Origin of the sequence: Nonomuraea sp. NPDC049028 (assembly GCF_043197735.1) — a bacterium.
In the GTDB taxonomy this organism is placed as follows: Bacteria; Actinomycetota; Actinomycetes; order Streptosporangiales; family Streptosporangiaceae; genus Nonomuraea.
In genome coordinates this window covers 108,509-303,554 of sequence record NZ_JBICTR010000016.1, presented here as the reverse complement: position 1 = coordinate 303,554, position 195,046 = coordinate 108,509, and the positions used below count along the sequence as shown (strand labels likewise).

172 protein-coding genes and 1 pseudogene (1 of these 173 only partly in view) are annotated in these 195,046 nt (G+C 70.2%); 91 read left to right on the top strand and 82 right to left on the bottom strand.

All coding sequences use genetic code 11. The features are described 5' to 3' along the window. A partial coding sequence (locus tag ACGFJ2_RS50810) for an RNA-guided endonuclease InsQ/TnpB family protein (protein ID WP_393481044.1) occupies positions 1–564 on the top strand: 564 nt, incomplete at its 5' end. Positions 565–685: 121 nt separating this feature from the next. On the opposite strand, the gene ACGFJ2_RS50805 is transcribed toward ACGFJ2_RS50810, so the two are convergent. Continuing rightward, complete coding sequence (locus ACGFJ2_RS50805; protein ID WP_393481042.1) at positions 686–1,699, bottom strand: LacI family DNA-binding transcriptional regulator; 1,014 nt, start codon at positions 1,697–1,699, stop codon at positions 686–688. A 155-nt stretch (positions 1,700–1,854) separates the two neighbouring features. After that, positions 1,855–2,379 (bottom strand): hypothetical protein, encoded by a 525-nt coding sequence (locus ACGFJ2_RS50800; protein WP_393481039.1) that lies wholly within the window; start codon positions 2,377–2,379, stop codon positions 1,855–1,857. Between the two features lie 98 nt (positions 2,380–2,477). Here ACGFJ2_RS50800 and ACGFJ2_RS50795 point away from each other — a divergent pair, with 98 nt between their 5' ends. Further along, positions 2,478–3,224 carry a TetR/AcrR family transcriptional regulator gene (locus tag ACGFJ2_RS50795; protein WP_393481037.1) on the top strand — a complete coding sequence of 249 codons (747 nt, stop codon included), beginning with the start codon at positions 2,478–2,480 and terminating at the stop codon, positions 3,222–3,224. 62 nt (positions 3,225–3,286) lie between these two features. Here the strand turns inward: ACGFJ2_RS50795 and ACGFJ2_RS50790 are convergent, their stop codons facing one another. Next, positions 3,287–3,958, bottom strand: a complete 672-nt coding sequence (locus tag ACGFJ2_RS50790; protein WP_393481034.1) for an O-methyltransferase — start codon at positions 3,956–3,958, stop codon at positions 3,287–3,289. 69 nt (positions 3,959–4,027) lie between these two features. Between ACGFJ2_RS50790 and ACGFJ2_RS50785 the strand changes: the two genes are divergently transcribed. Then, positions 4,028–5,005: an aldo/keto reductase gene (locus ACGFJ2_RS50785; RefSeq protein ID WP_357952592.1), complete on the top strand. Its 978-nt coding sequence runs from the start codon at positions 4,028–4,030 to the stop codon at positions 5,003–5,005. A gap of 131 nt (positions 5,006–5,136) precedes the next feature. Here ACGFJ2_RS50785 and ACGFJ2_RS50780 read toward each other — a convergent pair whose 3' ends face one another. From ACGFJ2_RS50780 to ACGFJ2_RS50770, 3 genes are all read right to left on the bottom strand, one after another. Continuing rightward, a complete protein-coding gene (locus ACGFJ2_RS50780) occupies positions 5,137–6,285 on the bottom strand; it encodes an FAD-dependent oxidoreductase (protein ID WP_357952593.1) in 1,149 nt (382 codons plus the stop codon). 138 nt (positions 6,286–6,423) lie between these two features. After that, entirely contained in the window at positions 6,424–7,551 is a 1,128-nt protein-coding gene (locus ACGFJ2_RS50775) for a S1 family peptidase (protein WP_393481031.1), read from the bottom strand. A gap of 148 nt (positions 7,552–7,699) precedes the next feature. Then, positions 7,700–8,260: a WHG domain-containing protein gene (locus tag ACGFJ2_RS50770; RefSeq protein WP_357952595.1), complete on the bottom strand. Its 561-nt coding sequence runs from the start codon at positions 8,258–8,260 to the stop codon at positions 7,700–7,702. 56 nt (positions 8,261–8,316) lie between these two features. Between ACGFJ2_RS50770 and ACGFJ2_RS50765 the strand changes: the two genes are divergently transcribed. The 6 genes from ACGFJ2_RS50765 (at position 8,317) to ACGFJ2_RS50740 (ending at position 17,282) form a co-directional block, all read left to right on the top strand. Next, positions 8,317–11,430 carry a bifunctional cytochrome P450/NADPH--P450 reductase gene (locus ACGFJ2_RS50765; RefSeq protein ID WP_393481028.1) on the top strand — a complete coding sequence of 1,038 codons (3,114 nt, stop codon included), beginning with the start codon at positions 8,317–8,319 and terminating at the stop codon, positions 11,428–11,430. Between the two features lie 179 nt (positions 11,431–11,609). Continuing rightward, entirely contained in the window at positions 11,610–12,224 is a 615-nt protein-coding gene (locus ACGFJ2_RS50760) for an amino acid-binding protein (RefSeq protein WP_393481026.1), read from the top strand. A 31-nt stretch (positions 12,225–12,255) separates the two neighbouring features. Beyond that, positions 12,256–13,686 (top strand): hypothetical protein, encoded by a 1,431-nt coding sequence (locus ACGFJ2_RS50755; RefSeq protein ID WP_393481023.1) that lies wholly within the window; start codon positions 12,256–12,258, stop codon positions 13,684–13,686. 74 nt (positions 13,687–13,760) lie between these two features. Then, positions 13,761–14,924, top strand: a complete 1,164-nt coding sequence (locus tag ACGFJ2_RS50750; RefSeq protein WP_225294962.1) for an acyl-CoA dehydrogenase family protein — start codon at positions 13,761–13,763, stop codon at positions 14,922–14,924. A 51-nt stretch (positions 14,925–14,975) separates the two neighbouring features. Next, on the top strand, positions 14,976–16,058 hold the full coding sequence (locus ACGFJ2_RS50745) for a cation diffusion facilitator family transporter (RefSeq protein ID WP_393481020.1): 1,083 nt from the start codon (positions 14,976–14,978) through the stop codon (positions 16,056–16,058). A gap of 36 nt (positions 16,059–16,094) precedes the next feature. Then, positions 16,095–17,282 carry an acyltransferase family protein gene (locus ACGFJ2_RS50740; RefSeq protein ID WP_393481017.1) on the top strand — a complete coding sequence of 396 codons (1,188 nt, stop codon included), beginning with the start codon at positions 16,095–16,097 and terminating at the stop codon, positions 17,280–17,282. A 122-nt stretch (positions 17,283–17,404) separates the two neighbouring features. Here ACGFJ2_RS50740 and ACGFJ2_RS50735 read toward each other — a convergent pair whose 3' ends face one another. Beyond that, positions 17,405–17,869: a hypothetical protein gene (locus ACGFJ2_RS50735; protein WP_393481015.1), complete on the bottom strand. Its 465-nt coding sequence runs from the start codon at positions 17,867–17,869 to the stop codon at positions 17,405–17,407. Between the two features lie 89 nt (positions 17,870–17,958). Between ACGFJ2_RS50735 and ACGFJ2_RS50730 the strand changes: the two genes are divergently transcribed. Beyond that, positions 17,959–19,134, top strand: coding sequence for a hypothetical protein (locus tag ACGFJ2_RS50730; RefSeq protein ID WP_393481013.1), 1,176 nt, complete (start codon positions 17,959–17,961; stop codon positions 19,132–19,134). Between the two features lie 33 nt (positions 19,135–19,167). After that, a complete protein-coding gene (locus ACGFJ2_RS50725; RefSeq protein WP_393481010.1) occupies positions 19,168–20,304 on the top strand; it encodes an SPFH domain-containing protein in 1,137 nt (378 codons plus the stop codon). A gap of 45 nt (positions 20,305–20,349) precedes the next feature. Here the strand turns inward: ACGFJ2_RS50725 and ACGFJ2_RS50720 are convergent, their stop codons facing one another. After that, positions 20,350–21,750: an MmgE/PrpD family protein gene (locus tag ACGFJ2_RS50720; RefSeq protein ID WP_393481008.1), complete on the bottom strand. Its 1,401-nt coding sequence runs from the start codon at positions 21,748–21,750 to the stop codon at positions 20,350–20,352. A 13-nt stretch (positions 21,751–21,763) separates the two neighbouring features. Then, positions 21,764–22,561 carry a cyclase family protein gene (locus tag ACGFJ2_RS50715; protein WP_358184733.1) on the bottom strand — a complete coding sequence of 266 codons (798 nt, stop codon included), beginning with the start codon at positions 22,559–22,561 and terminating at the stop codon, positions 21,764–21,766. Positions 22,562–22,638: 77 nt separating this feature from the next. Here ACGFJ2_RS50715 and ACGFJ2_RS50710 point away from each other — a divergent pair, with 77 nt between their 5' ends. After that, a complete protein-coding gene (locus ACGFJ2_RS50710) occupies positions 22,639–23,397 on the top strand; it encodes an IclR family transcriptional regulator (protein ID WP_393481002.1) in 759 nt (252 codons plus the stop codon). A gap of 498 nt (positions 23,398–23,895) precedes the next feature. Here ACGFJ2_RS50710 and ACGFJ2_RS50705 read toward each other — a convergent pair whose 3' ends face one another. Beyond that, positions 23,896–24,522 carry an NTF2-like N-terminal transpeptidase domain-containing protein gene (locus ACGFJ2_RS50705; RefSeq protein ID WP_393481000.1) on the bottom strand — a complete coding sequence of 209 codons (627 nt, stop codon included), beginning with the start codon at positions 24,520–24,522 and terminating at the stop codon, positions 23,896–23,898. A 350-nt stretch (positions 24,523–24,872) separates the two neighbouring features. Between ACGFJ2_RS50705 and ACGFJ2_RS50700 the strand changes: the two genes are divergently transcribed. Continuing rightward, complete coding sequence (locus ACGFJ2_RS50700) at positions 24,873–25,469, top strand: RICIN domain-containing protein (protein WP_393480997.1); 597 nt, start codon at positions 24,873–24,875, stop codon at positions 25,467–25,469. Positions 25,470–26,003: 534 nt separating this feature from the next. Here the strand turns inward: ACGFJ2_RS50700 and ACGFJ2_RS50695 are convergent. Continuing rightward, entirely contained in the window at positions 26,004–27,284 is a 1,281-nt protein-coding gene (locus ACGFJ2_RS50695; RefSeq protein WP_393480995.1) for an ABC transporter ATP-binding protein, read from the bottom strand. A 352-nt stretch (positions 27,285–27,636) separates the two neighbouring features. Here ACGFJ2_RS50695 and ACGFJ2_RS50690 point away from each other — a divergent pair, with 352 nt between their 5' ends. Further along, a complete protein-coding gene (locus ACGFJ2_RS50690; RefSeq protein ID WP_357952615.1) occupies positions 27,637–28,662 on the top strand; it encodes a LacI family DNA-binding transcriptional regulator in 1,026 nt (341 codons plus the stop codon). 34 nt (positions 28,663–28,696) lie between these two features. Next, positions 28,697–29,614, top strand: a complete 918-nt coding sequence (locus tag ACGFJ2_RS50685) for a PfkB family carbohydrate kinase (protein WP_393480991.1) — start codon at positions 28,697–28,699, stop codon at positions 29,612–29,614. A 48-nt stretch (positions 29,615–29,662) separates the two neighbouring features. On the opposite strand, the gene ACGFJ2_RS50680 is transcribed toward ACGFJ2_RS50685, so the two are convergent. Then, positions 29,663–30,871, bottom strand: a complete 1,209-nt coding sequence (locus ACGFJ2_RS50680) for a hypothetical protein (protein ID WP_357952617.1) — start codon at positions 30,869–30,871, stop codon at positions 29,663–29,665. A 221-nt stretch (positions 30,872–31,092) separates the two neighbouring features. On the opposite strand from ACGFJ2_RS50680, the gene lexA reads away from it, so the two are divergent. Further along, positions 31,093–31,752: a transcriptional repressor LexA gene (gene lexA / locus ACGFJ2_RS50675; RefSeq protein ID WP_357952618.1), complete on the top strand. Its 660-nt coding sequence runs from the start codon at positions 31,093–31,095 to the stop codon at positions 31,750–31,752. Here the strand turns inward: lexA and ACGFJ2_RS50670 are convergent. The 3 genes from ACGFJ2_RS50670 to ACGFJ2_RS50660 form a co-directional block, all read right to left on the bottom strand. Further along, complete coding sequence (locus ACGFJ2_RS50670; protein WP_393480988.1) at positions 31,683–32,237, bottom strand: NUDIX hydrolase; 555 nt, start codon at positions 32,235–32,237, stop codon at positions 31,683–31,685. The two genes, lexA and ACGFJ2_RS50670, sit on opposite strands and share 70 nt — an antisense overlap. A gap of 184 nt (positions 32,238–32,421) precedes the next feature. Further along, the gene (locus tag ACGFJ2_RS50665; RefSeq protein WP_357952620.1) at positions 32,422–33,057 is read right to left on the bottom strand and encodes a transcriptional regulator; all 636 of its coding nucleotides are present in this window, start codon (positions 33,055–33,057) and stop codon (positions 32,422–32,424) included. Next, positions 33,054–33,449, bottom strand: a complete 396-nt coding sequence (locus tag ACGFJ2_RS50660) for a DNA-binding protein (RefSeq protein WP_358184715.1) — start codon at positions 33,447–33,449, stop codon at positions 33,054–33,056. Before ACGFJ2_RS50660 ends, ACGFJ2_RS50665 begins: the two co-directional genes overlap by 4 nt. 59 nt (positions 33,450–33,508) lie before the next feature. On the opposite strand from ACGFJ2_RS50660, the gene ACGFJ2_RS50655 reads away from it, so the two are divergent. The 5 genes from ACGFJ2_RS50655 (at position 33,509) to ACGFJ2_RS50635 (ending at position 37,688) form a co-directional block, all read left to right on the top strand. Then, the gene (locus tag ACGFJ2_RS50655) at positions 33,509–34,777 is read left to right on the top strand and encodes a PEP/pyruvate-binding domain-containing protein (RefSeq protein ID WP_393480985.1); all 1,269 of its coding nucleotides are present in this window, start codon (positions 33,509–33,511) and stop codon (positions 34,775–34,777) included. Between the two features lie 143 nt (positions 34,778–34,920). After that, the gene (locus ACGFJ2_RS50650; protein WP_358184709.1) at positions 34,921–35,535 is read left to right on the top strand and encodes a histidine phosphatase family protein; all 615 of its coding nucleotides are present in this window, start codon (positions 34,921–34,923) and stop codon (positions 35,533–35,535) included. A gap of 47 nt (positions 35,536–35,582) precedes the next feature. Next, the gene (locus tag ACGFJ2_RS50645; RefSeq protein WP_393480982.1) at positions 35,583–36,608 is read left to right on the top strand and encodes a sensor histidine kinase; all 1,026 of its coding nucleotides are present in this window, start codon (positions 35,583–35,585) and stop codon (positions 36,606–36,608) included. A 113-nt stretch (positions 36,609–36,721) separates the two neighbouring features. Further along, on the top strand, positions 36,722–37,345 hold the full coding sequence (locus ACGFJ2_RS50640; RefSeq protein ID WP_357952625.1) for a response regulator transcription factor: 624 nt from the start codon (positions 36,722–36,724) through the stop codon (positions 37,343–37,345). 166 nt (positions 37,346–37,511) lie between these two features. Next, a complete protein-coding gene (locus ACGFJ2_RS50635; protein WP_357952626.1) occupies positions 37,512–37,688 on the top strand; it encodes a hypothetical protein in 177 nt (58 codons plus the stop codon). An 81-nt stretch (positions 37,689–37,769) separates the two neighbouring features. Here the strand turns inward: ACGFJ2_RS50635 and ACGFJ2_RS50630 are convergent, their stop codons facing one another. Beyond that, complete coding sequence (locus ACGFJ2_RS50630) at positions 37,770–38,330, bottom strand: TetR/AcrR family transcriptional regulator (protein ID WP_393480978.1); 561 nt, start codon at positions 38,328–38,330, stop codon at positions 37,770–37,772. A gap of 80 nt (positions 38,331–38,410) precedes the next feature. On the opposite strand from ACGFJ2_RS50630, the gene ACGFJ2_RS50625 reads away from it, so the two are divergent. Together ACGFJ2_RS50625 and ACGFJ2_RS50620 are read left to right on the top strand one after the other, a co-directional pair. Beyond that, positions 38,411–39,037 carry an NAD(P)H-dependent oxidoreductase gene (locus ACGFJ2_RS50625; protein WP_357952628.1) on the top strand — a complete coding sequence of 209 codons (627 nt, stop codon included), beginning with the start codon at positions 38,411–38,413 and terminating at the stop codon, positions 39,035–39,037. Beyond that, positions 39,034–39,348 (top strand): DMT family transporter, encoded by a 315-nt coding sequence (locus ACGFJ2_RS50620; RefSeq protein ID WP_393480976.1) that lies wholly within the window; start codon positions 39,034–39,036, stop codon positions 39,346–39,348. Before ACGFJ2_RS50625 ends, ACGFJ2_RS50620 begins: the two co-directional genes overlap by 4 nt. A 62-nt stretch (positions 39,349–39,410) precedes the next feature. Here ACGFJ2_RS50620 and ACGFJ2_RS50615 read toward each other — a convergent pair whose 3' ends face one another. Continuing rightward, positions 39,411–39,563: a hypothetical protein gene (locus ACGFJ2_RS50615; protein ID WP_357952630.1), complete on the bottom strand. Its 153-nt coding sequence runs from the start codon at positions 39,561–39,563 to the stop codon at positions 39,411–39,413. A gap of 288 nt (positions 39,564–39,851) precedes the next feature. On the opposite strand from ACGFJ2_RS50615, the gene ACGFJ2_RS50610 reads away from it, so the two are divergent. Further along, on the top strand, positions 39,852–41,138 hold the full coding sequence (locus ACGFJ2_RS50610; protein ID WP_393480973.1) for an MFS transporter: 1,287 nt from the start codon (positions 39,852–39,854) through the stop codon (positions 41,136–41,138). A 24-nt stretch (positions 41,139–41,162) separates the two neighbouring features. Here ACGFJ2_RS50610 and ACGFJ2_RS50605 read toward each other — a convergent pair whose 3' ends face one another. From ACGFJ2_RS50605 to ACGFJ2_RS50595, 3 genes are all read right to left on the bottom strand, one after another. Then, positions 41,163–43,151 carry a zinc ribbon domain-containing protein gene (locus ACGFJ2_RS50605; protein WP_393480971.1) on the bottom strand — a complete coding sequence of 663 codons (1,989 nt, stop codon included), beginning with the start codon at positions 43,149–43,151 and terminating at the stop codon, positions 41,163–41,165. 288 nt (positions 43,152–43,439) lie between these two features. Further along, on the bottom strand, positions 43,440–45,233 hold the full coding sequence (locus tag ACGFJ2_RS50600; RefSeq protein WP_357952632.1) for a protein kinase: 1,794 nt from the start codon (positions 45,231–45,233) through the stop codon (positions 43,440–43,442). 186 nt (positions 45,234–45,419) lie between these two features. Beyond that, positions 45,420–45,944 (bottom strand): NUDIX hydrolase, encoded by a 525-nt coding sequence (locus ACGFJ2_RS50595; protein WP_393480967.1) that lies wholly within the window; start codon positions 45,942–45,944, stop codon positions 45,420–45,422. 209 nt (positions 45,945–46,153) lie between these two features. Here ACGFJ2_RS50595 and ACGFJ2_RS50590 point away from each other — a divergent pair, with 209 nt between their 5' ends. Continuing rightward, complete coding sequence (locus ACGFJ2_RS50590; protein ID WP_357952634.1) at positions 46,154–47,308, top strand: RtcB family protein; 1,155 nt, start codon at positions 46,154–46,156, stop codon at positions 47,306–47,308. Between the two features lies 1 nt (position 47,309). On the opposite strand, the gene ACGFJ2_RS50585 is transcribed toward ACGFJ2_RS50590, so the two are convergent. The 6 genes from ACGFJ2_RS50585 to zwf form a co-directional block, all read right to left on the bottom strand. After that, entirely contained in the window at positions 47,310–47,690 is a 381-nt protein-coding gene (locus ACGFJ2_RS50585; protein WP_393480964.1) for a hypothetical protein, read from the bottom strand. 80 nt (positions 47,691–47,770) lie between these two features. After that, entirely contained in the window at positions 47,771–50,761 is a 2,991-nt protein-coding gene (locus ACGFJ2_RS50580) for a BTAD domain-containing putative transcriptional regulator (RefSeq protein WP_393480962.1), read from the bottom strand. A 428-nt stretch (positions 50,762–51,189) separates the two neighbouring features. Then, positions 51,190–51,801 (bottom strand): bifunctional 4-hydroxy-2-oxoglutarate aldolase/2-dehydro-3-deoxy-phosphogluconate aldolase, encoded by a 612-nt coding sequence (eda, locus tag ACGFJ2_RS50575; protein WP_393480959.1) that lies wholly within the window; start codon positions 51,799–51,801, stop codon positions 51,190–51,192. Then, entirely contained in the window at positions 51,798–52,811 is a 1,014-nt protein-coding gene (glk, locus tag ACGFJ2_RS50570; protein ID WP_393480956.1) for a glucokinase, read from the bottom strand. Before glk ends, eda begins: the two co-directional genes overlap by 4 nt. A 43-nt stretch (positions 52,812–52,854) precedes the next feature. Beyond that, complete coding sequence (edd, locus tag ACGFJ2_RS50565; RefSeq protein ID WP_357952639.1) at positions 52,855–54,795, bottom strand: phosphogluconate dehydratase; 1,941 nt, start codon at positions 54,793–54,795, stop codon at positions 52,855–52,857. 41 nt (positions 54,796–54,836) lie between these two features. Further along, complete coding sequence (gene zwf / locus ACGFJ2_RS50560; protein WP_357952640.1) at positions 54,837–56,312, bottom strand: glucose-6-phosphate dehydrogenase; 1,476 nt, start codon at positions 56,310–56,312, stop codon at positions 54,837–54,839. A gap of 142 nt (positions 56,313–56,454) precedes the next feature. On the opposite strand from zwf, the gene ACGFJ2_RS50555 reads away from it, so the two are divergent. After that, positions 56,455–57,645, top strand: coding sequence for an ROK family transcriptional regulator (locus ACGFJ2_RS50555; protein WP_357952641.1), 1,191 nt, complete (start codon positions 56,455–56,457; stop codon positions 57,643–57,645). Between the two features lie 78 nt (positions 57,646–57,723). On the opposite strand, the gene ACGFJ2_RS50550 is transcribed toward ACGFJ2_RS50555, so the two are convergent. Together ACGFJ2_RS50550 and ACGFJ2_RS50545 are read right to left on the bottom strand one after the other, a co-directional pair. Next, entirely contained in the window at positions 57,724–58,242 is a 519-nt protein-coding gene (locus ACGFJ2_RS50550) for a hypothetical protein (RefSeq protein ID WP_393480953.1), read from the bottom strand. A gap of 121 nt (positions 58,243–58,363) precedes the next feature. Then, complete coding sequence (locus ACGFJ2_RS50545; protein WP_393480950.1) at positions 58,364–59,065, bottom strand: DUF2470 domain-containing protein; 702 nt, start codon at positions 59,063–59,065, stop codon at positions 58,364–58,366. Positions 59,066–59,141: 76 nt separating this feature from the next. Here ACGFJ2_RS50545 and rpsD point away from each other — a divergent pair, with 76 nt between their 5' ends. Both rpsD and ACGFJ2_RS50535 read left to right on the top strand, forming a co-directional pair. Further along, on the top strand, positions 59,142–59,756 hold the full coding sequence (rpsD, locus tag ACGFJ2_RS50540; RefSeq protein WP_357952868.1) for a 30S ribosomal protein S4: 615 nt from the start codon (positions 59,142–59,144) through the stop codon (positions 59,754–59,756). Positions 59,757–59,758: 2 nt separating this feature from the next. Next, a complete protein-coding gene (locus ACGFJ2_RS50535; RefSeq protein WP_393480947.1) occupies positions 59,759–61,021 on the top strand; it encodes a low temperature requirement protein A in 1,263 nt (420 codons plus the stop codon). On the opposite strand, the gene ACGFJ2_RS50530 is transcribed toward ACGFJ2_RS50535, so the two are convergent. Together ACGFJ2_RS50530 and ACGFJ2_RS50525 are read right to left on the bottom strand one after the other, a co-directional pair. Next, on the bottom strand, positions 61,002–61,883 hold the full coding sequence (locus ACGFJ2_RS50530; RefSeq protein ID WP_393480944.1) for an ion transporter: 882 nt from the start codon (positions 61,881–61,883) through the stop codon (positions 61,002–61,004). The genes ACGFJ2_RS50535 and ACGFJ2_RS50530 overlap by 20 nt on opposite strands. Positions 61,884–61,936: 53 nt before the next feature. Next, a complete protein-coding gene (locus ACGFJ2_RS50525; RefSeq protein WP_357952646.1) occupies positions 61,937–62,413 on the bottom strand; it encodes a nitroreductase family deazaflavin-dependent oxidoreductase in 477 nt (158 codons plus the stop codon). A 91-nt stretch (positions 62,414–62,504) separates the two neighbouring features. Here ACGFJ2_RS50525 and ACGFJ2_RS50520 point away from each other — a divergent pair, with 91 nt between their 5' ends. Continuing rightward, positions 62,505–62,822 (top strand): DUF4190 domain-containing protein, encoded by a 318-nt coding sequence (locus ACGFJ2_RS50520; RefSeq protein ID WP_357952647.1) that lies wholly within the window; start codon positions 62,505–62,507, stop codon positions 62,820–62,822. On the opposite strand, the gene ACGFJ2_RS50515 is transcribed toward ACGFJ2_RS50520, so the two are convergent. Beyond that, on the bottom strand, positions 62,745–63,455 hold the full coding sequence (locus ACGFJ2_RS50515) for a TetR/AcrR family transcriptional regulator (RefSeq protein WP_357952648.1): 711 nt from the start codon (positions 63,453–63,455) through the stop codon (positions 62,745–62,747). The two genes, ACGFJ2_RS50520 and ACGFJ2_RS50515, sit on opposite strands and share 78 nt — an antisense overlap. 67 nt (positions 63,456–63,522) lie before the next feature. Here ACGFJ2_RS50515 and ACGFJ2_RS50510 point away from each other — a divergent pair, with 67 nt between their 5' ends. Continuing rightward, positions 63,523–64,263 (top strand): ATP-binding cassette domain-containing protein, encoded by a 741-nt coding sequence (locus ACGFJ2_RS50510; protein WP_357952649.1) that lies wholly within the window; start codon positions 63,523–63,525, stop codon positions 64,261–64,263. Next, on the top strand, positions 64,263–64,988 hold the full coding sequence (locus ACGFJ2_RS50505) for an ABC transporter permease (protein ID WP_357952650.1): 726 nt from the start codon (positions 64,263–64,265) through the stop codon (positions 64,986–64,988). The genes ACGFJ2_RS50510 and ACGFJ2_RS50505 overlap by 1 nt, the downstream gene beginning before the upstream one ends. Positions 64,989–65,015: 27 nt before the next feature. On the opposite strand, the gene ACGFJ2_RS50500 is transcribed toward ACGFJ2_RS50505, so the two are convergent. Then, a complete protein-coding gene (locus ACGFJ2_RS50500; protein WP_393480939.1) occupies positions 65,016–66,374 on the bottom strand; it encodes a S8 family serine peptidase in 1,359 nt (452 codons plus the stop codon). Between the two features lie 183 nt (positions 66,375–66,557). On the opposite strand from ACGFJ2_RS50500, the gene ACGFJ2_RS50495 reads away from it, so the two are divergent. Then, complete coding sequence (locus tag ACGFJ2_RS50495) at positions 66,558–68,597, top strand: spermidine synthase (RefSeq protein ID WP_393480936.1); 2,040 nt, start codon at positions 66,558–66,560, stop codon at positions 68,595–68,597. Between the two features lie 37 nt (positions 68,598–68,634). Here the strand turns inward: ACGFJ2_RS50495 and ACGFJ2_RS50490 are convergent, their stop codons facing one another. After that, positions 68,635–69,567, bottom strand: a complete 933-nt coding sequence (locus ACGFJ2_RS50490; RefSeq protein WP_393480933.1) for a MurR/RpiR family transcriptional regulator — start codon at positions 69,565–69,567, stop codon at positions 68,635–68,637. Positions 69,568–69,697: 130 nt separating this feature from the next. Here ACGFJ2_RS50490 and ACGFJ2_RS50485 point away from each other — a divergent pair, with 130 nt between their 5' ends. From ACGFJ2_RS50485 to ACGFJ2_RS50475, 3 genes are read left to right on the top strand one after another with little or no spacing between them, the layout of a single operon-like run. Beyond that, a complete protein-coding gene (locus ACGFJ2_RS50485; RefSeq protein WP_357952654.1) occupies positions 69,698–71,089 on the top strand; it encodes an MFS transporter in 1,392 nt (463 codons plus the stop codon). Beyond that, positions 71,086–71,532, top strand: a complete 447-nt coding sequence (locus ACGFJ2_RS50480) for a GAF domain-containing protein (protein WP_393480930.1) — start codon at positions 71,086–71,088, stop codon at positions 71,530–71,532. The genes ACGFJ2_RS50485 and ACGFJ2_RS50480 overlap by 4 nt, the downstream gene beginning before the upstream one ends. A 10-nt stretch (positions 71,533–71,542) precedes the next feature. Then, positions 71,543–72,754 (top strand): amidohydrolase family protein, encoded by a 1,212-nt coding sequence (locus tag ACGFJ2_RS50475; protein WP_357952656.1) that lies wholly within the window; start codon positions 71,543–71,545, stop codon positions 72,752–72,754. 7 nt (positions 72,755–72,761) lie between these two features. Here ACGFJ2_RS50475 and ACGFJ2_RS50470 read toward each other — a convergent pair whose 3' ends face one another. From ACGFJ2_RS50470 to ACGFJ2_RS50460, 3 genes are read right to left on the bottom strand one after another with little or no spacing between them, the layout of a single operon-like run. Further along, complete coding sequence (locus ACGFJ2_RS50470; RefSeq protein ID WP_364005518.1) at positions 72,762–73,574, bottom strand: carbohydrate ABC transporter permease; 813 nt, start codon at positions 73,572–73,574, stop codon at positions 72,762–72,764. Next, positions 73,571–74,491 (bottom strand): carbohydrate ABC transporter permease, encoded by a 921-nt coding sequence (locus tag ACGFJ2_RS50465; RefSeq protein WP_393480926.1) that lies wholly within the window; start codon positions 74,489–74,491, stop codon positions 73,571–73,573. The genes ACGFJ2_RS50470 and ACGFJ2_RS50465 overlap by 4 nt, the downstream gene beginning before the upstream one ends. Beyond that, positions 74,488–75,792 carry an extracellular solute-binding protein gene (locus tag ACGFJ2_RS50460; protein WP_358184671.1) on the bottom strand — a complete coding sequence of 435 codons (1,305 nt, stop codon included), beginning with the start codon at positions 75,790–75,792 and terminating at the stop codon, positions 74,488–74,490. Before ACGFJ2_RS50460 ends, ACGFJ2_RS50465 begins: the two co-directional genes overlap by 4 nt. A gap of 268 nt (positions 75,793–76,060) precedes the next feature. On the opposite strand from ACGFJ2_RS50460, the gene ACGFJ2_RS50455 reads away from it, so the two are divergent. Further along, positions 76,061–76,795 (top strand): DeoR/GlpR family DNA-binding transcription regulator, encoded by a 735-nt coding sequence (locus ACGFJ2_RS50455; protein WP_357952660.1) that lies wholly within the window; start codon positions 76,061–76,063, stop codon positions 76,793–76,795. A 50-nt stretch (positions 76,796–76,845) separates the two neighbouring features. Next, complete coding sequence (gene sigJ, locus ACGFJ2_RS50450) at positions 76,846–77,796, top strand: RNA polymerase sigma factor SigJ (RefSeq protein ID WP_393480922.1); 951 nt, start codon at positions 76,846–76,848, stop codon at positions 77,794–77,796. A 61-nt stretch (positions 77,797–77,857) separates the two neighbouring features. Here sigJ and ACGFJ2_RS50445 read toward each other — a convergent pair whose 3' ends face one another. After that, the gene (locus ACGFJ2_RS50445) at positions 77,858–78,121 is read right to left on the bottom strand and encodes a nuclear transport factor 2 family protein (protein WP_357952662.1); all 264 of its coding nucleotides are present in this window, start codon (positions 78,119–78,121) and stop codon (positions 77,858–77,860) included. A gap of 31 nt (positions 78,122–78,152) precedes the next feature. Beyond that, a complete protein-coding gene (gene wrbA / locus ACGFJ2_RS50440; RefSeq protein WP_357952663.1) occupies positions 78,153–78,761 on the bottom strand; it encodes an NAD(P)H:quinone oxidoreductase in 609 nt (202 codons plus the stop codon). 188 nt (positions 78,762–78,949) lie between these two features. On the opposite strand from wrbA, the gene ACGFJ2_RS50435 reads away from it, so the two are divergent. After that, positions 78,950–79,459, top strand: a complete 510-nt coding sequence (locus tag ACGFJ2_RS50435) for a cupin domain-containing protein (protein WP_393480918.1) — start codon at positions 78,950–78,952, stop codon at positions 79,457–79,459. Between the two features lie 72 nt (positions 79,460–79,531). Continuing rightward, entirely contained in the window at positions 79,532–80,560 is a 1,029-nt protein-coding gene (locus tag ACGFJ2_RS50430) for an AsnC family transcriptional regulator (protein ID WP_357952665.1), read from the top strand. On the opposite strand, the gene ACGFJ2_RS50425 is transcribed toward ACGFJ2_RS50430, so the two are convergent. The 5 genes from ACGFJ2_RS50425 to ACGFJ2_RS50405 all read right to left on the bottom strand — a co-directional run bounded on the left by ACGFJ2_RS50425 (position 80,493) and on the right by ACGFJ2_RS50405 (position 84,795). Further along, the gene (locus tag ACGFJ2_RS50425; protein ID WP_393480916.1) at positions 80,493–81,647 is read right to left on the bottom strand and encodes a carboxylesterase family protein; all 1,155 of its coding nucleotides are present in this window, start codon (positions 81,645–81,647) and stop codon (positions 80,493–80,495) included. The genes ACGFJ2_RS50430 and ACGFJ2_RS50425 overlap by 68 nt on opposite strands. Then, on the bottom strand, positions 81,644–82,525 hold the full coding sequence (locus ACGFJ2_RS50420) for a VOC family protein (RefSeq protein WP_393480913.1): 882 nt from the start codon (positions 82,523–82,525) through the stop codon (positions 81,644–81,646). Before ACGFJ2_RS50420 ends, ACGFJ2_RS50425 begins: the two co-directional genes overlap by 4 nt. Positions 82,526–82,674: 149 nt before the next feature. Continuing rightward, positions 82,675–83,535, bottom strand: a complete 861-nt coding sequence (locus tag ACGFJ2_RS50415; RefSeq protein WP_393480911.1) for a haloalkane dehalogenase — start codon at positions 83,533–83,535, stop codon at positions 82,675–82,677. Positions 83,536–83,545: 10 nt separating this feature from the next. Next, complete coding sequence (locus ACGFJ2_RS50410; protein ID WP_393480908.1) at positions 83,546–83,989, bottom strand: pyridoxamine 5'-phosphate oxidase family protein; 444 nt, start codon at positions 83,987–83,989, stop codon at positions 83,546–83,548. Next, entirely contained in the window at positions 83,986–84,795 is an 810-nt protein-coding gene (locus ACGFJ2_RS50405) for an NAD(P)H-binding protein (RefSeq protein WP_357952670.1), read from the bottom strand. The genes ACGFJ2_RS50410 and ACGFJ2_RS50405 overlap by 4 nt, the downstream gene beginning before the upstream one ends. Before the next feature lie 88 nt (positions 84,796–84,883). On the opposite strand from ACGFJ2_RS50405, the gene ACGFJ2_RS50400 reads away from it, so the two are divergent. The 4 genes from ACGFJ2_RS50400 to ACGFJ2_RS50385 all read left to right on the top strand — a co-directional run bounded on the left by ACGFJ2_RS50400 (position 84,884) and on the right by ACGFJ2_RS50385 (position 89,456). Further along, positions 84,884–85,948, top strand: coding sequence for a LacI family DNA-binding transcriptional regulator (locus ACGFJ2_RS50400; RefSeq protein ID WP_393480906.1), 1,065 nt, complete (start codon positions 84,884–84,886; stop codon positions 85,946–85,948). 155 nt (positions 85,949–86,103) lie between these two features. Beyond that, the gene (locus ACGFJ2_RS50395) at positions 86,104–87,273 is read left to right on the top strand and encodes an MFS transporter (RefSeq protein ID WP_357952672.1); all 1,170 of its coding nucleotides are present in this window, start codon (positions 86,104–86,106) and stop codon (positions 87,271–87,273) included. Between the two features lie 41 nt (positions 87,274–87,314). Further along, entirely contained in the window at positions 87,315–87,779 is a 465-nt protein-coding gene (locus ACGFJ2_RS50390) for a hypothetical protein (protein WP_357952673.1), read from the top strand. Positions 87,780–87,905: 126 nt separating this feature from the next. Further along, positions 87,906–89,456, top strand: coding sequence for a M4 family metallopeptidase (locus ACGFJ2_RS50385; RefSeq protein WP_393480902.1), 1,551 nt, complete (start codon positions 87,906–87,908; stop codon positions 89,454–89,456). A gap of 66 nt (positions 89,457–89,522) precedes the next feature. On the opposite strand, the gene ACGFJ2_RS50380 is transcribed toward ACGFJ2_RS50385, so the two are convergent. After that, positions 89,523–89,999: a MarR family transcriptional regulator gene (locus ACGFJ2_RS50380; protein WP_357952675.1), complete on the bottom strand. Its 477-nt coding sequence runs from the start codon at positions 89,997–89,999 to the stop codon at positions 89,523–89,525. Then, entirely contained in the window at positions 89,996–91,474 is a 1,479-nt protein-coding gene (locus tag ACGFJ2_RS50375; protein ID WP_393480900.1) for an MFS transporter, read from the bottom strand. Before ACGFJ2_RS50375 ends, ACGFJ2_RS50380 begins: the two co-directional genes overlap by 4 nt. Before the next feature lie 150 nt (positions 91,475–91,624). Here ACGFJ2_RS50375 and ACGFJ2_RS50370 point away from each other — a divergent pair, with 150 nt between their 5' ends. Beyond that, the gene (locus ACGFJ2_RS50370; RefSeq protein WP_393480897.1) at positions 91,625–94,096 is read left to right on the top strand and encodes a beta-glucosidase; all 2,472 of its coding nucleotides are present in this window, start codon (positions 91,625–91,627) and stop codon (positions 94,094–94,096) included. Between the two features lie 114 nt (positions 94,097–94,210). Here the strand turns inward: ACGFJ2_RS50370 and pucD are convergent, their stop codons facing one another. The 6 genes from pucD to ACGFJ2_RS50340 are packed head-to-tail and all read right to left on the bottom strand — an operon-like array spanning position 94,211 to position 101,296. Further along, entirely contained in the window at positions 94,211–96,496 is a 2,286-nt protein-coding gene (pucD, locus tag ACGFJ2_RS50365) for a xanthine dehydrogenase subunit D (RefSeq protein ID WP_393480895.1), read from the bottom strand. Next, positions 96,493–96,957: a (2Fe-2S)-binding protein gene (locus tag ACGFJ2_RS50360; RefSeq protein WP_357952680.1), complete on the bottom strand. Its 465-nt coding sequence runs from the start codon at positions 96,955–96,957 to the stop codon at positions 96,493–96,495. The genes pucD and ACGFJ2_RS50360 overlap by 4 nt, the downstream gene beginning before the upstream one ends. Before the next feature lie 3 nt (positions 96,958–96,960). Next, entirely contained in the window at positions 96,961–97,818 is an 858-nt protein-coding gene (locus ACGFJ2_RS50355) for an FAD binding domain-containing protein (protein WP_393480892.1), read from the bottom strand. Further along, on the bottom strand, positions 97,815–99,107 hold the full coding sequence (locus ACGFJ2_RS50350) for an MFS transporter (RefSeq protein ID WP_357952682.1): 1,293 nt from the start codon (positions 99,105–99,107) through the stop codon (positions 97,815–97,817). Before ACGFJ2_RS50350 ends, ACGFJ2_RS50355 begins: the two co-directional genes overlap by 4 nt. A 3-nt stretch (positions 99,108–99,110) precedes the next feature. Further along, complete coding sequence (locus tag ACGFJ2_RS50345; protein ID WP_393480890.1) at positions 99,111–100,274, bottom strand: M20 family metallopeptidase; 1,164 nt, start codon at positions 100,272–100,274, stop codon at positions 99,111–99,113. Next, positions 100,271–101,296, bottom strand: coding sequence for an LLM class flavin-dependent oxidoreductase (locus ACGFJ2_RS50340; protein ID WP_393480887.1), 1,026 nt, complete (start codon positions 101,294–101,296; stop codon positions 100,271–100,273). Before ACGFJ2_RS50340 ends, ACGFJ2_RS50345 begins: the two co-directional genes overlap by 4 nt. A 95-nt stretch (positions 101,297–101,391) precedes the next feature. Here ACGFJ2_RS50340 and ACGFJ2_RS50335 point away from each other — a divergent pair, with 95 nt between their 5' ends. Then, positions 101,392–102,174: a FadR/GntR family transcriptional regulator gene (locus ACGFJ2_RS50335; protein ID WP_393480885.1), complete on the top strand. Its 783-nt coding sequence runs from the start codon at positions 101,392–101,394 to the stop codon at positions 102,172–102,174. A gap of 43 nt (positions 102,175–102,217) precedes the next feature. On the opposite strand, the gene ACGFJ2_RS50330 is transcribed toward ACGFJ2_RS50335, so the two are convergent. Continuing rightward, entirely contained in the window at positions 102,218–103,264 is a 1,047-nt protein-coding gene (locus ACGFJ2_RS50330; RefSeq protein WP_393480882.1) for a hypothetical protein, read from the bottom strand. A gap of 131 nt (positions 103,265–103,395) precedes the next feature. Here ACGFJ2_RS50330 and ACGFJ2_RS50325 point away from each other — a divergent pair, with 131 nt between their 5' ends. Together ACGFJ2_RS50325 and ACGFJ2_RS50320 are read left to right on the top strand one after the other, a co-directional pair. Then, positions 103,396–104,664, top strand: a complete 1,269-nt coding sequence (locus ACGFJ2_RS50325; RefSeq protein ID WP_393480880.1) for a sensor histidine kinase — start codon at positions 103,396–103,398, stop codon at positions 104,662–104,664. Further along, positions 104,652–105,371 (top strand): response regulator, encoded by a 720-nt coding sequence (locus ACGFJ2_RS50320; RefSeq protein WP_393480877.1) that lies wholly within the window; start codon positions 104,652–104,654, stop codon positions 105,369–105,371. Before ACGFJ2_RS50325 ends, ACGFJ2_RS50320 begins: the two co-directional genes overlap by 13 nt. On the opposite strand, the gene ACGFJ2_RS50315 is transcribed toward ACGFJ2_RS50320, so the two are convergent. After that, positions 105,366–106,388, bottom strand: coding sequence for a LacI family DNA-binding transcriptional regulator (locus ACGFJ2_RS50315; RefSeq protein WP_393480875.1), 1,023 nt, complete (start codon positions 106,386–106,388; stop codon positions 105,366–105,368). The two genes, ACGFJ2_RS50320 and ACGFJ2_RS50315, sit on opposite strands and share 6 nt — an antisense overlap. A gap of 96 nt (positions 106,389–106,484) precedes the next feature. On the opposite strand from ACGFJ2_RS50315, the gene ACGFJ2_RS50310 reads away from it, so the two are divergent. The 9 genes from ACGFJ2_RS50310 to ACGFJ2_RS50270 are packed head-to-tail and all read left to right on the top strand — an operon-like array spanning position 106,485 to position 116,209. Continuing rightward, on the top strand, positions 106,485–108,428 hold the full coding sequence (locus ACGFJ2_RS50310) for a primary-amine oxidase (RefSeq protein WP_357952690.1): 1,944 nt from the start codon (positions 106,485–106,487) through the stop codon (positions 108,426–108,428). 12 nt (positions 108,429–108,440) lie between these two features. Continuing rightward, positions 108,441–110,060 (top strand): ABC transporter substrate-binding protein, encoded by a 1,620-nt coding sequence (locus ACGFJ2_RS50305; protein ID WP_393480871.1) that lies wholly within the window; start codon positions 108,441–108,443, stop codon positions 110,058–110,060. Between the two features lie 2 nt (positions 110,061–110,062). After that, entirely contained in the window at positions 110,063–110,971 is a 909-nt protein-coding gene (locus ACGFJ2_RS50300) for an ABC transporter permease (protein ID WP_357952692.1), read from the top strand. Then, on the top strand, positions 110,968–111,813 hold the full coding sequence (locus tag ACGFJ2_RS50295) for an ABC transporter permease (RefSeq protein WP_357952693.1): 846 nt from the start codon (positions 110,968–110,970) through the stop codon (positions 111,811–111,813). Before ACGFJ2_RS50300 ends, ACGFJ2_RS50295 begins: the two co-directional genes overlap by 4 nt. After that, positions 111,810–112,808 (top strand): ABC transporter ATP-binding protein, encoded by a 999-nt coding sequence (locus tag ACGFJ2_RS50290; RefSeq protein ID WP_393480868.1) that lies wholly within the window; start codon positions 111,810–111,812, stop codon positions 112,806–112,808. Before ACGFJ2_RS50295 ends, ACGFJ2_RS50290 begins: the two co-directional genes overlap by 4 nt. Then, entirely contained in the window at positions 112,805–113,542 is a 738-nt protein-coding gene (locus ACGFJ2_RS50285; RefSeq protein ID WP_393480865.1) for an ATP-binding cassette domain-containing protein, read from the top strand. Before ACGFJ2_RS50290 ends, ACGFJ2_RS50285 begins: the two co-directional genes overlap by 4 nt. After that, a complete protein-coding gene (locus ACGFJ2_RS50280) occupies positions 113,539–114,507 on the top strand; it encodes a P1 family peptidase (RefSeq protein ID WP_358184604.1) in 969 nt (322 codons plus the stop codon). Before ACGFJ2_RS50285 ends, ACGFJ2_RS50280 begins: the two co-directional genes overlap by 4 nt. 5 nt (positions 114,508–114,512) lie before the next feature. Further along, positions 114,513–115,130 (top strand): FMN-binding negative transcriptional regulator, encoded by a 618-nt coding sequence (locus ACGFJ2_RS50275; RefSeq protein WP_393480862.1) that lies wholly within the window; start codon positions 114,513–114,515, stop codon positions 115,128–115,130. Beyond that, positions 115,127–116,209: a C45 family autoproteolytic acyltransferase/hydolase gene (locus ACGFJ2_RS50270; RefSeq protein ID WP_393480860.1), complete on the top strand. Its 1,083-nt coding sequence runs from the start codon at positions 115,127–115,129 to the stop codon at positions 116,207–116,209. The genes ACGFJ2_RS50275 and ACGFJ2_RS50270 overlap by 4 nt, the downstream gene beginning before the upstream one ends. A 6-nt stretch (positions 116,210–116,215) precedes the next feature. On the opposite strand, the gene ACGFJ2_RS50265 is transcribed toward ACGFJ2_RS50270, so the two are convergent. After that, entirely contained in the window at positions 116,216–117,376 is a 1,161-nt protein-coding gene (locus ACGFJ2_RS50265; RefSeq protein ID WP_358184595.1) for an acyl-CoA dehydrogenase family protein, read from the bottom strand. Between the two features lie 66 nt (positions 117,377–117,442). On the opposite strand from ACGFJ2_RS50265, the gene ACGFJ2_RS50260 reads away from it, so the two are divergent. Genes ACGFJ2_RS50260 through ACGFJ2_RS50250 form a run of 3 tightly spaced genes read left to right on the top strand, consistent with a single transcriptional unit; the run spans position 117,443 to position 120,671 of the window. Beyond that, entirely contained in the window at positions 117,443–118,888 is a 1,446-nt protein-coding gene (locus ACGFJ2_RS50260) for an aldehyde dehydrogenase family protein (RefSeq protein ID WP_393480856.1), read from the top strand. Beyond that, the gene (locus ACGFJ2_RS50255; RefSeq protein WP_393480853.1) at positions 118,885–120,000 is read left to right on the top strand and encodes a CaiB/BaiF CoA transferase family protein; all 1,116 of its coding nucleotides are present in this window, start codon (positions 118,885–118,887) and stop codon (positions 119,998–120,000) included. The genes ACGFJ2_RS50260 and ACGFJ2_RS50255 overlap by 4 nt, the downstream gene beginning before the upstream one ends. After that, positions 119,997–120,671: a GntR family transcriptional regulator gene (locus ACGFJ2_RS50250; RefSeq protein ID WP_358184586.1), complete on the top strand. Its 675-nt coding sequence runs from the start codon at positions 119,997–119,999 to the stop codon at positions 120,669–120,671. Before ACGFJ2_RS50255 ends, ACGFJ2_RS50250 begins: the two co-directional genes overlap by 4 nt. 27 nt (positions 120,672–120,698) lie before the next feature. On the opposite strand, the gene ACGFJ2_RS50245 is transcribed toward ACGFJ2_RS50250, so the two are convergent. Genes ACGFJ2_RS50245 through ACGFJ2_RS50235 form a run of 3 tightly spaced genes read right to left on the bottom strand, consistent with a single transcriptional unit; the run spans position 120,699 to position 123,428 of the window. Continuing rightward, positions 120,699–121,835 (bottom strand): mandelate racemase/muconate lactonizing enzyme family protein, encoded by a 1,137-nt coding sequence (locus ACGFJ2_RS50245; protein WP_393480851.1) that lies wholly within the window; start codon positions 121,833–121,835, stop codon positions 120,699–120,701. After that, on the bottom strand, positions 121,832–122,767 hold the full coding sequence (locus tag ACGFJ2_RS50240) for a dihydrodipicolinate synthase family protein (protein WP_358184583.1): 936 nt from the start codon (positions 122,765–122,767) through the stop codon (positions 121,832–121,834). Before ACGFJ2_RS50240 ends, ACGFJ2_RS50245 begins: the two co-directional genes overlap by 4 nt. Continuing rightward, positions 122,754–123,428, bottom strand: a complete 675-nt coding sequence (locus tag ACGFJ2_RS50235) for a GntR family transcriptional regulator (RefSeq protein ID WP_357952726.1) — start codon at positions 123,426–123,428, stop codon at positions 122,754–122,756. The genes ACGFJ2_RS50240 and ACGFJ2_RS50235 overlap by 14 nt, the downstream gene beginning before the upstream one ends. A gap of 176 nt (positions 123,429–123,604) precedes the next feature. Here ACGFJ2_RS50235 and ACGFJ2_RS50230 point away from each other — a divergent pair, with 176 nt between their 5' ends. From ACGFJ2_RS50230 to ACGFJ2_RS50205, 6 genes are all read left to right on the top strand, one after another. Then, the gene (locus tag ACGFJ2_RS50230; RefSeq protein WP_393480847.1) at positions 123,605–124,963 is read left to right on the top strand and encodes an ABC transporter substrate-binding protein; all 1,359 of its coding nucleotides are present in this window, start codon (positions 123,605–123,607) and stop codon (positions 124,961–124,963) included. After that, complete coding sequence (locus ACGFJ2_RS50225; RefSeq protein ID WP_393480844.1) at positions 124,960–125,892, top strand: carbohydrate ABC transporter permease; 933 nt, start codon at positions 124,960–124,962, stop codon at positions 125,890–125,892. The genes ACGFJ2_RS50230 and ACGFJ2_RS50225 overlap by 4 nt, the downstream gene beginning before the upstream one ends. Further along, positions 125,889–126,794 carry a carbohydrate ABC transporter permease gene (locus tag ACGFJ2_RS50220; protein ID WP_358184574.1) on the top strand — a complete coding sequence of 302 codons (906 nt, stop codon included), beginning with the start codon at positions 125,889–125,891 and terminating at the stop codon, positions 126,792–126,794. The genes ACGFJ2_RS50225 and ACGFJ2_RS50220 overlap by 4 nt, the downstream gene beginning before the upstream one ends. A gap of 96 nt (positions 126,795–126,890) precedes the next feature. Continuing rightward, entirely contained in the window at positions 126,891–127,160 is a 270-nt protein-coding gene (locus tag ACGFJ2_RS50215; RefSeq protein ID WP_393480842.1) for an FCD domain-containing protein, read from the top strand. 70 nt (positions 127,161–127,230) lie between these two features. After that, positions 127,231–128,298, top strand: a complete 1,068-nt coding sequence (locus ACGFJ2_RS50210; RefSeq protein WP_393480839.1) for a DUF6461 domain-containing protein — start codon at positions 127,231–127,233, stop codon at positions 128,296–128,298. Positions 128,299–128,312: 14 nt separating this feature from the next. Beyond that, positions 128,313–128,528 (top strand): DUF559 domain-containing protein, encoded by a 216-nt coding sequence (locus tag ACGFJ2_RS50205; protein WP_393480836.1) that lies wholly within the window; start codon positions 128,313–128,315, stop codon positions 128,526–128,528. Positions 128,529–128,590: 62 nt separating this feature from the next. Here ACGFJ2_RS50205 and ACGFJ2_RS50200 read toward each other — a convergent pair whose 3' ends face one another. The 3 genes from ACGFJ2_RS50200 to ACGFJ2_RS50190 all read right to left on the bottom strand — a co-directional run bounded on the left by ACGFJ2_RS50200 (position 128,591) and on the right by ACGFJ2_RS50190 (position 129,677). Then, positions 128,591–128,794, bottom strand: coding sequence for a tyrosine-type recombinase/integrase (locus ACGFJ2_RS50200; protein WP_393480834.1), 204 nt, complete (start codon positions 128,792–128,794; stop codon positions 128,591–128,593). A gap of 169 nt (positions 128,795–128,963) precedes the next feature. Then, a complete protein-coding gene (locus tag ACGFJ2_RS50195) occupies positions 128,964–129,248 on the bottom strand; it encodes a hypothetical protein (RefSeq protein WP_393480831.1) in 285 nt (94 codons plus the stop codon). A 195-nt stretch (positions 129,249–129,443) separates the two neighbouring features. Further along, on the bottom strand, positions 129,444–129,677 hold the full coding sequence (locus tag ACGFJ2_RS50190) for a GTP cyclohydrolase I (RefSeq protein ID WP_393480829.1): 234 nt from the start codon (positions 129,675–129,677) through the stop codon (positions 129,444–129,446). Between the two features lie 291 nt (positions 129,678–129,968). Between ACGFJ2_RS50190 and ACGFJ2_RS50185 the strand changes: the two genes are divergently transcribed. Continuing rightward, positions 129,969–131,279: a helix-turn-helix transcriptional regulator gene (locus ACGFJ2_RS50185; protein WP_393480826.1), complete on the top strand. Its 1,311-nt coding sequence runs from the start codon at positions 129,969–129,971 to the stop codon at positions 131,277–131,279. A 7-nt stretch (positions 131,280–131,286) separates the two neighbouring features. Beyond that, positions 131,287–131,667, top strand: coding sequence for a hypothetical protein (locus tag ACGFJ2_RS50180; protein ID WP_393480824.1), 381 nt, complete (start codon positions 131,287–131,289; stop codon positions 131,665–131,667). 10 nt (positions 131,668–131,677) lie between these two features. Here ACGFJ2_RS50180 and ACGFJ2_RS50175 read toward each other — a convergent pair whose 3' ends face one another. Then, a complete protein-coding gene (locus tag ACGFJ2_RS50175) occupies positions 131,678–131,989 on the bottom strand; it encodes an ATP-binding protein (protein WP_393480821.1) in 312 nt (103 codons plus the stop codon). A gap of 38 nt (positions 131,990–132,027) precedes the next feature. Further along, the gene (locus ACGFJ2_RS50170) at positions 132,028–133,143 is read right to left on the bottom strand and encodes a branched-chain amino acid aminotransferase (RefSeq protein WP_393480819.1); all 1,116 of its coding nucleotides are present in this window, start codon (positions 133,141–133,143) and stop codon (positions 132,028–132,030) included. A gap of 96 nt (positions 133,144–133,239) precedes the next feature. On the opposite strand from ACGFJ2_RS50170, the gene ACGFJ2_RS50165 reads away from it, so the two are divergent. Then, complete coding sequence (locus ACGFJ2_RS50165; protein ID WP_357952737.1) at positions 133,240–133,383, top strand: hypothetical protein; 144 nt, start codon at positions 133,240–133,242, stop codon at positions 133,381–133,383. Between the two features lie 63 nt (positions 133,384–133,446). On the opposite strand, the gene ACGFJ2_RS50160 is transcribed toward ACGFJ2_RS50165, so the two are convergent. The 4 genes from ACGFJ2_RS50160 to ACGFJ2_RS50145 form a co-directional block, all read right to left on the bottom strand. Beyond that, on the bottom strand, positions 133,447–136,062 hold the full coding sequence (locus ACGFJ2_RS50160) for a hypothetical protein (RefSeq protein WP_357952738.1): 2,616 nt from the start codon (positions 136,060–136,062) through the stop codon (positions 133,447–133,449). Next, complete coding sequence (locus ACGFJ2_RS50155; RefSeq protein ID WP_393480815.1) at positions 136,059–137,897, bottom strand: HSP90 family protein; 1,839 nt, start codon at positions 137,895–137,897, stop codon at positions 136,059–136,061. The genes ACGFJ2_RS50160 and ACGFJ2_RS50155 overlap by 4 nt, the downstream gene beginning before the upstream one ends. Positions 137,898–138,077: 180 nt before the next feature. Continuing rightward, positions 138,078–138,494 carry an ATP-binding protein gene (locus tag ACGFJ2_RS50150; protein WP_393480812.1) on the bottom strand — a complete coding sequence of 139 codons (417 nt, stop codon included), beginning with the start codon at positions 138,492–138,494 and terminating at the stop codon, positions 138,078–138,080. Positions 138,495–138,602: 108 nt separating this feature from the next. Continuing rightward, complete coding sequence (locus tag ACGFJ2_RS50145) at positions 138,603–138,914, bottom strand: STAS domain-containing protein (RefSeq protein WP_393480810.1); 312 nt, start codon at positions 138,912–138,914, stop codon at positions 138,603–138,605. A 193-nt stretch (positions 138,915–139,107) separates the two neighbouring features. On the opposite strand from ACGFJ2_RS50145, the gene ACGFJ2_RS50140 reads away from it, so the two are divergent. The 6 genes from ACGFJ2_RS50140 (at position 139,108) to ACGFJ2_RS50115 (ending at position 147,706) form a co-directional block, all read left to right on the top strand. After that, complete coding sequence (locus ACGFJ2_RS50140) at positions 139,108–140,157, top strand: LacI family DNA-binding transcriptional regulator (protein WP_357952742.1); 1,050 nt, start codon at positions 139,108–139,110, stop codon at positions 140,155–140,157. 111 nt (positions 140,158–140,268) lie between these two features. Continuing rightward, positions 140,269–142,434, top strand: coding sequence for a CBM35 domain-containing protein (locus ACGFJ2_RS50135; RefSeq protein WP_393480807.1), 2,166 nt, complete (start codon positions 140,269–140,271; stop codon positions 142,432–142,434). A gap of 40 nt (positions 142,435–142,474) precedes the next feature. Beyond that, on the top strand, positions 142,475–144,571 hold the full coding sequence (locus ACGFJ2_RS50130; protein ID WP_393480804.1) for a glycoside hydrolase family 36 protein: 2,097 nt from the start codon (positions 142,475–142,477) through the stop codon (positions 144,569–144,571). A gap of 28 nt (positions 144,572–144,599) precedes the next feature. Further along, positions 144,600–145,922 carry an ABC transporter substrate-binding protein gene (locus tag ACGFJ2_RS50125; protein ID WP_393480802.1) on the top strand — a complete coding sequence of 441 codons (1,323 nt, stop codon included), beginning with the start codon at positions 144,600–144,602 and terminating at the stop codon, positions 145,920–145,922. A gap of 4 nt (positions 145,923–145,926) precedes the next feature. Next, positions 145,927–146,805, top strand: coding sequence for a carbohydrate ABC transporter permease (locus tag ACGFJ2_RS50120; protein WP_393480800.1), 879 nt, complete (start codon positions 145,927–145,929; stop codon positions 146,803–146,805). A gap of 28 nt (positions 146,806–146,833) precedes the next feature. After that, on the top strand, positions 146,834–147,706 hold the full coding sequence (locus ACGFJ2_RS50115; RefSeq protein WP_393480798.1) for a carbohydrate ABC transporter permease: 873 nt from the start codon (positions 146,834–146,836) through the stop codon (positions 147,704–147,706). Positions 147,707–147,709: 3 nt separating this feature from the next. Here ACGFJ2_RS50115 and ACGFJ2_RS50110 read toward each other — a convergent pair whose 3' ends face one another. The 5 genes from ACGFJ2_RS50110 to ACGFJ2_RS50090 are packed head-to-tail and all read right to left on the bottom strand — an operon-like array spanning position 147,710 to position 154,608. Continuing rightward, positions 147,710–149,359, bottom strand: coding sequence for a ricin-type beta-trefoil lectin domain protein (locus ACGFJ2_RS50110; RefSeq protein ID WP_393480795.1), 1,650 nt, complete (start codon positions 149,357–149,359; stop codon positions 147,710–147,712). A gap of 59 nt (positions 149,360–149,418) precedes the next feature. After that, positions 149,419–151,458 (bottom strand): glycoside hydrolase family 2 protein, encoded by a 2,040-nt coding sequence (locus ACGFJ2_RS50105; protein ID WP_393480792.1) that lies wholly within the window; start codon positions 151,456–151,458, stop codon positions 149,419–149,421. A 35-nt stretch (positions 151,459–151,493) separates the two neighbouring features. Further along, positions 151,494–152,336 carry a carbohydrate ABC transporter permease gene (locus ACGFJ2_RS50100; RefSeq protein WP_225294743.1) on the bottom strand — a complete coding sequence of 281 codons (843 nt, stop codon included), beginning with the start codon at positions 152,334–152,336 and terminating at the stop codon, positions 151,494–151,496. After that, on the bottom strand, positions 152,333–153,247 hold the full coding sequence (locus ACGFJ2_RS50095) for a carbohydrate ABC transporter permease (RefSeq protein ID WP_393480789.1): 915 nt from the start codon (positions 153,245–153,247) through the stop codon (positions 152,333–152,335). The genes ACGFJ2_RS50100 and ACGFJ2_RS50095 overlap by 4 nt, the downstream gene beginning before the upstream one ends. Further along, positions 153,247–154,608, bottom strand: coding sequence for an ABC transporter substrate-binding protein (locus ACGFJ2_RS50090; protein WP_393480786.1), 1,362 nt, complete (start codon positions 154,606–154,608; stop codon positions 153,247–153,249). The genes ACGFJ2_RS50095 and ACGFJ2_RS50090 overlap by 1 nt, the downstream gene beginning before the upstream one ends. A gap of 127 nt (positions 154,609–154,735) precedes the next feature. Here ACGFJ2_RS50090 and ACGFJ2_RS50085 point away from each other — a divergent pair, with 127 nt between their 5' ends. Together ACGFJ2_RS50085 and ACGFJ2_RS50080 are read left to right on the top strand one after the other, a co-directional pair. Further along, positions 154,736–155,746, top strand: a complete 1,011-nt coding sequence (locus ACGFJ2_RS50085) for a LacI family DNA-binding transcriptional regulator (protein WP_393480783.1) — start codon at positions 154,736–154,738, stop codon at positions 155,744–155,746. A 508-nt stretch (positions 155,747–156,254) separates the two neighbouring features. Beyond that, positions 156,255–159,428, top strand: a complete 3,174-nt coding sequence (locus ACGFJ2_RS50080) for a S8 family serine peptidase (protein WP_393480780.1) — start codon at positions 156,255–156,257, stop codon at positions 159,426–159,428. Between the two features lie 825 nt (positions 159,429–160,253). On the opposite strand, the pseudogene ACGFJ2_RS50075 reads toward ACGFJ2_RS50080, so the two are convergent. Then, positions 160,254–160,847 (bottom strand): annotated as a pseudogene (locus tag ACGFJ2_RS50075) (phosphotransferase family protein); the annotation flags it as partial. 74 nt (positions 160,848–160,921) lie between these two features. Between ACGFJ2_RS50075 and ACGFJ2_RS50070 the strand changes: the two are divergent. From ACGFJ2_RS50070 to ACGFJ2_RS50025, 10 genes are all read left to right on the top strand, one after another. Further along, the gene (locus ACGFJ2_RS50070; RefSeq protein WP_393480778.1) at positions 160,922–161,818 is read left to right on the top strand and encodes a hypothetical protein; all 897 of its coding nucleotides are present in this window, start codon (positions 160,922–160,924) and stop codon (positions 161,816–161,818) included. Positions 161,819–162,048: 230 nt separating this feature from the next. Continuing rightward, the gene (locus ACGFJ2_RS50065) at positions 162,049–162,861 is read left to right on the top strand and encodes an SAM-dependent methyltransferase (RefSeq protein WP_393480775.1); all 813 of its coding nucleotides are present in this window, start codon (positions 162,049–162,051) and stop codon (positions 162,859–162,861) included. A 437-nt stretch (positions 162,862–163,298) separates the two neighbouring features. Next, positions 163,299–164,201 (top strand): helix-turn-helix domain-containing protein, encoded by a 903-nt coding sequence (locus ACGFJ2_RS50060; RefSeq protein WP_393480772.1) that lies wholly within the window; start codon positions 163,299–163,301, stop codon positions 164,199–164,201. A 27-nt stretch (positions 164,202–164,228) separates the two neighbouring features. Next, positions 164,229–164,447, top strand: a complete 219-nt coding sequence (locus ACGFJ2_RS50055) for a hypothetical protein (protein ID WP_357952762.1) — start codon at positions 164,229–164,231, stop codon at positions 164,445–164,447. Positions 164,448–164,641: 194 nt separating this feature from the next. Then, entirely contained in the window at positions 164,642–166,939 is a 2,298-nt protein-coding gene (locus ACGFJ2_RS50050) for a TIM-barrel domain-containing protein (RefSeq protein ID WP_393480769.1), read from the top strand. After that, entirely contained in the window at positions 166,936–168,243 is a 1,308-nt protein-coding gene (locus ACGFJ2_RS50045; protein ID WP_393480767.1) for an ABC transporter substrate-binding protein, read from the top strand. The genes ACGFJ2_RS50050 and ACGFJ2_RS50045 overlap by 4 nt, the downstream gene beginning before the upstream one ends. Then, on the top strand, positions 168,233–169,099 hold the full coding sequence (locus ACGFJ2_RS50040) for a carbohydrate ABC transporter permease (protein ID WP_393480764.1): 867 nt from the start codon (positions 168,233–168,235) through the stop codon (positions 169,097–169,099). The genes ACGFJ2_RS50045 and ACGFJ2_RS50040 overlap by 11 nt, the downstream gene beginning before the upstream one ends. Beyond that, positions 169,096–169,908 carry a carbohydrate ABC transporter permease gene (locus tag ACGFJ2_RS50035; RefSeq protein WP_357952766.1) on the top strand — a complete coding sequence of 271 codons (813 nt, stop codon included), beginning with the start codon at positions 169,096–169,098 and terminating at the stop codon, positions 169,906–169,908. Before ACGFJ2_RS50040 ends, ACGFJ2_RS50035 begins: the two co-directional genes overlap by 4 nt. A gap of 8 nt (positions 169,909–169,916) precedes the next feature. After that, entirely contained in the window at positions 169,917–172,850 is a 2,934-nt protein-coding gene (locus tag ACGFJ2_RS50030) for a glycoside hydrolase family 3 C-terminal domain-containing protein (protein ID WP_393480761.1), read from the top strand. Between the two features lie 177 nt (positions 172,851–173,027). Next, entirely contained in the window at positions 173,028–175,739 is a 2,712-nt protein-coding gene (locus ACGFJ2_RS50025) for a cellulose binding domain-containing protein (RefSeq protein WP_393480758.1), read from the top strand. A 38-nt stretch (positions 175,740–175,777) separates the two neighbouring features. Here the strand turns inward: ACGFJ2_RS50025 and ACGFJ2_RS50020 are convergent, their stop codons facing one another. Genes ACGFJ2_RS50020 through ACGFJ2_RS50010 form a run of 3 tightly spaced genes read right to left on the bottom strand, consistent with a single transcriptional unit; the run spans position 175,778 to position 179,335 of the window. Then, positions 175,778–176,668, bottom strand: a complete 891-nt coding sequence (locus ACGFJ2_RS50020) for a carbohydrate ABC transporter permease (RefSeq protein ID WP_358433860.1) — start codon at positions 176,666–176,668, stop codon at positions 175,778–175,780. A gap of 2 nt (positions 176,669–176,670) precedes the next feature. Next, entirely contained in the window at positions 176,671–177,693 is a 1,023-nt protein-coding gene (locus tag ACGFJ2_RS50015; protein ID WP_358433857.1) for an ABC transporter permease subunit, read from the bottom strand. Continuing rightward, positions 177,680–179,335, bottom strand: a complete 1,656-nt coding sequence (locus ACGFJ2_RS50010; protein WP_393480755.1) for a sugar ABC transporter substrate-binding protein — start codon at positions 179,333–179,335, stop codon at positions 177,680–177,682. The genes ACGFJ2_RS50015 and ACGFJ2_RS50010 overlap by 14 nt, the downstream gene beginning before the upstream one ends. Positions 179,336–179,630: 295 nt before the next feature. On the opposite strand from ACGFJ2_RS50010, the gene ACGFJ2_RS50005 reads away from it, so the two are divergent. From ACGFJ2_RS50005 to ACGFJ2_RS49995, 3 genes are all read left to right on the top strand, one after another. Continuing rightward, complete coding sequence (locus tag ACGFJ2_RS50005) at positions 179,631–180,815, top strand: ROK family protein (RefSeq protein ID WP_393480752.1); 1,185 nt, start codon at positions 179,631–179,633, stop codon at positions 180,813–180,815. A gap of 161 nt (positions 180,816–180,976) precedes the next feature. After that, entirely contained in the window at positions 180,977–183,844 is a 2,868-nt protein-coding gene (locus tag ACGFJ2_RS50000; protein ID WP_393480749.1) for a glycoside hydrolase family 3 C-terminal domain-containing protein, read from the top strand. Then, a complete protein-coding gene (locus ACGFJ2_RS49995) occupies positions 183,841–184,914 on the top strand; it encodes a LacI family DNA-binding transcriptional regulator (protein ID WP_357952774.1) in 1,074 nt (357 codons plus the stop codon). Before ACGFJ2_RS50000 ends, ACGFJ2_RS49995 begins: the two co-directional genes overlap by 4 nt. 21 nt (positions 184,915–184,935) lie before the next feature. On the opposite strand, the gene ACGFJ2_RS49990 is transcribed toward ACGFJ2_RS49995, so the two are convergent. Together ACGFJ2_RS49990 and ACGFJ2_RS49985 are read right to left on the bottom strand one after the other, a co-directional pair. Continuing rightward, a complete protein-coding gene (locus tag ACGFJ2_RS49990) occupies positions 184,936–185,580 on the bottom strand; it encodes a TetR/AcrR family transcriptional regulator (RefSeq protein ID WP_358184500.1) in 645 nt (214 codons plus the stop codon). Between the two features lie 44 nt (positions 185,581–185,624). Beyond that, a complete protein-coding gene (locus ACGFJ2_RS49985) occupies positions 185,625–186,812 on the bottom strand; it encodes a cytochrome P450 (protein ID WP_357952776.1) in 1,188 nt (395 codons plus the stop codon). Positions 186,813–187,027: 215 nt separating this feature from the next. Here ACGFJ2_RS49985 and ACGFJ2_RS49980 point away from each other — a divergent pair, with 215 nt between their 5' ends. Next, positions 187,028–188,419, top strand: a complete 1,392-nt coding sequence (locus tag ACGFJ2_RS49980; RefSeq protein WP_393480745.1) for a glycoside hydrolase family 43 protein — start codon at positions 187,028–187,030, stop codon at positions 188,417–188,419. Beyond that, complete coding sequence (locus ACGFJ2_RS49975; protein ID WP_393480742.1) at positions 188,416–189,678, top strand: hypothetical protein; 1,263 nt, start codon at positions 188,416–188,418, stop codon at positions 189,676–189,678. The genes ACGFJ2_RS49980 and ACGFJ2_RS49975 overlap by 4 nt, the downstream gene beginning before the upstream one ends. 45 nt (positions 189,679–189,723) lie before the next feature. Here ACGFJ2_RS49975 and ACGFJ2_RS49970 read toward each other — a convergent pair whose 3' ends face one another. The 5 genes in view from ACGFJ2_RS49970 to ACGFJ2_RS49950 are tightly spaced (at most 27 nt apart) and all read right to left on the bottom strand, a layout consistent with a single transcriptional unit that may run on beyond the window. Further along, a complete protein-coding gene (locus ACGFJ2_RS49970) occupies positions 189,724–191,226 on the bottom strand; it encodes an Ig domain-containing protein (RefSeq protein ID WP_393480740.1) in 1,503 nt (500 codons plus the stop codon). A 16-nt stretch (positions 191,227–191,242) separates the two neighbouring features. After that, complete coding sequence (locus tag ACGFJ2_RS49965; RefSeq protein WP_393480737.1) at positions 191,243–193,156, bottom strand: Ig domain-containing protein; 1,914 nt, start codon at positions 193,154–193,156, stop codon at positions 191,243–191,245. Between the two features lie 27 nt (positions 193,157–193,183). Continuing rightward, entirely contained in the window at positions 193,184–194,086 is a 903-nt protein-coding gene (locus tag ACGFJ2_RS49960) for a carbohydrate ABC transporter permease (protein WP_357952781.1), read from the bottom strand. Further along, positions 194,083–194,964 (bottom strand): sugar ABC transporter permease, encoded by an 882-nt coding sequence (locus tag ACGFJ2_RS49955; protein WP_358184488.1) that lies wholly within the window; start codon positions 194,962–194,964, stop codon positions 194,083–194,085. The genes ACGFJ2_RS49960 and ACGFJ2_RS49955 overlap by 4 nt, the downstream gene beginning before the upstream one ends. After that, positions 194,964–195,046, bottom strand: partial view of an extracellular solute-binding protein gene (locus ACGFJ2_RS49950; protein ID WP_357952783.1) — the 3' portion only. It continues 1,288 nt past the right edge of the window; the window shows 83 of its 1,371 coding nt (coding positions 1,289–1,371); its start codon lies off the right edge, out of view; its stop codon occupies positions 194,964–194,966. Before ACGFJ2_RS49950 ends, ACGFJ2_RS49955 begins: the two co-directional genes overlap by 1 nt.

Here is a 195,046-nt window from a genome sequence, read left to right as displayed (position 1 = left end):
CGCCGCACCTACGACCAGATCGCCCGGCTCCGCGCGACAGCCAAGCGCCGAGTGGTCGACTGGCAGCATCAGAGCACGACCGACCTCGCGCGGCGATTCAGCGCGATCGTGGTCGAAGACCTGAACATCACCACCATGATGGCCTCGGCGTCCGGGACCGTGGACAAGCCGGGGCGGGGGGTCGCCCAGAAGCGGGGCCTGAACCGCTCGATCGCGGGTCAGGCGTGGGGCCGGACGGTGGAGTTGCTGACCTACAAGGCCGCCGACCGTGGCGGTCTGGTCGCCACGGTCGACCCGCGCGGCACCAGCCAGGAGTGCCACCGCTGCCACACCACCACGAAAGGATCGCGCGAGACGCAGTCGCGGTTCGTGTGCAAGAACCCGGCGTGCGGATGGATCGGCAACGCCGACACCAACGCCGCCCGAAACCAGCTTCATCGGTACAACTCTGCCGCCGGACGGGCGGTCACAGGACGTGGAGACTCCGCGATAGCGGGGCCTGTGAAGCGTCAAGCATCCTGTCCCACAGTCTCGCCCGCACCCGCGCTGCGAGCTGCTGCGTAAGCAGCACAGGAACCCTCCACATCTATTTATGTGGAGGAGCACATCAAAACTACCTCAACGAGCTGAACGGCTCCGCTGAGCAATCCGCTTGACGGCCGGACACGCCCGTCGGCACGGCGCATCAAAGGCCGGGGACGGGACCCGTGCTGCCACGCACTTCGATGCGGGGACGGAAGCTGAGGTCGTGGTCCGGCTTGTCGCCGTTGAGCAGCGCGTGCAGCCGCTTCCACGCCTCCTCGCCCAGCTCGACGACCGGCACCGACGCCGTGGTCAGCGGCGGCGTCGTGTACTTCGCGAACGGGATGTCGTCGAACCCGGTCAGCGACAACTGCTCCGGCACCCGTACGCCCCGCTCGTTCAGCGCGCTGAGCAGCCCCATCGCCACCAGGTCGTTGAACCCGAGCACGCCGGTCGCCCCCGACGCGAGCACCGCGTCCGCCACGGCGTGCCCGCGCTCGAACGTGACCCCGCACGGAATGCCGAGCACGTCGGCGTCGGGATGCTCGGCGCGGAACCGGGCGAGCCCGGTCCGCCGCTGGGTGTTGGAGACGCTGTCGGGATTGCCCTCCAGGTAGGCGATCCGGCGGTGCCCGAGCTGATAGAGGTGCCGGGCGAGCGGCTGGATGCCCGCCTCGTAGTCGGCGGTGAGGGTCGGCGCCGGGACGTACGGGCTCTCGCGGTTGATCAGGACGACCGGCGCCAGCTCGGGCAGCAGGACCCTGAGCTTGTCCTCCGGCATCCTGGGCGCGCAGAGCACGATCGCGTCGCAGCAGCGGCGCGTCTCCAGCGCCAGGATGCCCTCCTCATCGGCCGTTTCGAGGGAGTCCGCCACCAGTACGTGGTAGCCGTCCCTGGCGGCGGCGCGGGTCAGGCCGCGCAGCACGCTCTGGAACGTCGGATTCTCCAGGTCCGGCACCAGGATGGCGACGCGCTGCGTGCGGCCCAGTACGAGCGAACGGGCCAGCGGGCTGGCCGAGTAGTGCAACTCGCTCGCCACGGCGCGAACCCGCTCGGCGATCGCCGGATCCACGTGCGCGTTGCCGTTCATCACCCGGGACACCGTGGAGATGGAGACCCCGGCCTGCTTGGCGACGGCGGTGATGGTCGCCGGCCTGCCGCTCGCGCCCCTGGCCATGCGCCGTCCTTTGCGTGACTCGCTGGAGGTGGCTCGGGAATGCCGCCGAGAAAACCCTTTCAAGCGATGATATCCACAGCCGGGGAGGGGAATCCGTCGCCGCGTCCTGATCACGTTTCACACGCGCATCCACGCCTCAGCCCATCTGAGGACAGTCAGACGATCGCCTCCAGCCCTGCGACAACACCTCCGCTCAGCAAGCCGACGACCAGGATCAATGGGCTGCCTTTGAGCGCCGCCACGGCGTGGAAGCGCAGGTCCCTGTACTCCCGCATGCCCTCGGTGCCCGGTAGCACCATCAGGCTGGGGCGTAGTCCGGCGAAGACGATCCAGTCGAGCACCACCAGGTCGTACACCGACAGGGTGAGGAACATGAGCGCCCCGGCCACGGCGGCCGGGCCGAAGCCCAGGTCCGTGCCGAGGTCCGCGCGCAGGCGGAGCATCGCCGCGACCGTCAGGGGCACGCAGCAAAATCCCCAGAAGAGCACCCCCACCCAGACCGCCACCCGGCGGCCGCGCGCGCTCTTGGGTTTGGCGTAACGCTCCTGGATGGCCGGCGGGTAGTCGTCCAGCAGGAAGTCCCGGCTGACGTACGCCCCGGCGAAGATCGCCACGGTGAAGAGCACGCTCATCACCAGCCCGAATCCCACTCCGTATTCGACGACCAGGGACCACCGCATGCCGTTTCCTCCTTGGTAAGGGTCGCCTAAGTGTGGCGGGGGAGGCGGCTTAAAGTCAACGGTGTGTGAAGTTCAAGGGATCCGGCTAGCATGGCTCGGTGCCCGCCCGCCGCCGACGCCCCGAAGTCCGTATGGGCAGGCCCACCCTGACCAAGGAACGGATCGCCCGCGCCGCGCTGCGCGTTCTCGGCCGGGGCGGTCCCACGGAGCTGACCATGCGCAACGTCGCCGCCGAGCTCCAGGTCTCGCCGCGTGCCCTGTACAACTACGTGAGCGACCGCGATGACCTGCTGCGCGAGGTGCTGGCGATCTGCCACGCCGACCGCCCCGAACCGCGCCTGGATCCCGGGCGGTGGCGCGAGAGCCTGCGCGACTACTGCCTCGACCTGCGGTCCTGGTACCGGGCCCACCCCGGGCTGCTGGCGCTCGCCCACGCCGAGAACCTGACCCACCTGGCCACCCCCGGCCTGCTCGACGCCGACGACGCGCTGGTGGGCTTCTTCCTCGCGCTCGGGCTGAGTCCGCAGAACGCCTACCGGGCCTGGACGATCACCGTGCTCCAGGTGGCCGGGTTCGCCGAGATCTGGGACGCCTGGCACGACCGCCCACCCGCTGGGCTGCTCCCCGCCGCCGTGGCGACGGCACCGCCCGCCGAGGGCCGGCCACACCTGGGGCGGATCAGCGAGGAGGCCGTGGTGGAGCCGCCGGACGTGCTGTTCGAGTCGGTGGTGGTCATGCTGACTGCCGGTATCGAAGGGGCCCTTCTCCGCCCGGCCTCGGGAGGCGCCGACGCCCCGGTCTCGGGAGACGCTGGCGCTCCGGCCGCGGGGGACGCTGGCGCCTAGGCCCTGGGAGGCGCCGATGCTCCGGCCTGAGCGTCGGCCGATCCGTCCGGCTGTACGTCGGGTCAGCTGTACGTCGTGGCACCGCCGGTGTGGCAGCTGATCTCCATGCCGTCCTCCACCGGGAAGGCGACGCTGACGTATCCGTTGGCCGGATCGCGCACATAGTCCAGATAGTCGGCCATGGAGGCGAAGGTGACGTCGTCGGCCACCACCAGCGCGCCCGGCGCCAACCGGGGCTCCAGTAGCCGGAGCACCGGCACGCTCAGCTCCTTCCACCCGTCCAGCAGCACCAGGCCGATCGGTCCTGGCACGTCGGCGAGGGTGTCCAGGGCGTTGCCGGGCAGGATCGTCACCACGTCGCCGAGACCGGCCTCGTCCAGGTTCGCGCGGGCGGTGGCGACCTTGGCCGCGCTCATCTCGGTGCCGTACACCCGGCCCGTCCCGTTGTCGGTGACCGCGGCGGCCAGGTACACCGTGGAGATCCCGAACGAGGTGCCGAACTCCACGACGGTCTCCGGGCGGGCGGCCCGCACCAGCGTGTAGAGGAGGTCGCCGCCCCGAGCGGAGACCGGCATGTACACGGCCGCCAAGGCGTCGGCGCGCTCCTGCGGGGTGGCCGTCTCCAGGGAACCGCCGGGGAGCGGCCCGTGAGGCGCGTCGTCGTCGAGCGCCGCGGCGGCGAACAGCCGGTCGAGCACGGTACGGACCAGCGGAGAGTGCAGAGTGTTTGCCATGGCCCGTAGATTAGACTCACCGTTGCGTCTTGTCTATCGGGAAGGGTGTGTGCCCTTACGATCGGGATTGTGGAGAAGCGTGAGCTGGGCAGGACGGGCAGGCAGGTCGGCGTGGTCGGCCTCGGGGCATGGCAGCTGGGCGCCGACTGGGGCGCGGTCGGAGAGGATGACGCGCTGGCGACGCTGCACGGCGCCGTCGACGCCGGGGTGACGTTCATCGACACCGCCGACGTGTACGGCGACGGGCGCAGCGAGCGGATCGTCGGGCAGTTGATCAAGGAACGCCCCGGCCTGACGGTGGCCACCAAGATGGGGCGCCGGGTGCCGCAGGAGGTGTCGGCCTACACCCTGGACAACTTCCGGGCCTGGAACGACCGATCCCGGAAGAACCTCGGCGTGGACACCCTCGACCTGGTGCAGCTCCACTGCCCGCCGACTCCGGTCTATTCGGACCAGGCGGTCTACGACGCGCTCGACACCATGGTCGAGGAGGGCAGGATCGCCGCCTACGGCGTGAGCGTCGAGACCTGCGCCGAGGCGCTGACCGCGATCGCGCGGCCGAACGTCGCCACCGTGCAGATCATTCTCAACGCCTTCCGGCTGAAGCCGCTGGAGGAGGTGCTGCCGGCGGCCGCCGCGGCCGGGGTCGGGATCATCGCCCGGGTCCCGCTGGCCAGCGGTCTGCTGTCAGGCCGGTACGACGAGCACACCCGCTTCTCCGACGACGACCACCGCGCCTACAACCGGCACGGGGAGGCGTTCGACGTCGGTGAGACGTTCTCGGGCGTCGACTACGACACCGGGCTGCGGGCCGTGGCGAGGCTCAAGCCGCTGGTGCCGGAGGGGATGACGACCGCCCAGTTCGCGCTGCGGTGGATCATCGACCAGCCCGGCGTCAGCGTGGTCATCCCCGGAGCCCGCGACGCACGGCAGGCTGGCGCTAACGCCGCCGCGGCCGGGCTCCCCGCGCTCACGGAGGAGACCCGGGCGGCGGTCACCGCCGTCTACGACGAGCTGATCCGCCCGCAGGTCCACGACCGCTGGTAAGCAAGCCGCCACTGGTAAGAAGCCGGACCCGAGAAGCGCTAGCTGGGGCGCACCCGCCTGGGGAGCACCCGCCCGGGAGCGCGGGCAAGGGAAGCGCGGGCCCGGGGAGTGAGCGCCGTTTCCGGGCCGGGTTACTGCTGGCCGGGCCGGCGGGCCGGGGTCGGGGCGGGCCCGGCCGTGCCGTCCGTGAAGCGGCCCGGCCGGAACGTCGCCAGCAGCGCCGACTCCTCCCCGAACAGCTCGCCCGCCACCTCCTCCATCAGCAGCGGCGCCAGCGTGATTCCGCTGTGCGTGGCCACCGTGTACACCCGCCGCCCCGCGTCCGCGAACCCGGCCACGGTCAGCCCGTCGCCGGGCATCGCCCGGCGGCCCACGACGGCGCGCTCCACCGTCGCGCCCTCGGTGCCCCGCAGCACGTTCGGCAGCAGCCCCATGATCTCGTCCAGGACCGCGCCCGGCACGTCGGCCGCCGGGTCGTTCGCCCGGTCGTCCAGGTGCAGGGAGTGCAGCAGCAGCCGCCCGCCGCCGTCGGGCCGCAGGTTGAGCCCGGTGGTGGTGAGGAACCGGGACAGCCGCGCCGGCACCGGCGAGGTGGTGACCAGGAATCCGTTGGTGACCCGACCGGACACCGCCGGATCCAGCATCGGGACGGTCAACCCGGCCAGCGCCGCGACCCCTTGCGTCCAGCGCCCGGCGCAGGTGACGACCACGTCGCAGACGAACGTACGCCCGTCGGCCAGCGTCACTTTCGCGCCCGCCGCCGTCGTGTCGATGGCGGTGACCTCGGCCCCGCACTCGACCGTGGCGCCCCGGTCCCGCGCCTCGCCGAGCAGCCGCCCGAGCAGCCGCAGCGCGTCGACGTATCCCTCGCCGGGGAAGAACGCGTACTCGGTGCCGGTGGGCGGCGGCACCAGGTCGGGTTCCAGGGCCAGAGCCCGGCGGGCGGTCACCCGCTCCACCGGGTAGCCCAGGCCGACCAGCCGCTCCACCCGGGCCGCCAGCAGCTCCTTGTGCTCGGCGCTCACCGCGTACTCGAGCATGCCCGTGGGGAAGAACCAGTCGCCCGCGAGCTGGTGGTGCGCCCACACGGCGGCGTGGTTCAGGGCGAAGTACGCCTTGGGCGTCTTGTTGTTGGCGTTGACCCACGCCATGGAGGTGGACGTCGTACCGGATCCCGGCGTACGTGCCTCCAGGACTGTGACCTGCGCGCCGCGCCGGGTGAGCCCGGCCGCGACGGCGGATCCGACCACCCCCGCACCGATGACGACGACTCGCACCATGACTCCTCTCGGTGGGGGGACGGCTCAGCACCAGCGCAGTGTGATCCCCTGCGGCCGGAATGTCACGTACGGGCCGTGACCGGGCACACGTGAAGCGTGCCCGGTGCCGAGGGCACCGGGCACGCGAGGGTGTGGGAATCAGCCGGTACGGAGCGTCAGCCCGTACACGCTGAGGATCTCGTTGACCGGCTGGAAGTAGGTCGTCCCGCCGCTGCTGCAGTTTCCGGAGCCGCCGGAGGTGACGCCCTGGGCCTGGCTGCCGGAGATGAACGAGCCGCCGGAGTCGCCGGGCTCGGCGCACACGTTGGTGCGGGTGAGGCCGGTGACGGTGCCCTCCGCGTACCTCACGGTGGCGTTGAGCTGCTGGACGGTCCCGCAGTGCCAGCCGGTGGTCGAACCGGAGCGGCAGATGGAGGAGCCGACGCTGGCCACGGTGGAGCCGCGGACGGTGACGTTCGCGCCGCCCGCGCCGCGTACGTACGGTGTAGCGGTGTTACCGGGAGCCGAGACCCAGGAGTAGTCGTTGCCCGGGAACGAGGCGCCCTGGAAGGTGCCCGTCGGGTTGGTGGTGTTGTTGGCTACCCGGCAGTGCCCGGCGGAGACGAAGCCGGGGGTGCTGCCCTTGGTGACGGCGAAGCCGATGCTGCACCGGGCGCCGCCGATGTAGTAGGGGGCGCCGCCGACGATGTTGATCAAGGTCCGCGGCTGCTCGCCGGAGACGGTCACGCGGATCGCGTTCCGGTCGACGCCGGCGGCCGCGGCGAGGGCGTCACCGGCCGCCTGCTGCCCGGCGACGATGACCACGCTGTTGGTGGTCACGTCGATGTACCACAGGGACGCGCCGGCCTTGGCCTGGTCCGACGCCCGGTCGATCTGATCCTTGACCGCGGTGAGCTGGGCCAGCGTCCGCGAGACGAGCACGGGTTGCGCGCCCTTCGCCTCGATGGCGCCGGTGGTGGCCGGGTCCGTCGTCGCGACCATGAGCTTGGAGGCGTCGGCGGTCAGCCAGGATCCGCCGTAGGAGGCGCCGAGCGAGGACGTCAGTGCGGCCTCCGTGGCCGCCGCGCGCTGCTCGTTGGCCAGCCGGGTGATGACCTGCTGCTCGGACAGGCCGAGGTCGCGCTCGAGGGAGTCGATCACGGACGGCGGGGTCGACTCCGAGGGGACGGGAGACGGGGAGGACGCCGCGGCGGGGGTGAGGGGGGTGGTGGCCAGGCAGGCGGCCACGATGGTGGCGCCTAAGAGAGGCCAGCGCTTACTCCGCATGTGCACTCCTTTGTGGGGGTGCCTGTCAAGCTAGCGGTTGCTAGGGATTGGCATAGATGGCAAACGACCCCTATCACGGTGATATGGCCCCGGCTCGCGGTGGTGGGACGCCCCCCGGTGGCTGATCAGCCAGGCCCCTAGCGGTTGGTCAGCCGCCCAGGCCGCGGATGATGAGGTCGACCGCCGCCTCGAAGGTGCGGTCGGCCTCCTCGGTGTCCTGGCCCTGGCCGATGTGCCCGGCCGTCTCGGCGAACACCAGGCCCGCCACGAACCCGTACAGCACGTCCGCCGTGCGCCGCTGCTCCTCCTGCGGCACGCCCGCCGCCTCCAGGATCGGGAACAGCACGCCCCACAGGCCGCCCTCCCGGTCGGCGGTGATCTCCGGGTGGGCGTACACGTAGCGCCACATCGCCGGGTGGTCGGTGGTGAGCCGGCGATAGGCGCGCCCGAGGATGCGCAGCCGCTCCTGCCAGGGCAGTGTCTCGTCCGGCGGGAGGTCGAGGCGCTGGACGTTGGTGTCGCAGATCTGCGTGAGCAGCGCCATCTTGTTGTCCACGTGGTGATAGAGCGACATCGGATTGACGTCGAGCTCGGCGGCCAGCTTGCGCATCGACAGCCCTTCCACGCCCACCTCGTCCACCATGCGCAATGCCGTGGTGTAGATCTCCTCCAGGGTCAGCGGGGTTCCCCTGCGCGCGCTCACTGCCATACACCGTATGGTAGCGTGAGCCATACGGTGTATGGCTACCAGGATCAGGAGTGCTCATGAGAGAGATCCCCGCCCCCAGGGGGCTGCCGATCGTGGGAAACGCGTTCCAGATGCCCGCGCACTCGCCCATGACCTACTTCGAGGAGGTCGCGCGGGCGCACCCGGAGGGCATCTATCAGCTCGACCTGCTCGGTCGTCATGTCGTGGTGATCCACGATCCGGACCTGGTGGCCGAGGCGTGCGACGAGACGCGGTTCCGCAAGGAGATCAACCCGCCCTTGTCGATCGTCCGCGACTTCGCCGGCGACGGACTGTTCACGGCCAGGCCGGACGAGCCCGTCTGGGGTCACGCGCACCGGATCCTCATGCCGGCCTTCAGCCAGCGGTCGATGAAGGCGTACTACCCGCAGATGCTGGAGGTCGCCGACCGGCTCGTGGAGTCCTGGGCGGCGCGCCCGGGGCAGGATCTGCCGGTGGCCGACGACATGACCAGGCTCACCCTCGACACGATCTCGCTGACCGGGTTCGGCTACCGGTTCGACTCCTTCGACTCGCCGGAGCTGCACCCGTTCCTGACGGCGATGGGCGGCGCGCTGACCGAGGCGATGCTGCGCAACCAGCAGCTCCCGTTCGTCACCAAGCTCAAGCGCAAGCAGGAGGTCGCCTACCGGGCCGACATCGAGCTGATGCGCGAGCTGGTCGACGACGTGATCAGGCGGCGCCGCGCGGAGGACGGCGCCGCCACCAAGGACCTGCTCGGCCTGATGCTGGAGGCGTCCGACCCCAAGACCGGCGCCCGGCTCTCCGACGCGAACATCCGCGACCAGGTCCTCACCTTCCTGATCGCCGGGCATGAGACCACCAGCGGCCTGCTCTCCTTCGCGCTGTACAACCTGCTGCGCGACCCCCACACCCTGGCCAGGGCCTACGACGAGGTCGACCGGCTGCTGCCGGGCGACGAGCCGCCGGCCTACGAGACGGTCATGAAGCTGGACGTGATCTCCCGGATCCTGGAGGAGACGCTGCGGGTCTGGTCCCCGATCCCGGCCTTCTCCGTGAACGCCATCGCGGACACCACGCTCGGCGGTGAGTACGCGCTGGCGGCGGGGACGCCGGTCATCATCCTGCTGCCGTCGCTGCACCGCAACCCGAAGGCGTGGGAGCGGCCCGACGAGTTCGACATCGACCGCTGGCTGCCCGAGAACAAGCGTGACCATCACCCGGCCGCCTACAAGCCGTTCGGCAACGGCGAACGGGCCTGCATCGGCCGCCAGTTCGCGCTCACCGAGGCCAGGCTGGCGCTGGCGATGATCCTGCGGCGCTTCGCCGTCTCCGACCCCGCCGTCTACAAGATGAAGATCAAGCAGACGCTCACCCTGAAGCCCGACGGGTTCACCGTCCGGGTGCGCGAGCGCCGTCCCCACGAGCGCGTCACCGTGCTCGGGCAGCCGATCGAGGTGGAGGAGCAGCAGGACATCGCCGTCACCGGCGTCGCGCTCACCGTCGCCTACGGCTCCAACCTGGGCACCTGCGCCGACATCGCCGAGCGGCTGGCCGAACGCGCCGGGCGGGCCGGCTTCGCCACCACGCTGACCACCCTCGACGAGCTGGTCCCGCCGAGCGAGGGGCTGCTCCTGGTGGTCGCCTCCTCCTACAACGGAAAGGCGCCCGACAACGCCCAGCGCTTCGACGCGCTGGAAGACCTGCCCGACCTGTCGGGAGTACGGCTGGCGCTGCTGGGCTGCGGCAACACCCAGTGGCCCACGTACCAGGACTTTCCCCGCCGCGCCTTCGCCAAGCTGACGGCGGCCGGTGCCGTACCCCTGATCGAGCGGGGCGAGGCCGACGCCGACGGCGACTTCGACGGCGACGTGTCGGCGTGGACCGCCAAGCTGTGGGCGGCGACGGCCGAGGAGTACAGCGCCTCAGCCGCCGACGCGGGCCCCCGCTACCAGATGGAGGTGCTCAGCGAGGCGGAGGTACGGCCCGCGGTGGTGTCCGCGCGGGCGTTCCCGCTGACCGTGGTCTCCAACGAGGAGCTGACCGGCGACCCGGCCGGGCTGTGGGACTTCTCGCTGGAGGCGCCGCGGCCCGGCGTGCGCTCGATCGTGGCGCGGCTGCCCGAGGGTGTGACCTACTCGGCGGGCGACCACGTGGCCGCCTTCGCCAAGAACGACCCGGAGCTGGTGGAGTGGGCGCTGCGCTGCCTGCGCGTCCCGCGTGAGCAGGTCGTACGCCTGCGCACCGGCGGGGCCACGCACCTGCCCGTGGACACGCCGGTGACGGCCGGGCTGCTGCTGACCGAGTTCGCCGAACTGCAGGAGGTGGCCACCCGGTCGGACCTGGCGGCCCTGGCCGCGCACACCTCGTGCCCGTGGACGCGGAGCCAGCTCGACGCGCTGACCACGGACTACGCCGACGAGATCCTGGCCAAGCGGGTATCCCCGCTGGCGCTGCTCGACCGCTTCCCGGCGATCGAGCTGCCGCTGCCGGTCTTCCTGGAGATGGCCGGGCCGATCCGGCCGCGCTACTACTCCGTCTCCTCCTCGCCGCTGGCCGACCCCGGCCTGGTGAGGATCACGGTCGGGCTGGTGGAGGGGCCCGCCTGGTCGGGCAGCGGCGAATATCGCGGGATGTGCTCGGCCTACCTGGCCGGGCTGGCTCCGGGGGAGAGCTTCTACGGCTACATCCGGGTGCCCGCGCCGCCGTTCCGGCTGCCCGAGGACCCCGCCACGCCGGTGATCCTCGTGGGTCCCGGCACCGGGTTCGCGCCGCTGCGGGGGTTCCTGGAGGAGCGGGCGCTGACCGGGGCCACCGGGCGGGCCGAGGTGTTCGCCGGGTGCCGCCATCCTTCGCATGACTGGCTCTACCGGGACGAGGTGGAGGGCTGGGCGTCGGCTGACGGGGTGCACGTGACCGTGGCCTACTCGGCGGTGGCCGGGCATCCGTACCGGTTCGTGCAGGATGCGATCGCCGCGCGGGGCGAGGCGGTGTGGGAGCTGCTGGAGGCCGGGGCGCATGTGTACGTCTGCGGTGACGGGCTGCGCATGGCGCCCGCCGTACGGCGTGCCTTGCTCGCCATCCACCGGGACAAGACCGGGACGGACGGAGAGGCGTGGCTGGCCGCGCTCGAAGAGCAGGGTCGATACCAGCAGGACGTCTTCGCCTGATCTCCGCGTTCTTGGGCGCCACCTGCGGCTTTCCGCAGGTGGCGCTGGGCGAACCTTTATCCCAAAACCCGGATTAGCGGACCATCCTTGGATATAAGTGCAGCATGCGTGACATATCCGTGGAACATGCTGGAAACCTTCCACGGGCACTGTGAAAGCCTCTGGAAAGGGGGCGGGTCATGCTGCTCAGACTGAGGGTGTCGTTGCCGGACCGGCCCGGGGGGCTGGGCCAGGTCGCGCGGTCACTCGGTGCGTTGGGTGCCGACATTCTGCAGGTCACCGTGCTGGAACGGGAGACGGGCCGGGCGGTGGACGACTTCACGGTGTCATGGCCGGGGAAGGTGACCCCGGACGAGGTGCGCGACCGGCTCTCGGCCGTCCCGGGCGTACGCGTCGAGGGGGTCTGGCCGACCAAGGACCTCCCGGGCTCGGCGCCCGACTACGACCTGCTCATGCACGTCGCGTCGGAGCCGTCGCGGGGGATCGCGACGCTGGTGGACGCGCTGCCGGGGCTGTGCGGCGCCGAATGGTCGATGGCGCTGGCGGGTGACGTCGTACGGCATGCCAGTCTGGGCGCGCCGGAGGTGTTCGAACTGCTGGAGCCGCCGCTCAGGGCCGCCACGCGGGCGGCCGACGACCTGCGGCTGATGCTGCTGCCGGTCGCCACGCACGGGCTGCACGTGGTCGTCGCCCGCGCGGCGGGACCGCACTTCCACCGCGCCGAACTCGAACGCGCCGCGCGCATCGTGGCCGTGGTCTCCAAGCTGTCCTCTGTGCTGCCCGCCCCCAACTGACTTTCGTTCGCGGTGCCTTAATGTCGGTGTCGTGCCTCGACGATCATGGATTCTGTGGAGTACGGCGTTATTACTAACGCTGATTCCCGACGTCTTCTTCTGGATCCGCTCGCTTCTGGTCGGAGATGACGGCGGCCGGAGCTACGCGTGGATGTGGGTGGGTTCGTGCCTGGGTAACCAGATCAACGACCTGATCGGATATCCGGAACGCCTGATCAGGGTTCTCCCCCTTTTCTGGTTCGGCGGCGCGCCGATGATCGTCGTGGCCTGCGCCTGCTGTTACCTGAGCGTCCGGACCGGGCGTGCCCGGCTCGGCCGGATCATCGCCCGCTCAGGCGCCGTGACGTTGCTCTTCTTCCGCCTCCCAGAGCTTTTGCTGTTCACGCTCGACGGGGCGCTGGGCCCGCGATGCCTGGAGGCGTGGGGTCCGTCCGCGATTCTTAGCTGGAACGCGGGCATGGACCTCTACTTCCTGGCGCCGCCGATCCTGGTTCTGCTCGCGGTGCGCCCAGCCCGCCGCGGCTACGTCCGCAGAGGGCGCTTCGCCCGTACGGCGGTCGCGGCCCTGACGCTGATGACGACCTTCCTGGTCGTGGACCGGGCGGCCCCACCCGGCAAAGTGAGCAGTGAAGGCGAGCTCGACTGCGCCGGTTTCGGGGGCGGCACCGTCCACGACCTGACCAAGGCGGAAAAGGACTTCCTGTGCCAGGTCCGCGGCTACGCCCCCTTCATGAACAACGGCATTGAGATCTGGGACAAGGCTCCCGACCGGGTGGTCCTGACTCAGGGCCGCGACCTGTGCCGTCTGGCCGGACAGCACGGCGGCGAGATCAACGCTCCCGCCGTGCGCGCGGCACCCCACGCGGCGCTGGCCGGCGCGCTGGGATCGTTGTGCCCTGCGGTGGCCCGGGCCCAGGAGCTGGCCGGCCGGCGGCAACAGGAGGAAGAGGACGCGTACGTCGCCAAGGAGGAGAAGGCCTGCGCCGCGCACCCCGCGCACCGCCCGAAGATCAAACCGGTCCGGCAGCACCGCGCCACCACGTGGACCGAGTTCTGGACCATCAACGGCTGGGAGGACGGATATGAAGACGCCTCTCCTGACCTGGTCAAGGAGCTGATCGGCAGCGAACGGGGCGCGCTGGCCATCTGGGCGGCCGACGAGGTCGGGTACGCCTGCGTGACCACCGAGTCCTATACCCGGCGGCCGCCGCTGGAGACCAAGGGGTGGAAGGAGGTGGTCGAGGTCGCCTACGAGAGCCCGACCGGCTCGCTGACCCTCGGCGACGGCTTGGGGAACACGTCGCCCAAGCTGACGACCAGCGGCCCCGGGTCCTACCGGGTCCGGGTCCACCTGCGCGGCCGTGAACGCGTCTACCAGGTCCCCTACCCTCCGGACGGCGCCGTGGAGTTGCTGATCATGGTGTTCCCCGGCAAGCGGAAGGAGCCGGCCGTCTACCGGTGACGGTCCGTCCGAGGGGATGATCCTCCGGCGCGCGTATCGTTGGCCCCGGCCGTGGTAGCACTGAGGAGGAGCCGGTGGATTTCGAGCTGAGCGACGAGCAGAGGGCCTTCCGGGAGACCCTGCGGGCCTTCGTCGACAAAGAGATCATGCCCGTCGCCATCGAGTGGGAGCACTCCGGGCGATACCCCACGGAGATCGTCGACAAGATGAAAGCGATGGGGCTCTTCGGCCTCAGCGTGCCCGAGGAGTACGGCGGGCTCGGGGCGGACATGGTGTCGTTCGCCCTGGTCTTCGAGGAGATCGCCCGGGGCTGGATGGGGGTCGCCGGCACCATCGGGTCTCACTCGCTGGCCTGCTGGATGATCGCTCGGCACGGCACCGAGGAGCAGAAGTCGCGCCATCTCCCGGATCTGGCCACCGGAGCCCGCCGTACCGGCATCGCGCTCACCGAGCCCGGGGCCGGGACGGATCTGCAGGGCATTCAGACCAGGGCCGTACGCGACGGCGACCACTATGTCGTGACCGGCACCAAGACGTGGATCACCAACGCCCGCCACGCCGATCCGTTGCCCGTGCTGGTGAAGACGTCCGTCACCGAGCCCGCGCACAAGGGGATGTCGGTGCTGCTCGTCGATCCGGCGGCCGAGGGGTTCGGGGTCAGCCGGGATCTGCCCAAGCTCGGCTACAAGGGGACCGAGACGTGCGAGGTCGTGCTCGACGGTGTGCGCGTGCCCGTGGACGCGCTGCTCGGCGGGGTCGAGGGGCGCGGCATGCAGCAGGTGCTCGGCGGGCTGGAGATCGGGCGGATCAACATCGCCGCCCGCGCGGTCGGCGTCGCCCAGGCCGCCTACGACGCCGCGCTCGGCTACGCCCGTGAACGCAACGCCTTCGGCCAGCCCATCGCGGACTTCCAGGCCGTACAGCTCAAGCTGGCCGACATGGCGACCGAGATCCAGGCGGCCCGGCTGCTGACCTACTGGGCGGCCTCCCAGGCCGACAGCGGGAAGCGGGTCGACATGGAGGCGGGGATGGCCAAATACTTCGCCTCCGAGGTGGCGTTGAAGGCGTCGCTCGAGTCGATGCGCATTCATGGCGGATATGGCTATTCGCAGGAGTTCGTGGTCGAGCGGCTCTACCGGGACGCGCCGCTGATGGCCATCGGCGAGGGCACCAACGACGTCCAGCGGCTGGTGATCGCCCGCTCGCTCGTCTCCGGCAAGAACCACGTCGGGTGGTGATGACTCGGGGGGCGCGGTAGAGCACGCGACTTGTTGGGCAAATGAGGTGCTATGACCGGTCAGCACGATTCCACCTCTTCAGGCCTTTCGCCCGAACCTGCGCATGGACACGGGCACGGTCATGGGCATGAGGGCGAGCGCGGGCGCGGCGGGATCAGAGGGCTGCTGGCGAAGGCCGGGCATGCCCTCGCGCCGCACAGTCACGACAGCGCCGACAAGACCGACGCCGCCCTGGAAGGCAGCAGTCGCGGGCTGCGCGTACTGGCCGTCTCGTTCGGTGTGCTGCTGGTCACCGCCGCCGTCCAGGCCGTGATCGTCGTCATGTCCGGCTCCGTCGCGCTGCTCGGCGACACCCTGCACAACGTCGCCGACGCGCTCACGGCCGTACCGCTCGCGATCGCCTTCTCGCTCGGCCGCCGGGCCGCCACCCGCCGCTTCACCTACGGGTACGGCAGAGCCGAGGACCTGGCCGGCATCGCCATCGTGCTGATCATCGCCGCCTCCGCCGTCCTTGCCGGGTACGAGGCGGTCACGCGGTTGCTCCACCCCCAGGACATGCGGGCCGTCGGGTGGGTGGCCGCGGCGGCCGTGGTCGGGTTCCTCGGCAACGAGTGGGTGGCGCGCTATCGGATCGGGGTCGGCAGGGAGATCGGCTCCGCCGCGCTGGTCGCCGACGGGCTGCACGCCAGGACCGACGGCTTCACCTCGCTCGCCGTGCTCATCGGCGCGGGCGGCGCCGCGCTGGGCTTCCCCCTCGCCGACCCGATCGTCGGCCTGCTCATCACCGTCGCCATCTGCTTCGTGCTGCGCGACGCCGCCCGCGAGATCTATCACCGGCTCATGGACGCCGTCGACCCGGCCATCGTCGACGAGGCCGAAGCCATCCTGGGCGGAGTCGAGGGAGTGGAACGCGTCGGCTCCGTACGGCTGCGCTGGATCGGCCACGCGCTGCACGCCGAGGTGGAGATCCTGGTGGGCCACGAACTCTCGCTCGTGGACGCGCACGCCGTGGCGGTGGCCGCCGAACACCGCCTCATCCACGAGCTGCCCAGACTGCGCGCCGCCACCGTACACACCGACCCGCACGGCCCCGCGGGCGCCGACCATCACGCCCCGCTGACCAGCCATCGCTGACGATGGGGCATCACTCGTCCGGGTCAGGGTAGGTTGATGCGGGTGTCGATCGCCCCCGCCACGACCACACCCACCACGACCCCCGCCCCCGCGCGCCTCGCCTGGCTCGACGCCCTGCGCGGCATCGGGGCGCTCGCCGTGGTCGCCGAGCACCTGCTGCCCTGGTTCCTGCCGGCGCTCCGGCCCTTTTGGTTCAGTCTCGGCGTCTACGGCATTCTGGTGTTCTTCCTGGTCAGCGGCTACATCATCCCGACGTCGCTGGAGCGGCACGGCGATGTGCGGACGTTCTGGGTAAGCCGCGCCTTCCGTCTCTACCCGCTCTACCTCGCCGTGGCGGCCCTGGTGCTGGCGGCGGCCTGGTGGGTGCCGGTACGCGCGGAGGTGCCCCGCGACGGCACGGCTGTGGCGGCGCACGCGACGATGCTGCTCGACGTGGTGGGCGTCGGGGGCGTGGCCGACACCATGTGGACGCTCTCGTACGAGATGGTGTTCTACCTGCTCGTCACCGCGCTGTTCGTGACCCGGCTGCATGAGCGGAGCGGGCTGTTCGCGGTGCTGTTCGCGGCCGGTTCGGTGGTCGTCGGGCTGCTGGTCGGTGGGGCGCTGCTGAAGGGCGGCTGGGTCGCGTACGCCTCCGGGGCCGCGTTCTTCGCCGGGCTGGCGTGCGTGATCTCGGGCAGATTCCGTACGGCGGCGGCGTGCGCGCTGGGCCTGATGGCGGTGGCGCTGCTGGTCCTCGGCAGCCGGGTGCCGTGGATGGGCGTGGCCGTGCTGGGCGTCATGTTCGCCGGGACCGCGATCCAGCGCTGGGAACGCGGCACGGGCGGGCTGTGGCCGGTGGCGGCGACTGCCGGACTGGTCGCGCTGGCCCCGATCTGGGCGATCGAGGCGGGATGGTGGTGGGTCGAGCCGGACGTGTGGATCACCACGATCGCGCTGGCGGCGGCCACCTTCGCGGGCGGGATGGCGCTGCGGGGGCGGCGGGTGCCGAGGGTGCTGACCTGGCTCGGGCTGATCAGCTACTCGCTGTATTTGGTGCATCATCCGCTGCTGAAGTTCTTCGTGGAGGTGAGCGGGGATCTGCGGCGGTCGCCGCTGCCGCTGCAGCTCGGGATGGCTACCTTGGCCATGGTGCTGGTCCTGCTGGCCAGCGCCCTGGCTTACCGCTTCGTCGAGAAGCCGATGCAGTCGTTAGGCCGTCGGGTGTCCCGTCGCGCCGCCTAGGGCCAAGGGTTTCCTGGGTGGTTCGTCACGCGACCGCCTCAATCCGTGTGATGGTCCGTGGTGGCTGGGGTCCCGTGGAGGGACAACCTCGTCGGGGGCGGACGGCGACGACCGGCTGGTGCTTAGAGAGTCGGGACGCACCGCCGGGGCTGGTCCAGGGCTGAGACGATCTCCGGGTGGTGGGCCAATGCCTGCCGTACGACGGGATCCTCGGCTGTCAGGAACGCCAGGTGCCGGATGGCGTGGGCCACCACATTGGCCACCTCGACGCGGCCGGGCGCGGGCGTGGCGGGTGCGTCACCGGCGACGATCTCCAGCACGGGCAGGTCGATCGCGGGCAGCCAGGGCTCCGGGTCCGGGCAGACGGCGTACGTGAGCACGATCTCGCCCTCGGGACGGCGGCGCCAGCTCGTGGAGTGCACGACGGTGGACGGCGCGTCGGCCGGGATCCCGCTGACCCGGCGCGCGGTCTGGTCGGGCGTCTCTCCGGGGGCGGGCACGGCGGTGGCGTGCCGGTACGCCCACTCACTGTCAGTGCTCGCCCGTAGCATGAGCGTCTCGACCGAGACGATGTGTCTTCCCGTCACCCCCGACAATCTACTGCCAGTTGTATGCAGAAGCGATCTATTCGCAGAAGGCCGTAGGTGGGGAGGCGCGCAGAGAGAGGCGGACAGCCATGCCCGGGTTGCTGGTGCTCATGGGGTCGGGCGAGACGAGCCCGACCATGGTGGAGGTCCACCGCTCCGCCGCGCGGCGGCTGCGGCCGGGCGCGCGGGCCGTGCTGCTCGACACCCCTTACGCCTTCCAGGAGAACGCGGCCGATATCTCCGCCCGTGCCCGCCGCTACTTCGCCCGGAGTGTCGGCCTTGAGGTCGAGGTGGCGACCGGGGCGGCCGGAGCCGACTGGGTGTTCTCCGGTCCCGGCAGCCCCACCTACGCCCTCGATCAGTGGACGGCCGCGCCCACGGCGGGCGACCTGCGGGCCCGTGTCCGCGCCCGCCAGGGCGTGACCGTGCTGGCCTCGGCCGCCGCCTGCACGGCCGGGCTCGCGACGGTGCCGGTCTATGAGATCTACAAGGTGGGCGCCGAGCCGCACTGGCGCGAGGGCCTCGACCTGCTGGCGGCGCTCGACCTGCGGGCGGTGCTGATCCCGCACTTCGACAACGCCGAAGGCGGCACCCACGACACCCGCTACTGCTACCTGGGTGAGCGGCGGCTGTCTCGGATGGAGCGGGAGCTGCCGCCGGGCACGGCCGTTCTCGGCATCGACGAGCACACCGCGGTCGTCATCGACCTCGACGCCGAGACCGTCGAGGTGGCGGGCCGTGGCGGGCTGACCGTACGTCGTCCCGGCTCGCAGGCGGTCCTGCCCGCGGGCACCCACATCGGTCTGGAGGAGGTCCGCCGCCTGGCCGAAGGCGGTCGCGTCGCCGCCGCGCCATCGCCCCGGCCCGCCGCCGTCTCGGCGCCGGCCCAGATCACGCTGGAGGAGACCGTACGCTCCTGCGAGCGGCGCTTCCAGCTCGCGGCGGCGGCGCCCGACCTGGTCGCCGCGGCCCGCGCCGTCCTCGACATGGAGGCCGAGCTGGTCAAGTGGGCGGCCGACACCGAGGAGGACGCGGGCGGCGTCGACGAGGCAAGAGAGCTCATGCGGCTGCTGATCGCTCGGCTCGCCGAGGTGGCCACCACCGCCGATCTGCGTGCCCTCGTCGAGGCCCTCCTGGCGTTCCGCAACGACCTGCGCAGGCAGGGCCGCTACGAGGTCGCCGACGCGCTGCGGGCGGCGATGCTCAGCGGCGGCGTGCTCGTCGAGGACACCCCTGACGGACCGCGGTGGACCATCTCGCGGTAACCGGCCTACTCTCGGAGCGGAAGGGACACCACCATGGTCACCAGCATTCTCTTCTCCGTCCTCGCCGTCATCCTGCTCTGGTCCGCCTTCAGCTTCATCAGGGTCGTCAACCAGGTCGAACGGGGCATCGTCTTCCGCTTCGGCCGGGCTCAGAAACAGGTGCGGCAGCCGGGGCTGAGCTTCCTCATCCCCTTTGTGGACAAGATGAAGAAGATCAACGTGCAGATCGTCACCATGCCGATCCCCACCCAGGAGGGCATCACCCGCGACAACGTCTCGGTCCGGGTCGACGCGGTCGTCTACTTCCGGGTCCAGGACCCGCTGCGGGCGGCCATCGAGGTCCAGGACTACCTGTTCGCGGTCGAACAGGTGGCGCAGACCTCCCTGCGCTCGATCATCGGCAAGAGTGAGCTCGACGACCTGCTGTCCAACCGCGAAGAGCTGCACAGGGGCCTCGCCCTCATGATCGACAGCCCGGCGCTCGGCTGGGGCATCCACATCGACCGGGTCGAGATCAAGGACGTGCAGCTGCCCGAGTCGATGAAGCGCTCGATGTCGCGGCAGGCGGAGGCCGAACGCGAGCGCCGGGCCCGGGTCATCACCGCCGACGGGGAGTTCCGGGCCGCCCAGAAGCTGGCCGACGCCTCCGCCATCATGTCCGAGACGCCGGCGGCGTTGCAGCTGCGCCTGCTGCAGACGGTGGTCGAGGTGGCGGCGGAGAAGACGACCACGCTGATCATGCCGCTGCCGGTCGAGCTGCTGCGCTTCTTCGACCGCATGGGGCGCGACCCCGCGCCGGTCGACGCGTCGGCGGACGCATCTGCCGCGGCCGCGACCTCCCGGGAGGAGGCCATTCGCGAGACGCCCACTCGCGAGGAGACGGCTCCGCTGGAGTCGCTCCGGCGGGAGGCGCCCGCCCAGCTGCCGCCGCTCGACGAGGTCCGCAAGGTCATGCCGCCGCCGTCCCCGGAGGCGGAGATCCCGGAGGCGGCGTTCGCTGCCACGGCGGACCGCTCAGAGGCGGACCGCTCAGAGGCCGACCGCTCAGAGGCGGGCCGCCTGGAGACAGGCCTTCCGGAGGCGGTGGACAGCTCTGAGATGGCCGACCGGGTGGAGACAGCGGAGCGCTCGGAGGCGGCGGAGCGGACTCCCGGCGCACGGTCGATGTAGCCGCCCGAGCGGCTCCCTAGCGGTTCGTCGAGCCGGCGCGGTGGCTCAGGCGGTCGTCAGCCGGAGGAGCGGTGCCACAGTAGGGGCCTCGGGCAGGTCGCGGCCCGCCGCGACGAGAGCCGCCACGCGGTCCGGGTCGAGCGCCCGCCCCGCGTTCGTGCGGAACTTCACCGCGAGCTCCTCCGCCGTCAGCGGATGTTCCGGACCGCCACGGGAGGAGTCGACCCGATGCTCCAGCAGCGAGCCGTCACGCAGCCGTACCCGCAGCACGGCCGCGAACGCGTGCGGGAAGATCTCCGTCGCCCGCTCGTCCGCCACGCAGCGCACCCGCTCGGCCAGCGCCAGCCGTGCGGGATCGAGGGCGGCGAAGTCGTCCAGTGACAGCCCCAGCCCGCCGCCGCCGTGCAGCGCCGCCGCGACCGTGTACGGTCCCGAGAACTTCGCGTGGTACGGCGACTCCGGCCTGACCTTGTCGGCCCGGGGCTCGGCGATGGTACGCAGCACCGGAGCCGCGACCCCCAGTTCGACCTCCTCGATGTCGGCGGGGGACAGGCCGCCGGCGCGCAGGGCGAGGGCGCAGTCGATGGCCGGATGGGTGAAGTGGTTCGTCGGATACGGCTTGTAGACCGTACGCAGGAGTTCCCACCGCTCGCCCAGCCCCGACAGTAGCGCCTCGGCGTCGAACCGGCCGTCCAGCCACGCCTGGAAGAAGCCGAACCGGCCTTCCAGCACCGTGGGCGGCCCCGTCAGCCCCTCCAGCGCGAGCACGGCCGCCGTGACGCCCGAGTGGGCCGCCCAGCCGCAGTGCACCCGCTTGATCGTGCCGCCCGTGCGGTTGGCCTCGAGGACGCCGGCGCCCATGCTGGCCGCCACCCCGACGGCGTGCGCGATGCCGGCGGCGTCCAGGTCGTACAGCAGCCCGGCCGCGACCGCCGCGCCGAGCGTGCCGCAGATCGACGTGGCGTGCTGGCCCTTCTCGAAGAACAGCGAGTTGCCGGCCTCCGGCAGGTAGGAGGCCATGCCGAGCCGGTTGCACACCTCGACGCCTGCCGCGACGGCCGCGATCAGCCGCTCGCCGGACGCGCCCGTGGCCTCCGCGGCGGCCAGCGCGGCGGGCACCACGGGAGCGCTCGGATGCAGCACGGACGGCAGATGCGTGTCGTCGTAGTCGAGCGCGTGCGCCAGCGTGCCGTTGACCAGCGCCGCCGACGGCGCGGGCAGCCGGTCGCCGCTCCCGATCGCGGTCGACTCCCCGGCCCCCTGCCACCGTCGTACGGCCCGCAGCACGGCCGGGGCCGCGTCACCCGCCGGCTCCGCGTAGGCGGCCAGGCAGTTGCCGAGCACGTCGAGCACCCGGCCCGTCACGTCGTCCCGCACCTCGGCCGGGATGCCGCGATCACGGCATTCCATGGCGAATTCCGCGAGCCGCTGAACATGAGTGGTCATCTCCGCTCCCCGATCAGGCGATGACGGCGAGCGGGCGAACCGGGGCTCCCGTGGCGCCGACGATCGGCAGCGGGTTCAGCACCAGCAGGAACTCGCGGACTCCAGAGTCGAGCAGTTCGGCCAGCCGCATCGTCTCCACGATGTTGATGCCCGACTCCACCAGCATGATCCGGTGCACGGGGAGCGTGGCATGCCCGCGGCCCGCCGCGATGTGCTCGAAGGCGATGGTCTCGCCGCCCACCACGCGCGGTCGCCGCGCGGCCAGCCAGCGGCCGGCATCGGCGCCCGGACCCGGAACGCCGTTCCGCTGACCGACGAAGTCGTCCCCCGACTCCCACAGCCGTGACCAGCCGGTCCCGACCAGTACGGCGTCGCCCGCGCGGATCTCCAGGTCTCCGGCGGCCCGCTCCAGATCGTCGGCGGTGACCTCGTAGCCGGCGGGCAGCGTGGTCACCCCGTGCACGGCGGCCACGTCGAGCAGCACGCACCGGCCCACGTACGGCTCGAACCCGTCGATGCCCATGGCGCTGAACCCCTCGTGCGACATCACCTCGCCCGCCGGCCGCCCGCCGTACAGCAGGCCCTCCTGGGAGACGTGCGCCAGCGCGTCGACGTGCGTGCCGACGTGGCCGCCCGTGACGATGATCTCGTTGGCGGCCGAGCCGCCGTCGGTCCTGACCAGGTCGCCGTGCCGGCGTTCCAGCGCCATCCGGAACGGCGGGTGGTTGGGGGACTGCGGCATGCCCTTGCGCATCGGCTGCGCCAGGTCCAGCACGCGCGAGCCCTCCAGGGCCTTCCACAACGACGACATATCCGGTGGCTCCTTGTGTTCCAATAGTAGGAATGCTGTTCCCGACAGTACACATGATTCACCGGGGAAGGCCCACCATGCCCAGCCAGACCGCCGCCACCGTCGAACGGGCCGCCGACATCCTCGTCCGGTTCGCCGAGGCGGGCACGGACACACTCGGCGTCACCGAGCTCGCCGAGAGCCTGGGCATGTCGAAGGCGGCGGTGCATCGGGTGCTGGCCTCGTTCAGGAGCCGGGGGCTGGTCGTGCTCGACGAGGAGAGCAGGCGCTATTCGCTGGGGCTGACGGCGATGCGGCTCGGCCTGGCCTACCTCGACCGCATCGACGTACGGCGGCTGGCCGCGCCCGAACTGCCCGCCCTGTCGAGGCTGACCGGCGAGACCGCCACTTTGTCGATCAGGACCGGCGACACCCGCGTCTACATCGACCAGGCGACACCCGAGCGGGAGGTGATCATGTCGGTCTCGCTGGGCGTGCCGTATCCGCTGCACGCGGGCGGGTCGTCCAAGGCGTTCCTGGCGTTCCTCCCAGAAGCGGATATCGACCGCTATCTCGCCCGCTCCCTGGAGAGCATGACGCCCGCCACCGTCACGGATCCCGACCGCCTGCGCAGCGACCTGACGCTCATCCGCCGCCGCGGCTACGCGATGTCGATCGCAGAACGGCAGAGCGGCGCGGCCTCCGTGGCGGCCCCCATCCTCGACCACCACGGCCGGCCGGCGGCGGTCATCAGCGTGTGCGGCCCGGCCGACCGCTTCATGGCCGAAGCCGACGCCTGCGCCGCCGCCCTCCTGCGGACCACCGACCGCCTGTCCGCCGAGCTGGGCCACCACTGACCGTCTTCACGGCCCGCCCAAAAAGGGCCTCCACTTCGCTCCGGGCGTTCTTTCTCCCCGCCCGATTTCGGTGGTTGGCCATCTGATACCCGCCCCCCCACAAAGGCCCTCCGCTTCGCTCCGGACGTCCTCCCAGGCGGGCTGACGCCCGCCCCCTGAAGGGCCTCGCTACGCTCGGACCGCCTTCCCGAACACGCTTCGCCAGGCCGGCTGGTTGAAGTGGCCGTGGCGGCAACCCCATAGAGAGCGGCACCGACTCCTACCGCCTGCCCCAGACCCAAGCGCGCCCCGATTCCCACCGCGCAAACAGCGGAGCCGAATCACCTGATTTCAGTGGTCTTCTAGCGTCGTGGGTCGGTGATTCGCCGACACTATGAGGCGAGGGCATCGAGGATTTCCTGGACAAAGGGCTTGGGGGCCTCGTTCCAGGAGGTGATCCAGGCGCGGATGTCCTTCCCCCGTGCCCGCCGGCCGATCTGCGAGAAAGCGCCGACGCCGCTAGCCGGTGACCCCGGGTTGGGCCGAGTCGGCCAGAGTCGCGACCAGTTTGAGGCCTTCGTCGGCGAAGAGGGATCCTGCCTGTTCTCCCTCGGTTCGCGTTTCTAGCAGGACCAGGCGGGAGGAACCATCGGGTTGGGGGACGACGCGGACCTGCCGTATCTCGCTGGATCCGACCTCCTGCAGGTCGGGGTGGACCGCCGTCGGGGTCCAGTTGACTTTCCACGCGCGGTCGAAATCGATGACCTCGAGGTGCCCGTCGTAGGAGTAGGGGACCGGCCCGTCGAGAGTGACGGAGAACATGGCGTCATAGGTGGCGGCCTGCCCGAAATTCCGGTTGGACTCGGGACGGACGCGGGTCTCCCGGATGGTGATCTTCTTGGCCTGGGAGCCCCTGGCGAAGGCGTCATAGATGCTGTCGAAGTCGCGAGGCGGTTCCAGCACCTGGGCTTTCATGGCGTGCAGGTCCCCGCGTTGCCAGGCCGTCAGAAACGCGGTCACCGTCTGCTGGGGCGAGCCTTCGGTGCGCACCGACAGGTAGACGGCAGCGCTCAGGCCGAGGACGGTAGCCAGGGCTACGGCGATGGTGATCCTTGTCCGTCGCCGACGTGGAGAAAATGTGGACATTGTTCGGCAACCTTACTGGCTAGTGCCGTAGCAGCGGGCAGCATGATCCGCCGTTACATCGCCTGGCGTAACCGCAACGAACCGCAGCACTGACAACCCCGACTACGCCGAATCATCAACAGGGCGAACGCGGCTTGATGCGGCATTAGATGGTGAAGAGCGAGACCGTCCCCTGCGTGAACCAGATCGCGGTCATCGTCTCCCACTTCTCGTCCATGAGGACATCGTCGAGACTCGCCCATGGAGATATTGCTACTCTAAGTAACTATCAATTACCCTTAGTAGCGTTTCGGTTGTGGCCCGCCACCACAAGGAGCGGGCCGTCCCTTTCCCACGGGAGGCACGCCTACATGCGCAAAACCGCCGCTCTCGTGCTGGCCTCGGCCATCACCGCCAGCGCCGCGATCACCACGTCTGCCGCCTATGCCGACGGGATCGGCGGTGCGCCGGCCCCAGCCGCGCCGGTCCGCGACCAAGACCTGATCAACAAGACCAGCGGAGGCCGGCTGGCCCTGTACGGCGACAGCACCGCCGAGGGGGCGACCGCCATCACCCTGCGCGACCCGGCGTGGAAGTACCACACCGAGGTGTGGGAGGGGCACTCCACCTGGCAGGCCGACGAGGCGAACACCTACACCACCGTGCTGAAGAACCAGGCCGCCAACAAGTGCCTGCAGCCCGCGGCCGCCACCCCGCTGCGCGGCACCACCATCGTGGTCAAGACCTGCGACGGCTCAGACCTGCAAAAGTGGATCCTGGCGGGCGAGAAGGTCGACGGCAAGTACACCGGCTGGTGGGTATGGCGGCCGAAGGTCAACAAGAACCTGGCCATGACGCTGAACCGGTACAACGACGGCAGCTGGGACACCCTGCACCTGGACACCGCCTACCCCAGCGCCGACCGCCTGTGGCGCATCGCCCCCAACGACGCGCCCTGGCACCTCTGAGCCTCCCAGGCCGCCCCTGGCGCAGGCTTCTTCAATGAGGCCCTCGCCGGCTTCGGCGGTGAGGGCCTCGCTGTCTACCCGGCGAGGGTAGTGCCGCATCAGGCAATGTCTGCCCTACTGACGACCTTGCGCACCAGTGACCCTCGGTGCTCCTCGGCAAAGGTCGAGGCGATGGCGATCGAGATCGACCCCGCTCCTCTGGGGGAGGCGGAAATGTGCAGCAAACGGCTCGTGATTATCCCCTTTCGGGCCGTGGTCCGATTATGGGAAGTGCGGACCACGGTCCGATTGGTCAACTGCGGGTCGTATCGGCGCCCAGCCGCGTGCGGGATCAGAGGCCGTCTCCCTGGAGGCCCTTCGCCACGTACGGTGTTTGGGGCCGGCCCATGCTTGCCGTACAAGAGGGGGTCGTAGTAGGGGAGAGTGCCGCGCGGTGCTGCATGGGACCACAGGATGGGGTCGTAGTAAGGGAGGGCGCCGCACCGGGGCACGGGGTGTGGCAGTGTGTACGAACTCGCGCGCGGACGGACCCGGTCAGCGGCGGGGTGGATCGATGCGCGCGCCGTCCGGGGTGAAGATCATCAGGCGGGCCTGATCGATGGCCACCTTGGCGGGCTCGCCGGCGCGCCAGACCGGGCGCCCGCCCAGGCGGACGATGATGTCCGAGCGGCGGTGGATGCCGCTGCCGACGTTCTGTCCGACTTTTTCCTGTTCCTCCCGCTCCTCGGGTTGGGAGAACATCCGGCGGACCAGCCCGCCGAGTCCGGCGGAGCGGTCCTTGCGACCGTTGACCTGGGCACGCCGGTCCGGCGGCTCGGGCACCGGTACGGCCGGGACGCCGCACTCGATGTAGGCCAGCCACTCGTGGCCGTGGTACTCCAGCGCGCGCACCCGGCCGAAGAACGACGGCCCCTCGTACGACTCGGGCACGGGCGCCAGGCCGTCGGGGCGCAGGCCGACCAGCACCTGGCCGCCGGTGTGCTGGGAGATGGCGTAGGCGCGGGGATCGCTCCACGGGAGCGTCAGCCGGTGCGGGCCGAAGTCGAGCATGACGTACTGGTTCTGCGGCGTCCGGACGGTCGCGGCCAGGAGGTTCAGCTGCTGGGAGTTGAGAAAGGCCGCCACGAACGCCGTCGCCGGGTCGTTGTAGATCTGCGCCGGAGTGCCGACGTCCTGCAGGACGCCGCGGTTGAGTATGGCGATCCGGTCGGCCAGCGTGAGCGCCTCGACCTGGTCGTGTGTCACGTAGATGGTGGTGACGTTCAGCGACCTGACCAGGGCGGAGATCTCCATGCGCAGCTCGGTGCGCATGCCGGCGTCGAGGTTGGACAGCGGCTCGTCCATGAGGAACAGCTTGGGCTGGCGGACGATCGCCCGTCCCATCGCGACGCGCTGACGCTGGCCGCCGGATAAGGTGCCCGGGCGGCGTTCCAGCGTGTCGTCGATGTGCAGCGCCTTGGACAACTCGGTGACGCGCTCGCGTACCTGTGCCGGGTCCGACTTGGCGATCTCCAGGGGGAAGGCGATGTTGCCGCGTACGGTCCTGTGCGGGTAGAGGGCGCCGTTCTGGAACACCATGGCGACGTCGCGGTCACGCGGCGCCAGGTTGTTGGCCAGCTGGCCGTCCAGCCAGAGATCCCCCTCGGTGATCTCCTCGAGGCCCGCGATCATCCGCAGCAGCGTGGACTTGCCACAGCCGGAGGGGCCGAGCAGAACGAGGAACTCGCCATTTTCGGCCTTCAGGCTCAGTCGGTCTACCGCCAGGTAGCTACCCGGGTACACCTTGGTCACTTTGTCGAGAACGACCGAGCTCATGGGCCCAACACCTTGCGCACGTGTCACCTGTGACGGGGCTGATTGAAGGGGTAGTACATCGCGCCTTAACGCCACATGTCCACCCTTGTCATAAAAGATCTCTGCCCAATCGGGTTTCGGCTAGGGGTTTTGGGCATCCGATGGCGGAAACATCCGGAAAAATCGTGACTTGGAAGGGCTTGCGGGAAATTGCGGCAAGAGCTTTCATTGTCGGGACCGTCTTAGGGGCTGCGGAGCATGATCAGGGGTGGCGCGAGGCTGTGACGTACTCCGTGTACAGGCGCGGCTTCGCCGCCCCCGACGTCCCGCGCGCGTCACATCCGGCGGCCCGGTGGAAAGTACAGTGGCGCGCATGACCGGTCACGCGCGCCTCGCCGACATCGCCGCCCAGGCCGGGGTGAGCGAGGCCACGGTCAGCCGGGTGCTCAACGGCAAGCCCGGCGTCTCCGTCGCCACCCGCCAGGCCGTGATGACCGCGCTCGACCTCATGGGCTACGAACGGCCACCCCGGCTGCGGCAGCGCAGCAACGGGCTCGTCGGCCTGGTCACCCCCGAGCTGGACAATCCGATCTTCCCGGCGTTCGCCCAGTCCATCGAGAAAGCGCTGACCCAGCACGGCTACACGCCCGTGCTCTGCACGCAGCTGCCGGGCGGCGCGCCCGAGGACGAGTTCACCGAACTGCTGGTCGACCGCGGGGTGAGCGGCATCGTGTTCGTGTCGGGGCTGCACGCCGACACCACCGCGCGGATGGACCGTTACACCAGGCTCACCGACCGCGGGCTGCCGATCGTGCTGGTCGACGGCTACAGCGAGCACATCGACGCGCCGTTCATCTCGCCCGACGACCGGCTCGCCGCGCGGCTGGCCGTACAGCATCTCGTGGACCTCGGACACGAGCGGATCGGGCTGGCGCTGGGGCCGCGCAGGTTCGTGCCCGTGATCAGGAAGATCGAGGGTTACCGGCAGGCCATGGCCCAGCTGCTCGGCACGAACGCCGTCGACGAGCTGATCGCGCACTCGCTGTTCTCCGTCGAGGGCGGGCAGGCGGCGGCCATGCAGCTCCTGTCGCGCGGCTGCACCGGCATCGTGTGCGCCAGCGACCTGATGGCGCTGGGCGCGATCCGCGCCTGCCGCGAGAAGGGGCTGGCCGTGCCGGGCGAGGTGTCGGTGGTCGGCTTCGACGACTCGCCGCTGATCGCGTTCACGGATCCGCCGCTGACCACCGTACGCAAGCCGATCGGCGCGATGGCCACGGCCGCGGTGCAGACCCTGCTCGAAGAGGTCAACGGGGCGCCCGCCAAGCACGTCGAGCTCGTCTTCCAGCCCGAGCTGGTGGTCCGCGGCTCCACGGGCTCCGGCCCGCTGGTGAACCGATGACCGGGGCACGCCCGCTCTACTCGCTCCAGCGCCGATGATGCGCGATGTCCTGGTCCTCGGCGGCGCCGGGGTCGACACCACCGTGTACGTGCCCGCGCTGCCCCTCCCGTACGAGGACACCTACTCCGTACCGCCCGTGATCGACCGGATCGGCAACACCGGCGCCGGTGTCGCGCTCGGCTGTGCGGCGCTCGGGCTCGACGTCACGTTCGCCGACCTGATCGGTGACGACCCGCAGGGCGCGCTGATCCGCCACGCGCTGCGCGGCCTCGACTTCATCTGGGCGCCGGCGCGGGCGGGCACCCGGCGCAGCGTCCTGCTGGTCGATCCGGACGGCCGCCGCACCTCGCTGTTCGACCCCAGGGCCACGCCCGGCGAGCGGCTCCCGAGCCACCTCTACAAGGGCGTGCGCGCGCGGCACGCGCACGTGTCGATCACCGACTTCTGCCGCCATGTGTACCCGGACCTGGACATGCCCGTCTCCACGGACCTGCACGACTGGAACGGCGTCGACGACTACCACCAGGACTTCGCCTACCGCTCCGACCTCGTCTTCCTCTCGGCCGCCGCGCTCACCGACCCGGCCGCCACCATGGCCGCCATCATCGAACGCGGCCGCGCCCACACGGTCGTCTGCACGCGCGGCGCCGACGGCTGCCTGGTCCTCACCCGCGACGCGCCCCTGCGCGCCTTCCCGGCCGCGCCCCTGCCCGGTCCGGTCGCCGACAGCAACGGCGCGGGCGACGCGTTCGTCTCTGGCTTCCTGTACGGCACTCTGCGCGGACTACCCCTGGAGCAGCGCGTAGGGCTCGGCGCCACCGCCGGAGCCCACGCCTGCACCGTCCTCGGTACCCACGAGTCCCCGATCACCGAGCCCACGCTGCTGAGCCGCGCGCTCGGCCAGGACGGGGTCACCGACCCCACCCGTGCTGACCCGCGCGCTCGGCCATGACGCCATTCACCGGCCCCGCCCCGCTGAGCCGCGCGAAGGAGCCGAGCGCTAGCGATACTCCGTGATCGCGTCCCGGCCGATCGCCCACAACGGCTTCCCGCCGGGGAGCGCGGTCATCGCGGTCACGGGGGCGGGAGGTGTGACCCGCGACCACCTTCCGCCCGCTTCGGCCAGCAGCCGGTAGGCGTCTTTCGCGTCCTCGGAGACGGACTTCCGGGAGGCGACCCACACCACGCCATCACTGTCGCGGGCGATCCCGGTCAACTGTCCGCCGTCGATGGCGACCGCCCGCCAGGCCGTGCCGTTCCACCGGTAGGACAGAGGGCGGAACGCGCCGTCCGACGTCTCGTAGCCGCCCACGGCCCACACGTCGTCGGCGGCCACGGCCAGCACCGCCAAGACCCGCGAGTCGACCGAGCCGGACGGCGACGGCGAGGGCAGCGACGACGTGGGCTCCGACGGCGTGGGCTCCGACGGCGAGGGCAGCGACGGCGCGGGCAGCGGTACGCGTCGCCAGGCGCGGCCGTCGAAGCGCGCGACGGCGGGCTCCGACTGCACGTAGCCGTCGTCCGGCAGCGGGTCCACCTCGCCGACCGCCCAGATGTCCTGCGGCGACACGGCGACGGCCGCGTACGTCGCGATGGGGATCGCCTGACTGGTCCAGCGCTGCCCGTCGAAGTGCCGCGCCCACCCGTCACCGAGCGCCCACACCTTCCCCCCACCCAGCGCGACCACCTCTGACGGACTCGCGGTATCCCCCTCGGACGTGATCACCGGATCGGGGATGAACGACCAGCGCCGCCCGTCGAAGCGCAGCAGCCCGGACTCACCGCCCTCCTTGTCCTCGGCGATCACCCACACGTTGCCGGGATCCGATGCGTCTACCTTGGTGAGCGTGACGTACCGGGCCTGCTTCGGCAGTTCCTTCGTCAGCCGTCGCCAATGCTTGCCATCCCAGTGGACCAGCAACGCCTCGTGGCCGTCGGTGCCGAACGTCCGCTCACCGACCGCCCACGCGTCGGCCGCGCCCGTGGCCGCGATGTCCAGGAAGTCGGCACCGTAGTCCAGCCCCTTCTGCCGGTAGACCACCCGCCAGCGGCCCTTGGGGTGCGTCGCCACCGGGGTACTGTCACTCGGGCTGGGCCGGGAGGTGACGCGATCAGTCGGGCCGGGCTCGCGGCCGGTAGCCGAGACGACCGAACATCCGGTCAATGCCACCATCACCAGGGTGACGGCCGCCAGTCGCAGGCCCACCATGCCTCCTGTGCGCGTCCGTCTTGGGTGATCTCCGTGGGCACGGGCCAAAAGGAGCGGCGTTCACACTACCGTGAGGCACCGGCGACCGGTCAGGAACGGGAGCCACATTGAAGCAGCGGCATCTCCGGCGAGCGGACGGCGACTTCGTCCACCATCGATCCGATCGTCGCGCGGATGGCCGCCCACGCCTGCGGGGCGGAGAAACCCTTAACATTTCGCACGTGACCACCTACGACGGCCATGACACGTTCGAGCACCTGGGCGCTTCGGCGCTGCCGCAGCGCCAGCAACGGATCCTGGCCACGATCCGGGACTGGGTGGTCAGATACGGATACCCTCCGAGCACCCGCGAGATCGGCCACGCCGTCGGGCTGCGGTCGTCCTCGTCGGTGTCCAAGCACTTGAGGAGCTTGGAGGAGAAAGGGTTCCTCCACCGGGGCACGACGATGACCCGGCCGATCGACGTACGCCTGTTCCTGGGGGCCTCGGCGCCGGAACCGGCAGGGGACCTGGTGACCGTGCCTGTGGTCGGGGACATCGCCGCGGGCACTCCCATCCCGGCCGACGAGTACATGGACGACACACTGACCCTGCCCCGTGACCTCACCGGGCGTGGCAACGTGTTCGGCCTGCGGGTGCGGGGCGATTCGATGATCGACGCCGCGATCTGCGACGGCGACATCGTCGTCGTACGGCAGCAGCCCGAGGCGCATTCGGGCCAGATCGTCGCCGCGATGATCGACGGCGAGGCCACCGTCAAGGTGTACCGCCGCCGCGACGGGCACGTCTATCTCGAACCGCGCAATCCCGTCTACGACATCATCGACGGCGACGGCGCCGTGGTGCTGGGCATCGTGGTCTCGGTCCTTCGCAGCCTCTGAGCAGCGTGCGGCGACCTTCGTTTGGTGTGTTGGGCCAGGGTCGTGTCGATGATCTGGGTGTTGCTGGGGGGAGGGTTGGTCGTGTCCCACCAGCAGATGGCGCTGATCTCTTGGTTGGGGATGAAGTCGTGGTGGCGGGTGGCGGCATGGGTGGTGTAGACGGCGGCGTATTCGTTGTGCGGCGGGGTGGTCAGCCAGAAGCGTGCGTATCCCGCGAGGGTGAGGGTGGGCAGGTGCAGGCCGCTCTCCTCGCGCAGTTCCCGTACGGCTGCTTGGAGGGGAGTCTCGCCAGGGTCGATCCGGCCGCCTGGTAGTTCCCACTGCTGACGGAAGCGGTCGAAGACCAGCAGCAGGTGCCGGCCGTACCAGACCACGACCAGAGCTGCCGGCATCGGCGCGTCGTCCGGCATGCCGGGGACTCGTGTGGCTGGCAGGAACGCCGTCAGCGCGTTCCCCCTCTTGTCCATGGCCAAGACTCGATCCATACGTCCCATGGTGAGTGCTCCGCGGACGGACTCCGCGGGTAACACCTCAACCAGACCGTCGGCAGGCCATCCTGGCGCGTGAGGCCATCGCGTAGCGCTGGGCCCCACAGCATGTCCTAAGCCGGTGATGCGCCTGACCGGCGCCCCGAGGGTCATCGCGGATGCGGGGCGGCGGAGCGCGGGGTCAGGGTTCGGCGTGGCGGTCGATGCCGAGCGTGGCGATGAGGTCTTCGTGGAGCTCGAACCAGACACGATGGCAGGAGTCGACATCGGTGCGGTCGACCCAGGCGCCCTGCCCGGCTCGGGCGCGCGCCAGGGCCGCGCCGAATCGTGCGTCGTATCCGCGGAACCGGGTGAGTACGCCCCGGAGCCGGTCCGCGAGTGGCAGGAGCGCACGGTCGATGCCGGCGAGCTCGTCGAGGATCCGGGCATCCCAGACGGGATCGGAGTGGTCGTTGGCGGCGAGCCGGTCACCGGCGGTGGGCCGGAGCTGCCAGTCGGTGCAGGCTCGTAGCAGGAGGGCGTTCAGCGGGAGGAACTCGCGGTAGGCGTCACGGACCTCGTCGGCACCGCCGACGCGGGCGAGCTCGGCCGCGAGCAGGCGCTCGTTCTCGGCTCGGCCTGTTTCGGTCAACGACCAACCTCCGCTACCGGCGAAGGCGGTGTGCTCGACCCACCCACGTGCCTCGGCGTCGTGCAGCACCTCTTTCGTCTCGGCCGCGTCGAGCCCGTACCGATAAGCGATCACCGGGGTGTCCGCGAACCCGGTGATGCGTACGGAGTGCAGGACCAGGAGATCGGTCGCGGAGTCCCGTGTCATGAGCCGGCGTCCGATCGTCCTGCCAGGCGGGTGTAATGCTGCTGGCATGCCTGCGGTGAGTTGAACCCCATCGCCTGCGCCATCTGTGCCCAGGTCAGCCCCGCGCTCCGGGCCGTGAACAGCAGGCCGGCTTCGAGTCCTTCGACCTCGGCGCGTGCGGCGGGCAGGAGGGCGAGCGCGCTCAGGACGTCCTCCGGGTCCAGGTCGGCGTTGCGCCAGACGGCGAACTGCACGAGGTCGACCGCCGACAGCGGGGCGGGCGAGGGTCGCCATGGACGGGCGTCGAGCTCATCCGCGCCCAGATCCAGGAGACGCTCACGCGCGTCCTGCTCGCGGCGGGCCTGTACGTGATCGGTCTGCATGTTGTGGGCGATGTCCTGCTTGCGTGGCATGCACTTACCCTGCACAATCAACAAAACGTTGTCAATCATTTGTTGAAAGGTAAGGGTGGATGATCGTACCCCTCATGGAGGCTGCCGCCGATACCTGCGGAGGTAAGGCCGGCGCGCTCGGCGCGTTGCTCCGCGCGGGCCTGCCGGTTCCTGACGGCTTCGTCGTCTCGTACGCCGCCTACCTCGCCGCCGTCCGCGACCTGGACCTCGGGCGGTTCGCCGGCGAGCCGGACGTGGCGCGGCAGGTGCTTGAGTCCCGCCCGGTCCACGCCACCGTGGTCGATGCGCTACGCCGCGCACTCGACGAGCTCGGCGATCCGCCCGTGGCGGTCAGATCGTCGGCGGCGGACGAGGACACCGGCCAGGCATCGGCGGCCGGTCAGTACGAGAGCTTTCTCGCCGTGCGCGGAGCCGGTGAGGTCGCCGATGCCGTACGTGCCTGCTGGGCCTCGTTGTTCTCCGCACGTGCCATCGGCTACCGGCGCCACGGCCAGCCGTCCGACGATCTTGTGATGGCCGTCCTCGTCCAACGCCATGTGGATGCCGAGGTGTCCGGGGTCATGTTCACACCCGCGGGCCCGGACGACGCGACCCAGATCGAGGCGTCCTGGGGGCTCGGACCCAGCGTCGTCGGAGGCACGGTCACCCCCGACGCCTACCGCGTCGCCGAGGACGGGTCGGTCACCCGTAGCGTCGCGGACAAACAGACCCGCCTTGACCGGCACGGCACGCGGCTCGTCATCAGCGACGTGCCTACTGGTACCCGGGACCAGCCGGCGATCGACGACGCGACGGCCACGCGGCTGGCCGAGCTGGGCAAAGACATCGCGGCCGTACGCGGTGAACCGCAGGACATCGAGTGGGCGATGGTCGACGGCCGCGTCTGGATTCTGCAAGCACGGCCGGTCACCGCCGCACCCCCACCGGCGACCTCGCCTTCCAGCGCCTCGCACACCCCAGCCGCCACGCCCCCCGGAACCCTGGGCCACCACGGGACCGTAACCGGCACGCTCACCGGAACGCCAGGCAGCCACGGGATCGTAACCGGCACCGCGAGAATCGTCCGCGGCCCCGGCGACTTCGCGCGCGTGCGCCCGGGCGACATCCTCGTCTGCCCCTTCACCGACCCCGCTTGGACGCCGCTGCTGCGCGTCGCCGCCGGTGTCATCACCGAGACCGGAGGCGTGCTCTCCCACGCCGCGATCGTCGCTCGTGAGCACGCCATCCCCGCCGTCCTCGGCATCCCGAACGCGACGAGCACGCTCCACGACGACACCGTCATCACCCTCGACGGCACCAACGGCACCGTCACGGCGGCACGCGCGTGACTGATCACTTCCGTCCCTGGCCGGTCTATGTCAGGCCAAGAGCCGAGCCCACCCAGGCATCCCGCCACCGAACCCACACCTACGGATCCACATCGAAGGAGATGGGAAGCGGGCCCGCACGGGCACCGCGCCCCTGACCACTCATGGCAACGCGACACCTCTACCTGGCACGCCACGGCGCGGCCAACGCGTTCGGGGAGCTCACCGACATCGGGCACCAGCAGGCGGGCCTGCTGGGCGAACGGCTCGCCGGCGTACCGGTCGACGCCGTGTGGCACTCTCCGCTGCCACGCGCCGTAGCGAGCGCGCACGAACTCGCCCGGCATCTACCGAACGTGCCCGTGGCCGAGGCCGCCGAACTCATCGACCACGTGCCCTACGTTCCCAGTACGGCCGAAACGCCCCCGTCCTGGGCCGGCTTCTTCGACGGCTACGACGACGCGGAGGCGGCCTCGGGCCAGAAGCTCGCCGAGGCCCTGGTCGCCCGGTTCGCGAAGGTTCCCGAGACGACCGCACAAGGGGCTCGGCGTGACACGCACGAGGTCCTGGTGACGCACGCCTATCCGATCGCGTGGCTGGTGCGGCACGCGCTGGACGCGCCGCCAGCCCGATGGCTCGGCCTGAACAGCGCCAACACCGCACTGACGGTCATCGAGTACCGCGACGGCCTGCCGCCCACGATCGTGATGGTCAACGACATGAGTCACCTTCCGACCGGCCTGCGCTGGACCGGGTTCCCCGAAAGCATCAGGCCGTGAGGTAGCTCCTGCTGTCCGTACGGCCGAGGCGTTCTAGGGTCGACATCGTGAACCTCATCGGTGCGGTGCTGCAGCTGTGCGCGCTGGTGGTGGCGTTCCGGCCGCGCGTCCCTCCCGCGTACTCGGCCGTGGGCGGGGGAGCGGTCTCCCTGGCGATCACCGCCTACCATCCGCTGACCGGCACCCGTGGAGACACCACCTTCTGGCTGCTGATCGAGGTGCCGGCGCTGCTCGCCCTGACGATGCTCGCGGGCCGCCGCGCGCCTCTCGCAGCTCTCGTCCCCGGTCTCGCGGTTTCGACCATCCTGCTGAGAATGGTCTGGCCCGGCCCGCCCTCGCTGATACTGGCCGGTTGCGCGGGCTGGTCGCTGGGGGCGGTCGGGGTCGCCGCGGCCGGGCTCTATCTGCGTTCGCTCGATGGCAACCGGCGTCGGGCGGTGGCGCAGGCCGTACGGGATCAGCGGCTCGCTCTGGCGCGTGACCTGCACGATTTCGTGGCGCACGATGTCAGCGGCATGCTCGTACAGGCCCAGGCCGCCCGGCTCGCACCAGAGCTGCCGCCGCGGATCGAGGACGCCCTGCGGCGCATCGAGGAGGGTGGCCAGCGGGCTTTGACCTCGCTCGACCGTACGGTCCACATGCTCAACGAACCTGCCAGAGGCCCCTTCCCCGGCATCGACGGCCTGCGGGAACTGGCCGACGGGTTCTCGCCGACCATCCGAGTGAATCTCGCCGTCGAGGCGGAGCAGATCTCCCGCGAGGCGTCGGCAACCGTCTACCGGGTGGTGACGGAGGCGCTGACCAACGTACGCAGGCACGCGCCGCGGGCGACCACTGTCGACATCGCGGTGACGAGAGACGGCGACATGGTCCGCATCCGGGTGGACGACGATGGCAGCGCTGGCCTGCCGGAGGGCAACGATCGCGGTGGCGGGAGTCGTTTCGCTGAACACCGTCGCAACGGCGGCTTCGGCCTGGCGGGACTCGCCGAGGTGCTCGGGACGGTCGGCGGCTCCCTTTCCGCGGGTCCCCACGGTGCGGGCTGGCGCGTCACGGCGGCCGTCCCCGTCTGAGTCCGGAGCCGCGGGTCGGAGTGGGAGGGTTATATGACGTACACGCGGCTGGAAGGGGGCAAGGACATGTGTCCGGGCGGTGTCGGTGGTATCCGGTTGGTGGGGGCGGTGACGTGACGACTCGGGTTCTGATCGCGGACGATCAAGATGACGTACGGATCGGCTTCCGGCTCATTCTCGACTCGCAGCCCGACATGACGGTCGTGGGGGAGGCGGCTGACGGGCAGGCGGCAGTCGGGCTCGCCCGGCATCTCAAGCCCGACGTCGTACTGGCCGACATCCGCATGCCCAAGCTCGACGGACTTGAGGTCACCAGGGTGCTCGCGCCGGAGACGCGGGTGATCGTGGTGACCACGTTCGACCTCGATGACTATGTGCACACGGCACTACGCAACGGTGCTTGCGGGTTTCTGCTGAAGCGGTCGGGACCGACGCTGCTCGTCGAGGCCATCCGTGCCGCCATGGCCGGGGACACGCTCATCAGCCCGCAGGTCACCGTACGGCTGTTGCGCCACCTCCGTGCCGCCCGGCCGGAGCCGCCGGGGGAGCCGCTCACGGAGCGAGAGATGGAGATCGCGCGGCTGGTCGCGCATGGGCGTACGAATGGTGAGATCGCCGCCGAGCTGTTCATCAGCGCCGGCACGGCGAAGACGCATGTGGCCAACATCCAGCGCAAGGTGGGAGCGGCCAATCGGGTCGGGATCGCGGCCTGGGCGTGGAACTCGGGGATCGCCTGAGGCTGCGTAAGATCTCACGGATGTCTTCTGCGACCTACCTTGCCCAGGGGCCACGCGTGGCCATTCGTCACCTCTCCCTCCAGGACTACGAGGAATATACGGCTTTGGTCCGGGAGAGCGCCGAGCTGCACCGCCCCTGGATGCCCGGCCGGCCCATGAAGGCTTGGTGATCTGTTCGCGGGACACCGGAGCGATCGTCGGCCGGGTCAACGTCAACAACATCGTCCGGGGAACGAACCAGAGCGGAACCCTGGGTTATGCCGCCTATGCGTCCACGACTGGTCGCGGCTATATGACCGTGGCCACCGCGCCAGAACAGGAGCCGGTCCGGCGCCCCCGGTGACGAGGCCCCGTGCGAGAAGGCTCCAAGGAGGTCTCCCTGGGGCCGCCCGAGCCGGCTCGCGCGTCCGTGGAAGGCCACGGCTTACGGGGGCTCTGGGGTCAGGATCCTGGTGAGTCTGGCCAGCGCCTGGGTGATCTGCTCCGGGGTGAGGCCGACCACCGCGCGCTGGTAGCCGTACACCTCGGGGGCCAGGGGGGCGAGCAGGAGGTCGACCAGCCCGTCCCGGCTCGGCGTGCCCGCGGCGACCAGGAGTGCGTGCACGTGGGCGCGCCAGAAGCCGTACGCGCCGGTTTCGAAGCGGGAGCGGCCCACCTCCGAGCCGAGCACCAGGTGAGAGTGGTCCTCCAGCAGGCGCACCATGGCGGCGTAGAAGGCGGCCAGCCGCTCGGCGGGTGGCGCGCCCGGGCCCAGGGGGGGCTCGCCGCGCAGCAGGCGTTCTTGCAGGTCCCGCTCGTGCTCATCGAGCAGCGCGACGGCGATCGAGGCCCGGTCCGGATAGCGGCGGTAAAGCGTGCCCCGGCCCACCCCGGCCGCCTTGGCGATGTCCTCCATCGTCACGTCCTGCGGAGACCGCTCCGTGAACAGCAACGCGGCCGCCTCGAGGATCCGTGCCCGGTTGCGCGCGGCGTCGGCTCTCTCCATGCGCCCCATTGTATGTGGACATGCCGTCCGTTTATAGTTAAGTGGACAGTGTGTCCACATATCTGTGATGAGGAGAGAGCATGCTGCTGCACCTGGACGCCAGCGCCCGCCGGGCGTCGTTCTCGCGGAGGCTGTCCGACGTGTACGCCGAGACCTGGCGGGCCGCCCACCCGCAGGCCGGCTACGTCTACCGCGACCTGGCCGCGCAACCCGTGCCGCACATCGGCGAGGCATGGACCGAGCTGTGCGACCACATCCTGCGGCACGAGATCACCGACATCTCGCGCTATCGGGAGGCGGTTCGCACCCCTGCTCAGCGCCGGGCGTGGGCCGTTGTGGAGCCGCTGCTCGACGAGGTGGTCGCGGCCGAGGTGATCCTCATCGGTACGCCGATGTACAACTACTCCATCCCCTCGGCGCTGAAAGCCTGGCTCGACCAGATCACCTTCCCCAAGATGTCGCTCGAAGGACGGTCGTTCGTGGTGACCAGCGCGCGCGGCGGCGCGTACGGTCCGGGCACGCCGCGCGAGCCATACGACCACCAGGAGCGCTACCTGCGCGACTTCTTCAAGGGCCACTTCCGGGTCGAGGACGTGACGTTCATTCACGCGGAGCTGGTCAACGCCCGCCTCGACCCGGCGCTGGCGCACCTGCGCGAGCGGCACGAGGAGTCACTGGCCGCGGCGCTCAAGGAGGCGGCCCGATGAACTGGCTGATCCTGTTGCTGGCCGGGCTGATCGAGGTGGCGTGGTCCCAGAGCATCAAGCCGACGCACAACTTCACCCGGCCGCTGCCCACGCTGATCTGCCTGGTCCTGATGGTCGCCGCCGTCTGGCTGCTGTCCCAGGCCATGAACGCGCTGCCGGTCGGCACCGCGTACGCCGTCTTCACCGGCATCGGCGCCGTCGGCGCGATCACCTTGGGCATCGTCGTCAACGACGACCCGCTGTCGGTGGGCAGGATGGCGGCGCTCGCCCTGATCATCGGCGGCATAGTGCTGGCCCGGGTTACCACCTGAGCCAGAAGGCGAGCGACACGGGAAAGGCGGTCCTGACCTGGTAGGTCGGCTCCGCCGTTGGCTCACAGCAGGCCCTCCCCGGCCCCGGCTCTCTCGGGAGCCCACGGGAACAGGCGGCGCAGCGTCGCCAGGGCGATTTCCTCCGAAGGGACGAACTCCGTCTCCAGGCCGCGGGAGACGTCGTACGTGTGGAGGAGTAGCTCGTCGCAGCCCATGGCGATGAGCTCCCGAGGAGGGGTGCTGGGCCGTACCGCGTCGAGTGGGGTACGTGAAAGCGGTTATGCCTTCGGCGACGAGGCCGCAACAGATGTCGTCCGACACCAGAAAGGCACCATTTGTCGCTAACGATCTGACAAATCCAGTGTTCGCCCCCCGCCAGCCGGGTACGCATGGCGCAAACCGGGTGACGTGTGAGCCGGATCACACTGGGAGTCCCGGTCCGGGCTGAGGAGGCGCAGGTGACGCACGATCACGGGTTACCAGCCGCGGAGCACCAATCCCAGGTGAGAAGAGCGGCGACGGCGAGTGTCGTCGGTACGGCCATCGAGTGGTATGACTTCTTTCTCTATGGCACGGCCGCGGCGACCGTGTTCGCCGACGTCTTCTTCCCCAAGTCCACCCCTTATGCGGGCGTTCTGGCGTCCTTCGCCACGTACGCGGTCGGGTTCGCCGCCCGGCCGGTCGGCGCCGCGATCTTCGGGCACTGGGGCGACCGCATCGGGCGCAAGGCCACGCTCATCATCACCCTTGTCATGATGGGCGTCTCCAGCGCGCTCATCGGCGTGCTGCCCGGCACCGCCACCATCGGCGTGATCGCGCCGATCCTGCTCGTCGTCCTGCGCATCCTGCAAGGGATCGCGGTCGGCGGCGAGTGGAGCGGCTCGGTGCTGCTGTCGATGGAGTGGGGCGACCAGCGCAGGCGCGGCCTGATGGCCAGCTGGCCGCAGGTCGGCGTGCCCATCGGCCTCATACTCGGCACCGGCGCGATGTCGCTGGTGGCTCTCGCGGCCGGCGACTCGTTCAAGGACTGGGGCTGGCGGATTCCGTTCCTGGCCAGCCTGGTGCTGGTCGCCGTGGGTCTCTGGGTGCGGTTGCGGGTCATGGAGACGCCGCTGTTCGCCAAGCTCCTCGAGACCAGGCAGGTGGCCAAGCTGCCGGTGGTCGAGGTACTCAAGAAGCACCCGAAGGAGGTCCTGCTCAGCGCGCTCCTGCGCATCCCGGAGCAGATGCCGTTCTACCTCTACACGACATTCGTGATCACCTACATCACGTCCCCGACCATCGGGATGTCGCGAACGTTCGCCTTCGCCGCCGTCAGCGCCGCGGCGGCCGTCGAGCTCTTCGCGATCCCGTACTTCGGGCATCTCAGCGATCGAATAGGCCGCCGCAGGCTCTACCTCATCGGGGCCGCGCTGCTGGCGGTGATCGCCTTCCCCTACTACGCGCTGCTCAACACCGGCATCGCCGTCGTCATCCTGGTCACGATGATGGTCACGCAGCTCCAGCACTCCATGGAGTACGGTCCGCAGGCGGCGCTCATCGCGGAGAGCTTCCCGACCAGTCTGCGGTACGGGGGCGCCGGGCTGGGATATCAGCTGGCCTCCGTCATCGCGGGTGGACCGGCACCGCTGATCGCCACCTGGCTGCTGCACGACTACGGCTGGCAGGCCATCTCCGTGTTCATGATCATCGGTGCGGTGATCGGCTTGGTCGCGACGTACGCGCTGCCCGATCGGTCGAAGGTCGACATCTCCGACCCCGCCTCGTACAGCACTAATCGAGCGTCTTGAATTCTCTGTGGTTCCCTGAAGGAATCAGGTAACTCGGACGGGCGTGGCCTGGCCTGGGCTGTTCCCGTGCTCGATGAGCGTGAGCACGGGGGTGGCTTTGGCGTGGTGGAAGCCGGTCCGATGGTGAGAATTCCTGGCATGCCCTGTCCGGTACGGCTGGTGCCGTCCCGGCTTGGGTGCATGGCCCGCCGGACGCTGTCCACCGCCGGTGGGCGGTGGGGCGGGCACCGTGCGCCGGTCGGGCACACGGCTGGAGGTCATCGGGTTGTTGCGTGGGTTGGCCTGGGTGCGGGTGGGTCGTTTCGGGGTGGGGCGCCTCTTGGCTCTGTCGCGTGCTGCCGGGCGGGGGTGCAGGTCTGTTCGGGTGCGGCGGGCGCGGCGGGCCGCCCGGGTGGGCCTGCGCGTTGATCGGGCGCGGGCGACGTTGCCTTCCACGATGGTGGTTATGGTGCGCGCCCCGGTGGAACGGTGGGTGCGGGTGGCGTGTTGGCCGAGTAGGCCGCGGGAGACGATCCGCTCGGCCGCTGCCCAGTCCCGGTCACAGGACAGGCCGCAGGCCGGGCAGTAAGCCCACCTCCAGCCCCGCTCGGCGAGCCGGTCCGGGGCCGGGCAATGCTGGAGCACCGACGTGCCCTCCCCGCACCGGGGGCAGTACCGGGAAGTGCCACGCGCCGGAACCGTGACCACCGCGATGGCGTACTTGGCGGCCAGATGTCGGATCGCCTTGACGATCCGCCCGCGCACCTGCCCCGACAGGCGCGCGTTCGCCCTGGCCCGGCGTCCGCGCGCCTCCAGGGTGGCCAGGTCCTCCAGATAGATGACCGTCGCCCCTGCGGCGGCGGCCTGGTCGACCGCCCACCGCGCCGCCGACCAGGTCAGTGCCTTGTTCAGGTTGCGGATACGGGCGCACAGCCGCTCATGCTCGACCCCGAGAGCCCGGCAGGCCGCGCTCAACGTGGCGCGGCGGGGATCGGCGACGGTCATCCAGGCCAGGAGTCGTTGTTGATGCTTTATCTTGGCGGCCAGGTGTTCACGCTCGGCCCGCAGCCGGTGCAGCTTGGCCGACACACCGCTCGCGTCGTAGACGAACGGCCGCCCATCACTGATCACCCGGTCATCGGCCAACTCCGCTGCCACGCCGGTCAGTAGCCCGTTGAGGCCCCAGTCGAACCCGCACCCGACCCGATGACCGGTAGCGGGCGCGAAGCCGACCGGGATCTGAAACGGCAGATCGATCCGCACCCGCCCCTTGACCACCCGCACGGTAGGGGCGCACAACGCCGCCTCCGCCGGCACCGTCGGCGGCAGCGCGACTGGCAGCACATGCCACGCCCAAGTCCGACCGGACGCGGGGAATTCGACCAGGGGAAGCTTTACCCGCAGCCGGGCACTGTGGTGGCCGGTGCGCTCCAGGGTGAGCAGTTGCCGGTCGGCCGCCGCCAGCACGACCTGCGCCGCAACGTTCGGCGGCTCCTCCAGTTCGGTCAGATCGGCCGGGAACGCGCCATGCGCGTCGAGGTAGGCGCGAACCTGCCGGGTCCGGTTCCGGATGTCGGCCGCCGTCACCCCGTCCGGCAGCAGCGCACGCAGCGCCTCCCACTCGGCGCCCGTACGTGCACCCGTATCCTGCGGCCAGGTGGCCACGATCGCCGCCACCAGGCGGCGCCGGTGCAAGGCCAGCCGCAACAGGCGGGCGGCCTGCTCTTGGGCGCACCGCAGCACCCGATCGCACACATGTACGCCCGAGGGCGGGCTCGCGGCCCAGCCGAGCCTGCGCAGCGCCATCCAGCCCTTCGACGGCAACACCCGCCCGTCCAACCCAACCCCGCCGGTCAGCCCATCCAGATCAGCCAGATTCCACCGGGTCACCACCAAACGGGCGGTCACATCGCGCGCCAGGCCGCTCAGCCAGGCCACCCGCCGCACCAGCAGCGCCTGCGCGACGACCTCACCAGTCGCCTCCACCACCGCCGCGTAAGCGGTGCAGGAGGCCGTCGCGGTGAGCTTACTCACCCACCGCCCCCCTCAGCTCACGGGTGACCAGGCGACATCGACGCGTGCACCGCACGACCTGGAGCCCAACCTGCACCCGCCCACTCCCCGCAACAACGATGTGTGATCGTAACGCTACCAAGAGTTGACGCCTTTGGGTAGAACACGTGAGCGATACACGCCCGCCGGACACCGATCCATCCCGCGGATCACCTTCCACCGGCACAGCACGGACCACGACCCCAGAGCAGAATCCCAGGTTTTCCTAGCGAATATGAAGAACGGTTCATACCCTGACCCGCATCCCGTCTAATCGAGCCTGACCCGCACTCCGGTGCTCAGGCCGGAGTCATGCAGCTCCAGTCCCGCGGGCTGGGCCTCCTTCGGCAGCTCGAACAGCAGCGCGCCGCTGAAGGACTGGCCCGGCCCGATGCGGACCGGCGTTACCTCGGCGCCCGCCTTGTCGAGCAGCTTGGTGCCGCCGTGTAACGCGTCGTCCTCGTCCAGCAGTTTCTGCTGGCCGGGGTAGAGGACCCTGGCCTCCTGGCCGATGTTGTTGACCTTGAGGCTCACCTGGCAGGTGCGCTGCTTCGCGCCCTTGGCCGGTTTGGGGCACTTGGTGCCCGTCACCGCGAACTTCAGCTTCCCGTCCTGCGCCGGGCTGTCCGCGCCGACCGGGTCGGGGGACCTGAGCGCCCACGCCAGTACGGCCAGCAGCAGCACCAACAGCACGATGGCCACCACGATGGCGGTCACGCAGCCGGTGAACACGCTCCTCTTCCGCTTGACCGGGAACGCCACCGGGCCCCTCGGCCCAGGCGGCAGTGGCGCTTGCCCTGTCTGATGGGCGGAAAGCGGCACTTGTCCCGTCTGATGAGCGGAGAGTGGCACCTGTCCCGTCTGGAGGGATGGCGGTCCCTGGCTCGCCGGACCAGGAGGCGGCGATGCCTGGCGGGGCGATGCCTGATGGGGTGGCGCCTGGCGAGGAGGTGACTGGCGGGGCGGCGGCGGGGGCGGCGCCTGGGCGGGCGGGTGTGGTGCCGGCCCGCGTCCCGGCAGCGGCCCCATACCGGTCTGCTGGTGCGCCTGAGGCTGAGGCTGGTGAGACGACGGCTGGTGGGCCGACGGCTGGTGGCCCTGCGGCGGCGGGGTCCAGCCCGGCGGCGCCTGGCGTACCTGCGGATTGTTCGGGAACTCGGCCAGCGGCGGGAACTCCGACGGGTTCCACGAGCTGGTGAGATGGCGGGTCGCGGCGAGCTGGGCGGCCGGCTCGTCGGCCGCGCCCACGAGTTCGAGCAGGAGCTGCTTGGCCGCCGGTCGGCGCGCGGGGTCGGGGTGGATGGCCGCGGCCACCAGCCGGTCGAGCGGCGCGGGCAGACCGCGCAGGTCCGGCGGGGCGGTGCGGGCGCGCGCCGCCATGACGTAGGCGTCGCCCTCGCCGAACGGATGGCCGCCGAGCCCGGCGTAGGCGATCAGCGATCCCCAGGCGAACACGTCGCCCGCCGGGCTGGTGCGGCCCTCGAAGACCTGCTCGGGAGCGATCCAGCCGGGCGTGCCCATCACCATGCCCGCGTTGGTGTGGCGGGTGGAGACGTGGGACGAGCGGGCCAGCCCGAAGTCGATCACTCGCGGGCCGCCCAGCGTCAGCATCACGTTGGCGGGCTTGAGGTCGCGGTGCACCAGGCCGACGGCGTGGATCGCGGTCAGCGCCGCCGCCACGCCCACGGCCGCCGAGTGCAGCACGGACGGTGTCAGCGGGCCGTGCTCGATCAGGTGGTTCTCGAGGGAGATGCCCTCGATGTACTCGGTGACGAGGTAGAGGACCCCGTCGTGCTCGCCGTGGTCGAGGACGCGGGCCGTGCAGAACGAGGCGACCTTGCGGGCGTTGGACACCTCTTCGTGGAAGCGCGCCCGGTAGACCGGGTCCATGGTGTAATCGCGGCGGATCGCCTTGAGCGCGACCTGTACGCCGTCGGCGGCCTTGGCCAGGTAGACGGTGCCCATGCCGCCCGAGCCGAGGCGGCTGATCAGCTCATAGGGGCCGATCGCCGACGGGTCTTCCGGCGTCAGCGGAGTGCCTGCGGAGCGCCCCTGCTGCCCCAACGTCGCTTTCCTCTCGCCTTCGTTGCCGTGTTGCCTCAACCGACCAGATCCTCCGCCCGGCATGCCCGTTCCCCAAGACTCTAACGGAGGAACGGGTCACCCGGTGGCCACTGAGTTTGGACGGGTTTGGGGCTCGCCTCCCAGTCCGCACGGCACGTGGCCGCCCGGCCGCGCGAGAGGCACCATTCACCCCTCGATGAGGAGGTAGAGCAGCGCGTTCATGGTGGTGCCGCAGACGATGTCGCGCTTGTCGATCAGGCGGCGGACGTCGGTGAGCGGGACCCACTCGATGCGCTCGGCCTCCCAGGGTTCCGCGGGCGGCCCGATGTGCCGGGCGCCGTCGGCGCGGAAGACGTGCTGCGCGGAGTCGGAGATGCCGTTGGACGGCTGGGTGTAGAGCAGCGGTCGCAAGGGGCCGGGGCGCCAGCCGGTCTCCTCCTCGACCTCGCGGGCGGCGGCCACGATCGGCTCCTCGCCCTCCTCGATCCGGCCGGTCGGGATCTCCCAGCCCCACGTGTCGGTGATGAAGCGATGCCGCCAGATCAGCAGTACGCGGCCCTGATCGTCGGTGACGACGGCTCCGGCTCCCGACGCCGTACGGATGAGGCGATGGTCGAGATGCCTGCCGTCCGGAAGCTCCACGTCGGCCACGCGGACATCGAGCCAGCGGTCGGTGTAGAGGGGCTCTTCGGAGTGGACCTGCCAGCGCATGCGGCTGCTCCCAGCGTGGACGCCTGAACCGGCACCACGCTACAAGGCGATGCCCGCCTGAACCGGCACCACGTTACAAGGCGATGCCCGCCTGAACCGGCACCACGCGAAGCGCACGCCACTCCACAAATCCGGAATTCGGTAAAATGAGTGGGAAATGCCTCCTGGTCTCGCCAAACTGATCACGAACCAGCGAGGAGACCTATCCCATGCCGAACCAGCCCGCACCGAACCTGTTGTCGTGGGCCAGCGAGATCGATGAAGGCGCGATCACGCAGGCCGCTCGTGCTGCCCGCCTGCCATTCGTCTCCGGGCACGTCGCGCTCATGCCCGACGCCCATGTCGGCATCGGCGCCACGGTCGGCTCGGTCATTCCCACCGAGAACGCGATCATCCCCGCCGCCGTCGGCGTGGACATCGGCTGCGGCATGGTCGCCACCGAGACGACGCTGACGGCCGCGGACCTGCCCGACACCCTCGCCGCCCTGATGCCGATGGTGGAGCACCGCATCCCGGCCGGCGTCGGAAAGGGCCATGACGACCCGTCGATGGACCGTGCCCTCAGCGATCTCGGCCTGCCGCACACCGATCTCAACCCGAAGCAGACCAAGAAGGTGTCCGACCAGTTCGGCACCCTCGGCTCCGGCAACCATTTCGTCGAGGTCTGCCTGGACGAGCGCGATCGGGTCTGGACGGTGCTGCACTCGGGTTCGCGCGGCATCGGCAACCAGCTCGCCCAGACGCACATCACGGGCGCGAAGAAGCTGATGAAGAAGCAGGAGATCGGCCTGGAGGACCCGGATCTGGCCTACCTCGTGCAGAGCACGCCGGAGTTCACCGCGTACATCGAGGACATGCTGTGGGCCCAGCGCTACGCCATGGCCTCCCGTGCCCGGATGGACAAGGTCCTGGTCAACGCCCTGTTCCGGGTCGCGGGCCAGGGTGAGCGGGTTCGTACGATCAACTGTCACCACAACTTCACCCAGCAGGAGACGCACTACGGCAAGTCCCTGTGGATCACCCGTAAGGGAGCCATCAAGGCCGACACCGGTGACGAAGGCGTGATCCCCGGTTCGATGGGCACCCGCTCGTACATCGTGCGCGGCCGGGGGAATCCCGAGTCGTACAACTCCTGCTCGCACGGGGCGGGCCGCCGCATGTCCCGTACGAAGGCGAAACGGGAGCTGTCCGCGGCCTCCCTGACCGCGGCGATGAGCGGCCGGACCTGGAACGCGGACCGGGCCGCCGCGCTGGTCGACGAGCATCCCGAGGCCTACAAGTCCATCGACCAGGTGATGGCGGACCAGAAGGATCTGGTGGCGGTTCAGCACACCCTCCGCCAGATCTTCAACTACAAAGGGTGACTCACCCCCGCGCCCTGGCGACCAGCGAGGTCGCCAGGGCCGCGATCAGCGGGATGAGCGTGAGGCCGACCAGGTACAGCAGGCCGACCGGCCAGAGACCCTGGCCACCTTCCCGCAGTTCCCTGACCACGCCCGACGCGAAGTAGACGTAGAACGGAGCGGCGGCGAGCAGGCCCCACAGGAGGCCCACCTGAGGGGCGAACCACCCGGCCAGACCGGCCAGGACCGCCAGGACGAGGAACGCGGGCAGCAGGAAGGGCGAGTCGAAGAACTCACGCGGGGCCTCGGCGGACACCATGGGCGCGGTGGCGACGCAGAGCGCCACGGCGACGGCTCCCACGACGACGAGGACCAGGGCCCACACAAGGACGGAACGGGTCATGAGACTCCCCAAGACGAGGTGTGAAGGCCATCCTGATCGGCGACGGACCTTCCCACCATCCGCCGTGATACTCATCCGGCCTAGGTAGATCCCGTGAGCGCGGTCGCCTCACTATGGGCGGCGGCGGCCGCCGTGAGGTCGCCGGCGGCGGTGTAGGCCTCCGCGAGGTCGGCCAGCGCGCCCGCCAGGAACTCCTGCCACCCCCGAGTACGCCAGAGCCTGACCGACTCCTCCAGATGGGCGACCGCCTCGTCGATCCTGCCCTCCGCCAGGTCCACGCCGCCGAGCACCCAGAGCGCGTCGGCCTGGTGGTGGGCCAGACGGTGTGAGCGGCTCAGCATCTCGGCCGCCTCGGCCGCGGGCCGCGCCCTTGGATCGTGGTGCCCGGCGTACAGCCGGGCCAGGGCGACCAGGCCCATCGCCTCCAGCAGCGGATCGCGGATCTGGCGGTAGATGGCCAGGGCCCTGACCAGGTACTCCAGCCCGGCGTCGAACTCCTGCGCATGGGCGTGCGCCAGGCCCAGGAACTGCAGTGTCGTCGCCTCGAAGCGCGGATTGCCGAGCTTCTCGGCCAGCTCCAGGCCCCGCAGCAGGTGCACGATGGCCATCTTGATGTCGCGCGTCCCGTACGCCACCGCCATGCACACCAGCGCCCTGGCCTGCCCGCTCTGGTGGCCGCTGCTCTCGGCCAGGCTCAAGGCGATCTGCCCGGACCGCAGGCCCTCCGCCATGTCGCCTCTGGCCGCCTCGCCCCAGGCCCGCAGCACGTACGCGTCGGACAGCCCGCGCTCCTCACCCAGTTCGGAGAACAGGGTGATCAGCCGCTCGGCCCCCTCGTACTGCGCGGCCATGGCCTCGCCGCCCGTCTCCATCCACGTGGTGGCGTGCATGAGCCCGCGCCGGATCACCGCCTCCCCGAGCCGGTTGCCTGTCGCGAGGCAGACCTCCAGGACGCGCTCGTGCAGCCCGCGCCAGTCGTCGAACTGCCCGCACACGTCGAAGTAGCGCTCCACGCAGCAGGCGGTGTCCCAGGCGACCTCGGCCAGGCCCAGCGAGCACGCCTGGCGGATCGCCGCGATCAGCGCCGTCCGCTCGGTGTCGAACCAGGCCATCGGATCCTGTACGGCTGGACCGTCCCAGGGGGCGCCGTCGGGGGAGTTCCAGCGCGGGGCGGTGCCGTGGATGATGGCCGAGGAGGTGCCCGGCACGCGCTCGGTGGCGCGTTCGGCCAGCGCGAGCCAGGCGCCGAAGGCCCTGCTCAGGGCCGCGGCCACGGCCTCCGGCTCGTCCTCGAGCTCACCGCGCTCGCGGGCGTAGAGGCGGACGAGGTCGTGGAAGCGGTAGCGCGGCTGGCCCGCCGCGTCCATCCCGCTGAACAGCACCAGCTGCGTGTCCACCAGCGTCTCGACCAGCTCCTCGCCGGCCGCCACGGGAAGGTCGAGCAGCGCCCCGGCCACCCAGCCCGCGAAGTCGGGCACGTCCAGCGAGCCGAGCAGCCGGAACGCCCGGCGCGCGTCGGGATCCAGCCCCACATAGCTGAGCGCCAGGCTGGCCCGGACGGCCAGGTCGCCGGTGGTGAACTGGTCCAGCCGCCGCCGCTCGTCGGTGAGCTGCCCGGCCAGGCGGGTCAGCGGCCAGTGCGGCCGGGCTACGAGGCGGGCGCCCGCCACCCGGACGGCCAGGGGTATGCCGTCCGACAGCCGGACGAGCTCGGCCGCCGCCTCCGGCTCGGCGGCCACCCGGTCGGCCCCGACGATCCGGGAGAGCAGTTGCACGCCCTGCTCGGGGTGGAGCACCGAGAGCTCGACCACCGCCGCGCCGGACAGGCCGGTCAGCCGGGTCCTGCTGGTGATGATGACGGCGCAGCCGGACGTACCGGGGAACAGCGGGCGAACCTGCTGCTCCGAGGCGGCGTTGTCGAGCACGATGAGCATCCGGCGCTCCGCCAGCCGGCTTCTGAAGACGGCGGCCCGCTCCTCAAGGGTTTCCGGCAGGGTGGGCCGCGGCACGCCGAGCGCGGTGAGGAAGGCCGCGAGCACCTGCGCGGGATCGGCGGGGGAGGACTCGGCGCCGTGCAGGTTGGTGTGCAGCTGCCCGTCGGGGTAGTGCTGGGCGATCAGATGGGCCGCGTGTACGGCCAGCGTCGTCTTGCCGACCCCGCCCATCCCCGCGATGACGTACACGCGCATGGGCCCCGGTCCCGGGGGTGGGCCGTCGCCGAGGAGGTCCGTCAGTTCGGCGAGCTGCTCGCTCCGTCCGGTGAAGTCGGAGATGTCGGCCGGCAACTGGGCGGGGGAGCGAAGGGAGGGGTCGTCCGGCGGTACGGTCGCGGACTCGACGGGCAGGGTGCCCGTGAGGATGGCCTGGTGCAGGCGCCGGAGCTCGGCGCCGGGATCGAGGCCGAGCTCGGCGGCGAAGACCCGGCGGGCGTCGCGGTAGGTGGCCAGCGCCTCCGCCTGGCGGCCCGACCTGGCCAGGGCGAGCATGAGCTGCCAGCGCGGCCGTTCCCGCAGGGGATGCTCGCCGACCAGCCCGGTCAGCTCGGCGACGAGCGCGGCGTGCATCCCGCGGGCCAGGTCCGCCTCGATCCGGTTCTCCAGCGCGATGAGCCGCTCCTCCTCCAGGCGGTGCGCGTGGTCGCTGAGCCCGACGGTCAGGTTCAGCTCCGCGTACGCCGGACCGCGCCACAGGTCCAGCGCCTGCTTGAGCAGTTCGGCGGCCCGTTCGTGCTCGCCGGCGGACAGGGCGCTCCTGCCCTGTTCGGCCAGCTCCTCGAACCTGTCCGCGTCGAGCTCGCCCGGATGGAGGGTGAGTACGTAGCCCGCGGCGGTGCGGGTGATCCGGTCGTGGCCCAGCGTCCTGCGGAGCTGGTGCACGTAGAGCCGGAGGTTGTCCGGCGCGGTGCGGGGCTGGCTCTGGCCCCAGAGCGCCTGGATGAGCGTGGCGGGGGAGACGGGGCGCCCCGGTCGGCAGAGGAGTTCGGCGAGCAGGGCACGCTGTTTTCCGGCGCCGAGTGGTAAGGACTGGGCATCGGCCGAGATGTCAAGCGGCCCCAGAACGGCGAACTCCATCGCGCCCCCGGACAAGGCTAAAGTGCACAAAGAAGATCAAAGTCGCTTAAATGTGCACGATGGTTCTTTTCCCGTCAACCCATGCAACGCCAACATCGACGGAAGCCTTTATGACGGCTCCCGCCGATGTCAAGCCCGATTGTCAGCCGAAGGCGGCGGGCACGGCGAGGAAGAAGTTCAGGGCGATGGAGTCGCGGGTTCCCTTCCGGAAATCAGCTGCGGCTGCTGAAGGGGTCGTAGGTGTAGCGAGGAGTGATCACTATGCTCTCCGAGTAGGCACCGGGCGTCAGTGGCGGGGCGACGGAGAGCGGTGGCCCCCAAGGCTTCTTGAACACCGTCCACCTCCGCTGCGACGCGAAAAGCCAGTCAGGCTCAGGCTGCTCAGCGGCCGTATAGGTGCCGTATAGAACGCGTTGGGGGCGGGTGCCTCAGCGGAGGGCGGCGGCCTCGGAGGCCAGCTTCTCCACCCGGCCCCAGTCGCCCGCGGCCAGGGCGTCGGCCGGGGTCAGCCAGGTGCCGCCGACGCAGCCGACGTTCGGCAGCGCGAGGTAGTCGGGCGCGGTGGCCGGCCTGATGCCGCCCGTGGGGCAGAACCGCACATCCGGCAGCGGCGCCGACAGCGCCTTCAGGTACGCCACGCCGCCCGCGGGCTCCGCGGGGAAGAACTTCAGCTCCTTCAGCCCCCGCTCGGCCAGCGCCATCGCCTCGGAGGCGGTCGCCGCGCCCGGCAGGTACGGCAGCCCGCTCGCGTCCAGCGCGTCGGCCAGGGTCAGCGTCGTCCCGGGCGAGACCAGGAACTTCGCCCCAGCCGCCAAAGACGCCGCAATATCATCAGAAGTCCGGATTGTTCCGGCACCGACCGTGGCCTCCGGCACCTCGGCGGCGATCCTGGCGATGGCCTCCAGCGCGCCCGCCGTACGCAGGGTCACCTCGATGACCGGCAGGCCGCCCGCGAGGAGCGCCCGCGTCAGCGGCACGGCCGTCTCCACGTCGTCGATCACCACGACCGGGATGACGGGGGCGAGATCGAGCAGGCTCATGAAAGTTCTCTCCTCAATGGGTACAGCTCATTTACTCGGCCGCCCGAGGGCAGCCGCTCTCCTGCGGCGCGCTGCGCCAGCCAGGCGGCGGCGCCCGTCAGCGCCGGTTGCGGGGCGACGATGAGCGTGGTCGCGATGGCCGACAGGTAGCCGGCCATGTCCGGGTTGTCGGCGAACCTGGCTCGGAAGTCGCTGGTACGCACGCGCTCCACGATACGGGGCAGCACTCCGCCGCCGAGATAGACGCCACCCCGGGCGCCGAGGGTCAGCGCCACGTTCCCGGCGAAACTCCCCAGCATCCCGCAGAACACCTCGACCGTCTCCGCGCACAGCGAGTCGTCCAGCCGCGCCACGATGTCCGCCGACGACAGGCGAGGCGCGTCGACGCCGTTGACCTCGGCGAGGGCCCGGTGCAGCACCACCAGGCCGGGGCCCGACAGCACATGCTCGGCCACCACGTGGTCCAGGCCCCTGGCGCGGAGCACGCGGACGATCTCCCGCTCCCGGTCGTCGCGCACCGGTATCGTGACGTGCCCGCCCTCGCCGGAGACCGGCGTCCAGCCGCCGTCGGTGGGCACCAGCCCGGCGACGCCGAGCCCGGTGCCGGGCCCGAGCACGGCCTTGACGCCGTGGGCGGGTTCCGGGCCGCCCAGGGACGCCAGGTCGCTGGCCTCCAGACGGGGCAGCGAGACGGCCAGCGCCTCGAAGTCGTTCAGCATCATCGTGTACGGCAGGCCGAGGTCGCTCGCCGAGCCGCTCCAGGCCGAGTTCGTCAGCGCGTAGCGCTCGCCCTCGACGGGTCCGGCCACGGCCAGGCACGCCGCTCCCGGCCGCACTCCGCCCGCGTGCTGCGCGAGGTAGGCGGCTACGGCTTCCGGGAGAGTGGCGTAGTCGGCCCCCGCCAGGACCGCGACGTGCGACGGCCGCGCTCCCGGCGAGGTGACCAGCCCGAACCGGGCGTTGGTGCCGCCGATGTCGGCGACCAGCCACGGCAGATCGAACGCGCTCACGACGGCTCGCCGACGCGCCGCGGAGAACTGAAGAGCACGATGTTCACCTGGCGATGCTCGCGTGCCGCCCGCGAGGGGCGCCCGACTCCAGGTGAGAGGCGCCCGCCTCGGCGGGGAAGCCCAGTCCGGGGCCGTGGTCCGGCGACTCGGCGCCGCTGATCCCGAAGATCCCCGCCCCCTGCTCCGCGTGCCCCGCCATGCGGCGGAACGTCGCGAACAGCTCGCGCCCGGTCCCCACCCACTGCGCGTCGCTCAGCGGCCGTCCGCCGGGCGTGCGCCGGGCCAGCTCCTCGGCCGGGACCAGCACCTCCAGCGTCCCCGCCGCCGAGTCGAGCCTGATCACGTCGCCCTCGCGGACCAGCGCGATCGGCCCGCCGTCCGCCGCCTCGGGCGACAGGTGGATGGCCGCGGGCACCTTGCCGGAGGCGCCCGACATGCGGCCGTCGGTCACGATCGCCACCCGCTGCCCCCGATCGAGCAGTACGGCCAGCGGCGGCGTGAGCTTGTGCAGCTCGGGCATGCCGTTCGCGCTCGGCCCCTGGTAGCGGATGACCGCGACGAAGTCCTGCCCGTCCAGCTCGCCCGCCTCGAAGGCGCGCAGCAGTTCGAGCTGGTCGTCGAACACCTTGGCCGGCGCCTCGATCACCAGGTGCTCGGCCTTGACCGCCGACACCTTGCTGACGGCCCGGCCCAGGTTGCCCTCGACCATGTGGATGCCGCCGTCGGCGGAGAACGGCGCGGCCACCGGCCGCAGCACGTCGAGGTCGGCGCTGCCGCCGGTCACCTCCGACCAGGTCAGCTTCCCGTCGGACAGTGTCGGAGCCGACCGGTAGTGGTCCAGCCCACGCCCGGCCACGGTCAGCACGTCGGCGTGCAGCAGGCCCTCGTCCAGCAGGTCGCCGATGAGCACCTGCATGCCGCCGGCGTCGCGGAAGTGGTTCACGTCCGCCTGGCCGTTCGGGTAGATCTTGGTCAGCGAGGGCACGACGGCCGACAGGCAGGCCAGGTCGTCCCAGGTCAGGACGATGCCCGCGGCGGCGGCCATGGCGACCAGGTGCAGCGTATGGTTGGTGGAGCCGCCGGTGGCCAGCAGCGCCACGCAGGCGTTCACGATCGACTTCTCGTCGACCAGCTCGCCGACCGGGGTGTACTCGGGGCCGTGCGCGGTGATCTCCACCGCCCGGCGCCCGGCCGCCTCGGTCAGCGCGTGCCGCAGCTCGGTGTGCGGGTTGACGAACGTCGAGCCCGGCAGGTGCAGGCCCATGACCTCCATCAGCGCCTGGTTGGAGTTGGCGGTGCCGTAGAAGGTGCAGGTGCCGGGGGAGTGGTACGACTTGGCCTCGGCGTCGAGCAGCTCGTCCCGGCCCACCTTGCCCTCGGCGAACAGCTGCCGGGTGCGGGCCTTGACCTTGTTCGGCAGCCCCGAGGTCATCGGGCCGGCCGGCACGAAGATCGCGGGCAGGTGCCCGAAGTGCAGCGCCCCGATCAGCAGGCCCGGCACGATCTTGTCGCAGACGCCCAGCAGCAGCGACGCGTCGAACATGTCGTGCGACAGCGCGATCGCGGCCGACATGGCGATCACGTCCCGGCTGTAGAGCGACAGCTCCATACCGGCGCGGCCCTGGGTGATGCCGTCGCACATCGCGGGCACGCCGCCCGCCACCTGCGCCACGCCACCGGCCGCGCGCACCGCCGCCTTCAACTCGGCCGGGTACGTCTCGTACGGCTGGTGCGCGGAGAGCATGTCGTTGTAGCTGGTCACGATCGCCACGCCGGGCTTGGCCGTACCCATCAGGAGGGGCTTGTCGGCGGCCGGCGCGGCGGCGAAGCCATGTGCCAGGTTGGCGCAGCCGAGGTGCGCGCGGGCCGGGCCCTTGGCGCGGGCGGCTTCACCTTCGCGCCGGATCCGCTCCAGGTAGACGGTGCGGCTGGCTCGGCTGCGTTCGGTGATCCTGTCGGTGATCTCCTGGACGACGGGGTGCATAGACCCTCCTTCAGTGGGTCCTCGACCCCAAGTCGGCTTGTTCACGCTTGGTCCTCTTCGTGCCACTCGCGACCGCTGCGGGCGAGCAGCTCGTGGGCGCCCGCCGGTCCGGTGGACCCGGCGGGGTAGGGCTCGGGCAGTTCGGCGGACGACTCCCAGGCGGCCAGGATCGGGTCGATCCACTGCCAGGCCGCGGCCACCTCGTCACGGCGCATGAACAGCGTCGGGTTGCCCGCCAGCACGTCCATGAGCAGCCGCTCGTACGCCTCCGGTACGCGCGCGGTGAACGTCTTGCCGAAGCTGAGGCTCAGCGGCACCGGCTTGAGCGCCACCTCGCCCGCTCCCGGCTCCTTGGCCATGATGTGCAGCTCGATGCCCTCTTCCGGCTGCAGCCGCAGGACGAGCCGGTTCGGCGAGCCGCCGGGGTAGATGGAGTGCGGCACGTCCTTGAACTGCACCACGATCTCCGACGCCCGGCGCGGCAGGCGCTTGCCGGTACGCAGGTAGAACGGCACCCCGGCCCACCGCCAGTTCTTGACCTCGGCGCGGATTGCGGTGAACGTCTCCACCCGGCGCGAGGCCTCGGTGGGCGGGGTGGAGGCGGGCTCGTCCAGGTAGCCGGGCATGCCGTCGGCCTCGGTGTACTGGCCGCGCACGGTGAAGCGGTCGACCTCGGTGCCGGTGATGGGCCGCAGCGCCTGGAGCACCTTCACCTTCTCGTCGCGGATCGCCTCGCGGTCGTTGCGGGCCGGCGGCTCCATGGCGGTCATGCAGAGCAGCTGGAGCAGGTGGTTCTGCACCATGTCGCGCAGCGCGCCGGCCTGGTCGTAGTAGCCGCGCCGGCCGGGCGTGCCCACGGTCTCGGCGGCGGTGATCTGCACGTGGTCGATCCAGAGGGAGTTCCAGATCGGCTCCAGGAAGGCGTTGGCGAAGCGGAGCACGAGCAGGTTCTGCACGGTCTCCTTGCCCAGGTAGTGGTCGATGCGGAAGATCTGCGCCTCGTCGAAGATGGCGCCGACCTCCTCGTTGATCCGCTGGGCGCTGGCCAGGTCGCGGCCGAGCGGCTTCTCCAGCACCACCCGCGAGCGCGGCGTCACCAGGCCCGCCTGGTCCAGCTCGCGGCAGAACGGCCCGAACGTCATCGGCGGGCTGGCCAGGTAGAACACCCGGTCGCGCTGCTCGTGCCCGCCCAGCAGGGCGGCCAGCGCGCGCCAGCCGGACCGGTTCGTGCCGCCCACGTCGACGGACACGTGGTGCAGGCGGCCCAGGAAGCGCTGCCACGCGCCGAGGTCGGCCGGGACCTGGTCCCGTACCTCGGCGTCCACCTTGCCGCGGAAGTCCTCGTCGGTCAGCCCGCCCCGGGACATGGCGATGATCCGCGTCTCGGGCGAGAGCCGGCCCTCCACGTCGCTGTGGTAGAGCGCCGGGAGCAGCTTGCGCATGGACAGGTCGCCGGTACCGCCGAAGACGACAAGGTCAGCGGCGTGCGCGGTGGCGGGGGTGGGAGAGGGGGACACGGCTGGGAACTCCGATGATCTACCAAGCAGGGACAGAACGGACACTAGCCAGAGTTGGGTAACTACACAAGCAGAGTTTTGCTATTTGAGATAAAAAAGTCGAGACTTTTCATTACCTAACCTCCTGTGATTCACTTGGCGGATGCCTCGACGTACCGCCGCGACGCTCGCCACGAGTGGCGAGGTGCTCCGCCTCATTCGCACCGGTGAGGCCGTGACGCGAGCGGATCTGGGCCGGGTGACCGGTCTGTCCCGCCCCGCGGTGCAACTGCGAGTCGGCGAGCTGCTCGACCGCGGTCTGGTCGTGGAGCGGGCCGACGCGCCGTCCACCGGCGGCCGGCCCCCGGTCCGGCTGGAGTTCAACGCCGTCGGCGGCGTGGTGCTGGTGGCCGCCCTCGGCGCCACCCGTACGCGGGTGGCGGTCTGCGACCTGGCCGGCCGCGAGCTCGAGGGGCGCGACTTCGCCATCGACGTCGAGCAGGGCCCCGACGTGGTGCTGCCGCTCGTCATGGACACCTGGGACGAACTCCTCGGCGACCGGCCGCGCTCGATGCTGCGGGGCGTGGGCATGGGCATGCCCGCCACGGTCGAGTTCGCGCAGGGCCGCACCGAGAGCGCCAGGGTGATGGCCTCGTGGACGGGCGTGGTGATCCCGCCGGTGGTCCGCGAACGCTTCCCGGTGCCCGTACTCATCGACAACGACGTCAACCTGCTGGCCATCGGCGAGCACCGGGGCGCCTATCCCGACCTGGACGACCTGATGTTCGTCAAGGTGTCCACCCGGATCGGCGCGGGCGTCATCGCGGGCGGCGAGATCCTGCGCGGCGCGCTCGGCGCGGCGGGCGAGATCGGCCACATCCCCGTACGCGACGGCGGCGGCGTGCTGTGCCGCTGCGGCAACATCGACTGCGTCGACTCGGTCGCCAGTGGCACCGCGCTGCTGCGCGACCTGCGGGCCGCGGGCAAGGACGTCAAGACCATCGCCGACGTGACCGCGCTGGTGCGCGCCGGGGACGCCGAGACGATGGCGATCGTCCGCGAGGCGGGCCGCCGGATCGGCGAGGTCCTGGCCATCGCCGTCAACATCCTCAACCCGTCGGTCGTGGTACTCGGTGGCGACGTGGCCGAGGCGTTCGGGCCGCTGGTGTCGAGCATCCGCGAGGTCGTCTACCGCCGCGGCACCGCGCTGGCCACCCGCCGGCTGCGCATCGAGCCCAGCAGGCTGGGCGCCGGGGCGGGCATCAGCGGGTGCGCGGTCATGGTCCTCGACCACGTGCTCTCGCCGGACGCCGTCGACGAGAGCATGATCGCCCGCCTCAAGGTCACTTCCTGACGAGCGGCCCCAAGGCCGCTTCCTGGCGGTCGGCGGCGGTCAGGCCCGCACCGCTGGGGATGCGGTTCGGTCAGGCTCTCACCGGTGGGGATGCCGGCTCGGCCAGGGCTTCTTCGTCTTGCGCGGTGGCGTGATCCGGTCCGAGGGGATGCTCCTCGGTGGTTGCGTGTGGCCCATGGCCGCCTCGGGCAGCGCGGGCTGCAGCGTGGCGATGGCCGTGCCGTTGGGCCGCGGGGTCGGTGACGCGCTCCGGGTGGGACTGGCCTGGGGGTGCGGGCTGCCGGTCGCCCGGGTGGCGGCAGGGGTGGGCGGGGCGGTCCTCCTGGCCCGGCGGGTGGGCGCGGGGTCCGCGGGGGGCGGCGTGGACTGGACCGGACGCGTGACCGGGACGCGATAGCGGGCGAGCTTCGATTCGATCGCTCCCGGCTCGCGCCGTGCCGGGCCCGGGTGGTGGCCACGGTCGGGCAGGCCGGCCATAGTGAGCTGTGTCCCGGGGAAGACGCCGCCGACGAGGATCGCCGCGGTGGCCAGCATCAGGCAACCGGTCATCAATCCGGCGACCATCAGAATCCGCCTGCGCCGCTCTGTGTGATCCACAGGCGCCGATGATAGTAACTCGGCACCCCATCTCGGGCGACTCCCGGCGAATCGTGATCAAGTTCCCCGGCACGTCCCCCTGACGCTCAGCGCCGCGAACCCCTCACGGTCGGCAGGGCAGTCAGCACGCGCACAGCAGGCCGCGCAGCGCGGTCTCCAGGCAGAGCGCGGTGTGCGCGGGGGCCGGCCACGCGAAGCGTACGAGCTGCTCGTCCGCCCGGACCGTCGCGCCGTAGCGGTCCAGCTCCCACAGCCACACGTCCCCGGCGTCCCCGCCCAGGTGCTTGGCCACCCCACCCGCGAGCTGGGCCCGGTGCGATTCGTTGATGTGGGCCAGCACGCGCTCGGCGGTGGTGGCCAGTGGATCGGGGATGGCGTCGAGGTAGTCGTCGGCGTCCAGCACTCCGGAGTCGTGCCCGGTCAGGTACACCACCTGGCCGACATCGAGCCGCAGCAGCCGGGGCGCGTCCGGCCGCCCGTACCTCTCCAGCGCCTCGAACAGGGCCTCGTCGGCCGTGTGCGCCGCGACCGCGACGGCGGCCCCGCGCGCCTCGCTCTCGGGCACCGCCTGTGCCCATCCCTGCACCTCGAGCAGCCCACGGGGATGCGAGACCTGGCCGAGCACGCGCATGGCGGTCAGGTTCACCGCGACGACGGCGTCGTCGCGCAGGCCGTGCAGCGCCTCGCCCGGCCGCACCAGCAGCACCGGGCGGCCCCGCTCGTCGACCCCGCCGCGGGCGGGCGCGGGGGCGCCGTCGACGGACAGGCGGGCGACGCTCGCCGACGCGGCAAGAGTGCGGATCCGCTCGGGGATCGTGAGCATGGCGCCTCCTTGAGATCTCGCTTCGCTATAGGTTAGCCTTGCCTAAGTAAGGACTACCTAACCACATGAGGTGAACGTGCGCTACACCGGTCCGAAGGTGCGACTGTCACGTCGCGCGGGCGTCCCGCTGACCAAGAAGGCCGTCCGCTACTTCGAGCAGCGCCCCTACCCGCCGGGCGAGCACGGCCGCAAGACCAACCGCCGCAACTCCGGCGACTACGGGCTGCGGCTGCTGGAGAAGCAGAAGCTGCGCTGGTACTACGACGTGTCGGAGCGGCAGCTGCGCCGCTACTGGGACCTCGCCGTGCGCAAGCCGAGCGCGTCGGGTGCCGAGCTGGTCACGCTGCTGGAGACCCGCCTGGCCTCGCTGGTGCTGCGGGCCGGCCTGGCCCCGTCGATCTACGCGGCCAGGCAGTACGTCAACCACGGCCACATCGCCGTCGACGGCCGCAAGGTGGACATCCCCAGCTACCTGGTCAAGCCCGGCCAAGTCATCACCGTGCGGGAGCGCTCACGCAGGATGCAGCCGTTCGTGGCCGCCGCCGAGGGCGTGTACGCCGACGAGCGGATCGCGGCCTACCTGTCCGTCGATCATTCCGACCTGCGGTTCACGCTGGTCAACAGGCCCGAGCGCGAGCAGATCAGCGTCCCGGTGGACGAGCAGCTGGTCGTGGAGTTCTATTCTCGTTAGCCGTGAGTGATGCAGGAGCCGCGAGTAGCGCGGAAGCCGTGAGTGACGGCGCCGCGAGTGGCATGGGTGAGCGGCATGCCAGCTGGCTGGAATTATTCTTCGACCTCGTCGTGGTGGTGGCGGTCGCCCAGCTGGCGCACCGCCTGCAGCACCCGACTTGGGGCGATGTGGCGCTGTTCGCCATCCTCTACTACGCGGTGTGGAGCATCTGGACGTCCCTGACGCTCTATTCCAACGTCCGCGCCGAGAAGACGCACCTGCGCAGCATGCTGATCGGGATGTTCGGCATCGCGGTCATGGCGGCGGCGGCCCCCGACGTCGCCCACGCCATCCCCGGCGTGGGCACGCACGACAAGTGGTTCATCGCCGCCTACATCACCTGCCGGGTCAGCGCCTCCCGGTCGCTCCAGGCGGCCAGCACGGTGATGACCGCCTGGCCCGCGGCCCAGCTCGGCGCGGGCCTCACACCGTGGTTCGCCTCGCTCGGGGTGGAGGGCGAGTGGCGCTACTACCTGTGGGGCCTCGGCATCGCGCTGGACGTCACCTTCTCCATCCTGCAGAGCCGCCGGCCGGAGCGGTTGGTCAAGGAGATGACGGCACAGGCCGATCGGCTCAGGGCGCGCGAGCTGCGCCGGGCGGCCAGGGGCGGGAAGATCTTGGAGGCGCGCTACCTGGAGGCGCCGAAGGTCGCCGTGCTCGACCCCGCGCACCTGGGCGAGCGGCTCGGGCTGTTCGTCATCATCGTGCTGGGCGAGGCGGTCATGCAGGTCGTGATCGCCTCCTCCGGGCTCAGCTGGGACTGGCCGCTCGGCCTGGCCGCCGTGGCCGGGTTCGGGCTGATCGTGTCGCTGTGGTGGCTCACCCTCCAGTACGGCCTGAGCGCCGTGCCCGAGATCCACGAGCGGGGGCTCAAGCCGTACATCGCGCTGCCCGCGCACTACGCGATGACGGCGGGCATCACCGCGACCGCGGCGGGGCTCGGCGTGGTGGCGTCCGCGCCCGCCGAGCATCTGCACGGCGGGATCTCGTGGGTGCTGTGCGGTGGCCTCGCCGTCTACTTCGCCGCCTCCACAGTGCTCGGTGTGGCCAGCCGCGCCGGGCGCCGGTGGATCTGGGGCTGGGCCGTGCCCTCGATCGTGGTGCCGCTGCTGGTCGCCGCGATCGCGGGCCTGGTGCCGGCGTGGAGCGTGGTGGCTCTGCTGTTGGCGGTCGCCCTCTGGCGGGTGGTCTACAAGCCCGCCGCGCCTACCGCCGTCCCCGCTTGACCGAGCGGCCGCCGCCGCCACCTCCGCCCCCGTTTCCGTTTGATCGAGCGGCCGCCGCGGCCCCCGCCTGTTCGAGCATGTTCCGCTCTTCGCGCAGCTCGGTGACCTCTTTGCGGAGCGCCGTCAGCTCGGCCAGAATCAGCTGGAGCGAGGCCGCGGTGTCGACGTCCTGCTCCGCGCGCTCGGCGGCCGACTCCTCCTCCATGGCGCTCACCACGACGGCCATGAACAGGTTGAGCACGACGAACGTGCAGACCAGGATGAAGATCGTGAAGAAGATCCAGGCCGTGGGGTGGGTGTTCATCACCTCCCTGGCGATGTTGCCCCAGTCGTCGCCCGTCATCGTCTGGTAGAGGGTGAACAGCGAGGTGGGCAGGCTGCCGAAGCGGTTCGGCGCCGTGTCGCCGTACAACTTGGTGGCCATGACGGCGGCCACGTACAGGACCAGGGAGAGCAGCAGCACGATCGAGCTCATGCCGGGCATGGCGCGCAGCAGGGCCGAGACGACCCGGCGCAGGCTGGGCACCACCGACAGCAGGCGCAGCGCCCGCAGGATGCGCAGGGAGCGCAGCACCGACAGGCCGCTCGCGAAAGGGGCCAGGGCGATCGCCACGATCACGGTGTCGAAGATGTTCCACGGATCACGCGGGAAGCGCGAGCGTTCGACGTAGATCTTCGCGAGCAGCTCGGCCACGAAGATGTAGAGCGCCGCATGATCGACCACGGTCAGCAGGTGACCGTAGTTCTCGACCACGGCGGGCACGGTTTCGAGGCCGAGGGTGGCCGCGTTGAGCAGGATGACGCCGACGATGAACCGCTGGAAACGCTGGTGCTCGACGAAGGCTCGGGTGCGTTCACGCACGGGAAGGGGCTCCTAGAGAGGGAAAAGTTGCCCCACCATGATGACGCAGGAGATCACTGTGTCGGTGTCAGGCGGAAGACCCGCAGCTCCCGCCCGGACACCTCGGTGTAGCGGTCGAACAGCGGCCACCGCTCGATCAGCCACGGCCACGCCGCCTCGCGGTCGGCGCCGGTCAGCAGCGTGGCGGTGACGGGGAAGTCCTTCCCCCGGAAGCTGGCCGTGGCCCTGGGTGTCTTCAGCAGGTTGCCGCTCCACGCCGGGTGGTGGTCCTGGCCGAAGTTGCTGCCCACCACGAGGAGGGTGCCCTCTGGTTCGGGCAGGCAGGCGAGCGGCGAGCTGCGCGGCAGACCGGACTTGGCGCCCGTGGTGACCAGGATCAGCGTCGGGATGACCGGATTGTTGCTGAGCAGCCGTCCCCGGGTCAGCCGGTGCACGGTCCGGTCGAGCTGCGGCATGAACTTGGGACCGGCCCTCATGAACCACTTGGCCGCCGCCAGCCGATGGAGGAAGAGCCTCAGAACCCGGAGCATGCGGCGAGTGTAGCAAGCGTTTGGTCAACTGCGGACGGCGGAGCGCCTGTGGTATAAAAAACCGCCTAATCGACAACGGGGGCGAGTGCAGATGTCCTATCCCAACTACGGCCCCTCCTACTACGGGCCACCGCCTCAGACGCACCCCAACGGCACCACGATCCTGGTTCTGGGCATCCTGAGCCTGGTCGTCTGTACGTTCATCGGCCCCTTCGCCTGGTCGATGGGCACCAAGGCGCTCCGGGAGATCGACCAGAGCGGCTACATCTATGAGAACCGGGGCATGGTGTCGGCCGGCCGCGTCTGCGGCATCGTCAGCACCTGCCTGATGCTAGCGGTGATCGGCCTCTACGCGATCATGTTGGTGGTCTTCGGTGGCGCCGCCATCCTCGGCGGCCTCGACGACTAGCGATCGGCGGCCATAGCCGCCGATCCCCGACTCCAGCAGGTCGAACGCCCTCGCCGCCTGCGTGCGCACGTCCGCCCAGATCTCCTGCCACTGCTCGCCCGCCATCTTGCGCCGTAGCGCGTGCCGTGTCAGCAGTCGCGTCGTGCTCAGGATCTGGTCCGCCACGAGCTGCGGAGTGAGGTCGTCGGGCCCGGCGCCGGTCTCCTCGGCGATGATGGCCGCCAGGTTGGTGGTGGAGATGTGCTCCACCTCGCGCATTTTGGCGATCAGCGCCGCGCTCTCCTCGACCATCCGGCCGAACACCTCGGCGCCCTCGCCCATCCCGTATCGCCACTCGCGGGTGTCGAGCGCGTCGAAGTAGTCGCGCCGGAAGGCGGCCACGATGCTCTCGCCGGGCCGCCGCTCGCGCACCACCTTGCTCGACAGGTCCACCACCTCGTCCTGCCGGTCGGCGAACAGGTCCTCTTTGGTGCCGAAGTAGTTGAACACCGTGTTGACCGACACGTCGGCGGCCCGCGCCACCTGCGCGACGGTAACGTTGTCGAATCCGTGGATCATGAACAGCCCCATCGCCATGTCGGCGATGCGCTGCCTGGTCTCCCGCTTCTTCCGCTCGCGCAGCCCCTCGTCCATGCCTCCATGCTACCAATATTGCAGTCGCACCAAAATTGTGGCTACTCTATTTTTGGAGGCGATGAAAATGATCAAGACTGTGGGTCTGCGCAAGACCTTCAAAGGCGGCGTCGAAGCCGTCAAGGGTGTGGACATATCGGTGGAGCCCGGCGAGATCGTCGGCTTCCTCGGCCCCAACGGCGCCGGAAAGACCACGACCATGCGCATGCTGACCACGCTGCTCCAGCCCACGTCGGGCACCGCCACGGTGGCGGGCCACGACCTGCTGGGCGACGCCCGCGAGGTGCGCCGCCGCATCGGCTACGTGTCGCAGGGCGGAGGGATCAACCCGGCCGCCCCGCTCGGGGAGGAGCTCGAACTCCAGGCCATGCTGTACGGCCTCTCCCGCGACGAAGCCGGGCCGCGGGTACGCGAGGTGCTGGCCCGGCTCGACCTGACCGGCCTGGAGTCCAGACCCGGAGGCGCCCTGTCCGGCGGCCAGCGGCGCCGCTTCGACATCGCGTTCGCCCTGCTGCACCGGCCCGTGCTGCTGTTCCTGGACGAGCCGACGACCGGGCTCGACCCGCAGAGCCGGGCCAACCTGTGGGAGCACATCCGGGCGCTGCGCGCCGAGCAGGGCGTGACGGTCTTCCTGACCACGCACTACCTCGACGAGGCCGACGCCCTGTGCGACCGGCTGCTGATCATCGACCACGGCCGCATCGTGGCCGAGGGCGCCCCGGCCGAGCTCAAGACCGGTGGGCGCACGCTCGACGACGTGTTCCTGGACATCACCGGCAGGTCCCTGCGCGAGGAGGCGGGCGTCTGATGCTGCGCGAGACCTATCTGCTGTTCCGTCACAACCTGCGAAGCACGCTGCGGCAGAAGATCGCCATCATCTTCGGCGTCATCCAGCCGCTGGTCTTCCTCGTGCTGTTCGGGCCCATCTTCGCCACGATCGGCACCTGGGAGACGCTGGTGCCGGGCCTGATCATCCAGCTCGGCCTGATGAGCACTGGCATGGCCGGGTTCGGCGTGGTCTTCGAGAAACGCTCGGGCGTGCTGGAGCGCATGCGCGTCACCCCGGCCAGCCGCCTGGCCCTGCTGCTCGGCCGGGTGCTCAACAACGCGGTCACGCTCATCATCCAGGCCGTGCTGCTGGTCGCGGTCGGCTACGCGTTCGGCCTGCGCGCCCCGGCCACGGGGGTGGCGGCCGGGCTCGTGCTGGTGGTCGTGCTCGGGCTCAGCCTGGCCGCGCTGTCGTACGCGGTCGCGCTGACGCTCGATGACCAGCTCTTCGCGCCGGTGATGAGCACCGCGGTGCTGCCGCTGGTCCTGCTGTCGGGCGCGTTCCTGCCCATGTCGATGGCGCCCGGCTGGCTGGACGCGCTCTCGCACATCAGCCCGTTCCGGTATGTCCTGGAGGCGCTGCGTGATCTGTTCGCCGGACATTACGCCACCGGCACGGTCGGCGTCGGGGTGGCGGTGACCGTGGCCTTCGCCCTGGTCAGCGTCACGGTCGGGACGCGGGTGTTCAACCAGGAGAACGCCTGAGGCGGTCACCGCCACCACGGCACTCCGTCAGGACATGCTTCTGGCCCGGCGCTGGAGCGCGGCGATGATCCCGGTGGTGTCGACGATCCCGTAGCCGTAGTCGTAGTCGAAGCCTACCTCGCTGCGGTCCTCGCCTGTTCGGCGGAGCAGCGCGCGCAACTGCGCGGGCCGCAGCCGCGAGGTGGGCCAGAGCGTACGGATCGCCGCGACCAGCCCGGCGGCGACCGGAGTCGCGGCCGAGGTGCCGGAGTCGGGCTCGGCATCGCCGAACGCCTTGGACCCGGAGAAATGGGTGTAAGCGCAGATGTCGGGCTTGCGGGCGGTCAGCCGCCCCGGCCCCTGCGAGGAGTAGCCGACCCGGGTGCCGCTCACGTCGACGCCGCCGATCGACAGGGCCCTGGGATGCGAGTTCGCGCCGGTGATCGGCCGGTTCGGGTAGGCGCACCGGCCGTCGCGGCACTCGCGCCCGCAGTTGCCGGCCGCGAACAGCACGTCGGCGCCCGCGCTGTCGAGGCTGGAGATCATCAGGTTGAACGGGTGCGCCGCGTTGTCCGAGTAGTTGCCCGGATGGCCGACGGGGAAATCCCACTCGGGGGAGAACGACCCCCACGAGTTGCTGATCACCAGTGCCCTCGACTCCTCGGGCTGCGCCTCGAGCACCATGCGCAGGTGCGCGAACGCGGCCACGGCGTCCGACAGCAGCCCGTCGAGCGCCGAGCCGCCAGGACGGGTGGAGCGCAGCACCGGGATGTCGATCAGCGACGCCTGCGGCGCGCCGATGAGCGTGTCGAAGGCGCACATCGTGCCATGGGCGACCTCGAACTCGCCTGCCCGGCCGTCGACGCCCGTGGGGTTCCAGCTCCGCTGGGCGTCGAGCGTGACGCCCCGGCCGAGCTGCCTGGCGACGTGGGCGGCGTTGATGCCGGTGTCGAGCACGGCCAGGGTCACCCCGGAGCCGTCCAGCCCCTCGGCGTGCAGCCCGGGGACGTTGAGCAGCCGTTCGACGTCGTGCCAGTCGCCGAACGGCGCGTCGCCGCCGCAGGTGAGCGAGGACTCGACGACCGGATCGGCGTAGACGCCGACGACGTCGGGCCGGAGGGTGGGCAGGAGGGTCACGCGGGTCAGGAGCTCGTCGTCGGAGATCGTGCCGCGAACCAGCACCGAGGCGTCCTCGGCCGCCAGGGAGAAGTCCAGCGGCTGGTTGAGTGACAGCGGGTCGCCGCCGGGCGGCGGGACGGGCCGGGGGAGGGGCACGGGCGTGAAGGCGTGGTCGAGCTCGACTCCGGGCAGGCCGTCCGCGACGTCGGCCGTGGTGGCGGTCTGGCCGGGATCGGCGACTGCCGCGACCAGATCGGGGGAGGGGCGCAGCTGGATCAGAACGCGCATGGGGCACCACCGGAATGTTCGGAGGGAAATGAACCTCCCAAGATTCCTTCATCTGTCCGGGCGTGTCCAGCGCATCTCATAGGCTTTGACCTGCTGAAATGCCGTAAAAGCCGCCAAGGGGACGATATTCATTCCCGCTGTCAGGCTTCCTTGTTCCCGGTCCGTTCACTAGCGTGAGGCGGCATGACGCTCCAGGCACAAAAGACGGTAGCGGGCGAGGACGGCGATCACTGGCTGGCGGTGCGGCCGAGGCTCATTCTCGCCAGTGCGTTCATGCTCTTCCTGGAGCTGGCGCTGATCCGGTGGACCGGATCGAACATCGTGCATCTCAGCTATTTCACCAATTTCGTGCTTCTCGGGTCGTTCCTCGGCATCGGGCTGGGGTTCCTGCGCGTGGGGCGGGCGCGGCGGCAGCCGTACTATTCGCCGGTCATCCTGTTCGGCCTGGTCTTCGTCGTGCTGACCTTTCCGGTGACCGTCGACCGCAACACCGAGGGCGTCCTCTACTGGACCAGCCTGCAGACCACGGGACCGCCCGCGTGGCTGATCCTGCCGGTGATCTTCTGCGCGGCGGCGCTCGTGCTGATGGGCCCGGCCGAGCTGGTCGGGCGCTGCTTCCCCGAGCTGCCCCGGCTGGAGGCCTACCGCTACGACCTGATCGGCAGCCTCTCGGGGATCGCGGTCTTCACCGCGCTGTCGTTCCTGAGCGCGCCGCCGGTGTTCTGGGGGCTGATCGCGGCCGCCGCCTACGGTGTGCTGCTGGTGCCCCGGCCGCGGATCATCTATCTCGGGCTCGTCACCGTGCCGTCGCTGGCGGTCGTGGGGCTGCTGCTGGCCGAGACGCTGACCGCCGGGGCGTTCTGGTCGCCGTACTACAAGGTCACCTACAAGCAGTTCCAGCAGCTCGGCGTGCCCGTCACCGACATCTCCGTGAACGGCATCCCGCACCAGCAGGCCGTGCCCGCCGCCGCCCGGCTGCAGTGGGAGCGCCAGTACGGCCTGCCGTACGAGCGGGCCGGCACTCCGCCCAAGAACGTGCTCATCGTCGGCGCGGGCAGCGGCACGGACGTGGCGATCGCCCTGTCCAAGGGCGCCACCCACGTCGACGCCGTCGAGATCGACCCCAAACTCCGCGAACTCGGCGGTTCCCTGCACCCCGACAAGCCCTACGACGATCCCCGGGTGACCACCCACGTCACCGACGGCCGCGCCTTCCTGGAACGGACCGGCGACAAGTACGACCTGATCCTGTTCGCCCTGCCCGACTCGCTCACGCTCGTGTCGGGGGCCAGCTCGCTGCGGCTGGAGAGCTACCTGTTCACCGAGGAGGCCATGCGGGCCGCCCGGGCGCACCTCAAGCCCACCGGGACCTTCTCGATGTACAACTACTACCGCGAGAGCTGGCTCGTCGACCGGCTCGCCTCGACCGTGCAGAACGCCTTCGGCCACAAGCCGTGCGTCGACGTGGTCAGCACGGCGGGCCAGCAGGCCGTGATCACGGCGGGCGCGACGGCGTCGGCGCAGCGGTGCGCGGGGGAGTGGGCGGGCGCCGCCGCGGGCACCCCGCCGCCGACCGGTGACGACCGGCCGTTCCTCTACCTGAAGGACGGCGACATCCCGTCCCTCTACCTCATCACGCTCGGCCTGATCCTCGCGGTCAGCCTGATCGCCGTCCGCGTCGTCGCCGGGCCCTACCGGCGGATGCGCCCCTACGCCGACCTGTTCCTGCTCGGGGTGGCGTTCCTGCTGCTGGAGACCAAGAGCGTGACGGGCTTCGCGCTGCTGTTCGGCACGACGTGGGTGGTCAACGCGATCGTGTTCGCCGGGGTGCTCGTCGCCGTGCTCGCCGCCGTCGAGATCACCCGCCGCTTCCGCACGCCGCCACTGCCGGTCATGTACGGGGTGCTGTTCGGCGGCCTGCTGCTGGCCTGGCTGGTGCCGAACACGTGGCTGCTGTCGCTGCCACTGCCCCTGCGGGCGGTCGCGGCGGTGACGGTGGCGTTCCTGCCGATCTTCGCGGCGAACGTGGTCTTCGCCAAACGCTTCTCCGACTCGGCGGACGCCACGACGTCCTTCGGCGCGAACCTCCTGGGGGCCATGGTGGGCGGCTGCCTGGAATACCTGGCGCTGGTGATCGGCTACAAGGGCCTGCTCATCGTGGCCGCCGTCCTCTACCTGGGCGCCTTCGTCCTGCTGCCGCGCAAGTCGGTGGCGGCCTCGTAGTACGGGGCCGGCCGCGCTACGGACCGGCTCAGGCCCGCTACGGGCCCGCGCCGGGTTCGTCGTCGTGCTGGTCGACGGGGGCGGGTGGTGTGGGGCGTCGGTGCAGGAGGCCGAACTTCGACCACATGCCCTCGGCCGTCTCGATCGAGGCGGCCGTCCGGGCCGGGTCCACGGTGGCCAGCTGCGTGACCAGCGCCTGCGCGACGGCCATACCCGCGGTCAGCGACGGGAAGAACGCCACCCCCTCGGCCGGGACCATCACCACCTCCTCGGCGGCGTTGGCCAGGGCGGGGCTGGCCGCGTCCGTCAAGGCGAAGACGCGGACGCCACGGGCACGCGCCTCGTTGGCGGCCAGCACGGTGCTCTCGTACAGCCGCCAGAAGCTGATGGCGATCAGCACGTCACCCGGGCCGATCGCCGCGACGGAGTTGGCCAGCTCGGCGTCCCCGCTCGTCACGGCCGCGACCGGGTAGCCGGCCAGCCGGGCGTTGTGCGCGAGCGCCATGCCGACCGCCGCGTAGCTGCCGTCCGCGACGATCACCGTGCGGCCCGCGGCGGCGACGGCCTCGGCGATGGTACGCAGCACGCCCTCGTCCAGACGCCTGTTGAGCAGCGCGAGGCTGTCCAGGTCGCGCCGGAGCGAGCGGGAGCTGGGCGAGCCGGCGCCGCTGTGCTCGGCCGCCACCTGGGGCGCGCTGAGTGAGGACAGGTAGCGGGCGCGCAGCTCCTGCTGGAGCGCGGGCCATCCGGCGAACCCGAGCGCCTGCGCGGTGCGGGTCACGGTCGCCACGTTCACGCCCGCGAGCTGGGCCAGCTCGGCGGCCGCACCGAACGAGGCCCGGCGCGGCTGCGAGAGCAGCACCTCCAGCAGCGCCGCCGCCTTGGGGCGCAGCCCGCGCTCGGGCACCCGGTCGCGCAGCCAGTCCTGAAAGTTGTCCGTGACCTGCTCTGCCACCTGATCCTCTCCCATGGGGTGAGGAGCCATGCTACGCGTTCGCAACATGGATACTGTGCAAAGAACATTGCAATCTATGGGATTTGCACTATACGTTGCCAGGCAATCGTTCTACAGGGCTGTGACCTTGGGAAGGTGCGTTGGCATGACCTTGTTGGCCCGTCTGGACCGGCTCCCACTGAGCCGTCCGCACTATCTCCTTCTGCTCATAGGCGGACTCGGCTACACCTTCGACGGCATGGACTCCGCCGTGGTCGCCTTCCTACTGCCCAGCGCCCGCGCGGAATGGGGCCTCGACGACGGCCAGCTCGGGCTGATCGGGTCCGCGAGCCCGTTCGGGTTCCTGTTCGGGGCGGCCATCGCGGGCCTGCTCGGCGACCGCATCGGCCGCAAGAAGGTCATGATGTACGCGCTGGCCTTCTACGCGGTCTTCTCCGTGGTCGCCGCCTTCGCCCCCAACTACGAGGCGTTCCTGGGCTCCAGGATCCTCGCCGGGGCGGGAGCCGGCGCCGAGAGCGCGATCATCGCGCCGTTCCTGTCGGAGTTCGTCCCGGCCAAGCGGCGCGGCTGGTTCATCGGCGCGCTGGCCGGGTTCTTCTCCTTCGGCTTCGTCATGGCCGCGCTGATCGGGCGGTTCGTGGTCCCCACGATGGACGACGGCTGGCGCGTCGCGCAGTTGATCACCGCGGTGCCGATCGTGATGCTGCTGTGGTGGCGGCGCTCGCTGCCCGAATCGCCGCGCTTCCTGCTCCAGCAGGGCCGCCACGCGGAGGCCGAGGCGGTGGTCGTGGACATCGAACGCCGCGTCGAGCGGGCCACCGGGCAGGCTCTCCCGCCCGTGCCCGCCGCCACCGCGCAGGTCGCGACGGCCACGCCGAAGGTGAACCTGATCAGCGCGCTGCGGTTCCTGTGGAGCCCGGCCATGGCCAAGCGGACCGCCGTCATCTGGCTGATCTGGTTCGTGATCACGTTCTCCTACTACGGGTTCTTCTCCTGGATCCCGACCCTGCTCGTGGGGCGCGGTATCACGGTGACCAAGAGCTTCGAGTTCTCGATCATCATCTATCTGGCGCAGATCCCCGGCTACTTCTCCGCCGCCTGGCTCTCGGAGCGGCTGGACCGCAAGAACACCATCGCGCTCTACCTCGCGGGCTCGGCGATCAGCGCGTTCTGGCTGTCCCAGATGGACTCGCCGGTCGCCATCACGATCGCGGGCGCGGTGCTGTCCTTCTTCCTCAACGGAACGTACGCGGGTGTCTACTCCTACACGCCCGAGGTGTTCCCGACCTGGATCCGGGCCACCGGCACCGGCCTGTCCAGCGCGTTCGGCCGCGTCGGCAGCATTCTCGCGCCCACGATCATCGGCCTGTCGGCCGCGAGCCTGGGCTTCGCCGGAGTGTTCGGCCTCACCACGGCCGTGCTGGTGGCCGGGGTGATCTGCGTGATCGTCTTCGGCCTGGCCACGGCCGGACGGTCGCTGGAAGACCTGACCGAGCGGGGCGATCCCGCCGACACAGCGGGGGAGATGGCGAAATGACCGACCTGAAAGACGTGGAGGACAAGGTCCGGGAGTCACTGGGGGTACGGCTGTTCACGGTCCTGGCCTGGATTCCCGAACGGCGGGCGCTGCGGCGCGTCCACAGCAGCGACCCCGAGCGCTATCCCGTGGGCGGGGAGAAGACCGTGGAGGTGGCCAAGGGCTGGCTGACCCGCTGCATCGAGGCGGGCGAGCCGTACTTCGGCCCGGACCGGGCCGCCGTGCGGGAGGTGTTCGCCGACCACGAGCTGATCGAGAGCCTGGGCTGCGGGGCCATCGTCAACGTGCCCGTGATGGACGCGGGCGAGGTGCTCGGCGTGCTGAACATCCTGGACGCCGAGGGCAGTTACGACGAGGAGTCGGTCGCCGTCGCCGCGTCCCTGGCGCCGCTCGCGGTGCCCGCCCTGCGTGCCGCCGTACACGGAACCGCCGAGAGAACCTGAGAGGTATCAAGTGAGTCTGCTGCTGCGTAACGCCCTCGTGCTCGACGTGGTCACCGGTGACTACGCCGAAGGTGACCTGCGCTTGGAGGAGGGCCGCATCGTCGAGGCGGGCCCGGGACTGGTCGGCACCGCGGGCACGCGGGTGATCGACGTGGCCGGCGGTGTGGTCGTACCCGGGCTGATCGACGCGCACGTGCACGTCACCGCCGCGACCGCCGACCTGGGCGGCCTGCCCGCCATGTCGCCTTCCTACGTCGCCGCGCACAGCGCCCGCCTGATGGGGCAGATGCTCGACCGCGGTTTCACCACGGTCCGGGACGCCTCGGGAGCCGACTACGGGCTGTGCGACGCCCAGGAGGAGGGCCTGATCCGCGGGCCGCGGCTGCTGTTCTGCGGCAAGGGGCTGAGCCAGACCGGCGGCCACGGCGACCAGCGCGGCCGGGGCCAGAACGGGAGCGCCGACCAGTCCTGCTGCGCCGGTCTCGGCCGGGTCGCCGACGGCGTGGACGCCGTGCGCACCGCCGCGCGCGATGAGTTGCGCAAGGGCGCCCACCACATCAAGGTCATGGCCTCCGGCGGTGTCGCCTCGCCCACCGACCGCATCGACTCGACCCAGTACTCCATGGACGAGCTGCGCGCGATCGTCGAGGAGGCCGAAGCCGCCAACCGCTACGTCGCCGCGCACGCCTACACGGCCCGCGCGGTCAACCGCGCCCTGGAGGCGGGGGTGCGCTCGATCGAGCACGGCAACCTGCTCGACGACCGCAGCGTGGAGCTGTTCCTGCGGCACGACGCCTACCTGGTGCCCACGCTCGTGACGTACTGGGCGCTCAAGGAGGAGGGCATGGCCTTCGGCCTGCCGGAGTCGAGCTGGCGCAAGGTCGACGAGGTGCTCGGCGCCGGGCTCCGGGCGCTGGAGCGCGCCGCCCGCGCGGGCGTACGGCTGGCCTACGGCAGCGACCTGCTGGGCGGCATGCACCGGCACCAGAACCACGAGTTCCGGCTGCGTGGCGAGGTGCAGCAGCCGATCGACGTGCTGCGGGCCGCCACGGTCAACGCGGCCGACCTCGTCGGACTGGCCGGCGAGATCGGCACGCTCGCGGTGGGCGCGCGGGCGGATGTGCTCGTGCTCGACGGCGACCCCCTGCGGGACCTCGGGGTGCTCGCCGAGCCCAAGCACATCCGCCACGTCGTGCAGGGCGGCCAGGTGGTCTCCGGGTGAGCTTGCCTCAGCCCTTGAGTCCGCTGGAGAAGCCCTTGATCACGTAGCGCTGCAGGAGGAGGAAGATCACCACGATCGGCAGCGCCCCGAGCACCAGCCCGGCGAAGACGAGACCGTGGTCGGAGACGTACTGGCCGACGAAGGCGAAGACGCTCACCGGCACCGTCTCGAACCCCGAGCCGCCCAGGTAGAGCAGGGGGGTGAAGAAGTCGTTCCAGATGAAGACGGCGTTGAGGATCAGCACCGTGCCGGTGATCGGCCGCAGCAGCGGGAAGACGACCCTGGTGAACGCGGTCAGATGCGAGGCGCCGTCGATCTGGGCGGCGCTGGCGTACTCGCGGGGCAGCGCGCGGATGAACCCGGTGTAGAGGAACACCGTGAACGGCAACTGGATCCCCGTGTAGAACAGGATCATCCCGGCGTGCGTGCCGATCAGCCCCAGGTCGGTCACCAGCTGGTAGAGCGGGATCATCCCGAGCTGGAAGGGCAGCACGATGCCCAGCAGGAACAGCACGTACAGCCCGTAGCCCAGATGGCTCTTGGCCCTGGCCAGGTAGTAGGCGGCGAAGGAGCCGAGGGCGATCAGCGCGACCAGGCTGACCGCGGTGATCACGGTGCTGTTCATCAGGGACGGGCCGAGCGCGGCCGCCGACCACGCCTTGGTGAAGTTGTCCGTCGTGGGCGGGGCGGGCAGCGCCAGCGGCGTCTGCGAGATCTGCGCCGGGTCCTTCAGCGACAGCGTGATCAGCGCGTACACCGGGAAGAGGAACGCCACCGCCACCACGATCATGACGATCTCCAGCAGGAACGTCCGCCTCACTGGGCCACCTCCCGGCCGCGCAGGTAGTAGACCTGCACGAGCGACACCGCGGCCACGAACAGCGCGAGCACCAGGGCGATCGCGGTGCTGTAGCCGAACTTGCCGAACACGAACGCCTGCTTGTACAGCACGGTCGACAGCGTCTCGGTGGCGTAGCCCGGGCCGCCGTTGGTCGCCGCGAAGACCTGGTCGAACAGCTTGAGACCGCCGATCGTGGAGAGCATCAGATTGATCGTCAGAGCCGGGGCGAGCAGTGGCCAGGTGACGTACCGGAAGCGCTGGAGGGTGCTCGCGCCGTCGATCATCGCCGCCTCGTGCAGCTCCTTCGGCACGCCCTCCAGCCCGGCCAGGAAGATGACCATCGAGTAGCCGGCGTACTGCCACACGACCGTGGCCGCGATCGACCACAGCGCGAGCGACGGGTCACCGAGCCAGTCGATCTTGAGGCCGAGCAGCCCGTTGAGCCCGGCGGACGGGTCGGGGTTGTAGATGTACTTCCACAGGAAGGCCACCATGACCGGGCTGACGACGACCGGCGCGAAGAAGATCACCCGCAGCAGCGCCCGGCTCTTCAGCTTCGCGTGCACGCCGAGCGCGAGCAGCAGCCCCACCGCGTTCTGCACGACGACGATCGCCACGGTCAGCAACAGCGTGTTGCCGATCGAGTCCATCGCCTGGTCGTCGTGCAGGAGCGTCTGGAAGTTCGCCAGCCCGACGAAGGACTTGTCCGCGCCGATGCCGCTCCAGTCGGTGAAGGCGTACAGCATGCCCGCCAGGCTGGGATAGAGCACGACGACGGCGTACACCACCAGGGCGGGCGCCGCGAACAGCCACGAGGGCGAGAGCGCGGCGAACCGCCGCCGCGGCTTGCCGGCCGCGGCGGTGGATCGTCCGACGGGCGTCGCTGTCATGGTCATTTGGCGTAGGCCTCGTCCATCTTCCGTAGCGCGTCGTCAATCTTGATCTTGCCGGCGAGCAGGTCCTGGATCACGGCGAAGTGGACCGGCTGCACCTCGGCGTTGGGCCAGCGCTGGTCCATGAACGGCACGGCCCGGTCCTTGGTGAACGGCAGGAACGACTGCACGGCGGGGTCGATGGTGGAGGAGGCGTCCTGGGTGAGCGGGATGGCCGCGATGGCCTTGGCCCAGCGGTTGATGTTCTCCTGCTTGCCGAGGAAGTCGATGAACGCCTTGGCCTCGGCCAGGTTCTTGCCCTTGGCGGCGGCGCCGAGGCCGACCACCACGCCGGCCGGGATCCACACCTGGTCCGCCACGTCCGCGCCGGGGACCGGGAACATCGACAGGTCGTCGGGACTGCCCGCCGACTTGCGGAAGTCCGGCAGCACCGCCGACACCTGGATGGCCATGCCCGCCTTGCCGGTGGCCACCATCGAGATCTGCTGCTCGAAGGTGGTGCCGTTCGGCTTGTCGTTGAAGAAGCCGCGCTTCTGCAGCTCCAGGTACATCTCCATCGCGTCGCGCCAGCCGGACTTGGCGAAGCTGGTCTGCCCCGCCGCCTGCTTGTCGTCGAAGGTGGGGTCCTTGGCGTACACGGTCGACGGGACGAGGGCGTACGTGATGAGCTGGGTGACCCACGGCGTCTGCGCGCCCAGGGCGATCGGCGTCTTGCCGGCCTTCTTCAGCTTGTCGCAGACCGCCAGGAACTCCGTCCAGGTGGTCGGCGGCGCGTCCACGCCCGCCTCCTGGAACACCTTCTTGTTGTAGATCGCGCCGATGACCGAGGAACCGGCCGAGTAGATGTAGGTCTTGCCGTCCTTCTGGAAGGCGGGCTTGAAACCGGTCGGGATCGTCTGCGTCCACGACTGGTCGGACAGGTCGGCCAGCAGCCCGGCCCCGGCGATCTGGTCCATCGACATAGCGCTGCCGCTGCCCGGGTAGACCACGTGCACGTCGGGCGCGTTGCCCGCGCCGAGCTGCGTACGCAGCGAGGTCTGCACCTGGTCGGTCGGCGCGAACGAGGTGGCCAGCGTGACGCCCGGCTTGGCCTGCTTGTAGGCCGCCACCAGCTCGTCCATCGGCGCCTTCTGGTCGGCCACGCCGACGAACCTCAGCTCGACGGCGGAGGCCTGCCCCTGACCGGTGGAGCCGGTGGTCTGTGGCTTGGTCGAACACGCGGTCGCCGCGGCGGCGACCGCGAGACCGCCCATCATGCGGAAGAACTGAACGCGGCTCAGCCTGGCGTCGCGTAGTTCGGTCATGGCACTGTCTCCTCGGTCTGACGGGATTGGGGGGCTCCCGAGGGATGCGAACGTTTTAATTAGTTACATCTAACGTTAAAACGTGTGAAGTTGTGAAGGTGCGAGGAGACTACGAGCCGTTCCGCAGGGGTGTCAAGGGTGCGCGCCACGCTACGATGCGCTGTCATCACAGCTGCCATCGCGCTGTCATCGTTCTGTCATCGAGACCGGGAGGGCGCGGGTGAAATCACGTCAGCACTCGGACAGGGGAGTCGTCAGGCGCCAGGCGATGGCGGAGCATCTCATGCGGCACGGCTCCGCCTCGGTGAGCGAGCTCGCGGAGGTGTTCCGCGTGAGCGTGATGACCGTCCACCGCGACCTCGACGAGCTCGAGTTCCATGGCATGGTGCGCAAATACCGCGGCGGCGCGAGCGCGCAGGCGTCGAGCGTCTTCGAGAGCAACATCGCCTACCGGCTGACGGCCCAGACCGAGGAGAAGGAGGCGATCGCCCGCCACGTGGTGGGGCTGATCGAGCCGGGCAGCTCGGTCATGATCGACGACTCCACGACCGCGCTGGCCGTCGCCCGCCATCTCAACGAGGTGGCCCCCCTGACCGTGGTGACGAACTTCCTCGAGGCCATCAAGCTGCTCGCCCCCGTGCCCGGCATCCGGCTCATGGCGCTGGGCGGCGAATACCATCCGACGCACGACTCGTTCCTTGGCGTCGGCTGCGTCGACTCCGTCCAGGCCATGAACACCGACATGGTGATCGTCTCCACCTCGGCCATCTCCGACCGGCACGCCTTCCACCAGGAGCAGGAGATCGTGCTGGTGAAGCGGGCCATGGTGGCCGCGGGGACGCGCTGCGTGCTCGCGGTGGACCACACCAAGCTCGACCGGGTGGCGCTGCACCGGGTGGCGCCGCTGGAGAAGTTCGATGTCATCGTGGTGGACGCGGGGGCGCCGGCCGAGGCCGTCCAGCGCCTGCGCGACCGGCGGCACAACGTCGAGATCGCCGGCTAGCGCGCCGCCTCACATTCCATGGTGTCGTCTCGTCGTACTGGGGAGAACACATGGGACAACGGAAAGTCGGCGACACCATGACCACCCCACCCGAGCCAGGAGGCGGCCGGCTCGATCCGGGCCTGAGCGCGATCATGAGCGAGCGGCGCAAGCTGATCAATCTCGCCTACCGCCTCCTGGGCTCCTTGGCCGATGCCGAGGATGTCGTACAAGAGACCTACACCCGCTGGTACGCCATGACCCAGCGGCAGCAGGACGCCATCGAATCCCCCAGCGGCTGGCTGACCACGGTCGCCAGTCGCATCTGCCTGGACCTGCTCGGCTCGGCACGCGCGAGGCGCGAACGCTACGTCGGCGAATGGATCCCCGAGCCGCTGCCCGACCCCACGGAGTGGATCACCGGCCGGTCGGCCGACCCGGTCGACCGCGTCACCCTCGACGAGTCGATCACCATGGCCTTCCTCGTCGTGCTGGAGTCGATGACTCCGGCCGAGCGCGTCGCGCTCGTCCTGCACGACGTCTTCCGCTACTCCTTCGCCGAGGTGGGCGAGATCGTCGGCCGTACGCCGGCGGCATGTCGCCAGCTGGCCTCCTCGGCCCGCCGCCGCATCGGCGCCGCGCAGGCTCCCTCGACCCCGGCGGCCCAGCAGGCCGGGATCGTCAGGGACTTCAAGCAGGCGTGGGAAGCCAAGGACATCGACGCCCTCATCGGCCTCCTCGACCCCGACGCCACGGCGATCGCCGACGGCGGCGGCCTGGTCAGCGCCAGGCTCCACCCGATCGAAGGCAGCGAGCAGGTCGCGCGCTACTGCGTCGAAATCGCCGACCTGGCACCCGATCTGATGCTTCTGGAGCGTACGGTCAACGGTCAGCCCGGTCTGGTGCTTCAGCTGGACGATGTCACCGTGGCGGTGATGGCGTTCGAGGTCGCGGGTGACCGGATCAAGCACATGTGGGGAGTGCGGAACCCTGACAAGCTCCGGCCCTGGACGACAGGCTGACGCGTGCCGGTCGTGTCCTGGGGCGCCGCAGCCAGTGCGGCGCCCCCTTCCGGCCAAACGATCAGGCCGGCTCGAACGCGATATCGGTGCTCGCCGCAATGGTAAGGTCGTGCGTTTCCAGGCCGATAGGGCCATCGTATTCGTCGAACCACCGCACAAAGTTGCCGCGGACTTGATCCGATCCCGCGAACTGGAGCGGCGGCACGACATCGTAATAAACAATGTCAGAAGAGTAATGTGACATGAGGCGGTCAATGTCCTTTGCCCGGCAGGCATCGACTCGGCTCTCCAAGAGTGCCCTAACCTCGGACTCGTTCGAAGTCATCGCATTCTCCGTTCATCAATCCCGTGCCGGCTCAGGCGGCGCGGCCGGCCTTGAGTGAGGCCGCGGTGTCGACGACGCGGCGGGCCTGGAAGCGAGCCGCCTGCAAGATCACCTCACTGGGCGGGCCATCGCCGCCCACGTGGGAGGTGCCATAGGGATTGCCCGACTGGAACTGGATGGGGTCGGCGTAGCCGGGGGGCACGATGATGCCGCCCCAGTGGTAGAAGGTGTTCCCCAGCGCCAGGAGGGTGGATTCCTGACCGCCGTGGGCGGTGTTGGAGGCGGTGAAAGCCGAGTACACCTTGTCCACGAGCTTGCCCTGAAACCACAGCGGACCAGTGGTGTCGATGAACTGCCTGAGCTGGTTGGCCGGGTTGCCGAAGCGGCTGGGGGTGCCGAACATTACCGCGTCGGCCCACTCCAGATCGTCGTGGCCGGCCTCGGTGACGTCGGCGGTGTCCTGGCGGTACTGCACCCAGGCCGGGTTGGCGCTGATCGCCTCCGGTGGGGCCGTTTCGGCGACCCTGCGCAGTCGTACGTGTGCGCCGGCCTTCTCCGCGCCCTCGGCGACGGCTTGCGCCAGAGCGTGCACGGTGCCTGTGGCGCTGTAGTAAATGATCGCGACCTTGACGGGTTCCATGATCGGTTCACTCCTTCGGGTTCGGTTCATCGGTAGGACAGTTCATGGATAGGACGACGTAGCCCCGCGCAATGTGAGGTGACGCGTCTGCACCGGAGCATGTTGGCTCAATCGAACAGGCGGGAATTGGCTCTCCCGACGGAGCCACTTCATCGCGTAGGGTCGGGCCGCCCGGAATGATCCACCGCTTGGAGCGAGTAACGATGTCCTATCCGCCGCCCCGATACTTGACGGAACACGGAACTGCCAGCGCGGCCTTCCGGTCGGCCGACGCACCGCCGGACCTGACGATCGGAGTCAAGTCCCGGGTCGGTTATCTGGCGACCGGCGCGAGCACCGATGGCCAATTCGGTCTCTACCGCTGGGACATGGCCGCGATCCCGAACGGCCCCGGCGCCCACTTTCACCGGACCTTTTCCGAGTCGTTCTTCGTCCTGGAGGGGACTGTCTCGCTGTACGACGGAGAGCGCTGGCTGGACGCGACACCGGGCGATTTCCTGTACGTGCCGCCAGGCGGAGTCCACGGCTTCAGTAACAATTCCGATGCGCCTGCTTCCATGCTGGTGCTGTTCACGCCGGGGGCGCCCCGGGAGGCGTACTTCCAGGAGCTCGCCGAAATCGTCGCTGCCGGTCGGCAGCTGACCGACGAAGAATGGACTGACCTTTATGCCGCGCACGACCAATACGCCGTACCGTGAACCACGCGTAGCTCTGGCGGCTGCCCCTTGAGGCGGACGCAGTGGCATCGCCTGGACATTTAGCCTTGCTGGGTGGAACCAGTTGTCCTGGATGAGCTTGATCGAGCGATCGTTCACGCGCTGCACGTCGATGGACGTGCGGCGTTCAGGCAGATGGCGGCCGTGCTGGAGGTGTCGGATCAGACGGTGGCCCGACGTTATCGGCGGCTTCGTTCGGCCGGTGCGTTGCGGGTGGTGGGGCAGCCGGTGGCGCAGCGGCTGGGCTGGGTGGAGTGGGTATTACGTATCCAGGCCCTGCCGGAGGCGGCCACGGCGATCGCCGATGCGCTGGCGCGCAGGGACGACACCTCATGGGTGAGCCTGACCTCGGGCGGCACGCAGATCGTCTGTGTCGTCCAGGCGCGGGATCGGCGGCGACGAGACGCTCTGCTCCTCGGACAGCTGCCACGTACGCCGCAGGTCACCGGGGTCAGTGCCCATTGCGTGTTGCGGGTGTTCGCCGGCGGTCCGACCGGGTGGCACGGACGGGCCGACGCGCTTACCTCCGGGCAGATCGCGGCGCTGGTACCCGGACCAGGCGACTTGTCCGGGAAGGCCGTCGTGTCGGGCGAGGAGGACGAGCAGCTGCTTGCGGTGCTCGCCCAGGACGGACGGGCGGGATATGCCGAGCTGGCCAAAGCGATCGGGGCCTCGGAGATGACTGCCCGGCGCAGGCTGGAGTACCTGCGCCGGGCCGGGGCGGTCTTCTTCGACGTGGACATCGACCCGTTGCTCCTGGGATACGACACGATCGCGATGCTGTGGCTGACCGTTGAGCCATCCGCGCTACGGCAGACGGCCGAGGCGGTGGCCGGGCACCCCGAGGTCGCCTTCGTGGCGGCGACCACCGGCACGACGAACCTGCTGGTATTCGCGGCCTGCCGGGATGTGCCCGCTCTCTACGAGTACCTGGAGACCGGGATCGGCACCCTGCCGGGCGTCCGGCAGTTGGAGAGCGCGCCGATCATCCGCAGCAGCAAACGGGTCGGTGCGACTATGCGAAGTGATGCACGAACGAGCCCTGGTCGTAGCGACGCCAGCCGGGTGACTCGCCGTGGATGAAGGCGATCCAGGGCCGCTGGACCTGCTCGACCAGGCGTTCCAGATCGGCCGGGTCGGCCCCGGCCAGCATCGGGGCGTGTCGCCACGCCCGCAGGCCGCCGAACACGAACGGCAACTCGACGCAATGGCACGCCCCGAGCGCGCTACCGGCGGGAGACCAGTCGAACTGGTAGGCGTGGGCGGTGGTCATGGCCGCCGCCAGTTCCAGGCTGCCGTGGCGGAACAGCCGGTCGGTCTCCTCCTCCGCCGCGCCGGGGAAGAACGCGCGGGCCTCATCCCGGGTGGTTCCGATCAGCGTGGGGATGTCCCGAGGAGCATCGGTCAGCGCCGGGTCCTCGACCAGTTGGAAGAGCGGAGTGACCTCGCCTGGCCTGGCGGTGCGCCGGGCGACCTCGCTCTGGGCGGCCAGGATCGACGCGGTCGGCGCCGTCATGACATCGGCGTCCAGCACCTCGAGGAAGAGATCGGCGATGGACGTGGCCGGTTCGAGGTCGTAGGGGCGTACACCCGCGGGCAGACTCTGCAGGATGACCCGCTGAAACAGCTCGCCGCAGTCCGGATGGCGCAGCATGGCAAGCGCCGACATCGCACCGGCGGACTGGCCGGCCAGCGTCAAGCGGTCCGGATCTCCGCCGAAGCGAGCGACGTTCCGCCGCACCCACCGCAGCGCCAGCATCTGGTCGAGCAGGCCGAGGTTGGCCTGACCGCCGGGCCGGTACAGGTATCCCAGAGCGCCCAGCCGATAGGTGACCGTGATCACCACCATCTCGCCGCGCCGGGCCAGCAGCGCACCGTCGTACCACGCCTCGCCGCCCGAGCCGCTGGTGAACCCGCCGCCATGCAGCCACACCAGGACGGGAAGCCCGCTGCCGCCCGGAGCCCAGACGTTCAACGACAGGCAGTCCTCGTCCTGCTCGAGCCCGCTGCCGGGGCCCATGACGTGCGCCAGGCGGGAGGCCGGCTGCGGCGCGGCCCGCCCGGGCAGCAGAGCCTCAGGCACGTCACCAAGGTCCGGTGCGGCCTGCGGCGCCGACAGCCGGTTGCCCCTGCCGTACCGGATGCCGGCGAACGCGCCGGTGAGGATCATGGCCGCACCTCGCGGAAGGCGAGCGTGGCGCCGCGTGCCTGGGCCGCGCCGACGAAGAACCCGCCGCCCGGCAGGTCCCGCGTGGCGAAGCCGTTGCCCTCCACCAGTGTGCGGGCGGCGGCGAGATCGGCAACCGCCACCGTCTGTCCGGCCATGTACGGCAGCGCCGGAACGTCCTCGCCGGGCAGCACCTCGGCGAAGGCGGAGACCGGGACGATCTCCACCCGCCCCAGCGCGAGCCGCAGCACCTGGCGCGGCCCATCGGCGACCGGCGTCACATCCAGGATGCGGGCATACCGTTGCACGGTGGCGGCCAGGTCACTGTCGTCCACCACCAGCAGGACGCTCTCCAGATGGGTGGCTCCGTTGGCGTGGCGTAGGTAGCGGGGCTGGTGGATGAGTTCGGGCGTCAGGTGGCAGGCGGCGTGGACCAGCCCCTCGGGCGTGAGCGCCCTCTCCAGGTGGATCGCCTGGAATCGTGCCGTCGCGGTGCCGTCCGGGGTCTCCACCTCGCGCTGCAGGGGCAGGACGCCCGAGGAGGACAGCCCGGCCGCGCGCAGCCGCTCCTCGGTCACGGCCGCGTCGGCGCAGCCGAACGAGTTGCCGTGCAGGCCCTCATACTGAGCGATCAGCGGGCGAATGTGCCACGGATCGACGCTTCCGTCGCCGAACAGGCCGAGCAGCTCCAGGTAGTTGCCGCCGAACAGGGCGCACCGGTTACCGGCGCCCATGGGCTCGCGCTCGCCGCCGGGACGTGTGGATCCCAGGTGCATCGACAGCGGGCTCAGAGTGAAGCCCAATGACTCATAGGTGGCGGCGGTGGTGTCCATGTCCGTGGTGTACAGGACCGAGTGATCGATCCGGTCAATGTCTGTCATGAGCCGAGACTGCACACCACCTGGCCCCGTACCCCAGTCACCCGACTTCAGGTGATGAATCTCGACACGAGAAGCTCTCTCATGAGAGAAACGCCCCATCCCCCTCGCCTGCCGACGGCGAAGGGGCAAGCGGGTGACCGTGGCTCTGGTCAGCGGAGGCCGTGCCGGTCCGCCCAGGCCGAGATGGCCGTGGCGATCAGGACGGGATGGTCCTCGGGGGTGTGGTGGCCGGCGACCTCCTCGGAGTGTTCGATCTCCAGGGCGGCCATGCTGGCCGCGCACCACGCGATCATGTCCTCGTGCATCATCGCCCCCGGCCCGGGTGCGAACGTGAGCAGCAGCTTGGGCACGTCCGTACTGGCCGCCAGCCACCGGTCGTACGCCTCGACCCTGGCCACGACGTCGGCGGGCTCGCCGCCCAGCGGCATCGCGCGCGGCCACTGCAAGAGCGGCCGCCTGCTCTCGCGCGTCGGGTACGGCTTGCCGTAGACGTCGAGGTCCCCCTGGGAGATCGGGGTGGCGACGGTGCCCGGCAGCCCCTGCTCGAGGAAGGCGTTGTCGTCCAGGATCATCGCCTCGCCGACGCCCTCGGTCTTGATCGCCCGGAACAGCTCGCGGCCGCCCTCGGGGAACTCCTCCCAGGTCATCGGCTTGACGATGGTCTCGGTGAACGCGATGCCGCGCACCCGGCCCGGGTGCCGCGTGGCCCAGTCGAAGGCCAGGGCGCCGCCCCAGTCATGCCCGACCAGCACCACGTCCTGGAGGTCCAGCGCGTCGAACCAGGCGTCCAGGAAACGGGCGTGATCGGCGAAGGTGTAGTCGATATCAGGTTTGCCCGACTCGCCCATGCCGATCAGGTCGGGGGCCAGGAGCCGTCCGGGTCCCACGGCCGGCATGACCTCTCGCCACAGATGGGACGAGGTCGGGTTGCCGTGCAGGAAGACGATCGGCGCCCCGGTGCCGGACTCGCGGTAGTGCAGGGTCGAGTCGAGAATGTCGAGAAAAGCCATGATCCAGTCCTTAGTCAAGGTTGAGCTGAGTGATGCGATCGACCGCGATCTCGATGACCACGCGGCCGGGCGGATGGGGTGGCGGTGATCCGTAGCGCTCGGCATAGCGCCTGACGCCCTCGGACACCCGATCGGGTACGTCGTGCACAGTGGCGACGCCCTCGAGCGTCACCCACCGGAACCCCACCGCCTGGCAGAGCGCCACACGGCCGCCCTGCCCGGCGAGGTTTCTGGCCTTCCGGGTGCCGCTGACGGTCAGGACACGGGCCAGCCCCGCCGCCTCGTCCCAGGTGAAGCGCACCGCGACCACATGCGGCGAGCCGTCGGGACGCAGGGTGGTCAGGGTGGCGACGTGCGGCTCGGCGAGGAAACCCGCGACACCCGCCGCCGCGCCCACCGGAAGGCGGCGAGTCGTGCCCGCCGGAAGGCTCGGAAGGCGGCGAGTCGTGCTCATCGGAAGGCGGGGAGGTTGCGCGCGGCCCAGTCGGCGAAGGTGCGCGGCGCGCGGCCGAGCACGCGCTGGACGTCGGGACTGACGGTCTGCTCGGCCGCGGTCGGCTCGCCCAGGATGGCGAGTGTGCCCTCGACGACGGGCTCGGGCATCACCTGGAGCATCTGCGCGCGTGCCTCCTCGCGGGTCTGCTCCACGAACCGCACCGGCTCGCCGAGCGCCGCGCCGAGCGCCGCCGCCCGCTCGCGCGGGGTGACCAGCGCGGGTCCGGTCAGCTCATAGGTACGGCCGGAGTGCCCGGACTCACGCAGGACCGCGGCCGCGACCGCGGCGATGTCGGCCGGGTCGATGGTCGGCAGCCCGACGTCCCCGAAGGGCGCGGCGGCGGTGCGCCGCGTCCGGACGGATTCGGCCCAGGCGTAGGCGTTGGAGTCGAAGCCGCCGGGCCGCAGGATCGTGAAGTCCAGCCCCGACTCGCGCACCGCCTGCTCGAACAGGGCCGGGTGCCGGTAGACCTCGGGACGGGTGCCCGCTCCTTGCGAGGAGAGCAGGACGACCCGCTTGACGTCCGCGGCCTCCTTCAGGATCCCGTGCGGGTCGTCTCCGGCCACGAGGAGGAAGAGCGCGTCGGCGCCTTCCAGCGCGGAGCGGAGGCTCGTGGGGTCGTTCAGGTCGGCCGGGATGTGCCGTACACCCTCGGCGAACTGGGCGGACTGGCGGGACACGGCCGTGACCTGCTCGCCTGCCGCGGCGAGGATGCTGACGAGCTCGCGTCCGACGTTACCCGTGGCGCCCGTGACAACGATCATGATGTTACTCCCGATCAGATTCTTAGTTAGTTGGCTGACTGAGAAGAACACTAGTGTGTCCGCGCGGTGCTTGTCCACAGTTAGTTGGATGACTGACTCAGAAATCTCCCGGCCGGGCCCCGGCGGCACCACTGTTACGATTCAGCCCGGAGCCGTACTGGGGGGATGGATGGCAGCCAGGCAGCGCCGGATCACCTCGATCGATGTGGCCAGGGAAGCCGGGGTCTCGCAGACCACGGTCAGCTATGTGCTCAACAACGTGCCGCACCAGAAGATCTCCGAGGAGACCCGGAGCCGGATCTTCGCGGCGGTCGACAAGCTCGGCTACGCCCCCTCCGCCGCCGCGCGCACCCTGCGCCGGGGTCGCAGTGACCTCGTGCTGATCGTGCTGTCCGGCGTGCCGCTCGGCGCCACGCTCGCCCAGCTCGTCGAGAATCTCACCGACGACCTCGAACGACACGGCCTGACCGCGATCACCCGGCGCGAACGCCGCCTGCCCGTGACGGCGCTCGCCCGCGAGCTGGAGCCGACCGCCATCGTCGCGTTCACCGCCATCTCCCCCGAAGACCGGGCGAGCCTGCGGGCGGCCGGCATCAAGGTGGTCAGCGCCCGGCTCGACGGCGGCGGCGAGAACGTCCTGACGCTGCCGCAGACCGAGATCGGCCGCCTTCAGGCCGGGCATCTTGCCGCCACCGGCCGCCGCCGCATCGGCTACGCGGCGCCGGACGATCCACGCGTACGCGACTTCTACCACCTGCGTCTCGGCGGCGTCCGCCAAGCCTGCGCCGAGCTGGGGCTGGAGCCGCCGGACGTACGCGATGTGCCGCTCGACACGGCCACGGCCGCCGAGGTGGCGCGCGGCTGGCACGCCGCAGGTGTCGACGGCGTCTGCGCCTACAACGACGAGACCGCGTTCGCGCTGCTGGCCGGGATGCGGGCGGCGGGTCTGGCCGCCCCCGGCGACCTCGCGGTGATCGGCGTGGACGACATCCCGCTCGCGCCGTTCGCCGTACCGCCTCTGACCACGGTTGACCAGCACACCCAGACGGTGGCCGAGCACCTGACGGAGATGATCCTGCGGGCTGACGGCACGCGCTCGCCGCAGTCCCCTCGGTCGGAGACCGCGAGCCTGGTGATCCGCGAGTCCGCCTGAATCGGGGGCCGAGGAGAGCGGCCGGCTCCTCGCGACGTAGCGCATAGACGCGAAAACGCGTTGCCGTTGATCCCCGCGAAACGTATGGTTTTGCGCTCGTGGTCACTGTGGTGGAGAGGGTCCTGCCTGCGCGGCTGGGGACAGGGTTTCGGTGGTTGCTGGCCTCGAGCTGGCTGACGAATCTCGGTGACGGGGTCGCGGCCGCCGCGGGCCCGCTGCTGATCGCGTCGCTGACCCGTGACCCGCTGCTGATTTCGCTGTCGGCCCTGGTGGGCTGGGCGCCGCCGCTGCTGTTCGGCCTGTACGCGGGCGTGCTGTCGGATCGGCGCGACCGGCGCAGGATCGTGCTCGTCGCGAACGCGGTACGGGTCATGGTGCTGGCGGCGCTAGTCGCGCTCATGGTGACCGGCACCGTGACCGTGGCGACGGCGCTGGCGGCGCTCACGCTCCGCTCCATCGCCGAGGTGTTCGCCGACAACGCGACGGCCACGCTGACGCCCATGATGGTCGGCAAGGACGATCTCGTCATCGCCAACGCCCGCCTGGGCACGGGGTTCATCACGCTCAATCAGCTCGCCGGGCCGCCGATCGGCGCGGCGCTGTTCGGCCTGGGCTTCACCTGGCCGTTCGCGAGCCAGCTGCTCCTGGTGACGGCGGGGATCGTCCTGGTCTCCCGGATCACGCTGCCGCCGCACGGCCGACAGGCCGACGGCCCCAAGCCCGACACCGTACGGGAACTCATCGCCGGATTCACCTGGACCATCCGGCACGCGCCGGTCCGCACGCTGGCGCTCACCATCCTGATCTTCAACTTCACGTTCGGCGCGGCCTGGTCGGTTCTCGTCCTCTACACCCAGGAACAGCTCGGTCTGGGCGCCATGGGGTTCGGCCTGATGACCACCGTCGGCGCGATCGGCGGCCTGATCGGCACCGGCCTGTACGGGACCATCACCCGTAGCGTGAGTCTCGGCGCCCTGATGCGGATCGGACTCATCATCGAGACGTTCACCCACCTGGGCCTGGCCCTGACCCATTCACCGTGGGTAGCCGGGGCCATCTTCCTGGCCTTCGGCGCGCACGCCTTCATCTGGGGCACGACCTCGACCACCGTCCGCCAACGCGCGGTCCCACACGAACTCCAGGGCCGGGTGGGCAGCGTCTACACCATCTGCGTCTACGCTGGCCTGGTGGTCGGCACCTTGATCGGCGGTGTCCTGGCCACCCGCTTCGGTGTCGTGGCGCCCTTCTGGTTCGCCTTCGCCGGCTCCGCGGTGTTCGTCGTGCTGCTGTGGCGGCAGCTCATGCACATCGCCCACGACGACTGAGTAGGCTGGCCGCTGCCGCCCGACCAGTGAAGGAGCCGCTGATGACCGCCGACGCGACGATGGCCCGGATCGGTCAGGGGGTGGAGTTACATCACCACCGAGGTCAGCGTGACGCCGCTCGCGAGCTGTTCGCGCAGATCTGGGATGACATCGGCGGCGAGCAAGGCGATCCGCTGCATGTCTGCGTTCTCGCCCACTCGATGGCCGATGTGCAGGACGACGTGCACCAGGAGCTGATGTGGGATCTGCGAGCGCTCGCCGCCGCTGATCAGGTCACCGACGAGCAGGTGGCGCAAGCCGGGGTGCCGCTTTCGGTGGCGGGCCTGTATCCGTCGTTGCACCTGAACTTGAGTGAGTGCTATCGCAAGCTGGGCGATCTCGGCCGCGCCCGCGAGCACCTCCAGCAGGCCCGAGCCGGGATCGGCGCGCTTGGTGACGACGAGTACGGTCAGCTCATCAGGGATGGCCTGGAGCGGGTGGCCGAACAGTTGGATAACGCCACCTGACGAGGTCCATACCACGGCGTTATGGGCAAATTGGGAGGTATCTCTTAGGTCACTCGCGATGCGAGTCTGAGTGCGACCCCAGCCGGCCGGGGCTCGTCCACTCCACCCCCCTGAGGAGCAACGAGCGTGAACCCCAAGCTCAGGTTGGGCGCTGCCGCCATACTCGCGTTAGCCCTGACCATCACCGCACCGGCGGGCGTCACAAGCGCGAACGCCCAGGCGGCCGACCCACCCTCACCCTCGGAACGCGGCACCGCGGTGGCGACCGCGCAGAGCGTCATCGCGTCCAACCGGACGCAGCTCCTGGCCGCCGACCAGGACGCCTTCTCCCTGTCGTCGACCATCGCCGGCGTCAACGGCATACAGCACCTCACATACACGCGTACCTACGCCGGCCTGCCCGTCTACGGTGGCGAGGTAGTCGTCACGACCGACAAGTCCGGCAAGGCCGTCAGCACGATCGACACCGGCCAGCAGGCGAAGATCGCCCTGGACACCAAGCCGCAGATCGCCGCGCAGGCGGCGGCGGACACGGCCCGTAACGTGGCGCCCAAGGCCACCTCGATCAGCACGCCGACTCTCGTGGTGCACGCCGCCACGACCACGCCACGCCTGGCGTGGGAGGTCGTGGCCGCCACCGCCGACCAGTCGAGCATCATGCACGTGTACGTGGACGCGCGTGACGGCCAGGTCATCGACAAGTGGGACCAAGTGGTCGACGGCACCGGCAACAGCTACTACAACGGCAACCCGGTCACCATCGCCACGTCCCCGTCGTACCGGATGGTCGACCCCACGCGCACCGGCGTCCAGTGCGGCGGCCAGAACGGCTCCGCGTACACCAAGTCGACCGACAGCTGGGGCAACGGCAGCGGCACGAACCTGGAGACGGCCTGCGTCGACGCGCTCTTCGCGGTCCAGCACGAATGGAGCATGCTCAGCGAGTGGCTCGGTCGTAACGGCATCAACGGCTCGGGCCGCGGCTACCCCGCGAGGGTCGGGCTGAACGACGCCAACGCCTTCTGGAACGGGTCGTACGCCTCCTTCGGCCGCAACTCCGCGGGCAGCAGGCAGGCCACGTCGATGGACGTCGTCGGGCACGAGTTCGGCCACGGCGTCTTCCAGTTCTCCGGCGGCAGCAGCGGCAGCGGCAACGAGGCCGGCGGCCTGAACGAGTCGACGGGTGACATCTTCGGCGCGCTGACCGAGGCGTACGCCAACGAGCCGGCCAGCTTCGACCCGCCCGACTACCTGGTCGGCGAGGAGGTCAACCTGGTGGGCAGCGGCGCGATCAGGAACATGTACAACCCGTCGGCGCTGGGTGACCCGAACTGCTACAGCTCCTCCATCCCGAGCACCGAGGTGCACGCGGCGGCCGGACCGCAGAACCACTGGTTCTACCTGCTGGCCGAGGGCACGAACCCGAGCGGTAAGCCGGCCAGCACCCGGTGCGACGGCGGCGCGGCCATCACCGGCGTCGGCATCCGCAAGGCGGGCCAGATCTTCCAGACCGGCCTGAACATGAAGACGGCCCCGTGGACGCACGCCAAGGCCCGCGTGGCCACGCTGCGGGCGGCCAAGACGCTGTTCACCGGCTGTGTCGAGTTCAACGTCGTCAAGGCGGCCTGGAGCGGGGTGAACGTACCCGCGCAGAGCGGCGAGCCGACCTGTCCCTGAGCACGATGGCGCCCTGTTCAGCGTGGATTGTCCGCAATCCGCCTGGGCAGGGCGCTTCCGGCGGTCTTAGGGTGCTTGTTCGCTCGTGATCTCGGCGGGTGACTGAAGCTTGGCCATGATCCGGTCAAGGGCGGCCAGTTCCGCCGGCTCCAGCTCCAGCAGGGCGCGCGGTGGCCGGGCCAGGATGCGTTCGGCCTGCTGGGCGGCGGCGACGCCGGCCGGGGTGAGGGTGACGAGCTTGGAGCGGCGATCGTCGGGATGCACGCTGCGCTCGACGTAGCCCGCCCGCTCCAGGTTGTCCACGACCAGCGTGGTGTACGGCTTCTCCGTGGCCAGGCGGGCGGTCAGCTCGCGCATGGTGAGCGGGCCGCCCAGCAGGCGGCGTAGCGCCTTGGCCCGGAAGAAGCTCATGCCGAGCGTGTCGGCGACCTCCTTGCGGCGGTTTTCCTGCTTCAGGACGAGGAAGCACATGGCCGCCCAGGAACGGGCGACGGCGTCCTGCGTGGCCTCGCCGCCTACGCTGTCGTTCGTCGCGTCGCTCATACGGTGCCCGCCATCCTGTGGACGAGCCGCTCCGTCGTGTGCTCGGCGGTGCGCCTGGCCCAGCGGCTCGTGGTGAGGATACCGAGCACCAGCACGACCGCGCCGGATGCCGTGCAGATCCACCAGCCGATGTGGCTGGCCTGCGGGAAGCCCGTACGCCATGGTCCCTGAACGGCGGCGGCGACCAATGATCCGAGCACCGCGACTCCGAGTGCCTGGCCGATCTGGCGGCTGGTGGAGGCCACGGCGGCGGCGACCCCGGCCTGGGCGCTCGGCATGCCGGAGACGGCGGTGTTGGTGATCGGGGCGTTGACCATGCCGAAGCCGAGCCCGAAGACCACGTACGAGGCTATGAGCTGCCACGTCGGGGTGTCGGCGGTGAGCCCGGTCAGGATCAGCGCGCTCACGGACATGGCGCCACCGGCGACGATCAGCGGCACGCGCGGCCCGGCGCCGCCGACGATCCGCCCGGACAGCGGCGCGCACACCACCGTCAGCCCGGCCATCGGCAGGGTGAGCAGCCCCGCGTGCAGCGCCGAGTAGCCGAGGACGTCCTGCAGGTACAGGGTGTTGAGGAACAGGAACCCGCCGAGCGAGGCGAACGCGCAGATCGCGATGACCGTCGCCCCCGCGAAGGGGACGCTGCGGAAGAACCTCGGGTTGATCAGTGGTTCCGCCCGGCGCAGCTCGTACGGGATGAGCAGCGCCAGTGCCAGCGCGGCCGCCCCGCAGCAGGCGATGGTCTGCCCCGAGCCCCACCCGGCGGACGGCGCCTCGATGACTCCGTACGTCAGCCCGGCCAGCAGCACGATGACCAGGAGCTGCCCGACGGGATCCATCGGGCGGGCCCGGGGGGCTCGCGACTCGGGCACGAACAAGGCGCACAGGACGAGCGCGGCCAGCCCCACGGGAATGTTGATCCAGAAGATCGTCTGCCAGGTGCCCCAGTCCACCAGCGCCCCGCCGATCACGGGCCCCAGGGCCATGCTGATCCCGACCACGCCACCCCACACGCCGATGGCACGCGCCCGTTCCCTCGGATCGGTGAACGTGTTCGTGATGATCGACATGGCGACCGGGTTGAGCATGGAGCCGCCGACGGCCTGCAGCGCTCGTGCGGCGACCAGCCAGCCGAGGCTCGGCGCGAGCGAGCACAGCAGGGAGCCCAGCGTGAACAGCGCCAGGCCGGTCTGGAAGGTGCGGCGTCGCCCGAACCGGTCCGCGGTGGAGCCGGAGAGCATGAGCAGGCTGGCCAGCACGACCGTGTAGGCGACGATGATCCACTGCAGACCGGAGACGGAGGCGTGCAGGTCGCGCTGGATGGCGGGCAGCGCGACGTTCACGATCGTGTTGTCCAGGCCCACGATGAACAGGCTCAGGCAGCAGATCGCGAGGATGAGCAGCCGCCGCCGGCGATCCGGGCCGGGTGGCCCGGTCTCCTGGAGGGTGGCGACGGGCTCGTTAGTTGCTGGCATATAACAATTATACCCATGTAACCAAATGTCGGACTCTTGTGCTCCTCTCGGGGCTGCGGCTACGTTTACGGATACGTCTCACTTCTACGTATCAGTAGTGGGAGTGAAAGACGTGCTGACGGCCGTTACCCCCGAGCTCAGGGACCCCTCATGAAGCTGGAAAGCCTTGTCGCCGCCCTTCCCCTGGAGCGGAAGGTGAGGCTGCTCACCGGTGCCGACTTCTGGTCGCTCCACCCGGAACCCGCCGTCGGCCTGCGCCGGCTGGTCGTCTCGGACGGCCCGGCCGGTGTCCGCGGCGAGATCTGGGACGAGCGCGACACCTCCGTGAACGTGCCCTCGCCCACCGCCCTCGCCGCCACCTGGGACGAGACCCGCGTCGAGGCGATCGGCCGCCTGCTGGCCGCCGAGTCGCGGCGCAAGGGGGTGGACGTCCTGCTCGCCCCCACGGTCAACCTGCACAGGTCCCCGTACGGCGGGCGCCACTTCGAGTGCTTCAGCGAGGACCCGCTGCTGACGGCCAGGATCGGCGTCGCGTACGTACGGGGCGTGCAGGGCGGGGGAGTGGGCGCGACGGTCAAGCACTTCGTCGCCAACGACTCCGAGACCCAGCGGATGACCCTCGACGCGCGGGTGGACGAGCGGACGCTCCGCGAGCTCTACCTGGCGCCCTTCGAGGCCATCGTCCGGGAGGGGGAGGTGTGGGCGGTGATGGCCGCCTACAACGGTGTGAACGGCGCGACCATGACCGAGAACCCGCTGCTGCAGGACGTCCTGCGGGACGAGTGGGGGTTCGACGGGGTCGTGATGTCCGACTGGTTCGCCACCCGTTCGACGGCGGCGGCCGGCAACGCGGCGCTCGACCTGGTGATGCCCGGGCCGTCGGGTCCGTGGGGCGAGGCGCTGGTGGCGGCGGTACGGGCGGGCACGGTTCCGGAGTCGGCCGTCGACGAGAAGGTGCTGCGCATCCTCCGCCTGGCCGCCCGGGTCGGCGCCCTGGACAACGAAACCGCCGACACCGCCGGCACCGCTGCCGGCGCGGCGTACACGGAGGAGCGGGTCGCGGCCGAAGTGCGTGCCACGGCGGCCGCCGGGTTCGTACTGGTTCGTAACGAGGGTGGGGCGCTGCCGCTCGCCCCCGCCGAGCTGCGCGGGATCGCCGTCCTGGGACCCAACGCGGAGGTCGCCAGGACCCTGGGCGGTGGGAGCGCCACCGTGTTCCCGCCGTACACGGTCTCCCCGCTGGACGGCCTGCGGGCGGCGGTCGGCGACGGTGTCGAGGTGACGCACGCCATCGGCGTCGTCGCGCACACCCGCACGCCGATCGCGCGGGCCCCCTGGCTCTGCCTGCCCGACGGTACGGATCATGGCGCTGAGGTGAGATACCTCGACGAGAACGGCTCCGTGCTCGCGGTGGAGCGGCGCGACGGGGGCGCGTTCAACTGGGTGATGGGCTCCTACCCAGAGGGGGTCGTGCCGGAGCGGCTCGCCGCGATCGAGGTCCGTGCCCTGATCAGGGCTACGGAGGCGGGTACGTACCTGATCGGCTCCTCCGGCCTCGGCCGGCACCGCCTCCTCGTCGCGGGCGAGGAGGCTTACGACGCCGTGCTCACGCTGCCGCCGGGCGCCGACATGGTCGAGGCCATGCTGACGCCGCCGCAGCGGACCCACCCCGTCCGGCTCGCGGCGGGTGAGAGCGTCGAGGTCACGCTGGTACATGATCGCGAGCGCACGGAAGGCGGGCTGCCCGGCCCCGCGCTCCAGCTCAACCTGCAGACGCCGCACGGCACGGACGAGGAGGAGATCGAGCGGGCCGTCGCGCTGGCCCGCGCCGCCGACGTCGCCGTGGTGGTCGTGGGCACCAACGAGGAGGTCGAGAGCGAGGGGTTCGATCGGACGAGCCTCGCGCTGCCTGGGCGGCAGGACGACCTCGTCCGCCGCGTCGCCGCCGCGAACCCGCGCACGATCGTCGTGGTCAACTCCGGCGCCCCCGTCCTGCTGCCCTGGCACGAGGAGGTCGCCGCGGTCCTGCTCACGTGGTTCCCCGGGCAGGAGTACGGCAACGCGCTGGCCGACGTACTGCTCGGCCGGGTGGAGCCCGGCGGGCGGCTGCCCACCTCATGGCCCCTCCACGAGGGCGACCACGCCGCCACGCAGCCGGTCGACGGCGTGCTCGCCTACGACGAGGGCCCGGCGATCGGCTACCGCGGCCAGATCGAGGCCCTGTACCCCTTCGGCCACGGCCTCGGCTACACGACCTGGGAGTACGGCGCCGCGGAGGTCCGCAACGTCGATGACGGTGCGGCGGGCGAGGTCACCGTTCGCGTGCGGAACGCCGGTGACAGGCCCGGGCGTGAGGTCGTGCAGGTGTACGCGAGCCGCCCCGACAGTGCCGTCGAGCGCCCCCGGCGCTGGCTGGCCGGGTTCGCCACGGTCGACGCGGCCCCCGGTGAGGAGGTCGCGGTGACGGTGACCGTCCGGCGGCGCGCTTTCGAGCACTGGGACGTCGCGGCGGGCCGCTGGGCCGTCGAGCCGGGCACCTTCCAGCTGGAGATCGGCTCCTCCTCGACGACTTCACGACCCCGCCGGCCGTCGTCCGCCATCTCGGTGAGCCGTCCGCGCTGACCGTGGTGCCGTCATCGTGGTCGTCGCGCAGGCGCAGGCCGTGGCCGTCCAGCGCCCGCGCGACCTTCGGTACAACCTCGAGGTGGCCGATCAGCCGCTCGCCGCGTCGCGCGGTCAGGGGAACCGGTTCACCGCGCGCGCGACGGCCTCCGGCGTGGCCGGGATCCGGTCGAGCGCGCCGCCGATCGCGTCCCTGATCGCCGCCGCGATGGCCGCCGGCGCCGACAGCAGCGGCGGCTCGCCCACTCCGGTGAGCCCGTACGGCGAGTCGGGGCGCGGGAGTTCGAGGATGTCGAGCACGGTGGGCGGCATGTCCATCGTGGTCGGGATCAGGTAGTCGGTGAACGACGGGTTGAGAATCCGCCCGTCACGCACCAGGACCTCCTCCATCAGGGCCAGCCCGAGCCCCTGCGCGATGCCTCCGTGCATCTGCCCTTCGACGGCGGCCGGGTTGATCGCTTTGCCGACGTCCTGGGCGCAGGCGATCTCCACGACGCGCACGGAGCCGAGCTCGGGGTCCACGTCGACGACGGCCCGGTGCGCGGCGAAGGCGTACGCGACGTGGGCATCGCCCTGACCGGTCTCCGGGTCCAGCGCTCGCGTGCGGCGGTGGCGGAAGACCGCGGTCTCGTCGACGTCCGCCGCGGCCAGCAGGTCCGCGAGGGTGACGGCACGACCTGACGCCGCCGACACCGCGGCCGCCGCCGACGCCTCGCCGCCGTACGCGAGCGCCTCGACGGGCTCGCCGAGCAGCGCCGCCGCCCGTTCCAGCAGCCTGGCCCGTACGGCCGCGCAGGCCGCCCGCACGGCACCGCCCGACATCCAGGTCTGCCGCGAGGCCGAGGAGGTCCCGGCGTCGCCGACGGCCGTGTCGGCGGGCAGGACCGTGACCCGCTCGAGCGCCAGCTCGGTCCGCGCGATCTGCGCCTGCACCGTCACCAGCCCCTGGCCGACCTCGGCCGCGGCCGTGTGCACCTCGGCGAACACCTCTCCGTCGTGCGCGAACACCCGGACCCTGGCCGTGCCGAAGTCGTCGTACCCGGCGGACTTGCAGATGTTCTTCACCGACACGCCGTACCCCACGCCGCGCCGCAGCCCTTCGGCGCGCGTGGAGTTCGAGGTCCCGCCGGGAAGCAGCTCGCCGGGAGGCGGTGGGAGGGGCTTGGCGGCGACTCGGCGCAGCAGCTCGGCCACCGGCGCGGGCCCCTCGACCCGCTGCCCGGTCGCCATCACGGACCCGGTGCCGACCGCGTTGCGCAAGCGCAGCTCCACCGGGTCCATGCCGAGCGCCGCCGCCAGCCGGTCCATCTGCGACTCGTGGCCGAAGCACACCTGCACGGCGCCGAAGCCGCGCATCGCCCCGGCGGGCGGATTGTTCGTGTAGACCGATCGGCAGTCGACCTCGACGGCCGGGACCTCGTAGGGGCCGGTGGCGAAGCAGCCCGCGTTCCCGGTCACGGCGGCCGAGGTGGAGGCGTAGGCGCCGCCGTCGAGCAGGATGTCGGCCTTGACGTACAGCAGCTTCCCGTCGCGGGTGGCGCCGTGCTCGTAGCGCATCCGGGCGGGGTGGCGGTGCACGTGGCCGGCGAAGGACTCCTCGCGGCCGTAGCTCATCTTCACCGGCCGCCCGAGCCGCAGCGCCAGCAGGCAGGCGTGGGCCTGCACGCTGAGGTCCTCGCGCCCGCCGAACGCCCCGCCGACCCCGGCCAGCGTCAGCCGCACCCGGTCCTTCGGCAGGGCCAGGCACTCCGCGAGCTGGTCCTGGTCGACGTGCAGCCACTGCGTCGAGCAGTACAAGTCCACCCCGGCGTCCTCGCCGGGCACGGCCAGGCACGACTCGGGCCCGAGGAATGCCTGGTCCTGCATTCCCACCTCATACTCGCCCGTCACGACCACGTCGGCCTCGGCCACCGTGCCGCGCCGGATGCGCAGGTGTTTGACCAGGTTCCCACCCTCGTGCAGGACCGGGCCCGTCATCGCCGTCTCGGGGTCGGTCAGCGCGGGCAGCTCCGCGTAGGAGACCCGGACGAGGGCGGCGGCGCGGCGGGCCAGCTCGGGGGTGTCGGCGGCGACGACGGCGACGGGCTCGCCGATGTAGCGGACCCGGTCCTCGGCGAGTACGGGCTGGTCGCGGCGTTCGAGCCCGTAGCGGTTGCGGCCGGGCACGTCGGCGGCGGTGAGCACCGCGTGCACGCCGGGCAGTTCGAGCGCTCCAGCCGGGTCGATGGACAGCAGGCGCGCGTGCGGGTGCGGGCTGCGGACGGTCGCGCCCCACACCATCCGGTCGTGCCACAGGTCGGAGGAGAAGGCGAAGTCGCCGCGCACCTTGGAGACGGCGTCGGGCCGGCGTGCGGACTCGCCCACGCCCTGACGCTCGGTCGCGTGCAGTGTCGTGGTCATCGCGCTCGCCCCGCCGCCAGCCGTACGGCGTCGAAGATCTTCTCGTACCCCGTGCAGCGGCAGAGGTTGCCCGCGAGGGCCTCGCGGATCTCCGGCTCGCCGGGGTCGGCGGAGCGGGCCAGCAGGTCATGCACGGCGACCACCAGCCCCGGCGTGCAGAACCCGCACTGCACGGCGCCCGCGTCCACGAACGCCCGCTGCACCGGGTGCAGCTCCTCGCCGTCGGCCAGCCCTTCGACGGTCACCACCGCCGAGCCGCGCGCCTGCCCGGCGGCCACCAGGCAGGCGCACACGGCCGTCCCGTCGAGGTAGACCGTGCAGGAGCCGCATTCCCCCTGCTCGCAGGCGTTCTTGGAGCCGGGCAGTCCCACCCGTTCGCGTAGCAGGTAAAGCAGGCTCTCGCCCGGCGTCACTCCGTCGAGGCTCTGGTGAACCCCGTTCACCTCCAGATCGACCCGCATCGGTCAGCTCCTCCGGTATTCCTGCCAGGCCCACGCGAGGGTACGGCGGGCGAGTACGGCGACCGCGTGCCGGCGGTAACCGGCACTGGCCCGGACATCGTCGATGGGTGCGGTCGCGTCCGCCACGAGTGCGGCGAACCGGGCGGCGACCGGGGCAGGCGGTTCGCGGCCGCCGTCCCAGTCGAGCTCGGCGGCGGCGAACTCCTCGGCGGCCGAGGCGGCGACCGGAGTCGGAGCCGCCGACCCGACGGCGCAGCCGACGCGGCGCCGTACCGGATCCAGCGTGAGCGCCACGGACGCGACCGCGATCACCATGGCGTTGCGCGGCCCGAGCTTGGCGAACTGCTCGGGCCCCGCCGCTGCCGGCACCCGCACCGCCGCCACGATCTCTTCCTCGGCCAGCACCGAACGCCCGGGGCCGAGGAAGAAGTCACGGGCCGGAACATGACGGACACCGCGCGGCGAGGCGAGTTCGATGGAGGCGCGCGCCGCCAGCAGCGGCGGCAGCGCGTCACCGGCGGGCGAGGCCGTGCCGAGGTTCCCGCCGACGGTGGCCCGGTTGCGGATCTGCGCGGAGCCGATCGTGCGCGCCGCCCGCGCCAGTCCCGGCAGCGGGCCGCCCAGCTCGCCGACGATCCGTGTGTACGGCACACCCGCGCCGAGCCGCACCGTGTCGCCGTCGCGGGACCACTCCTGAAGCTCGGGCACGCGGCTGACGTCGAGCAGCTTGGACGGAGCCGTATGCCCGAAGTTGAGCCCGACCATGACGTCCGTGCCGCCCGCGATCAGCGTGGCGTTCGGATGGGCGGCCTTCAGCTCGCAGGCGTGCCGCAGGTCGCCGGCCGTGAGGAACGCCGTCACGCCGTCACCCGTCCCGCTTCGCCCGCCCGCTCGGGATCGGCGGCCCGCTCGGACAGGAACAGCGTGGCCACCGCCCCGACCAGCCCGGCCGCGGTCATGTAGAGCGCGATCGACGTCGAGGTGCCGGTGGAGTCGTACAGCCAGGTGGCGATGATCGGGGCGAGGCCGCTGCCGAACACGGTGCCCAGCGTGTAGCCGACCGACATGCCGGTGTAGCGCACCTCGGGCGGGAAGACGTGCGCGAAGAACGTCGGCATCGTGCCGTAATTGGCGGCGTACGGGATGAACAGCGCGAGGAAGCCGAGCAGCATCACTCCGAAGGATCCGCTCTGGAAGGCGGAGAACCACACGTACGGCAGTGCCGCCATCCCGATGATGCTCACCCAGAAGATCTTCTTGCGGTCCACCCGGTCCGACAGCCAGCCGAAGAACGGAATGGCGGCGATGGTGAACACGTTGACCAGCAGCACCAGCTGAAGGATCATGTCCCGGTCCAGACCGAGCTTCTTCTCGCCGTAGCCGAGCGAGTAGACGGTGGCGATGTAGAACGTGGCGCCGGCCGGGATGTAGGCCAGGCACATGAGGATCACCCGGCGCCAGTGCTGGGACAGCACCTCGGCCAGCGGCGCCTTCCTGACCTCGCCGCGCTGCTTGACCTCCTGGAAGTCCGGGCTCTCCGCCAGTTTGAGCCGGATGAGCAGGCCGAAGCCGACCAGGACCGCGCTGAGCAGGAACGGCACCCGCCAGCCCCAGGTGAGGAAGGCGTCGTCGGACAGCCGCGAGGTGAGCAGGAAGACCAGGTTGGCCAGCAGCAGTCCCCAGGCCGCGCCGGTGTTCACCAGGGCGCCGAAGAAGCCGCGCCGGGAGCGAGCCGCGTGCTCGACGCTCATCAGCACGGCCCCGCCGTACTCGCCGCCCAGCGACAGGCCCTGCACCACGCGCAGCAGCACGAGCAGGATCGGGGCGGCCACGCCGATGGAGTCGTAGGTGGGCAGCAGGCCGATGCAGAGCGTCGCGCCGCCCATCAGGCAGAGGGTGACGACCAGCATGGACTTGCGGCCGAGCCGGTCGCCGAAGTGCCCGAACAGGGCGCCGCCGATCGGCCTTGCCACGAACGCCAGCGCGAACGTCGACAGCGACAGCAGCGTCCCGACCAGGTCGTCGTAGCTGGGGAAGAACAGCTTGTCGAAGACCAGGACGGCGGCGGTGCCGTAGATGAAGAACTCGTACCACTCGATCGTCGTCCCGGCGAGGCTGGCCAGGACGACCCTGGTGGAGCTTGTTGCCATGGTTCACGCCTCCAGGAAGCGAGTGACGGTGTCACGCAGGATGGCGGCTTCGTCGCGTACGGCCGACAGTCGCACGTAGTCGTCGCCGAGCAGGTCGCCCTCCTCGGGCACGCCGAACATGACGGTGGGGATGCCGCGCTCGGCCGGCCCGCCCGCGTCGAACGAGCCGCCGTAGACGGTGTGCCGGGGCTCGCCCAGGCGGGCACGGATCGCGCCGTCGAGCGCGTCGAGCACGGCTCGCCTCTCAGGCGGAAGGTAGGCGGGCAGCATCGTGACGCCGGGCCGGACGGCGATGTCGCAGCCACCCGCCACCCCCTTCAACGCCTGGGCGATCTCCAGGGCGGCGTCTTCGGGATCGGTGCCGGGCAGCAGCCGCCGGTCCACGGTGATCCGCGCCGAGCCGGGCAGGGTGTGCGGGGCCAGCGGCTCGTAGCTCACCAGGTACGGCACGACCTGCTCGTGCCCCAGTTCGGGGTGTTTCTCGCTCTGGGCTTTCGCGTCGAGTTCGCGGAGCCTGACGACGACGTCGGCGGCCGTGTCGATCACTCTGCCGCTGCCCGGCGGAGCCGAGGAGTGCGCCGTCCTGCCCTCGATCTCGACGAGCACGTCGACCCGGCCCCGATTGCCGATCGACACCTCGAACCCGGTGCAGAAGAGCTGGATGACCAGGTCAGGGGTCTTCGGCAGCGCGTCCAGGATGGCTCGCGAGCAGTCGTGGCTGCTGCGTCCCTCGTTGTTGACGCAGAGCAGCAGGGTGCCGTGGAGCGGTACGTTCTCGGCCACGATCCAGCGGGCCAGGTCCAGCAGGCACGCCTGATGCGCTTTGTTCTGCGTGACCCCCTGGCCGAACAGGTACGGCTCGCCGTCGAGGGTGCGGATGTCGCCCGACCACGGATCGGCCATCAGGTTGTGGTGCTGGGTCGGCGTGTACGCCATGAGGGCCAGTGTCGGACCCCGGCCGTCGCCCAGCCGTACGGCGAACTGGTTGAGCGGCAGGTCGATGATGTCGTCGGCGCCCACCTCCAGGAACGCCGGCCGCAGGTGGTCCTGAACGTAACGCACGAGCGTCGGGTGGTCGGGGGCGATGAGCGTCTCGGCGCCCAGGGGCACGGCGGAGGGCACGCGGGCCAGCGCCGCCAGGGCGTCCACGACGTATTCGCCGGTCACCGAGCTGTCCCTTCGAGAGCGCGCAGGCGGGGGAGCACGTCGCCGCCGAAACTCTCGATCAGCTCGCTCGGCAGTGAGTAATTGCCGACGTGCCGCAGGTAGAAGCCCGTCACGCCCAGCTCGACCGCGCGCCTGGCCCGCTCCACGATGTCGTCCACGGTGCCGAACAGGCAGAACGTCCGCGCGAACCGAACCGCCATCTCGTCGGTCACCCACTTCGAGGCGTGTTCGATCGCCAGCTTCCAGTCCTCGGCGTGCACCATGTCCGGATAGACCTCGGGCACGTGCGGCGGCGGCGCCAGCTCGATGCCCGCGACGCGCAGGAAGTCCTGACCGCCGATGGTCGCCATGTGCAGGCAGATCGGCTTCAGCACGGCCGCGTCGCGTTCGAGGTCGTCGGTGACCTTGCAGAAGGCGCCGGCGGTGAATTCGAAGGCCCTGCCGGACCCGGCGAGGCCGGCCCGCGCCGCCTTCATCGTCTGGCCGAGGGTCTCCGGCGAGATGCCGGCCAGCGTGACCACGCCGTCGGCGATCTGTCCGGCCAACTCCAGCGTGCGCGGTCCGCTCGCCGCGATGTGCACGGGCACCGCGCCCCCGGCGTCACGCAGCCGTAGCCGCCGCTCGCCGTACACCTGCTCCTGCCCGCTCAGCAGCGTGCGGATCTCGCCGATCGCCGAGCGGAGCTCGGCCCGCGTGGTGGGGCGGATACCCAGCGGCTTCACCGAGCTGTCACCCGTGCCTAGCCCCAGCACGACGCGGCCGGGCGCCAGCTCAGCGACCGTGTTGATGCCGGAGGCCACCACGGTCGGGTGGCGGGTGACGACGTTCGTCACGGCGGTGGCCAGGCCGATGCGGTCGGTGCGGGTCGCGGCCACGGCCATCACCGCGTACACGTCGCGCCAGAGGAGCTGGGAGTCGGCGATCCAGGCCACGTCGAAACCGTTGCGCTCGGCGCGCCGCACCTCCTCGGCGACCTGGTCCGCTCGTCCGCACGGCGGGAAGCGCACACCCACCTTGATCATGCGATCACCTCTGCTCTGGTGGTTCCTCCTCGGGATAGTTCGGCAAGCTAGTCTGTTGTCTGACATCAGTCAACGTTTATGGCAGAATGCTCGGCGTGAGCGCCGAGCAGACCCGTGAGAGTGCCCGCTACGAGCCGCTGGCTCGCACGCCGCTGCCCGACGTGATCGCCGAGCAGCTCCTGGCCGAGATCGACTCCGGTGCTCTGCGGCCAGGCGACCAGCTGCCCTCGGAGCCGGAGCTGGCCCGCCAGTTCCAGGTCGGGCGCAGCTCGCTGCGCGAGGCCATCCGCAAGCTCCACACGCTCGGCGTGGTCGAGGTCGTGCGCGGCCGGGGCACCTTCGTCCGGCATCGCACCGAGCCGGAGCCGACCCCGCAGTTCGCGCGCTGGAGCGCCACCGAGGGGCCGGCCATCGCCGAGGTGCTGGAGGTGCGGATCGGGCTGGAGCTGGCCGCGGCGGGCCTGGCCTGTGTCCGCGCCAACCAGGCCGACATCGACGCCATGGCCGCCCGCTGCCGCGAGCACGAGGCGGCCCGCCGCAAGGGCGACCTCGACGTGCTGGTGGGCACCGACGAGCTGGTGCACGAGAGCCTGATCCGGGCCGCGCACAACGACCTGCTGCTGCAGATGTACCTGGCGCTGGTGCCGCAGATGGCCGAGTTCCGCGCGCACACACTCGCCCTGGGCCGGGCGGACGAGCGGTTCGACCCGCACCACCGGGCGATGCTGGCCGCGCTGGCCAAACGGGATCCGGCGGGGGTGCGACGGGCGGTCGTTCACCACATCGGCGCGCTCTACGGCGAGGTGCGGGCCGCCACCGGGCAGGAGCCGGTGCCGGAGATGCTGGACTTCGGCACCATTCTCGGCAGCTTCACCTGACGCGGCCCCGCCGAAGAGGCCATGTTCGCCACGCGTTACGCGATCATGTCGTCGCACATCGTCGCCCCCCGCGGCCGAGCAGCGCCAGCAGGCCGATCATGACCAGTCCGAGCGCCGTCAGTTCGGCTCGCTCGGTGAGGGTCGCGGCGTTGGCCAGCACTCCGAAGGCGGTGTGCGCCACCAACGCCCCGCCGGCCAGCGCGAGGCTGTGCCGGTCCGACCACGCGCCGCTCGTCGTCCAGCGGCGGACCAGCCACCACGCGAGCACCGCGAGGGCCGCGGCGGCCAGCATCGGCACCACCACCCAGTTGCCCCGGGTGAAGGCGGGCTGCGTGGCGCCGCCGAAGGGGAACAGGAGCGCGAGATAGCCGAACGCGACGATCCCCCCGAAAACCGCCACGGTCCACGAACCGGGCACCGCGCCCGTACCGGTAGCCGGAGCCGATGAGCGCCGGGCGGTCTGTGATACGCCGGGAAGCGGGTGCGAGGCGCGGGGGACGACACGCAGTGCCAGCACCGCGAGCAGGGCCACGGCCGCCAGGCAGCCCGCCACCACCGGGAGCGGCGCCTGGTAGCCGGGGTCGATGAAGCCCGTCACGCTCAACCGCAGCAGCGCCGCGCCCAGCACGAACACCACCCCGGTCACCACCAGCCCGGTCCGCTTCAGGTACGGCCTGTCCCGCATGCCTGGGAACACCAGGTCGACCAGCAGGATCGGCAGCGCCACACTGAACACGGCGTGGTAGGGGAGGTTGAGCTCGGTGTACGCGCTGTTCAGCCCGAGGATCCTGGGCGCCCACCCGGCGACGCCGTACAGGGTGGGGCTGCTGAGCGCCTGCAACGCCAGGCCCTCCTCGACGATGCCGTACGCGAGCCCGAGCAGCAGGATCGAGAGCCAGCCCGCGCCGCGCCGGCGTACCAGCTCGCGGATCAGCACGGTGCCCGCGCCGTAGATCGGCACCCACAGGAGCATCAGCCAGATCTGGCTCAGGGGTGGGTTGCCCAGGGTGAGCTCGGCGACGAGCGGGGTGATCACCGCGAGCAGCAGCGCGGCCCACCGGCGGCGTCCGCTGGAGTCTGTTGTGGTCATGCGGCCACGGTGCCGCGCGACGGGTGATCACCGCTGCTGGCGGAAGACCGCTCCATGGCAGCCTTGGTCGTCTTCCGGCAGTGACTTTGGTTGCTTACGCACGGGTCGGTGGCGGGCTAGCATCAGCGGTCATGTTCGTGGCCGGTGCGGAAGACGTACGGCCCGGCTGGATTCGGTCGCGGCGCGACTGGGTGGTCGGGGCGGGTGGGTTCATCCTCGCGCTCGCCGGCGCGGTCGGGGTCGTCTGGGGTGATCTGACGGGCGGCACGCCGGGCTGGTATCTGGTGGCCGATGTGGCGGGCGGCGCTCTGGCCTGCGCGGGGCTGTGGTTGTGCCGCAGGTGGCCGGTGAGCGTGGGGCTGGCCGTCATCGCGCTGTCGGTGCCCGCCGCGGCCGCCTCGGTGGCGGCCGGGATCGCCACGCTGATCGTGGCCCTCTACCGGAAGCCGCCCGCCGCGATCGCGGTGGGGGTGGCGGGGGTGGCCGCGACGCTGAGCAGGTTCGCCTGGCGGCCGCCGGGGCTGGCGCCCTATCCGGTGTGGGCGTTGGTGGGGGTGCTGTTCGGCGGGGCGCTGACCGGCTGGGGGATGCTGGCGCGCACCCGGCGGGAGCTGGTGCTGTCGCTGGCCGAGCGGGCCCGCCGGGCCGAGGCCGACCAGCGGCTGCGCGCCGAAGAGGCGCGCCGGGCCGAGCGGATCGGCATCGCACGGGAGATGCACGACGTGCTCGCCCACCGGCTGTCGTTGCTGGCGGTGCACGCGGGGGCGCTGGAGTTCAACGCGGACGCCACGCCGGGGGAGGTGGCCGACGCGGCGGGGGTGATCCGGTCGAGCGCGCGGCTGGCGCTGGAGGAGCTGCGGGCGGTGATCTCGGTGCTTCGCGAGGCGCCCCCGTCCGATGACGGTTCGCTGTCGCCCGGCCGCCCGGATCTCGCGTCGCTCGTGGCGGAGTCCCGGAGCGCCGGGATGCGGGTCGAGCTGCGCGATCACGGGCTCCGGCTGGCCGACCTGCCGGAGGTCACCGGGCGCGCCGCTTACCGCATCGTCCAGGAGGGGCTCACGAACGCGCGCAAGCACGCGCCCGGCCAGCCGGTCACGGTCGTCCTCTCTGGTACGGCGGGTGCTGAGCTGCGGGTCGAGGTGCACAATGCGCCGCCCGGCGGAATGACTTCATTCGGCCCGGACGCGGGGTCAGCCGGTGATGTGGGGCGGCCGGGGGCCGATGCGGGTCCCGGTGCGCTCGAAGCGCTGGCGTCAGGGGCGGATCTCGGGACGACCGGGGCGGGGGCGGGGCTGGCCGGGTTGGCGGAGCGGGCGGAGTTGGCGGGTGGGCGGTTGGCGTGCGGGCCAGTGGCGGGCGGGGGGTTCCGGCTGGTGGCCTGGTTACCATGGCCCGTGTGACTGAGCCGCCGCCACAGCAGCCACCCACGCGGCAATCGCCGCCGTCCCGGCCGTCGATCCGGGTGCTGATCGTCGACGACGACGCGCTCGTCCGCGCCGGTCTGGCGTTGATGCTCAAAGGCGCGGCCGACCTCCAGGTGGTGGGGGCGGTGGCCGATGGCGGGGAGGTGGTGGCCGCGGTCGACGCGCACGCTCCCGACGTGGTGCTGATGGACATCCGGATGCCCGGCCTCGACGGCATCGAGGCGACCCGGCGGCTGCGTAGCCGGCCCCAGGCGCCCGAGGTGGTCGTGCTCACCACGTTCGACGCCGACGAGCACGTGTTCAAGGCGCTGCGGGCGGGGGCCGGCGGGTTCCTGCTCAAGGACACCCCGCCGGAGGGGATCGTCGATGCCATCCGCCGGGTCGTGGACGGCGAGCCGATCCTGTCCCCGAGCGTCACCCGGCGGCTGATCGCCCACCTGGTGCCTGAGGAGGAGAGCCGTCGCCGGGCCGACGCCCGGACGGTGCTGGCGCGGCTCAGCCAGCGGGAGCGTGAGGTCGCGCTGGCGGTGGGGCAGGGCAAGCCCAACGCGGTCATCGCCGCCGAGCTGCACATGAGCGTCGGCACGGTCAAGGGCTACATCTCGCGCATTCTCACCAAGGCGGCTCTGGACAACCGGGTCCAGCTCGCTCTGGTCGTCCACGATGCCGAAGGCGCGTCATGAACCCCGCGTGGAGGCTCGCAGGGTGAGCTCGATGGGGTGGATCCGCTCCGTCCCCGCCGGAGCCGTGCCCGACAGCAGGTCGAAGAGCAGCTCCGCGCATCGTACCCCCGCCTCTCTGGGACGCAGGTCGATGGCGGTGATGGGCGGGTCGGCCAGTTGCATGGCGGGGCTGTCGACGCACGACGCGAGCAGCAGGTGGCGACCCCCCTCGCGACGCGGGTCGCCGTCGTCTGCACGGCGGAGCAGGTCGCGGCCCTCCTCGCGCAGGAGCGGCAGCAGGTCCGTGGCCGATCCGGCGGGCCCGCACACCAGCGCGTCGATGCGCGGCTCCAGCGCCAGCAGCTCGCGGGCGGTCTCGTGGACCTCGCCCGCCGAGCAGTCGAAGGGGACCGTACGGACCAGCGGGTCCACGTCGTGCCGGACGCACCAGTCGCGGAACCCCCGGTGTACGGAGGCGGCCCAGTCACTCACGTCGCCGGCCACGATGAGCGCGGGACGGGTCGCGCCGGAGGCGCGCAGGTGGTCCATCAGACGGCCCAGCATCTCGGCGTGTTCGGAGCGGACCACGCCGTCGGCCCGGCCGGTGCCGGTGAAGCGTTCGCAGGTGACCGTGGGCAGGCCGGTGTCCATGAGCTTGGCCACGATCGGGTCGTCGCCCAGGGGGTCGCCCAGCACGAGGCCGTCGACGCGCGGGGTGCGGCGGCCCGAGGTGATCAGCGTGACGTCGTAGTCGTTGTCGGCCGCCCCCTGCACGACCCCGAACACGAACGACATGTAGTAGGACGAGCGGGTGAGCACCTCCGGCACGTGCAGGCCGATGGTGCCGGTGCTCGCCCGGCGCAGGTGCCTGGCCGACCCGTTGGGTACGTAGCCGAGCGCGTCGGCGGCCTCCATCACCCTGGCCCTGGTCTCCTCCGACACCCGGCCGGACCCCCTGAGCGCGTCGGACGCGGTCGTCTTGGAGACCCCTGCCGTCTTGGCGACCGTGAGGATAGTGGCCGGCTCGTCTGCATGCACGCCCCGATGCTAGCCCCACCGGTGATCTGTTTCCGCCATGTATCGACCTGGCGAAAGGTCTTGTCCTCGTCCTGAGGCGGAAGTATGTTGGCCCGCATGCCGGAACGTTCCGGCAAGAAAGGGGCGGAAAGCCGGATGGCAGCTGGACGGCGGGTTCTCGGGGTCGGGGAGCGGTCTCATCCGCTCGACCCGCTCAGTGCGCAGGAGATCGAGGACGCCAGGCGGATCATGGCGGACGACGGAGTGCTGGCCGCCACCGGCCGGGTGGCCTACCTCGGGATCGAGGAGCCCCCGAAGGAGGACGTGCTCGGCGAGGCGCCCGCTGCCCGGCGGGCCCGCGCCCTCGTGCTCGACCTGGCGAGCGAGCAGGCGCAGGACGTGGTCGTCTCGCTCACCGAGGGACACGTGGTGGAGCGCCGGCCGATCGACCCGATCACCGACGGCCAAGTCCCCATGCTGGACGAGGAGCACGAGCTGGTCAGGCGGGTGCTCGGCGCCGACGCCGGCTGGGCCGCGGCGCTGGCCCGGCGCGGCCTGGACGACACGGCCCTGGTGTGGCTCGCCGCCCTGTCGGCGGGCAGCTACGGCCTGCCGGGCGAGGAGGGCAGGCGGATCGCCCGCGTGCTGGCCCACCTGCGCCCGACCGAGGAGAGCCTGCCCTGGGCGCACCCGATCGACGGCCTGGTGGCCTTCGTCGACCTGCTCAAGGGCGTGGTGATCGAGATCGTCGACACCGGCGTGCTGCCCATCCCCGCCGAGGCGGGCGACTACCACCTGGAGCGCGAGCACCGTACCAGTCAGCGCCCGATCCACATCACCCAGCCGGAGGGCCCCAGCTTCGGCATCGACGGCAACCTCGTCACCTGGGAGAAGTGGAACGTCCGCCTCGGCTACGACATGCGCGAGGGCCTGGTCCTGCACCAGATCGGCTTCGACGGCCGGCCCATCGTCTACCGGGCGTCGGTGGCCGAGATGCTGGTGCCCTACGGGGACCCGAGCCCGGTCCGGTTCTGGCAGAACTACTTCGACACCGGCGAATATCAGCTCGGCAAGCTGGCCAACGCGCTGGAGCTGGGCTGCGACTGCCTGGGCGAGATCACCTACTTCGACGTCACCGTCACCGGCGGCGACGGCTCGCCCAAGGTGCTGCCGAACGCGATCTGCATGCACGAAGAGGACTACGGCGTGCTGTGGAAGCACACCGACCCGGCCAACGACTCCCGCGAGACGCGCAGGCAGCGGCGGCTGGTGATCTCCTTCTTCGTCACCGTCGGCAACTACGACTACGGCTTCTACTGGTACCTCTACCTGGACGGCACCATCGAGCTGGAGGTCAAGGCCACCGGCATCGTGTTCACCGGCGCCTACGACGAGCGGGCCGCGCCGTACGGCTCGCAGGTGGCGCCGGGGCTGGCGGCGCCCTACCACCAGCACCTGTTCTCCGCGCGGCTGGACATGATGGTCGACGGCCCGGCCAACGCGGTGGACGAGGTGGAGGTCGTACGCCTGCCCATGGACGAGCGCAACCCGTACGGCAACGCCTTCGGCCGCAAGGCCACCCGGCTGCGCACCGAAGCGGAGGGCCGGCGCGACGCCGACCTGGCCACGGGCCGCACCTGGCACGTGGTCAACCCGGAGGTGACCAACCGCCTGGGCGAGCCCGTCGGCTACGCGCTGTACCCCGAGGGCCTGCCCACCCTGCTCGCCCACGAGAACTCCTCGATTCGCGCCAGGGCGGAGTTCGCCACCAGCCATCTCTGGGTCACCAGGTACCATCCCCGGGAGCGCTATCCGGCTGGTGACCTGGTCAATCAGCATCCGGGTGGCGCCGGGCTGCCCGCGTACACGGCCGCGGACCGCGACATCGACGGCCAGGACATCGTGCTGTGGCACACGTTCGGGCTGACCCATTTCCCCCGTACCGAAGACTGGCCGATCATGCCCGTCGACACGTGCGGGTTCACCCTGAAGCCCGTCGGGTTCTTCGATCGCAACCCCACGCTCGACGTCCCGCCGAGCAGCCAGGGCTCCTGTCACTAGAGATGAGGCGTCATGCGATACAGACTGGCCGGTAGCGTCGCGGCGGTCGTGTTGGCCACCTCCGCCTGCGGCGGCGGCACGGAAGCGGCCCCGCCGGGCACCGCGGCGACCGGCTCGGCCGCCGCCCCCGGCTACCTGGCCGTGGCCGACGGCAAGCTGCCCGCGGGCGGCGCGCTCAACGTCGCGGTGCACATCGACAGCGGCGCGGCGACCGGGCTCGACCCGCAGCTCGCCGACGTGGCCACCTCCTGGCAGCTGATGTCGCTGGTCTACGAGACGCTGGTCACCGTGGGGCCCGACTTCAGCCCGCAGCCGCGGCTCGCCGAGAGCTGGGACAACCCCACCCCGACCACGTACGTGTTCCACCTGCGCAAGGGCGTCGCCTTCTCCAATGGCAGGCAGATGACCGCCGACGACGTGGTGGGCAGCCTGAAGCGGCTGCTGGCCGCCAAGTCGGTGTGGCGGGGGCAGCTCGGCCCGGTCGAGAAGGTGACCAAGGTCGACGCGGCCACGGTCAAGGTCACGCTGGCCAAGCCGTACACGCCGTTCCTGGCGGCGCTCGCCAACGTGCCGGCCGCGATCCTGCCGATGAAGGAGATCGAGGCGAAGACGCTCGACCCGGCCAAGGAGATGCTGGGCACCGGGCCGTTCAAGGTGCAGGCACACCGCCAGGACGTGTCCTGGAATTTCGCCCGCAATGAGCATTACTGGGACAAGGGAAAGCCGGCCGCCGACAGCCTGACCGTCACGATCGCGCCCGAGGAGGCCGCCCGCGTCGCCGCCGTGCAGAACGGCAGCTCCGCCCTGGCCGCCCTGGGCAACGTCGACTCCGCCGCGATGCTGGCCGGCGCCGCGAACGTCAAGGTCGCCACCCAGGCCACCACCGACTTCTACTACCTGATGCTCAACTCCAAGAACCCCAAGTTCGCCGATCCCCGGGTCCGCCAGGCGCTGAACATGGCGCTGGACCGCAAGCAGATGGCCGAAGTGGCCCTCGGCGGCCAGGGCAAGCCCACCGGCGTCACCCCCGCCGGCCTGCCCGGCGCCTGCGACCCGGCCACGCTGCCCTCGGCCACCGCCGGTGGCGCCGCGAAGGCCAAGGAACTGCTCGCCCAGGCGGGCGTCGCGAACCTGTCGTTCACGCTCAGCATCTACTCCACCGAGCCGGCCCCCGCCGTCGCCCAGGTGATCCAGCAGAACCTCCAGCAGGCCGGCGTCACCGTCAAGATCGAGCAGATGGACGAGGCGAGCTGGGCGGGCAAGGTGTACGGCAAGGTGCCCGCGACGTTCGACGCCGCGCTGTCGTGGTTCGCCGGATACGCCGACCCCGGCATGGTCACCACCTGGTGGAACCCCGACGTCGCCGGCTTCAACGCGGGCTTCATGCAGGCCGACAAGGACCTCAACACGCTGATCACCGCCGCGACGGAGACCCCGTCGGGCGCCGAGCGCGACAAGGCGCTGGCCGCGGTGTGCGCCAAGGTGGACACCGACGCGCAGATGATCCCGCTGGTCACCCGCCCGGCCACGATCGCCTATCGCGCCGACGCGGTCAGCCCGAGCCTGTACGCCACCGAGGGCTACGGCAACCTGCTCCGGCTGGTCGCCGACGCCCGGGTCAAGAAGGGCTGACGATGCGGCTCCTGCTGTGGTGGGCGGGCCGGGCGCTGAGCTCGGCCGTCACCCTCCTCGGCATCTCCGTCCTGATCTTCGCGGCGCTGCGGCTGATGCCGGGCGGCTTCGCCGAGACGATCCTGGGCCCGTTCGCCACGCCCGCGCAGAAGGCCGAACTGGCCGCCAGGTACGGGCTCGACCAGTCGGTGTTCGCCCAGTACGGGCACTGGCTGGCCGCGGTCGGCACCGGGGACTTCGGCACCTCGATGATCAGCAGGCAGCCGGTCGCGGCCGAGCTGTGGGCCCGGCTTCCGGTGACGGCCCAGCTCACGCTGTTCGCCGTCGCCGCCGCCGTACTGGCGGGGGTGCCGCTCGGCGTGCTGACCGCGCTGCGCGCCCGCCCCGGAGGCGGCGGCGCGGCGGGACGGCTGCTGAGCGGGCTGGGCGTGAGCGTCCCCGAGTTCGCGCTGGGCAGCCTGGTGGTGTTCGTGGTCTCCCGGTACGGCCTGCAGACCAGCGGCTACCTGCTGCCCGCCGCGGTGCTGTCGATCTTCGCCATCTCGGCGACGGCCAGGACCACCCGCGACGCCGTGCTGAACGTGCTGGTCGAGCCGCACGTCACGGCCGCCGTCGCCCGGGGTGAGACGCCGTGGTTCATCGTCCGGCACCACATCCTGCGCAACGCGGCCGGGCCCGTGCTGACGCTCACCGCGACGATCACCGCCTACCTCCTCGGCGGCGCGCTGATCGTGGAGTACCTGTTCAACCTGCCGGGCATCGGCTCGTACGTCGTCCAGGCGGTGGGGCGCAGGGACTACGCGGTCGTGCAGGCGGGCGTGCTGCTGGCGGCCACCGTGTTCATCGTGATGAACGTCCTGATAGACCTGCTCGTCGGCCTGGTCGACCCGAGACTCGGGAGGCGCGCGTGAACAGGACCGCGCGGGTGAAGAGGTCCAGGCGGCTCGATCCGTTGTCGCTGACCGGCCTGGGCTGCCTGCTGCTGCTCGTCCTGGTCGCGCTCGGCTCGCTCGTACACGCCGGGGGAGACCCCGACGCGATCGTGGGCCCGCGGCTGCGGCCGCCGGGTCCCGGCTGGTGGCTGGGCACCGACAACCTGGGCCGCTCGATGCTGCCGCGCATTATGGAGGGCGTCGGCACCACGCTGCTGCTCTCCTCGGCCGCCGTCCTGGTGACCGCCGCCCTCAGCGCGGGCTTCGGCATCCTGGCCGGATACCGGGGCGGCTACCTGAACGAGCTGATCATGCGGGTGGTGGAGCTGCTCTACTCCTTCCCCGCCATCGTCCTGGCGATCCTGGTGGCGGCCGTCGCCGGGCCCGGTCAGCTAGCGGCCGTGGCCAGCATCGTGCTGGTCACGATCCCGCTGATGACCCGGCTCGTACGCGCCGCCGCCGTCGCCGTGGCCGAACGCGACTACGTGACCGCGGCGGCCATCAGCGGCGCGGGACTGCCCCGCATCCTCGGCCGCCACGTACTCCCGAACGTGGCCGGCACCATCGCGGTCCAGGGCACCTACGCGCTGTCGGTCGGCATCTCGGTCGAGGGCGGCCTGAGCTTCCTCGGCTTCGGCGTGCAACCGCCGCAGGCGTCGCTCGGGGTGCTGATCCGCCAGGGTGGCACGTACATGATGGCCGCCCCCTGGCTGATCATCGGGCCCGGCGTCGTGCTGGTGCTCGCCATCCTGTCCATCAACGTGCTGGGCGACGGGCTGCGCGACCGGTTCGAGCCGAGGGAGACGAGGTCACTGATATGAGCGCGCTGCTCGAAGTGGACGGCCTGGAGGTCGATTACGGGACGGCCCGCGCCCTCGACGGCGCCGACCTGCGCGTGGCGGCGGGCGAGGCCGTCGGGGTGGTGGGCGAGAGCGGGTCGGGCAAGTCCACGCTCGGCGCGGCGATCGGCCGCCTGCTGCCCCGCCAGGCGGTGGTGGCCGCCGGTACGGTACGTGTGGCCGGTGAGCCGGTGCTGGACCTGCCGCCCGCCGCGTTGCGGCGGCTGCGCAGGCAGCGGCTCGGCTTCGTCTTCCAGGACCCGATCGCCTCGCTCGACCCGACCATGCGGGTCGGCGCCCAACTCCGGCTCGTCCTCCGCGCACACGGCCGCGACGGGCGCTCCGGGCGCGACGGCTCCGAGAAGCCGGACGGGCGTGCGGGTCTCCAGGCTCAGGTGGCGTTTCATCTGGGGCGGGTCAAGCTCGACGACCCGCGCGTGGCCGCCGCCTACCCCCACCAGCTGTCCGGCGGCATGGCCCAGCGGGTGGCCATCGCGCTGGCCATGGCCGCCTCGCCCGAGTTGCTGGTCGCCGACGAGCCGACCGCCTCGCTCGACAGCCAGGTACGCGAAGAAGTGCTGAACGTGGTGTTCGCGCTGGCCCGGCAGGCGGGCACGAGCATCGTCTGGCTCAGCCACGACCTGCCGGCCGTCGCCCGCAGGTGCGACCGCGTGGCGGTCATGTACGCCGGGCGCGTCGTGGAGAGCGGCCCGGCGGCCGACGTGCTCGGCGATCCCGTGCACCCCTACACCGCCGCCCTGGCCAGGTCGGCTCCCGCCGTGGCCGTTCCCGGGGTACGGCTGGAGCCGGTGCCGGGCCGCCCGCCAGTCCTGACCGGTCCCTCGCCCGGCTGCGCGTTCGCGCCCCGCTGCCCCTTCGCCGAGGACCGCTGCGCCACCGAGCGCCCCGAACCGGTCCGCGTCGGCGCCAAGGACGTGCTCTGCCACCGGGCCGCCGAGCTGGAGGTGATCGCGTGATCCTCGATCTCACCGACGTCACGGTCTCCTTCACCACCGGCCCGCCGCTGCGCCGTACCCGGCTGGACGCCATGCGCGGCGTCTCGCTCTCCGTCGCCGAGGGCGAGACGCTCGGCCTGGTGGGCGAGTCCGGCTCGGGCAAGACGACCACCAGCCGAGTCGCGCTCGGCTTGCAACGGCCCACGTCCGGCACGGTCAGATTCGACGGCCGCCCCTTCCCCCGGCGGCGCAAGGACCTGGCCGGGCGGATGCAGGCCGTGCTCCAGCACCCGCACTGGTCGCTGAACCCCCGGATGCGCATCGGGCAGAGCGTTGCCGAGCCACTCGCCGTACTCGGGAAGGCCGCCGGTGACCTGGTACCCGAGGCGCTCGAACAGGTCGGCCTGGAGGCCGGCTTCGCCGACCGCTACCCGCACGAGCTGTCAGGTGGCCAGCGGCAGCGGGTGTCGATCGCCCGCGCGCTGATCACCCGGCCGAGCTTCATCGTCTTCGACGAGGCCGTCAGCGCCCTGGACGTCTCCGTCCAGGTGCAGATCCTCAACCTGCTCAAGGACCTGCAGGCGGAGTACGGCTTCGCCGCGCTGTTCATCTCCCACGACCTCGGCGCCGTCCGCTATGTGGCCGACCGGATCGCCGTCATGCGCGGCGGCGAGGTCGTCGAGACCGCCGACGCCGCCACCTTCTACTCCGCCCCCGAACATCCGTACTCGCGACAACTCCTGGAGTCCCTGTGACCCTCGCTCCCGTGTCGGCCTTCGCCGCCGGCGTGCCCGGTAACTCCGACCTCCCGCTGACCCCGCAGCCCAGCCCGGGGCGCGGTTCGGTCGCGTTCGACCTGCCCGGCGTGTTCGTCGGCACGGCGGAGTACGGCGAGGGCCCCACCGGCTGCACCGTCGTGCACGTCCCGGCGGGCGCGCGGACCGCCGTGGACGCTCGCGGCGGCGCGGTGGGCCTGAGCGGCGGCTACGACTACAACCATGCCATCTGCCTGACCGGCGGGTCGGTGTACGGGATGTCGGCGGTGGCCGGGGTGAGCGAGGAACTGCTGGCCCGGCGGAGCAACCAGACCAAGTGGGACGAGCTGCAGCTCGTCTCGGGCGCGGTGATCTACGACTTCTCCCCGCGGGACAACGCCGTGCACCCCGACGGGCCGCTGGGCCGCGCCGCGCTGCGCGCCGCCGTCGAGGGCGAGTTCCCGGTGGGGCGGTGCGGCGCCGGACGCAGCGCCAGCGCGGGCAAGGTCGACTTCGCCAGGGCCGAGTTCGCCGGGCAGGGCGCCGCGTTCGGCACTTTCGGGGCGGCCAAGGTCCTGGTGGCGACGGTGGTCAACTCCGTGGGCGTGGTCGTCGGCCGCGACGGGACGATCCTGCGCGGCAACTACCACGCCGACGAGGACGCCAGGCGCCACCCGAGCGTGGACTACGCGATCGCGTCGGACGCTCCGGCCGTCATGGGCAACACCACGCTGACGGTCCTGGTGACGAACGTCCGGCTGCACGACGTCGAGCTCACCCAGCTGAGCCGTCAGGTGCACGGCTCGATGCACCGGGGCATCCAGCCGTTCCACACCCAGAACGACGGTGACGTGCTGTTCGCGCTGACCACCGACGAGGTGGACCTGGGCGGCCTCAAGCCCGCCGGGCTGGGCGCCCTGGCGTCGGAGATCGCCTGGGACGCCATCCTGAGCAGCGTGGAGTAGGGGGAATGTACAGCTTCCCGCGTTTCGCGGCGCCGGACCACGCGCACGTGGCGCGGCTGGTGCGGACGAACCCGTTCGCGCTCGTGATCACCGCGACCGGCGGCGTGCCCGTGGCCAGCCACGTGCCCGTCATCGTGGAGAGCGGCGGCGAGTCCACGTTCGTGGGCGCGACGCTGCTCGGCCACATGGCCAGGGTCAACCCGCAGTGGCACGCCTGGGACCCGCCCTCCTCTGAAGCGCCCGAGGTGCTCGTGGTCTTCTCCGCCGCGCACGGCTACGTCTCGCCGACCAGCTACGCGGTCGATCCCGCCGTACCGACGTGGGACTACGCGGCCGTCCACCTGACCGGCCTGATCGAGCCGCACCCCGACCCCCTGGACGTGGTACGGCGCACGGTGGCGGAGCTGGAGTCGTCACGGACGCCCAGCTGGCGGCCCAGCCCGGCCTCAGAGGAGCGCTTCGCCAAGCTCGTGCCCGGCGTGGCGGCCTTCCGGGTGCGGGTCACGGCCGAGCAGAGCGTGTTCAAGCTGAGCCAGGACAAGGACGACGAGCAGCGACACCGGGTCCGCCGCGACGCGGACGCCGCCGTCGCGGCACTGATGGACGAGGTAGCCCCCAGATGACGACGTTTCCTTCCAACATCTCGTTTCCCTCCTACACCTCCACCTGCCTCGACGCGGCGGGACGGGGACGGCGGTTCGGCGCCCGCTGGCGCGAGGCCGTACACGCCAACCTCGACGGATATCTGCGGCTGTTCGAGGTGAGCGGCGCGAGTCACGGGCGGGTCAGAGAGCTCGGCGAGCGGGCGCTCGACAGCACGGCCGCGTGGGCGCCGGAGCTGGCCGAGGAGATCGGCGGCATCGCGGCGGGCTGCGGCCTGGCGGACTGGCAGGTCGCCGTCGTCAACGCGCGGACCGAGATCCTGGCCGCGCTGCGCCACGACGGCGAGGGCGAATGCTCCACCGCCGTCGTGCTCGGCGGCGGGCTGCCCCCGCGCACGACACAGACCTGGGACTGGCACGACCACCTGCGCGACGCGCCGGTGCTGTGGGCGTACGAGCCGCGCGAAGGGCACAAGGTACGCACCTTCACCGAGTTCGGGGTGCTGGCCAAGATCGGCGTGAACAGCGCGGGCCTGGGCGCGCACTTCAACATCCTGCGCCACGAGTCGGACCACGCGAACGTCGGCGTGCCCGTGCACGTCGTCGCGCGCCGGATCCTGGACGAGGCCGCCACCCTGGAGCAGGCCACCGAGATCGCCAGATCGGCGAAGACGTCCGCGTCCACGGTCATCACCGTGGTCACGGCGGAGGGGGCCAGGTCGCTGGAGATCTGCCCGGACGGCGTCGCGGTCGTCGAGGCGGACACCGCCGGCGTACTGCTGCACGCCAACCACTTCCTGGACGGCTCGCTGAGCGCGGGGGAGCGGCTGGGCACCGAGCGGCCGGCCACCTACGCCAGGCTCGAACATCTGGAGGAGCGGACCGGCGAGCTGGGCGACCCGGACGCCACGGCCAGGGCGCGGGCGATGACCTGCCACGCGCCGGTGGCGCCCGTGTGCGCGCACGCCGACCCGGCGCTCCCGCTGGATCAGCGCTGGGAGACGCTCGCGGTGATCAGCCTGGACGTGGCCGCGGCCGAGATGCGGGTGCACAAGGGCAGGCTCTGCCAGGTCACCGCCTCGACCTGGCAGACCTTCTGAGCCCCGTCAGTGGAACGCGGGCACGCCGGTCAGCGCCTTGCCCAGGACCAGCGTGTGGATCTCCGAGGTGCCCTCGTAGGTCAGCACGGACTCCAGGTTAACCGCGTGCCTGATCACCGGGTACTCCAGGGTGATGCCGCTCGCGCCGAGCAGGGTGCGGCACGTCCGGGCGATGTCGAGGGCCTCGCGCACGTTGTTCAGCTTGCCGGCGCTCACCTGCTCGGGGGTGAGCTCGCCCCGCTCCTTCAGCCGCCCGAGATGCACCGCCAGCAGCAGGCCCTTGCCCAGCTCCAGCGCCATGTCGGCGAGCTTCTCCTGGGTGAGCTGGAAGGAGGCGAGCGGCCGGGCGAAGATCTCCCGCTCGGCCGCGTAGGAGAGCGCGGTTTCCAGGCAGTCGAGCGCCGCGCCCATCGCGCCGAACACGATGCCGAACCGGGCCTCGTTCAGGCAGCCGAGCGGCCCGGACAGGCCGCGGGCGCCGGGCAGCATCGCCTCTTCCGGAAGCCGTACACCATCCAGCACCAACTCGCTCGTCACGCTGGCCCGCAGGGAGACCTTCCGCTTGAGATCGTGTACGGCGAAGCCCGGCGTGCCCGCCGGCACCAGGAAGCCGCGGATGCCCTCCTCGGCCCGCGCCCAGACCACGGCCACGTCGGACACCGAGCCGTTGGTGATCCACATCTTGGTGCCGTTCAGCACCCAGTCGGAGCCGTCCCGCTTGGCCGTGGTCCGCATGCCCGCCGGGTCGGAGCCGAAGTCGGGCTCGGTGAGGCCGAAGCAGCCGATGCGCTCACCCGCCGCCATCGCGGGCAGCCACTCCCGCTTCTGCTCCTCGCTGCCGTACTTCCAGATCGCGTACATGGCCAGCGAGCCCTGCACAGACACCAGGCTGCGCAGACCCGAGTCGGCCGCTTCCAGCTCCAGGCAGGCCAGGCCGTAGGCGACGGCGCCGAGGCCCGCGCAGCCGTACCCGTCCAGGTGCATGCCGAGGACGCCGACGGAGCCGAGCGAGCGGGCCAGCTCGCGGGCGGGCAGCGCGCCCGCCTCGAACCAGTCGGCGACGTACGGCCGGATCTCCCGGTCGCACACCTGCCGGACGGCCTGGCGGATGTCGCGCTCCTCGTCGGTGAGCAGGCCGTCGATGGCGAAGAGGGCGGAAGGATGCATGTCCCAGCTCCGTATTTTGGATCCAATATTGATTATCCAATATGACACAGTTAGGGTGCGTTGACCATGGACATCCTGAACCTCGTGGACGGTCGCTGGATCGAGGGATCCGGCGCGGAATTCGCCGACACCAACCCCGCCCGCCCGGACGAGATCGTCGCCCGCGGCCGGGCCGCCGGCCCCGAGCAGGTGGAGCAGGCGATCCGCGCGGCCCGCGACGCCGCGCCCGGCTGGCGGGCCACCCCGCACCACGAACGCGCGGCCGTCCTCACCGCGGCCGCCGCCCTGATCGAGGAGTCCGCCGAGGAGTGGGGACGGGAGCTGAGCCGCGAAGAGGGCAAGACCCTGCCCGAGGGCGTGGCGGAGGTACGCGGCGCGGCCAGGATCCTGCGGTACTACGCCGCCGAGGCCGACAGGGAGAGCGGCGAGATCTACGCCTCCCCGCGCCGCGGCGAGAACCTTCTCGTCATGCGCAAACCGGTCGGCGTCGCCGGAGTGATCACCCCGTTCAACTTCCCGATCGCGATCCCCGCCTGGAAGCTGGCGCCCGCGCTCACCTACGGCAACACGGTCGTCTGGAAGCCGTCCTCCCTCGTCCCGCTGCTCGCCGCCCGCCTGGCAGGCGCGCTGGCCGAGGCGGGCCTGCCCGCGGGCGTCCTCAACCTGGTGTACGGCGAGGCGGAGGCGGGCGCGGCCGTCATCGATCACCCCGGCGTGGACGTGGTCTCCTTCACCGGCTCCACCGAGGTCGGCCGGGCCGTCATCGCGCGCTGCGGTGAGCTGGCCAAACCGGTGCAGACCGAGATGGGCGGCAAGAACGCCGCCGTCGTCCTGGCCGACGCCGACCTCGACCACGCCGCCGAGCAGGTGTGTATGGGCGCGTTCCGGTCCACCGGGCAGAAGTGCACGGCGACCTCCCGGCTGGTGGTCGAGGAGTCCGTCGCCGACGAGCTGCTGCGCAAGGTGGCCGCCAAGGCGGAGGAACTGGTCGTCGGCGACCCGCTCGGCGCCGGGGTGGACATGGGACCACTGGTCAGCGCCGCGGCCAGGGACCGGGTGGCGGCGGGCGTGCGCGACGCGCTCGGGCAGGGGGCCACGGTGCTGGCCGGCGCCCGGCCGTACACCGACGGCGACCTCGCGGCCGGCTGGTTCACGCCGCCGACCGTGCTCGCGCTACCGGGCACGGACGTGGAGGTGTGGAGCAGGGAGCTGTTCGGGCCGGTCGTGGGCGCCGTGCGGGCCTCGGGTCCGGAGGAGGCGCTGCGGCTGGCCAACCGGAGCGAGCACGGCCTGTCGGCGGCGATCTTCACCAGGGACCTCGGCGCCGCCCTCCAGGCCGTCGAACACCTCGAGGTCGGCGTGCTGCACATCAACTCCGAGTCGGCGGGCACCTTCCCCTGGGTGCCGTTCGGCGGGCGCAAGCTCAGCGGCTTCGGGCCCAGGGAGCAGGGGCGCGCGGCCCGCGAGTTCTTCACCCAGACCGTGACCGTCTACCTCGGCGCCCCGGCGTGAGTGGCTCGTTGTCCGGGCTGTTGGTCGCCGACTTCAGTCGGGTGCTGGCCGGGCCGTACGCGACCATGCTGCTGGCCGACCTCGGCGCCGACGTCGTCAAGGTGGAACGCCCCGGCGCCGGCGACGACACCCGCTCATGGGGGCCGCCGCACGCCGGGGGAGTGGCCACCTACTACCTGGCCGTCAACCGGAACAAGCGCTCGATCGCCCTCGACCTGCGCGACCCGGCCGACCTGGAGGTGGCCCGCGCGCTGGCCGCCCGCGCCGACGTGCTCGTCGAGAACTTCAAGCCGGGCACCATGGACCGGCTGGGCCTCGGCTATGACGCGCTCAGGGAGGTTAACCCCGGGCTGGTCTACTGCTCGATCACCGGGTTCGGTGCGGGCAAGGGCGCGGAACTGCCCGGATACGACCTGATCGCACAGGCCGTCGGCGGGCTGATGAGCGTGACGGGCGAGCCGGAAGGCCCCGGCACGAAGGCGGGCGTGGCCCTCGTCGACGTGATCACCGGGCTGCACGCGGGGCTTGGCATACTGGCCGCGCTGCGCCACCGCGACGCCACCGGGCAGGGGCAGCGGGTTTCGGTGTCGCTCCTGTCATCGCTGCTGTCGGCTCTGACCAACCACGCCTCCGGGTACGCCGCCGCCGGGGTGGTGCCGAAGGCCATGGGGAACCGGCATCCCAGCATCGTGCCGTACGAGGTGTTCCAGGCCGCCGACCGGCCGATCGTCATCGCGGCGGGCAACGACCGGCAGTTCCGCGCCCTGTGCGAGGTGCTGGGCCGGGCCGACCTGGCCGACGACCCCCGGTTCGCCGCCAACACCGGCCGGGTCGCCGACCGGGAAGAGCTCGTGGCCGAGCTCGACCGGACCCTCGGGACGCGTACGGCCGACGAGTGGTTCGCCGCGCTCACCCCGGCCGGGGTGCCGTGCGGGCCGATCAACACCCTGGACGCGGCGTTCGCCTTCGCCGCCGAACTCGGGCTGGAGCCCTTGGTCGGCGATCAGGTGGCCAACCCCATCGGCCTGGGCGCGACGCCGCCGGAGTACCGCCTCCCGCCGCCCTCGCTCGGGCAGGACGCGGACTGGGTCCGTGAGATATTGGGGCAATGACCTCGGTAGAAGGGCACCGCAGGCCGCCCACGGCCCAGCAGTTCGTCCTGGAGGAGCTCAGGCGGGCGATCACCACCGGCCGGCTGCGTCCAGGCGACCCGATCAGGCAGGAGGCGCTGGCCGAGGAGTTCGACGTCAGCCGGGTCCCGCTGCGCGAGGCGCTCAAGACCCTGGAAGGCGAGGGGCTGGTCACGTACAAGGCGCACCGCGGCTACTGCGTGCAGCGGCTCTCGCTCGACGACCTGCGCGAGGTCTACCTGATCCGCGAGCTGCTGGAGGCCGAGGCGGTCCGCCGCGCGGTCGAACGCCTCACCGACGCCGGGCTGGCGGCGGCCGAGCACGCGCAGGCCGAGGTCGAGCGGGCCGCGGCGGCGGGTGACGTGCTGGAGATGGCCGAGGCCAACCGCCGCTTCCACATGACGATCTTCGAGTGGTCGGGGCTGCCGCGGCTGGTCCGGCTGATCAGGACGCTGTGGGACTCCACCGACGCCTACCGGTCGCTGTACTACGGTGAGGAGCTCAACAGGCAGCGGGTCATCGAGGAGCACCGTGCCACGCTCGACCTCCTACGCCGCCGCGACGCGGAGGCCGTGGTGCGCGTCCTGGCCGCCCACCGCGCCCACGCGGTTACGGCCATAGAGACGCAACTGGCTCCCGGAACGGTCGGCTGACCGTCTCTCGGCGCGGCGGCTGCGGTGTCAGCAGAACGCGAGGGACCCGTCCGGCCGGACGGGAACCCGGCGTTCCCAGTGCACGTAATCGTCCTCCGCCAGGGCGTCCTCGTCGATGGTGATGCCCCAGCCGGGCCGGTCGGGCCGCAGCTCCAGGTGCCCGTCGACCGGCACGTACGGGTCCGGGCACCACCTCGTCGTCTCCGGCTTGTACTCCAGGATCGAGAAGTTGCTGCAGGCCGCGGCGAAGTGCACGTTGTGCGCGGTGGCCAGCGGCCCCATCGGGTTGTGGGGCGCCACCATGGTGTTGAAGGTCTCGGCGAGGGTCGCGATGCGCCGCATCTGGGACATGCCGCCCACCACGCAGATGTCCGGCTGGACGATGTCGGCGCCCCCGTGGGTGAGCAGGTTCAGGAACTCGTGGGGGGAGTACAGGCTCTCCCCGGTGGCCAGGGGCACCCGCAACTGCTGGCGCAGGTAGCCCCAGGAGGCGAAGTGCTCCGGGCGGAGCGGCTCCTCCAGGAAGAGCGGGTCCATCGGCTCCAGGGCGTTGCCGAGCTGAACCGCCTGGTAGGGCTCGAAGATCTTGGCGTGCGCGTCGAAGGCGAAGTCGAACTCCTCCGGGCAGCACCGCCTGATCTCCTGAGCCCATTCCGCCGTCTCGGCGACGACGAGGCCCCAGCGTCTGGCGTGCAGGTCCGTACGGAACGGGCTCAGCTTGAAGGCGGTGAATCCGTGGCGCCGATGCAGCTCGGTGGCCTGGCGGCGGCACTCGTCGGGGTCGGGCGCGGAGTAGAGCCCGCAGTAGACGCGCACCCGATCCCGTACGGCGCCACCGAGCACCTGGTAGACGGGCACCCCGAGCGCCTTGGCGGTGATGTCCCACAGCGCGTGGTCGATGGCGGCGATCGCCGCCAGCCCGAGCGCCCCCTGCGGGAACCTGGCGGTGCGGAGGAGGAGCTGGGACACGTATTCCACGCGTCGCGGGTCCGCACCCCTGATCTGCTCGCCGAGGTAGTCGAGCAGGGGGCCGAGCGCCAGGTCGGGACCATGGTTGTAGGCCTCGCCCCAGCCGCTGACGCCCTCATCGGTGTCGACGCGCACCAGCACTCGGGGACGATCGCCGACGCGCTGCACGAACGAGCGGAGGCCGCTGATCCTCATGACGCCGCCACGGGCAGGGGCCCGAGATCGTCGGCCTTCGCCCACTCGGTGAGGATCCGCGCGACCTCCTGCCGTTCGGGTTCGCCGAGGACGGTGCTCGGCGCCCGGACCGCGCGGTCGCACAGGCCGAGCTGGTGCATCGCCTCCTTGACGACGCTGACGTTGTTGGCTCCGCCGTCGACCGCGCGCAGGTGCTCGAACCGCGAGATGTCGTGGAGCATCCGCTCCGCCGCCGGATAGCGCTCCTCGCGTAGGGCGTCCCTAAGCCGGAGGGAGAAGGCGGGGTTGACGTTCACCAGCCCGGAGGTGAAGCCCTCGGCCCCGTGGACGGCGTAGGACAGCGCGTACGGTTCGGCCAGCCCGGCGATCCAGACGAACCGGTCGGGGCCTGTCTCCGCGCGTAGCTGCGCGAAGCGGTTCACGTCCGTGACGGCGTACTTCAGGGCGATCACGTTGGGGCACAGGTCGCCCAGCCGCGCCAGCAGCCGGCCGTCCACCCAGGCGTTGCGCAGGTAGAGGACCAGGGCCAGGTCCGGCACCGCGTCGGCGATCTCCCTGTGGTAGTCGAGCCAGCCCTGGGCGGACACGTGCGGGTGCACCGGCTGGTGGACCATGACCATCCGGATGCCGTGCGCCGCCGCGTGGCGGGCCTCCTCGACGGCGGTGGCGACGTCGAGGCCGATCCCGGCCAGGAGGTGCGCCTCTCCCCGCACGGCCTCCGCGGCGGCCGTGATCAGCTGAAGCCGCTCCTCGGCGCTCAGGGCGTAGAACTCGCCGGTGTTGCCGTTCGGGGTGATCACGTTGACGCCCGCGTCGACCAGGCGGCGCAGCAGCGAACGGTACAGCGCGAGGTCGGGGACGCCGTCGGCGTAGGGCGTGACCGGGATGGCGACGACGTCGCGCAGGGCCCGGGAGAGCTCACCGAACCTCATTGCCGGCCTCCTTGATCTGCTGGAGCGCCCGCTCCTGGAACACGCTGATGTGCTGCAACACGAGCCGGGCCGCCTCGTCGGCCTGCCCGTTCAGTGCCGCCTCGAGAATCTGCCGGTGCTCCTGCGCCTCGTCCTCCCAGGAGGGACGCTGGGACCAGACGTTGACGGAGATGAGGGCCGTCTGGTCGCGCAGCTGGTCGAGCACGCCGACCAGCACCTCGTTGTCGCAGTCGGCGTAGAGGGCGCGGTGGAAGTCGCGATTGGCGAGGCTGCGGGTCACCTCGTCCGTGGCCTCGTCCGACTTGCGCAGGGCCTCGCGGGCGAGCCGACCGCCGTCGCGCAGTCCCGCCTCGACGCTTCGCCGCACCGCGGCCGGCTCGATCAGGCACCGGGCGTCGAACACGCTGCGCGTGAGGCGCTCGTCGACCTTGCGGACCGTCACCCCGGTGTATTCGCTGATGGTGACCAGGCCGGCGCCGCTGAGCGTCTTGAGCGCCTCGCGCACCGGAGTCTTGGAGACACCGAAACGGCTGGCGAGCTCCACCTCCACGAGGGCCCGCCCGGCCGGCAGCTCGCCGCTCAGAATGCCGCGACGCAGCGCTTCGAGGACGAGAGCCGTCCTGGAAGACGCTTTGATCGCGCCCAACGCTGTCTCACTCACCCGCACTCCTTCACTTGTCGTCGACCACCGTAACCGGCGCTCCGTCTCGCCGTCCGGGGATCGTGGGGCACATGGCCCATTGTATAGAACCGACCATACCCTAAATCTCATATCTCATGTACCGTATGGCAACCGCACAGCGGAGCGCAGTTCTTGGTGAACGAGAGGAAAGACCCATGACTCGTCAGCAGCATCCGGCCGAGGCCCTCGGCCGGCACGCCCTGTCCCGGCGCGGCTTCATCCGGACGGCGGCACAGGCCGGCGTCGCCATGGGCCTGGCATCCGCGGTGAGCGCCTGCGGCGACTCAGGCGGCGGCAGTGGCGGCGCCGTCACGCTGCAGTTGTGGGACACCGACACCCGCCCGGAGCGCACGGCCAACCTCAAGAAGCTGATCTCGATGTTCGAGGCCAAGAACCCCGGCATCCGCATCAACTACCTGGGCCTGCCCACTGACCAGTACATGCAGAAGATCAACACCGCGATCGCCACACGCTCCACACCCGACCTGCTCACCCCGAAGGCGTCCGACCTCGCGGCCCTGGTGGCCCAGAACGCGCTCGCTCCCCTGGACGAACGCCTGAAGAAGGCCGGCCTCGAACAGCAGATCTCCGAGCAGATGCTCAAGTCCTCCCGGGCCGCCGCCCCCGACGGCAAGCTCTACCTGACGCCCACCACCAGCCTCGCCGACGTGATCTACTATCGCGCCGACTGGTTCCAGGAGGCCGGGCTGAAGCCGCCGGCCACCTGGGCGGACTTCGACGCGGCCGCGAGCCGCCTCACCGACGCCTCCTCCGGCCGCTTCGGCTACACGCTGCGCGGCGGCAACGGCTTCTTCGGCCAGCTCGTGCAGATGGTCTATCCACGCGCGGGCGTGAGCACGTTCTTCCGCGCGGACGGGTCCTCCACGCTGGACGACCCCGCGGTCATCGCCGCCTGCGAGAAGTACGTTGCCCTGTTCGGCAAGCAGACCGCGCGCAGTGACCTGACCGCCGACTTCAAGACCATGGTGGCCCAGTTCGGCAACGGCGGCGCGGCCATGTTGAGCCACAGCATCGGCTCCTACCCCAACCACGTCGCCGCCCTGGGAGCCGAGAAGGTCGGCGCCGTCGCGCCCTTCCCCGGTCCGGACAACCAGGTGCTGACCGGCTGGATGACGACCGGGTTCGCGATGTTCCAGAAGAGCGAGCACCAGGAGGAGGCCTGGAAGTTCCTCGCCTACACGATGGAGCCCGAGGGCAACAGCTTCTGGGCCCAGAAGTCCGGATACCTCCCGGGCAACAAGACGGTCGCGAAAGAGAAGTGGGTGACCGAGAACGCCGCCATGAAGGCCGCGCTGGAGGCCGCCGCCAAGCCCGGCGTCGTGACCCTGGAACAGCCCTACTACCTGCCGGAATTCACCTCCATCACCGTCACGGACCTGCTTCCGGAGTGGCAGAAGGTGCTGCAGGGCAGCCTGACGCCCCGTGACTTCCTCACCGCCGCGGCCGGGGCCCTGACCACGGCCAAGCGCAAGTACGACAAGGAGCACGGATGAGCTCCACGACCGCCGAACCGCTGCGCCGCCCGTCCGCGGCGCGCCGCCCCACCGGGTCCCGGGCCGGGCACGCGTACCTGCTGATCGCGCCGGCCGTCGTGCTGGTGCTGGTCTTCCTGCTCTATCCCGTGCTCAGCGTCTTCTGGGAGAGCCTGCGCCACCACAACCTCACCCGGCCCCTCGACGACGGGTTCGCCGGCCTGGACAACTACCGGGCCCTGCTGGCCGACGAGGTGTTCTGGCGGAGCCTGCGCTTCACCGCCCAGTGGGTGTTCGTGGAGGTGGGGCTGCAGTTCGTGCTCGGCCTGGCGCTGGCGCTGGTGCTGAACCGCACCTTCGTGGGCCGCGGGCTGGCCCGCGCCCTGGCCTTCAGCCCGTGGGCGGTGTCGGGCATCCTCACCACGACGATCTGGATCCTGCTCTACAACCCCACCACCGGGATCGGGCACTACCTGGCGTCCATGGGCATCGGCGAGTACGGGACCTCCCTGCTGTCGGAGCCCGGCACGACCTTCTGGGCCTTGGTCATCGCCGAGCTGTGGAAGGGCATCCCGTTCTTCGCCATCCTCATCCTCGCCGACCTGCAGTCGGTGCCGCTGGAGCTGTACGAGGCCGCGAACGTCGACGGCGCCGGGCCGCTGCGCCGCTTCTCGGCGGTGACCTGGCCGCACATCCGCAGGGCCGTGGTCATCGCCACGCTGCTGCGGGCGGTGTGGGAGTTCAACAACGTCGACCTGCTGTACACGATGACCGCAGGCGGCCCGGCGGGTTCGACGACCACACTGCCGCTCTACGTGGCCCAGACCGCCATCCACGACCAGGACTTCGGCTACGGCTCCGCGCTCACCGTCACGGCGTTCCTGCTGCTGACCTTCGCGTCCATGGTCTACCTGCGCATCAGCTCCGGCGATTCCAAGGAGGGCAAGTGAGCCTCGCCACCCGCGACGACGTCGGGCGAGTCCCGGCGGAACCACCGACCCGGCGGGACGCGACCGGCGCGCACGCGGCCCGCAAGCGACGGCGCTCGATGGGCGACCGTCTGATGCTGTGGCTGCCGCTGACGTTGTTCCTGCTTTTCACGCTCGTCCCGTTGTACTGGATGGTGCTGTTCGCCTTCCGGCCGGCGGGTTCCACGGCCCTCGTACCGTGGCCCATCACCCTGGAGAACTTCAGCAGGGTCTGGGAGGGCTCGGGCTTCGGCGTCTACTTCCGCAACAGCATCGCCGTCGCGGTCGCCAGCCTCGTCGTGTCGACAGTGATCGGCATGCTCGGCGGGTACGCGCTCGCCCGCCTCACCTTCCGCGGCAAGAACGTCTTCCTGGTCATCATGCTGTGCACGCAGTTCATCCCGGGCGCCATGATGCTCATCCCGCTCTTCCAGATCTTCAACGGGCTCTATCTGACGAACAGCCTATGGAGCCTGATCATCGCCGACACCGTCTTCCACCTGCCGCTCTCCCTCGTCCTCATGGCGGGCTTCATCAGAAATGTGCCGGTCACCCTGGAGGAGTCGGCTCAGGTGGACGGGTGCGGCCGGATCCGGGCGTTCTGCGCGGTCGTCCTGCCGCTGCTGAAGCCCGGGATCGTCGCCGTCGGGTCCTTCGCGTTCATCAGCGCGTGGAACAACTTCCTGTTCGCCATCATGTTCATCAGCTCGCAGGACCGGTTCACCGTGCCCGTCGGACTGAGCTACCTGCTGGGCGAGTTCGGCTCCGACTTCGGCGCTCTCGCCGCCGGGGGCCTGATCGCCGTCGCGCCCGTCGTCGTGCTCTTCGCGTACGTCCAGCGCTTCCTCATCCAGGGGTTGAGCGCCGGCGCGGTCAAGGGCTGACGCCGGTGCGCGGTTCGATGTGGATCCCGCGGCGACGGTGGCTCGCTCGGCGTCGGTGAGCTTCGGCAACCGCGACGCCAGACCCTCGGCGTCGTCGTGAACCACGAGATTCCTGATCTCGGTACGGATGGCCTCACCGACGCCGGGCCGGCGGCGGCCGAGCGCGCGCAGGCCGAGGTCGAGCGGGCCGCGGCGGCGGGTGACGTCCTGGAGATGTCCGAGCCCAACCGCCGCTTCCACATGACGATCTTCGAGTGGCCGGGACTACCGCGGCTGGTCCTGCCGATCAGCACGCTGTGGGACTCCACCGACGCCTACCGGTCGCTGTACTACGGTGAGGAGCCCAGGGAGGGCCCGCCGGGCTGATCACGTTCCCGAGACGGCCGGGTTACTGAGCCTCGCGGGCCTTCTCATCACACATGCGGGAGATGATGAGGTGGACATCGATGCCGCCGTGGCTGCGGATGACGTGTGGGAATTGCTGGACGAGGACATCTGCGTTACGTGGGTTCGCGGCGCCGAACCCGAGGACGTCGTTCGGGCCTTCAACGGCGAGCCCACCGATGCAGCCCAAGGCCAGGTCACCAGTCTCGCCGACCAACTGGCGCTCCGGTTGGCCGGGCAGTCAGAACCGGTGGTCCTGCTGCGCAGGCAAGGAGAATGGATCATCGTGCTGGAACCGGACAGCACCATCGGCGCACACGATGACGTCCTGCTCGACGCCTGCGGCTCCGGTGAGGGGTTCAACCTGACCTGGTGCGCCGGCACGGACGCGAACCTCTCCTACACCACCGGTTCGGCGATCACCGTGGCCTTCGACCCCGCCGACATGCGTGACGACCAGGAGGGCCTCGACGACGCCCGCCGATGGAGCAGGTCCCTGGGGATCGATGACGGGGACTGGCGCGCATCGTGGAAGGCCGCGGCCTTCACCCTAGCCGAGGCGGTCACCGGCATCGAGACCGACGACGCCTGGATGGACTCGGTGTGGACGCCCATCCGGATCCGCCCGTCCCGTCCTGCGCGTCAAGGCGCCGTCCGACTGCCGTACGCGGACATGCGGGAACTTCTCACCCGGGCACCGCAGATCCGCGACATCGTCCACCACCCCGGACCAGAGCAGGTGCCCAGGATGCTGCGGATGTTCATCACCATCGGCCTGTCCACCGCCGACCTGCGCACTCCCCTCACAGAGGCCGCCTTGGCCGCCATCGACGCCCGGCCACCAGAAGCGGAGATCGAGCTCCTTGTGCACCGGCTGCGGGCCCTGTCCGACGAGTACGGCCGCCAGATTGGCATAGCTGGTACGCAGACACAGGTAGATGACCTGCACCGCAAGCGCAACGCGCTGTCGGCCGCCACTATTGCGCTGGGTCCCGACCCCCTGGATGTCTTCCCCCAAGTGGCCAGTCTCACCCGGAGCCTCGGGCTACGCCGGGACAACGACGATTATCTGAGTCTCGAGGTATTGAACATCTGCTATAGGCACATCGTCTCTACCTGAACCTGCGCCTGGGCATGCTCCGGGGCCGGCGACGGGTAGTCATCGAGATCGACGGCGTCCAGCACTATGCGGTGGGACGGGAAGTCAGCCCCAAGTTGTACGAGCAGATGGTCGCCAAGGACCGGGAACTGTACTTGGTCGGCTACGAGGTAGTGCGCTTCGGCGGCGATGAGTTCCGCGCAGCGGATCGTGGGCGGGTTGTGGTGCGCCGGGCGCCCTACCATCAATGACCTGGGCGGCCTTCCCGATCGTTGTGATCGGGAAGGCCGCCCGGTTGCGTTTCCAGTCGCAGTTAGCCCCAGAGCGCGCGGCCCATACGAGCTGCTGCTTCGGTGGAGAGCGTCGCCGTGATGTGGGTGTAGCTCTTGGTTGTGGTCAGTTGTGAGTGGCCGAGAATTTCTTGAACGACACTGATGTCCACGTCTTGTTCGATGCGGAGTGTCGCAGCAGTATGGCGTGCGTCGTGGACGCGGGCGTGCTTGTCCACCTCGGCCACGCGCGGACAAGCAGGAGAAGGCCCGGCAGGCAGCCGCGGAGGGACGGGGGCGACCCTTCCAGGGGTGTGGACTCGACCACCTGCCGGACGATGAGGCGTGACGAGGCGGGGGAGGACCTGCCCCGTCCCCCTCCAAAAGGGGGACTCACCGCTCCGCCGCGCCCGCCTGTTACTTGGCGATGTACTCCGCCAAGACGTTCGCCGCACCCTCCACGTCATCGACCGGATGCCGCTTCTCAGCGCTCTGCCAGGAGAAGTACGCGCCGCCGTACCCGATGAACACCCATACCGGCAGCCCCGGCTCAGGCTTGCGCACCAGAAGCGCGCTGTTGTTGTCCCGCAGGTCGGCATTGACGCCGAGCCTCGTGAGCGCGTCGCGCAACCGCACGAGCAGCTCACCCTCCTCCTGGCTCGGCGGAAAGCCAGACACCGCCACCAGCATGATCGGATTCATCTCCCGCTCCTTTCGGCCCGGCCGCTTCCGAGGCAGTCGAGACACTCCCGCTCCCCACCTGCGCTCTGATCTCCGTCGTCGCCGCCGATGAGGAGCGCACGGCGCGAGTTGCGCAGCGTGATCCCGCGACCCCGGCCAGCAGGGCGGGCGACGTCTTGCTCGTCTCGTCTGGCCGGATCACCGTCGCCCCCCCGTTCATCCGGCGTTCCCTGTGGCGGGAAGCACCCCCACGTGCGCTACCCCCGAGAACGGAAGCAGATGGTGCGCACACAGCGAGGTGAACAGCGCATCACGGGCCAGCACCAGCTCGTGCTGCCCTTCCCGATCGGGGAAAGTAATGAACTCCCGCGCCTGGCAGCCGAGCAGTTCCGCCAGCCCTGCCGCCATCCGGGCCGGTGTCCGATCGGCGGCCTCGCTGTCACCGCTCACGCCGATGGCCGCGAGGAGGGGCAGCGGCGGCTCGTTCAGCCGCTTCCACGTCGATGCCTGGCGATCCCGGGAACAGGTCTGCGGGCAGGCGATTGCTTTCGGGGTGTGCGATGAGCACTTGATCTCCTCCGATCGAAGTCCCGGCGAGCGCTCTTAGCCAACCGCGCGGCAACGGCGCAGGCCACGGCATCAGTGACGCATCCATGCGGCACCTATGCGGCATCGCAGCCGCTGAGCGGGCACATCCCGTACGCTGCCCGTGACGGGACCACGCGTGGGCGGAGGTGCGCTGTGGCGGGCAAACGCAGACGCCTCGCCGATCGAAGGAAGGCGCTCGGCTACAGTCAGGAATTCTTCGCTGATCAGCTTGGCATCGACCGGACCACCGCGGGACGGTGGGAGCTGGGGAAGACCGAGCCCTGCCCGTACATCCGGCCCAAGATCTGCGATCTTCTGAAGGTCACCGCGGACGAGTTGGATCATCTCCTGGTTCTTTGTGAAGAACCCGAGAAGCCCTCTCTCGCCTCCACCTCGACACCGGTCGTCATCGGCCAGGTCGTGACTGAACCCCAACAGAGGGGTGAAGCTGACGACATGTACCGTCGCGAACTCCTCCGCCTGCTGAGCATCGCGGGCACGCTCATGGTGCTTCCCCCGCCGGCCAACGCCGACATCCAGGATTGGGCTGGCCAATCCGACGAAGCCGATGACCTAGAACAGCACGCGTTGTTCAGCAGCCACCTCTGGCAGGTCTTCGCCTTGTCCAAGTCGAAGCGCCTGGTCTACCCGCTGGTCCATGACCAGCTCAAGCTTCTCGTCAAGCAACTGGACCAGTCCCATTCAGCACGAGCCCGCCAGCAACTGTGCGTCTTGGCCTGTGACCTTTTCCAGCTTGCGGGAGAGATCTGCTTCGACAGCAACCGCTACACCGACGCCACTTACTGCTACACCATGGCCGTGACCGCCGGCCGCGAAGCTCGCTGCTACGACCGTTGGGCTTGCGCCCTCACTCGCCAGGCGTTCGTCAACATGTACGACCATGAATACCCCGAGGCCACCGCGGTGCTCTCGGCGGCTGCCCGCATCGCCGAGCAGGGCGACAGCCAACTGTCCACACGGCACTGGGTCGCCGCCGTACAGGCCGAGGCATTTGCCAGAGACGGCGACCGAGCAGGCTGTGAACGCGCCCTCGACACCGCCGACCAGGTTCTCGACCTCGCAGGTCCCGTCAGCCCTGGAGGTTGGCTCCGCTTCGACGGCTCCCGCCTGGCTGAGGAACGCGGTACCTGCTACCTCACTCTCGGCCAGACAGACCTCGCCGAGGCATCACTCCTCGCGGCACTCAACCAGGCCACCTCGCTTCGGCGCCGTGGCAGCCTCCTCACCGACCTGGCAGCCCTCGGCATTCAACGCCGCAACATGGATCAATTCCTGCATCACGCGGGGCGCGCCGTGGACGTGGCCGAGCAGACGCAATCCGCCGGATACGTCGGCCGCAAGCTTCACGGCATCCAAAAGCAGCTCCAACCCCTTCTCGTCGACAAGCGGGTGGTCCAGTTGAACGATCGCATCACCCGTCTGTCGGCCCCCGCCCAACACTGAGAGGACCATGATGCAGACTGCGACGGACGAGCAGGGCCGCGCCTTCCGCGAAGCATGGATCACTGGGGTGAACAAGCACTACCCAGGCGAGCCCAAGTCTTCCTACGTCGCTCCGTGGGAGGAGACGCCCGAGTGGGAACGCCAAGCCGCTGCCGCTGTCTACATCCAAGTGCGGACCTTCGTCGAGGTTAGTGCTGGCAGCACCGCAAAGCTGACCCGCGAACAGAGAGGCCGCTTCGTGGCCCTGTGCTGGATCGCTCAAATCCATAAGCACTTTGAAACTCCGAAGCCGTCCTATGTGGCCGATTGGGAGGACCTTCCCGAGTGGCAGCGTGAGACCGACGCGGATATTTTTCAACGTATCGAAGATGACGCTGTGCATCGCTGAAGCAGCTTGCTCAGGGATGGTCCGGCTGCGGGGGCGTGGCCTCCAGGGTGACGGTGGTGCCGTTGGCATCGCTCTCGATGGTCAGCCGGTTGACCCACTGCCGGGCCTGCCACAGGCTGAGCCGCCCGCGCTCGCCGCCGTGGCGCACGGCGTTGGTGGTGATCTCGTTGACCGCCACCACGAACCGGTACAGGTCCGGCCCGGTGAGACCGTGTCGCGCGGCGTACCGCTCCACCAACCGGCGCAGCAGCACGAGCGTGCCGAAGTCGAAGTCGTACCGCGTCTCCGGACGGCACTCTCCGACGGCGACAGAGCCGTGCACATGGGAGCCACCCCAGGGAATGGCGTCCTTCGCGCAGGTCAGTGCGCTGTCATGCGCGGATGGTGCACCCAGCCGTGCGGGTCGGGGGCACGGCCGGTCTGTACGGCCATGAGCTTCTCGCGCAACCCGAGGGTGAGGGGACCGGGCCGGCCGTCTGCCATCTGCCAGGCGGTGGCGCGTGTGCGGGCCCGGCCGACGGGGGTGATGACAGCGGCGGTGCCGCAGCCGAAGACCTCGGTGATCGAGCCGTCCGCCGCGCCCGTCTGCCACTCCTCCAGGCTGATGCGGCTCTCGCTGACGGGGTGGCCGAGGTCGCGGGCGAGGGTGAGGACGCAGTCGCGGGTGATCCCGGGCAGGAGTGAGCCGGTGAGGGCGGGGGTGGTGATCTCGGCGGCAGGGCCGTGGCCGCGTACGAAGAAGAGGTTCATGGCGCCCACTTCCTCGATCCAGCGCCGCTCGACCGCATCGAGCCAGACCACCTGGTCGCAGCCGTGCTCGGCGGCGTCGTTCTGGGCGAGGAACGCGGCGGCGTAGTTCCCGGCGAACTTGGCGGCGCCGGTGCCACCCGGGGCGGCCCGTACATAGTCCTCGGCGATCCACACCGACAGGGGTCTGATGCCGTCGGGGAAGAACGACCCGGCCGGGGAGGCGATGAGCAGGAACAGGTACTCGGCCGAGGGCCGGACGCTGAGCGTGCTCTCGGTGGCGAACATCAGCGGCCGCAGATACAGAGAATGGTCATCGGCGTCGGGAACCCAGCACCGATCCTGACTCACGAGCAGCTCACATGCCTTCATGAACAGCTCGACGGGTAACTCCGGCATGGCCATCCGGCGGGCGCTCGCCTGGAAGCGGTGCGCGTTGGCCTCGGGCCGGAACAGCGCGACCGTACCGTCCGGCTGCAGGTACGCCTTGAGCCCCTCGAAGATCGACTGGCCGTAGTGCAGTCCCGTGGCGGCCGGGTCGATGGTCAGCGGGGCGTATGGGCCCAGTGCGGCGTCATGCCAGCCCGCCTCGCCGGTCCACTTGATGGTGACCATGTGATCTGTCATGTACCGGCCGAAGCCGGGCGCGGCCAGAATCTGCTGCCGCTCGGCATCAGGACGCAGGTGAGGATGCGGTTTGATGGTGAACTGCGGGAGCGTGAGGGGCATCTGGGTTTCCCTTACGGCGAGTGCTCACCGTGGTGCGCGGTCAGCGGGTGCGGAACGGGTTTCGGAAACAGGCAGGGGTCGAGATCTTCCAAAACCATGAGCAAGCAGCTGCCCGTTGCCCGTGCGTACAGCGTAGACCCACTGGATGCCGGGGTGAATGGCGTCGACGAAGGAGAACGGCACGGCGACCAGTTCGACGTCGCGGTCGAGCTGTACTGGTCAAGCGGGAGCTGCCGATGATCCCGGGCGACGGCGTCGGGGCATCATCATGGCGGTCGGTGAGGGCGTGCCAGTGCCCGCGCGCTAGTCGACGTCGTCGTACTCGTCGAAGCTGTCCGTGATCATCTGCTCGAGTTGCCTCTGCGTCTCTGCGAGCTCCGCCAGCACCTCCTCGGACGGGCTGTGCTCGGCCAGCCCTACCAGTTCGGCGAGGACCGCACGCATCTCGGCGACGCCGGGCCGCTCCGCATCCTGGTGCTCCTCGGAATCAGGCTCGCCCATATAGCGCAGCAACCAGGCCGCCGACCGAAGACAGCGTACGCGCGGGGTGAGTTCGCCGAGTTCGGTCCAGAGCGCGGCCGCCCGCTGATAGGCGGCCAGCGCTTCTGCGGTCTGTCCGGAATACTGCAGAGCTTGGGCGGCGGACCAGGCCAGTTCGGCATGCATGGCTCGTTGGTCCGAATCATTCTGGACCAGCTCCGCACCTTGGAGAAACTGCTCAGCAGCCTCGCGGTGGCGGCCCAGCTCGCCCAGTGATGCGGCGTATTGTCCGCGGGTCATCGCGATGACCGGTGCGTCGTAAGGGATCTCCACCCTCGGGATCACGTCCTCGAACAGTGCCACTGCTTCGGCATGCCTCTCGAGACGGTGATAGGCGCGCGCCGCCGTGAACGTGTTGTGCAGGGTGTCGGGTTCGGACAGGCCATTCCAGCGGGCGGCCGCGGTCAGTGCCGCTCCGACCAGGTCGTGTTCACGGCCGGGCTGTCTCGAGATGGCCTCGACGAGCAGGGAGCTCAGCTGGGCGGTCTGGTCGTGCGGGACGAGATCGGCGCCGTACGTGATCGCCTTCGACGCGAACTCCTCGGCCGCCTTCGGATCGTCGCTCCCGAGGGCGTGCTCGCTGAGCAGGGAGGCGGGATTCGCGGCGCGCCACGGCTGCCCGGCTTCGAGATAACCCGCCACGGCGGCCTGCAGATGGGCACGCGCGCCGTCCTCATCACCGAGCGGGAAGGAGATCCGGGCCAGCAGGTCGTGATACATGGCCATGCGCTCGGTCACCGCGAGTTTCACCGCCACGGCGAGTTCGGCCTCCAGCAGCGCATGGGTGGCCTTGAGCTCGGCCTCGGCCGGGTTCTCCTGCTGCCCCAGCGCCGCCATTGCCATGAGGGGACCGGCTCTTCGCACGCTCAGGTATTCGCGCGAGGTGAGCTTTCCGGCCGCGTACGCGCTTTCCGCCTGCGCCATGACGCTTTCCGCCAATGCCTCGCCTCCGGTCTGATCCCTGGTCTGGAAGCGCGCCAGGGCCGCGGCGGCGCGGGCCTCCAGAGCCTTGGCAGTGTCGGCGAGCCGGTCGAAGCTCTCGGCGACAGCCAGCAGCGCGTCGTAGGCCGCGCCGGGGTCCGAGTCCAGCAGGGAGAGCACTTTGGCGTACTCGACCTCCGCGACAACGATCTCGGGCAGCGGCAGTTCACTGGCCGCGACGCGTTCCCACGCTCTGTCGGCGTGGGGATGGCGAGTCTCCGACAGGCGCCGCGCCTCTGCGACCAGGCCGTCGAGGCTCGAATCGGTGCCCTTCGGCGGGACCGGTACGGCACGACCGGCCGGCTGCGGCAGCGTCGCCGGGACGCCGAGCGGCAGCCGATCCGCCAACGGCTCCTGGGCGAGGCGCTTGGCGACGCGCTCGCTGAAGACGCTGCTGCCGTTGCGCGCGTCATAGCGGGCGCACAGCTCGCTGATCTCCTGTTCCAACCTGGCGAGAGTCGTCTCAAGAGTCAGCTCGCCGATCCGGATGCCACCGTGGCCCAGCATGGCCAGGCGGCGGAGCAGTACGACGACACCGCTCACGAAGCCGACCCGCTGCGAGACGTCCTCGTGCTGATTCATGAGCCAGGACGCGTGCTCGTTCAGGATCTCCAGGCCACGCGCCTCGTTGCCGGTCAGGGCGCAGAACTCGATGTGGTAGCCGACCGACTCGCGCAGGCTGACATCGTGGCGGACCAGCGAGTATCCCCTGAGGAAGGCGCTGCGAGCGTCCTCGGTTCGCCCGGTGCGCAGCAGGGGAAGCAGTGCCTTGGCCAGGACCCTGTGCGGCTCCTCCGCACATGACCACTCGCCGTCGATCAGCGGCGCCCAGTGGTCCAACGCCCCCGCGTCATCACCCGCCATGACGCGCCACGTGCCCCAGTCGTTGCCCTCGCAGGCTTCGCAGTCGGCCATCTGGTCGCGTGGAGCGGAGATCGACGACTCCATCGCCGCCGCTGCCGTCTCGTCGTCGCCGAGGTGCTGCGCCAGCAGCGAACGCAGGCTGAGCACCGGGCGCGGGCTGTATCCGCGCTGCCGATAGCGGTTCTGCAGCTCGTCGAGCCAGCGGTGGATGGTCGCCAGCGGCACGGCCGGGTTGAGGACGAGGTAGTAGCTCATCCACTTGAGCTCCCAGTGGATGTTATGGCTGAACGTGCCCACCTCGGCTGGGAAGTCGTCGTGAATCTGCAGGAGCCGTCCGAACGCGACCGGCATGCGGTCACGTTCGGCGCCGTCTTCGTAGGCCTGGATGAGAGTGAGCAGCACCTCGGCTTCCAGCGACCGGTCCTCGACCGCCTTGGCCGCGGTGGCGAGCAGTTCCAGGCGTTCGGCTTTCTGGCGTCCGCTCGGCAGCGCGTAGGTCTGACGCAGGGCGTCGCGGATCTCGGCGACGTTCATGCTTTGCCATCCTCTTCAGTGGATTCGGTCACGTTCTGGGAGGCCCAGCCGAGCAGCTCGTCGAAGGCGCGGTTGAGCAGTGCGGTGTCGACCGACCGCAGGGGCCGATGCGTCATCAGCAGCGCCTGGCCGTACAGCGCCTCGACGGCGGTGACGAGGAGTGCGGGATCGCTGATCGTCGCAAGCCGGCGGACCACCGGGCTGCGGTGGTTGAGTACGAGTTGCGCGCGAGGCTCAGCGGACTTGAGCGCCCCCAGGATCTCGGCCCACAGGTCATCCGCGTCGGCGGCGACCTCCGCGCGGGTTCGTTCGTGGCGTGCCGCGCGGGAGTCCAGATGCAGAGCGGACACCGACGCCGGGAAGAACGCACGAAGGATCACATCGCAGCCCAGCGGGTCAAGCGTGGAGCGTGCCATCGCCATGAACCCGGCCATGGCCAGCTCATTCGCGCTGTCAACCGGGTCGAGCGCGGCGGTGACCACGTCCGAACCGAGCTCCTCGACCACCACCCCCGGCATGACATCAGGGAGCAGGGCGACCAGCTCGCTGTCGTAGGTGTAACCCCCGTTGACGACCGCCACGCCGTGGGCGGCCGCGATCGGCGCGATCTGCCGGAACTCCTCAACGGTGGGGGTGATCCGAACCACAGGGTGTTTCCTGGCGACCTCGGCCAACGTGACTTGACCGTCGGTCGTCTCCAACGTGAGATACGGCAGCATGATCCGGAACAGCTCGGCGTCATGCCTGGCCATCGCCTTCGCCCCGAGGCTGTGCACAGCGAGGAACGCGGCCAGGCGCTGTGGCTCCTGCGCGGCCAGCCCGGTCAGCCAGTCCCGCAGCCGGACACCTAGCGCCTCGCGGACCGCGACCAGCGTCTCGTCCTCGTACAGACCCTCACGCGATGCGGTCGGGCGCAGGGTGTCCGTATCGATCACGCAGCGGACGAAGAACGCCCATTCAGGGAGTAGGCCGGTGGTCGCGTCGTTGAGCAGCATGCCCTTCAGGTAGACGCGGTGGCGGCCGCTGTCGGCCGGATTCGCCGGCTGCGGCAACACGTAGGCGGCGCCCCTGATCCCGGCCAGCTCCACGTCGAGTTCGACCACGTCGAGTGCGGTGAAGCCGAGCGCGCGCTCGCCGTACTCGATCAGCGCGGCCCGGCGTGCGGCGGCCGAATCGTAGAAGCGGTCCCACACCGGCGGGCTGTCCGTGGTGCGGATCGTCCGCCCACTCGTGTCGACCGTCACCTCGTAGGGCAGCAGCGAACCGAAGTCGCGGGCAAGGTCGGTGACCACGTCCGGGGCGAACCACCGTTCGGCTCCCGCTCGTGGCGTCAGGCAAACGGTCGTTCCGGGAACGGCGCGCTCATGCGGCGCAAGCCGCCGGACCGAGTACGTCCCATCGGACGCGGCCAGCCACTCAATGCCCGGCGCATCCGGGACGGCGGCAGAACGGCTGATCACCTGGATCCGCTCGGCGACGGTGAAGCAGGCCAGGAGGCCGATACCGAACTGGCCAAGGAACTCGCGGCGAGCCCCTTCCAGGTCATCGCGCTTCGATGACCGGCCGATGGTCGCGAGGAAACGATGGACGTCCGCCTCCGTCAAACCGATACCCGGATCATCGATCCGCAGCCCCGCGTCGTTCAAAGTGATCCGGATGGCGGTGGATGCCGTCGGGTCCATCCGCTGCCGCGCTGTCACCGCGTCGACCGCGTTCTGCAGCAGCTCTCTCAGGTAGACGCGTGGACTGGAATAAAGGTGGTGCGACAGGAGATCAACAAGTCCTCGCAGGTCAACCTGAAAGGAGTGGGCATTTCCCGACTCTTGGTCCAGCATGTGGAAGATCGTAGCGTCAAGCTATGACATTGAACTGATCAATTTCGGCCGCGAGCTCGAACACCGGCATCCTCCCTCCGGGCCTGACAGGGCCAGACGACCACCAGGTTCGCCTTCCGTTCCGTCTCGGCAGCCGGAGGGAATGCCACTTTCGGCAACCGAGCGACTAAAGGATCTAGCTCAGGGACGGTCCGGCTGCGAGGCGGCGGCCTCCAGAGTGACGATGGTGCCGTTGGCGTCGCTCTCAATGGTCAGCCGGCTGACGCACTGCCGGGCCAGCCAAAGGCCTCGGCCGCTGCTGCTGTCGGCCGGTACGGCGTGGTGGCCCTGTGAGTCCGGCCGCGCCAGTCCCGGGCCGTTGTCGGTGACCCGGCAGTAGAGCCGGCCGCCGGTCTGCCACAGGCTGAGCCGCCCGCGCTCGCCGCCGTGGCGTACCGCATTGGTGGTGATCTCGTTGACCGCCACCACGAACCGGTACAGGTCTCGCCCGGTGAGACCGCGCCGCGCGGCGTACCGCTCCACCAACCGGCGCAGCAGCACGAGCGTGCCGAAGTCGAAGTCGTACCGCGTCTCCAGGGTTTCGGCGGGTTCACTCATCGGCTCGTCCGCCCCGACCGGCGCGGGCAGGACAGGGCGGGGCCGCGGAGCGGAGACCACGGCGGAGCCCAGCCCTCATCAGCCCAGCCCTCTTCAGCCCGGCCCTCCTCAGGCCAGACCGAACGCGGACAGCAGCCCCGTGATGCGCAGCTGGTCGAAGACTCGAGATGTGGGGTGCCGCACGCTGAAGGCCGCCTCGACCTCGGCGGACGCCTTCATCGCGTCCACGAGCACGCCGATCCCGGAGGAGTCGATGAAGGCCACCTCGCCCATCTCGATCCACACCACGGAAGGGCGCTGGTCGAGTACGGCGGCGGAGACCGCGCTCCGCACCCAGGCCGCGTTCGTGAAGTCGATGTCGCCGCGCAGCACCACTTCCAGCGTGCCGTCGGTCACGGTGCCTACCGACACCACCTCCATGCGCGTTCCTTCCTCTGCCGATGCCGAGCACGGCGAGTCTGCCCCCATGATGCGCTCCGGACTGCCGGTCGGCGCTGCCGCATCCCAACATTGTCCGGTACATAGGGGTATTTATCACCCGCTCGACCGCCACGCCACCCGACGACGGCTCCCAGCGGGCAGGCGAGCCGGGGCGGAGCCTTACGATGTGATCGTGAGTCCGAGCCCTCGGCGCGAGCCGCGCTCCGGCGCCCGCAGAGGGGCCGTGCCCAGCATCCGCGACGTCGCGGCCGCGGCGGGCGTCTCCTACCAGACCGTCTCGCGCGTGCTCAACGACTCGCCGCGGGTGCGCCCCGACACCAGGGCCGCGGTGCGCGCGGCCATCGAGACGCTGGGGTTCCGGCCCAACCGGGCCGCGCGGGCGCTCGGCCTGGGGCGCGCTCCGGGCATCACCGTGGTGACGTCCAACACCATGCTGTACGGCTACGCGTCCACGCTGCAGGGCATCGAGGAGGCCGCGCGGACCGAGGGCCTGGCCGTTGGAGTCAGGGTCGTGGAGTCGGACTCGCCCGCCGAGATCAAGCAGACCGTCGACTACGTGAGCGACCCGAGCGCGGGCGGCCTGGTCGTCATCGCGTTCGACCCGGCGGGTACGGCGGTGCTGGAGGCGTTGCCGGCGGACATACCGGCGATCGCCGCGACCGAGCCGGTGGCGCCCGACACGGGCCGGGTCACGATCGCGCTGGACGAGCGGGGTGCCGCCGCCGATGCCACCGAGCACCTGCTGGCTCTGGGCCACCGGACCGTGCACCATGTGGCGATCCCGTCCGAGGGGCGCTCCAGCGGCAGGCAGGCCGGTTGGCGCGACGCCTTGTCGCGGGCGGGGGCCGAGATCCCCGAGGTGGTCGGCTCCGGCTGGGACATCCGGGCCGCCTATCTGGCCGGGCAGCGGCTGGCCGGTGATCCGGACGTCACGGCGGTGCTGTGCGGCAACGACGACATCGCCCAGGGCGTGCGCCGCGCCCTCTACGACGCGGGCAGGGACGTGCCCGGTGACGTGAGCATCGTCGGGTTCGACGACATTCCCGGCTCGGCCTTCTGGATCCCCGCGCTGACCACCGTACGGATGGACTTCGTCGGGCTGGGGCGGGCGTGCTTCCTGGCGGCGGTGGCCGAGCTGACCGGCCAGCCACAGCCCGAGACCGAGCTGACCTCACCCCGCCTCATCGTGCGCGAGTCGACCGCCCCTCCGCGCCACGGCTGAAATCAGCACGTAACAATCCGGCAAAGGGCCCTTCCGCTCCTGCCGTGTGACCGCTCACACTCCATGTGACCGGTCACATGGCCGCTCCTCTCCCGGCAGGAGGTACTCCCGTTGACTTCGTTCCGGCTCCTGGGTGTCACGACCGTCGTCTCCGCGCTCGTCTCGGCCCTGCTGTGCGCCGCCACCCCGGCGCAGGCCGCGTCCCCTGCCCTCGTCGTCGACCTCGCCTCGGACACGGGCCCGCTGAAGTACGGCGCGACCGGCTTCCTGTACGGCCTGGGCAACGACGGAATCCCCACCGACACCATGCTGGCGGCCCTCAAGCCCCAGGTCACCGCGCAGAAGGCGCCCGACGGCCGCCAGCATCCCAACGGCGACGCCCTCCAGATCGCGCCCATGTTCAAGCGCACCGGCGGCCGTGACATCCAGGTCTACATGCAGGACGTCTACCGCCAATGGCCGTACGAGAACCTCGGCATCGACGACTACCTGGCCAAGGTCGACACGATGACCCGCAAGATCGTCGCGGACCCGTACCGGACGTCGTACGTGTACGTGCCCTTCAACGAGCCCGACCAGATCTGGTACCAGGGCAACCTCAACGGTCTGCTCGACGCCTGGAAGCGCGTCTACCAGAAGATCCGCTCGATCGACCCCGGCGCCCGGATCGCGGGTCCCAACTTCGCCGGCTACCGCTCGGCCGACCACCGCGCGTTCCTCACCTACGCCAAGGCCAACAACGTGCTGCCCGACGTCTTCACCTGGCACGAGCTCGGCAACGACTTCTTTACCAGCTGGTACGACCACCACGCCGACTACCGGGCCATCGAGACGAGCCTCGGCATCAGCCCCCGGCCCATCGCGATCAACGAGTACGCCCGCTCCTCCGGCGACCTCGGTGTGCCCGGCAACCTGGTCCAGTACGTGACCCGGTTCGAGAACAGCAAGGTGGACGCCTGCCTGGCCTACTGGACCACGGCCGGAGCGCTCAACGACCTGGTGACCAGGAACAACCAGGCCACCGGCGGGTGGTGGCTGTACAAGTGGTACGGCGAGCTGACCGGCCACACGGTCACCGTCACCCCGCCCACCAGGAACGGCCCCCTGCAGGGGCTGGCCGCCCTGGACCCGGCCAGGAAGCAGGCCCGGGTGATCTTCGGCGGCTCCCTCAACGTGAACGACACCTACGCCGCCGACGTCGTGGTCAAGGGCATCGCCTCGGCCCCCTACCTCGGTAGCTCGGTCCACGTGACGGTGTGGGGAGTGAACAGCACCGGCCTCAACGCCTCCCCGGGCCCGGCCCTGATCCACGAGGGCGACTACACCGTCTCGGGCGGCCAGATCACCGTCCCGCTCACCGGACTGAACGGCGCCGCCGCGTACCAGGTCATCGTCACCCCGAACACCGACCTGACGCCCGCGGGCCCGGCCACCCGCTACCAGGCCGAGTACGCGGCGCTCGGCGGCACCGCCCGCGTCACCTACGGCCCCAACACCGGCTACTCCGGCACCTCCTTCTCCGAGGGGTACGGCGCCAGCGACACGGCCGCGACCACGTTCGTGGTGAGCGCGCCCAATGACGGCTACTACAACCTGGGCCTGCGTTACTCGGCGGGCCCGTACACCGGCGCGCCGCAGAACCGGGCCGCCCGCCTGGTGCTCAACGGCACCGCGTTAACCGACCTCACGCTGCCGGGAACCGCCGACTGGAACACCTGGAACACCGTGACGACCAAGGTGTTCCTCCAGGCCGGCGTCAACCGGGTCGGCGTGCACGCCTTCACCACCGACGACCGCGACGCCGTCAACCTCGACTACCTGGACGTGACCGCCACCACCGGCACCGTCACCGCCTATGAGGCCGAGAGCGGCGCCAACGTCCTGGGCGGCACGGCCGTGGTCGGCGCCAACGGCGCCGCATCCGGCGGCTCGTACGTCGGCTACATCGGCAAGGGCGCCGCCAACATCCTGCGCTTCACCGGCGTCAACGCCCCGGCCGCCGGCCGCTACCGCGTGGTGATCACCTACGCCAACGGCGAGCTGGGCGAGGGCGCGTCCAACTACAACACCAACATCGTGGACCGCTACGCCGACATCCGCGTCAACGGCGGCGCGGCCACCCGGGTCTACTTCCGCAACACGCTGGGCTGGTCGAACTTCCGTACCACCGTGATGACCGCCGACCTCAGGGCCGGCGCCAACACGATCGAGTTCGGCAACGCCGCCGCGTACGGCCCCGACGTCGACCGGATCCAGATCGCCGCCGCCCTCGGCTGACGCCTGTCTCACAACCACCGCACAACCGAAGGAGAGTTACGTGAAGCCTGCCGACGTGGTCGAGACCCTGCGCTGGGGGCATGGCGCCCTGGCGGCGGTGGTGGAGATCCACCCGGACCGGCCGGTGGCCCTCCAGAGGCTGGGACCGCCCGGCGCCGCGCCGTCCCGTCTGTCGCAGCCGCTGGTCGAGGTGCTGGTCCCCGGCGAGGGCCGGGCCAAGGCCTCGCAGCGGCTGTCGGAGACGGCGGTCGGCTCCCGGTTGCGGTACGCGGGCGCCGAGCAGAGCCGCGACGGCGACTGGCACACGCTGCGCGTCGCGCTGCGCGACGAGGTGTCCGGGCTGGCGGCCGAGCTGACGCTGCGCTCCTTCGACGGCGTGGCCGCCTGCCAGGCCCAGGTACGGGTGACCAACCAGGGCACGGACCCGGTGCTCCTGCTCGCCGTGTCCTCCTTCTCAGGCGGGTTCCTCGGCCGCCCGGTGAGCGAGGTGGACGTCCTGTCCGCCGACAGCGAGTGGCTGGGCGAGAGCAGGTGGAGCAGGCGGCCGCTCGGCGAGCACATCGCCGACCTCGGCCTGGCCGCGCACGGCCAGCACGGGCGCGGCCGGTACGCGCTGAGCAGCACCGGCACCTGGTCCAGCGGGCGGTACGTGCCGATGGGCGGGCTGGCCGACCGGCGCACCGGCCAGACCTGGCTGTGGCAGATCGAGCACAACGGCGCCTGGGGGTGGGAGACCGGTGAGCGGCTGGACGGCGTGTACGTGGTGGCCACCGGCCCCACCGACGCCGACCACCAGTGGAGCCAGACCCTGGCGGCGGGGGAGTCCTTCACCACGGTGCCGGTCTCGGTCGCCGTCTCGGACGACGGGCTCGAGGGCGCGGTGGCCGCGCTGACCGCGCACCGCCGCGCGCTGCTGCGCCCGCACCCCGACAGGTCCGCGCTGCCCGTGGTGTTCAACGACTACATGAACACCCTGATGGGCGACCCGACGACGGCCAAGCTGCTGCCGCTGGTGGACGCCGCCGCCGCGGCCGGGGCGGAGATCTTCTGCGTCGACGCGGGCTGGTACGACGACGACGGCGCCTGGTGGGACAGCGTCGGCGCGTGGGAGCCCTCCCGGACCCGCTTCCCCGGCGGCATCCAGGAGGTCCTCGGCCACATCAGGGACCGGGGGATGACGCCGGGGCTGTGGCTGGAGCCGGAGGTGATCGGCGTACGCAGCCCGATTGCCGACAAGCTGCCGCCCGAGGCGTTCCTGCAGCGCGGCGGCCGGCGCGTGGCCGAGCACGGCCGCTACCACCTGGACCTGCGCCACCCCGCGGCCACCGGGCACCTGGACCAGGTGGTGGACCGGCTGGTGGAAGAGCTCGGCGTCGGCTACTTCAAGCTCGACTACAACATCAACCCGGGCGCCGGCACCGACCTGGACGCCGACAGCGCCGGCGCCGGGCTGCTGGCCTGCAACCGGGCCCACCTCGCCTGGCTGGACGGCGTCCTGGACCGGCACCCCGGGCTCGTCCTGGAGAACTGCGCGTCGGGCGCGATGCGCATGGACTACGCGCTGCTGTCCCGGCTGAACCTGCAGTCGACCAGCGATCAGCAGGACTTCCTGCGCTACCCGCCGATCGCCGTGGCCGCGCCGCTGTCCATGCTGCCGGAACAGGCCGCCAACTGGGCGTACCCGCAACCGGACATGACGGACGAGGAGCTCGTCTTCACCATGTGCACCGGCGTGCTGGGGCGGCTCTACCTGTCGGGCAACCTGCCCGCCATGAGCGCCGCCCAACTCGACCTGGTGCGGGCGGGCGTACGCGCGCACCGCGACCTGCGCGCCGACCTGGTGCGCGCGGTCCCGTGCTGGCCGCTCGGCCTGCCCGGCTGGGCCGATCACTGGCTCGCCCTCGGCCTGCGCGCCGGGGACACCACCCATCTCGGGCTGTGGCGTCGCCCCGGCGCCGCCGAGACCTCGGTGCTGTCGCTGCCCCACCTGGCCGGGCGGGCCGTCCAGATCGAGACCGTCTACCCGGGCGATAAGGCAGGATGGGGCCACTCGTGGGACCCGCAGACCGCCGAGCTGTCCGTGACCAGCACCGTTACCGGACCGACCGCCCGAATCCTGAAGCTCCGCACCCTCTGACCCCCCACGGACCAAAAGGAAACACACCGTGAAACTCACCGCGATCACGGCCGCGGCCGCCACCGCGCTCCTGACCCTCACCGCGTGCAGCGACCCGGCCTCCGGACCCGCCGCCACCCCGGCGGGGAGCGGGCAGCCCGCCGCCTGGGCCGCGCCCACCGGCCGGCTCGACGGCACCACGCTCACCATCTGGGCCGCCCAGAACAGCAACACCGTGCCCAAGGCCGTGACCGACGCCTTCACCCAGGCCACCGGCGCCAAGGTCGACGTGGTCACCATCCCGGACCCGTACGAGCAGGGCGTACAGACCAAGGTGGCCACCGGCGACAAGCCCGACCTGGCCTTCTGGCAGCCGACCGCCTCCATGCTCACCGCACTGAACGCCAGGACCAACCTCCAGCCGCTGGACGGCGCCCCCTGGATCGCCTCGATGACGCCCGAACTACGCGACATCACCGGCCTGCTGGACAAGACCCGCTACGCCGCCCTCATCACCAGCCCGGCCGTCGAAGGCGTCTACTACAACAAGGAGGTCTTCGCCGCCAACGGCATCACCGCGACGCCCAAGAACTTCGACGAGATGGTGGAGACGGCCCGCAAGCTCAAGGCCAAGGGCGTCACCCCGTTCTTCGAGATGGCCGGCGACAAGTGGGCCACCCAGTGGTGGGTACAGGTGCAGCTCGCCGACGCCGCCCGCGACGGCCTGTGGGACCGGGTCAACACCGGCAAGGAGACCTTCTCCGACAAGACCATCCTGGACGCGATCAAGAAGTACAAGGCGCTGATCGGCGAGGGCCTGTTCAACTCCGACATCAAGACGGCGAAGTTCGAGGACCAGGGCGCGGCGCTGCTGTCGGGCAAGGCGGCGATGGCCGTCCAGGTGAACTCGTTCTTCGGCCAGCTCCAGGCCAAGGCCGACACCGCGGCGCTGGACAAGAAGATCGGCTTCTTCCCGATCTCGCCGGCCGGCAACGTGGGCACCTTCATCCCCGACCAGAGCAACGCGCTGGTGGCCTTCAGGACCGGCGACGCCAAGCGCGAGGCGGCGGCCCGCCAGCTGCTGTCGTACTGGATGGGCCCCGGCTACCAGGGCTTCGTCGCCGACCGGAAGACCGTCTCGCTGCGCGCCGACGTGCCGAGCCCGGCGGGTGTGCCGCAGGCCCTGCTCGACGTGCACAAGTCGCTCGGCGACGCGGTCGGCTCGATGCAGGCGCTCGCGGTGGCCAACCCCGACCTGTACCTCAACCTGGCCGACATGATCACCGGCAGCCTGACGCCCGAGCAGGTGGCCGCCGCGACCCAGAAGCAGTTCGCCCAGCTCGCGAAGGCGGCCGGCGCGTCCGGGTTCTGACCACATGTCCGCTACCAGCGCGCGCCGCACGCATCCGATGTGGTTCCTGATCCCGGCCTTCGCGATCCTGTTCGTCTTCTTCTTCCTGCCGACCCTGTTCAACTTCATCTACGCCTTCACCGACTGGTCCAGCTTCAAGAGCGAGATCCGCCCCGTGGGGCTGGACAACCTCACCGACCTGCTGTCGGACGGCACACTGTTCAGCGCGCTGCGCATCACGGTGAGTTACGCCGTCCTGGTGGCGCTGTTCCAGAACCTGTTCGGGTTCGGCCTGGCCGTGCTGCTGGAGCGCGACACCTGGCTGAACCGGGTCGCCCGGCTGCTCTTCCTCATCCCGGTGCTGATGTCGGCGCTGGCGGTCGGCTACGTCTTCCAGGCGCTGCTGAAACCCAACGGCAGCCTGAACGGCCTGCTCGGCGGCCTGCTCGGCCACCCGGTGAGCGTCGCGTGGCTCGGCGACACCACCTGGACGCTGGTCGTGGTCTCGGTCATCCACGCCTGGAAGTGGATGGGGCTTTCCATGCTCATCTACCTGGCCGGGCTGAAGACCGTGCCGGAGGACGTCACCGAGGCCGCCAGGATGGACGGCGCCTCGCCCTGGCAGGCGTTCTGGTCGATCCGCTTCCCGCTGCTGGCGCCGGCGGTGACCTTCAACGTCGCCACCGCGCTGCTCGGCTCGATGAACGGCTTCGACATCGTCCAGGCCACCACCGGGGGCGGGCCGGCGCGCAGCACCGAGATCCTCAACATCTTCATCTACCGCACCTTCGGCCAGGGCCTGTTCGCGCAGGCCACGACCATGAGCCTGGTGCTGTTCCTGCTGGTCGGGCTGCTGGCCTTCCCCGTCATCCGGATTCTGCGCAAGCGGGAGGAGATCCTGTGACCGTTCGTACGGGCGGGAGTGTCCGCCCATGACCATCCCCGCTTACGGCGTCCGCGGCCGCCGGGTCCGGCCGCCCCGCGCGAGCGGCCTCGCGGCGCGGCTGCGTCCCTTCGCCGTCGTCGCGCTCGTCGCCACCGTGATGGGCGTGCCGCTGTGGCTGATCGTCTCGACGGCGGCCAAGTCACAGTCCGAGGCGCTCTCGCCGGACCTGTCGCTCCCGTCGCGCTGGCTCCTGTGGGACAACCTCGCGCAGGTGTGGACCCAGGGCGACATCCCGGCCGCGTTCCTCGGCAGCGTACTGATCGTGGTCCCGGCCGTCGCCCTGGTCCTGACGTTCGGCTCCATGGCGGCGTGGATCCTGGCCCGCCGGGCCACCCGGCTCAACGCCGTCCTGTACGCGCTGGCCATCAGCGGCATCGTGCTGCCGCCCGCCGTGGTGACGATCGTGCTGCTGCTGCGCCAGCTCGGCCTGGCCGGCACCCTCACCGGCATGATCGGCGTCTACGTCGGCATCTACCTGTCGACCGTCGTCTTCTTCGTCACCGGCTTCGTCCGTACGGTGCCGCTGTCGATCGAGGAGGCCGCGCGCATGGACGGCGCGGGCCCCGTGCGGGTCTTCGTCTCGGTCATCCTGCCGATGCTGCGCCCGGTGCTGGCCACCGCCACGATCCTCATCTGCCTGTACGTGTGGAACGACGTCTTCTACGCGTTCTTCGTCATCGGCGGACGGATGGACACCTTGCCCCTGAACCTGTTCCAGGTGGCCAACGCCGGGCTCTACCTCAACAACTGGCACTTGATCTTCGCCTACATCATCCTCATGAGCCTGCCGCTGCTGATCGTCTTCGCCGTGGCGCAGCGCAGGATCATCTCGGGGATCACCGGGGGCGCGGTGAAGTAGGGGCTACTGGGGGACGGTCCACTTCTGCGGGTCGAGGCCGTTGCAGTCGTAGATCTGCAGGCGGGTGCCGTTGGCCGTGGCGCCCTGTGGGCTGTCGAGGCAGCGGCCCGACTGCGGGTTGAGCAGCGAGCCGTTGGCCTGCTTGCGCCACTGCTGGCCGCCCGCGGTGTTGCACTCCCACAGCTGGACCTTGCTGAAGTTCGCGGTGGCGTTGGCGTCGATGTCGAGGCACTTGCCGAACGCCCGGATCGTGCCGTTCGGGTGCATCGACCAGCGCTGGCCGGTGGCGATGCCGCAGTCCCAGAGCTGGACGGCGTTGCGGTTGGCGTTGGTGTTGGTGTCGACGTCCAGGCACTTGCCGGCCGTGGCCGGGCCGGTGATCTGTCCGACCGGGCCGCCCAGCGTGCCGATGCCGTAGCGGACCTGGCACTGGTTGCCGGTGAGCTGGGTCCCGGCCAGGTAGAGGAAGCTCGTGCCGTCGGCGGCGGGCACGATCGGCGAGCTGTAGCCGGGGCAGGCCGGCGCCCCGGGGGCGTAGCCGCCGGTGGGGTTGACGGTCACCGGGGCCTCGATCTCGGTCCACGCGCCCGCGCCCAGGTTGGTGTTGGCGAACAGGACCAGGCCCGACTCGCCCTCCACGGTCTTGTCGCCGGTGGGGCCGGCGACCACGCGCTGGCCGGACATCAGCAGCGTGCCGTTGGCCCCGCCGCCGGGCAGCCAGGCGACATAGGGGGTGTGCAGCAGCTCCCGGCTGTCGGAGGTGCGCACGATGGTCCCGGCCGCGCTCCAGTTGAGGCCGTCGGGGCTGGTCTTGGTGTAGACCTCGCACGCGTGGTCGGGGTCGGTGGCGTCGCGGCACAGCTCGTACGCCATCAGGAACGTGCCGTTTGGCAGCGGCGTGAGGATGGACATGCCGGGCCTGGCCAGGTTGTCGCCGGGGAAGGCCACGTCCTGGGTGAGCGTGGCGCTCCAGGTCTGGCCGCCGTTGGTGGAGGTGTAGTGGCCGATGACCTGGTTGTTGGTCGGGGTGTTCGCGGGCCGCTCGTCGGAGATGAAGCAGGCCAGGGTGTTGTTCGGGGCGAGCAGGAACCACGGCTCCCAGATACCGTGCCCAACGGTGTTGGGCTGGCCGCTGCTCTGCGTGCAGTTGGACAGCCACGTCCAGGTGACGCCGTGGTCGGTGCTCTTGAACACCTCGACCTTCTGCGCGGTGAAGTCGCCGACGTGCCAGGCCGTGCCCGCCGCCAGCAGGTCGCCCTGGTTCAGGCCGTTCGCGGTGCGCGGCACCTCGTACAGGACCGGGGCGCCCAGGTCCCAGCCGGAGGTGTGCGAGGTGATCGTGGAGATGGGGTTGGCGGTCCAGGTACGGCCGCCGTCGGTGCTGCGGTAGATCGGGAAGGCGTTGGGCGCGTTGTGGTTGTTGCGGGCGAACGTGGCCAGCATCGTCTCGTTCGGCGAGCCGTCGTAGTCGAGCCGGACGGCCCTGGGGTAGCTGGCGTCACCCTGGGGATAGGTGGTCAGGTTGGGGGAGTAGAGCACCTGTCCGGCCGGGGCGGCCGAGGCGGGACCGGCCAGGGCCACGAGCAGCCCGGCGATCAGGGTCAGCGCCATCACCAGCGGTAACGGGCGCCTGGGGGGTGGTGCGATGCGCACGGTGTCTCCTGGGGTGGGGGCCCGGTGAGCGGATCTCACCGGGATGTTTCCGGCTGTGCTCAGGGGCGGGCCTGGGGGTCGTCGCCGATGATCGGGGCGATGTGGGTGTCCACGTCGACGGCGGAGCGGGCCAGGACGGTGCCGTCGTCGGACACGAGGGCGATGTGCAGGCGGCCGCTGGTCCAGCCGTCGGGCAGTTCGGCGTGCACCTCTGCGGGCGCGCCGAGCAGGAACGGCTTGGCCTCGGCCCGCTCCCCGGCCGTCCCCGGTCGCGCGGGCGCGGGCCCGAAGACGGCGGACCAGGCGGTGTGCAGGTGGCCGCTGACGGACTCCGTGCCGTGATGGGAGATCCGGACCGGGACCGCGACCCGCCCGGTCTCGCTGAGCAGGTCACGGCCGGGGGCGACGGGGACCACGTCCAGGACGAGCGTCGTCGTGGCGTTGACGTGCGCCGGGTCCACCCCGGCCAGGTCCTTGGGGCGGCGCTCGAAGTCCAGCAGCCCGGCCGACTCGTGCTCGATGTCGTACAGCTCGGTGTAGACGTAGCCGGCCAGCCGGTCGTGGCGCCGCATCTCCTGGGTCTGCCAGCGCAACTGCCAGCCCCGCTGCACGCTGGTGAAGCCGGTGCCGTACTCGCTGTTCAGGTTGGGCAGACCGCGCACCGGCTGCGACGGCGTCCCGGCCAGCTTCTTGCGGACCACGTAGTCGGGGCCGAGCGGGACGGGGAAGTCGTCCTGGTCGCCGTTCAGCAGCGCGGCGATCGTCCGGCCCCAGGAGGCGGCCGACTCGTCGTAGTAGTGCCAGTCGAGCAGGTCGGTCTTCACGTGCGCCCAGCCGGAGTTGTCGACCGCGGGCCGGGTCGGGTCGAGGGCCTTGAGCAGGTCGTACGCGCGGGCCGCGGCCTCCTGCTTGGCCGGGTCGCCGGGAATGTCCCAGTCCAGGCCCCACTCCTCGTTGTACAGGCCCCAGATGACGATCGCGGGGGAGTTGCCGTCGCGCTCGGCCATCGGGGCGATCTGCGCCTCGAAGGCGGCGACCGACTCCGCCGAGAACCGGCCGGTGGCGGCGGGTTCCGCCCAGATCAGCATGCCGAGCGTGTCGGCATGGTGAACGAAGCGCGGATCCTCCAGCTTGAGATGCTTGCGCACCAGGTTGTAGCCCGCGGCGGCGGCCAGCTCGAGGTCGCGGCGCAGCGCGGCGTCGTCGGGCGCGGTGATGCCGGTACGCGGCCAGTAGCCCTGGTCGAGGACGCCGCGTACGAACAGGCGGTGGCCGTTGAGGTACAGGTCCTCGCCGGACACCTCGATCCGGCGCAGCCCGGTGTAGCCGGTGACCCGGTCGGTGCCGTCGGCCGAGACCAGTTCGGCGTCCACGTGGTACAGATGCGGGTCCTCGGGCGACCACAGGCGCGGCTCGGCGATCGGCAGCACACCCCGCGCGACACCATCGGAGATCGCCACGTCCACCGTCGTTCCGTGGTCGCGCACGGTCAGCCGGAGTGTCGCCGGAGCCGGGCCCTCGACGCGGGCCTCGACCTCGATGCCGTCCAGCCCCTCGGTCGGCCGCAGCTTCAGCGCGGCCACGTGGGTGGCGGGCCGCGCTTCCAGCCAGACGCTCTGCCAGATGCCCGACGAAGGGGTGAAGCACACGCCGTCGAAGTCGTCGCGCGGGATGCTGCGCTGCTTGCCGTGCGCGATCTCCCGCTTGTCGGCGGGGGAGGAGACCCGTACCAGGATCTCCTGCTCGCCCTCGCGCAGCGCGTCGGTGATGTCCGCCTCGAACGGCGTGTATCCGCCCACGTGGCGGGCCACCTCGGTGTCGTTGACCCAGACGGTGGCCTCGTGGTGCACGGCCCCGAAGTGGAGGACGATCCGCTGCCCCGCCCAGCCGGCGGGGACGGTGATCCGGCGGCGGTACCAGGCGACCGGCAGCCAGTGGGCCTCGATGCCGGAGGCCGGGGTCTCCCAGGCGAACGGCACGGTGATGGTCCGGTCCCAGCCCGGGTCGGCGTCGGCCCGGAAGTCCCAGTCGCCGTTCAGGCTCGACCAGGAGTGCGACCGGTCGAAGTGGGGGCGCGGGTATTCCGCACGCGGCGTCATTGGAAGGGTGCTCCGATCATGAGAGGTGTGCGCGGTCAGCCCTTGACGCTGCCGGCGAGGATTCCGCTGATGAAGTGGCGCTGCAGCAGGATGAAGATCACCAGTAGCGGCAGCATGGCGATGCTGCCGGCGGCGAGCAGCTCACCCCAGACGGTGGCGAAGTCGGCGCCGACGCGGTTGCCGGTGACGTTCTGCGCCAGGGTCGACAGCACCACCTGGACCGTCTGGTGCGCGGTGTCGTTGACGGCGACGACCGGCCAGACGAAGTCGTTGTAGATGTTCATGGTGGTCAGCACGGCCAGCGCGGCCAGGCCGGGCCGGATCACCGGGATGACGACCCGGGCGAAGACCCCGAACTCGCTCGCGCCGTCCACCCGCCCGGCGTCGAGTAGTTCGTCCGGGATGGCGGCGATGACCTGGCGCATCCAGAAGATGCTGAAGGCGTCGACGCTGCCCGGCAGGATCAGCGCCTGGTAGGTGTTTACCCAGCCCAGCGCGCTCATCTCCAGCAGCAGCGGGATGATCAGCACCAGGGTCGGCAGCATCAGCGTGAGCATCACCACCCCGAACAGCGCGTTCTTGCCGGGGAAGGTGTACTTGGCGAAGGCGTAGCCGGCCAGCGGGCAGAACACCATCGTCATCGCGCCCTTGACCGCCAGGACCAGCGCGGTGTTCACGAAGCCGGTGCCGATCGGCACGTCGGCGAACATGGCCCGATAGTTGTCCAGCGTCGGGCCGCCCACCGACAGCGGACTGGTGATGATCTCGGCGGCGGGCTTGAGCGAGGAGCTGAGCGCCCACCAGATCGGGTACAGGAACGCGACGGCGAGCAGCGCGAGCACCACGTACTGCACCGGACCGGGCCTGGCCTGCTTCATGACACCTCGTCTTTCGGGCGCAGCAGCCGGACCGCGCCCAGCGAGAGGCCGAACACCAGCAGCACCAGCAGGAAGGAGTTGGCGGCACCGGTGCCCAGGTCGGATGCCGAGATGTGGTCATAGAGGTAGAGGCCGGCCGTGGTGGTGGAGCCGTAGGGGCCGCCCTCGGTGACCACGTACGGCTCGGCGAACATCTGGAAGACCGCCAGCGTCTGCACGACCACCAGGAAGGCGATGCTGCGCCGGACGAGCGGCACGGTCAGCGACCAGAACTGCCGCCATCGCGAGGCGCCGTCGATCGAGGCGGCCTCGTACACGGCACCCGGTACGGCCTGCAGTCCGGCGAGCAGGATGATGATCGCGAAGCCGGTGGTCTTCCACAGGAACAGCAGCGCGAGCGTCGGCTTGGCCCACGCGGTGGAGGTCAGCCAGCTGACGGCGGGCAGGCCCATCAGCCCGAGCACGTGGTTGATCAGCCCGTAGTCCTCGTCGAACACCACGATCCACACCTGCGCCATGGCCACCAGCGGTGTCACGAAGGGCGCGATGAAGGCGACCCTGAACAGCCCGCGCAGCCGCAGCCGCGCGTTGGCCAGCAGTACCGCCGCGCCCAGTCCGGCGATGACCTGGACCGGCACGATCAGCAGCCACATCACCGCGCTGTTGCCGAGCGAGGCCCAGAAGTCGGGGTTGGTCAGCAGGTAGACGTAGTTGCCCACGCCGACCCAGGTGGCCTCGCCCGCGCCGCGCCAGCGGGTGAGGCTGAGGCGCAGCGCGTAGACCAGCGGGTAGACGCCGAAGGCCGCGAAGACCGCGAAGAACGGCGCGATGAACAGGTACGGCGAGAGCCGGGGCAGGCGCCGCGAGCCGGTGGCGGCCCGCCCTGCCGTCGTGGCGGTGAGACTCGACATCAGGCCCGGTCGATCAGGTTGCGCTGGATCTTCTTGGCCGACTCGGCGATCACGTCGTCGGGGGACATCTTCCCCTCGATCAGGCGCTGGGTGTTGTCACCGAGATAGTCCACGGACTGGGCCCACCACACGGGGATCGGCGCGGCGGCCGGGATGGTGGCGGCGGCCTCGACGGCGACCTTCCACAGGTCCTGGCCGCCGAGCGCGTCGATCGGCTTGAACAGCGGCTTGTCCGGCTTCAGCGCCGGGGTGAAGGAGGGTACGGAGGTGGACAGCCCACCGGGGTAGATGCTGTTGGGGCCGTAGACGGCGGTGCAGCCGGGCTCGGTGAAGCACAGGAACTCATACAGCAGCCAGGCCAGCTCCGGGTTCTTCGCCTTGGCGGGGATGATGAAGCTGCTGCCGCCCATGGCGCCGCTGCGGGCGCCGCCGGGCGTCCACGCGGGCAGGGGGGCGGCCCGCCACTTGCCCTTGGTGGCCTTGAGCAGTTGCTGCGGCGCGAACGACCACCAGATCGCCCACGGGACGAACACCTGCTGCCCGCTGTCGAGGGTGTTGATGTCGGCCGCTTCCAGGTAGGGCGCGTGGGTGACCAGGTCGCCCTTGACCGCGTCCTGGATCCAGGTCAGGGTCCGCCGGTACTCGGCCGACTCCAGGCGGAGCCTGCCCTGCGCGTCGGCGAGGCTCGTGCCCTGCTGGTTGGCCAGCATCTCCAGCCAGAGCTGGCCGAGGAAGGGGTTCTTGTCCAGGTGGATGGGCTTGGTCTTCGGGTCCTTCTCCTTGATCGTCCGGGCCGCGGTCAGCAGGTCGTCGTAGGTGCCGATCCCGGCCGGGTCGACGCCGGCGTCCTGCAGGATGTCCTCCCGGTACCAGAGCAGGCCGGGGTCCAGGTCCCACGGCACGCCGAAGATCTTGCCGCCGACGGTGTTGACGGACAGCTTGTACGGGGCGACCCTGTCGCGGTAGGGGGCGATCAGGTCGGTCAGGTCGTACAGGTGCTCGGACTGGCCGCCGATCTTGGCGTCGTCCCAGAAGCTGCCGTCCGGCACGTCGGTGCCGCTGATCAGGGTGTTGGCCAGCTTGGCGTCGATGTCGACGGCCAGGTGGTTCACCTTGACTCCGGGGTAGGCCTCCCGGAACTTGCCGATCGCCGCGTCGAACACCTTGAACAGGTCACCGGACCGGTTCCAGATCGTGATCTCGCCCTTGGCGGAGGTGGACGCCGTGACGGTGGGCTTGGCCAGCTTGCTCGGCGCCGCGCTGGTGCCGCCGCCGGGAGCGCAGGCGCCGGCCGCGGCCAGCGCGCCGATTCCGAGCGCTCCCTTGAGGAAGCCGCGGCGGGCCATGGCGGGTGTGGACATCTCTACTCCTCGGACGGGGTACGGCGCGGCTTGCGGAGAAACGCTCTGCAACGATGCAGACATCATGCATACTCCTCTGCAACGATGCAAGAGTGAGTTATGATCACACCAACCGCAGAGGAGGAACATGGCCCGTCCAACGTTGCGTGACGTCGCCAAGCGGGCGAACGTCTCGATCCGCACGGTGTCCAACGTGGTCAACGGCTACGCGCCGGTCTCCGACGAGCTGCGGGCCCGGGTGCAGGTCGTGCTGGACGAGGTGGGTTACCGGCCCAACCTGATCGCCCGCAACCTCAAGCAGGGCCGTACCGGGATGATCGGCCTGGTCGTCCCCGAGCTGGACGTCCCCTACTTCGCCGAGCTGGTGCGCGAGGTGATCACCGCGGCCAGGGCGCACGGCTACGTGGTGATGGTCGACCAGACCGACGGCGACGCCGAGCGGGAGCGTGAGCTGCTGGCCCGTGACTCAAGGGCCAGCATGTTCGACGGCCTGCTGCTGAGCCCGCTGGCCATCTCCGCCGAGGAGCTGCGCGGCCGGGGCAACCGGGTCCCGATCGTGCTGCTCGGCGAGCACATCTTCAACGGCAGCTTCCACCACGTCGCCATCGACAACGTCGCCGCCGCCCGTACGGCCACCGGGCACCTGCTGGAGCAGGGCCGCCGCCGCGTCGCCGCCATCGGCGACCAGCCGTACGCGACCGGCGAGACCGCGCAGCTGCGCACCTCCGGCTACCGGCAGGCGCACGCCCGGATGGGGCTGGACGTCGACGAGCGGCTCATCGTCCCCACCCCGCGCTTCCACCGGCGTCTGGGCCTGGAGGCGATGGAGCGTCTGCTCGCGCTGCCCGACCCGCCCGACGCCGTGTTCTGCTACAACGACCTGCTCGCCCTCGGTGCGATGCGCGCCCTGACCAGGGCCGGGCGCCGCATCCCGGACGACGTCGCGGTGGTCGGCATCGACGACATCGAGGAGGGCGAGTACAGCACGCCCAGTCTCACCACGGTCGCCCCGGACAAGGCGGAGATCGCCCGGCTGGCGGTGGGCGTCCTCATCGACTCGATCAACGGCTCGGCGCCCACGCCGTCGGAGATCGTCGTCCCCCACCGCCTCATCGTCCGGGAGAGCACCGCTCTCTGACCCGGCGTAGTCTTTCCCAGCGGAGTCGGAACGCCACAGCGACCCATCCGCGGCGTAAAGCGCGGGGGGCAGCACCGCGACCTGAGCCTCGGCATGGGTGCGGGAGATGAAAATCCAGGTCACAAGCCCTCTGGCGGGGCAGTCTGGGGGCGCGCGCGTTGTTCTACCGTGGAGAGCGGGGGCAGCACCCGTCCCCGCTGACACCAGAATCCCACGGAGAACATTATGTCTATTCTGTGCTTCTTCGGCATGATCCGCCCGCCGGTTCCTGCGCCTCCGGATCTGTCCAGCGGTAGCAATGGAGCGGCGCTTGCGCGCCGTCGCCGCCGCCATCGCCACTGAGCTCAACGCTCAGACATAGAAAGACGCTCGGCAGGGAAGGCCCCTCGCCGGGCGTCTCGCTGTGCTTCCCCCCAGACGGCACGGAATTTCGTGATCGGGAAGACGAATACGCCTTTCGGTGAATAGTAGAGGAGAAGATCATCAACCTACGTCTATGAGGTAGACCGTGAATTTAGGCAAGTCGCTCATCGCCGCTCTCGCGGCGGGAGCAATCGGCGTCACGCCGGCGTGGGCCCGGCAGGCCCCGCCTCAGCAGGAGAACGGGGTGACCCTGATCACCGGTGACCGGGTCGTGGTCACCGGGCCGGGGCACCGTGTGGAGCCCGGTCCCGGCAGGCGGACGGACTTCACGAGCCAGGTGCTCGGAGGCCACCTGTACGTGATACCCGCCGACGCCACGCCGCTGATCGCCCAGGGCGTGCTGGACCGGCGGCTGTTCGACGTCACCCAGCTCCTGGCCTGGAAGTACGGCGACGCCGACACCCCCGACATCCCCGTGATCTCTCAAGGGACCGCCGGGCAGGCCGTCGCACCGCAGGGCGCCCAGCGGGTCCGGCAGTTATCCAGCCTCGGGATGAGCGCGGCGCGCGTGCCGAAGGCGAACGTCGCCCAGACCTGGAAGGATCTGACAGGCGGTGGCGCCCGCGCCCTGACGGCGGGTCGTACCAAGCTGTGGCTGGACGGCCGCAGGTCGTTCTCGCTGGACGAGAGCGTCAAGCAGATCGGCGCCCCGCAGGCGTGGCAGCAGGGCATGACGGGCAAGGGCGTCACCGTCGCGGTCCTCGACTCCGGCTACGACCCCGACCATCCGGACCTGAAGGACGCGGTACAGCAGGAGCGCAACTTCAGCGACGAACCCGACATCCGCGACTCCCTCGGCCACGGCACTCATGTCGCCTCGATCGTGGCGGGAAGGGATCAGAAGTATCGGGGCGTGGCGCCGGAGGCGACGCTGGCCATCGGGAAGGTGGGCGGTCCCGCGGGCCCGACCGATTCGGCCATCCTCGCTGGCATGGAGTGGGCGGCCGTCGAGATCAAGGCCAAAGTCGTCAACATGAGCTTCGGCGACGTGGACGCTCTCGATCTGGACCCACTGGAGCAGGCGGTCAACACGCTTTCTGAGCGGACCGGCACGCTGTTCGTCGCGGCGGCGGGAAATGACGGCGCCAGGGGCAGGGTGATCAGCCCCGGTAGCGCTGAAGCGGCGCTGACCGTGGGCGCGGTGGACAAAAAGAGTCGCCTGGCCGAATTCTCCAGCCCGGGGCCGCGAGTGAGCGACCACGCGATCAAACCCGACGTGACCGCGCCGGGCGTGAACATCGTCGCCGCGGCCGCGGCGGGCACCGCCGACGGCCTCCACCGGCCGCTCAGCGGCACCTCGATGGCCACCCCGCACGTGGCGGGAGCGGCGGCCATCCTGGCTCAGCGCCACCCGGAGTGGACGGGCGCGCAGCTCAAGGCCGCGCTGATCGGCAGCGCCGCGCCCGCTCAAGGCGCGACGCTCTATCAGCAGGGAGCCGGGCTGATCGACCTGGAACGCGCGCTGAAGCAGCAGGTCACGGTCGCGCAGGGCAACGTCTGGGCGGCCTTCCCCTGGAACGCCGCCGGCGAGCGGGTGACGACCAAAACGATCACGTACGCCAACGCGAGTGACGCTCCGGTCGCCCTCGACCTGTCGGCTCAGGGCGAGGTGCTGAAGCTGCCGGCCGACCAGGTCACGGTCCCGGCCAAGGGCGAGGCCTCGGTCACGCTCACCATCGACGCCGGTGGCAAGGCGCCGGGCGACTACCCGGGAACGGTCACCGCCAGGTCGGGCGAGACGGTGATCCGCACGCTGGCCGGCGCCTACGTCGAGCCCGAGTCCTACGACGTCACGCTCACCGTCGTCGGCAAGCAGGGCCAGCCCATCAACCCCATGCAGAGCCAGATCTATGACGCGAAGACCGGAGCCCTCCACCAGCCGGCCTTCCGTGACGGTGTGGCCAAGGTACGACTGCCCGAGGGCGACTGGAGCGTCTACACCGAGATCACGGAGAAGATCGACGGGAAGTGGGTCATGACGATCGCCGACCCCGCGCTGAAGATCGACGGCGGCGACCAGAAGCTGACGGTGGACGCGCGCCAGGGCAAGGCGGCCAAGATCACGCTTGACGATCCGAGCGCCGAACGTCAGCGCGGTTACGCCCTCGGGGTGACCCACGGCGCATGGAACTCCTGGTGGTCGACAAATGGCGACGTCAACGACAACCTCTTCGTCGTTCCCAGCCGCCAGGCAGGTCTGACCTACGGTGTGGAGACCATGTGGCTCAGCAAGGACGCGTCTCCCAGCCCGTACGTCTACCAGATCGTCGACCACCGCACCGACGGCCTCCCCGAGGATCCTGTCCACAACTTCCGGCAGAAGGATCTGGCGAAGGTCACCGCGACCTACCGGGCCGCGGGAGTGGCGGCCACGGGCATGCCGATGTCCGGACTGCGCATGGCTGATTTCCCCGGCTCGGCCCTGAGGCCGCTGGTCGACGATATCGCCTTGCCCGGCACGCTCATCCACTACCGCACGCCCGGGCTGACCTACGAGAGCGGGCTTGAGGTCGGCACCTCGCTGGTGTTCGACGGCGGCAAGCTCATGAAGCGCGGTCAGACCAGCGAGGTCTGGAACAGCGCGGTCACCGGGCCGGCGTTCCTGCTGCCGGGCGGCAGCCGTACCGGCGACAAGCTGACCTTCTCCGGAGTGGGGCTGTTCTCCGACGGGGGCGCGGGCAGGACGGGGTCGGACACCGCCGCCACCGGCGTCGCCACCCTCGCCAAGGACGGGCAGGTGCTGGCCAAGGCCGACCTCGCCGGCTGCTGGGTCTACGAGCAGGAAAAGTGCCAGTTGCGCGCCGACCTTCCCTCGGGGCGCGGCTCCTACACGCTGACCGCGTCGATGCGCAGGCAGGTCCCGCACTCGGCGCTGTCCACCGGCGTGGAGTCCGTGTGGACGTTCCCGTCCGCGACCACGGCCACGGAGCAGCCGCTGCCGCTGACCGCGGTCCGGTACAACCCCGAGGGCCTGGACGCATCGAACCGCGCCAAGCCAGGCAGCGTGACCCGCCTGCCCATTCGGATCGAGCGCAACGCCGGGTCCGCGCCGGTGAAGGCGAAGTCGGTCGGGCTGGAGATGTCCGTCGACGACGGCGCGAACTGGCGCAAGATCCCGGTCGTCCGCACCGGCTCGGGCTGGTCCGCCATGGTGCCGAACCCGGGTACGGCCGGCTTCGTCTCACTCCGCGCGGTGGTGACCGACACGGCGGGCATCGGACTGACCCAGACGATCACCCGCGCCTACGCCATCGGCTGACCGGTCGGCCACACCCACCGTCCTGGCCGGGTCCGGCCGGGGCGGTTGTGTGAGAATCTCGCCGCTCGGAGGGCTCGGTAGCCGGACTTGTTTTTGAAGCGTGCTTTGCGGCGATACGCGGGTCGGCGCTGACGATGGCCGGGTGATGTTGCTGGGTCTGGAGCGCTTTCCGTCCTTGGGGTGGTGGCGATCATGCGTTCCAGGCTCGTACTGTGGCCAGGTCCTCTGTGCAAGGGGGATGTGGGTTGGTGATACTGCTGATGGGCTTTTCTGGTTGTGTGCTTCGGAACCTGTAGTGCTCATGCGACGCGCCGGGTGTTCCGAGGGAGATATGGCCCTGTATGTTGCTTGATAGGTGAATCGTTCGAGAGTGGTTTCTGGTCTTGAGAGGCGTATTGCCCGATCAGAGGCCGTAGCGGTCGCCCTTCGGGGCGGCCGAGCATCGCAACCCCGTGGCCGACAGGCCCGGCAAGGTGTTGGTCTCCAGGTGTGGCGGTCGCCTTGCGGGGCGGCCGAGCATCGCAACAACATCTTCAAGGGGCGCGCGGTGGAGTTGTACCGATGGCGGTCGCCCTTCGGGGCGGCGAGCATCGCAACCCGAAGGCGGACGCCCGGTGCGTTGATCTAGACCAATGGCGGTTGCCCTTCGGGGCGGCCGAGCATCGTAACTGGAGAAGCCCCGGTGTCCCGTATCCAATCAGGCACGTGGCGGGCCTCCGCGCTGATGGCTGCCTCGCGCACGATCTGATGATCGAAGTCCTATCACAGGCGTGAAAGAGATACCTGGCCATTCGGGCCCGCGCCGATCGTGGAAACCATGCAACGCTACGGTACGGCTGTCCAGGACCAAAGCCTTGGTCCATGCTCGCCACGCAGACACGCCAACCTCAGCATTACTTCGTCGTGCCGAGCGGGATTCTCGGCGGCGACCTGGGCCGCCATACAGGTCATACGGAACTCGCGGACGTCCCGCAGCGTCTCGAACCCGGCCCACGAGGTGACGTCGTGCTCGTATACCCGGACGAAGGTGCCATAGTCCTCGGCGGTGATGCCGGCCAAGGTGAAAGCCTTGACAGCCGTGGAGGTCAGGTCCCATTCGGGCGGGCCGACCGAGCAGCGTTCCAGGTCGAGCAGCACAACGCCGCCGTCGTCCGTGCTCACCACGTTGCCGATCCATGCGTCCCCATGCACGACGGTCTCCGGCAGGCCCTCGGGTAGCGCTGCGTAGCGCGCCCTCAAATCGGCCAGGCGGGCGCGCATCCAGGCCAGGTCCGACTCGTCAAGGGTGGCCGCACGATCGATCCGCTCTGCGAGTCGTACGAACGGATCCAATCGGCCGATGTCGAACTCGGTCGGTGGCGGGAGGCCGTGAAGGCGGCGCAGCGTCGTCGCGACCATCAGCGCCGTGCCGTGTCGGTGGGGTGGTAGCTCTCGCCACCAGGTGACCGCGCGGCCGTCTCTCCGACGGGGCTATCTCGCGGGGGTGGCAGGACGTGAGCAGCAAGTTATGGACGGTGGCGGCCCTGGTGGCGGTCATGGTGACCGTCTCGTCTTGCGACGCAGACACCCCGCCGAAGGACACGCCCCAGCCCTCCGCCGCGAGTTGCGCGACCTCGCTCCCGCCGAATCCGCCCCCTTCTCCCACCCAGTCGACTGCCTGGGCGGCCGGGCTCTGCCTTGATGTCCAGATGCCCAAGCCGGACAGCCAGGTTCCCGCGCTGGCCGATTGCGCACTCGCGACGGCCGGGGCCCAGATCACCAAGCTCGTCTACCAGGGCAACGGGCCGGTGGAGTGCCCGAAGGACACCGACGGGATGCTGGACACCCCGACCGGTCTGGAGCCGCCGCGTACGGTCTGCCTGCGCAACCGCCGCGCCCCGCACCCGGGGGACGTCGGCAAGGGTGGCGGGATCCTACGCGTCGGCGACTGCACGCTCATCGAGGACGAGCCCGTCGTATCCGTCGAGGAGCGGGCCTGTTACGACGGCCACGGCCCCGGCAGGATCAGGAAGTTCACCAGGACGAAGAAGGCGTGTACGCGCAAGATCTGGTCCTACGCCTACAAGTGGCAGGGCTCCTACTTATGCGTCGGGCCGGGTGAGGACGCCAAGGAGGTCGGTCCCCAGTACGCGCTCGCGAGCTGCCTGACCGCTCCCAAGACGAAGCGCCGCAAGACGGTCTTCGGCACGGAGAACTCCATCGTCGGGGGACTGAAGAAGGTGTCCTGCAAGGCCAAGAAGGCGTGGGGGAAGGTGGTCGGGCACGTCAGCATCGAGTTCGAGTGTCGGCGGCCCGCCGATTACTCGGTGACGAGCTCGACGTCCACTTTGTACGGGCTCGCCTCCGGCCCCGACCCCTGCCCGGCGATCATCTGCATCCGGAGACTCTGACCCGCGCGTACGGAGCGTGACCTGTTGAGCGCCAGGAGAATGTCGGTCCTGATGGCCGGGTCCACCACGACATAAAACGCGGGGTCGTATTCCTCTGGCTCCGAGACGCGCAGGTCGTGGAGCGCCATGGTCAAAAGCGCGGGACACGCTGCCACAGTCACGTTCAGGAGCGCCTTGGGCGACTACGTTAAGGCCTGACAAATACGGACAAGACGACGCAGGAGATTTCCATGACCGACACCTCGGGCCAGGAGCTCTTAGCCAAGATCGACACCACGAGACCGCATTCGGCGCGGGTGTGGAACTATCTCCTCGGGGGCAAAGATTTCTACCCCGTCGACCGCGAGGCCGCCGACCAGTACAAGAAGACCTTCCCCGGGATCGTCGACATCGCCCGCACTGACCGAGCCTTCCTCGGCCGGGCCGTACGGTTCCTCACCGGCGAAGGCGTCCGCCAGTTCCTGGACATCGGAACCGGCCTGCCAACGATGGACAACACCCACGAGGTCGCCCAGCGGGTCGCCCCAGAGTGCCGCATCGTCTACGTCGACAACGATCCGCTGGTCCTGCTGCACGCCGAGGCGTTGCTGAAAAGCTCCGAAGAGGGGGTCTGCGACTACATCGACGCCGACCTGCGCGACCCGGACAAAATCTTGGAACGGGCCGCGCAGACGCTGAACTTCGACGAGCCAGTCGCGATCATGCTGCTGGGCATCTTGCATCTCGTCCCGGACTTCGCCCAGGTGCACCAGAGCGTGATGCGGCTGCTGGACGCCGTGCCCCCGGGCAGCTACCTGGCGATCACCCACGCCACCCTCGATTTCGACGGCGAGACGACCGCCCAGGCCGAGGCCCAGCAGGAATGGAACAAGAAGGCCGACTCGATAACCCCCCGTACCCGCGCCGACATCAGCCGCTTCTTCGACGGCCTGCAAATGGTAGAACCCGGCCTGGTCTCGATGTCACGGTGGCGGGTCGAGGCCACCCCCTGGGGTGAACCCGCCGAACTGGCTGGCTACTGCGGAGTCGGCCGAAAGCCCTGAAACCGCCGATGCCGCCCTGGAGATCTGCATCGATCTTGGGAGTCCAGCGAGGATGCGCCGCGGACAGGGTAAATCAGTATCACTGAGGTCAGGTTCTTTGGTGTAGCGCGTGAAGGGTATCGCGTCGAAAGTATTGCCGTATCGGCTTAGTCACCATGCGTGATTTTCTTGGTGAACTGGAGCCTGGGGGCAGAACGGTCAGAAGTCGTGCCGTCATATGCGGCGGGAATTCCCGATACCGGGAATTTCCGCTGGTCAGAAGCTTTCGAGACGAGTTGACTCGCTCGCACATGGGAAGTTTCCATAGCCCAGTGCCAGGCGCGGCGCTCGAAGGGAAGAGGCGGCGGGAGATCAAGTGGAATATGGTGTTTGAGCCAGCTGCCGTGGCAGGATGATCGACGGTCAGACCGGGGAAATTCACCGATTTGGGAGCATGCATGCCGACTGTTCGCGGTACAGGCGACTTGCCGCGAATCTCCGACGGGGATTTGCGTCAGTCTGGGCCGACAGCGTTACGGATGTTAGTCGGCGCGTACCTGCGACAGTTGCGCGAGTCACGGGAGATCACTCGCGAAGCCGCCGGATATGTCATCCGGAGTTCACATTCCAAGATCAGCCGCTTGGAGTGCGGGCGGACCAGTTTCAAGTTGCGTGATGTGGCTGACCTGCTCACCCTGTACGGCGTGGACGAGGCCGAACGCCAGACCGTACTCATCATGGCCAAGCAGGCCAACGCGCCCGGCTGGTGGCAGGGCTACCGAGATGTACTCCCCGACTGGTTCGACGCTTACCTTGGGCTGGAGCAGGACGCGGCCATCATCCGCACCTACGGGGTCCAGTTCGTCCCCGGCCTGCTGCAGACCGAGGATTACGCCCGCGCGGTCATCGCAGACGGCTACGAGAACGCCTCTGCCGAGCAGATCGAGCGCCGGGTCGCGGTACGGATGCGCCGCCAGCAGATCCTGATGTCACCCACGTCGCGCAAGCTTTGGGTGGTGATGGACGAGGCGGCGCTGCGCCGTCAGGTCGGCGGCAGCACGACGATGCGCGCCCAGCTCGAACATCTCCTGGAGATGGCCGTGTTGCGTCACGTCACCCTTCAGGTTCTTCCCTTCAGCTCTGGCAGCCGCGTCGGAGGTGTCGGCCCCATCACCCTCCTTCGGTTCGCCCAGGCAGAACTGGATGATGTTGTCTATCTTGAGCAACTCGCTAGCGCGCAATATCTGAGCAAGGAATCCGACGTTCGCCCGTACCGGCATCTGCTGAACCAGCTCGGTGTCCACGCGCAGTCCGCGGCCGAGTCCCGGACGACTCTCCGCCAGATCATCAGCACGTTGTAGCTCGCTGCTCCGGGCAGCGGTGACTCGATGGGCCGAGGAGACCGCTGCCAGTTCGAGCGCGGGGATAAGGCGCTGGAGATCGAGCCCATGCAGGCGTCGGGCGGCTCGCGTCCGGGCGGAGATCCCCGCGCGGCCAAGCGCCGGGTGGGCCATCGGGTCGATCGTCCGGTCTCGGTGCAGGAGAAGATCGAGGCCCGGTTGCTGCAGGCCGGTGTCTGCTCGGTCGGCCATCCCAGAGCGGCCTGACGCGTTTCGGCGTCGCCGCTGTTGGCTTGCCAAGAGCTTGTCGCGAGCCACTGCCAAGAACACCTGCCGCTCCGCGCAGGGTCCTCTCTTCTTTTGTTTGGCTGGCATCTAAACTAATCGGCGACCGTTGACGTTTGTTCGTTGGAACGGAAAACTAACGCGCGAGCCCGTGCCGGTCAGCCGAAGGAGCCTTCATGCCCTACCGCCCGCCCCTGGTCGCGCACGAGTACTTTGTCGCCGACCCGCCGGAGCTGCCGGTCCGCACGCGGGGTGAACAGGGCCTGTCCGCGTTGACCGCCGCCGAGCCGGTGGCCGTGGACGACTCCGGAGTGACCCTGAAGGGCATCACCTCGGCGGAGGAGAGCCTGGTCGTACAGGTGCGGGTGGCGGGCGAAGGGGTGATCCGGGTCCGGCTCGGCCAGGACGTGGACGCCCGCGCCCGCTCGGCCCGGGCGACCTCCTTGGTGACACCGGGCACGTACGCGGGAGCCCGGGTGGAGACCCGGCCCGGCGGGCTGACCATCGACGCGGGCTCGTTGCGCGCGGAGATCACCCTGGACCCGTGGCGGCTGCGGTTCACCGACGCGGCGGGCGTCACGCTGGTGGAGCAGGACCGGGGGCACACCGACATCAGCGGGCGGCTGCGTACGCTGCCGTTCGGGCGCTCCCACGCCGACGGCGTCACGGTGGCCTACCACGAGAGCTTCGCCGCGCCGGCCGACGAGGCGTTCGCCGGGTTCGGGGAGTCGTTCACCCCGCTCGACAAGCGCGGCCAGCGGCCCGTCATGTGGAACTTCGACGCCTTCGGCGCCGAGTCGCAGCGCGCGTACAAGAACGTGCCCTTCTACCAGTCGAGCAGGGGATACGGCATCGTCGTCGACAGCGGGGCGCCGACGGAGTTCGACGTCTGCCAGTCCACGCACAGCGTCGTGCAGATCGTCGTCCCCGACGACCTGATCGACTACTACGTGATCGCCGGGCCGACGCCACCGGAGATCCTCGACCGCTACGACCGGCTGACCTGCCGTCCGGCGCTGCCGCCGAAGTGGGCGTTCGGCACCTGGATCTCCTCGGGCTTCTTCGTGGACAGCCAGGAGCGGGTCATGACGCGGGCCCGGACGATCCGCGAGCGCGGCATCCCGTGCGACGTACTGCACCTGGACACCTACTGGCAGACCGACGGCCACTGGTCGGACCTGCGCTGGGACGAGGCCCGCTTCCCCGACCCGGCCGGGATGCTCGCCGAGCTCGACGGGATGGGCTTCAAGGTCTGCCTCTGGATGAACCCCTACATCTCCCACCTGAGCCCAGCTTTCCCCCAAGCCGCCGAAGCCGGATATTTCCTGAAAAATCAGGATGGGGAGGCGTACGTCGCCGACTGCTGGCACGGGTCCTACCCGGCCTGCGGCATCGTCGACTTCACCAACCCGGCCGCCGTCGCCTGGTTCCAGGGGCTGCTGCGCCCCCTGCTCCAGCAGGGCGCGCAGGCGTTCAAGACCGACTTCGCCGAAGGCGTGCCGCACGACGCGACGGCCTTCAACGGCATGACCGGCACCGATCTGCACAACGTCTACACGCTGCTGTTCAACGACGCCGTCGCCGAGGTGACCCGCGAGGTCCACGGGCACGGCCTGGTCTGGGCCCGCTCGTCGTTCCTGGGCGGCCAGCGGCACTCGGCCCAGTGGAGCGGCGACACCTTCACCAGTTACCCGGCGATGGGCAGCACGCTGCGCGGCGGCCTGGCCCACGGCCTGTCGGGCGTGCCGTTCTGGAGCCACGACGCGGGCGGCTTCACCGGCCGCCCGGCCGACGACCTCTACGTCCGCTGGACCCAGTTCGGCGCGCTGTCCCCGCTGCTGCGGCTGCACGGCACCACCAGCCGCGAGCCGTGGGAGTTCCCCGAGGTGGAGGCCGAGGCGGTGGCCGCGCTGCGGCTGAGGTACCGGCTCATGCCGTACCTCTACTCGGCGGCCGTGGACGCCGCGCGGACCGGCGCGCCGATGATGCGGGCGCTGTGCGTCGACCATCCGGGCGACCCCGTCGCCTGGCGGGCCGACCTGGAGTATCTGCTCGGCCGCGACCTGCTGGTCGCGCCCATGACCACGCCCGACGGCACCCGGCAGGTGTACCTGCCCGAGGGCCGGTGGGTCGACTACTGGACCGGGGAGCTGCTGGAGGGCGGGCGCTACCGCGCCGTCTCGGCGCCGCTGGAGCAGATCCCGCTGTTCGTCCGGTACGGCGCGCTCATCCCGGTCACCACGCCCGGGGACACCGTGGACGTCCCCTCGGAGATCACCCTTGTCGCCTTCGGGGGCGGCGACAGCCGTAGCACGGTCCACGATCTCGACGGCGAGACCGTCGTCGAGGCCACCCGCGACGGCGACACCCTGCACGTCACCGTCACCGGTCCGAAGCGGGTCGCCGGGGTCGAGTTCGCCCCGGTGGCGGGCGCCCCGGTCCGGGCGGTCATCACCTCCCAGGAGACACCATGATCAAGCTGAGAAGTGCCGCGGCGGCGCTCGCCGTCGCGGCATTGACCCTGACCGCCTGCGGCTCCGGCTCGGACGGGCAGCAGCCGGCCGCGAGCGGCCAGTCGCGCGTGCTCAAACTGTGGCACTACGAGAGCGCCGAAGGCGCGATGGGCAAGGCCTGGGCGGCGGCGATCAAGAAGTTCGAGTCGACCCACCCGGGCGTGACGGTGAAGTTCGAGGAGAAGGGCTTCGAGCAGATCCAGAAGACGGCCAGCATGGTGCTCAACTCCGACGAGGCGCCCGACGTCATGGAGTACAACAAGGGCAACGCCACCGCCGGATTGCTGTCGAAGCAGGGCCTGCTGACGGACCTGTCGGAGCAGGCGACCAAGCGCGGCTGGGACAAGCTGCTGTCGGCCAGCCTGCAGACCACCGCCAAGTATGACGACCGGGGCATCATGGGCTCGGGCAAGTGGTTCGGCGTGCCGAACTACGGCGAGTACGTGATGGTCTACTACAACAAGAAGCTGTTCGAGAAGAACGGTGTCACGGTGCCGACCACGTTCGAGGAGTTCACCGCGGCGCTGGACAAGTTCGCCAAGGCCGGCGTGACGCCCATCTCCACCGCCGGGGCCGAATACCCAGCCCAGCAGATCTTCTACCTGCTCGCGCTGAGCAAGGCCAACCGGGCGTGGGTCGATTCCTACGAGCTCTACAAGGGCAAGGTCGACTTCCACGGCCCCGAGCTCACCTACGCCGCCGACACGCTGGCCGACTGGGTGAAGAAGGGCTACATCGCCAAGGACTCGGCCGGGATCAAGGCCGAGGACATGGCCACCGCGTTCATCGGCGGCAAGTTCCCGATCATGGTGTCCGGCAGCTGGTGGTACGGCCGGTTCCAGACGGAGATCAAGAAGTTCGAGTGGGGCTCGTTCCTGTGGCCCGGCAACCAGCTCGCCCCCGGCTCCAGCGGCAACATCTGGGTCGTCCCCGAGAAGTCCAAGAACAAGGACCTGGCCTACGACTTCATCGACATCACGATGAGCAAGGAGATCCAGAACCTGCTCGGCAACTCCGGCGGCGTCCCCGTCGCGGCCGACCCGGCCGCCATCACCGACCCCAAGAGCAAGGAGCTCATCGACAACTTCAACAAGCTCACCTCGCAGGACCAGCTGGCCTTCTACCCCGACTGGCCGGCCCCCGGCTACTACGACGTCCTCGTGGCCGGCGTCCAGAACCTCATCAACGGCAGCAAGCCCCCGGCGAAGGTGCTCGACGAGATCGCCCAGCCGTACAACGAGAACCTCGCCGACCTTGGCAACTAGAGCAGAGCGCGGCTACTGGCCGTACCTGATCCCCAGCGCGGTGCTGTTCACCGCGGTCATCGTCGTGCCGTTCGTGATGAATGTCGCGACGAGCTTCACCCGCTGGTCGGGGGTGGGCACACCCACCTGGATCGGTACGCAGAACTACGTCCGGCTGTTCGCGGACGAGCGCTTCTGGACGTCCTTCCGCAACAACGTGGGGCTGATCGTCGCGATGGCGATCATCCCCACGGTGATCGGGCTGGTGCTGGCCGCCGCGCTGTTCGACTACATCGGCAAGAGGTTCGGCCCCCGCACGGCCTCGGCCCTGCGGGCGGCCTATTACCTGCCGCAGGTGCTGCCCGTCGCGGTGGCCGGGGTGGTGTGGGGCTGGATGCTGCACCCGACCTACGGCGCGGTCAACCAGATCTTCGGGCTGAAGGTCAACTGGCTCGGCGATCCCGACTACGCGCTGGCCACCGTGATGGCGGTGATGGTGTGGTTCCAGCTCGGCTACCCGGTCGTCATCTTCATGGCCGGGCTGCAGCGGGCCGACCCGGCCCTGCACGAGGCGGCGGAGATCGACGGGGCCTCGTGGTGGCGCCGGTTCTGGCACATCACGATCCCGCAGATCCGCCCTGAGATCTTCGTCGTGCTGCTGACGTGCACGATCGCCGCGCTCAAGGTGTTCGGGCCGATCTTCGTGCTCACCAGGGGAGGGCCGGGCAACGCCACGATGGTGCCCTCGTACTTCTCCTACCTCAACTTCTTCCAGAAGGCCAACATCGGCTACGGCTCGGCCATCGCCACCGTGCTGGCGCTGATCATCGTCGTGGTGACCTCGGCCTTCCTGTTCCTCCAGGAGCGGAAGCCGTGAGACGCTACCCGATCCTGGCCGCGCTGACGGTGCTCGCCGCCGTCATGCTGTTCCCGTTCGTCATCGTCACCTTCAACGCCTTCAAGACGCCCGCCGAGTATTCGGCGGGCAGCCCGCTGAGCCCGCCGCAGGGCCTGAACCTGGACGGGATCATCGCGTTCTGGACCCGGGTCGACTTCGGCGAGAAGCTCCTCAACAGCCTGGTGATCAGCGGCTCCGTCGCCGTGCTCGCCGTGCTGCTGTCGGTGCTCAACGCCTACGCCCTCGGCATCGGCCGGGTACGCGGCCGGCTGTGGATCCTCGTGCTGTTCCTGGTGGCCAACACGCTGCCGCAGGAGGCGCTGGCCTACCCGCTCTACTACCTGGCCAAGGCGGCCGGCCTGTACGACTCCAAGCTGTCGGTGATCATCGTGTTCACCGTCATCCAGGCCGCCTTCGGCACCTACCTGCTCAGCGCCGTGCTCGGCCAGTTCCCGAAGGAGATCCTCGAGGCGGCGCGGATGGACGGCGCGGGGCGCTTCCTGGCGCTGTGGCGGATCGTCGTCCCGATCAGCAGGCCCACGCTGTCGGTCCTGGTGATCTTCTTCTTCATCTGGACCTGGAACGAGTTCTTCCTTCCGCTCATCTTCCTGGTCTCCAACGACACCCAGACGGTGCCGGTCGCGCTCGGCGTGCTGCAGGGCGAGAAGTACATGGACGCCACCATGTCCAGCGCCTCGGCGCTGCTCGGCATCGTCCCGGCCGTCGCGTTCTTCCTCATCTTCCAGCGGACGCTGACCAGGGGCATCACGGTCGGCGCCATCAAGTAGGAGCTTCGATGAAGCGATTCCTAGCGGCCGCCTTATTGGCGGTCACCATGGGCGTGGCGCCCGTCAACGCCGCGCCCGTCCATGCCGCGGCGACCCTGCCGTACCAGGACCCGGCCGTGCTGCTCGACCAGCGCGTCGGCGACCTCCTGGGCCGGCTCACCCTCGACGAGAAGATCTCGCTGCTGCACCAGTCGCAGCCGGCGATCCCCAGGCTCGGCCTGCCGTACTTCAAGGCCGGGACCGAGGCGCTGCACGGCGTCGCCTGGTCCAACGACCACAACGACGCCTGGACCCAGAAGCTGGCCAGCGGCACCGTCTTCCCGCAGGCCGTCGGCCTGGCCAGCACCTGGGACCCGGAGCTGATCAAGCGGGTCGGCTCGGCCGTGGGCGACGAGGTGCGCGGCTACAACGCCATCGACCCGGTCCTGTGGGGCACCCAGGTGTGGGCGCCGGTGGTCAACCTGCTGCGCGACCCGCGCTGGGGCCGCAACGAGGAGGGCTACTCGGAGGACCCGCTGCTGACCGGCGCCATCTCCACCGCCTATGGCAAGGGCCTGTCCGGCGACGACCCCGTCTACCTCAAGACCGCGCCGGTGCTCAAGCACTACCTGGCCAACAACAACGAGTACCTGCGCGGCCTGACCTCCTCCAACCTGCGGCCGAGGATCAAGCACGAGTACGACGAGGCCGCGTTCAAGCCGGCCATCTCCAACGACGCCGCCACCGGCGTGATGGCCTCCTACAACCTGGTCAATGGACGGCCGAACACCGTCAACCCCGACCTCGACACGGTCGTCCGCTCGTGGACGACCAAGGACCTCTACAACGTGAGCGACGCCTGGGCGCCGGACGCGCTGCAGGAGTACGAGCACTACTACGACACCAAGCCCGAGGCCGTCGCCGCGACGCTCAAGGCGGGCCTGGACAGCTTCACGGTCAACAACGACGACCCCTCCCTCATGACCGCGAACATCAAGTCCGCCCTCTCCCAAGAGCTGATCACCGAGGCCGATATCGACCGGGCCGTGCGGCACGTGCTGTCGATCAGGATCCGGCTCGGCCAGCTCGACCCCGACGGCGGACCGTACGCGAAGATCACCAAGGACGTGATCAACTCGGCGGCGAACCAGCGGCTCAACCGGCAGACCGCGGGCGAGGCGATGGTCCTGCTGGAGAACTCCGGCAAGACGCTGCCGCTCTCGCCAGGGCTGAAGAAGGTCGCGGTGCTCGGGCCGCTGCAGGACACCCTCTTCAGCGACTGGTATGGCGGCACGATGCCGTACAAGGTGACCCCGCTGGCCGGCATCAAGGAGCGGCTCGGCGCGCGGGCGGCCGTGACCGGCGCCGACGCGCTGGACCGGATCGCGCTCAAGGACCTGGCCAGCGGCAAGTACGTCACCGCGACCGGCACCACGGGCCAGAGCGTCGTCGTCTCGGACACCGCGCCCGGCGGCGCCTCGACCTGGGACCAGACCGACTGGACCGGCGACGTCTCGACCCTGCGCAACGTGGGCAACGGCAAGCTGCTCACCGGCAACTTCGGGCCGTACGTCACCAACTCCGACGTCCCGGGCGGCTGGTTCGTCCAGCAGCAGTTCCGGCTGGAGGCTCAGGCGGACGGCACGTACCTGATCCAGTACGTCGGCTACGAGGTCAACGAGGGCTGGTGGCCCTTCCCCGAGCACTACGTGACCGTCGGCGCGGACGGCACGCTCGGCACCGGGACGAAGGCCGCTGCGGCGCACTTCGCCAGGGAGGTCGTCCAGAGCGGCGCCAAGACCGCGGCGGCGGCGGCCAAGGGCGCCGACGCGGCGGTGGTCGTGGTCGGCAGCAACCCGTTCGTCTACGGCCGCGAGAACCACGACCGCTCCAGTCTCGCGCTCGGCCAGGGCCAGCAGGAGCTGATCAAGGCCGTGCGGGCGGCCAACCCCAACACCGTGGTCGTCCTGGAGGACAGCTACCCGACCACCATGAACGTGGACACCCCGGCCCTGCTCTGGACCACCCACGCGGGCGCCGAGACCGGGCACGCCGTGGCCGACGTGCTCTTCGGCGACCGCAACCCGGCGGGCCGGCTGACCCAGACCTGGTACCGCTCCGACGACCTGCCGAACATCCTGGACTACGACCTCACCAAGACCGGGATGACCTACCTCTATCACCGGGGCGACCCGCGCTACGCCTTCGGCCACGGCCTCAGCTACACCACCTTCGGCTACCAGGGCCTGAAGGTGACCCCGCGCGGCGACTCCTACGACGTCACCGTCAAGGTCACCAACACCGGCTCGCGGGCCGGTGACGAGGTCGTCCAGCTCTACACCCACCAGCAGAGCTCGCGCGTCACCCAGCCGGTCAAGCAGCTGCGCGGCTTCACCCGCCTCACGCTGCGCCCCGGCGAGAGCCGTACGGTGAAGCTGACCGTCAAGAAGGCCGACCTGGCCCTGTGGGACGTCACCCGCGGCAAGTGGACCGTGGAGACGGCCACCCACGACGTCCTGGTCGGCGGCTCCTCCTCGGCCATCAGGCAGCGCGCGACCCTCCAGGTGAGCGGCGAGCGGATCCCGCCCCGCGACCTGACCAGGAGCACCCGGGCGATCGACTTCGACGACTACTCCGGCGTGGACCTGGTCGACACCTCGAAGGCGAGCGGTGAGGCGATCGGGGCGGTCACGGGTGACTGGCTGAAGTTCGCCGACACCGACCTGCGCGGCGGGCTCACCGGAATCACCGCGGGCGTGTCCTCGGTGGCGGGCGGCTCCTTCGAGGTCCGCGCGGGCTCCCCGTCGGGCGCGCTGCTGGCCACCGTCGCGGTCCCGGCCACCGGCGGGATCTACCAGTACGGCACCGCGTCCGCGACGCTGTCCGGCGCCGCCGGGATCCGGGACCTCTACCTGGTCTTCAAGGGCGACCTGCGGATCAAGGATCTGACCCTCACCAAGTAAGTTTGGTTAATAACCAAACTATTGACCTCACTCGGAGGCTGTGTGAGCCTCTGAGTGAGGGTTCGGGGACCTCGCGACCATGTGCGCTGGAGCGGCGACGGCAGGGTCCTGTACCCGGTCGTGCATGGCGGTCATCTGCTGCTGTGGGGCGCTTGGCCCCGGAGAGGGAAACCGCTCATGCGAAGAAGGTTGTTCAGCCTGCTCGCGGTGGCCGTCGTCGTCGTGGCGATGGTGGTGGTGCGGATGGCGCCGGTCGGCGCCGTCGCCGCGGATCCGTACGCCTTCAAGGGAGTGAAGATCGGCGGCGGCGGCTTCGTCCCCGGCATCGTCTTCAACCAGAAGGAGAAGGACCTCATCTACGCCCGGACCGACATCGGCGGCGTCTACCGCTGGGACAAGACCAAGTGGACGCCGCTGCTCGACGGCATCGGCTGGGACAAGTGGAGCTGGGTCGGCGGCGTCAGCGTCGCCACCGACCCCGTCGACCCGAACCGGGTCTACGTCGCCACCGGCATGTACACCAACGACTGGGACGCCAACAACGGCGCCATCCTGCGCTCCACCGACCGGGGCAACACCTGGGCCGCCACCGAGCTGCCGTTCAAGGGCTTCGGCAACATGCCGGGCCGCGGCATGGGCGAGCGCCTGGTCATCGACCCGAACAAGAACAACATCCTCTTCTACGGCACCGCCAACAAGAACGGCCTGTGGAAGAGCACCGACTACGGCGTCACCTGGGCCAAGGTCACGAGCTTCCCGAACGTCGGCACCTTCGCCCAGGACCCCAACGACACCCAGAACAACTACAACACGATGACCCAGGGCATCCCCTGGATCACCTTCGACCCGCGCACCGGTTCGGCCGGCACCGCCACCAAGACGATCTACGCCGGGGTGGCGGACAAGGACAACAACGTCTACCGCTCCACCGACGGCGGCGCCACCTGGAGCCGGGTGGCCGGCCAGCCGACCGGCTACATCCCGCACAAGGGCGTGCTCGACCCCGTCAACGGCTACCTCTACCTGGCCACCGGCAACACCGGCGGGCCGTACGTGGGCGAGGACGGCGAGGTGTGGCGCTACGCCACCGCCACCGGCACCTGGACCGAGATCACCCCGACCCCCGACGCCGACCGCTACTACGGCTTCAGCGGCATGACCATCGACCGCCAGAACCCGAGCACGATCATGGTCGCCAGCCAGGTGTCGTGGTGGCCGGACAACATCATGTTCCGCAGCACCGACAGCGGCGCCACCTGGACGCGGATCTGGGACTGGAACGGCTACCCCGACCGGACCTTCCGCTACACCCAGGACGTCTCCTCCCATCCGTGGCTGGCCATGGGCAACCCGCAGCCCCCTGAGATCACGCCCAAGCTCGGCTGGATGACCGAGGCGATGGAGATCGACCCGTTCGACTCCAACCGGCTGCTGTACGGCACCGGCGCCACCATCTACGGCACCTCCAACCTCAAGCAGTGGGACGCCGCAGGCGGCAAGATCACCATCAAGCCGTTCATCGAGGGGCTGGAGGAGACCGCGGTCCTCGACCTGATCAGCCCGCCGACCGGGGCGCCCCTGCTCTCGGCGGTCGGTGACATCGGCGGCTTCGTGCACAGCAACCTCGACGCCGTGCCGCCGATGATGTACACCCAGCCCAACCTCGTCACCACCAGGAGCATGGACTACGCCGAGCTCAGCCCGTCGAACATGGTCCGCGCCGGCGACAACGACACGGCCGGGGTGACCCGCATCGGGTTCTCCTCCAACGGCGGCGCCAACTGGTGGCAGGCCAGCAGCGAGCCGGGCGGGGTCACCCAGGGCGGCAGCGTCGCGATCTCGGCCAACGCCGGCACCACGGTGTGGTCGCCGACCGGCGGGGCGGTGAGCCGCTCGACCGACTCGGGCAGCTCGTGGACCGCCGCCTCGGGCATCCCGGCCCAGGCGCAGGTACGCTCCGACCGGGTCAATCCGAACAAGTTCTACGGCTACTCCGGCGGCAAGTTCTACGTCAGCACCAACGCGGGCGCCACCTTCACCCAGTCCGCCGCCACCGGGCTGCCCACCGGCACCGCCACCGTCAGGTTCAAGGTCGTACCCGGCAAGGAGGGCCACATCTGGCTCGTCGGCGGCGCCCCGTCGACCGGCAAGTACGACCCCGCTGGCACCTACGGCCTGTGGCGCTCGACCGACTCCGGCGCCACCTTCACCAAGCTCGGCAACGTCACCGCGGCCGAGAACGTCGGCTTCGGCAAGGCGGCCCCCGGCGGCTCGTACATGGCGATCTACCTGGTCGGCCAGATCGACGGCGTGCACGGGTTGTTCCGCTCCGACGACGCGGGCGCCTCGTGGGTGCGGATCAACGACGACCGGCACCAGTACGCCAACATGGGCGAGGCGCTCACCGGTGACCCCCGCGTGTACGGCCGCGTCTACCTCGGCACCAACGGCCGCGGCATCATCTACGGCGACCGTACCGGCCCCAACCCGACGCCCACGCCGACTCCGACTCCGACTCCGACGCCCACCCCGACCCCGACCCCCACACCCACGCCCACCCCGACGCTCACGCCGGTGCCGGGCAAGGCGTGCGCGGCGACCTACGCGTCCACCGGCCAGTGGCAGGGCGGCTTCCAGGCCGGGGTGACGGTGAAGAACTCCGGCACCGTCGCCATCACCGGGTGGACGGTCGGCTGGACCTTCCCCAACGGCCAGACCATCACCCAGCTCTGGAACGGCGCCCACACCCAGACCGGCGCCGCCGTCAAGGTCACCAACGTCAGCTACAACGGCGCGCTGGATCCGGGCGCGAGCACCACGTTCGGCTTCACGGGCAACTGGACGAGCAGCAACGACCCGCCCGCCACGGTCACCTGCACGCCCGCCTGACAACGCGGAGAGAGGGCCCGCACGAGGCCCTCTCTCGGTCAGCCCTTGACGGCGCCGATGATGACGCCCTTCGTGAAGTGCTTCTGCACGAACGGGTAGATCACCAGCACCGGGATCAGCGCCAGCGTCACGATGGCCATCTGGATCGCCAGGCTCGGCGGCAGCGCGTGCCCGCCGACCGCGGTGTCGCCCGTCTGCCCGACGAACATCGACTGCCCCTGAAGCACGAACTGCCGCAGCACCACCTGCAGCGGCCACTTGGTGCTGTCGTTGAGATAGAGGGTGGCGTTGAAGAAGGCGTTCCAGTAGCCGACCGCGTAGAACAGCCCGATCACCGCCGTGACGCCCTTGGACATGGGCAGCACGATCCGCCACAGGATGCGGAACTCGCTCGCCCCGTCGATCCGCGCGCTGTCGGTGACCTCCTCCGGGATGTTCATGAAGAAGGCCCGCATGACGACCAGGTTGAAGGCGGTGACGGCGGTCGGCAGGATCAGCGCCCAGTACGAGTCGATCAGCCCCAGCGAGCTGACCAGCAGGTAGCTCGGGATCATGCCCGGCCCGAACAGGAAGGTCAGCAGCACGAGGAACAGCATCGGCCGGTGCAGCAGCGAGCCGGGCCGCGACAGCCCGTAGGCCGCCAGGACGGTGACCGTGAGGCTGAGCAGGGTCCCGACCACGGTCACCCCGAGGCTCACCCCGATCGACCGGGTCACCACCCCGCCCGCGAACAGCTGCTCGTAGGCGGCGAAGGACAGCTCGCCCGGCACGGTGACCAGGCCACCCGCCTTCGACACCGCCTCCTGCGTGGACAGGCTGGTCAGCACGACCATGTAGATCGGGAACAGCACGGCGGCCACGATGAGGGCCAGCACCAGCCCCTTGACGCTCGCGCCGAACCGGGTGGGCCGCTCGGCCCAGACAGGCATAGTCATGATCGTTTGTAGATTCCCTGCTCGCCGAAACGGTGGGCGACCTTGTTGGCTATGAGGATCAGGATCAGCCCGGCCACGCCCTTGACCAGGCCCGCCGCGGCGCCGTAGCTCCATTCGCCGGTCAGCAGCGTGCGCCAGTACATGAACGTGTCGAGCACCTCGGCGGCGTCACGGCCGACGGCGTCGCGCTGCAGGAAGAACTGCTCGAAGCCGACGTTGAGCGCGTCGCCCAGCCGCAGGATCAGCAGCAGCACGAAGACCGGGCGCAGGCCGGGCAGCGTGATGTGCCACAGCCGCCGCCACCGGGAGGCGCCGTCCACGGCGGCGGCCTCGTAGAGGTGCGGGTTGATGGCGGCCAGCGCCGCGAGGAAGATGATCGTCCCCCAGCCGGCGTCCTTCCAGACCGTCTCGGCGGTGACCAGCAGAATAAACGTGTCCGGATTTGTCATGATGTCCACGCCCGCGAAGCCGTGGTCGCGCAGGATCTGCGCGAGCAGTCCCGCGCCGCCGAACATCTGCTGGAACAGGGTGACGACCAGGACCCAGGAGAAGAAGTGCGGCATGTACACGATGCCCTGGATGAACAGCCGCAGGCGGGGCCGTACGACGCTGTCGAGCAGGATGGCCAGCAGGATCGGCAGCGGGAAGTAGAAGATCAGCTGGAACGTGGTGATCGACAGCGTGTTGAGTGTCGCGTCCCAGAAGCTCTGGTCGAACATCAGCCACTGGAAGTTCGACATCCCCACCCACGGGCTGTCCTTGACGCCGACGTAGGGGGAGTAGTCCTGGAAGGCGATCACGTTGCCGAGCAGCGGTACGTAGTGGAACAGGAGCAGCAGCCCGATCGCCGGCACGGTCATGAGCAGCAGCTGCCAGTCGCGCCGGAACCGGGCCCGCAGCGAGCCCTGCTTGATCCGGACCCGGGTCTGGGTGATGCCCGAGCCGGCGGGAGAGGGCAGGTCTCCCGCCGGCCCGGCGTCCGTGGCCCGCTCGACCGCGATGTGGTCAGGCGCGGCCATTGTCCCGAAGGACCTTCATGTAGAACTCGCGTGCCTCGTCGCCGCCGTCGCGCCGCCACTCCGCCGCGATCTGCTTGGCGTCGCTGACCGGGCGGCGGCCGCGCATGATGTCGGTGAACTTGTCCTCGGTGGGCACCTGCAGGCCCGAGTACTTCGACGGCCGCTGGATCCTGATCCCGTCGAACGGCGTCTTCTCGATGTACTTGAAGGAGGCGTTCTGCCAGTCGATGTTGGCCTTGGCCGCCTCGGGGAAGGGCCAGTCCACGTAGAGGGGCCGGCCGCCCAGGAAGCCGTAGGTGTAGGCGACCTCCTTGCGGCCCAGGTCGGTGCTCTGCGGGATGCCCTTGGCGTCGAGGGTGAAGTGCTTGCCCTTGATCCCGAAGTTGGAGAGCTCGTACTCCTTGGTCCCGTACGGGGCGGCGCACCAGTTGAGGATGGACAGGATCTCCTCCATCTTCTCCTTCGGCAGCCCCTTCTTGATGAAGGTGAACATGCCCGCCGCGTTGTTGTGATACATGATCGGCGCGCCGCCGTCATGCGCGAACAGCGGGAAGACGCCCAGCGCGAAGTCGGGGTTCTTGCCGGTGTGCTGCTGGAGCAGCTCCTTCCAGCCGCCGAGGCCGTCCTTGTAGATGGTGATCTGGCCCGCGCCGATCAGGTCCTTCTCGTTGGCGCCCTTGCTGCCGGCGACGCTCGGATGGATGAGCCCCTCGGCGAAGAGCTTGCGCATCCACGCCAGCATCTCCTCGAACTCCGGCGTCTCGTACTTGTGCGTCAGCTTGCCGCCGGCGTAGCGCCAGTCCTGCGGGACACCGAAGATGGGCCAGGCCATCTCGTGGATGTCGCCGAAGGCCCAGCGCTTGGCCTTCGCGTCGGTGATCGTCTTGCCGAGCTGGTAGAGCTCGTCGGCGGTCTTGGGGTTCTGGTTCCAGCCGTTCTTGTCGAACAGGTCCTTGCGGTAGAGCAGGGCGTACGGGAAGGGCTCGGTGGGGTAGGGGATCGCCATCAGCTTGCCGTTCCACACCGACCACTCCCACGCGGCGGTCGGCAGGTTGGCCAGCAGCGGGTACGGCTTCACCTTGTCGCCCTGCAGGTACGGCGTGAGGTCCTCGAACGCCTTGTCCACGGCGGCGTTGAAGTCCGCCATCTTGTCGATCTCCCAGCTCGGGAGGGCGAAGATGTCGGGCAGGTCGCCGGAGGCCAGCCGGGCGATCGCCTTGTCGGCGTAGGTGTTGCCGTCGGCGATCTGGAACTCGACCGTCGCGCCGATGTCGGCGTTGACCGCCTGGAAGTAGGTGTTGCCCGGCAGTCCGGGCGGCGGCGGGCCCCACAGCGGGGTCATCGCCTTGTAGGTGCCGCCCTTGCCGGCCTTCTGGGTGAGGGCCGCGGTGGGGGCGGCCGGGTAGGTGGTGAAGCCGCCGGCGATGCCCGGCACGCCCGGCAGGTTGGAGACCGTGCCGGCCAGGTCGGGCTTGACGCCGGCGAACTCGACGTACGCCGGCGTGAGCTGGGTCAGCTTGTCCGCGGCGGCCGCGGTCGCGCCGCTCGAGCCGGGCCGGGTCCCGGTCGGGGCGGAGCAGGCGGCGAGGGTGGTCAGACCGGCCAGGCCGAGAAATCCACGGCGAGTCATCGACGGTGTCACGACGGCTCCCTTCGTTGGTCGGAGCAGGGTGAGGGGGTGTCGGAAGGGGAGGTCTACGGGCTAGAATTAGTTCGTCTAATGACCAAACAAACTAAACCCGAGGCGATGCTGACCACAAGGTGTGGCGCCGGTCACAGATTGATGTCGGGAGTGAGATGAGATTCGCTGACGGCTCCCTGCCCGCCGTTCCCGGGGGCCCGCGCGGCTCTCGGCGACGGCACGGGGACACTGGGGGACGGCGCACACTGGTACGGCGGCATGACCACCCGCGACGGCCTGACGGACGGGACAGACTTTGATCACCTCATCGACCGACCCGCAGCCGGCCGACTTCGCCGACGTGCGGGCCACCAACCTCGCCGTCGTGCTGCGTTTCGTCCGCGAGCACGCGCCGTGCTCGCGGGCCGACATCGCGGCCTCCACGGGCCTGAACAAGGCGACCGTGTCGAGCCTGGTCGCCGACCTGATCGACAGGCGGCTCGTCCGGGAGACCGGCCTGACCGAGAACCGCGTGGGGAGGCCGGCCACGATGCTGGTGCTGGACGGCTCGCCGTACGCGGCGATCGGGCTGGAGATCAACGTCGACTACGTGACGGCCGTCGCCGTCGACCTGGCGGGGGAGCGGCTGCTGTCCTGGCGGCGCGCCTTCCCCGGCTCGGTGGCCGCCGTCGCCGCGATCGTCAGGCGGGTGGTCAACCGCATGGCCAAGGAGGACAAGCAGATCCTCGGCCTGACCGTGGCCGTGCCGGGCCTGGTCGACGGGCAGGGCGTCGTACGGGTCGCGCCCAACCTGGGCTGGCTCGACACCGACGTCAGCGGCGACCTCGCCAAGGCGCTGCGCGACCCCGGCTTCCCCATCCAGGCCGACAACGACGCCAACCTCGGCGCCCTGGCCGAGCACCGGTTCGGCCCTCACGGGGCGGTCACCGACCTGGTCTACCTCACCGGTGAGATGGGCGTGGGCGCCGGCGTGATCCTTGACGGGCGGCTGCGCCGGGGCGGGCGCGGCTACAGCGGCGAGATCGGCCACATCCAGATCGACCCGCTGGGGCCGGAGTGCCGGTGCGGCCGGACCGGCTGCCTGGAAGCGGTGGCCGGCATCGGCGCGGTCCTGGAGCACGTCTCGCCCTCGCCGGTCGAGGTGGAGCTGGAGATCGAGGAGGTCGTCCGGCGGGCCCGCGCGGGCGACGCCCATACTCTGGGTCTGCTCCGCGGCGTGGCCCGCGACCTCGGCCGCGGGGTGGCCATCCTGGCCAACCTGCTCAACCCCCAGGTGGTGATCCTCGGGGGCTACTACGTGCCGCTGGCGCCCTGGCTGCTGCCCGCCGTGGAGGCCGAGGTGCGCGAGCGCACCATCGCGCCGGAGGCCGGCGGCTGCCAGGTGGTGATCTCGTCCCTCGGCTACGACGCGGCCGCGCTCGGCGGAGCCGCCCGGGTGCTCGACTCCATCGATTCAGGAAGATTGCCGCGAATCTCTTGACCCCGCTCGCACACGCGTGCACCCTTCAGAAGAACTCCGTTCGAAACACTCGTGTAACGGGCGGGGTTTTTCTGGACCGGCTATCGAAGCGCTTCGACAGAGACCCGAAGTGCGCTCCCCCCGCTAGTCGAAGCGTTTCGACGCTTTCAGAAGGTGGCCCCATGAACGAACCGTTCCGCGACCCGGACCTTCCCCTCGCCGAGCGGATCGCCGATCTGCAGGCCCGGCTGACCGTGACCGAGAAGCTCGCGCTGCTGCACCAGTATCAGGCGCCGGTTGAGCGGCTCGGCGTGGGCGCCTTCCGTACCGGCACCGAGGCCCTGCACGGCCTGGCCTGGCTGGGTCCCGCGACGGTGTTCCCGCAGGCCGTGGGGCTGGCCTCGACCTGGGACCCGGAGCTGGTCCGCAGGGTGGGGGAGGCGGCGGGCGAGGAGGTCCTGGCCTTCCACCACAAGGACCCCTCGGGCGCCGGGCGCAACGTGTGGGCCCCCGTGGTCAACCTGCTGCGCGATCCGCGCTGGGGCCGCAACGAGGAGGGCTACTCCGAAGATCCGTTGCTGACCGGCGTCATGGCCACGGCCTACGCGCGCGGGCTTCGTGGGAGCGCTCCCGTGATGCGGACCGCGCCTACCCTCAAGCACTTCCTCGGCTACAACAACGAGACCTACCGCTGCCTCACCTCCAGCAACCTGCCGCCGAGGGTCCTGCACGAGTACGAGCTGCCCGCCTACCGGCCCGCCCTGGAGAGCGGCGCCGCCGTCGCGGTCATGCCCTCCTACAACCTGGTCAACGGCCGCCCGGCGCACCTCAGCCCGCTTATCGGGCAGGTGCTGCGGGCCTGGGCGCCGGACGACCTGCTCGTGGTCAGCGACGCCTACGCCCCCGGCAACCTCACCGGGCTGCAGGGCTACTACGACGACCCGGCCGAGGCGTACGCGCACGCCGTACGGGCCGGGCTCGACAGTTTCACCCAGGACGACGACCGGGCCGAAGCGACCCTCGGCCACCTGCGCGAGGCGCTGGAGCGCGGCCTGCTGACCGAGGCCGACCTCGACACCGCCGTACGCCACACGCTGTCGATCCGCTTCCGGCTCGGCGAGTTCGACCCCGCCACGCCGTACGACGACATCACCGAGGCGGTCGTCAACTGCCCCGAGCACCAGGCGCTGGCCCGCGAGGCGGCCGCCCGCTCGATCGTGCTGCTGAAGAACGACGGCCTGCTGCCCCTGGCGCCGGCCGCCTGCCGCCGCATCGCGGTGCTCGGCCAGCTCGGCGACACCCTGCTGGAGGACTGGTACAGCGGCACGCTGCCGTACGAGGTGACCGCCCGCGCCGGTCTGGCCGAGCGCTGCGAGACGGTCTTCTGCGAGGCCGTCGACCGCGTCACGCTGACCGCCGACGCGGGCCCGGTGGTGGCCGGGCTCGATGGCGGGCCCCTGGGCATCGGGACGCCGGGGGGCCGGTTCGACCTGTTCGACTGGGGCGGCGGGGCCTTCGCCTTCCGCGCGGTCGCGACCGGCCGCTTCCTGTCCGTGGACGACGACGGCGTCCTGGTCAACGACCAGCCCGGCCCGAACGGCTGGGAGGTACGCCAGACCTTCCGGCTGGAACAGCGCACCCGCGGCGCCGTCGTCCTGCGCCACATCTCCACGGGCCGCTACATCGGCCTGTCCCCCGACGGGGTCTTCCGGCTGGTGGACGACGCCGACGCCGCCACGTGGCTGACGGTGGAGGTCGTCGAGAGCGGCGCCGCGGCGGCGGCCGCGCTGGCGGCCACCGCAGACGTGGCGGTCGTGGTGGTGGGCGACCATCCGCTGGTCAACGGCCGCGAGACCGAGGACCGCACGGACCTGGCCCTGGCCCCCGCCCAGGACGCCGTCGTCCGGGCGGTACGGGCGGCCAACCCGCGCACGGTCATGGTGATCACCAGCGGCTACCCCGTCACCTGGTCGGACCCGGACGTGCCCGCGGTGCTGTGGTCCTCGCACGGCGGCCAGGAGTACGGCCACGCGCTGGCCGACGTGCTGTTCGGCGACGCCGACCCGCAAGGGCGGCTCACCCAGACCTGGTACCGCTCGGCCAGCGAGCTGCCCGACCTGCTCGACTACGACATCATCGCCACGGATGCCACCTATCTCTATTACCGGGGCACTCCGCTGTACCCCTTCGGCCACGGCCTCAGCTACACCGTGTTCGACTACTCCGGCCTCACCGTCGCGGTCGACGGGGAGACCATCGCCGCCACGGTCACGGTCACCAACACCGGCTCGCGGGCCGGCACCGAGGTCGTGCAGTTCTACACCCACCAGCGGCGTTCCCGGGCCAAGCAGCCGCTGCGCCGGTTGCGGGGCTTCGAGCGGGTACGGCTGGCGCCCGGTGAGAGCCGGGCCGTCACGCTCACCTTCCCCGTACGGGATCTGGCCTTCTGGGACGTGACGCGCGGCGCCTTCGCCGTCGAGGACGCGCCGCACCAGCTCATGGTCGGCCGCAGCGCGACCGACCTGCGGCTGAGCGCGGCCTTCCACATCGAGGGCGAGACCATCCCGCCCCGGCACGGCGCCCTGGACGCGGCGGACCACGACGCCTACGACGCGATCGCCTTCGTCGACGCGGCCAAGGTCTCGGGCGACGCGGTGCGCTCCGAGGCCGAGGGGGCGTGGATCCTGTTCCGCGACGTCGAGCTCACCGGGGCCGCGTCGTGCCTGATCGAGGCGGCGAGCACCGAAGGCGGGGTCGTCACGCTCCGGCTGGACGACCTCCTCCACGGCCCCACGGTGGGCGCCATCCCCGTGCCCCCGGCCGGGCGCTACGCTCCGGCGGCGTCCTCGGGCGAGCTTGCGGAAGCCTCGGGGGTGCACGATCTTTATGTCGTGTTCGAGAACGTGGGCATCACGCTGGGCAGGCTGGAACTGACCGGCACGGGTCGGGCCGCCCCCCGATCGCCCGGCGCCGTACGCGCCGACCGAGGACGAACGGGCCGAGGCCGCCCGGACCGAGACCACGCCGGCACCGGACGGACCACCACATGACGGAACGCCACATAACGGACGGCCACCCGGTGGACGGGGGAGCGGCGGACGCGCGCGCTGAGGACGGGCACGCGACCGGCCGGGCGGTCACCATCGTCGAGGTGGCGCGGCACGCGGGTGTGGCGGTGAGCACGGTCTCCTATGTGCTCAGCGGGAAGCGGGCGATCTCGGCCGACACCCGGCGGCGGGTGCTCGACAGTGTGCGGACGCTCGGCTACCACCCCAACGCCGGCGCCAGGGCGCTGGCCAGCAAGCGGGCCAACGTGATCGCGCTGGTGCTGCCCCTGCGAGCCGGCATGCACGTGCCGGTGCTGATGCGCTTCGCCACCTCGGTGGTCACCGCCGCCCGCCACTTCGACCACGACGTGCTGCTCATGACCGCCGACGAGGGCCTCGACGGGCTGCGCCGGGCCGCGGCCAGCGCGCTGGTCGACGGCCTGGTGCTGATGGACGTCGAGCTCGACGACCCCAGAGTCCCGCTGCTGCGCCGGCTCGCCGAGCCCAGCGTGCTGATCGGCTTCCCCGCCGACGCCGCCGGGGTGACCTGCGTCGACCTCGACTTCGCCGCCGCCGGGGCGCTGTGCGTGGCGCACCTGGCCGAGCGCGGGCACCACGAGGTGGTCCTGCTCGGCGCGCCGGCGGTGGTCTACGAGCGGGGGACCGGCTTCGCCCGCCGTACGCTCGAAGGCTTCACCGCCGCCCTGGCCGAGCACGGGCTCGACGGTACGGCCCTGCCGTGCGAGGAGAGCTTCGAGGAGGTCCACGCCACCGTGAGCGGGCTGCTGGCGGCCCGGCCCGGTCTGTCGGGACTGGTCGTGCACAACGAGGCGGCCGTCAACCACGTGCTGAGCTCGCTGCGGCAGCTGGGCCGCAAGGTGCCGCAGGACCTCGCGGTGGTGGCGATCTGCCCGGACGACGTGGCCGAGCCCGCCCGGCTCACCTCGGTGCTGATCCCGGCAGAGGAGGTCGGCAGGGAGGCCGTCGGGCTGCTGATGGACAAGCTCGCGGGCCGCCCGGTGCCACCGGCGACCCTGCTGGTCCCTCGCCTGACGATCCGCGCGAGCACCTGACCGCACAGCCAGGCCCTTGCGTCAGCGGTGGTGGCGGCGCGGGCAGTGGTCCGTCGACTCGCGGGCGAAGAGGTCGACGGTGGACGGCCGGGGGAGCGGCACGGCCGAGGGGCGGGTGCCGTCGAGGAGGAGCGCCAGGTAGCGCCGCCGGTCGGCGCGGTCGTCGGAGTCGGCCCCGTAGTGGAGGGTCGTCGCCAGCGCCATCACCACGATCGCCGCCAGGTCGCGGACCAGCAGGTCGTCACGGACCAGCCCGCGCTCCCGCGCGGCGGCCAGCACGTCGCCGAGCGGCCCCATGAACCGCTCGGCGATGCCGATCGTGAACGCCCCGGCCTCCTTCGCGGCCGACAGGAGCGCCCGGTGGCCGGACAGGGTGTCGACCACGGCCGTCAGCGCGTCGGCCAGCCCCTGCCGGGGATCGGCGGCCACGCGGGCGGCCTGGAGGACCGGCTCGATCTCCTCGGCGAAGTAGGTCTCGAAGCAGGCCAGGATCACGCCGTCGCGGTCGCCGAAGCGCCGGTAGACGGTGGCGATGCCGACTCCGGCGCGGCGGGCGATCTCCTCCAGCGGGACGGCCGTGCCCGACTCGTGCAGGGCGGTGATCGCCGCCCTGACGATCCTGTCGGAATTACGCAGTGCGTCCGCACGACGTCGCTGCTCTGGCACACGCCGAACGCTAGCAGCATCCACGCGGTCACTCCACGGCAGCGTTACCAGGCCACCTCGAGCGAGGCCAGCCCGTACACGACGTGGAAGGAGCGGAAGTCCGCGATGGGCGCGACGGTACGCAGTCCGGGGAAGCGCTGGAAGAGAGCCTGGAAGGCGATCCGCATCTCCATCCGGGCCAGCGGCGCGCCCAGGCAGTGGTGCACGCCGTGGCCGAAGGCGAGGTGGCCGGGCGCGCCGCGGGTGATGTCCAGCTCGTCGGCCTGGTCCATGAAGGCGGGGTCGCGGTTGGCGAGGGGCAGCGAGCACATCACCAGGTCGCCGGGCTGGATCGTCTGACCGGCCACCTCGGTCTCCGTGGTGCACACCCTGCCGATGCTGGCATGGAGAATGCTGAGCCAGCGCATCAGCTCCTCCACGGTGGCCTCGATCCGCTCGGGCTCCTTCTTGAGCAGGTCCAGCTGGTCCGGCTGCCGGAGCAGGGCCAGCGTGCCCAGGCCGAGCATGTTGGAGGTGGTCTCGTGCCCGGCGATCAGCAGGAGGTTGCCGATGCCGATCAGCTCGTTCGTGGTCAGGTCGTCGCCGTGCTCGCGCACGAGCATGCCCAGCAGTTCCTCGCCGGGGTCGGCCTGGATGCCCTCGACCAGCTCGGTCATGTACGCGCGCGACTCCTGCTGCAGCTTGAGGCGCTCGTCCATGGGCAGCGACACGTCGAGCAGCCGGCCGGTCCTGCGCTGGAAGTCGGCGCGGTGGGCGTACGGCACGCCGAGCAGTTCGCAGATCACCAGTGACGGGATCGGCAGGGCGAACGACGACACCAGGTCGACAGGTGAGCCGGCTTGTTCCATGGCGTCGAGGTGCTCCTCGACGATGTCCTTGATCCGCGGCTCCAGCCGCCGCATCCGGCGGATGGTGAACTCCGGCGTCAGGAACCGGCGCAGCCGGCTGTGCTCGGGCGGGTCGAAGGAGAGCAGGTTGCCGGCGCGGAGCACCTTGAGCTCCTCCTCCGTCGCGCCGGGCGGCTGGAAGACGGTCTGGCGGGCGTTGCTGAACCGCTCGGCGTCGCCCAGCACCGCACGCGTGTCGGCGTAGCGGGTCACCAGCCAGGCGTCGATGCCGAACGACGTGGTGACGCGGGTGATCCCTTCCTTCTCCCGCAGCTCCGCCAGCTCGGTGGCGGGATTGAACTCCGTCCGCCGCATGTAAAGAGGCAGTGTTGAGATGTCGCTCATACATCCCCCAGGATGACCGGTCTTCACGAAATACCCTGACAAGAAACGATAGCAACCTATCGATTAGCCGCAAGACCATCGCGGTAAACATTGGGCCTTGACGACCTTGGTGGTATCGCTAACACTCGACAACGCCCCGACGACCGCACAGATCCGGGATTGAAAATGTTAGCGCTAACCAAGCAATCGCTAGCTCAGACGAGGAGTGCCCTGACATGAGACGTCTGAAATCCATGACCCTGGCCGTGGCGGCCGCCGCCGGCCTGGTCCTCATCACCGCAGTCCCGGCGCCCGCCGCCGCGCCGATCACCACGTCCATCTATACCGCCGATCCGGCCGCGTTGGTGGTCGGCGACACGATGTACCTCTACACGGGGCACGACGAGGCGCCCGCCGGCGGCACGAACTTCGTCATGCGGGACTGGCACGTCTTCACTTCCGGCGACGCGGCGACCTGGACGGACCAGGGCGCGAAGCTGAAACTTTCAGACTTCCCCTGGGCGGGCGCCGACGCGTGGGCGGGCGAGGTCGAGCCGCGCAACGGCAAGTACTACTGGTACGCCCCCGTCAACGGCAACGGCGCCGGCTGGATGGACATCGGCGTGGCGGTCGGCGACAGCCCGCTCGGCCCCTTCCACGACGCCAAGGGCGGCCCGCTGATCAGCGACAGCACCCCCAACTCCTCGCCGCTCAACATCGACCCGACCGTCTTCACCGACGACGACGGCCAGGCCTACATCTACTGGGGCTCCTACTACGGCCTGCGCGCCGCCAAGCTCAAGCCCGACATGATCAACCTCGACGGCGGCGTGGTCACGCCGAGCGGCGTGTCGAACTTCTGGGAGGCGCCCTGGATGTTCAAGCGCAACGGCACCTACTACCTCGCCTACTCCGCCAACGACTCGGCCTGCTCCGCACCCGGCTACGCGTGCATCCGCTATGCCACCGCGAGCAACCCCCTGGGACCGTGGACACACCGGGGAGTGGTGCTCGACCAGGTCTCCTCGACCACCAACCACCCGGCGATCATCGAGTTCAAAGGCCAGTGGTACATGGTCTACCACAACGCGGGCAGCCCGGGAGGCGGCAACTTCCGCCGCTCGGTGACGCTCGACAAGCTCTACTGGAACGCCGACGGCACCATGCAGAAGGTCGTGCAGACGACGGGTCCCGCCAACCCCGGCAATCTGGCGCTCAGCGCGACGGCGTCCACCTCCTACGTCTCGCCGTGGGAGACCCTCGGCGCGGTCAACGACGGCTTCACCCCGGCCAACTCGGCCGACCACAGCCACGGCGCCTACGGCAACTGGAACCACCAGGGCACCGAGTGGCTGGAGTACCAGTGGCCGTCCGCGCAGACCGTCAACCGGGTCGGCGTCTACTGGTTCGACGATGACCAGGGCATCGACCTGCCCGCCTCGTGCAAGGTCCAGTACTGGAACGGCAGCGCGTACGTGGACGTGCCCGGACAGTCGGCCTGCGGAGTGGCGGCCAACACCTTCAACACCACGACGTTCACGGCGGTCTCGACGACCAGGCTCCGGCTGAGCGTCACCTCGAAGACCGGCTTCTCGACCGGCGTCCTCGAATGGCAGGTACCGCGATGAAACGCATGGCATTCCTCCCGATCCTGTTACTCGGCTTCTTCCTCGTCCCCGCCGGTCCCGCCGTGGCCGCCGAGGTCAACCTGGCCACGACGGCGACCCCGAGCGCGTCGTACACCTCCTCGTGGGAGAGCGTCGCGGCGATCAACGACGGCATCGACCCGCCGAGCTCCAACGACACCGTCAACCGCCGCTGGGGCACCTGGCCCAACACCGGCCAGCAGTGGGCCGAGCTGACCTGGGCCCAGGCACAGACGCTCAGGGTCGCCCAGGTGTACTTCTTCGACGACAACGGCGGCGTGCGCGTCCCCGCCTCGTGGAAGCTGCAGTACTGGACCGGCAGCGCCTACAACGACGTGCCGAACGCGACCGGCTACCCCACGGCGCTCAACACCTACAACAAGGTGACGTTCGGCCAGGTGAGCACCACGCGGCTGCGCGTACTCCTGCAGAGCGGCCAGGGCTCGGTCGGGCTGCTGGAGGTCAAGGCGTTCACCAACGACCCGGGCGGCGGCGGCCCGAGCACCTGGAACCCGCCCGCCAACCTGGTCACGCCGCTCAACGAGGTCTGGTCGCACGTCGAGAGCACCTACCCCGACCTGTACGGCTTCCGCAACTACGGGTGGGACCAGGTCATGGCCAACGGCGGCTCGATCAACTACTGCGTGCGCTGGGACAGCTCCGCCACGGTGACCGCCGCCCAGCGTGACCAGATCCACGCGACGCTGGCCAGGCAGTTCAAGAAGTGGATGGACGTGATGGCCGGCCACAACAACTGGCCCTACACCAACGTGCCGGTCAAGGTCGTCGGCTGGGCCGTGCGCGACCGCGCCCAGCTCCAGTGGAGCGACAACTCGGTCGACATCTACGTCAACAACATCCGCGAGAACGCGCCGCAGTGCGCCGAGCCGTGCGGCCGCTTCTTCAACCAGAGCGGCAATTACCCGAACTGTCCCGGTGGCGCGTCCCACCACTACGACATGTCGCTGTGGCTCACCGCGGGCTTCGGCGGCGGCGCGGGCGGTGACTGGGGTCAGCGCATCGGCAGCGAGTACTACATGAGCAACCTCAACACCGACAATGTGCACATCCTGCTGCACGAGATGGGCCATTCGTTCGGCCTGGATGACTTCTACGACTGGACTCCGACGGGGGTGTGCTGCTTCCTGATGAAGGCCGGCAGCGCGACCTCGATCACCGACTTCGACGCCTGGATGCTCCGCGACTGGTGGCGGCACCTGAAGAGCCGCTACGGGCGCTGATCCTCCGTGAAGTAGGGCGGCGGCCACGCGAGGCCGCCGCCCTACTTACGCGTTGACGGTGAGCTTGTAGTCGCGAGTGACGGGAGTGCTGAGCTTGTCGTAGTCCCTGAGCTGCACGGTGAAGGAGAAGGTGCCCGCCGCGGCGGGCTTGCCGGTGATCGCGCCGGTGAACCGGTCGAGGGCCAGCCCTTCGGGCAGCGCGCCGCCGGTGACCTGCCAGTCGTAGAAGGGCACGCCCCCCTTGGCCTGGAGGCGCTGGTCGTAGGTAGCGCCTGCCTTGCCGGCCTTGACCGAGGCGGTCTCGATCGAGGGCTTGAGGAACGGGGTGAGCTTCTTGTTCAGCTTCCAGCCGGCGTTCTCCGCGATCAGCAGCGTCAGCTTGGTCAGCTCCCACTGCCGGGTCGGGAAGACGTGGCGCCAGCCGCCGCTCTGGCCGCTGAGCCGGTCCCAGTACGGCTCGTCACCGGGCACGTGATAGCTGGTGTCGAGCGGGACCGGGTAGCCCTGGTAGTCGATGACCTCCTGGTCGTCCCTGCCCTTGCTCGCGACGTACTTCGCCATGCCTTCCCAGTCGCTGTGGAAGGCGACGGCGTGGCCGTACTCGTGCATGACCAGGCCGTGCACGTCGATGACCTGGCCGAGGTCGGTCTTGTACCAGTCCTCGTCGGCCAGCGAGCTGACCAGCTTCATGAGCTGCTCGTCGTACTCCAGGATCATGCTGGTCGAGCGGTGGTAGGGGGTGGGCTTGCCGTTCTGGGTGTGGAACTTGCCGTTGATGGTCGGGTAGCCGGTCGAGTACGGCGTCTGGATGCCGCGGAAGAAGACGTACATGCCGTTGTACGGCTTGGCGTTGGTGGCCTCGACCTCGTTCTGCCAGTCGTCGCCCGGCAGCTTGTTGACCTCGTCCCCGGCGGGGACGGTGTCGAACGGCTTGAGGTCGAAGAAGGCGAACCAGTTCCGGACCGCCGTCTCGGCGGCCTTGCGCACGCCCGGGTCGGAGAAGTAGCGGGTGATCGTGTCGTAGCGGTAGTCGAAGTCGATGGGGATCATCGGCCGCAGGGCGGTCTTCTCGTCCTGCTGGACCGTGATCGGCATCGTCTGGGTGATCGTGGCGCCGGTCGCGTCGGTGGTCTTCATGACCCACTTGTGCCGCTCGTCCTGACCGGGGCCCTGCTTGGAGTGGATGGCCAGCCGGACGACCTCGCGGTCGGCCGGGCCGGTGAGCGTGAAGGACTTGGTCGCGCCGGTCGCGGTCAGCTCGCTCGGCATGTTGAGCATCAGCCGGGAGGTGCCCTCGGCCTTGAGGTCGACGGTCAGCGGGTAGGCGATGCCCGGCACCTTCGGTGCCCGCACGGTCAGCTCGATGTACGGGTTGGCCAGGTAGCCCTGCCAGTCCACGAGCCGGACGCCATGGTCGTTGACGTTGCGGTAGAAGATGTCGAACACGTCCAGGGCCGGGGCCGCCTGGCGGGCCGCCAGGCCGGGCGTGGGCACGGAGAGCGCGCCCACGAGCCCAGCCAGGACGGTAACGACGCCGATCTTTCTCACTGAGCGCTCTTTCTTCTCAAGCGAATGCCTTCACTTCCAGCAGTCCGACGGATGCCTGGCCGCTCTGGAGCGCGACCCTGAGCTTGGTGGTGTTCACACCGGTGAACGTCACGTGGTTGTAGGCGTTGAGCGCTGTCGGGTAGGTGCCCGGGATGTCGACGTACGCGGTGCCGTTCCAGTACTGCAGCTTCCAGGAGGCCGGCAGGCGCACGCCGTCGTTGTCGTCGAAGAAGTACACGTCCGCCGACCGGATCGTCTGCGCGGCCGGCCAGGTCAGCTCGGCCCACTGCGCGCCGGTGTTGGGCCAGGTGCCCCAGCGCCGGTTGACGGTGTCGTTGGAGCTCGGCGGGTCGATGCCGTCGTTGATCGCCGCGACGCTCTCCCACGAGGAGGTGTACGACGCGGACGGCGTCGCGCTCGTGGCCAGGTTGACCGGCGTGGGACCGCCGCTGCCGACCTGGAGCTGGAACGACTTGGTCACCGGCGTGCTCCTGCTGTCGTAGTCACGCAGTTGCACGGTGAAGGTCGAGGTTCCGGCCGTGGTGGGCGTGCCGCTGATCGCGCCGGTGAACCGGTCGAGGCTGAGCCCGGCGGGCAGTGAGCCGCTGGTGACCTGCCAGTCGTAGAACGGCACTCCGCCCTTGGCGGCGAGCGTCTGCTGGTAGCTCTGGCCGGGCGTGGCCTGCGGCAGGGAGGTGGTGGTGATGGAGGGCTTGAGGAACGGGGTGAGGTTGCGGTTCAGCTTCCAGCCCGCGTTCTCGGCCACCAGCAGGGCGAGCTTGGTGAGCATCCACCTGCGGGTCGGGAAGTAGTGCGTCCAGCCGCCGCTCTGCCCGCTGAGCCGGTCCCAGTTACGCTGGTCGCCGGGGATGTGGTAGCTGCTGTCGAGTGGCACGGCGTAGCCCATGTAGTCGACGACGTCCGGGTCGTTGCCGCCGCCGCTGACGTAGGAGCGCATGCCGGCCCAGTCGCTGTGGTAGGCGACGGCGTGGCCGTACTCGTGCATGACCAGGCCGTGCACGTCGAGCACCGAGCCGGCGATGTCGGTCTTGTACCAGTCCTCGTCGGCCAGGGAGGTGAACAGCTGCTTGTTCGCCTCGTCGTACTCGAAGATCATCGCGGTGGAGCGGTGGAGCGGGCCCGCGACCTGCTGGCCGTTCCTGGTGAAGTACTTGCCGTTGGCGGCCGGGTAGCCGGTCGAGTAGGGCGACTGGATGCCCCTGAAGAAGACGTACATGCCGTTGTAGGCGGCGTTGTTGGTGACCGTGATCTCGTTCTGCCAGTCGTTGCCCGGCAGGTGGTTGTTCTCCGCCCCGGCCGCCACCGTGTCGAAGGGCGTCACGTCGAAGAACCTGAACCAGTCCTTGACGGCCTCCTCGGCGGCGGTCCTGAAGGCCGGGTCGGAGAAGTAACCGGTGACCGTGTCATAGCGGTAGTCGAAGGTGATCGGGATCGTCGGCTGCAGGGCGGTCTTCTCGTCCTGCTGGACCCTGATCGGCATCGACTGCTGGAACGTCGCGCCGCTGCCGTCCCTGATCGCCAGCCGCAGCGTGTGCATCTCGTCCTGGCCGGCGCCGCGCTTGGAGGCGATCTCCAGCTTGAACGTCTTCTGCTCCGACGCGTTCGCGAACGTCAGCGTCTTGGTGGCGCCCGTCGCGGTCAGCTGGCTGGGCAGGTCCATCATCAGCCGGGAGGTGCCCTCGGCCTTGAGGTCGATCGTGACGGGGAACTGGGCGTCCTGCGGGGGTTTGACGGTCAGCTGGATGTACGGGTTGGCCAGGTACCCCTCCCAGTCGACGAGCTTGACGCCGTAGGTGTTGACCGTTCTGCCGAACATGTCGACGACCTGGGCGGCGGACAGGGCGTGCGCTGGCTGCACTCCGACGAACAAGGAGCTCAGCAGCAGAAGCGCGACGGTTAATCGCTTCATGATGTGACACCTTTCATTTCCTTGACGTCAGTTCTTGATGCCGGTGAGCGTGACTCCCTCGATGAAGTAGCGCTGGAGGAAGAAGAACAGGGCCACGATGGGCACGATGACGGCCGCCGAGGCCGCCATCAGGTAGCCCCACTGCGTGATGAAGACGCTCTGGAACGAGGCCAGCCCGAGCGAGAGCGTGTACTTCTCCTCGTCCTGCAGGTAGAGCAGCGGGCCGAGGAAGTCGTTCCACGTGCCGATGAAGGTGAAGATGGTGACCACGATGATGGCCGGCTTGGACAGCGGCATGACGATCGTCCAGTACACCCGCCACGGCGACGCCCCGTCGATGTAGGCGGCCTCGTCGAGCTCGAAGGGGATCGTCAGGAAGAACTGCCGCAGCAGGAACACGTTGAACACCCCGCCGCCCGCCCCGGCGAACCAGGCGGGCACGGTGAGCGGGACGAAGGTGTTCAGCGCGCCCAGCTCCTGCCACATGACGAACGTCGGGATGATCGTCACCGCGTACGGCAGCATGACGCCGGTCAGCAGCAGCGCGAAGACGACGTTGCGCCCCTTCCACCGCAGCCGGGAGAAGCTGAAGGCGGCCACCGAGCAGGTGAACACCGTGCCGAGCACGCAGATCACCGCGATGATCACCGTGTTGACCAGGTAGAGGCCGAACGGCTGGGCGGTCAGCGCCTCGCCGAAGTTCGACCACTGGAACGGGCGCGGGATCCACTCCGGCGGCGCGACGAACATCTGGCTGTCGGTCATCAGCGCGCTGCGCACCAGCCAGACGAACGGCAGCAGCGTCGGGATCGCGCCCGCGGCCAGCGCCACGTACAGCAGCGCCCTGCCGTACCTGCGCGGCCGCCGCAGGCCCTGGGTCGGCGCCACGCCCTTCGCGCGGGTCCTCTCCCGCGCCGCCAGCGTGGTCATCGGGCACCTGCCATCTCGTAGTAGACCCAGCGGCGGGCGTTGCGGAACATCAGGAACGTCACCACCATGATGATCATGAAAAGCACCCAGGCGAGCGCGCTGGCGTAGCCCATCTCGCTCTCGGTGAAGGCCTTGCGGAAGAGGTAGTAGACGTAGAAGAGCGTGGCGTGGTTGGGCCCGCCCTCGGTCATCACGTACGCCTGGTTGAACACCTGGAAGGTACCGACCACGCCCACCACCAGGTTGTAGAAGATGGTGGGCGTCATCATCGGCAGCGTCACGTGCCAGAAGCGGCGCAACGGGCCGCCCCCGTCGATGGACACCGCCTCGTACAGGTGGCGCGGCACGCCCTGCAGCCCGGCCAGGAAGATCACCATGGTGTTGCCGAAGCCCCAAGTGCTCATGATGATCAGCGACGGGATCGCCATCTCCTCGCTGTAGACCCACTGGGAGGTCGGCAGCCCGGCCTGGCGCAGCAGCGAGTTGAGCAGCCCGAAGTCCGGATTGAAGATCCAGATCCAGAGCACCACGTTGGCGATCGCCGGGACCAGCGTCGGCAGGTAGAAGATCGTCCGCCAGAGCGACAGGCCGCGCGCCTTCTGGTTGAGCAGCATGGCGACCGCGAAGCTGACGATCAGCGTGAGCGGCACCGCGCCGAGCGTGTAGTACGTCGTGGCGCTCAGCGACTTCCAGAACAGCTCGTCGTCCACCATCCTGCTGTAGTTGTCCAGGCCGACGAACGACGGGCTGCCGCCGATCTGCCAGTCGGTCAGGCTGAAGAAGAACGAGGCGACCATCGGGCCGATGGTGAAGATGGCGAACCCGAGGATGGCCGGCAACGCCATGAGGATGCCCCACCGCGTCTCGAACCGGCGCATCAGAGCGCCTGCGTGTGCTGCCAGCCCTGCAGCATCCCGGTGATCTTCGGCGCGACCGCCTTGAGGATCTCACCCGCCGGGC

Excerpts from the sequence above, each read along its gene's own strand:
- ACGFJ2_RS50805 (WP_393481042.1), bottom strand. The coding sequence starts at position 1,699 with ATGGCCAGGGGCGCGAGCGGCAGGCCGGCGACCATCACCGCCGTCGCC.
- ACGFJ2_RS50800 (WP_393481039.1), bottom strand. The coding sequence starts at position 2,379 with ATGCGGTGGTCCCTGGTCGTCGAATACGGAGTGGGATTCGGGCTGGTG.
- ACGFJ2_RS50790 (WP_393481034.1), bottom strand. The coding sequence starts at position 3,958 with ATGGCAAACACTCTGCACTCTCCGCTGGTCCGTACCGTGCTCGACCGG.
- ACGFJ2_RS50780 (WP_357952593.1), bottom strand. The coding sequence starts at position 6,285 with ATGGTGCGAGTCGTCGTCATCGGTGCGGGGGTGGTCGGATCCGCCGTC.
- ACGFJ2_RS50775 (WP_393481031.1), bottom strand. The coding sequence starts at position 7,551 with ATGCGGAGTAAGCGCTGGCCTCTCTTAGGCGCCACCATCGTGGCCGCC.
- ACGFJ2_RS50770 (WP_357952595.1), bottom strand. The coding sequence starts at position 8,260 with ATGGCAGTGAGCGCGCGCAGGGGAACCCCGCTGACCCTGGAGGAGATC.
- ACGFJ2_RS50765 (WP_393481028.1), top strand. The coding sequence starts at position 8,317 with ATGAGAGAGATCCCCGCCCCCAGGGGGCTGCCGATCGTGGGAAACGCG.
- ACGFJ2_RS50760 (WP_393481026.1), top strand. The coding sequence starts at position 11,610 with ATGCTGCTCAGACTGAGGGTGTCGTTGCCGGACCGGCCCGGGGGGCTG.
- ACGFJ2_RS50745 (WP_393481020.1), top strand. The coding sequence starts at position 14,976 with ATGACCGGTCAGCACGATTCCACCTCTTCAGGCCTTTCGCCCGAACCT.
- ACGFJ2_RS50740 (WP_393481017.1), top strand. The coding sequence starts at position 16,095 with ATGCGGGTGTCGATCGCCCCCGCCACGACCACACCCACCACGACCCCC.
- ACGFJ2_RS50730 (WP_393481013.1), top strand. The coding sequence starts at position 17,959 with ATGCCCGGGTTGCTGGTGCTCATGGGGTCGGGCGAGACGAGCCCGACC.
- ACGFJ2_RS50725 (WP_393481010.1), top strand. The coding sequence starts at position 19,168 with ATGGTCACCAGCATTCTCTTCTCCGTCCTCGCCGTCATCCTGCTCTGG.
- ACGFJ2_RS50720 (WP_393481008.1), bottom strand. The coding sequence starts at position 21,750 with ATGACCACTCATGTTCAGCGGCTCGCGGAATTCGCCATGGAATGCCGT.
- ACGFJ2_RS50715 (WP_358184733.1), bottom strand. The coding sequence starts at position 22,561 with ATGTCGTCGTTGTGGAAGGCCCTGGAGGGCTCGCGCGTGCTGGACCTG.
- ACGFJ2_RS50710 (WP_393481002.1), top strand. The coding sequence starts at position 22,639 with ATGCCCAGCCAGACCGCCGCCACCGTCGAACGGGCCGCCGACATCCTC.
- ACGFJ2_RS50705 (WP_393481000.1), bottom strand. The coding sequence starts at position 24,522 with ATGTCCACATTTTCTCCACGTCGGCGACGGACAAGGATCACCATCGCC.
- ACGFJ2_RS50700 (WP_393480997.1), top strand. The coding sequence starts at position 24,873 with ATGCGCAAAACCGCCGCTCTCGTGCTGGCCTCGGCCATCACCGCCAGC.
- ACGFJ2_RS50695 (WP_393480995.1), bottom strand. The coding sequence starts at position 27,284 with ATGAGCTCGGTCGTTCTCGACAAAGTGACCAAGGTGTACCCGGGTAGC.
- ACGFJ2_RS50690 (WP_357952615.1), top strand. The coding sequence starts at position 27,637 with ATGACCGGTCACGCGCGCCTCGCCGACATCGCCGCCCAGGCCGGGGTG.
- ACGFJ2_RS50685 (WP_393480991.1), top strand. The coding sequence starts at position 28,697 with ATGATGCGCGATGTCCTGGTCCTCGGCGGCGCCGGGGTCGACACCACC.
- ACGFJ2_RS50680 (WP_357952617.1), bottom strand. The coding sequence starts at position 30,871 with ATGGTGGGCCTGCGACTGGCGGCCGTCACCCTGGTGATGGTGGCATTG.
- ACGFJ2_RS50670 (WP_393480988.1), bottom strand. The coding sequence starts at position 32,237 with ATGGATCGAGTCTTGGCCATGGACAAGAGGGGGAACGCGCTGACGGCG.
- ACGFJ2_RS50665 (WP_357952620.1), bottom strand. The coding sequence starts at position 33,057 with ATGACACGGGACTCCGCGACCGATCTCCTGGTCCTGCACTCCGTACGC.
- ACGFJ2_RS50660 (WP_358184715.1), bottom strand. The coding sequence starts at position 33,449 with ATGCCACGCAAGCAGGACATCGCCCACAACATGCAGACCGATCACGTA.
- ACGFJ2_RS50655 (WP_393480985.1), top strand. The coding sequence starts at position 33,509 with ATGATCGTACCCCTCATGGAGGCTGCCGCCGATACCTGCGGAGGTAAG.
- ACGFJ2_RS50650 (WP_358184709.1), top strand. The coding sequence starts at position 34,921 with ATGGCAACGCGACACCTCTACCTGGCACGCCACGGCGCGGCCAACGCG.
- ACGFJ2_RS50630 (WP_393480978.1), bottom strand. The coding sequence starts at position 38,330 with ATGGAGAGAGCCGACGCCGCGCGCAACCGGGCACGGATCCTCGAGGCG.
- ACGFJ2_RS50625 (WP_357952628.1), top strand. The coding sequence starts at position 38,411 with ATGCTGCTGCACCTGGACGCCAGCGCCCGCCGGGCGTCGTTCTCGCGG.
- ACGFJ2_RS50620 (WP_393480976.1), top strand. The coding sequence starts at position 39,034 with ATGAACTGGCTGATCCTGTTGCTGGCCGGGCTGATCGAGGTGGCGTGG.
- ACGFJ2_RS50615 (WP_357952630.1), bottom strand. The coding sequence starts at position 39,563 with ATGGGCTGCGACGAGCTACTCCTCCACACGTACGACGTCTCCCGCGGC.
- ACGFJ2_RS50595 (WP_393480967.1), bottom strand. The coding sequence starts at position 45,944 with ATGCGCTGGCAGGTCCACTCCGAAGAGCCCCTCTACACCGACCGCTGG.
- ACGFJ2_RS50590 (WP_357952634.1), top strand. The coding sequence starts at position 46,154 with ATGCCGAACCAGCCCGCACCGAACCTGTTGTCGTGGGCCAGCGAGATC.
- ACGFJ2_RS50585 (WP_393480964.1), bottom strand. The coding sequence starts at position 47,690 with ATGACCCGTTCCGTCCTTGTGTGGGCCCTGGTCCTCGTCGTCGTGGGA.
- ACGFJ2_RS50580 (WP_393480962.1), bottom strand. The coding sequence starts at position 50,761 with ATGGAGTTCGCCGTTCTGGGGCCGCTTGACATCTCGGCCGATGCCCAG.
- eda (WP_393480959.1), bottom strand. The coding sequence starts at position 51,801 with ATGAGCCTGCTCGATCTCGCCCCCGTCATCCCGGTCGTGGTGATCGAC.
- edd (WP_357952639.1), bottom strand. The coding sequence starts at position 54,795 with ATGCACCCCGTCGTCCAGGAGATCACCGACAGGATCACCGAACGCAGC.
- ACGFJ2_RS50555 (WP_357952641.1), top strand. The coding sequence starts at position 56,455 with ATGCCTCGACGTACCGCCGCGACGCTCGCCACGAGTGGCGAGGTGCTC.
- ACGFJ2_RS50545 (WP_393480950.1), bottom strand. The coding sequence starts at position 59,065 with ATGCTCACGATCCCCGAGCGGATCCGCACTCTTGCCGCGTCGGCGAGC.
- ACGFJ2_RS50525 (WP_357952646.1), bottom strand. The coding sequence starts at position 62,413 with ATGCTCCGGGTTCTGAGGCTCTTCCTCCATCGGCTGGCGGCGGCCAAG.
- ACGFJ2_RS50520 (WP_357952647.1), top strand. The coding sequence starts at position 62,505 with ATGTCCTATCCCAACTACGGCCCCTCCTACTACGGGCCACCGCCTCAG.
- ACGFJ2_RS50515 (WP_357952648.1), bottom strand. The coding sequence starts at position 63,455 with ATGGACGAGGGGCTGCGCGAGCGGAAGAAGCGGGAGACCAGGCAGCGC.
- ACGFJ2_RS50510 (WP_357952649.1), top strand. The coding sequence starts at position 63,523 with ATGATCAAGACTGTGGGTCTGCGCAAGACCTTCAAAGGCGGCGTCGAA.
- ACGFJ2_RS50505 (WP_357952650.1), top strand. The coding sequence starts at position 64,263 with ATGCTGCGCGAGACCTATCTGCTGTTCCGTCACAACCTGCGAAGCACG.
- ACGFJ2_RS50500 (WP_393480939.1), bottom strand. The coding sequence starts at position 66,374 with ATGCGCGTTCTGATCCAGCTGCGCCCCTCCCCCGATCTGGTCGCGGCA.
- ACGFJ2_RS50495 (WP_393480936.1), top strand. The coding sequence starts at position 66,558 with ATGACGCTCCAGGCACAAAAGACGGTAGCGGGCGAGGACGGCGATCAC.
- ACGFJ2_RS50490 (WP_393480933.1), bottom strand. The coding sequence starts at position 69,567 with ATGGGAGAGGATCAGGTGGCAGAGCAGGTCACGGACAACTTTCAGGAC.
- ACGFJ2_RS50485 (WP_357952654.1), top strand. The coding sequence starts at position 69,698 with ATGACCTTGTTGGCCCGTCTGGACCGGCTCCCACTGAGCCGTCCGCAC.
- ACGFJ2_RS50480 (WP_393480930.1), top strand. The coding sequence starts at position 71,086 with ATGACCGACCTGAAAGACGTGGAGGACAAGGTCCGGGAGTCACTGGGG.
- ACGFJ2_RS50465 (WP_393480926.1), bottom strand. The coding sequence starts at position 74,491 with ATGACCATGACAGCGACGCCCGTCGGACGATCCACCGCCGCGGCCGGC.
- ACGFJ2_RS50460 (WP_358184671.1), bottom strand. The coding sequence starts at position 75,792 with ATGACCGAACTACGCGACGCCAGGCTGAGCCGCGTTCAGTTCTTCCGC.
- ACGFJ2_RS50455 (WP_357952660.1), top strand. The coding sequence starts at position 76,061 with ATGGCGGAGCATCTCATGCGGCACGGCTCCGCCTCGGTGAGCGAGCTC.
- sigJ (WP_393480922.1), top strand. The coding sequence starts at position 76,846 with ATGGGACAACGGAAAGTCGGCGACACCATGACCACCCCACCCGAGCCA.
- ACGFJ2_RS50445 (WP_357952662.1), bottom strand. The coding sequence starts at position 78,121 with ATGACTTCGAACGAGTCCGAGGTTAGGGCACTCTTGGAGAGCCGAGTC.
- wrbA (WP_357952663.1), bottom strand. The coding sequence starts at position 78,761 with ATGGAACCCGTCAAGGTCGCGATCATTTACTACAGCGCCACAGGCACC.
- ACGFJ2_RS50425 (WP_393480916.1), bottom strand. The coding sequence starts at position 81,647 with ATGATCCTCACCGGCGCGTTCGCCGGCATCCGGTACGGCAGGGGCAAC.
- ACGFJ2_RS50420 (WP_393480913.1), bottom strand. The coding sequence starts at position 82,525 with ATGACAGACATTGACCGGATCGATCACTCGGTCCTGTACACCACGGAC.
- ACGFJ2_RS50415 (WP_393480911.1), bottom strand. The coding sequence starts at position 83,535 with ATGGCTTTTCTCGACATTCTCGACTCGACCCTGCACTACCGCGAGTCC.
- ACGFJ2_RS50410 (WP_393480908.1), bottom strand. The coding sequence starts at position 83,989 with ATGAGCACGACTCGCCGCCTTCCGAGCCTTCCGGCGGGCACGACTCGC.
- ACGFJ2_RS50405 (WP_357952670.1), bottom strand. The coding sequence starts at position 84,795 with ATGATCGTTGTCACGGGCGCCACGGGTAACGTCGGACGCGAGCTCGTC.
- ACGFJ2_RS50400 (WP_393480906.1), top strand. The coding sequence starts at position 84,884 with ATGACTGACTCAGAAATCTCCCGGCCGGGCCCCGGCGGCACCACTGTT.
- ACGFJ2_RS50390 (WP_357952673.1), top strand. The coding sequence starts at position 87,315 with ATGACCGCCGACGCGACGATGGCCCGGATCGGTCAGGGGGTGGAGTTA.
- ACGFJ2_RS50380 (WP_357952675.1), bottom strand. The coding sequence starts at position 89,999 with ATGAGCGACGCGACGAACGACAGCGTAGGCGGCGAGGCCACGCAGGAC.
- ACGFJ2_RS50375 (WP_393480900.1), bottom strand. The coding sequence starts at position 91,474 with ATGCCAGCAACTAACGAGCCCGTCGCCACCCTCCAGGAGACCGGGCCA.
- ACGFJ2_RS50370 (WP_393480897.1), top strand. The coding sequence starts at position 91,625 with ATGAAGCTGGAAAGCCTTGTCGCCGCCCTTCCCCTGGAGCGGAAGGTG.
- pucD (WP_393480895.1), bottom strand. The coding sequence starts at position 96,496 with ATGACCACGACACTGCACGCGACCGAGCGTCAGGGCGTGGGCGAGTCC.
- ACGFJ2_RS50360 (WP_357952680.1), bottom strand. The coding sequence starts at position 96,957 with ATGCGGGTCGATCTGGAGGTGAACGGGGTTCACCAGAGCCTCGACGGA.
- ACGFJ2_RS50350 (WP_357952682.1), bottom strand. The coding sequence starts at position 99,107 with ATGGCAACAAGCTCCACCAGGGTCGTCCTGGCCAGCCTCGCCGGGACG.
- ACGFJ2_RS50340 (WP_393480887.1), bottom strand. The coding sequence starts at position 101,296 with ATGATCAAGGTGGGTGTGCGCTTCCCGCCGTGCGGACGAGCGGACCAG.
- ACGFJ2_RS50330 (WP_393480882.1), bottom strand. The coding sequence starts at position 103,264 with ATGACCACAACAGACTCCAGCGGACGCCGCCGGTGGGCCGCGCTGCTG.
- ACGFJ2_RS50325 (WP_393480880.1), top strand. The coding sequence starts at position 103,396 with ATGTTCGTGGCCGGTGCGGAAGACGTACGGCCCGGCTGGATTCGGTCG.
- ACGFJ2_RS50320 (WP_393480877.1), top strand. The coding sequence starts at position 104,652 with ATGGCCCGTGTGACTGAGCCGCCGCCACAGCAGCCACCCACGCGGCAA.
- ACGFJ2_RS50310 (WP_357952690.1), top strand. The coding sequence starts at position 106,485 with ATGCCGGAACGTTCCGGCAAGAAAGGGGCGGAAAGCCGGATGGCAGCT.
- ACGFJ2_RS50305 (WP_393480871.1), top strand. The coding sequence starts at position 108,441 with ATGCGATACAGACTGGCCGGTAGCGTCGCGGCGGTCGTGTTGGCCACC.
- ACGFJ2_RS50300 (WP_357952692.1), top strand. The coding sequence starts at position 110,063 with ATGCGGCTCCTGCTGTGGTGGGCGGGCCGGGCGCTGAGCTCGGCCGTC.
- ACGFJ2_RS50290 (WP_393480868.1), top strand. The coding sequence starts at position 111,810 with ATGAGCGCGCTGCTCGAAGTGGACGGCCTGGAGGTCGATTACGGGACG.
- ACGFJ2_RS50275 (WP_393480862.1), top strand. The coding sequence starts at position 114,513 with ATGTACAGCTTCCCGCGTTTCGCGGCGCCGGACCACGCGCACGTGGCG.
- ACGFJ2_RS50270 (WP_393480860.1), top strand. The coding sequence starts at position 115,127 with ATGACGACGTTTCCTTCCAACATCTCGTTTCCCTCCTACACCTCCACC.
- ACGFJ2_RS50265 (WP_358184595.1), bottom strand. The coding sequence starts at position 117,376 with ATGCATCCTTCCGCCCTCTTCGCCATCGACGGCCTGCTCACCGACGAG.
- ACGFJ2_RS50260 (WP_393480856.1), top strand. The coding sequence starts at position 117,443 with ATGGACATCCTGAACCTCGTGGACGGTCGCTGGATCGAGGGATCCGGC.
- ACGFJ2_RS50250 (WP_358184586.1), top strand. The coding sequence starts at position 119,997 with ATGACCTCGGTAGAAGGGCACCGCAGGCCGCCCACGGCCCAGCAGTTC.
- ACGFJ2_RS50245 (WP_393480851.1), bottom strand. The coding sequence starts at position 121,835 with ATGAGGATCAGCGGCCTCCGCTCGTTCGTGCAGCGCGTCGGCGATCGT.
- ACGFJ2_RS50240 (WP_358184583.1), bottom strand. The coding sequence starts at position 122,767 with ATGAGGTTCGGTGAGCTCTCCCGGGCCCTGCGCGACGTCGTCGCCATC.
- ACGFJ2_RS50230 (WP_393480847.1), top strand. The coding sequence starts at position 123,605 with ATGACTCGTCAGCAGCATCCGGCCGAGGCCCTCGGCCGGCACGCCCTG.
- ACGFJ2_RS50225 (WP_393480844.1), top strand. The coding sequence starts at position 124,960 with ATGAGCTCCACGACCGCCGAACCGCTGCGCCGCCCGTCCGCGGCGCGC.
- ACGFJ2_RS50205 (WP_393480836.1), top strand. The coding sequence starts at position 128,313 with ATGCTCCGGGGCCGGCGACGGGTAGTCATCGAGATCGACGGCGTCCAG.
- ACGFJ2_RS50195 (WP_393480831.1), bottom strand. The coding sequence starts at position 129,248 with ATGAATCCGATCATGCTGGTGGCGGTGTCTGGCTTTCCGCCGAGCCAG.
- ACGFJ2_RS50180 (WP_393480824.1), top strand. The coding sequence starts at position 131,287 with ATGATGCAGACTGCGACGGACGAGCAGGGCCGCGCCTTCCGCGAAGCA.
- ACGFJ2_RS50170 (WP_393480819.1), bottom strand. The coding sequence starts at position 133,143 with ATGCCCCTCACGCTCCCGCAGTTCACCATCAAACCGCATCCTCACCTG.
- ACGFJ2_RS50165 (WP_357952737.1), top strand. The coding sequence starts at position 133,240 with ATGAGCAAGCAGCTGCCCGTTGCCCGTGCGTACAGCGTAGACCCACTG.
- ACGFJ2_RS50160 (WP_357952738.1), bottom strand. The coding sequence starts at position 136,062 with ATGAACGTCGCCGAGATCCGCGACGCCCTGCGTCAGACCTACGCGCTG.
- ACGFJ2_RS50155 (WP_393480815.1), bottom strand. The coding sequence starts at position 137,897 with ATGCTGGACCAAGAGTCGGGAAATGCCCACTCCTTTCAGGTTGACCTG.
- ACGFJ2_RS50150 (WP_393480812.1), bottom strand. The coding sequence starts at position 138,494 with ATGAGTGAACCCGCCGAAACCCTGGAGACGCGGTACGACTTCGACTTC.
- ACGFJ2_RS50145 (WP_393480810.1), bottom strand. The coding sequence starts at position 138,914 with ATGGAGGTGGTGTCGGTAGGCACCGTGACCGACGGCACGCTGGAAGTG.
- ACGFJ2_RS50120 (WP_393480800.1), top strand. The coding sequence starts at position 145,927 with ATGTCCGCTACCAGCGCGCGCCGCACGCATCCGATGTGGTTCCTGATC.
- ACGFJ2_RS50115 (WP_393480798.1), top strand. The coding sequence starts at position 146,834 with ATGACCATCCCCGCTTACGGCGTCCGCGGCCGCCGGGTCCGGCCGCCC.
- ACGFJ2_RS50105 (WP_393480792.1), bottom strand. The coding sequence starts at position 151,458 with ATGACGCCGCGTGCGGAATACCCGCGCCCCCACTTCGACCGGTCGCAC.
- ACGFJ2_RS50100 (WP_225294743.1), bottom strand. The coding sequence starts at position 152,336 with ATGAAGCAGGCCAGGCCCGGTCCGGTGCAGTACGTGGTGCTCGCGCTG.
- ACGFJ2_RS50095 (WP_393480789.1), bottom strand. The coding sequence starts at position 153,247 with ATGTCGAGTCTCACCGCCACGACGGCAGGGCGGGCCGCCACCGGCTCG.
- ACGFJ2_RS50090 (WP_393480786.1), bottom strand. The coding sequence starts at position 154,608 with ATGTCCACACCCGCCATGGCCCGCCGCGGCTTCCTCAAGGGAGCGCTC.
- ACGFJ2_RS50085 (WP_393480783.1), top strand. The coding sequence starts at position 154,736 with ATGGCCCGTCCAACGTTGCGTGACGTCGCCAAGCGGGCGAACGTCTCG.
- ACGFJ2_RS50065 (WP_393480775.1), top strand. The coding sequence starts at position 162,049 with ATGACCGACACCTCGGGCCAGGAGCTCTTAGCCAAGATCGACACCACG.
- ACGFJ2_RS50060 (WP_393480772.1), top strand. The coding sequence starts at position 163,299 with ATGCCGACTGTTCGCGGTACAGGCGACTTGCCGCGAATCTCCGACGGG.
- ACGFJ2_RS50055 (WP_357952762.1), top strand. The coding sequence starts at position 164,229 with ATGGGCCGAGGAGACCGCTGCCAGTTCGAGCGCGGGGATAAGGCGCTG.
- ACGFJ2_RS50050 (WP_393480769.1), top strand. The coding sequence starts at position 164,642 with ATGCCCTACCGCCCGCCCCTGGTCGCGCACGAGTACTTTGTCGCCGAC.
- ACGFJ2_RS50045 (WP_393480767.1), top strand. The coding sequence starts at position 166,936 with ATGATCAAGCTGAGAAGTGCCGCGGCGGCGCTCGCCGTCGCGGCATTG.
- ACGFJ2_RS50030 (WP_393480761.1), top strand. The coding sequence starts at position 169,917 with ATGAAGCGATTCCTAGCGGCCGCCTTATTGGCGGTCACCATGGGCGTG.
- ACGFJ2_RS50025 (WP_393480758.1), top strand. The coding sequence starts at position 173,028 with ATGCGAAGAAGGTTGTTCAGCCTGCTCGCGGTGGCCGTCGTCGTCGTG.
- ACGFJ2_RS50020 (WP_358433860.1), bottom strand. The coding sequence starts at position 176,668 with ATGCCTGTCTGGGCCGAGCGGCCCACCCGGTTCGGCGCGAGCGTCAAG.
- ACGFJ2_RS50015 (WP_358433857.1), bottom strand. The coding sequence starts at position 177,693 with ATGGCCGCGCCTGACCACATCGCGGTCGAGCGGGCCACGGACGCCGGG.
- ACGFJ2_RS50000 (WP_393480749.1), top strand. The coding sequence starts at position 180,977 with ATGAACGAACCGTTCCGCGACCCGGACCTTCCCCTCGCCGAGCGGATC.
- ACGFJ2_RS49995 (WP_357952774.1), top strand. The coding sequence starts at position 183,841 with ATGACGGAACGCCACATAACGGACGGCCACCCGGTGGACGGGGGAGCG.
- ACGFJ2_RS49985 (WP_357952776.1), bottom strand. The coding sequence starts at position 186,812 with ATGAGCGACATCTCAACACTGCCTCTTTACATGCGGCGGACGGAGTTC.
- ACGFJ2_RS49980 (WP_393480745.1), top strand. The coding sequence starts at position 187,028 with ATGAGACGTCTGAAATCCATGACCCTGGCCGTGGCGGCCGCCGCCGGC.
- ACGFJ2_RS49975 (WP_393480742.1), top strand. The coding sequence starts at position 188,416 with ATGAAACGCATGGCATTCCTCCCGATCCTGTTACTCGGCTTCTTCCTC.
- ACGFJ2_RS49965 (WP_393480737.1), bottom strand. The coding sequence starts at position 193,156 with ATGAAGCGATTAACCGTCGCGCTTCTGCTGCTGAGCTCCTTGTTCGTC.
- ACGFJ2_RS49960 (WP_357952781.1), bottom strand. The coding sequence starts at position 194,086 with ATGACCACGCTGGCGGCGCGGGAGAGGACCCGCGCGAAGGGCGTGGCG.
- ACGFJ2_RS49955 (WP_358184488.1), bottom strand. The coding sequence starts at position 194,964 with ATGCGCCGGTTCGAGACGCGGTGGGGCATCCTCATGGCGTTGCCGGCC.